Annotated in this window: 201 protein-coding genes and 5 tRNA genes (1 of these 206 cut by a window edge); 75 read left to right on the top strand and 131 right to left on the bottom strand. The window is 52.5% G+C overall.

Going from position 1 to position 230686, the window contains the following annotated elements:
• The 6 genes from QZJ86_RS07070 to QZJ86_RS07045 form a co-directional block, all read right to left on the bottom strand.
• A protein-coding gene (locus tag QZJ86_RS07070; RefSeq protein ID WP_301937630.1) for a hypothetical protein crosses the window boundary here: on the bottom strand, positions 1-57 show its 5' portion. It extends 549 nt beyond the left edge of the window; the window shows 57 of its 606 coding nt (coding positions 1-57); it begins with the start codon at positions 55-57; the stop codon falls past the left edge of the window.
• 500 nt (positions 58-557) lie between these two features.
• Entirely contained in the window at positions 558-800 is a 243-nt protein-coding gene (locus tag QZJ86_RS07065; protein WP_301937629.1) for a hypothetical protein, read from the bottom strand.
• 217 nt (positions 801-1017) lie between these two features.
• Positions 1018-1359 carry a hypothetical protein gene (locus QZJ86_RS07060; RefSeq protein WP_301937626.1) on the bottom strand — a complete coding sequence of 114 codons (342 nt, stop codon included), beginning with the start codon at positions 1357-1359 and terminating at the stop codon, positions 1018-1020.
• A 100-nt stretch (positions 1360-1459) separates the two neighbouring features.
• Positions 1460-2383 (bottom strand): bestrophin family protein, encoded by a 924-nt coding sequence (locus QZJ86_RS07055; RefSeq protein ID WP_301937624.1) that lies wholly within the window; start codon positions 2381-2383, stop codon positions 1460-1462.
• A 12-nt stretch (positions 2384-2395) separates the two neighbouring features.
• Entirely contained in the window at positions 2396-3844 is a 1449-nt protein-coding gene (gene sufB, locus QZJ86_RS07050) for a Fe-S cluster assembly protein SufB (protein ID WP_301937622.1), read from the bottom strand.
• A 14-nt stretch (positions 3845-3858) separates the two neighbouring features.
• Positions 3859-4308 (bottom strand): SUF system Fe-S cluster assembly regulator, encoded by a 450-nt coding sequence (locus QZJ86_RS07045; RefSeq protein WP_301937620.1) that lies wholly within the window; start codon positions 4306-4308, stop codon positions 3859-3861.
• 255 nt (positions 4309-4563) lie between these two features.
• Between QZJ86_RS07045 and QZJ86_RS07040 the strand changes: the two genes are divergently transcribed.
• The 4 genes from QZJ86_RS07040 (at position 4564) to QZJ86_RS07025 (ending at position 9916) form a co-directional block, all read left to right on the top strand.
• The gene (locus tag QZJ86_RS07040) at positions 4564-5331 is read left to right on the top strand and encodes a polysaccharide deacetylase family protein (RefSeq protein ID WP_301937618.1); all 768 of its coding nucleotides are present in this window, start codon (positions 4564-4566) and stop codon (positions 5329-5331) included.
• Positions 5332-5519: 188 nt separating this feature from the next.
• Complete coding sequence (locus QZJ86_RS07035; protein ID WP_301937616.1) at positions 5520-6485, top strand: glycosyltransferase; 966 nt, start codon at positions 5520-5522, stop codon at positions 6483-6485.
• 61 nt (positions 6486-6546) lie between these two features.
• A complete protein-coding gene (locus QZJ86_RS07030) occupies positions 6547-7809 on the top strand; it encodes a putative O-glycosylation ligase, exosortase A system-associated (protein WP_301937615.1) in 1263 nt (420 codons plus the stop codon).
• 46 nt (positions 7810-7855) lie between these two features.
• Positions 7856-9916 (top strand): sulfatase family protein, encoded by a 2061-nt coding sequence (locus tag QZJ86_RS07025; protein WP_301937613.1) that lies wholly within the window; start codon positions 7856-7858, stop codon positions 9914-9916.
• Positions 9917-10068: 152 nt separating this feature from the next.
• Here the strand turns inward: QZJ86_RS07025 and QZJ86_RS07020 are convergent, their stop codons facing one another.
• The 16 genes from QZJ86_RS07020 to QZJ86_RS06945 form a co-directional block, all read right to left on the bottom strand.
• Positions 10069-11049 carry a nodulation protein NodZ gene (locus tag QZJ86_RS07020; RefSeq protein ID WP_301937612.1) on the bottom strand — a complete coding sequence of 327 codons (981 nt, stop codon included), beginning with the start codon at positions 11047-11049 and terminating at the stop codon, positions 10069-10071.
• 314 nt (positions 11050-11363) lie between these two features.
• Entirely contained in the window at positions 11364-12368 is a 1005-nt protein-coding gene (locus QZJ86_RS07015) for an NAD-dependent epimerase (protein WP_301937610.1), read from the bottom strand.
• 2 nt (positions 12369-12370) lie between these two features.
• On the bottom strand, positions 12371-13642 hold the full coding sequence (gene tviB, locus QZJ86_RS07010) for a Vi polysaccharide biosynthesis UDP-N-acetylglucosamine C-6 dehydrogenase TviB (protein WP_301937609.1): 1272 nt from the start codon (positions 13640-13642) through the stop codon (positions 12371-12373).
• Between the two features lie 46 nt (positions 13643-13688).
• Positions 13689-14294, bottom strand: a complete 606-nt coding sequence (locus tag QZJ86_RS07005) for a TetR/AcrR family transcriptional regulator (protein WP_301937607.1) — start codon at positions 14292-14294, stop codon at positions 13689-13691.
• A gap of 64 nt (positions 14295-14358) precedes the next feature.
• The gene (gene pgsA / locus QZJ86_RS07000; RefSeq protein ID WP_301937605.1) at positions 14359-14919 is read right to left on the bottom strand and encodes a CDP-diacylglycerol--glycerol-3-phosphate 3-phosphatidyltransferase; all 561 of its coding nucleotides are present in this window, start codon (positions 14917-14919) and stop codon (positions 14359-14361) included.
• Positions 14909-16747, bottom strand: a complete 1839-nt coding sequence (gene uvrC / locus QZJ86_RS06995) for an excinuclease ABC subunit UvrC (RefSeq protein WP_301937603.1) — start codon at positions 16745-16747, stop codon at positions 14909-14911. The genes pgsA and uvrC overlap by 11 nt, the downstream gene beginning before the upstream one ends.
• Positions 16740-17387, bottom strand: a complete 648-nt coding sequence (locus QZJ86_RS06990) for a uracil-DNA glycosylase (protein ID WP_301937601.1) — start codon at positions 17385-17387, stop codon at positions 16740-16742. The genes uvrC and QZJ86_RS06990 overlap by 8 nt, the downstream gene beginning before the upstream one ends.
• Before the next feature lie 152 nt (positions 17388-17539).
• Entirely contained in the window at positions 17540-19618 is a 2079-nt protein-coding gene (gene pnp / locus QZJ86_RS06985) for a polyribonucleotide nucleotidyltransferase (RefSeq protein ID WP_301937600.1), read from the bottom strand.
• An 84-nt stretch (positions 19619-19702) separates the two neighbouring features.
• Entirely contained in the window at positions 19703-19972 is a 270-nt protein-coding gene (gene rpsO, locus QZJ86_RS06980) for a 30S ribosomal protein S15 (RefSeq protein ID WP_301937598.1), read from the bottom strand.
• A 110-nt stretch (positions 19973-20082) separates the two neighbouring features.
• Positions 20083-21000 (bottom strand): tRNA pseudouridine(55) synthase TruB, encoded by a 918-nt coding sequence (gene truB / locus QZJ86_RS06975; protein ID WP_301937596.1) that lies wholly within the window; start codon positions 20998-21000, stop codon positions 20083-20085.
• A complete protein-coding gene (gene rbfA, locus QZJ86_RS06970; protein ID WP_301937595.1) occupies positions 21000-21416 on the bottom strand; it encodes a 30S ribosome-binding factor RbfA in 417 nt (138 codons plus the stop codon). Before rbfA ends, truB begins: the two co-directional genes overlap by 1 nt.
• A complete protein-coding gene (gene infB / locus QZJ86_RS06965; RefSeq protein ID WP_301937594.1) occupies positions 21416-24106 on the bottom strand; it encodes a translation initiation factor IF-2 in 2691 nt (896 codons plus the stop codon). Before infB ends, rbfA begins: the two co-directional genes overlap by 1 nt.
• Positions 24107-24120: 14 nt before the next feature.
• Positions 24121-25632 carry a transcription termination factor NusA gene (nusA, locus tag QZJ86_RS06960; protein WP_301937592.1) on the bottom strand — a complete coding sequence of 504 codons (1512 nt, stop codon included), beginning with the start codon at positions 25630-25632 and terminating at the stop codon, positions 24121-24123.
• Positions 25622-26107, bottom strand: coding sequence for a ribosome maturation factor RimP (gene rimP, locus QZJ86_RS06955; RefSeq protein WP_301937590.1), 486 nt, complete (start codon positions 26105-26107; stop codon positions 25622-25624). The genes nusA and rimP overlap by 11 nt, the downstream gene beginning before the upstream one ends.
• A gap of 146 nt (positions 26108-26253) precedes the next feature.
• Positions 26254-26329 (bottom strand) — tRNA-Phe (locus QZJ86_RS06950).
• Positions 26330-26349: 20 nt separating this feature from the next.
• A tRNA-Phe gene (locus QZJ86_RS06945) sits at positions 26350-26425 on the bottom strand.
• Between the two features lie 196 nt (positions 26426-26621).
• Here QZJ86_RS06945 and QZJ86_RS06940 point away from each other — a divergent pair.
• Both QZJ86_RS06940 and dhaK read left to right on the top strand, forming a co-directional pair.
• On the top strand, positions 26622-27443 hold the full coding sequence (locus tag QZJ86_RS06940; protein WP_301937588.1) for an HAD-IIA family hydrolase: 822 nt from the start codon (positions 26622-26624) through the stop codon (positions 27441-27443).
• A gap of 35 nt (positions 27444-27478) precedes the next feature.
• Positions 27479-28465 carry a dihydroxyacetone kinase subunit DhaK gene (gene dhaK / locus QZJ86_RS06935; RefSeq protein ID WP_301937586.1) on the top strand — a complete coding sequence of 329 codons (987 nt, stop codon included), beginning with the start codon at positions 27479-27481 and terminating at the stop codon, positions 28463-28465.
• A gap of 196 nt (positions 28466-28661) precedes the next feature.
• Here the strand turns inward: dhaK and dhaL are convergent, their stop codons facing one another.
• The gene (dhaL, locus tag QZJ86_RS06930) at positions 28662-29297 is read right to left on the bottom strand and encodes a dihydroxyacetone kinase subunit DhaL (RefSeq protein ID WP_301937584.1); all 636 of its coding nucleotides are present in this window, start codon (positions 29295-29297) and stop codon (positions 28662-28664) included.
• A gap of 139 nt (positions 29298-29436) precedes the next feature.
• Between dhaL and QZJ86_RS06925 the strand changes: the two genes are divergently transcribed.
• Positions 29437-31239 (top strand): putative bifunctional diguanylate cyclase/phosphodiesterase, encoded by a 1803-nt coding sequence (locus tag QZJ86_RS06925; RefSeq protein WP_301937582.1) that lies wholly within the window; start codon positions 29437-29439, stop codon positions 31237-31239.
• A 21-nt stretch (positions 31240-31260) separates the two neighbouring features.
• Here QZJ86_RS06925 and QZJ86_RS06920 read toward each other — a convergent pair whose 3' ends face one another.
• On the bottom strand, positions 31261-31773 hold the full coding sequence (locus QZJ86_RS06920; RefSeq protein ID WP_301937581.1) for a hypothetical protein: 513 nt from the start codon (positions 31771-31773) through the stop codon (positions 31261-31263).
• A 186-nt stretch (positions 31774-31959) separates the two neighbouring features.
• Here QZJ86_RS06920 and QZJ86_RS06915 point away from each other — a divergent pair, with 186 nt between their 5' ends.
• The 9 genes from QZJ86_RS06915 to cpdA all read left to right on the top strand — a co-directional run bounded on the left by QZJ86_RS06915 (position 31960) and on the right by cpdA (position 38622).
• Positions 31960-33219, top strand: coding sequence for an acetylornithine transaminase (locus QZJ86_RS06915; RefSeq protein WP_301938923.1), 1260 nt, complete (start codon positions 31960-31962; stop codon positions 33217-33219).
• 6 nt (positions 33220-33225) lie between these two features.
• Positions 33226-34125: an ornithine carbamoyltransferase gene (gene argF / locus QZJ86_RS06910; protein ID WP_301937580.1), complete on the top strand. Its 900-nt coding sequence runs from the start codon at positions 33226-33228 to the stop codon at positions 34123-34125.
• Between the two features lie 47 nt (positions 34126-34172).
• Positions 34173-34811: a TIGR04211 family SH3 domain-containing protein gene (locus tag QZJ86_RS06905; protein ID WP_301937579.1), complete on the top strand. Its 639-nt coding sequence runs from the start codon at positions 34173-34175 to the stop codon at positions 34809-34811.
• Positions 34812-34841: 30 nt separating this feature from the next.
• Positions 34842-34970 (top strand): dihydroxy-acid dehydratase domain-containing protein, encoded by a 129-nt coding sequence (locus QZJ86_RS21500; protein WP_320415852.1) that lies wholly within the window; start codon positions 34842-34844, stop codon positions 34968-34970.
• A gap of 221 nt (positions 34971-35191) precedes the next feature.
• The gene (locus QZJ86_RS06895) at positions 35192-35407 is read left to right on the top strand and encodes a DUF1640 domain-containing protein (RefSeq protein ID WP_301937578.1); all 216 of its coding nucleotides are present in this window, start codon (positions 35192-35194) and stop codon (positions 35405-35407) included.
• 44 nt (positions 35408-35451) lie between these two features.
• Positions 35452-35895, top strand: coding sequence for a hypothetical protein (locus tag QZJ86_RS06890; RefSeq protein WP_301937577.1), 444 nt, complete (start codon positions 35452-35454; stop codon positions 35893-35895).
• An 84-nt stretch (positions 35896-35979) separates the two neighbouring features.
• Positions 35980-37296, top strand: a complete 1317-nt coding sequence (gene argA / locus QZJ86_RS06885) for an amino-acid N-acetyltransferase (RefSeq protein WP_301937576.1) — start codon at positions 35980-35982, stop codon at positions 37294-37296.
• Between the two features lie 71 nt (positions 37297-37367).
• Positions 37368-37820, top strand: coding sequence for a GDP-mannose mannosyl hydrolase (locus tag QZJ86_RS06880; protein ID WP_301937574.1), 453 nt, complete (start codon positions 37368-37370; stop codon positions 37818-37820).
• A gap of 13 nt (positions 37821-37833) precedes the next feature.
• Positions 37834-38622 (top strand): 3',5'-cyclic-AMP phosphodiesterase, encoded by a 789-nt coding sequence (cpdA, locus tag QZJ86_RS06875; protein ID WP_301937573.1) that lies wholly within the window; start codon positions 37834-37836, stop codon positions 38620-38622.
• Here the strand turns inward: cpdA and QZJ86_RS06870 are convergent.
• On the bottom strand, positions 38619-39146 hold the full coding sequence (locus QZJ86_RS06870) for an RNA pyrophosphohydrolase (protein ID WP_301937572.1): 528 nt from the start codon (positions 39144-39146) through the stop codon (positions 38619-38621). The two genes, cpdA and QZJ86_RS06870, sit on opposite strands and share 4 nt — an antisense overlap.
• Before the next feature lie 154 nt (positions 39147-39300).
• On the opposite strand from QZJ86_RS06870, the gene QZJ86_RS06865 reads away from it, so the two are divergent.
• The gene (locus QZJ86_RS06865; RefSeq protein ID WP_301937569.1) at positions 39301-39957 is read left to right on the top strand and encodes a histidinol-phosphatase; all 657 of its coding nucleotides are present in this window, start codon (positions 39301-39303) and stop codon (positions 39955-39957) included.
• Between the two features lie 69 nt (positions 39958-40026).
• Here the strand turns inward: QZJ86_RS06865 and QZJ86_RS06860 are convergent, their stop codons facing one another.
• Positions 40027-40257, bottom strand: a complete 231-nt coding sequence (locus QZJ86_RS06860) for a sulfurtransferase TusA family protein (protein WP_301937567.1) — start codon at positions 40255-40257, stop codon at positions 40027-40029.
• Between the two features lie 73 nt (positions 40258-40330).
• Between QZJ86_RS06860 and cysG the strand changes: the two genes are divergently transcribed.
• Together cysG and QZJ86_RS06850 are read left to right on the top strand one after the other, a co-directional pair.
• Positions 40331-41722: a siroheme synthase CysG gene (gene cysG / locus QZJ86_RS06855; RefSeq protein WP_301937566.1), complete on the top strand. Its 1392-nt coding sequence runs from the start codon at positions 40331-40333 to the stop codon at positions 41720-41722.
• Positions 41723-41930: 208 nt separating this feature from the next.
• A complete protein-coding gene (locus tag QZJ86_RS06850; protein WP_301937563.1) occupies positions 41931-42266 on the top strand; it encodes a c-type cytochrome in 336 nt (111 codons plus the stop codon).
• A gap of 75 nt (positions 42267-42341) precedes the next feature.
• Here QZJ86_RS06850 and QZJ86_RS06845 read toward each other — a convergent pair whose 3' ends face one another.
• The 3 genes from QZJ86_RS06845 to waaA all read right to left on the bottom strand — a co-directional run bounded on the left by QZJ86_RS06845 (position 42342) and on the right by waaA (position 45669).
• On the bottom strand, positions 42342-42956 hold the full coding sequence (locus QZJ86_RS06845; protein WP_301937562.1) for a hypothetical protein: 615 nt from the start codon (positions 42954-42956) through the stop codon (positions 42342-42344).
• A 145-nt stretch (positions 42957-43101) separates the two neighbouring features.
• Positions 43102-44313 carry an argininosuccinate synthase gene (locus QZJ86_RS06840; RefSeq protein ID WP_301937560.1) on the bottom strand — a complete coding sequence of 404 codons (1212 nt, stop codon included), beginning with the start codon at positions 44311-44313 and terminating at the stop codon, positions 43102-43104.
• A gap of 96 nt (positions 44314-44409) precedes the next feature.
• Positions 44410-45669 (bottom strand): lipid IV(A) 3-deoxy-D-manno-octulosonic acid transferase, encoded by a 1260-nt coding sequence (waaA, locus tag QZJ86_RS06835; protein WP_301937559.1) that lies wholly within the window; start codon positions 45667-45669, stop codon positions 44410-44412.
• Positions 45670-45893: 224 nt separating this feature from the next.
• On the opposite strand from waaA, the gene QZJ86_RS06830 reads away from it, so the two are divergent.
• Positions 45894-46736: a formate/nitrite transporter family protein gene (locus tag QZJ86_RS06830; protein ID WP_301937557.1), complete on the top strand. Its 843-nt coding sequence runs from the start codon at positions 45894-45896 to the stop codon at positions 46734-46736.
• A gap of 50 nt (positions 46737-46786) precedes the next feature.
• Here QZJ86_RS06830 and QZJ86_RS06825 read toward each other — a convergent pair whose 3' ends face one another.
• The 3 genes from QZJ86_RS06825 to ppsA all read right to left on the bottom strand — a co-directional run bounded on the left by QZJ86_RS06825 (position 46787) and on the right by ppsA (position 50909).
• Complete coding sequence (locus QZJ86_RS06825; protein WP_301937555.1) at positions 46787-46993, bottom strand: response regulator; 207 nt, start codon at positions 46991-46993, stop codon at positions 46787-46789.
• 285 nt (positions 46994-47278) lie between these two features.
• The gene (locus QZJ86_RS06820) at positions 47279-48253 is read right to left on the bottom strand and encodes a hypothetical protein (RefSeq protein ID WP_301937553.1); all 975 of its coding nucleotides are present in this window, start codon (positions 48251-48253) and stop codon (positions 47279-47281) included.
• Positions 48254-48515: 262 nt separating this feature from the next.
• Complete coding sequence (gene ppsA / locus QZJ86_RS06815; protein ID WP_301937551.1) at positions 48516-50909, bottom strand: phosphoenolpyruvate synthase; 2394 nt, start codon at positions 50907-50909, stop codon at positions 48516-48518.
• Positions 50910-51748: 839 nt separating this feature from the next.
• Here ppsA and QZJ86_RS06810 point away from each other — a divergent pair.
• Positions 51749-52528, top strand: a complete 780-nt coding sequence (locus QZJ86_RS06810) for a hypothetical protein (RefSeq protein WP_301937549.1) — start codon at positions 51749-51751, stop codon at positions 52526-52528.
• 178 nt (positions 52529-52706) lie between these two features.
• Here QZJ86_RS06810 and rfaD read toward each other — a convergent pair whose 3' ends face one another.
• The 15 genes from rfaD to argC all read right to left on the bottom strand — a co-directional run bounded on the left by rfaD (position 52707) and on the right by argC (position 66748).
• A complete protein-coding gene (gene rfaD / locus QZJ86_RS06805; protein ID WP_301937547.1) occupies positions 52707-53648 on the bottom strand; it encodes an ADP-glyceromanno-heptose 6-epimerase in 942 nt (313 codons plus the stop codon).
• A 6-nt stretch (positions 53649-53654) separates the two neighbouring features.
• Positions 53655-54101, bottom strand: a complete 447-nt coding sequence (gene rplI / locus QZJ86_RS06800; protein WP_301937545.1) for a 50S ribosomal protein L9 — start codon at positions 54099-54101, stop codon at positions 53655-53657.
• Between the two features lie 46 nt (positions 54102-54147).
• A complete protein-coding gene (locus QZJ86_RS06795; protein ID WP_301937544.1) occupies positions 54148-55062 on the bottom strand; it encodes a hypothetical protein in 915 nt (304 codons plus the stop codon).
• A gap of 21 nt (positions 55063-55083) precedes the next feature.
• Positions 55084-55314, bottom strand: coding sequence for a 30S ribosomal protein S18 (gene rpsR, locus QZJ86_RS06790; RefSeq protein WP_013818223.1), 231 nt, complete (start codon positions 55312-55314; stop codon positions 55084-55086).
• Between the two features lie 25 nt (positions 55315-55339).
• Positions 55340-55777 (bottom strand): 30S ribosomal protein S6, encoded by a 438-nt coding sequence (gene rpsF / locus QZJ86_RS06785; protein ID WP_301937543.1) that lies wholly within the window; start codon positions 55775-55777, stop codon positions 55340-55342.
• 140 nt (positions 55778-55917) lie between these two features.
• Positions 55918-57246: a flagellar hook-length control protein FliK gene (locus tag QZJ86_RS06780; protein ID WP_301937541.1), complete on the bottom strand. Its 1329-nt coding sequence runs from the start codon at positions 57244-57246 to the stop codon at positions 55918-55920.
• 27 nt (positions 57247-57273) lie between these two features.
• Complete coding sequence (fliJ, locus tag QZJ86_RS06775) at positions 57274-57726, bottom strand: flagellar export protein FliJ (RefSeq protein WP_301937539.1); 453 nt, start codon at positions 57724-57726, stop codon at positions 57274-57276.
• On the bottom strand, positions 57726-59072 hold the full coding sequence (fliI, locus tag QZJ86_RS06770; protein WP_301937537.1) for a flagellar protein export ATPase FliI: 1347 nt from the start codon (positions 59070-59072) through the stop codon (positions 57726-57728). Before fliI ends, fliJ begins: the two co-directional genes overlap by 1 nt.
• A complete protein-coding gene (locus tag QZJ86_RS06765; RefSeq protein WP_301937534.1) occupies positions 59069-59773 on the bottom strand; it encodes a flagellar assembly protein FliH in 705 nt (234 codons plus the stop codon). The genes fliI and QZJ86_RS06765 overlap by 4 nt, the downstream gene beginning before the upstream one ends.
• Positions 59760-60770, bottom strand: a complete 1011-nt coding sequence (fliG, locus tag QZJ86_RS06760; protein ID WP_301937532.1) for a flagellar motor switch protein FliG — start codon at positions 60768-60770, stop codon at positions 59760-59762. Before fliG ends, QZJ86_RS06765 begins: the two co-directional genes overlap by 14 nt.
• Positions 60763-62514, bottom strand: a complete 1752-nt coding sequence (fliF, locus tag QZJ86_RS06755; RefSeq protein WP_301937530.1) for a flagellar basal-body MS-ring/collar protein FliF — start codon at positions 62512-62514, stop codon at positions 60763-60765. Before fliF ends, fliG begins: the two co-directional genes overlap by 8 nt.
• A gap of 18 nt (positions 62515-62532) precedes the next feature.
• Positions 62533-62844: a flagellar hook-basal body complex protein FliE gene (gene fliE, locus QZJ86_RS06750; protein ID WP_301937528.1), complete on the bottom strand. Its 312-nt coding sequence runs from the start codon at positions 62842-62844 to the stop codon at positions 62533-62535.
• Between the two features lie 55 nt (positions 62845-62899).
• A complete protein-coding gene (locus tag QZJ86_RS06745; protein ID WP_301937527.1) occupies positions 62900-64282 on the bottom strand; it encodes a sigma-54-dependent transcriptional regulator in 1383 nt (460 codons plus the stop codon).
• Entirely contained in the window at positions 64279-65475 is a 1197-nt protein-coding gene (locus QZJ86_RS06740; protein WP_301937526.1) for a sensor histidine kinase, read from the bottom strand. Before QZJ86_RS06740 ends, QZJ86_RS06745 begins: the two co-directional genes overlap by 4 nt.
• 244 nt (positions 65476-65719) lie before the next feature.
• Positions 65720-66748 (bottom strand): N-acetyl-gamma-glutamyl-phosphate reductase, encoded by a 1029-nt coding sequence (argC, locus tag QZJ86_RS06735; RefSeq protein WP_301937524.1) that lies wholly within the window; start codon positions 66746-66748, stop codon positions 65720-65722.
• A 78-nt stretch (positions 66749-66826) separates the two neighbouring features.
• Here argC and QZJ86_RS06730 point away from each other — a divergent pair, with 78 nt between their 5' ends.
• Positions 66827-67804, top strand: a complete 978-nt coding sequence (locus tag QZJ86_RS06730) for an NAD(P)H-quinone oxidoreductase (protein WP_301937523.1) — start codon at positions 66827-66829, stop codon at positions 67802-67804.
• Positions 67805-67806: 2 nt separating this feature from the next.
• The gene (locus tag QZJ86_RS06725; protein WP_301937521.1) at positions 67807-68652 is read left to right on the top strand and encodes a sulfurtransferase; all 846 of its coding nucleotides are present in this window, start codon (positions 67807-67809) and stop codon (positions 68650-68652) included.
• A 140-nt stretch (positions 68653-68792) separates the two neighbouring features.
• Here QZJ86_RS06725 and QZJ86_RS06720 read toward each other — a convergent pair whose 3' ends face one another.
• From QZJ86_RS06720 to ettA, 7 genes are all read right to left on the bottom strand, one after another.
• Positions 68793-70088, bottom strand: a complete 1296-nt coding sequence (locus QZJ86_RS06720; RefSeq protein ID WP_301937520.1) for an adenylosuccinate synthase — start codon at positions 70086-70088, stop codon at positions 68793-68795.
• Between the two features lie 11 nt (positions 70089-70099).
• Positions 70100-71290: an ATP phosphoribosyltransferase regulatory subunit gene (locus tag QZJ86_RS06715; protein ID WP_301937519.1), complete on the bottom strand. Its 1191-nt coding sequence runs from the start codon at positions 71288-71290 to the stop codon at positions 70100-70102.
• Positions 71291-71360: 70 nt separating this feature from the next.
• The gene (gene hflC, locus QZJ86_RS06710) at positions 71361-72215 is read right to left on the bottom strand and encodes a protease modulator HflC (protein ID WP_301937518.1); all 855 of its coding nucleotides are present in this window, start codon (positions 72213-72215) and stop codon (positions 71361-71363) included.
• 1 nt (position 72216) lies between these two features.
• The gene (gene hflK, locus QZJ86_RS06705) at positions 72217-73416 is read right to left on the bottom strand and encodes an FtsH protease activity modulator HflK (RefSeq protein WP_301937516.1); all 1200 of its coding nucleotides are present in this window, start codon (positions 73414-73416) and stop codon (positions 72217-72219) included.
• Positions 73417-73585: 169 nt separating this feature from the next.
• Positions 73586-74851: a ribosome rescue GTPase HflX gene (gene hflX / locus QZJ86_RS06700; protein ID WP_301937514.1), complete on the bottom strand. Its 1266-nt coding sequence runs from the start codon at positions 74849-74851 to the stop codon at positions 73586-73588.
• Between the two features lie 11 nt (positions 74852-74862).
• Positions 74863-75105 (bottom strand): RNA chaperone Hfq, encoded by a 243-nt coding sequence (gene hfq, locus QZJ86_RS06695; RefSeq protein WP_301937513.1) that lies wholly within the window; start codon positions 75103-75105, stop codon positions 74863-74865.
• A gap of 192 nt (positions 75106-75297) precedes the next feature.
• Positions 75298-76962, bottom strand: coding sequence for an energy-dependent translational throttle protein EttA (gene ettA, locus QZJ86_RS06690; RefSeq protein WP_301937512.1), 1665 nt, complete (start codon positions 76960-76962; stop codon positions 75298-75300).
• 99 nt (positions 76963-77061) lie between these two features.
• On the opposite strand from ettA, the gene QZJ86_RS06685 reads away from it, so the two are divergent.
• The 5 genes from QZJ86_RS06685 to QZJ86_RS06665 all read left to right on the top strand — a co-directional run bounded on the left by QZJ86_RS06685 (position 77062) and on the right by QZJ86_RS06665 (position 80304).
• Positions 77062-77763: a TatD family hydrolase gene (locus QZJ86_RS06685; protein ID WP_301937510.1), complete on the top strand. Its 702-nt coding sequence runs from the start codon at positions 77062-77064 to the stop codon at positions 77761-77763.
• A complete protein-coding gene (locus QZJ86_RS06680; protein WP_301937508.1) occupies positions 77756-78511 on the top strand; it encodes a tRNA threonylcarbamoyladenosine dehydratase in 756 nt (251 codons plus the stop codon). Before QZJ86_RS06685 ends, QZJ86_RS06680 begins: the two co-directional genes overlap by 8 nt.
• Positions 78512-78647: 136 nt before the next feature.
• Positions 78648-78914 carry an RNA polymerase sigma factor gene (locus QZJ86_RS06675; protein ID WP_301937507.1) on the top strand — a complete coding sequence of 89 codons (267 nt, stop codon included), beginning with the start codon at positions 78648-78650 and terminating at the stop codon, positions 78912-78914.
• 65 nt (positions 78915-78979) lie between these two features.
• On the top strand, positions 78980-79897 hold the full coding sequence (locus tag QZJ86_RS06670) for an SAM-dependent methyltransferase (RefSeq protein ID WP_301937506.1): 918 nt from the start codon (positions 78980-78982) through the stop codon (positions 79895-79897).
• Positions 79898-79908: 11 nt separating this feature from the next.
• On the top strand, positions 79909-80304 hold the full coding sequence (locus tag QZJ86_RS06665; RefSeq protein WP_301937504.1) for a hypothetical protein: 396 nt from the start codon (positions 79909-79911) through the stop codon (positions 80302-80304).
• A 29-nt stretch (positions 80305-80333) separates the two neighbouring features.
• Here QZJ86_RS06665 and QZJ86_RS06660 read toward each other — a convergent pair whose 3' ends face one another.
• From QZJ86_RS06660 to QZJ86_RS06600, 13 genes are all read right to left on the bottom strand, one after another.
• Positions 80334-81476: a type III PLP-dependent enzyme domain-containing protein gene (locus tag QZJ86_RS06660; RefSeq protein WP_301937502.1), complete on the bottom strand. Its 1143-nt coding sequence runs from the start codon at positions 81474-81476 to the stop codon at positions 80334-80336.
• Entirely contained in the window at positions 81473-82072 is a 600-nt protein-coding gene (locus QZJ86_RS06655) for a 5-formyltetrahydrofolate cyclo-ligase (protein ID WP_301937500.1), read from the bottom strand. Before QZJ86_RS06655 ends, QZJ86_RS06660 begins: the two co-directional genes overlap by 4 nt.
• Entirely contained in the window at positions 82065-83003 is a 939-nt protein-coding gene (gene miaA / locus QZJ86_RS06650; protein ID WP_301937498.1) for a tRNA (adenosine(37)-N6)-dimethylallyltransferase MiaA, read from the bottom strand. Before miaA ends, QZJ86_RS06655 begins: the two co-directional genes overlap by 8 nt.
• On the bottom strand, positions 83004-84884 hold the full coding sequence (gene mutL / locus QZJ86_RS06645) for a DNA mismatch repair endonuclease MutL (RefSeq protein ID WP_301937497.1): 1881 nt from the start codon (positions 84882-84884) through the stop codon (positions 83004-83006).
• 86 nt (positions 84885-84970) lie between these two features.
• Positions 84971-86485 carry an N-acetylmuramoyl-L-alanine amidase gene (locus tag QZJ86_RS06640; RefSeq protein ID WP_301937495.1) on the bottom strand — a complete coding sequence of 505 codons (1515 nt, stop codon included), beginning with the start codon at positions 86483-86485 and terminating at the stop codon, positions 84971-84973.
• 35 nt (positions 86486-86520) lie between these two features.
• Positions 86521-86991: a tRNA (adenosine(37)-N6)-threonylcarbamoyltransferase complex ATPase subunit type 1 TsaE gene (tsaE, locus tag QZJ86_RS06635; RefSeq protein ID WP_301937493.1), complete on the bottom strand. Its 471-nt coding sequence runs from the start codon at positions 86989-86991 to the stop codon at positions 86521-86523.
• Positions 86991-88454, bottom strand: a complete 1464-nt coding sequence (locus tag QZJ86_RS06630) for an NAD(P)H-hydrate dehydratase (protein WP_301937492.1) — start codon at positions 88452-88454, stop codon at positions 86991-86993. The genes tsaE and QZJ86_RS06630 overlap by 1 nt, the downstream gene beginning before the upstream one ends.
• A 180-nt stretch (positions 88455-88634) precedes the next feature.
• Positions 88635-90320, bottom strand: a complete 1686-nt coding sequence (locus tag QZJ86_RS06625; protein ID WP_301937490.1) for an NUDIX hydrolase — start codon at positions 90318-90320, stop codon at positions 88635-88637.
• Positions 90321-90359: 39 nt separating this feature from the next.
• Positions 90360-90869: a DNA-binding protein gene (locus QZJ86_RS06620; RefSeq protein WP_301937488.1), complete on the bottom strand. Its 510-nt coding sequence runs from the start codon at positions 90867-90869 to the stop codon at positions 90360-90362.
• Positions 90856-91050, bottom strand: coding sequence for a CopG family transcriptional regulator (locus tag QZJ86_RS06615; protein ID WP_301937486.1), 195 nt, complete (start codon positions 91048-91050; stop codon positions 90856-90858). Before QZJ86_RS06615 ends, QZJ86_RS06620 begins: the two co-directional genes overlap by 14 nt.
• A 3-nt stretch (positions 91051-91053) precedes the next feature.
• Entirely contained in the window at positions 91054-92442 is a 1389-nt protein-coding gene (locus QZJ86_RS06610) for a hypothetical protein (protein ID WP_301937484.1), read from the bottom strand.
• A gap of 8 nt (positions 92443-92450) precedes the next feature.
• On the bottom strand, positions 92451-94715 hold the full coding sequence (locus QZJ86_RS06605; RefSeq protein WP_301937482.1) for a tetratricopeptide repeat protein: 2265 nt from the start codon (positions 94713-94715) through the stop codon (positions 92451-92453).
• 108 nt (positions 94716-94823) lie between these two features.
• Positions 94824-95387, bottom strand: coding sequence for a hypothetical protein (locus tag QZJ86_RS06600; RefSeq protein WP_301937480.1), 564 nt, complete (start codon positions 95385-95387; stop codon positions 94824-94826).
• Between the two features lie 575 nt (positions 95388-95962).
• Between QZJ86_RS06600 and QZJ86_RS06595 the strand changes: the two genes are divergently transcribed.
• The 3 genes from QZJ86_RS06595 to QZJ86_RS06585 all read left to right on the top strand — a co-directional run bounded on the left by QZJ86_RS06595 (position 95963) and on the right by QZJ86_RS06585 (position 98397).
• Positions 95963-96544, top strand: coding sequence for a hypothetical protein (locus QZJ86_RS06595; protein ID WP_301937478.1), 582 nt, complete (start codon positions 95963-95965; stop codon positions 96542-96544).
• A gap of 197 nt (positions 96545-96741) precedes the next feature.
• Positions 96742-97815, top strand: coding sequence for a tRNA epoxyqueuosine(34) reductase QueG (gene queG / locus QZJ86_RS06590; RefSeq protein ID WP_301937476.1), 1074 nt, complete (start codon positions 96742-96744; stop codon positions 97813-97815).
• Between the two features lie 60 nt (positions 97816-97875).
• Positions 97876-98397, top strand: coding sequence for a putative metalloprotease CJM1_0395 family protein (locus tag QZJ86_RS06585; RefSeq protein WP_301937474.1), 522 nt, complete (start codon positions 97876-97878; stop codon positions 98395-98397).
• On the opposite strand, the gene QZJ86_RS06580 is transcribed toward QZJ86_RS06585, so the two are convergent.
• The gene (locus QZJ86_RS06580) at positions 98398-98667 is read right to left on the bottom strand and encodes a PilZ domain-containing protein (RefSeq protein ID WP_301937472.1); all 270 of its coding nucleotides are present in this window, start codon (positions 98665-98667) and stop codon (positions 98398-98400) included.
• Positions 98668-98756: 89 nt separating this feature from the next.
• Positions 98757-100007 carry a glutaredoxin family protein gene (locus tag QZJ86_RS06575; RefSeq protein WP_301937470.1) on the bottom strand — a complete coding sequence of 417 codons (1251 nt, stop codon included), beginning with the start codon at positions 100005-100007 and terminating at the stop codon, positions 98757-98759.
• Positions 100008-100173: 166 nt separating this feature from the next.
• On the opposite strand from QZJ86_RS06575, the gene mrcB reads away from it, so the two are divergent.
• Together mrcB and lolA are read left to right on the top strand one after the other, a co-directional pair.
• Complete coding sequence (gene mrcB / locus QZJ86_RS06570) at positions 100174-102501, top strand: penicillin-binding protein 1B (protein ID WP_301937468.1); 2328 nt, start codon at positions 100174-100176, stop codon at positions 102499-102501.
• Position 102502: 1 nt separating this feature from the next.
• Positions 102503-103126 carry an outer membrane lipoprotein chaperone LolA gene (gene lolA, locus QZJ86_RS06565; RefSeq protein WP_301937467.1) on the top strand — a complete coding sequence of 208 codons (624 nt, stop codon included), beginning with the start codon at positions 102503-102505 and terminating at the stop codon, positions 103124-103126.
• A 42-nt stretch (positions 103127-103168) separates the two neighbouring features.
• Here lolA and QZJ86_RS06560 read toward each other — a convergent pair whose 3' ends face one another.
• From QZJ86_RS06560 to parE, 7 genes are all read right to left on the bottom strand, one after another.
• Positions 103169-104056, bottom strand: coding sequence for a GGDEF domain-containing protein (locus QZJ86_RS06560; RefSeq protein ID WP_301937466.1), 888 nt, complete (start codon positions 104054-104056; stop codon positions 103169-103171).
• A 149-nt stretch (positions 104057-104205) separates the two neighbouring features.
• On the bottom strand, positions 104206-104754 hold the full coding sequence (sufT, locus tag QZJ86_RS06555) for a putative Fe-S cluster assembly protein SufT (RefSeq protein ID WP_301937465.1): 549 nt from the start codon (positions 104752-104754) through the stop codon (positions 104206-104208).
• A gap of 8 nt (positions 104755-104762) precedes the next feature.
• Positions 104763-105491 (bottom strand): SDR family NAD(P)-dependent oxidoreductase, encoded by a 729-nt coding sequence (locus QZJ86_RS06550; protein ID WP_301937464.1) that lies wholly within the window; start codon positions 105489-105491, stop codon positions 104763-104765.
• Positions 105482-106153, bottom strand: a complete 672-nt coding sequence (locus tag QZJ86_RS06545) for an HAD family hydrolase (RefSeq protein ID WP_301937463.1) — start codon at positions 106151-106153, stop codon at positions 105482-105484. The genes QZJ86_RS06550 and QZJ86_RS06545 overlap by 10 nt, the downstream gene beginning before the upstream one ends.
• Positions 106154-106159: 6 nt before the next feature.
• Positions 106160-106867: a bifunctional 2-polyprenyl-6-hydroxyphenol methylase/3-demethylubiquinol 3-O-methyltransferase UbiG gene (gene ubiG / locus QZJ86_RS06540; protein WP_301937462.1), complete on the bottom strand. Its 708-nt coding sequence runs from the start codon at positions 106865-106867 to the stop codon at positions 106160-106162.
• 136 nt (positions 106868-107003) lie between these two features.
• On the bottom strand, positions 107004-108326 hold the full coding sequence (locus QZJ86_RS06535; protein WP_301937461.1) for a TRZ/ATZ family hydrolase: 1323 nt from the start codon (positions 108324-108326) through the stop codon (positions 107004-107006).
• Between the two features lie 60 nt (positions 108327-108386).
• Positions 108387-110276, bottom strand: a complete 1890-nt coding sequence (gene parE, locus QZJ86_RS06530) for a DNA topoisomerase IV subunit B (RefSeq protein ID WP_301937460.1) — start codon at positions 110274-110276, stop codon at positions 108387-108389.
• Positions 110277-110348: 72 nt separating this feature from the next.
• Between parE and QZJ86_RS06525 the strand changes: the two genes are divergently transcribed.
• The 5 genes from QZJ86_RS06525 (at position 110349) to QZJ86_RS06505 (ending at position 114775) form a co-directional block, all read left to right on the top strand.
• Positions 110349-110582 (top strand): exodeoxyribonuclease VII small subunit, encoded by a 234-nt coding sequence (locus tag QZJ86_RS06525; protein WP_301937459.1) that lies wholly within the window; start codon positions 110349-110351, stop codon positions 110580-110582.
• Positions 110575-111468 carry a (2E,6E)-farnesyl diphosphate synthase gene (gene ispA, locus QZJ86_RS06520; RefSeq protein ID WP_301937458.1) on the top strand — a complete coding sequence of 298 codons (894 nt, stop codon included), beginning with the start codon at positions 110575-110577 and terminating at the stop codon, positions 111466-111468. Before QZJ86_RS06525 ends, ispA begins: the two co-directional genes overlap by 8 nt.
• Positions 111469-111590: 122 nt before the next feature.
• Entirely contained in the window at positions 111591-113450 is a 1860-nt protein-coding gene (dxs, locus tag QZJ86_RS06515; RefSeq protein ID WP_301937457.1) for a 1-deoxy-D-xylulose-5-phosphate synthase, read from the top strand.
• 47 nt (positions 113451-113497) lie between these two features.
• Positions 113498-114196, top strand: a complete 699-nt coding sequence (locus QZJ86_RS06510; RefSeq protein ID WP_301937455.1) for a class I SAM-dependent methyltransferase — start codon at positions 113498-113500, stop codon at positions 114194-114196.
• A gap of 63 nt (positions 114197-114259) precedes the next feature.
• The gene (locus QZJ86_RS06505; protein WP_301937454.1) at positions 114260-114775 is read left to right on the top strand and encodes an adenine phosphoribosyltransferase; all 516 of its coding nucleotides are present in this window, start codon (positions 114260-114262) and stop codon (positions 114773-114775) included.
• A 43-nt stretch (positions 114776-114818) separates the two neighbouring features.
• On the opposite strand, the gene QZJ86_RS06500 is transcribed toward QZJ86_RS06505, so the two are convergent.
• Genes QZJ86_RS06500 through hpnH form a run of 3 tightly spaced genes read right to left on the bottom strand, consistent with a single transcriptional unit; the run spans position 114819 to position 117606 of the window.
• Complete coding sequence (locus QZJ86_RS06500; protein WP_301937453.1) at positions 114819-115835, bottom strand: MlaA family lipoprotein; 1017 nt, start codon at positions 115833-115835, stop codon at positions 114819-114821.
• A 21-nt stretch (positions 115836-115856) separates the two neighbouring features.
• Positions 115857-116462 carry an ABC transporter substrate-binding protein gene (locus tag QZJ86_RS06495; protein WP_301937452.1) on the bottom strand — a complete coding sequence of 202 codons (606 nt, stop codon included), beginning with the start codon at positions 116460-116462 and terminating at the stop codon, positions 115857-115859.
• A gap of 40 nt (positions 116463-116502) precedes the next feature.
• A complete protein-coding gene (gene hpnH, locus QZJ86_RS06490; RefSeq protein WP_301937451.1) occupies positions 116503-117606 on the bottom strand; it encodes an adenosyl-hopene transferase HpnH in 1104 nt (367 codons plus the stop codon).
• Between the two features lie 439 nt (positions 117607-118045).
• Between hpnH and QZJ86_RS06485 the strand changes: the two genes are divergently transcribed.
• The 9 genes from QZJ86_RS06485 to QZJ86_RS06445 all read left to right on the top strand — a co-directional run bounded on the left by QZJ86_RS06485 (position 118046) and on the right by QZJ86_RS06445 (position 129016).
• Positions 118046-119137, top strand: a complete 1092-nt coding sequence (locus tag QZJ86_RS06485) for a phytoene/squalene synthase family protein (RefSeq protein ID WP_301937450.1) — start codon at positions 118046-118048, stop codon at positions 119135-119137.
• A 9-nt stretch (positions 119138-119146) separates the two neighbouring features.
• On the top strand, positions 119147-121099 hold the full coding sequence (gene shc, locus QZJ86_RS06480; RefSeq protein WP_301937449.1) for a squalene--hopene cyclase: 1953 nt from the start codon (positions 119147-119149) through the stop codon (positions 121097-121099).
• Positions 121096-121800 carry a phosphorylase family protein gene (locus QZJ86_RS06475; RefSeq protein WP_301937447.1) on the top strand — a complete coding sequence of 235 codons (705 nt, stop codon included), beginning with the start codon at positions 121096-121098 and terminating at the stop codon, positions 121798-121800. Before shc ends, QZJ86_RS06475 begins: the two co-directional genes overlap by 4 nt.
• An 85-nt stretch (positions 121801-121885) precedes the next feature.
• On the top strand, positions 121886-123265 hold the full coding sequence (locus QZJ86_RS06470; RefSeq protein ID WP_301937445.1) for an aspartate aminotransferase family protein: 1380 nt from the start codon (positions 121886-121888) through the stop codon (positions 123263-123265).
• A 20-nt stretch (positions 123266-123285) separates the two neighbouring features.
• A complete protein-coding gene (locus QZJ86_RS06465) occupies positions 123286-123645 on the top strand; it encodes a copper resistance CopC family protein (protein ID WP_301937443.1) in 360 nt (119 codons plus the stop codon).
• 5 nt (positions 123646-123650) lie between these two features.
• Complete coding sequence (locus QZJ86_RS06460; RefSeq protein WP_301937440.1) at positions 123651-125282, top strand: copper resistance D family protein; 1632 nt, start codon at positions 123651-123653, stop codon at positions 125280-125282.
• A gap of 2 nt (positions 125283-125284) precedes the next feature.
• The gene (gene dxs, locus QZJ86_RS06455) at positions 125285-127147 is read left to right on the top strand and encodes a 1-deoxy-D-xylulose-5-phosphate synthase (RefSeq protein WP_301937438.1); all 1863 of its coding nucleotides are present in this window, start codon (positions 125285-125287) and stop codon (positions 127145-127147) included.
• Positions 127148-127302: 155 nt separating this feature from the next.
• Positions 127303-128070, top strand: coding sequence for a hydroxyacylglutathione hydrolase (gloB, locus tag QZJ86_RS06450; RefSeq protein ID WP_301937436.1), 768 nt, complete (start codon positions 127303-127305; stop codon positions 128068-128070).
• An 82-nt stretch (positions 128071-128152) separates the two neighbouring features.
• A complete protein-coding gene (locus QZJ86_RS06445; RefSeq protein ID WP_301937434.1) occupies positions 128153-129016 on the top strand; it encodes a glycosyltransferase family 2 protein in 864 nt (287 codons plus the stop codon).
• Positions 129017-129023: 7 nt separating this feature from the next.
• On the opposite strand, the gene QZJ86_RS06440 is transcribed toward QZJ86_RS06445, so the two are convergent.
• The 10 genes from QZJ86_RS06440 to QZJ86_RS06395 all read right to left on the bottom strand — a co-directional run bounded on the left by QZJ86_RS06440 (position 129024) and on the right by QZJ86_RS06395 (position 137745).
• Complete coding sequence (locus QZJ86_RS06440; protein ID WP_301937432.1) at positions 129024-130157, bottom strand: methyltransferase; 1134 nt, start codon at positions 130155-130157, stop codon at positions 129024-129026.
• A gap of 258 nt (positions 130158-130415) precedes the next feature.
• A complete protein-coding gene (locus QZJ86_RS06435) occupies positions 130416-131207 on the bottom strand; it encodes a TatD family hydrolase (RefSeq protein ID WP_301937430.1) in 792 nt (263 codons plus the stop codon).
• Positions 131208-131252: 45 nt separating this feature from the next.
• Positions 131253-131603, bottom strand: a complete 351-nt coding sequence (locus QZJ86_RS06430) for a PilZ domain-containing protein (protein WP_301937428.1) — start codon at positions 131601-131603, stop codon at positions 131253-131255.
• 4 nt (positions 131604-131607) lie between these two features.
• Positions 131608-132615: a DNA polymerase III subunit delta' gene (locus QZJ86_RS06425; RefSeq protein ID WP_301937426.1), complete on the bottom strand. Its 1008-nt coding sequence runs from the start codon at positions 132613-132615 to the stop codon at positions 131608-131610.
• Positions 132603-133229: a dTMP kinase gene (tmk, locus tag QZJ86_RS06420; RefSeq protein ID WP_301937424.1), complete on the bottom strand. Its 627-nt coding sequence runs from the start codon at positions 133227-133229 to the stop codon at positions 132603-132605. Before tmk ends, QZJ86_RS06425 begins: the two co-directional genes overlap by 13 nt.
• Positions 133226-134215, bottom strand: a complete 990-nt coding sequence (gene mltG, locus QZJ86_RS06415) for an endolytic transglycosylase MltG (RefSeq protein ID WP_301937423.1) — start codon at positions 134213-134215, stop codon at positions 133226-133228. The genes tmk and mltG overlap by 4 nt, the downstream gene beginning before the upstream one ends.
• A 2-nt stretch (positions 134216-134217) precedes the next feature.
• Positions 134218-135039: an aminodeoxychorismate lyase gene (gene pabC / locus QZJ86_RS06410; RefSeq protein ID WP_301937422.1), complete on the bottom strand. Its 822-nt coding sequence runs from the start codon at positions 135037-135039 to the stop codon at positions 134218-134220.
• Between the two features lie 27 nt (positions 135040-135066).
• Positions 135067-136311 carry a beta-ketoacyl-ACP synthase II gene (gene fabF, locus QZJ86_RS06405; protein WP_301937420.1) on the bottom strand — a complete coding sequence of 415 codons (1245 nt, stop codon included), beginning with the start codon at positions 136309-136311 and terminating at the stop codon, positions 135067-135069.
• 90 nt (positions 136312-136401) lie between these two features.
• Positions 136402-136635, bottom strand: coding sequence for an acyl carrier protein (acpP, locus tag QZJ86_RS06400; protein ID WP_013820083.1), 234 nt, complete (start codon positions 136633-136635; stop codon positions 136402-136404).
• A gap of 177 nt (positions 136636-136812) precedes the next feature.
• The gene (locus tag QZJ86_RS06395; protein WP_301937412.1) at positions 136813-137745 is read right to left on the bottom strand and encodes a hypothetical protein; all 933 of its coding nucleotides are present in this window, start codon (positions 137743-137745) and stop codon (positions 136813-136815) included.
• Between the two features lie 166 nt (positions 137746-137911).
• Between QZJ86_RS06395 and QZJ86_RS06390 the strand changes: the two genes are divergently transcribed.
• Positions 137912-138598: a VIT1/CCC1 transporter family protein gene (locus tag QZJ86_RS06390; protein WP_301937410.1), complete on the top strand. Its 687-nt coding sequence runs from the start codon at positions 137912-137914 to the stop codon at positions 138596-138598.
• Between the two features lie 36 nt (positions 138599-138634).
• On the opposite strand, the gene draG is transcribed toward QZJ86_RS06390, so the two are convergent.
• Complete coding sequence (draG, locus tag QZJ86_RS06385; RefSeq protein ID WP_301937408.1) at positions 138635-139510, bottom strand: ADP-ribosyl-[dinitrogen reductase] hydrolase; 876 nt, start codon at positions 139508-139510, stop codon at positions 138635-138637.
• Positions 139507-140313 (bottom strand): NAD(+)--dinitrogen-reductase ADP-D-ribosyltransferase, encoded by an 807-nt coding sequence (locus QZJ86_RS06380; RefSeq protein WP_301937406.1) that lies wholly within the window; start codon positions 140311-140313, stop codon positions 139507-139509. The genes draG and QZJ86_RS06380 overlap by 4 nt, the downstream gene beginning before the upstream one ends.
• 307 nt (positions 140314-140620) lie before the next feature.
• Between QZJ86_RS06380 and aqpZ the strand changes: the two genes are divergently transcribed.
• Both aqpZ and QZJ86_RS06370 read left to right on the top strand, forming a co-directional pair.
• Complete coding sequence (gene aqpZ, locus QZJ86_RS06375) at positions 140621-141310, top strand: aquaporin Z (protein WP_301937405.1); 690 nt, start codon at positions 140621-140623, stop codon at positions 141308-141310.
• Positions 141311-141394: 84 nt separating this feature from the next.
• Positions 141395-142315: a DUF3616 domain-containing protein gene (locus QZJ86_RS06370; RefSeq protein WP_301937403.1), complete on the top strand. Its 921-nt coding sequence runs from the start codon at positions 141395-141397 to the stop codon at positions 142313-142315.
• Between the two features lie 1517 nt (positions 142316-143832).
• Here the strand turns inward: QZJ86_RS06370 and QZJ86_RS06365 are convergent.
• Genes QZJ86_RS06365 through QZJ86_RS06355 form a run of 3 tightly spaced genes read right to left on the bottom strand, consistent with a single transcriptional unit; the run spans position 143833 to position 149562 of the window.
• A complete protein-coding gene (locus QZJ86_RS06365) occupies positions 143833-147111 on the bottom strand; it encodes an efflux RND transporter permease subunit (RefSeq protein WP_301937401.1) in 3279 nt (1092 codons plus the stop codon).
• Complete coding sequence (locus QZJ86_RS06360) at positions 147108-148202, bottom strand: efflux RND transporter periplasmic adaptor subunit (RefSeq protein ID WP_301937399.1); 1095 nt, start codon at positions 148200-148202, stop codon at positions 147108-147110. Before QZJ86_RS06360 ends, QZJ86_RS06365 begins: the two co-directional genes overlap by 4 nt.
• Positions 148203-148221: 19 nt before the next feature.
• Positions 148222-149562, bottom strand: a complete 1341-nt coding sequence (locus QZJ86_RS06355; protein WP_301937396.1) for a TolC family protein — start codon at positions 149560-149562, stop codon at positions 148222-148224.
• A gap of 212 nt (positions 149563-149774) precedes the next feature.
• Here QZJ86_RS06355 and QZJ86_RS06350 point away from each other — a divergent pair, with 212 nt between their 5' ends.
• The 4 genes from QZJ86_RS06350 to QZJ86_RS06335 all read left to right on the top strand — a co-directional run bounded on the left by QZJ86_RS06350 (position 149775) and on the right by QZJ86_RS06335 (position 150657).
• Positions 149775-150320: a hypothetical protein gene (locus QZJ86_RS06350; RefSeq protein WP_301937394.1), complete on the top strand. Its 546-nt coding sequence runs from the start codon at positions 149775-149777 to the stop codon at positions 150318-150320.
• A gap of 50 nt (positions 150321-150370) precedes the next feature.
• Positions 150371-150446, top strand: a tRNA-Gly gene (locus QZJ86_RS06345).
• 47 nt (positions 150447-150493) lie between these two features.
• Positions 150494-150567, top strand: a tRNA-Cys gene (locus QZJ86_RS06340).
• A gap of 14 nt (positions 150568-150581) precedes the next feature.
• Positions 150582-150657 (top strand) — tRNA-Gly (locus QZJ86_RS06335).
• A 190-nt stretch (positions 150658-150847) separates the two neighbouring features.
• Here QZJ86_RS06335 and QZJ86_RS06330 read toward each other — a convergent pair.
• Positions 150848-154759 (bottom strand): FAD/FMN-binding oxidoreductase, encoded by a 3912-nt coding sequence (locus QZJ86_RS06330; protein WP_301937392.1) that lies wholly within the window; start codon positions 154757-154759, stop codon positions 150848-150850.
• Between the two features lie 170 nt (positions 154760-154929).
• Complete coding sequence (locus QZJ86_RS06325; RefSeq protein ID WP_301937390.1) at positions 154930-156582, bottom strand: serine/threonine-protein kinase; 1653 nt, start codon at positions 156580-156582, stop codon at positions 154930-154932.
• Positions 156583-156829: 247 nt separating this feature from the next.
• Here QZJ86_RS06325 and QZJ86_RS06320 point away from each other — a divergent pair, with 247 nt between their 5' ends.
• From QZJ86_RS06320 to QZJ86_RS06310, 3 genes are all read left to right on the top strand, one after another.
• Positions 156830-158578 carry a DVUA0089 family protein gene (locus tag QZJ86_RS06320; RefSeq protein ID WP_301937388.1) on the top strand — a complete coding sequence of 583 codons (1749 nt, stop codon included), beginning with the start codon at positions 156830-156832 and terminating at the stop codon, positions 158576-158578.
• A 93-nt stretch (positions 158579-158671) separates the two neighbouring features.
• Positions 158672-159484: an alpha/beta fold hydrolase gene (locus tag QZJ86_RS06315; RefSeq protein WP_301937387.1), complete on the top strand. Its 813-nt coding sequence runs from the start codon at positions 158672-158674 to the stop codon at positions 159482-159484.
• Positions 159485-159552: 68 nt separating this feature from the next.
• Complete coding sequence (locus tag QZJ86_RS06310; protein WP_301937385.1) at positions 159553-161814, top strand: caspase family protein; 2262 nt, start codon at positions 159553-159555, stop codon at positions 161812-161814.
• Between the two features lie 56 nt (positions 161815-161870).
• On the opposite strand, the gene QZJ86_RS06305 is transcribed toward QZJ86_RS06310, so the two are convergent.
• The 20 genes from QZJ86_RS06305 to QZJ86_RS06210 form a co-directional block, all read right to left on the bottom strand.
• Positions 161871-163247, bottom strand: a complete 1377-nt coding sequence (locus QZJ86_RS06305; RefSeq protein WP_301937382.1) for a hypothetical protein — start codon at positions 163245-163247, stop codon at positions 161871-161873.
• A gap of 412 nt (positions 163248-163659) precedes the next feature.
• Positions 163660-164409, bottom strand: coding sequence for a PEP-CTERM/exosortase system-associated acyltransferase (locus tag QZJ86_RS06300; RefSeq protein WP_301937380.1), 750 nt, complete (start codon positions 164407-164409; stop codon positions 163660-163662).
• A gap of 438 nt (positions 164410-164847) precedes the next feature.
• Complete coding sequence (locus QZJ86_RS06295) at positions 164848-165798, bottom strand: glycosyltransferase (protein ID WP_301937378.1); 951 nt, start codon at positions 165796-165798, stop codon at positions 164848-164850.
• The gene (locus QZJ86_RS06290) at positions 165791-166993 is read right to left on the bottom strand and encodes a glycosyltransferase family 4 protein (RefSeq protein ID WP_301937377.1); all 1203 of its coding nucleotides are present in this window, start codon (positions 166991-166993) and stop codon (positions 165791-165793) included. Before QZJ86_RS06290 ends, QZJ86_RS06295 begins: the two co-directional genes overlap by 8 nt.
• A gap of 33 nt (positions 166994-167026) precedes the next feature.
• The gene (locus QZJ86_RS06285) at positions 167027-167881 is read right to left on the bottom strand and encodes a glycosyltransferase family 2 protein (RefSeq protein WP_301937375.1); all 855 of its coding nucleotides are present in this window, start codon (positions 167879-167881) and stop codon (positions 167027-167029) included.
• Between the two features lie 2 nt (positions 167882-167883).
• Positions 167884-168669 carry a glycosyltransferase family 2 protein gene (locus QZJ86_RS06280; RefSeq protein WP_301937373.1) on the bottom strand — a complete coding sequence of 262 codons (786 nt, stop codon included), beginning with the start codon at positions 168667-168669 and terminating at the stop codon, positions 167884-167886.
• 3 nt (positions 168670-168672) lie between these two features.
• Positions 168673-169602: a class I SAM-dependent methyltransferase gene (locus QZJ86_RS06275; RefSeq protein ID WP_301937371.1), complete on the bottom strand. Its 930-nt coding sequence runs from the start codon at positions 169600-169602 to the stop codon at positions 168673-168675.
• A 90-nt stretch (positions 169603-169692) separates the two neighbouring features.
• Complete coding sequence (locus QZJ86_RS06270) at positions 169693-171012, bottom strand: lipopolysaccharide biosynthesis protein (RefSeq protein WP_301937369.1); 1320 nt, start codon at positions 171010-171012, stop codon at positions 169693-169695.
• A 10-nt stretch (positions 171013-171022) separates the two neighbouring features.
• The gene (locus QZJ86_RS06265) at positions 171023-172267 is read right to left on the bottom strand and encodes an O-antigen ligase family protein (protein ID WP_301937367.1); all 1245 of its coding nucleotides are present in this window, start codon (positions 172265-172267) and stop codon (positions 171023-171025) included.
• A 9-nt stretch (positions 172268-172276) separates the two neighbouring features.
• Entirely contained in the window at positions 172277-174634 is a 2358-nt protein-coding gene (locus QZJ86_RS06260; RefSeq protein WP_301937366.1) for a polysaccharide biosynthesis tyrosine autokinase, read from the bottom strand.
• A gap of 2 nt (positions 174635-174636) precedes the next feature.
• Positions 174637-175737: a polysaccharide biosynthesis/export family protein gene (locus QZJ86_RS06255; protein WP_301937365.1), complete on the bottom strand. Its 1101-nt coding sequence runs from the start codon at positions 175735-175737 to the stop codon at positions 174637-174639.
• Between the two features lie 12 nt (positions 175738-175749).
• A complete protein-coding gene (locus QZJ86_RS06250; RefSeq protein WP_301937363.1) occupies positions 175750-177171 on the bottom strand; it encodes an undecaprenyl-phosphate glucose phosphotransferase in 1422 nt (473 codons plus the stop codon).
• 524 nt (positions 177172-177695) lie between these two features.
• On the bottom strand, positions 177696-178523 hold the full coding sequence (locus tag QZJ86_RS06245; protein ID WP_301937362.1) for a class I SAM-dependent methyltransferase: 828 nt from the start codon (positions 178521-178523) through the stop codon (positions 177696-177698).
• Positions 178524-178638: 115 nt separating this feature from the next.
• The gene (locus QZJ86_RS06240) at positions 178639-179202 is read right to left on the bottom strand and encodes a hypothetical protein (protein WP_301937360.1); all 564 of its coding nucleotides are present in this window, start codon (positions 179200-179202) and stop codon (positions 178639-178641) included.
• Between the two features lie 308 nt (positions 179203-179510).
• Positions 179511-180152, bottom strand: a complete 642-nt coding sequence (locus tag QZJ86_RS06235; RefSeq protein WP_301937359.1) for a hypothetical protein — start codon at positions 180150-180152, stop codon at positions 179511-179513.
• 178 nt (positions 180153-180330) lie between these two features.
• Complete coding sequence (locus tag QZJ86_RS06230) at positions 180331-180813, bottom strand: hypothetical protein (protein ID WP_301937357.1); 483 nt, start codon at positions 180811-180813, stop codon at positions 180331-180333.
• Positions 180810-181361, bottom strand: a complete 552-nt coding sequence (locus QZJ86_RS06225; RefSeq protein WP_301937355.1) for a hypothetical protein — start codon at positions 181359-181361, stop codon at positions 180810-180812. Before QZJ86_RS06225 ends, QZJ86_RS06230 begins: the two co-directional genes overlap by 4 nt.
• Positions 181362-181499: 138 nt before the next feature.
• Positions 181500-182021: an AAA family ATPase gene (locus tag QZJ86_RS06220; RefSeq protein WP_301937354.1), complete on the bottom strand. Its 522-nt coding sequence runs from the start codon at positions 182019-182021 to the stop codon at positions 181500-181502.
• A gap of 112 nt (positions 182022-182133) precedes the next feature.
• Positions 182134-182652, bottom strand: a complete 519-nt coding sequence (locus tag QZJ86_RS06215; RefSeq protein WP_301937353.1) for a P-loop NTPase family protein — start codon at positions 182650-182652, stop codon at positions 182134-182136.
• 341 nt (positions 182653-182993) lie between these two features.
• Positions 182994-186623 (bottom strand): hypothetical protein, encoded by a 3630-nt coding sequence (locus QZJ86_RS06210; RefSeq protein ID WP_301937351.1) that lies wholly within the window; start codon positions 186621-186623, stop codon positions 182994-182996.
• Between the two features lie 188 nt (positions 186624-186811).
• On the opposite strand from QZJ86_RS06210, the gene QZJ86_RS06205 reads away from it, so the two are divergent.
• From QZJ86_RS06205 to efpL, 7 genes are all read left to right on the top strand, one after another.
• Positions 186812-188272, top strand: a complete 1461-nt coding sequence (locus QZJ86_RS06205; protein ID WP_301937349.1) for a sensor histidine kinase — start codon at positions 186812-186814, stop codon at positions 188270-188272.
• 7 nt (positions 188273-188279) lie between these two features.
• Positions 188280-188855 carry a hypothetical protein gene (locus QZJ86_RS06200; RefSeq protein WP_301937348.1) on the top strand — a complete coding sequence of 192 codons (576 nt, stop codon included), beginning with the start codon at positions 188280-188282 and terminating at the stop codon, positions 188853-188855.
• 5 nt (positions 188856-188860) lie between these two features.
• A complete protein-coding gene (locus QZJ86_RS06195) occupies positions 188861-190447 on the top strand; it encodes a sensor histidine kinase (protein ID WP_301937347.1) in 1587 nt (528 codons plus the stop codon).
• A gap of 28 nt (positions 190448-190475) precedes the next feature.
• Positions 190476-191189: a response regulator transcription factor gene (locus QZJ86_RS06190; protein ID WP_301937345.1), complete on the top strand. Its 714-nt coding sequence runs from the start codon at positions 190476-190478 to the stop codon at positions 191187-191189.
• A 93-nt stretch (positions 191190-191282) separates the two neighbouring features.
• Entirely contained in the window at positions 191283-191975 is a 693-nt protein-coding gene (gene aat, locus QZJ86_RS06185) for a leucyl/phenylalanyl-tRNA--protein transferase (protein WP_301937343.1), read from the top strand.
• Positions 191972-192694, top strand: a complete 723-nt coding sequence (locus QZJ86_RS06180; protein WP_301937341.1) for an arginyltransferase — start codon at positions 191972-191974, stop codon at positions 192692-192694. The genes aat and QZJ86_RS06180 overlap by 4 nt, the downstream gene beginning before the upstream one ends.
• Positions 192695-192697: 3 nt before the next feature.
• On the top strand, positions 192698-193264 hold the full coding sequence (gene efpL / locus QZJ86_RS06175; protein WP_301937338.1) for an elongation factor P-like protein EfpL: 567 nt from the start codon (positions 192698-192700) through the stop codon (positions 193262-193264).
• A gap of 117 nt (positions 193265-193381) precedes the next feature.
• On the opposite strand, the gene QZJ86_RS06170 is transcribed toward efpL, so the two are convergent.
• Complete coding sequence (locus tag QZJ86_RS06170; protein ID WP_301937336.1) at positions 193382-193591, bottom strand: hypothetical protein; 210 nt, start codon at positions 193589-193591, stop codon at positions 193382-193384.
• 623 nt (positions 193592-194214) lie between these two features.
• Here QZJ86_RS06170 and QZJ86_RS06165 point away from each other — a divergent pair.
• The 8 genes from QZJ86_RS06165 (at position 194215) to QZJ86_RS06130 (ending at position 206848) form a co-directional block, all read left to right on the top strand.
• The gene (locus QZJ86_RS06165) at positions 194215-195141 is read left to right on the top strand and encodes a branched-chain amino acid transaminase (RefSeq protein WP_301937334.1); all 927 of its coding nucleotides are present in this window, start codon (positions 194215-194217) and stop codon (positions 195139-195141) included.
• Positions 195142-196164 carry a lipopolysaccharide heptosyltransferase II gene (waaF, locus tag QZJ86_RS06160; protein ID WP_301937332.1) on the top strand — a complete coding sequence of 341 codons (1023 nt, stop codon included), beginning with the start codon at positions 195142-195144 and terminating at the stop codon, positions 196162-196164.
• Positions 196161-197171 carry a lipopolysaccharide heptosyltransferase I gene (gene waaC, locus QZJ86_RS06155; protein WP_301937330.1) on the top strand — a complete coding sequence of 337 codons (1011 nt, stop codon included), beginning with the start codon at positions 196161-196163 and terminating at the stop codon, positions 197169-197171. The genes waaF and waaC overlap by 4 nt, the downstream gene beginning before the upstream one ends.
• A 340-nt stretch (positions 197172-197511) precedes the next feature.
• Positions 197512-198978, top strand: a complete 1467-nt coding sequence (locus QZJ86_RS06150; protein ID WP_301937329.1) for a GumC family protein — start codon at positions 197512-197514, stop codon at positions 198976-198978.
• Between the two features lie 61 nt (positions 198979-199039).
• Complete coding sequence (locus QZJ86_RS06145; protein ID WP_301937328.1) at positions 199040-199315, top strand: cupin domain-containing protein; 276 nt, start codon at positions 199040-199042, stop codon at positions 199313-199315.
• Positions 199316-199428: 113 nt separating this feature from the next.
• On the top strand, positions 199429-200646 hold the full coding sequence (locus QZJ86_RS06140; RefSeq protein ID WP_407081641.1) for an MdtA/MuxA family multidrug efflux RND transporter periplasmic adaptor subunit: 1218 nt from the start codon (positions 199429-199431) through the stop codon (positions 200644-200646).
• A 2-nt stretch (positions 200647-200648) separates the two neighbouring features.
• Positions 200649-203771 (top strand): MdtB/MuxB family multidrug efflux RND transporter permease subunit, encoded by a 3123-nt coding sequence (locus QZJ86_RS06135; RefSeq protein WP_301937326.1) that lies wholly within the window; start codon positions 200649-200651, stop codon positions 203769-203771.
• Positions 203768-206848 (top strand): multidrug efflux RND transporter permease subunit, encoded by a 3081-nt coding sequence (locus tag QZJ86_RS06130; protein WP_301937324.1) that lies wholly within the window; start codon positions 203768-203770, stop codon positions 206846-206848. Before QZJ86_RS06135 ends, QZJ86_RS06130 begins: the two co-directional genes overlap by 4 nt.
• A gap of 5 nt (positions 206849-206853) precedes the next feature.
• On the opposite strand, the gene QZJ86_RS06125 is transcribed toward QZJ86_RS06130, so the two are convergent.
• From QZJ86_RS06125 to QZJ86_RS06075, 11 genes are all read right to left on the bottom strand, one after another.
• A complete protein-coding gene (locus QZJ86_RS06125; RefSeq protein ID WP_301937323.1) occupies positions 206854-207549 on the bottom strand; it encodes a response regulator in 696 nt (231 codons plus the stop codon).
• Between the two features lie 84 nt (positions 207550-207633).
• The gene (locus QZJ86_RS06120) at positions 207634-210381 is read right to left on the bottom strand and encodes a sensor histidine kinase (protein ID WP_301937320.1); all 2748 of its coding nucleotides are present in this window, start codon (positions 210379-210381) and stop codon (positions 207634-207636) included.
• A gap of 9 nt (positions 210382-210390) precedes the next feature.
• Positions 210391-211356, bottom strand: a complete 966-nt coding sequence (corA, locus tag QZJ86_RS06115; protein ID WP_407081654.1) for a magnesium/cobalt transporter CorA — start codon at positions 211354-211356, stop codon at positions 210391-210393.
• 36 nt (positions 211357-211392) lie between these two features.
• The gene (locus tag QZJ86_RS06110; protein WP_301937318.1) at positions 211393-212598 is read right to left on the bottom strand and encodes a hypothetical protein; all 1206 of its coding nucleotides are present in this window, start codon (positions 212596-212598) and stop codon (positions 211393-211395) included.
• Positions 212599-212738: 140 nt separating this feature from the next.
• Positions 212739-214616, bottom strand: coding sequence for a potassium transporter Kup (locus QZJ86_RS06105; RefSeq protein ID WP_301937317.1), 1878 nt, complete (start codon positions 214614-214616; stop codon positions 212739-212741).
• A 321-nt stretch (positions 214617-214937) separates the two neighbouring features.
• Positions 214938-215282 (bottom strand): hypothetical protein, encoded by a 345-nt coding sequence (locus QZJ86_RS06100; RefSeq protein ID WP_301937314.1) that lies wholly within the window; start codon positions 215280-215282, stop codon positions 214938-214940.
• Positions 215283-215336: 54 nt separating this feature from the next.
• On the bottom strand, positions 215337-216002 hold the full coding sequence (gene kdpC, locus QZJ86_RS06095) for a potassium-transporting ATPase subunit KdpC (protein WP_301937312.1): 666 nt from the start codon (positions 216000-216002) through the stop codon (positions 215337-215339).
• A gap of 145 nt (positions 216003-216147) precedes the next feature.
• A complete protein-coding gene (locus QZJ86_RS06090) occupies positions 216148-216489 on the bottom strand; it encodes an endonuclease domain-containing protein (RefSeq protein ID WP_301937309.1) in 342 nt (113 codons plus the stop codon).
• 70 nt (positions 216490-216559) lie between these two features.
• Positions 216560-218659 (bottom strand): potassium-transporting ATPase subunit KdpB, encoded by a 2100-nt coding sequence (gene kdpB, locus QZJ86_RS06085; protein WP_301937307.1) that lies wholly within the window; start codon positions 218657-218659, stop codon positions 216560-216562.
• A gap of 127 nt (positions 218660-218786) precedes the next feature.
• Entirely contained in the window at positions 218787-220595 is a 1809-nt protein-coding gene (gene kdpA, locus QZJ86_RS06080; RefSeq protein ID WP_301937305.1) for a potassium-transporting ATPase subunit KdpA, read from the bottom strand.
• The gene (locus QZJ86_RS06075; RefSeq protein ID WP_064025021.1) at positions 220595-220684 is read right to left on the bottom strand and encodes a potassium-transporting ATPase subunit F; all 90 of its coding nucleotides are present in this window, start codon (positions 220682-220684) and stop codon (positions 220595-220597) included. The genes kdpA and QZJ86_RS06075 overlap by 1 nt, the downstream gene beginning before the upstream one ends.
• Before the next feature lie 282 nt (positions 220685-220966).
• On the opposite strand from QZJ86_RS06075, the gene QZJ86_RS06070 reads away from it, so the two are divergent.
• The 3 genes from QZJ86_RS06070 (at position 220967) to QZJ86_RS06060 (ending at position 226336) form a co-directional block, all read left to right on the top strand.
• Positions 220967-223669, top strand: coding sequence for a cation-translocating P-type ATPase (locus tag QZJ86_RS06070; RefSeq protein ID WP_301937300.1), 2703 nt, complete (start codon positions 220967-220969; stop codon positions 223667-223669).
• A 246-nt stretch (positions 223670-223915) separates the two neighbouring features.
• Positions 223916-225517 (top strand): alkaline phosphatase, encoded by a 1602-nt coding sequence (locus tag QZJ86_RS06065; RefSeq protein ID WP_301937298.1) that lies wholly within the window; start codon positions 223916-223918, stop codon positions 225515-225517.
• 117 nt (positions 225518-225634) lie between these two features.
• Positions 225635-226336 carry a hypothetical protein gene (locus tag QZJ86_RS06060; protein ID WP_301937296.1) on the top strand — a complete coding sequence of 234 codons (702 nt, stop codon included), beginning with the start codon at positions 225635-225637 and terminating at the stop codon, positions 226334-226336.
• A 222-nt stretch (positions 226337-226558) separates the two neighbouring features.
• Here the strand turns inward: QZJ86_RS06060 and QZJ86_RS06055 are convergent, their stop codons facing one another.
• The 3 genes from QZJ86_RS06055 to mnmH all read right to left on the bottom strand — a co-directional run bounded on the left by QZJ86_RS06055 (position 226559) and on the right by mnmH (position 230584).
• Entirely contained in the window at positions 226559-226948 is a 390-nt protein-coding gene (locus tag QZJ86_RS06055; RefSeq protein WP_301937295.1) for a glycine zipper family protein, read from the bottom strand.
• Between the two features lie 293 nt (positions 226949-227241).
• Positions 227242-229509, bottom strand: a complete 2268-nt coding sequence (gene selD / locus QZJ86_RS06050; RefSeq protein WP_301937294.1) for a selenide, water dikinase SelD — start codon at positions 229507-229509, stop codon at positions 227242-227244.
• The gene (mnmH, locus tag QZJ86_RS06045; RefSeq protein ID WP_301937291.1) at positions 229502-230584 is read right to left on the bottom strand and encodes a tRNA 2-selenouridine(34) synthase MnmH; all 1083 of its coding nucleotides are present in this window, start codon (positions 230582-230584) and stop codon (positions 229502-229504) included. Before mnmH ends, selD begins: the two co-directional genes overlap by 8 nt.
• Positions 230585-230686: the final 102 nt, after the last annotated feature.

Below are 230686 nucleotides of genomic sequence, written 5' to 3'. Positions count from 1 at the left end.
TATTGCCACAAAAACATACAACCACGCAACTATATGATTATCTGATTTTCCTTTCATAAATTTTTTCAGACTTTGATATATAACTACTTGAGGTTGTAGACTTTATATAGCAACGCAAAACCCAGCAAAAAGTTTATTAATTATTTAAGTTTCGCTATCGCGAAGCCAATTTAATGTCGGTTCTCGCACCGACAAGCGGGATACTTTTCTTTGCTTGTCCAAAGAAAAGTATCCAAAAGAAAAGACACCCGGATGCCGCTTGCTTCCTGCGTTCCTCGCTTTTGAACAGGGCTGCCGAAAGGGGCGTCCAGCCCCTTCGGCAACGCGCCGCATCCATGCGGCGCCCCTGCGGGCTATTCTGTTCAAAAGCTCCGGTGCTCGGCGCGGCATAACGGGAAGACAGCCATCCCGAAAATTAAAGCAATAAATCGAAATGGTAGGTCCGATTAGCGAAGCGTAATCGGACATTTTTTTAAAATTCGATCTATTCGCTAAATATCTAAATAATTATTGCCAAAACAGAAACATTAATTCTTTATTCAAATTCATTCGTCCGATTACGCTTCGCTAACCGGACCTACGCGGACTGATTTGCTCAGAGTGATGGTATAGATGGTGTTATTTTTGTTTACGGTACAAAAAACATTCATTTTTAGCTCTTTGTTTGCTTTCCGCCACACCTTGTCGATCTCATCGCTGTATGGCCTGCCACTTGAATGCTTAAAACCAATTGCATACAAAGCATGCACAAGAGCTTCATATTTCTCACCATTCACGGTCACTTCAATCCAGTTTCTCATTCAGCCTCTCCAGCCAAGTTGCGTAGGGTGGGCAATTTTGCCCACCGTTGGCTTTTGCTCCGCGTGGGCACTCAATCGTGCCCTACCCTACAAAATCAAAATACGAAGGATGTGCTGAACGCAGTGAAGCGCATCTGTCGTGAACGATGCGCCTCCTATCGTCGGCAGCATCCTAAAACTCCATCCCAAATCCAACACAAACAAAATGATCTAACCACTATAAATCCCGCGACGGGGTTGTTCCCGTTATTCCGCCCCGGGCATCGCAGCTTTTGGCGAGATCGGCCCGCAGGGGAGCGGCAGGGATGCCGCTCGTTTTCGGAGGGGCTGGGAAGCCCCTTTCGAAAACCCTCGCCAAAAGCGACAAATTTGCCTGGAGCAAATTTGAACAGCCGATAGGCTGGCCCGCAGGGCGAAAACCATGGATGGTTTTCGTAAAGCGCAGGAAATTGGCGGAATTTCGGGTGGCCTTTTCTTTGGATACTTTCTTTTGGCGACGCACAAATTCGCCGGAAGCGAATTTGAACAGCCAAAGGCTGGCCCGAAGGGCGAAAGCCATGGATGGCTTTCGTAGCAGAAAGTATCTCGGCTGTCGGGCCGAGACCCGACTTCTAAACATAGCGTCGCGCCAGCGACACCCAAAAACCAACCTGCGAAACTCAATCACTAGACTGGCAATCGGCCAGTATCGCCGCATTACTCTTAATCCCCTCGCAAATCATCCCCAACGGCAGATGACTCAAATTCTGTTCGGAAAACGGGTTTTGCAATTCCAACCCAATTCTATCCAAAGACAACAAAGGATAAGCCACCAGCCCTGCAACAAACGCAGATACCATTCCGGCTTCGCCGATCAACGAGAACGGCAACAGCAATAAATAAATCAAGATAAAGCGCCGGGTCTTGATTGCATACACTAGAGGCATCGGCGTTTTCAAAATACGCTCGCAACCACCAAGATGATCGATCAACAGCCCACGCTGTTCTTCAAATTGGCTGAACACGATCACATCCAGACAATGACGGCTGCGAGCCTGCTCCAGCAGCGCTGCGATTTTGCTTGCAACCAACATTGGCATGTGCCGGGCGTGACGCAATTCAGTCAGTTCAGTCTCCGACAGAATTTGCTTCAGGTCGTCTAATTTCTTTTGATGGCGCAAGCTTTCCTTCAGCACAAACGCAAACGCTACGATCCATTTGTTCATATCGTCACGCCATTGCCTGTCGTCCGGTCCGTAATGCCAGATCATCAACAAAAGGTTCCGACTTTGATTGACGACGCCGCCCCATAATTTTCGCGCTTCCCACCAGCGCTCATGCCCCGCATTGGTTCGAAACACCAACACCAGACCCAATACCGCGCCAGTGTATTCAAATGGCGTGACGGCCAGCTCGGGAAGCTTATAAAAATGGGCATCTATCAATGCCAAAACCAGCGTGTAACAGGCGACGGCAAACACACCAGGCAAGATTCTAGGCGTAACCGACCCGCGCCAAGCCAACGCGCCGCGCAGAAACCCCGGATACTCTAGCTGGTTGCTAAAATCATCACTCAACTTGGCGGCCGAATCTCGCAATGGCATGATTTTTTGACCTTAACCAACCGCCCCTTCCAAACTAATCCCCAACAACGCCTGCGCCTCAACCGCAAACTCCATTGGCAACTCCTTGAACACTTCCTTACAAAAACCATTCACAATCATCGACACCGCATCTTCCGCAGACAAACCGCGTTGCTGGCAAAAGAACAACTGGTCTTCACTGATCTTGGACGTGGTCGCTTCATGTTCGACCTGAGCGGTTGGCTGTTTTACCTCGACATATGGAAAGGTATGTGCGCCACATTTATCGCCGACCAACAGCGAATCGCACTGGGTATGATTGCGGGCGTGTTCGGCGGATTTGGCGACCTTGACCAAACCGCGATAGGTATTCTGCGCCCGGCCGGCGGAAATACCTTTCGACACGATGGTGCTACGGGTGTTTTTACCGATATGGATCATCTTGGTGCCGGTGTCGGCCTGTTGCAGATTGTTGGTCAGGGCCACCGAATAAAACTCGCCAACCGAATCGTCGCCCAGCAACACGCAGCTTGGATACTTCCAGGTGATGGCCGAGCCGGTTTCCACCTGGGTCCAGGACACTTTCGAGTTGCGGCCACGGCATTCGGCGCGCTTGGTGACGAAATTGTAGATACCGCCTTTGCCATCCTTGTCGCCGGGATACCAGTTTTGCACGGTCGAATATTTGATCTGAGCGTTTTCCAATGCAACCAACTCCACCACTGCCGCATGTAATTGGTTTTCGTCGCGCATCGGCGCAGTGCAGCCTTCCAGATACGACACATGCGAGCCTTCGTCGGCGATAATCAGCGTGCGTTCAAACTGGCCGGTGTTGGCGGCATTGATCCGGAAATAGGTCGACAACTCCATCGGGCAGCGTACGCCTTTGGGGATATAAACGAAGGAACCGTCGGTAAATACCGCCGAATTCAGTGCGGCAAAGAAATTATCGCCAGGCGGCACCACGGTGCCGAGATATTGCTTCACTAATTCAGGGTGTTCCTGCAAGGCTTCGGAAATCGGGCAGAAAATCACGCCGGCATCTTTCAGTTTGCCTTTAAAAGTGGTGGCTACCGACACGCTATCGAACACCGCATCGACGGCGATGCCGGCCAAGCGTTCTTGTTCGTCGAGCGGAATACCTAGTTTTTTATAGGTATCCAGCAATTCCGGATCGACTTCGTCCAAGCTTTTCGGGCCGGCTTTTTTCGATTTGGGTGCCGAGTAGTAACTAATCGATTGATAATCGATGGGATCGATCTTGAGTTGCGCCCAGTTCGGGGATGGCATGGTCTGCCAATGCCGAAACGCTTTAAGCCGATATTCCAGCATAAATTCCGGCTCGTTTTTGACTTTGGACAGCCGGCGAATCACATCTTCATCCAAGCCCGGCGGAAAAGTATCGACTTCCAGCTCGGTCACAAAGCCTTGTTTGTATTCCTGGCTGATCAGATGTTCAATTTCTTGTGCGCTTGTAGACATAATCTTTTTGATAATTAGCGAAACAACTGGTTAACCGGAATGGAGACTTCTTCCGGCTGCTTAAACGGCAAAATCAGATCGGCCAAAGTGACCGATTCGAGAGCATTGGCGATTTTTTGGTTGATCAAGTGCCAATTACCTTGAATTTTGCAACCGCTGGCTTGATCGCAACCTTTGTGCGATGCGGTGCACTCGGTCAAGGCAATCGGTCCTTCCAGGGCGCCAATCACCATGGCGACGGTAATCCTACCGGGCTCTCTTGCCAATGCATAACCGCCCTTGGCGCCACGCGTGGAGACCAACACGCCGGCCTTCAGCAAAATCTTCAATATTTTGCTGACGGTAGGCTGAGCAATGCCGGTTGCTTCGGCAATTTCCACAGCCCCATGCACACGAGAATTATCCTTCGCTATGTAGCTCAAAATCACCGTCGCATAGTCTGCTAATTTGCTCAACCGTAACATTACACCCTCTTGCTTAATCTAGGACCATTTTAGTCTTATTTAAATCCCCAGTAAAGCACTTGGTTATTTTCACATTAGTTCGTCCACACCCTTTCACACCAAACACTGCTAGCGAGTACGCTGGCACATCCCGCCAGATACTATCGGCCATTCGCTAAAGACAAAACCACGCAACTAAATTTTTCCCTGAAATTTTTGGCTTTTTGCAACACACTCCGTTAAGCTTTAAATATCTAACTTTTCGAAAAAAGAGCAATGAGCCAACATCGTAGCCCTGTTATTCTGATGTATCACGGCACCCCCGGCAGTCGACCGGACACCCATTACTCTATCCACGCCAACTTATTCGCCAAACATATGCGTTTTTTAAAGCGCCAAGGCTGGACAACCGCGTTATTTAAAGACCTGCAAAACGCTCAAGCTTTACCGGAAAAAACCGTTGTACTGACTTTCGACGATGGCTACGCGGATAATTATCAGGGCGCATTTTTGCCTTTGTTGGAGAGCGGCATGAAAGCCACTTGGTTTATCGCAACCGATTGCATCGGTGGCCACGCACATTGGCTAGGGACCGCATCCAAACAAACCCAGATGCTAACAAAGGAACAACTAACTGAAATGCATTCGGCCGGAATGGAAATCGCATCTCACACCTGTTCGCACCCAGATCTTTCAACACTGAGCTTGGCGCAACAACAAAACGAACTTTCGACTGCCAAATCCGTATTGGAGAAACTGCTTTCCACTCAAGTGACCAGCCTCGCTTACCCTTACGGCCGATTCAATGACGATTCGCTGATTGCCGCGGAACAAGCCGGCTATCGATTGGCTTGCATTACCCAGCCTGGCTGGTTAGGCAGCGACCCTAACCCGTTTCTGGTTAGGCGAATTGCCATTTTTTCCGGCGATAGCGTTAGCAGCCTATCTCGCAAATTGACGTTTACGGATAACGAAGTGTCTTGGCAAAAAATCGCGCGTTACTATATGAATCGGGCCAGGGCCAAACTGACATATAATTTTTAAGTATGGAATCCATCGATCAACTATTTAGAAAAATTCTGCGCACAAAATCACTGAGGCGAAAAATTTGAATCCTGTAAAGCCGCTTATTTTGTTTCAAAAGCCATTTCTAAATGGAAAGATTGAAATGTTATTTACTATCGCCGTCGCTACTCTGTTTTTATCGCATCCTTGATTTATAAACAACACAAATGAGCCCTGAAAAAACCAACAAAAAGCTCACTTTTGCCTTTTGCACTTATAATCGCGCCGAACGCCTGGAAAATTTGGTAACGGCCATGCGCTCTCAAACTTGTCCGGTTCCATACGAGATTCTCGCGATTAATAACAATAGCAGCGACGATACAAGTAAAACATTAACAAAACTAAGCCAACTGCCCGGAACACCTTTACGCTGGGTCACCGAACCGATTCAAGGCATTGTGGCAGCACGTAACCGTGCGATAGCGGAAGCGCTGAATTCTGATATCCTAGTGTTTATCGACGACGACGAAACCCCACAATCAAATATTTTAGAAGCCGCTGCTCAAGCAATATTCGACGAAGGCGCTCAATGCGCGGGGGGCAAGGTGTATGTCGATTTCTCCCAATATTGCCGCCCAACCTGGCTTGAAGATGAGCTGCTAGGCTTTTTGGCTGCCGTTGATTACGGCAATACCGCATTTTGGATAGAAGACCCATCCACCCCTATTTGGACCGCCAATATCGCTTATGATATGCGGCTGTTCCGCGACAACCCAACATTGCGCTTCGACAAACGATACGACCGGAAAGGGAAAGCCATTGGCGGCGGAGAAGACGTAGCAATGTTTAAAAGCTTATTATCGCAAAAAGCCCGCATACGCTACAGACCCGATATGGCGGTCATACATGCCGTAGAACCTTGGCGATTGAATCGGTGTTATTTCTTAAAATTACACTTTCTGGCAGGAAAAAAATCTGCGCTCCATCAGCTGCCAACGTATGAAAGGAATTATCTAGGTGTTCCGCCGTTTTTGATTTCGCAAAGCTTTAAGCAATTTTTCAAATGGCTTAAGCTCATAGCCTCATCAAAGCGCAGTAATATTCGCCAGCTGATGAATGTCACGTACTTGCTTGGCCAAATCTATGGATGCCTCTTACGCTGGAAAGAAAAAACAGAACTAAATGAACTATAAAAAACCATAAAGTAGCTAATATATTTATACGACGCCAATAACTAAATAAAATCCATAAAAAGTGCGCGACATAGTTGTTCTTATATTTTTATTCTGCTGCATCGCTGCTGCGATAAAAAAACCTTGGTGGGGAGTATTATCGCTAGCAGTATTCAGCTACTTAAATCCCCATGCCTATGCTTGGGGAGCAGTACGCACATTACCTGTTTATTATGTCTTATTTTTAGTGGTAGCGGCCAGCACCGCTATCACAAAAGACAAACAACCAATCCCCAAAGACTGGCGCATCCCGACTTTTTTACTCCTCTGGATATATTTCATATTTACTACAACACAATCGCCTTTACCCGATATTGCTTGGAGCAAATTTTGGTTTGTCACCAAAATATTTATACCTTTTTATTTCACATGGGTTCTAATCAATACCAGAGAAAAACTTTATTACCTCATCTCCACTATTGGCGCCTCCATCGGCATAGTTGCTGTCAAAGGAGGTATTTTCGCAATTTTGACGGGATTCAGCCATCGAGTATATGGCCCACCCAACACTCAATTTGAAGACAATAATTTGTTCGCGGTAGCGATGCTAATTGCTATCCCATTAATATTAGTTTGGGAAAAGGGGATAAAAAACGCATTGTTAAAAAAAGGAGTCTTACTTTCTATTCCTATTATTTACGCCGCTTCCTTATCCTCATGGTCGCGAGGCGCATTATTGACGATGATAGCGCTGACTTTCACACTAATATCAAATAGTAAACGTAAATATCTTATGATTCCGTTAGTCATAGGCGGAGTATTTTTCGTCACACCCTATTTGCCCGAAGAGTGGTTTGGACGGATGCACACCATGGAAACCTATGAAGAAGATGCTTCAGCAATGCAGCGAATCGAAGCCTGGACTGATGGCTGGAATCATGCCTTGAGTCATCCATTTACCGGCGCGGGTTTCGACGGCTGGATGCACGTCACGATGCGAGACTGGCATAGTTCTTACGTAGAAATGCTAGCTGAACACGGTTTTATAGCATTCGGATTATGGATATCTTTATTGCTGGGCAGTCTTATCAGCTTGACTAGTCTAATAAGACAAACAAAAGGAGTTGAAGGATTGGAATGGGTGGGACATTATAGTTTGATGACAAGAACATCAATAGTCTGCTATATGGTTGGAACGGCTTTCCTTGGGTTATCTTATTGGGATCTTATTTACCATTTGGTATTCATCGCCGCATTAATTAAAAAATTCGCATTGGAAGAGCTTGTGAAAAAAAATGGAATGAACAATAATAAAACCAAGAAAGACCAAAAAGTCATCGCCTGATTAAACGTTATTTAAAATTAACCCACATACAGTGATGGAAATAATATTGTTATTTTTCTACTGCCCAACCATCGCCGCATTGATTCTCACTGTTGCATTAACAATACTAACATTACATAACTACTCAAGAACAGGCCCAGGCATACAAAAAGAAATAGAAAAAGAATTTGGGTACTATGCCATTTTTTCCTTGTCCAGATTAATACTCTGGCTGTTTATTGTTTTATTTTTGTTTTCACTTCCCGGGCCTATCACTGTATTTTCAATATCAAAGCTGACCCCTTTAATACACTTCGATTTTAGAACATGTTTATTTAGTTGCTTTTTATCAGCCACGACCATTTGTGCCTATTCTTTTTTATACCAACTTTTATATACACCTGGCAGCATTCAACTATCTTTTCAATATCGATTTTCCAGACTATTTACTTTATGGAAAATTCTTTCACCAAACAGAATTCTCGCACTTAAATATTTATTAAATTTCTGGCTACTATCCGCGTTAGCCGCTGCATATTTTTTCGCCACAAAAGAAAACAATTATGCACTGATATATTACTTGTCATTAACTGCTGCCTTATACTTTTACATTTACCATTCATTAAAAAGCAAGGAACCACCTCCGGTACAAACAACAAAACAAGACAAACCCAATATTATCATGATAGGCTCCGATACTTTGCGTTACGACCGAGTAGACAACCGCAGTTATCATAGAACACTTACGCCCAATATTAATAAATTACGTGCCAATGGATTGTTATTAAACAATTGCATCACCCCGCTCGCCAGGACGGCCCCCGCCATTGCCTCTTTATTCACAGGACTGTGGCCCCATCATCATAAAATTCGAGACAATTACCCATACGAAGCAGATTGCAAATTACAGCAGCCTTCTTTAGTGGACATATTAAATGATCAAGGCTATCGCACAGCCGTAATTTCCGACTGGTCTGGCGGGGATTTTGCCAAGCTAAGTTTCAACTTTAAAGAAACATCACTTCCGGAGGATCAGTGGAACATAAAGCTTTTATTAAGGCAGGGACCATCCCTCATCAGAAGCTTTATTTCCCTATTTACAAACAATGAGCTAGGCAAGCGTTTTTTGCCAGAGCTTTATTATCTAGCCGGCGTACCCTTAGTTCGCCAACTGGGCCTAGAGTGCAGACAATTAATGGCTCGTTCTGGGGAAAAGGGGCGCCCTTTCTTCATAAACTTATTCACCTCTGCCACTCACGTTCCGTTTAATTCAGAATACCCGTACTATAATCTATTCACCCCCAAGGATTATAAAGGCGAGTCCCGCTTCATCATGACGCGCCTAGCGTCAGCCGAGGAAATCATTAATAAACAAGAACGAGGTGCGGAATCATTTGACGTCCAACAGATCATTAATTTGTACGATAGCTGCGTAAAGCAATTCGACGATGAAGTTGGAAAAATAGTGGACTATATTGAAAAATCCGGTTTAACCGATAATACCATTATCATCATATATAGCGATCACGGTGCCGATTTTTTTGAGACCGGCAGCTGGGGACAAGGTAACACACTCGTCGGCAATGACCCAAGCGGGCGGATTCCATTAGTCATAAAAGGCCCAGGCATCCCAAAAGGCATGGATTTCCCCTACATCAGTCGCACGATCGATATAATGCCGACTCTTTTAAACCTACTCGATATCCCTATTCCCACAACGCTGGATGGTGTCAATTTAATGCCATTCATTAATGCAAAGACATCACCGGAACTCTTTGCATTTCAAGAAACTGGTATCTGGTTAGGAAAAATCCCAGGCTTACATCCCGAACAAATTCTCTATCCCAATATTGCCGAGTTGCTTGACATTCCTAACAGGAAAACAGGCACATTAGTAGTGAATGAAAAATATTACCCCACTGTGATACGAGCCAAAAGCCGATCCATACAAAATGAAAAATGGAAGCTCATTTATCTATCCACCTATTCTGGGCCGGTTTATCAACTCTACGACTTGGAATGCGACCCATATCGCGATGTATTGGATCAATATCCCGATATAGTTAGCTTATTGAAAGCGGCGCTAGAAAATCACATGAACAATGACACCGGTTTCCAACAAAATTGATTTGTAATAGATGTTATCGAGACAGAATCAACGATGACATCGAAATCAGTTATTGATGATAACTTGCCTACTGAAATCCAAAACAACTAGCCATTAATTCATAGCGCTGAATTGTTATCCGATAGTTCAATAGTAATTTTTTGAACAGCCAACTATTCTGGCAGATATTGATCGAGAGAATGTTTCATAATTTCAACCTCTGGAAACCATAAAGCATTTTCATTAGGTCTATTTAATAAAATAACGTGGAGCATGGGATTGAAAATAGATGACCAAGCGGAAAGAAAGGACGAGGAACGGATAACCGTATTACACTTCGATAACAATAACGAATTTACTAAAGCGTCTCTTCCTTTCAAATAATTATCACCGCCAGTTCCCAACGTGTGAATAGCCTCTCCACCTTCGCTTCTAAAGTGATCATCATGAGAGATAACTTCTACGTCAGGAAATTTGAGCGCAATATGCCGTAAAAAAGGCCCTTCGTCCGTGGCAACAAATATGACATCCGTATCGGAGTGATCAGCTAGATAATTGCGTATGGTTTTTTCGCAGAAATCCCAATTTACTCTCGGGGCTTCGATAACTTTGTCCGTACCGCGGTAATGGACGCCTAGGACTTTGCGATTGGCGAAATGATCCGTAGTGAACGCATCCACTTCAGAAGCAATCTCCGGCTGTATAGCAATCGATTGCTTAAAAAGGGCAGCGGCATGCTCCAGAGTTAATTCATGGTAGCACCAACCCGGCAAATGAAGATCCTTGATTTTTCGAATCCTCGTAACATATTTTGGGTGATAGTCAGCATCGTAACCATGCTCACGTAAAGCTAAATTGGTAAAATAATATTTAAACCAGTCGTTTCCTCGGTTAGCATCGATATAATTTAGTGATGTCAGCTCGATATACGGGATTAAATTATTTCTTTGGCAATAATACAAAACTAGCAAGCACCAATTAAGTTTCGCAAAAAAACCGAGCTTGGGATTATGCATCTCTATGGCAAAGACCCCTTTATTGAAACTCTGGAAAAACTGGTAATAATGCGGCTTAGTGAAGGAATCGATAGCGGCCAGAGCATATTCGGGATGCCTCATTTTCTCGATTTTCCACCACAAATGTTTTATATTCATCTACGCCCCATAAATAATCAAATAAGCACAAACTCCATTTAGACTAACTTTCATTCCCAAAATATAGCGCAATCATATCCAAATTAGAGTACCGACTAGATCGCCCATAACACCCGCAATAATTGCGAATCAATGTCACCCGTCAATTCGAATTTTTGTTCATTTAGTTGGAAAATATAGACAGAACCAGACAAGAACGCTAAGTCGCTTTTCACTGAACGAATATCAATTCAGTTTTTTGACATCGATATATTTGAATATAAGTTCAGCTTTAGTGAGCGCCCTCTTCGATATCACATTGCAATCATGCACGGTCAACGATAATAATCGAGATACCAACCGACAAACCGCTCTATCCCCTGCTCTATCGTCGTATTAGGTTTATAACCCACATCCGCAACCAAGGCCTCGACATCGGCATAGGTGTCTGGCACATCGCCCGGTTGCAGTGGCAACAGGTTTTTCTCGGCGGTTTTCCCCAAATAGCGCTCCAGGGTTTCGATATAGGCCATTAATTCCACCGGGCTTTGGTTCCCGATATTGTAAACCCGCCACGGCGCTCTGCTGGTTCCTGGATCGGGCTTGAGACCGCTCCAATCGGAATTGGACTGAGCATTGTGGTCCATAGTCCGAATCACGCCTTCGACGATGTCGTCGATATAAGTGAAGTCGCGGCGATGTTTACCATAATTGAAAACGTTGATTTTTTCGCCGGCTAAAATAGCTTTGGTGAACAAAAACAAAGCCATGTCTGGACGACCCCAAGGACCGTAAACGGTGAAAAACCGTAAACCGGTAGTCGGTAGCTGATAGAGGTTACTGTAGGTATGCGCCATCAGCTCATTAGCTTTTTTTGACGCGGCATACAGGCTCAGCGGATGGTCGACATTGTCATGTACTGAAAACGGCATCGATTCGTTAGCGCCGTAAACCGAACTGCTGGATGCATAGACCAGATGCTCGACCTGATGATGACGGCAGCCTTCCAGGATATTGATGAAACCGACAATGTTGCTGTCAATATAGGCATGCGGATTTTCTATGGAGTAACGCACGCCCGCCTGCGCGGCCAGATTAACGACTTTTTGCGGCTGATGTTTTTTGAAAAGTTCTTCCATGCCGGCCCGATCGGCAATATCCAGACGAACATCGGTAAAACCGGCATAGTCTTTAATCCGCGCCAAACGACTGATCTTCAGATTAACATCGTAATAGTCGTTAAGGTTATCGACGCCTATGACTTCGTCGCCGCGCTCCAGCAGCCTTAGCGCCAAATGACTACCTATAAAACCGGCGGTACCGGTCACCATGATTTTCATCGTTACAGCCTGGCGTCGGTTTGATCAGAGGGAAACAGATATTTAAGGTCGTAAATAATCGCCTGTTCCTTGCCCAGGGCCCTGATCTCGGCTATCGACATTTGTTTAAACTCTTGATGAGCAACTGCCAGGATAATGGCGTCATATTTAGCTTGAGTCGCATTTTCGACCGGACGGATGCCATATTCTTCAAAAGCTTCATCGGCATTGACCCAAGGATCATAAACATCGACATTGACACCGTAAGTTTTCAATTCCGCGACAATATCGACTACGCGGGTATTGCGAATATCAGGGCAGTTTTCCTTAAAAGTCAGACCCATGATCAATACCTTGGCATCCTGCACCTGGATGCGTTTTTTCAGCATCAATTTAATCAATTGCGAAACCACATAGGCACCCATGCCGTCGTTGATGCGGCGGCCGGACAAGATCACTTCCGGGTTATAACCAATGGCTTGGGCTTTATGCGTCAGGTAATAAGGATCGACACCTATACAGTGGCCACCCACCAAGCCGGGACGAAATGGCAAAAAATTCCATTTAGTGCCTGCCGCCAGCAATACTTCTTCGGTATCGATGCCCAGTTTGTTGAAAATCAGCGCCAGCTCATTAATCAGCGCGATATTGACGTCGCGCTGAGTGTTCTCGATCACCTTGGCGGCTTCGGCAACCTTGATACTACTGGCTTTGTGCGTACCTGCGGTAATGATACTTTTATACAAAGCATCGACTTTTTCGGCAATTTCGGGGGTTGAACCGGAAGTCACCTTCAGAATATTAGTGACCCTATGCTGCTTATCGCCCGGATTGATGCGTTCCGGACTATAGCCGACGTAAAAATCCCGATTAAACGTCAGACCTGATACTTTTTCCAGAATCGGCACACACACTTCTTCGGTCGCGCCGGGATAAACGGTCGACTCGTAAACGACGATGTCTCCGGATTTGATGGCTTTGCCAAGCAAATCGCTGGCTTTTTGTAGCGGTGTTAGATCGGGCTGTTTGTGTTCGTTGATTGGCGTCGGAACGGTGACAATGTAAACCGAACAATCGGCAATGTCCTGTAGATCGGCGCTATAGGTCAGCAGAGTAGCCGCCGCGAGTTCTTCCTCGCTAACCTCCAATGTGTGATCGCGTCCGGCCCGCAGCTCTTGGATACGATGTTGATTGATATCGAAACCCACGGTCGGATATTTGCGGCCAAACTCCACGGCCAACGGCAAACCCACATAACCCAGCCCAATCATGCCAATTTTAATGTTGCCTAACATCTAGCAATGCCTCCTCTGTCCCTCTTTGAGTATTAATGACGCTAAATCATTTCTTAACGATACAAGCCCACGCCATCAACCAAGTCTGAGATTGATAGCTCTCGGCCGTTTTCGGCAAGCTACCATTCAGCACCATCGCCAACACATTATTGATAATGCCGAAGAAATAAGTGTAGGCCAATAACGGGTCTATGGCCTTCATTTCGCCGTCTTTCACGCCGTTCTGGAAAATGCGTTTGATCTTGTTGAATGCCGCAGTTTCCAGTAAGGGTTTCGGTTCCGCCAAAAATTCCTCGCTTTTGACAAACAGCAAAAATTGCACGATTTCCGGCGCATCGTCGGTCAATTTAAACAGCAAATCGACGACTTCTCGCAGTTGCTCGGCCGCTTTGCGATTCCGTCGGCGAATATCGTCAATCGATATACTAAGGCTATCGAGGATATTTTCGTGCAACGCCTGCGCGATGGCTTGTTTGGTTTTAAAAAACTGATGAATGCCGCTATTGGTTTTAAAACCCAGCGCATCCTTGATATCGGTTAGCGAGGTATTGAAATAGCCTTTCTTGGCAAACAACTTTAAGGCGGCTTGCAACACTTCATCTTGCGTGACGGCGTTATTCTGTTTATTTTCTAATTCTAATTCTTGTTCCATGCTCTTATATACAGCTTTACCTGCTGTTTACTCTCTGTTATTGCAGTGTCGATACTGCTTATTGTTATTCGCTGATGGTGGAAAATGCCGCCATAAGATAATTAATCATCGACCACAAAGTTAAAATAGCCGACAAGTATAGCAACCAGTAACCCATCATATTAATTGGCAAACCGAGTAAATCGTCCTTATACAGCAACAAACTGACCGCAGTCATTTGCGCCGTCGTTTTCCATTTACCTAATTGGGATACTTTGACTTTAGCACGCTGACCAATCTCAGCCATCCACTCCCTTAATGATGCAATTGCAATTTCCCGACCGATAATGATGGCGGCGGGCACGGCTAAATACGGATTACCCTGGGCTTGCACGATCAGCACCAGAACAAAAGCCACCATCAATTTGTCCGCCACCGGATCCAGAAACGCGCCAAACGCGGTCTGCATATTCATTTTTCTAGCCAGATAACCATCTAGCCAATCCGTCAGACCAGCCACTAGAAAAATAGCCGTGCAAGCCAAATTGGAATATTGCCACGGCAAATAAAACACCACAGCCAACAACGGTATCAAGGCGATCCGCAATAAGGTCAAATAGGTCGGAATGGTGAATCTAATGGCCATCTTGATGGTGAAATGTATCGTAAATTCGCTGTGCTAATTGTCGGCTGATACCTTCTATACTGGCTAAAGCATCCACACCCGCACTGGACACACCCTGTAACCCGCCAAACTGTTTCAGCAAAACCTGTCTTCTTTTCGGCCCCAGCCCGGCAATATCTTCCAGTGCCGATTGTTTATTAACTTTGCCGCGCCGCTGTCTGTGCCCGGTTATCGCAAAACGATGCGCTTCATCGCGTATCTGTTGAATCAATAACAAAGCAGACGCGCCAGGCGTCACGTCCAAGGGCTGCTGCTTACCCACCAAAATGATTTTTTCCATTCCGGCTTTGCGATCTGGCCCCTTGGCGACGCCGACTATCATAACATCGTTTATCTCCAATTCGGCCAAAGCCTTTTCCGCCTGTGCAACTTGGCCTTTCCCGCCGTCTATGAAAAGAATATCCGGCGCCTGATGCTCGCCTTGCTTCAGACGTTTAAATCGTCTGAATACCGCTTGATATATCGCCGCATAATCGTCCCCCGCAGTAATGCCTTCGATATTAAAGCGGCGATAGTCGGATTTCACAGGCCCTTCTCTATCAAACACCACACAGGAAGCCACCGTCTGCTCGCCTTGGGTATGACTAATATCGAAACATTCCAAACGGCTGGGCGTTGCGTCGCAACCCAATTCTTGCTGCAAACTAATAAAGCGTCCTTGCAAACCCTGTTTATCGGCTAACCTGGCGTTCAAAGCATTCTCGGCATTGGTCATCGCCATCTGCAGCCACTTCATCCGCTCGCCGCGCACATTGCTGGCTATTGCCACCGCATGCTTGGCCTGCTCCGCCAATACTTCCGAGACGAGTGCCGACTCTGGCAAAACATGACTGACGATCAGTTCGTGCGGGACAGTTTTGTCTAAATAATATTGGGCGATAAAGGCCTGCAATATTTCAGCAGGCTGATTTTCATCGCCAATTTTCGGAAAAAACTGCCGATTGCCCAAATGTTGGCCATTGCGGATAAAAAACACCTGCACACAGGCTGTGCCGTTTTTGGCCGCGCAAGCAACAATATCGACATCGCCTTTTTCGCCTTCCACACAATGCTTTTCCAATACGGCTCGCAAGCGGACGATCTGATCGCGATACGCGGCAGCTTGCTCGAACTCCAGCTGCACGGCGGCGGCCTCCATCTTGCCGACCAAGCGATCGATCAACAAACCGCCCTGCCCTTCCAAAAACAAAATGGTATTTTCGACATCGTTAGCGTACTGCTCTTTGCTAACCAAGCCCACACAAGGCGCGGTGCAGCGTTCGATCTGATGCTGCAAGCAAGGCCGGGAACGGGCGTTGTAATAGGAGTCCTCACACTGGCGCACCGGAAAGATTTTTTGCAGCAACTTCAAGGTTTCCTTCACCGCACTGGCACTGGGATACGGCCCAAAATACTTACCGCGCCGTTTCTTGGCGCCGCGATGGAAGGTCAGTTGCGGGAAATCGTGAAAACTGGAGATGAAGACATAGGGATAGGATTTGTCGTCGCGCAAACTAATGTTGTAGCGCGGCTTGTGACGTTTGATCTGCTGACTTTCCAGCAGCAAGGCCTCGCCTTCGGTATGCGTCACCGTTACCTCTATCCCGGCGACTTTGGCGACCATGGCCTGCTGCTTAGGCGACGCGGCATTACTTCTGAAATAACTCGAAACCCGGTTTTTCAGATTTTTGGCTTTACCGATGTAGATAATCTCGCCTTTTTCGTCCAGCATCTTGTAAATGCCGGGCCGTTGGGTCAGCGTCTTCAGAAAGGCTTTGGCATCGAAGCCAGGCAACTGGTTTTCAGTCACGCGCGGACAGCAAGGCTTGAATAGTCACGAACACCGCAGCCAGCATCTCCTGACTCAGGCGCTTGGTCTGCACGTTATACCGACTGCAATGATAAGAACTGACCAAGACGTTGCCGTCCGGTAGTTCGAAACGGACATGGTGAGCAAATTTAGCCGCATTGATTTTCAAACCGTAGGCGCGCAGCACCGCCTGATGGGCGATATTACCCAAGGCCAATATCACCGATTTTTTTGGCAGGGTTTTAATTTCCTCGGCCAGATAAGGATTGCATTGCTTGATTTCATCGCCGGTCGGCTTGTTTTGCGGCGGCAAACATTTGACGGCATTGGTTATCCGACAGTTGCTGAGCCTTAAACCATCGGCCAGATCGGTGGATTGCAATTGATTGCTGTAACCGAAATCGTACAAGGCCTGATACAACAGCAAACCCGCATAATCGCCGGTAAAGGGTCTGCCCGTTGCGTTGGCGCCATGCATGCCAGGCGCTAATCCGACGATCAACAGTCGTGCGTCCGGATCTCCGAAAGGCGCAACCGGTCCGGCATGATAATCTGGATACTTGTGCTTTACATCGCAGAGAAATTCCGCGAGTCGCGAGCATTGTTTACAGTCTTGATTGAAATAGGTTTCGATCGACATTATGCGGTCATAAGGCTAAAGGCTAAAGGCTAAAGGCTAAAGGCTAAAGGCTAAAGGCTAAAATAATTTTATCGTCAGTAAGGCTGTTCGGCTGAAATTTATCCACAAAAAAGGGCCTTACGGCCCTTTCTGCATGGCAAAGTCGGAATCGATTACTCGCTATCGACTTCTTTCATACTCAAGCGCACCCGACCTTGACGGTCGATTTCCAGCACTTTTACTTTTACGACATCGCCTTCCGACAGTTTGTCGCTGACTTTTTCAACGCGCTCATCGGAAATTTGCGAAATGTGCACCAAACCGTCTTTGCCTGGCAAGATGGTCACGAACGCACCGAAGTCCATCAATCTGACCACTTTACCTTCGTAGGTTTTACCCACTTCCACTTCGGCGGTGATTTCTTCGATCATGCGTCTGGCTTCTTCGCCGGCAGCTCTGTCGACGGAGGCGACGTTAACCACGCCGTCATCGGTCAAATCAATGCTGGCACCGGTTTGTTCGGTGATGGCACGAATAGTGACACCGCCTTTGCCGATAACTTCGCGGATTTTAGCCGGATCGATTTTAAAGGTGATGATGCGCGGCGCGAAGTCGGACATTTCGGAACGGGTGCTGGACAAGGCCTTGTTCATCTCGCCCAAAATGTGCAGACGACCTTGCTTGGCTTGTTCCAACGCAACTTTCATGATTTCCGCGGTGATACCATCGATCTTGATGTCCATTTGCAACGCGGTGACGCCATTTTCGGAACCGGCCACTTTAAAGTCCATGTCGCCAAGGTGATCTTCATCGCCCAGGATGTCGGACAATACTGCAAATTTATCGCCTTCCTTGATCAGACCCATCGCGATACCGGCAACCGGTGCTTTGATAGGCACGCCGGCATCCATCAGCGCCAAGCTGCTGCCGCAGACTGACGCCATGGAGCTGGAACCGTTGGATTCGGTGATTTCCGAAACCACGCGGATCACGTAAGGAAATTCCGCCATGTTAGGCAGTACGGCCGCCACACCACGTTTTGCCAACCGGCCATGGCCGATTTCGCGACGCTTCGGCGAACCGACAAAACCGGTTTCGCCAACACTATACGGCGGGAAGTTGTAATGCAGCATGAACGGGTCTTTATACTCGCCGGACAGTGCATCGATGATTTGCGCATCGCGCTCGGTACCCAGGGTCGCTACAACCAAGGCTTGGGTTTCGCCGCGGGTAAACAATGCAGAACCGTGGGTTCTAGGTAGCACACCGGTTCTAACGGTAATCGGTCTGACGGTGGTCAGATCGCGACCGTCGATACGTTTGCGATCATTCAGAATCGCGCCACGCACTACATCGTATTCCAAATGTTCGATGACATTGCGAATATCGGCCTCGCTATATTGACCATCAGCAGTCAGTTTCTCAACTACCGCGCTTCTGATCGCACTCAATTGGTCTTGTCTAACCAATTTTTCGGCCACTTGGTAAGCCGCTTTGATGCTTTGCTCGGCTTCGGCGGCCACTGCTGCTTTAAGCGCAGTGTTAGTTTCTGCCGGTGTCCAGACAACAGCTGGAGTGCCGACCGCAGCAGCGAATTCGTTGATGGCATTGATGGCCACTTGCATTTGTTCGTGACCGAACAATACCGCGCCCAACATCACTTCTTCTGACAGTAAAGCCGCTTCGGATTCAACCATCAATACCGCATGCTGAGTACCGGCAACCACCAATTGCAGTTGCGATTCTTTCAGCGCCGGCTTAGCTGGATTCAGCAGATATTGGCCATCTTTATAACCAACGCAAGCCGCGCCCAAAGGACCGTTGAAAGGCAAGCCAGAAACAGCCAGTGCCGCAGAAGCACCCAACAGGGCCGGAATTTCGGTATCCACTTCAGGATTCAGCGACACCACCGTGGCAATAATTTGCACTTCGTTGGTGAATCCTTCCGGAAACATCGGACGAATAGGTCTGTCGATCAGGCGGGAAATCAGGGTTTCTGTTTCGCTAGGACGGCCTTCGCGTTTAAAAAATCCGCCGGGAATTTTACCGGCCGCAAATGCTTTTTCCTGGTAGTTAACGGTGAGCGGGAAAAAATCGCCGCCGCTAGCTTCTTTTTTACCAACCACGGTCACCAGCAGCGAAGTGCCTTCGACATCAATCATTACCGCGCCATTGGCTTGACGGGCAATTTCACCGGTGGATAACGTGACGAGACGATCGCCGTACTGAAATTCTTTCCTGATAGGATTCACTATAAGGTTCCTTTGTTTAAAGGTTATGCTAAAAATTTGCCTTAAAGCAGAAACGGCGCCCGATGCGCCGTTTCCAGTTTTGTGCTACTTACGAATGCCCAAACGTTCGATCAACGAACGATAACGAGTCACATCTGTGTTTTTCAGGTAATCCAGCAATTTACGGCGTTGGTTTACCATGCGCAGCAAGCCGCGGCGCGAGTGGTTGTCTTTTTTATGAGTAGCAAAATGCGGAGTCAATTGATTGATGTTGGCGGTCAACAAGGCCACTTGTACTTCTGTTGAACCGGTATCGGTATCCGACAAACGGTATTCTTCAACGACTGCTTTTTTCTGTTCTGCTGATAATGACATTTCTTAATCCCTATCGATTAATTTTAAGTGAATGAAAGCCATCTTTCGATGACCCGATAGCCGCGTTTCCACAATAGGGTGTAGAAACCATGCGGTTTTTTCCTGGATAATCAAGCTGTTTGACCATCCAAATGAAATAGTTTTTTCGGCGCCAGTTTACCATCCAATAGGATTTCCCCCAACCCCAAAAAGGTCTGCGGCGAGTATATTCTGACTGGACCGGTCTTGTCCGCGCTAAAGGCAATGCGCTGGCCTTGCTTGATTCGCTCGGCCTGTTCGACTGACAGCGACACTTCAGGCATATCCCGTAGCGGCACATCCAGCGCGATCAAAATATCCTGCAATTGCTTGAAGTCCATGGCCTGCAACTCCTGCAAGGTATAAGCCTTGTCCAGCTCGAACATGCCGGCCTTGGTCCTGCGCAACGCCGTCACCGTACCGCAACTGCCCAGCCAATGACCGATGTCTTCGGCCAGCGAGCGAATATAAGTGCCCTTGGAGCAAAACACATCCAACGTCAATTGCCCGGCTTCGGCATCGACATTTAACAGTTGCAATTCATAAATGGTAATCGCTCTGGGCTGCCTGTCGACGGTTTTACCTTCCCTCGCCAACTCGTACAACTTCTTGCCCTGATGCTTGAGCGCCGAATACATTGGCGGCACCTGATCGATCAGCCCGGTGAAATGCTGCAAACAAGCTTGTAAGCGCTCGGCCGTCAGGGTTGGCAACGGCATTTCAGCGACGACCTTACCTTCGCTATCGCCGGTATCGGTCATCACGCCCAGTTGTATCGTCACCTGATAACGCTTGTCATCATCCAGCATCAACGCCGATACTTTAGTCGCCTCACCGAAACACAGCGGCAACAAACCGGTGGCTAAGGGATCCAGCGCCCCGGTATGCCCCGCCTTGTTGGCATTGAACAGTCGCCGGACTTCCTGCAAAGCCTGATTGGACGATACGCCTAAACGTTTGTCGAGCAGCACGATGCCATGCACATCGCGCCCGGACTTACGTTTTGCCATCAATCGTCCTGTTGCGGTTTATCGGCGATTGCGTCCGGCTTTTCACTAGCTTCCGTATCCTTGCCGTGATCCAGATCGCCCAGCAACTCGGCGACACGCATCCCGGTATCGAAGGAATGATCGTAGTAAAAATGCAGCTCGGAGATATGCCGCAAACGCATGCGCTTGGCCAGTTCATGACGAATAAAAGGCGAAATCTCGTTCAACACCTTCACATTCGCGCGCTTGCCGGCCTCATCCTCGGCATCCAACACCGTGACATAGATCTTGGCAACCGCCAGATCCTTGGACAACTCGACGTCGTTGATCGTCACAAAACCCAAGCGGCTGTCGTCGACATCGCGCTGCAATATCGACGCCAACTCTTTCTGCATTTCCGACGCCACCCGCTGACTGCGGCCGAACTCTCTTGCCATTAGATTTCCCGTCTGACTTCGATACGTTCAAAGACTTCGATCTGATCGCCGTTTTGAACATCGTTGTAGTTCTTCACGCCAATACCGCACTCCATGCCCATTTTCACTTCATTGACATCGTCTTTGAAGCGGCGCAGCGATTCCAACTGACCTTCGTAAATCACCACGTTGTTACGCAGCACGCGGATCGGCAGATTGCGTTTGACGAAACCGTCGATGACCATACAGCCGGCAACCGCGCCGAATTTCGGCGAACGGAATACATCGCGGACCTCGGCCAAACCAACGATTTTTTCCTGAATTTCCGGCGCCAACATCCCGCTGATCGCGCGTTTCACTTCGTCGATCGCTTCGTAGATGATGCTGTAATAATGCAGATCGATGTCTTTTTCTTCGATCAATTTACGAGCAACCGCATCGGCGCGGACGTTGAAACCGATCAAAATCGCACTGGAAGCCAATGCCAGGTTAGCATCGCCTTCGTTGATGCCGCCGACGCCGCCATAGATGCATTTGACTTGCACTTCTTCGGTAGACAAGCCAACCAAAGATTCACGCAAGGCTTCCAAACTACCCTGAACGTCGGTTTTGATAACGACATTCAGCGTGGCGGTCTCGCCAGCGGACATCCGCGAGAACACATCATCCAGTTTCGAGGCATGTTGCGCGGCGTGACGATTAGAGCGCTTGCGGTCTTCGCGGTGGGCAGCCAATTCCCGAGCGATACGCTCGTTCTGTACTACCAAGAATTCGTCGCCGGCATCGGGCGTGCCCGACAAACCCAAAATTTCCACCGGCGCACTAGGTCCGGCCGATTTGATGGCATGCGAATTTTCGTCGAACATCGCCCGAATCCGGCCATATTCGTGACCGCACAATACGAACTCGCCCTTGCTCAAAGTACCTTTCTGAATCAGTATCGTCGCTACCGCGCCACGGCCTTTATCCAGACGCGATTCGATACAAATACCGGATGCAATACCGTCGGCGGGCGCTTTTAATTCCAAGACCTCGGCCTGTACGATCAGCGCTTCGATCAATTCGTCGATACCGGTACCGACTTTAGCCGATACTTTCAGGAACTGCACGTCGCCGCCCCACTCTTCCGGTACGACGTTCAATGTTGCCAATTCCTGCATGACCCTGTCCGGATTGGCTTCGGGTTTATCGATTTTGTTCAGCGCGACGATGATAGGCACATTCGCCGCTCGAGCGTGGTCGATAGCTTCCCTGGTTTGCGGCATCACGCCGTCGTCGGCCGCGACCACGACGATAACGATGTCGGTGACTTCGGCACCGCGAGCACGCATCGCGGTAAACGCAGCGTGGCCCGGCGTATCGAGAAAAGTGACCGCGCCGTGATCGGTTTTAACCTGATAAGCACCGATGTGCTGGGTAATCCCGCCCGCTTCGCCGGCGGCGACCCGGGTTTTACGGATGTAATCCAACAAAGAGGTTTTACCGTGGTCGACGTGACCCATGATGGTAACGATAGGCGCTCTCGGCTGAACTTTACGCTCGTCGCTTTCGCCTTGTACTTCGGCCAGCATTTCCTGCTCGAAGTCGTCCTCGCTCTGCATGATGGCTTTATGGCCCATTTCCTCGACCAAAATCACCGCCGTTTCTTGGTCGATGGTCTGGTTGATCGTGGACATAATGCCCAGTCTCATCAAATGCTTGATGACTTCAGCGGCCTTGATGTTCATTTTAGCGGCCAAATCCGATACGACGATGGTTTCCGGAATGGTCACGTCGTAAACGGTTGGCGCGACCGGTTTTTCGAATTTATGCCGACCTTGATTAAGATCCGGTTCGAATTCCGGTTTTTCCCGCCGTGACGGCGCTTTGCCTTTTTTGCCTTTCCCGCCGCGACGCGCGGCATCGCCACCACTTCTGTCGATATCACCATCGGTGGCAGGTCCACGCGCTGGCTTGAACTCGGCTTTTTTCTTGTGCAAGGTGGTTTGTTGCTGTTTCTCTTCGGCTTTCTTTTTGACTTTTTCGGCGGTTCTTTGCACCGCCGCTTCCAGCCTTTCTTTCTTTTCTTGCTCCAAACGCTGTTCTTCGGTCATCACAGCGGGCTTGGCAACGGCTGGTGTTTCAGGTGCAGCAGCTACTTCGACAACGGCTTGCGGTTCGCTAGCCTCGATACGCGGCTCTTCAACCGGCTCGCTGACGGCTTGCTCGACAACATCGGTCGTTTGAGCGGCGCCTTGCGCTAAAGCCTGCTCTTCTTTAGAGGCTTGCTGAGCCTTATGCTGCTCATGCAACTGGCGACGCTTTTCCTCTTCGATCGCTTGCTGCTTTTGCTGCTCTTCCAAAGCGTGCTTGGCCAATTCCGCTTGCTTTTGTTCGTCGTTGCCGTGAACGTCGCTACGTTTGATATAGGTTTTTTGTTTACGCACTTCGACACTGACGGTTTTCACCGCAGTACCGGGCGGCGTTGATTGTTTTAATTCGGTTTTGGTACTGCGTTTAAGCGTAATACGCTTGGGCGCGGCCGCTTCCTGATCGGCATCGGTTTTACCATGGCGCTTGCGCAGATGTGCGAGCAGTTTGACTTTCTCCTCATCGTCGATCACATCGTCAGGCGCGCTAGCCGTTAGCCCGGCCTCCTTCAACTGCTCCAAAAAACGATCGAGAGGGATGCCAACTACCTCTGCCAATTCCTGTACTGTTTTATCGCTCATAGTATCCTCCTGCCTCAGCCCTTGTCCTCTGCGAACCAAGATTCGCGGGCTTTCATGATTAGTTTACCAGCACGCTCCTCGGTCATGCCGGTAAATTCGATGATGTCGTCGATGGCTTGCTCCGCTAGATCGTCCAATGTAATGATGCCCTTGGTCGCCATTTCTTGCGCCAATTCATCGTCCATACCGTCCAGCGCCAGCAATTCCTCGCTCGGCTCGGCGGTTTCTATTTTTTCCTCGGAAGCAATCGCGCTAATCAATAAAGCGTCTTTCGCTCGGCTACGCAGCGCCTCCACCAACTCCTCATCGAAGCCTTCGATCTCCAGCATTTCATCCACCGGAATATAGGCGATTTCCTCGATGTTATTCAGACCGACATCAACCAGAATACCGGCGATTTCCTCATCCACATCCAACAACTCCATGAATTGCTGCTTGGATTTGGCGGCGGCTTCGTCATGGTTTTTCCCGACTTGCGCGGCATCTTGAATATTCAATTCCCAACCGGTTAACTCGGTCGCCAGACGCACGTTTTGACCGCCACGGCCTATCGCTTGCGATAAGCTGTCGGTAGCGACCGCCACGTCCATACTGTGCTTGTCTTCATCGACTACAATCGATTGAATTTCCGCCGGCGACATCGCGTTGATGACGAATTGGGCATCGTTGCCATTCCACAGAATGATGTCAACCCGCTCGCCGGCCAGCTCGTTGGAAATCGCTTGCACCCTGGAGCCGCGCATACCGACGCAGGCACCGACCGGGTCCAAGCGCGGATCGTTGGCTCTGACGGCGATTTTAGCGCGGGAACCCGGATCGCGGGCCGCCGCTAAAATATCGATCAAGCCTTCGCCAACTTCCGGCACTTCCAGCCGAAATAAAGCAATCAACAATTCCGGCGCGGTGCGGCTAACAAACAATTGCGGACCGCGTGGTTCGGAACGTACGGCTTTCAGATAACCGCGCACCCGGTCGCCCATCCGCACCGGCTCCTTGGGAATCATGTCTTCCCGAGCGATATAAGCCTCGACATGACCGCCTAAATCCAGGTAAATGCTGCCTTTTTCCAGGCGCTTGACCACACCGGTGACCAATTCGCCCACCCGGTCTTGATAGGCTTCGACGATTTTCTTGCGCTCGGCTTCGCGTACCTTCTGGATGATCACCTGTTTCGCGGTTTGCGCGGCAATCCGGCAAAAATCGACCGACTCGATCTCTTCCTCGACAAAATCGCCGACTTGAATGTCAGGATTATCGATCTGCGCGGCTTCCAATAAGATTTGCCAACCGGGATGCTCGACATCGCCGTTGATTTCCGGATTGGCATCGACCACTTGCCAGCGGCGATAAGTCAGATAATCGCCGGTCTGGCGATTAATGGCGACACGGGCCTTGATAGGATTTTCGTAACGTTTGACGGTCGCCGCTTCCAACGCGGACTCAATGGCCTGAAAGATAATTTCCTTGTCGATCTCTTTTTCATTAGCAAAAACGTCTGCTACTAATAAAATTTCTTTATTTGCCACTGCGACCTCCTTTGTTGAGTAAGTATTCCGGCACCAAACGTGCCTTGCTCATTGCCTGAAATGGCACTCTTAACAGCTGTTCGCCGTCCTGAAGCACGACAGTCTCGCCTTCGACGGCCTTGATCTGTCCGGTAATTTTGCGGCGCTTGTCGATGGGTTTGAACAAACTCACCAGCACGGTACTGCCAATAAAACGCTGAAACTGGCTCAGTTTAAAAAACGGCCGATCCGCGCCGGGCGAGGACACTTCCAACTGATATTCGCCTTGAATCGGGTCTTCGACATCCAGCGCGCCACTGAGCTGATGACTGACCTTGCTGCAATCTTCCAGCAGAATACCGTTTTCGCTATCGATATAAATGCGCAGCATGCCGTGTGTCGGATGCGGGTTGTACTCGATCCCCACGCACTCGTAGCCAAGACCTTCCACAATTGGCTCGATCAAATCCACCAAATGTTCAGGAGCCTGTTTCATTACTGCCTCGCCTTTTCAAACACAAAAAAAAAGAGCCTCAGGCTCTTCCATAAACGACCAACAACCCTTGGACTTCGTCTTTTCGGAAGCCCACAAAACAAAAAACCCCATAAAGGGGCTTTCATATCTAAAACCACGCTAAATCATGGTGCCCAAGGACAGAATCGAACTGTCGACACGAGGATTTTCAGTCCTCTGCTCTACCGACTGAGCTACCTGGGCAAGTATTTGATCTAAAACTGTGGTGCCCAGGGACAGAATCGAACTGTCGACACGAGGATTTTCAGTCCTCTGCTCTACCGACTGAGCTACCTGGGCGGCGCTAAGAGCCGCGCATTAAACTAGGTTATGAGCGATTAGTCAAGGAAAATACCTCAAATAGCACTCAGCTAGACAGCGCGCGAGGTTTTATGCAATTCTTCGCAGCCTTAAAATCCCGGCGATTCTACCATGAAATACCTGGTTTTAGCCGCGCGACGCCTATTTTCGAATTCCCTATCACCTGAGACCGTTTATGCAAGCTTTCACCAACATCCGCGCCCTGATCATCGATATGGACGGCGTTCTCTGGCACGGCGACCAGGCCCAGACCGGCATCGTCAAATTTTTTCAGACGCTGCGCGATTTAAGTCTGCCGTTTATTCTGGCCACCAATAATGCCAGCCTGACAGCCGAACAGTATGTCGGCAAGCTGGCGAATATGGGCGTCTCGGTGACATTAAACGAAATACTGACGTCAGGCATGGCGACTGCACTATATTTATCGGAGCGTTACGATCCGCGCACCACCCGCGTCTTCGTGATAGGCGGTATCGGCGCCAGGCAACCGTTGCTCGACCTCGGCTTTCAGCTGACCGGACTTTACGAAACCGACGCCGACAATCGCGCGCACTTGGTTGTTTGCGGCATGGACCGGGAAATCAGCTGGGATAAACTGGCCACAGCCACTTTGAACCTGCGAGCCGGCGCTCACTTCATAGGCACCAACGGCGACCTGTCATTACCGACCGAGCGTGGCGAAATTCACGGCAACGGCGCGATTTTGGCGGCGCTGACCGCCACAACTGGCGTGGAGCCGATGATCATAGGCAAACCCGAACCGATCATTTACCGACAAGCATTAAACTTGTTGGGGACTGAACTGGCCCAGACCATTGCCATTGGCGACAGACTGGAGACCGACATTCTAGGCGCGGTGCGTACCGGCATCCGCAGTATGATGGTGCTCAGTGGTATTTCCAATGAAAAAGATGTCGAGGCGGCCGACTACGGCCCCACCTGGATCGTTCCCGACATTCGCGACATCACCTTGATGCTGCGCAATAGCGCGCTTTAACCCTCTTCTCAAGCAAAATACCGCGGAGGCTAACCATGAAAAAATTTATCGACAGCCCGGAAACCTTATTGCAAACCAGCTTACAAGGCTTTGCCAAGGCTCATGCCGACATCGTGCAATTCAACCAGGAACCGCGCTTTGTGTATCGAAACACTCGTAAAACCGGCAAGGTCGCACTGATTTCCGGCGGCGGCTCGGGCCACGAGCCTTTACACAGCGGCTTTGTCGGCGTCGGCATGCTGGATGCCGCCTGCCCCGGCCAGGTATTTACTTCGCCGACGCCAGATCAGATGCTGGCCGCCGCACAAGCAGTCGACGGCGGCGCCGGCGTATTGTTCATCGTTAAAAATTATGCCGGCGACGTGATGAATTTCGAGATGGCCGCCGAGATGCTGGAGCTAGCCAATGCCAGCGTGTTGATCAACGACGACATTTCCTTACCAAAATCCCACAGCATTGGCCGTCGAGGCGTGGCCGGCACCGCCATCGTCGAGAAAATCGTTGGCGCCGCCGCCGAAGCCGGCGCCGATTTAGCGGCGTGTAAAGCACTGGGCGAACGGGTCAATCAAGCCACTGCCTCGATGGGCGTAGCCTTGAGCAGTTGCACGGTGCCGGCGCTGGGTCATCCAACCTTCGCCATCGCCGAAGACGAAATCGAAATGGGCGTCGGCATCCACGGCGAACGCGGCCGGGAAACGGTGAAGCTGGTGAGCGCCAGCGAAATAGTCGAACAACTGGCCGGGCATATTGTCGAAGAATTGAAACCGGCCGCCGGGCAAGCCGTCTTGTTGCATGTCAACGGCTTCGGCGCCACGCCATTGATCGAATTGCATTTGATTTATGAACTAGCTTGGCAGTTTTTCAATCAACGCGGCTTGAATATCCAGCGCTCGCTAGTCGGCAATTTCACCACTTCGCTGGACATGGCCGGCTGCTCGTTGACGCTAACCCTAATGGACGAGGAAATGCTGCGCCTGTGGGATGCCCCGGTGAATACCGCGGCGTTACGCTGGGGCTGCTAAATTAGCGGCCAGCTGAGCTTAGGCCAATACTACCTCCCAAAAAGAGGTTGTCGTAAAGGTGGGTTTGGCTGAATACAATGGAGCCCAACATTTTGATTTTGTTGGGCTTCGCTATGCTCTACCCAACCTGCATTTGACTTTTACGACAACCTCCAAAACCTGGGGAGTGGTTTCGCCCACTTCCCAGCAAATCGTCTTACTGCCATTTTGTCAACACCCCAGCTATCGCTGCCACCATCAATTGCGCGGTTTTGGCGCCAGCATCGATGTGACCTTTACTACGCTCGCCCAGAAACGAAGCGCGGCCCTTGGTAGCCAGCATGTCGCGCGTCGCTTCCACGCCGATTTCCGCGACGCCGCACAGATGATCCAATAGTTCCGCCAAGGGCTTACTCGCCTCGGCGTCTTGGCGCAGGGCTTGCGCCACCGGGACCAACACATCCAGCATGGTCTTCTCGCCGACATCAGCCTTACCGCGCTGTTTGACCGCTTCCACCGCCAACTGAAACGCCTCGGCAAATCCCGCCAAGTCTTGAGTTTTGTCGTGACTATTTTTACCGAGACTGATGAACAGCGTCGCGTACAAGGACCCGGAGGCGCCGCCCACCGCCGCCATCACCGTCATGCCGATCTTCTGCCAGGCGGCAGGCCAATCGAGCTGAGCAATCTCGGCGGCATGCTCGCGCAAAGCTTGCAAGCCGCGCTGTAAATTAAATACATGATCGCCGTCGCCTATCGCCTGATCCAGCTCCGTCACCTCATCGGCATGGACTTCGATGGTGTCGATCAGCGCTTGAATCAAATCCGGAAACAATACGGGGGTCAATGACATGCTGCCTCCTACGCAACAATGCGGTTAAACCCTGAGCATAGCCAATCCAGGCAAGCATTGTCCAGTCGCCCTCTGTAACAAAACTGTCATCATCGCTCGCTAGACTGGCGGCTTTTAACTCGGCAACTCCCCGCTCACGATGCTATTTCCCGTCAATTCCATCGAAATCGCCTTAAAAGACGCCAGAAGACATCGACAGGAGATAGAAGATATTCCAAGCCCGCAACCCGCCACCGTTGGACGCTTGTTGAATTACGTCGAACCGATTAACGACAACACCCGTTGCGTGGCAGTACTGGATCATTTCATCCGCAACGAAAACTTGCCCGCGGTGACCGTCGTCGATCGTAACCACACGCCTGTCGGCATCATGGACCGTGGCAGAATCAGCGAAATCTTTCTGCGGCCGTTCGCCCGCGATTTGCTCTTCAACAAGCTAATCACCGAGATCATGGACGACCAGCCGATTATTGTCGACGTCAATGCCGGCATTGACGATGTCGCGCAAATCATCATCGACTCCGGCATGCGGCATATGGTGAACGGTTTCGTGATTCTGCGAGATGGCATATACGCCGGCATGGCTACCGGACACGCCTTGCTGGAGGAAATCACCTACCGCAAGCAACGCGATTTATATCTGCTCGCCCATTACGATCAACTAACCGGCTTGCCGAATCGTCTGATGTTCAAGGACAGACTGCAACAGGCCTGCCAAAACGCGGTGCGTAACCAGCGCATGATCGCGCTGGTTTTTGTCGACCTGGACCGCTTCAAATTCATTAACGACAGCATGGGTCATAGTTTCGGCGACCGGCTGCTACTGACCGTCGCCGAACGTTTGACCGCCAGCGTCCGACAAAGCGACACGGTCTCCAGGCTGGGCGGCGACGAATTCGTGATCATTTTACAAAACATCGACGGCGAGTCTTGCGCCACCGCGGTAGTCACCAACATCATCGCCGCCCTGCGCCAGCCCATGTCGATTTACGACCATCAATTCCAGGCCACTGCCAGCATGGGCATCGCCCTGTATCCCCAGCACGACCGAACCCCGGAAGGCTTGATTCGCAAGGCCGATGCCGCCATGTACCAAGCCAAACAACAAGGCCGCAACCAATTCGTCGTCTATGCGAAATCGATGGATCACGGCATGCAGGAACGCATGCACCTGGAAACGCAGCTACGAATAGCGATGGAAACCATGGATTTCTCGCTGGCGTATCAACCGCAAATTCAGCTCAGCGACCGGCAGGTGGTCGGCGTGGAAGCCTTGCTGCGTTGGCGACATCCCAGCATGGGCATGGTATCCCCGGCAATATTCATTCCCATCGCCGAAGAAACCGGGTTAATTCTGGCGATTGGCGACTGGGTACTCAGGGAAGCTTGCCGACAACATTTAACCTGGATTCGGCAAGGCTTGCCGGCGTTTCGCATGTCGGTCAATATTTCCGCCAAGCAATTCGAACAGCAAGGCTTTGCGGCGAGGGTCAAACAGATCATCGAGGAAACCGGCATCGACCCGCAAAATCTGGAATTGGAATTGACCGAGGGCGTGGTGATGACCCACGCGGAAAATGCGGTACGAACCTTGACCAATCTGCGCGAGCTCGGCGTCAAATTGGCTATCGACGATTTCGGCACCGGCTATTCCAGCTTAAGCTATTTACGCAAGTTTCCAATCGACAAAATCAAGATCGATCAATCGTTTATCAGACACATCCAAACTACGCCCGCCAACGACGCCATTGTCAGAGCCATCATCGCCTTGGGCAACAGCCTGGGCTTGGTGACGATCGCCGAAGGCGTGGAAAGCGACGACGAACTGGAGTGTATCGAAAACCATCAATGTCACGAAGTGCAAGGCTATCGCTTTGCCAAACCGCTAAGCCCAGTGGACTTTAGCATTTGGCATCGACAATTTGTCGACAATATAGGCTAAAACAATCTAACAAACCCGGCGCTAATCGCTTTCGGCTAAACCCAGATCAATCGATTCAATATCAAACTCCAAGTCCTGATCGGTGAAATGATATTTTTCGCGCAAATAAGCCACTAGCCAGGCATGAGTATCGGCCTGCCGTTGCCCGCTGGCTTCGTTCATTTGCAACAAACGCTGTCGTACCGCATGTTGCGGCAATAGCAGCAACTCGATATCGGCCATCGACACAAATTTTTCCGGATGGGGACTTTTGCCGTTGAATATTTTGAACAGCTGATGCTTTTTTAAGCCCAAATGGGTGTTCAGCTCGTCTTTAAACTCGATGAACAGCGGCAACAAATCGCTGCCGACACAGGCATCGTCGTGCAATTTATGCAAACGGTTTAAAAGGTGGTATACCGCAAACCGGTACAATTCGGATTCGCGCACAAAAAGCCGCGCGGCGGTGGATCGCACCGCAATCCGGTCGGAATTGTTCAACCGAATCGACACGATGTGCTTTTTATCGTCTAAAAGATGTTCGTTATCGTTCAACGCAAGTCCTTTGTGGGTAAATCGCCGGCAAACTCGCGCCGGTCGAAACAACTTAAAGTTGAACAAATCTAAAGCATTAATGTTACAGATTTATAACAAAATCGGCGTCGCCGGAAATTTTCCGTTAGTAAAGTCTGCAGTATCCGGCCACCCGCTACTATCCAAAGGTTTTCGCTATAACTATTTATTGCTTCCGCCAGGTTAAAAAAATATAATCGCGCGCTTTTTTCGACCGAAAAGCATTTTCCAAAACACTTTCAGAGTCTTAGCAAAATGACCAATCACATCATGCCTACCTATGCCCGCCAGTCGGTCACTTTTGAACGCGGCGAAGGCGCGTGGCTATGGGATACCGAGGGACGCCGCTATCTGGATTCGGTTGCCGGCATCGCGGTGTGCGGCCTGGGCCATGCTCATCCGGCCGTACACGAAGCGCTGTGCCGGCAGAGCAAGACCCTGCTGCATACCTCCAATCTCTACGGCGTCGCATTACAGTCTCAATTGGCGGATCGATTGATCGAGCTGAGTGGCATGGATAATGTGTTTTTCAGCAATTCCGGCGCGGAAGCCAACGAAGCGGCGATCAAAATCGCCCGCAAATATGGCCACCACCTAGGCATCGACAATCCGGTGGTATTGACCATGGAAAAAAGCTTCCACGGCCGTACCATGGGCACGCTGAGCGCGACCGGCAATACCAAGATCAAGCAAGGTTTCGAGCCTTTGCTGGCCGGATTTACCCATGTGCCTTACAACGATGTCGCCGCCCTCGAAACCGCTATCGCTGCCGATAAAAGCATCGTCGCGATCCTGGTCGAGCCGGTACAAGGCGAAGGCGGCGTCAATATTCCGGCCGAGGACTATTTGAATCAAATTCGCGAGCTGTGCGATCGGCATAATTTATTGATGATGCTAGACGAAATTCAGACCGGCGTCGGCCGTACCGGCCGTTTCCTGGCCCATCAGCATAACGGCATCCTCCCGGACGTTTGCACGCTGGCCAAAGCCTTGGGCAACGGCGTACCGATAGGCGCTTGCCTGGCTCGTGGCAAGGCAGCGGCAGTGTTGCAGGCCGGCAATCACGGCTCGACTTTCGGCGGTAACCCGCTGGCTTGCAGCGCCGCACTAGCGGTGCTGGAAACCTTAACGGCCGGCACACTAATTACCGATGCGCAAGCCAAGGGCGAGCGGATTTGCCAACTGTTTAAAGATTCGCTGGCCGGCAACCCGCATATTGTCGATATTCGCTATAAAGGCTTGATGATCGGCATCGAATTAGACCGGCCATGCGGCGAACTAGTCGGCAAAGCACTGGCAAAGGGCTTGCTGATCAATGTCACCGCCGATAGCATCATTCGTTTATTGCCGCCGTTGATTATCGACGACGCCCAAATCGTCACGCTGACCGAGACTTTGTCAGCGCTCATTCAGGAATTTAGCCGGTAGTCCACCATGCAACCCAGACATTTCATCAGCCTGCTGGATCTGTCCAGCGCCGAATTACACACCTTGATCCAACGGGCGATCCAGCTCAAAACTCATCGCGACCCGAATTACCAACCGTTCAAAGGCAAAGTGCTGGCGATGGTTTTCGAAAAATCCTCGACCCGTACCCGCATCTCTTTCGAAGCCGGCATGGCGCAATTCGGCGGTAGCGCGCTGTTCTTGTCGCCGCGCGACACTCAGCTCGGCCGCGGCGAACCCTTGGAAGACAGCGCCAAGGTCATCTCCAGCATGGTGGATTGCATTATGCTGCGCACAGACAAGCATGAGACCGTCACCACCTTTGCCAAGTACTCGCGAGTGCCGGTGATCAATGGCCTGACCGATCTGCTGCATCCCTGCCAATTGCTGGCCGACATGCAAACTTATTTCGAAACGCGCGGCGACATCGCCGGCAAAACCGTAGCCTGGATCGGCGACGGCAACAATATGTGCCATTCCTACATCAATGCTGCCCGCCAGTTCGATTTTAAATTGAACATCGCCTGCCCTGTCGATTACCGGCCACAACAAAGCATCGCCGATGCCGCGGGGCACAGGGTGGCGTTTTTCAACACGCCGGAACAAGCCGCTCAACAAGCCGATTTAGTGGTGACCGACGTCTGGGCCAGCATGGGCCAAGAAGAGGAACAGAAGAAACGCGAATTCGTGTTCAAAGACTTTCAAGTCGATGCCAAGACCATGGCGGCCGCCAAACCGGATGCGCTGTTCATGCACTGCCTGCCGGCGCATCGCGGCGAAGAAGTCACGGCGGAGGTCATCGACGGCCCGCAAAGCGTGATATTTCAGGAAGCGGAGAATCGGCTACATGCCCAGAAAGCACTACTGGAATTTCTCATCTGCCGATAATTTCGCTAGAATCGCCGCTTTCCTTAAGCCGAATGAAGAGTGATACTGTGAAAAAATCTTTTGCCTACATTTTTGCCTGCCTGCTGATTAGCCCGTTTGCCTCGGCAAGAACTGCTTATGTCACCGATAAGGTCGAGGTACCATTACGCAGCGGCGAAAGCGAACGCACCAAGATCGTCAAAATGCTGGAAAACGGCATTCCTGTCAGTGTTTTGCAAGAAAGCACCGAAAACGGCTATACCTATATTCAAACCGGCAACGGCGCGGAAGGTTTCATTCTCAGCCGTTACCTGACCGGCGAACCCAGCGCTCGCAATCAACTGGAAGCGGCTAACAAAAAACTGGAAGTGCTCCAGGAAGAAAACAAGCAATTAAAAGCCGGGCAAGCCAACAGCCAGGAAATTGGCAAGGAACGCGACAAACTCAGCGCCGACCTTAGCGAACTGCAACAAACCGCCGCCAATGCCATCCAGCTTAAACAACAACGCGATCAACTCCAGGAGCGCATCATCGCCGTCGAGCGCGAACTGCAGCAACTGAAACGCGAAAATCAAGCACTGACCGACAGCAGCAACCAAGACTGGTTTTTATACGGCGGCGGCTTGGCATTATTCGGCGTATTGCTGGGCTTTATTCTGCCTAAACTCAGCTGGCGCCGCCGTTCCAGTGGCTGGGACAGTTTTTAATTCAGCCCCAAGGCAAAACAGAGCGGCGCGCTGGCGATCGTCCAAAATGGTGACGAAATCACCATCGATGCCGAAACCAAGCAGTTGACCCTGCACGTCACTGAACACGAAATCGCCCGCCGCTTCGAAAAAAAGGCAGCAACCGGCACCGCGTTATAGTCGTGGCGTACCAGCGAAATATGCACAATTGGTCAGTTCGGCGTCTAAGGGTGCGGTGACGGATAATGTGGATTGATGCCCAAACAATGGGCAGGCCGGAAACAATCCGAAAGTCATTTCCGGCCTTGACTGTAAATTGGGTTAGCGGTAGCGTAAACCCTGTCGCATTGTTTGAAACTGGAGTGAAGTCGTGACCAATCACTTTCGACACGCATAGTTTCGTGAAGAAACTTAAGGCAGTAGGCTTTACCGAAGAACAGGCCGAGGTATTCGCCAACGAGCAAGCTCGTCTCATCGAAGATAAATTGGCGACTAAAAACGACCTGATGGAACTGGAAAACAACTTGCGCCGAGATATACGCGAATTGGAATACCGGGTAATCATCAAATTGGGTACATTGATGGCCGCTTCGATTACGGTAGTCGCTACGTTGTGACCTCAAGACTAAACGATACATTCCGAACTTCAGTACATCTTAAAATGAGTTTCTTTGTTGGTATTTTTTCCTCTATTGAATTCTGGAAATTTGCACTTCCACTTTTGGGCGCAATTGTTGCCTGGTTCACTAATGAGTGGAGAAAACGAATCGTTGACCAATATCAACGAAAGGAATCCAGCTATAAAGAGTTATTACATTCTTTGCAAGGCTTTTACATAGGTGCTAACAACGCTGAAGATTTAAAGTCTGAATTCCTGAATCAGTTAAATATTGCGTGGTTATATTGTCCAGACGATGTGATAAAAAAAGGGTACGCTTTTCTTGACACAGTGCATACTCAAAAAATATCGAGTGATACTGAGAAGGAATTTGCTTTAGGCGCATTCGTGGCGGCCATCAGAACCGACCTTCTATCTCGAGAACTAATACGAACAACAGCTTTATCAGCGACAGACTTCAAGCACCTAGGTGTTAACAAACATTAGCACTGTAGACCAAGCTTATTCATCTGACCAAAAGGCGTTAGCCGTAATCACTTCCTATCAGCTACAAAAACGGGTTACGCTCTGATGCACCAACCACCCACCTTCGTCTCCTGGTTCAGAAACTCCTCACCCTACATCCACGCCCATCGCAATCGCACCTTTGTAATTTCCTTCGGCGGCAATGCGGTGACGGAACCGGATTTCGATAATTTAATCCACGATTTTGCATTGTTGCGAAGCCTGGGCGTCAGACTGGTACTGGTACACGGCATTCGGCCGCAGATCGACGAACAGGTGACCGAGCACGGCAACACGCCGAAATTTCACCACCATTTACGCATCACAGACGCCACCACACTGCAATACGTCAAGCAAGCAGCCGGTTTGGTGCGAGTGGAAATCGAAGCCTTGTTGTCGATGGGCGTGTCAGGCTCGCCAATGGCTGGCGCGAAGATACGCGTCGCGTCCGGCAATTTCGTTACCGCCAAACCCTTGGGCGTATTGGACGGCATCGACTATTGCCATACCGGTAAAGTGCGGCGCATCGACGCGCAAGCCATTCATCAGCAACTGGATCAGCACAATGTGGTGCTGATTTCGCCTATCGGTTATTCGCCCAGCGGTGAAGTATTCAATCTGTCTGCCGAGGAAGTCGCCACCGAAGTAGCCATCGCCTTGCACGCCGAAAAATTGATTTTGTTGACCGAACAAAACTGCGTATCGCCTGGCGATAACCAACCCATCCAACAACTCACCACAGCTCAAGCTTCGGCGCTATTGCAAGATACGCCAACACTGCCGGACGAGGTCGCGCGCTCTTTACACGCCGCGATGCAAAGCTGCGAAAAAGGCGTTAAACGCGCACATTTGATCAATCGGCATGTCGATGGCGCCTTGCTACTGGAACTGTTTACTCGCGACGGCATTGGCACGCTGATCAGTTCCACCGCGTTCGAAACCATACGCCCGGCGACATTGGACGACATCGGCGGCATCATGGACTTGATCAAACCGCTTGAGGCACAAGGCATCCTGGTTAAGCGTTCTCGGGAAAAGCTGGAAATGGAAATCGGCGACTATATCGTCATCGAGCGGGACGGCCTAATCATCGGCTGCACGGCGTTTCATGTGATGGTCGACGGCAATAGCGCGGAAATCGCCTGCCTGGCGGTGCACGCCGATTATCAAAAAGGCGCGCGCGGCAACAGCTTATTGGACTATCTCAGCCATAAGGCCAAAACCGAGAATATCCGGCGCCTGTTCGTGCGTTCCACGCAAACCGTGCACTGGTTCGTCGAACGCGGCTTTACACCTTGCGAAATCGACGATTTACCGGAACCAATGAAAAGCGCTTACAACTACCAGCGAAATTCCAAGGTATTGTATAAAGACGTGCAGTAATCTCCATGCACCAGTTAGGTTCGCGCTCGACAATCAAACATCCCTATCCACTCAGCCTTTAATGATCTGTAATGCTCGATAAACAGGATTTTATTTCAGTCGTTAATAAAACACCTTTAGTCGCCATCGATTTGATTGTGCGCTCCAGCAACAGCGAAATACTGATGGGGATGCGCGTCAATGAACCGGCGGCAGGCTGCTGGTTCGTACCCGGTGGCAGAATTTATAAATCAGAAACCCTGGAGGACGCTTTCCAGCGCATCACCGAAACGGAGTTAGGCCTAGCCTATGGTATCGAAAGCGCCCAGCTACTCGGTGCGTTTACTCACCTGTACGAGACGAATTTTGCAAAAATATCGGGCCTCAGCACCCATTACGTGGTGCTGGGCTATCAATTGGAATTGAACATCGATCTTAATCGGCTACCGGCTCAACAACACTGCAATTACCGCTGGTTTGGGAAAAACGACGACTTTAGCGACGTACATCCGAATAGCCAAGCTTATTTCCCCTATCTGCGTTGAGCGGCTATAACCGATGTCCAAGCTAAAAATCCTGCAACTCACTGACCTGCATATACTGCCGCATGCAGGCGATACCATGCTGGGCATCGATACTGAGCGCCATTTCCAACAAACGCTTAAGCACGCTCATGCCACTCACGACCACTTCGATCTAATTTTGTTAACCGGGGATTTAGGTCAAAACCCTTGCGCGGATAGCTACCGGCGAATTTGCCAGCATCTGCACACCTATCACACGCCTTGCATATGCCTACCGGGCAATCATGACGACAGGGAGTTGATGGAAGCCGAGTTAAACGACGACCTGGTCAGCTGTCGAAAACATCTGAAGCTGTCGACCTGGCAAATTATCGCGTTAAACAGCCAAAAGATCGGCAGTCCGGCCGGTATTTTATCGCAGGAGGAATTGGCGTTTCTGAAAAGGTCACTGATCGAACACGATTTACCGGCCTTGCTGGCGGTACATCATCATTGCGTTGCCAGTCAAAGTAGTTGGATGGACACCATGCAAATCGAGAATGGCAATGAGCTGTTGGCCATCGCTGAGCGCTTTCCGCAGGTGAAAGCCATTACCTTCGGCCATTTGCATCAGGAACTGCAAACCAGCCATAAAGGTATCCCTGTATTTGCCACGCCGGCCAGCTGTTTTCAGTTCAAACCTTATGCGACCGAATTCGAGTTGGATACGCTGCCGCCCGGTTATCGGGTTTTCGAACTGTTCGACAGCGGCCGTTTGCAATCCAGCTGTTATCGGCTACCGATCAACATGAGCAATTTGCAAACCGAGTCGCACAGTTACTAACCGACTGCCAACCTGCCGGACAGATAACTTTCGGTATTGATACCTAACTCATTGGCAATCAACAAGGCACCCAACTCGTCCATGGCCTTGCGGTACACCCGACGCTTGAAATAGACCACGTCTTTCAGCGGATACCAATATTCCACCCACTTCCAGTTATCGAATTCCTGCTTGTGACCGCAATCGAAGCGCACCATCGATTCGTCGGTCGTCAGGCGCAGAATGAACCAAATCTGCTTCTGGCCGATGCACAAGGGCGATGAATTTTTGCGTATATACCGATCCGGCAATTTGTAACGCAGCCAATAGCGGGTACGTCCCAGCAATTGCACGTGTTCCGCGCGCAAGCCGGTTTCCTCCCACAACTCCCGATACATCGCGGTTTCCGGATCCTCGTCGCCGTCGATTCCGCCTTGCGGAAACTGCCACGAATTAGCGCCCTTGCGCTTTGCCCAGAACACACGACCCTCGTCATTGCAAAGGATAATGCCGACGTTAGGCCGGTATCCTTTCGAGTCTATCATGTAAAAAACCTGTATTATTTGCCGCCCTGTTGCTAATGCCTGGATGTTAAAATTAACAACGGCACGGCCATTAAAATGAATGGCGCAATTGTTCCATAAATAACCGGCGGACGCCACAGGCCGCTACTTTTTTCTTTACGACGACGGGTTTGCCGTGAGCTTAGCGATTTTTGATCTGGATAACACGCTGATCGCCGATGACAGCGATTTTTTATGGGGGCAATTTCTGGTCGATCGAGGCATCGTCGAACGGGATCATTACGAGCAGGCCAATAAAAAATTCTATGAGGATTACAAGCAAGGCACGCTGAACATCGTCGAATTTTTGCATTTTTCGCTGGCACCATTAGCTCAACACGACGCCGAGCAACTCTACCGTTGGCGCGATGAATTCGTCGAAACTCTGATCAAGCCCATCATGCTGGATGCCGCCCAAGCCTTAGTGGAAAAGCACCGCGCCGCCGGCGATACCTTGCTGGTGATCACCGCCACCAATCGCTTCGTCACCGAGCCGATTGTGAAGCTTTACGGCATCGACAACCTGCTGGCGACCACGCCGGAATTCGTGGACGGCCGTTATACCGGCAAATTCAACGGCACTCCCTGCTTCCAGCATGGTAAGGTCGAGTTGCTGGAAGAGTGGCTGGCCAATTCGACGGAAACGTTGGTAGGTAGTTATTTCTACAGCGATTCGCATAACGATTTACCGCTACTGAATCTGGTCGATCAGCCTATTGCCGTCGATCCCGACGAGAAATTACTGAAAGCCGCGCAACAAGCCAATTGGCCGATTATCAGTTTGAGAAAATAGGGTCAGCGGCAAAATTCGAGGAGAGTCTTGCTGTTTTGTGCCCTGAATATCAATAATATTGAATCGCTTCTATTTTTTCTGTATAAAGAAGACTTGTTTGTCGGCGTCCTTGAGTATCTTCAGCGGAATATGTCCGGCCTGATCGATATAGACACCGAAATCCAGATGAGCGGCCGGATCAGTGGCGATCACTTTGACCACCCTGCCGCTTTCAACTTCCATAATCGCCTTTTTCAAGCGCAACAATGGCAACGGACAATGCAATCCGCTGGCATCGACTTCCAGATCGAACTCAATCATAAAGCGTTTACTCAACTGTTTGTAAGACAACACCTATAATAACACCAACCCCAGACCGCGAAAATCAAGCACCATGGATTACTTTCCGCTTTTCTTAAAACTAAAAGACCAGCCTTGCCTAGTGGTAGGCGCCGGCGAAATCGCCGCGCGTAAAATCGAGTTATTGGCTAAAACCGGCGCACGGATTACTGTCGTGGCGAAAGAGATCGGCAAGCCTGTCTCGGCAATGCAGCACGATCACGCACTCAATATCAAGCAAAAGGCCTTTGCCGACACCGACTTGGCTGGCATGCGCCTGGTGGTTTCCGCCACCGACGACCGACTCACCAACGAGACAGTTGCGGCTGCAGCCAACCAACTCAACATTCCCGTCAATGTGGTCGACAACCCCGATCTGTGCAGCTTCATCTTTCCGGCAATTGTCGACCGTTCACCGCTGATGGTTGCAGTGTCATCCGGCGGCGTGTCGCCGGTGCTGGCGCGCTTATTACGGGCCAAGGTGGAAAGCGCAGTCCCGGCTTCATTCGGCCAGTTGGCGCAGTTTGCCGAAGATTTCAGACCCCTGGTTAAGCAAAAACTCAATGACCCCAAACAGCGCCGCATCTTTTGGGAAAACGTGCTGCAAGGCCACATTGCCGAATTGGTGTTTGCCGGACGCCAAGACGAAGCTATCCGGCAATTGCAAGCCAAGTTGAATGATGCCGCCCAGTCCCAAAACCAAGGCGAAGTGTATTTGATTGGCGCCGGCCCCGGCGATCCGGATTTGCTGACCTTCCGGGCGCTAAGACTGATGCAGCAAGCCGATGTGGTAGTCTACGACCGCCTGGTTTCCCAGGAGATATTGGAAATGGCCCGCCGCGACGCCGAAAAAATCTATGTCGGCAAACAGCGCAGCAATCACAGCCTGCCTCAGGAATCGATCAATGAACTGCTGGCCAATCTAGCCTTATCGGGGAAACGAGTGGCCCGACTGAAAGGCGGAGACCCCTTCATTTTCGGCCGTGGCGGCGAGGAAATCGAAACCCTGATGCAACAAGGCATCCAGTTTCAAGTCGTGCCCGGCATCACCGCCGCAGCCGGCTGCGCCAGTTATGCCGGCATTCCCTTGACTCATCGCGATCATGCCCAGTCCTGCACCTTTGTCACCGGCCATTTGAAAGACGGCAACATCAATCTGAACTGGCAGCAGCTGGCCGCGCCGAATCAGACCATCGTCATCTACATGGGCCTGGTCGGATTGGAAACGATATGCCAATCGCTGATCGAGCACGGCTGCCCGCCCGATCAGCCTATCGCGCTGATCCAGCAAGGCACCACCAAACATCAGCGCGTGATTACCGGCACGCTACGCGATATGCCTAAATCGGTTGAAAATGCCGACATCAAACCACCCACTTTGATTATCGTTGGTACGGTAGTGCGCTTACGCGAACAATTGGAATGGTTTCAACCTGACCCCAATTAAGTTAAATATGAAATTTTCCCTAATTCAGTGAATGTTAAGTTTTACTTGAAAAAATCGACCCGCAAGTCCGGTAAAGGCTATGGCTAGCAAGAAAATCGATTGAATTTTTCGCTAAAGTTCCCTATCCTTTACCGGCTTAATTTACCAACGAACTGTCTATTCGAATAACAATATGCAGTTCTTTTTTTAAACACAACGAGAGAATCATATGAAAAAATCATTCGGTTTATTAGTAGGCGCGGCATTAATCGCGATCAGCGGTCAAGTCGCTGCTAACGAACAAGAAGAAATCGGCGCAAAAATTTATGAGCGCGCTTTCGGCCGTGGTTGCGGCGCCTGCCATGACATCGCTTCTAACCCACAATTGTCAGCTTTGATCGCTGCCGGCAAATTGCCTAAAGACCAATTTGCCAAAGTTCTGAAAGAAGGCAAAAACGGTATGCCTAAAGCAACCGCAGCCATCATGGAAGTCGGTCCTGTGAAAAAAGCAGGCTACACCGAAGACCAAGCTATCGACGCTGTTTACGAATATTTGAAAAAATAATCGTAGCCTTCCAGGCAAATAAAAAGCCGCTATCCGAAAGGATAGCGGCTTTTTTACGGCCTTTTAAAAACCGTCTTAATCTTGCCGGCCGAGATAGGCCTGATGACTGCGTTGGTGAGTCAAACGATAACGATTGCGCAGCCAAACGCCGGCAATCGCCGCAATCATTAGCCCACAGGAAACAAAGGTTAGATAAACCAAATCCTTGATATCGTTCAATTCCTTGATCAAAGCCTGATTAGCAGCGGCACCTTCGATTTTAGCGGGTGAATCTACCGAATATGTCGTCAGTATTTTCACATCGCCTTTCAAATCCTGAATCGCATCCAAGGACTCGGCGACACTACCTTTTTTGATATTCTCTTCCAGCGATCGCAACTTGCTTTCGATCGATCCGCTCAACAAACCGAATAACTGACCTTTCAACGCGCTAATTTCCGCCGTCAACGCCGGATTTTGCGTGGCATACGCCATCGAAATAGCCTGATGCTTCTGGATTTCCGTCAATAAATTTTGCCTGGGCAGCAATACAAAGCCCAACAGAAAAACCGCTGCCATCAACGCCAAGACCAGCATTAATAAATAGCGGTTGGCTTTTATCATCGCCTGATGCTGGTGGGGCCGCAGATAGATAAGCTCGTGCTTATCGGTATTGACATCATCCAGATTAATCTCAGGCATATCGCTCATTATTCTTTTAGTGTTGCTAATCGGGAAGCTTGATTGATACTGCCTAAAGCATATGGTGTCTCAAAAGACACCATATGCCATACGGCAATTCATCGGCGCATTATACAAGCTAAATCAAAAATGTCCTGTATTATGCAAACCTCGCTCAACGGCCTTTTTTCGAGGCAATCCGCATTCTCAATGCGTTCAATTTGATAAAGCCCTCAGCGTCTTTTTGATTATAAGCGCCGCCATCTTCTTCGAAAGTGGCAATATTCTCGTCGAACAGACTATCGCTATCCGAAGCACGGCCGACGACGACGACATTGCCTTTGTACAATTTCACCCGGACTTTGCCGTTCACGTTGGCCTGTGAAGCATCGATCATGGTTTGCAACATCTTGCGTTCCGGACTCCACCAGTAACCGTTGTAGATCAACGAGGCATAGCGCGGCATCAACTCGTCCTTCAAATGCGCCACTTCCCGGTCCAAGGTCAGCGATTCTATGGCACGATGCGCCTTCAGCAGTACCGTACCGGCGGGGGTTTCGTAGCAACCACGCGACTTCATGCCGACATAACGGTTCTCGACGATATCCAAGCGCCCGACGCCATTGGCGCCAGCAATCTTGTTCAATTTCTCCATCACTTGGTGCGGCGTATGTGACACATCGTCTATCGCAACGATGTCGCCATTTTTGTACGTCAGTTCAATGTAGCTGGCTTGATCGGGCGCGTTTTCCGGGGAAACGGTCCAGCGCCACATGTCTTCTTCCGGCTCGGTCCATGGATTCTCCAGGATGCGGCCTTCGTAGGAAATGTGCAGCGAGTTGGCATCCATTGAATAAGGCGAGGTTTTGCCTTTTTTCATTTCTACGGAAATACCGTGCTTTTCCGCATAATCCAGCAGTTTCTGCCGGGAATTCAGATCCCACTCACGCCATGGCGCAATCACTTTGATGTCCGGACGTAAGGCATAAGCGCCCAACTCGAAACGCACCTGGTCGTTGCCCTTGCCGGTTGCCCCGTGAGAAATGGCATCGGCGCCGGTCTCGTTGGCAATTTCGATCAGACGCTTGGCAATCAAAGGCCGAGCGATCGATGTGCCGAGCAAATACTCGCCTTCGTAAATGGTGTTGGCGCGGAACATTGGAAAAATGAAATCGCGGGCAAATTCTTCGCGCAAATCGTCGATATAAATTTCTTTGATGCCCGCCGCTTTGGCTTTGGCTCTGGCCGGCTCCAGTTCTTCGCCCTGGCCGACATCCGCAGTGAATGTGACGACTTCGCACTGATAGACATCTTGCAGCCATTTCAAAATCACTGAGGTATCCAGACCACCCGAATAGGCCAACACCACTTTTTTAATATCAGACATAATGCGCTTCACACCTTTACAAATTAAAAAACGGCCGAATTATAGCGGAAAAACCCATACAGTTCCCCGCAAACCGCCCTCACCTTTTTATAAAACCTATAGACTCTCACTCAACAGCGCCACCAACCGGGCTGTCGCCCCTTGATTGCTATTCACAAAGAACTTGCCGTTGCCGATTAGCCGGGTTCTGAACACTTCATCGCGATACAAGCGCAACACGACCTCCTGCAACGCTTGAGGATCGGCACACTGCACCGCCGCGTCGGCGGCTAAAATATGCTCGGCGATTTCCTGAAAATTAAACATCTGTGGACCAAACAGCACAGGGACACCAATAGCAGCCGGTTCCAAGACATTATGACCGCCTACGGCTACCAAACTGCCGCCAACGAACGCAATATCGGCGGCGGCGTATAGCATTTTCAACTCGCCCATGCTGTCGCCGATATAGACATCGGTTTGCTCGGTGCAAGCGCGTTGTTCGCTACGCATCACCACCGCCAATCCACGTTGCTCGCAAAGTTTTTTAACCGTTTGAAAACGCTCTGGGTGCCTGGGCACGATCAACAACAGCAAATCGGGTATACCGGCCTTTAAAAGCGGATAGAGCGCCAGAAACACCTCCTCTTCGCCTTGATGGGTACTGGCAACGATCCAAACCCAACGCCCCTTAAACCATTGCTGTTTTAGTTTACGTCCCTCGACAATCGTAGCCTCGTCTATCGTCACATCGAACTTGACATTGCCCAACACCTGAACTTGCGCCGGCGCGGCGCCGATCTCGATAAACCGCAGACGGTCTTCCTCGGTTTGCACGGCAATGGACTTCACACAAGCCAAAGCCGGTTTCACTAAGGCTGGGATCTTTCGATAGGAGCGCGCCGAACGCGCCGATAAGCGGGCATTGATGACAAATAACGGAATGGCGCGCGCCGCGCACGCGGCAAACAGATTAGGCCAGATTTCCTTTTCCATGATCACCGCCAACCGCGGCCGAAACTGCTCCAGAAAGCGCTCGACCACCACCGGCAAATCGTAAGGCAGATAGACATGCTCCACCTGATCCGCTAACACCGCCCGCACCCTGGCAGAACCGGTCGGTGTAGTCGTAGTGACCAATACCGGCATTTCCGGATAGCGCGTCCGCAACAGACGAATCAACGGAAACGCTGCCTCGGCTTCTCCCACCGAAACGGCATGAAACCAGATAACATCCTGCCTGGATTTAACGATATAAAACCCTAAGCGTTCCCGCCAGCGCAAGCGATACTCAGGCGCCTTGATACCCCGCCAATAGAGCCGTAGTAAAACCATGGGCACGGCGACATAAAACAGCCAGGTATAGATCCGACGCATGCGGTTTTCAAAACCTACCAATCGATGAAACAGCGCTGCTTTTTATAATCTTTAGCCGTGGCTTGGACATTTGAATGGCTCCCGTTGAAATGTCGGAAATTATAACAAAGCAAAATCGAATACAGGACGATTGCAGAACCGCGGTATCTCAAAACAAGTTTTGTGCCGTCCCCCATGCTGTGATAAATACATCCCAATTCGCAACCGACTCAACGTCAGCATCCATGGAACATTTTAATATTGACAGCTATACCCCCAAGCAAATCGCCGAGCGAATCGAAAAAGCCAGCGTCAGTAAGAGCACCCAAGATCCCAGCCGAATATTCGTATTGGCATTATTAGCCGGAGCGTTTATTGCGTTCGGCGCGGCATTTTTTACGTTTGTGATCCACGATTCGACGCTGGGCCAGGGCATCACCAAATTATTGGGTGGGCTGGTATTTTGCCTGGGGCTGATTCTGGTCGTAGTGGCCGGTGCCGAATTGTTTACCGGCAACAATCTGCTGGTCATGGCCTGCGTCGACAAAAAAATCACGCTCAAGCAGTTAATGAGCAACTGGGCTATCGTCTTCGCCGGCAATTTCATCGGCTGTCTGGCCATCGCCGTGTTGATCTATCTCAGTGGCCATTGGGGCAGCGAGTCGGCTCGCGTCGGCGCAAAGGCCTTGATGATAGCCAACGCCAAAGTCAATCTGCCCTTCGTACAAGCGCTGACGCGCGGCATTCTCTGCAATGCATTGGTCTGCATGGCGGTTTGGTTGTGTTTCGCCGGCCACAGTTCCACCGATAAACTACTGTCCATCCTGTTCCCGATTACCGCTTTTGTGACGCTGGGATTCGAACACTCGGTCGCCAATATGTACTTCATCCCGGCCGGTTTATTGATTAAATCCGACCCACAATTAATGGCTTCGCTTCAACCCTTGCTGCCGGCCGGCACCGACCTTTCGCAACTAACTTTATCCGGCTTTTTGCTGGATAATCTGCTGCCGGTGACGGTGGGCAATATCATCGGCGGCAGCTTTTTTGTCGGGATGATTTATTGGTACATCTATTTACGCCGCTAACGCCGATTCAGACCGCCAACACCGAACACAGCGCCGCGTAGAGCACGTCATCAATGATGGGGCTTTTGTAGCAAACGATAGCCTTCGGCGTTGGCCAGGCGCACGGCATCCGACAAGGTCTCGCCTGTCACCACCGGCACGGCAACACCGGGCGCGCTGACTTTGATGCGTTCCAACATCTCCAAACCGTCTTCCTCGCGCAGATTCAGATCGAGCAGACAAAGCTGAAGATCGGCATGCCGGTCGGCACTAAACAACCACCGGCTGAAAGCCGGTGGGCTTGAATTCCGGACCAAAAGTCTGGATACGCGCGATTTACGACGAGTCTAAAAATCCCTGCATATTCGACGTCCCTGGCCACTTTATGCTTTCGGTATACCTGATTTTCGTGATGCTGCCATGAACAACACGGGCCGCAACAATATTTCTGATGAGGAACCCAGACCCCAAAAAACACAACCAGATGCTCGGCCATTTCCGGATAATCGGAAGATGCCTGATCGTCGTCCTAATCTATCCGTCGATACATCGATAAGCTTTGACTAAGCAGTAAGGACTTTGCGACGCCCGAAACCGATCATTCCCGCCACCGCACTGCCGAACAGCCACACGGCGCTTGGAATGGGAACGGCGGAAGCGGCCAGGACGTAACCATCGGCCGTATTGACCCATGTACCGTTTCTATAGCCTCCCAACAAGATGGTGTAGACCTGATCTGCTTTGGCATGGAAGGTAATGTCATTCAAATTGCTGGGTGCGGCACCACCAACACTATAGGCTACGACGTCGTCGACCGTAAACGTCGTGTCGCCACCAACCAAGGTGTTGACAGTGACACCGGCGACATTGTTGCCGCTGTTCCATGGGCCGTGATGGTTGTAAGCATCCGTTTGATTCGTATCCATACCTTTAAAAATCGTAAATCCAAAGTTGGTGCCAGCTTGAGTCAAGCCTACTAAATGCAGATGAATATCGGTTTCGACGGCGGAACGGAACAAGCCAAAGTCGACATTATGTCGCCAGCCGCTCGCTGTCGCCGCTGTACTGGGGCTGATATTATCGCTCCACGCACCTTTGGCAGTGTCGATGTCCGCGTAAACCCCATAACGACTGAACGAGTCGGCCTGGGAGATCACGCCGGAATCCGCAGCACCGGTCAGTTCCATCGCCCAGTTGACCGGCGCGCTACCTAGGTAGCCGAACGGCGTAGCGCTGCTGGGCGTAGCAGACCCGTTGATGCCTACGAATGACGGCGGCAGCGGCTGATCGCCAGCGGGTGTGCCCGGCCCGGCCCACGGCGTTGCGTTTGAACTCCACTTGAATCCCCACACCCAGCCATCGGTGCCATTCGCTTGAGAACCGTTAGCGGTAGCGCCACCATCCGTTGGCGTCGCCGTAGCAAATGCCTTATAGGTGTTGTACATCGTCGTCGAAGCCCATGAGTTTGAAGCCCCGGCGGAAAGCGCCATACCCGCAACCGCCATCGAAACGGCCTTAGCTAAATTTGTCTTCATCATAATGTCTACCATGTTGTTAACAGTAATGAGGTCAACAGCTCCGGGCAATTCCCCGTGAGAACCGTGCCAAAGGGCTGTTAAACAACACGATACAAAGAAGATGCCAATTTATAATATGATGAATTTCAATGGCTTGGGTCTAAATTGCTTTACCACGTTTAATAACTATGTGAAATAACGCAGGCACTGCGTGAAGTCGCTCATTTCCATACAAAAGTAAGTGCTCCCGAGCGATCGTTTGCAATTCAGCCTTCGACCAGCCTTACCTCCCCAGGCGCTGCTCCAACGCCAGCACCCGCCGGGTGGTCTCCAGCACGGTATCGGGATTTAAACTCATCGAGTCTATGCCGATCTCGACCAGATATTCGGCCATCTCCGGATAATCCGACGGTGCCTGACCGCACAAGCCCGAGTGCCGGCCGTTGCGGCGGGCGCCTTCCACCGCCAAGCGAATCATGGTCTTGACGCCGGGATCGCGCTCGTCAAAGTCATTGGCGACAATCTCCGAATCGCGGTCCACGCCCAGCGTCAATTGCGTCAAGTCGTTGGAGCCGATCGAGAAGCCGTCGAACAGTTTGCTGAATTCGTCGATCAGGATCACGTTATTGGGTATCTCGCACATCACATAGATTTCCAGACCATCCTCGCCGCGTCTCAAGCCACATTGCGCCATGTAATCCAGCACTCGTTCCGCTTCGCCGATCCGTCGGCAAAACGGGATCATCAACACCACATTCTTTAAGCCCATTTGCTCCCGCACCCGTTTCATCGCCGCGCATTCCAACGCAAAGCCCTCGGCATAAGCCGGATGCACATAACGTGAGGCGCCGCGAAAACCGATCATCGGATTGGCCTCGTCGCGCTCGAACCAGCGTCCGCCCAGCAAGGTGGCGTATTCGTTGGTCTTGAAGTCCGACATCCTGACCACTACCGGCTTGGGGTAAAACGCCGCACCGATGGTACCAACCCCTTCCGCCAGACGCTGAATGAAAAACTCTTCCGGGCTAGCATAGCTTTCGGTCAACTGCTTTAGCTGTTCCAGTTCGCCGGCGTCCTCGACTTGCTCCGGATGAATCAAGGCCAAGGGATGCGCCTTGATGTATTCAGTGATGATGAACTCCATCCGGGCCAGGCCGACACCGTCGTTGGGCAAAAAGCTGTGTTTAAAGGCCAATTCCGGATTGCCGAGATTGAGCATGATCTTGGTCTTCGGCCGTTGCAACTGCGACAGATCGGTGTGTTTGACCTCGAAACCCAGCCGGCCTTCATAAACCTTGCCGACATCGCCCTCGGCACAGGATACCGTCACCAAGCTGCCGCTTTTGATCGCCGCCGTGGCATTCTCGCATCCTATCACCGCCGGCACACCCAGTTCGCGAGCGATGATCGCCGCATGACAGGTTCTACCGCCACGGTTGGTGACAATGGCAGCGGCGGTTTTCATTACCGGCTCCCAGTCCGGTGTGGTCATATCGGCTACCAGTACTTCGCCGGGCTTGAAGGTCGACAGGTTGGCCACACTGGTGATCACCCTAGCCTCGCCGACCGCAATCTTGCTGCCGACCGCATGTCCCTTGACGATGGCTACACCCGCTTGTTTAAGTTGGTATTGTTCCAACACGTTACCCACTTTTTGCGAGGCGACAGTCTCCGGGCGGGCCTGGACGATGTAGAGCTTGCCGTCCAGTCCGTCCTTGGCCCATTCCATATCCATCGGCCGGCCGTAATGATGTTCGATTTTCAAGGCGTAATCGGCCAGTTGCAGTACTTCGGCGTCATCGAGACAATAACGCTGGCGCTCCTGATTCGAGGTGGCAATATTGCGGATCGGCTCGCGGGTGCGACCGTCGCTATAGACCATTTTGATTTTTTTAGCCCCCAGCGTGCGCCGCAACACCGCGCGGTAGCCTTGGGCGAATGTGGGTTTGTGCACGTAAAACTCGTCTGGATCGACCGCGCCCTGTACGACGTTCTCACCCAAGCCGTAGGCTCCGGTGATGAATACCGCATCGTCGAAGCCTGACTCGGTATCCAGTGAAAACATCACGCCGCTGGCAGCCAGATCGGAGCGCACCATTTTCATCACCCCGATCGACAGACCGATCTTGAAATGATCAAAACCCTGATCCAGACGGTAATGAATCGCCCGGTCGGTAAATAGGCTGGCAAAGCAGCGTTTGCAGGCGTCCAGCAAGGCCTGGCCGCCGCGAATATTCAGATAGGTATCCTGCTGGCCGGCGAAGCTGGCGGTAGGAAGATCTTCTGCCGTTGCGGAGCTGCGCACCGCGACAGTCAAATCTTCTTGATATTGCTGTTGCAATTGCGCAAAAGCATCCAGGATTTGCTGTTGTAAATCTGCGGGTAGTGGCGCGGCATAAACCAGGTCGCGGGCTTGCTGGGCACGCCGAGCCAGATCCTCGACATCCTCGGCATCGACCCGATCCAACAACTCGTGCAATCGGGGCCAGGCACCAGCCTGATCCAGCATATAGCGATAGGCTTCGGCAGTAATCGCAAAGCCATTGGGAACCATCACTCCTTCGCCGGCCAGCTCGCGGTACATCTCGCCCAAGGAGGCATTTTTACCGCCGACTAACGGAATGTCGTTAATAGTGAGTTCGTTAAACCAGCAAATGTATGAGTTGGATTCGGACATGATGCACTCCTATGCTTGTTATTATGCTACTAACAAGCATAGGTCAACGGACCAGAAAACGTGTATTTAGAAAGGAAAATCTGACAAAACACTAATCACAAACATCACTCAACTGCCGTCTAATGCGTACCACTGGATAAGCCTTCCCCACTAGGTTAATAGAATCTTCGTACGAAGCCTCCCTATCGCCTAAGTTACGTTATTCTTGTTACCGCACTTGACGCCCATGATCATATATTGTAGAGTCCAACCAAAGCCGTAACTATATATTCGTAGAGGTAACATAAATTCGCAGAGTTGCTGTGGTTTGCCCCAACTCAAAGTCAAGCAGTATGTTTCTAGCAAACACAGCTGAACGGCAACTGGTACTAGCCACTCAGCCTAAACGAAGACAACTATTGTTTTCTGCTTGATACACAGTACTTACTCATAATTAATAAAGATCTTCTGTCAGATAGCAAATCAACCAATACCACTTAAAAAAGACCTAACTCAAAAATGGGAGTGCGGAACACTTCTTATTACTTAAGAGACTGAAAAAGGGCCTGATTTGTAATAATCGGAATATTACTAAGTATTGAGTGGCGCTCATGTTACCAGTTCAAGAACGCCCTCAAACCGAGCAATACCAATAAGATTTTTAAATATGCGAATTTCTTATTGTGAGCAAGCAGTGAAATATTAGGTGATTGCCGCCTAATTGTGTTTTTCAAAACCAGAAGCGTGTAAAAACCGACCCAGCCTTGAGGCCGGGACGGAAAACTAAGTTTCTTGCGGATATCAATCAACAAGAAGCCGGGTTGCCACACTTCGATTCGTTGAGTATGGAGTATTCAAAAATGAATTTACTTAAATATGCACGTTGGACATTAGTCCTATTGTTGCCGTTGCTTGCCAATACCGGTAATGCTTCGGGGATCGGCGATTCTAGCTTGCCCGCATTTTTAGATGTGGACGAAAGAATCAAGATTGAAAAAAAAGGGACTGACGACAACCCCTATTGGCAACTGAAAGGAATTGGTCTGACTACATCATTTTTGGTTGGTGATGGTAAGTTTTCCGATTCTATAGAGCTAAGTGACGGCAGTGTGATATATCAGGCCAACTTCAATTCGGATGGAGAATTGATCACACAGATAGGTGATAAATCCCTCAGCAACTTCCTGCAAATCAACGGTTCCTTGTCTGCCGGCTCACATGGCTCGACATCATGGTCCGACCAACCCTATCAATTGTTGCTTAGAGCAGAGCTTTGGGATTCAGACCCTGGCAACAGTACACCGGATGTAATTGGCACCTTCGGTGGTTTTGCTTTAGGTTTCAATACTCATTTCACTGACGGCTGGGTTGCGAACAATCCGGGCTTGACCGGAGGTTCAACGGGTGAAAGCCTATGGCTGCTGGGATTGAGTAGTGGATTTAACAAGCTTGTTAGAGCCCTGGATGGTAACGCCAGCAACGGTACGCTCGCTTCACTGATCGGTTCATCCAAGACCATTGATGATGTGACATCTATTGCCGCTGTCCCACTGCCCGGAGCTGTTTGGCTATATGGTACAGGTCTAATGATTTTCCTTGCCAGCCGCCGCAAAAGCACAGCCTCTAGCCTTGCCGTCTAACAAAGTCTAGCTTACTTCTTGCCACGCTAGCGATGTCTAAGACTAGCGTGGTCTTTTCTTTCCGCCTGTTAAGTTTCAGCACCCCCTCTCTACAAGCCACTACGCCCCATAAAGACTAGCGCCCTGGTTCTCGGAAGTTGTTGCTAGATGCCCTCGGACCTTATCACGATAAAACCGATTATCGGTTCAACCACTCCATATACAGCTGTACACCCTGCTCGACGGCTTTAAAGCTATGCTCACAACCGGCGGCGCGCAGCTTGTCCAGATTGGCTTCGGTAAAGCTCTGATAGCAACCTTTCAGGTGCTCTGGGAAAGGAATATATTGGATGCGACCGCGCTGATGATAAGCGATCACTGCATTGGCGACATCATTGAAAGTCTGGCTGCGGCCGGTGCCGCAATTGTAAATACCCGACACTTGCGGGTTATCCAGGAACCATAAGTTCACATCGACCACATCGCCGACATAAATAAAGTCGCGGCGTTGTTCGCCGTGGCCGTAGCCGTCACAACCTTCAAACAATTTTAGTTCGTCAGAGGCTTTGATCTGATTATTCAGATGAAAAGCGACGCTGGCCATGCTGCCCTTATGGGCTTCACGCGGACCGTAGACATTAAAATAACGCAGTCCGACCACTGGTGCGGTCAACTTGTTTTGCCGGCGCAGGTATTGGTCGAATTGAAATTTGGAATAACCGTAGACGTTCAGCGGGCCTTCGTAAGCCAATTCTTCTTTAAAAGTCAGATCGGCACCGTAGGTGGCGGCACTGGAAGCGTAGATGAACGGAATTTTATGGCTTTGGCAATAATGAAACAGCGTTTTGCTGTATTCGTAATTGTTATCCATCATGTAGCGGCCGTCCCACTCGGTAGTGCTTGAACAGGCGCCCTGATGGAAAATGGCTTCTATCGTTTCGGCTTGGAAGGCACCTTGCTGCAAACGTTCGAGAAAGGTGCTTCGATCCAGATAATCGGCAATCTTGCATTCGACCAAATTCCGGTATTTGATACCGTTAGTCAAATGGTCAACCACCAAAATATCATCATAACCGCGAGCATTTAGCCCCAACACCAGATTACTGCCGATGAAGCCAGCGCCACCGGTTACGATGATCATGCTTACTTACTCCGCAGCGACTTTGATCGGCAGCGTGATAACCACATCAGTGTGCAAATTGATCGCAACATCGTATTCGCCGATATTACGAATCACGCCGTTAGGCAAACGCACTTCGGCTTTTTCAACCTTGGCGCCAGCCGCAGTGATCGCTTCGGCAATCGCTTGAGTGCCGACCGAACCAAACAAACGACCTTCGTCGCCAGTTTTGTGGGTAATCACCACGTTCAGTTTGCTGATCGCTTCGCCACGAGCAGTGGCCGCAGCCAGTTTTTCCGCGGCTTGTTTTTCCAGTTCCGCGCGGCGCTCTTCAAATTCCCTGATTTTCTTGGGCGTAGCAGCAACTGCTTTGCCTTGCGGAATCAGATAATTTCTGCCGTAACCCGCTTTAATGGTTACTTTGTCGCCCAGGTTACCCAGGTTCGCGGTTTTTTCAAGAAGAATTACTTCCATCGTTACATACCTCTTAAATCGACTATATTGTCGAAAAATCGGGAGCTTATGCTCCGTTTGGTTTGAATTTATTTCGTAAGTCCAGCCAGGTGTCGATCAGTCCAAATAATCCAACCAACCCCATGATAGGCTGAATGATCAGCAACGTTACATAAAATAACGGCACCAGATAGTCGCGCCCCTTCATCGCCGCTAACACGCTGTGCAGTATTGCGATGCCGATAAAAATATACAGCACCACTAACACCGACAGCATATTCCGGCATGCCTCGGCCATTGCCCCGGATGTCAGCCAATACGTCGCCGCCATCGCGGTTGTGATGATGGCTAGCTGCGCATGGCCTTTCACCGCCAAAAATTCCGTGCGAAAACCGCCGGGGTTATACAACAAGGCCTGCCACCATCTCGCCAGAAACAGTTCAAAGAACAAGGCGATGACTCCGCCGGCCGCCATGTTTCCAGTCATCAGATGAGCCAAGACTTCCGTGGCTTCCTTATCCAAGGTCACCGGAAAATCAGGCTGAGCTTGTTGCATAAGCTGCGCCATCGCCGGCAATAACTCCCGCCAGATTTGCGCGGGCTCCGGATGAAACAGGTAGATTGCCAGTACGCCAGCCACACCCAAGAGCGCGCCGACTTCCAGGGCAAACGTCAGGCGTTTGCCTTCGCGCAACACAATGGCAACCAACCAAACCGGTATCCACAGCAGCAACAGCAGAAAGCCATATAACAGGGCAAACTGATAACTTCCCAGAAACAGGCTCAGCAATGCAACCGCCAAACAGGCGCCGACCAGCACATAAAGGCCTTCCAACGCACCTAGACGCAACGTCACTAACGCCACCGTCGCCGAACTTACAATACTGACCGGGAAAAAAGGCAAGGACAGCAATGCCAATATCGATGCCACCATCATGGCCTGCATTCGACCTTTCATGATGAAGGCTGGCAGAAACCGCACGCCTCTTTCCCGGCTAACTATTTATTTATGTGCGTCGCAGAACGGCAGCAATGCGAGAAAACGGGCTTGTTTAATCGCAGATGTCAGCTGTCTTTGATATTTCGCGCTAGTACCGGTAATGCGGCTAGGAATGATTTTGCCGGTTTCGGTGATGTACTCGCTCAACAAATCGAGATCTTTATAATCGATCACGATCGCATCTTCACCGCTAAAGCGGCAGCCTTTTTTGCGTCTTATATTATTACGTGCCATGACAATTCTCTTGGTTCAATGTTGATTATTCGGAATCCGCTTCTGCGCCAGCTTCGGTTTCAGTCTCGTCCGCGACTTCGACGTCTGCTTCCGCCTCTTCCTCGACTTCTTCCTTGACACGGTTGCCGGCTTTTTGACCGTCATTACCGCTGGTAGCAATCGCGGAAGGTCCGGTAACGGCTTCTTTTTGAACTAATGTCAGACTGCGCAAAATGGCGTCATTGAAACGAAACCCTGCCTCCAACTCTTCGAGAGTGGCTTGGTTGCATTCGATATTCATCAACACATAATGTGCTTTATGAATTTTTTTGATAGGGTAGGCCAAATGTCTACGGCCCCAGTCTTCCAAGCGATGAATTTTGCCAGCAGCATCTTCAACGGTGGATTTATAACGTTCTATCATAGCCGGTACCTGAGCACTTTGATCAGGATGGACTAAGAAGACAATTTCATAATGTCGCATGATTTCTCCTTACGGGTTTAAAAGCTTCCCGCCCGCAAGGGCGATGAAGCAAGGAATGGGGATAAATTCCCCAAAAAGCTGGACATTATAGAAATAGGCGCTGTTTTTGCAAAGCGATTTTTAAACAGCGCCTGAGGCGATTAGGCAAATAGGCTTAGCAAACCGTTGCTGGCAATGGCTCTACCGGCTTCGATCTCATCGAGAATATGAGTTGAGCCCTCGTTTACCAAGGTCTCATCCGGGTCTTGCGACTGACCGCGCCGATTTTGCTCGCCGGCCATTTGAAAAAAATCTCGCCCCTGTTTCTGTTCGGATTGTTGCTGGGAAACGTTAACATCCGCCAAATTCAAATTCTGCCCCCCCAACATTTCCCGCAATTTGGGGATAGCCGCTTCGATCGCGTCCCTGACCGCCGCATGCTGCGCGGTGAAAGCCACGCTGGCTTGATCCTGATTAACATCGATCTTGATGGAAATCGGTCCGAGATGCTCAGGATTGAGCCGAATTTCCGCCGACGGTACCGCTTGCTTATGCATCCACAGCAACTTTTCGCCTAACTCAGCGTTCCATCCCGGATGTGTAAAAGGTTTGGCGATTGCCGGTGCCGGACTTTGGCCAGCGCTGTTGACCGATTTATTCAATTGAGCGATGTCGGCCGTCATTCTCGACAGACTGCTGTCGGCGTCGCCGCTTCCTGTTTGAGGCTTCGCGGCAGCCACATCTTGCTCGCTCAGAAAGGCATTCGCGCCACTGTCTTGACCGGTTTGGCCGAAAGCCCCACCTTGTCCGGACAATGATTTCGCAAAGCTGCCGTTCAGACTCCCGGCTATTTGCGGATCCTCCCCGCCATTCAAGGCTGACAAGGCATCTTGTTTAAGCTCGGTGCCCGGCAATTGCGGTCCGTTGTTGATGGCCGGCATCGTTTCACCGGCAACCGCGGCGGTTTTCATTGCCTCGCCAAGCGCCTGCTTGCCGGCCTCGAATTGCTTTTGCGCTTGGATAAGCCCCAGCGCAGCGGCATTCTCGGCTTGCTGCTTGGCCAATTCGGCATTATCGACTGCCACATCGGCAAAATCTTGCTGATTCGCAGGCATGGCCGGCAAAACCGGATTTTGCCCGGCAGCGGGCAGCGTTTCCAAACTTTGCAGATACTGCAGAACATCCGCCAAGGTCTGCAAGGTATCGTCCAGATTGATGTCTTGATCGAGCTTGCTTGCCGTCGGCAAACTCTTTCCGAACAATGCGGCAAACTCCTGCATGTTTTGACTGTTGATCCCGCCACTTAATCCGGCAAACTGCGCCGTATCGGCCATGCCGGCATTCTGCAAACTGCTCTGCAATTGCGCCAACTGATCCAGTAACGTCGCCGAAAACATACCGGCATGACCACCTTCACTCGGCAATTCCCCAACGCCAGAACTCTCGGTAACGGACGACAAAGACAGCGGATTTAAACCTTGGATATTCACGGCATTTCTCCTGATATTTTCATTTAATCAAGCACTTCCCGTGCCATCCCTTCGCCCAGACCGCGCCGCTCTATCGTCTTGCTCGGCCTGCTCGCGTTTTTGTTCGACTTTCATTTCTTCGACCAACGCCAAATCGCTGACTTTTTGCAGACTTTTGGTCCGCTGGTGCAATTCTTCCCAATGTTTGCGCGCTCGCTGTACGCCCCGCTCATGAGCCGTCACGGTCTGCAGCTGGCCTTCGATGGCTTTATCAAGCTTGTCGACAAAAGCCCTGAATTCCGTGAACTGACTGACGTTGATGCCAGCCTGTTGACGAACAGCGAATTTACCTAAATATTCCACACGATAATTTTGTAAATTTTCCAGCTGAGCTTGTTGGTCTTGCAATTTTTTCTGACTAATCCCCAAGGCCTCCAGCGCCTCGTGCTCCTGACGCGCCTGTAGATCGACGAGGACTTTCATACGTTGCGATTTTTTCATTAGCCGGCCAACAATGTCGCCAATTCGCTGAGACTGCGGCTAAGATCCACCGACTCGTCCATGCTTTGTTGCAAAAAATCCATAATGGCCGGATTTTTTTCTATCGCTTTATCGATACGCGGATCGGCGCCGGGCCGATAAGCGCCCACGCTGATCAAATCCTTGTTTTGTTGATAGGTTGAATACAAGCGCCGTAAATCGCGAGCCATTTGCAAATGCTCCGGCTCAACGATATCCGGCATCACCCGACTGATCGACGCTTCGACATCAATTGCCGGATAGTGCCCGGATTCCGCCAAGGAGCGCGATAGCACGACGTGACCATCCAACACCCCACGCGCAGCATCGGCAATTGGGTCATTGGTGTCATCGCCTTCCGCTAGCACCGTGTAAAAGGCGGTAATGGAACCGCCGCCTTCGTCGCCGTTGCCGGCCCGCTCCACCAGCTGCGGCAATTTGGCAAATACCGAGGGCGGATAACCCTTGGTAGCCGGCGGCTCATCGATCGCCAAGGCGATTTCCCGGTAAGCCTGAGCATAACGGGTCAAGGAATCCATCAGCAACAGCACATCCAAGCCCTGATCACGAAAATACTCGGCGATGCTGGTGGCCAGAAGAGCCCCATGTACCCGCATCAGCGGCGAATCGTCGGCCGGCGACGCCACCACTACCGCACGCCGCAAACCTTCCTCGCCGAGAATTTTCAAGACGAATTCGTTTACCTCGCGCCCCCGTTCGCCGACTAGCCCCACCACGACGATGTCGGCGTTGGTAAATTTGGTCATCATCCCCAACAACACGCTCTTGCCGACACCGGTACCGGCGAACAAGCCCATCCGCTGACCACGGCCGACGCTGAGAATGGCATTGATCGCCCGCACGCCAACGTCCAACGCCTCGCGTATCGGTTTTCGACGGAGCGGATTAATCGTGGTGCCGGCCAAGGAAATCTTGGCATCGGTATCCAGGGGGCCTTTGCTATCCAAGGGATTGCCGGCCCCATCCAATACCCTGCCCAGCAAGCCAAAGCCGACATTGGCCAAGCTGTTTTTCCCCATCGGAATCACTCGGCAACCTGGCTCCAGGCCATGCGTATCACCGGTAGGCATTAAAAACAAACGAGCGCCGCCAAAGCCAACCACTTCGGCAGTAATGATCTTGCCGGACATGGTAATCACTTGGCAGAGCGAGCCGATCGCCGCCCGGCAGCCTTCCGCTTCCAGCGTCAAGCCCACCATGCGCGACAACTTGCCTTCCACTACCAGTTCCGGCGGCTCAGCCAATCTTTGCCGATACGGCTGCAAGCGGGCCAGCCACTGCTCGGCACGGTCGGCGCTGGGTATCATCGCCCTAAATCCTCGCGGCGCTCGCCGCCCAATACCGTGGCGATCACCGCGGCCAACCGACTTTCTACACTGGCGTCGATACTGGACACTTCGGTTTCAACGGTACAGCCACCGCGACTCAACAAGGGATTTTCCTGCAAACGCCAGGGCGGCATGTTGTCGTCGAGTTTCAATGCGGTCCGCACCAGGGCCGCATCGTCCGGATGCAAATTGACGGTGACTTTTTGCGAGGCCAGCGGCAACGCATTGATAGCCTCCCGAACCACCCCGACAATCTCACCGGGTTCCATTCTGAGTTCACGGCGTATTAATTGACTGGCAATCGCAATCGTCAATTTGACCAGCTCTTGCTCTACCGCTTCGTCGAGTTTTTTGAACGGCTCGCTCAGCGCTTCCAACAAACTCGTGAGTTCCGCCGCCTGTTTTTGCAGTAAATGCAGACTTTCCTCGTAGCCTTGCTTGCGGCCGGTCTCTAAACCTTCCGTTTTACCTTCTTCATAGCCTTGTTGCTTGCCTTGCTCGAACGCTTCGGCATAGGCCTGCTTTTGAATCTCTTCGATCTGTTCGGCCGTCAGCGTTTCGGTAACCTCTTCCAATTCGACCGGCTCGGAACGCGGCGCATTGAAATCCTGCAGACCGGTCCAGCGATCCAAGGACTGGAGTTCGGCCTCGGAAAACTTGTTGCTCTTAGACGAACTCATCGCCACCGCCACTGCCGCCCAAGGCGATTTCACCGGCATCGGACAGACGTTTGGCGATTGCTAGTATGTCTTTTTGCGCCGCTTCCACTTCGCTCAAACGAGCCGGTGGAGCGGCTTCCAAGTCGTCGCGCAGCATTTCCGCCGCGCGTCTGGACATATTGGCAAACACCTTGTCGCGCAAGGCCGCTTCGACGCCGCGCAAGGCTAGCAACAACTGGTCGGTCGATACTTCGCGCAGCAGGGTTTGAATGCCGCGATCGTCGACGTTGATCAAGTCGCCGAACACGAACATCTTGTCCTGGATACGCTGCGCCAGATCGGCGTTTGATTCGCTGATGTCCTGCATCATCGGATCGCTGACGCCGCTTTCGATAAAGTTGAGGATGTTGGCAGCCGCATCGACACCGCCGATTTGCGAGGACTTGACCCCTTCGCTGCCGGTCAATTGTTTCTCCATGATGTCGTCCAATTCGCGCAAGGCCGCCGGCTGTACGCCTTCCAGGGTCGCGATGCGCATTAAAATATCGGAACGCATGTTTTGCGGCAGCAAGGTCAATACGTCGGCGGCCTGATCGGCATCCAGCAAGGACAGAATGATGGAAATGATTTGCGGATGTTCCAGACGAATCAAATCGGCAATCGAGCGCGTATCCATCCATTTCAGTTGCTCGATACCCTTGCTGTTGGCGCCCAGCAAAATCCTGTCGATGATACTGCCGGCCTTTTCCGCCCCCAGCGCATTGGTCAGCATGCTGCGGATATATTCATCCGAATCCAGGCCCAGCCCAGTTTCGTTTTTGATTTCGATGATAAATTCTTCCAGTACTTCGTCGATCATCGTCGAACTGATCGGCCCCAACTGAGCCATGGTCGAACCGACCAACTGCACTTCCTTCGGCCCCATGTGCCGCAACACTGAGGCCGCACGATCCTGACCCACCGCCAGTAACAGCAGAGAAGCTCGCTTAGCGTGATTTATTTTCTCGTCATCAGCCATCGTCTTTTAACCAGGTTTTAATCACTTGCGCGACTAATTTGGGATCTTCGTCGATCAGTTTTTGCACATATTCCAAGCGTTTTTCGTAACTTTGCGGCGCTTCCAGCAACAGCAAGTCTTCCGCACCGGTCGAGATGGAGCGAACCTCGCCGGTTTCTTCGTCGACAGCCACCGCGACAGCGACCGGCTTGCCGTCTTCGTCGAAACGCACCATCCCACCAGAGGCCTCGGCTAGCGCTTTGGCTTCTTCCAGCGCTTCGAGCTGTTTCTCTTTGTAAATCAAAGTTCTTAAGGCCGGCCTCAGCACGCCCAAGATCAACAGCAACACCACAACCACCGCCGCCAGCTGTTTCATCGCACCGGCAAACCAAGGATGTTCCCAGAAAGGTTCCGAAGGCACGGCTTCCAGCGCGTCAGGCAATCTGAAGGCGACGTTAGTGACGGTAACTTGATCGCCGCGGCTATTATCATACCCCACCGCTTGCTTGACCAGGTCTCGTAGCTGATTGAGGTCTTCTTGCGAATAGGCTTGCTGGGTCAGCTTGCCGTCGGCTTGAACCACTTTTTTATCGTCCACCACCACCGCCACCGACAAGCGCCGCAAGGCGCCAGTCGCCAACCGGGTATGGGTGATGGTTTTATCCAATTCGTAATTGCGGGTCGCGGTTTTATTGGTCGAGCCGGAACCGGATTCCACCGCCTCTTGTTTTTCCTGACCGCTAGCCACTTCCGGCGCGGTACCGGTCGGCGGCGGCTGGTTGGACAACGCACCCGGCACGCCTTGCACCTTGGACAACGAGTTTTGTTCTTCCTGGGTTTGCTCGCTACGCAAGGCCGGCAAATCCGGATTAAACATTTCCTGGGTTTTTTCGGTGACGGTGAAATCGACGTCGGCGGAAATTTGCGCCCGCACACCTTCGCCACCGACCAACGGCGTCAGGATGTTTTCAATCCGTCCGCGCAGATGTTCTTCAATGTTTTTCTTGTATTCGAACTGCTTGCTGGACAACGAGATATCCTCGCCAGCATCCTTGCTGTTCAACAAACGGCCTTTATGATCGACGACGGTCACTTGGCCGGCTTCCATCAGCGGCACGCTGGACGCGACTAAATGGATGATGGATTCGATTTGTTCCTTTTCCAAGGTGCGGCCTTGATACAGCTCCACGACCACCGAGGCGCTGGGTTTTTTACGTTCGCGAACAAATACCGACTGAACCGGTATCGCCAACAACACCTTGGCGGATTTGACATTTTGGATAGTTTGAATGGTCAGCGCGATTTCGCCTTCCAAGGCGCGCTGAAAGCGCATCTGCTCGACATTTTTGCTGGCACCGAAACCGTTGTCCTTATCCAGCAATTCGTAACCCAGGCTGGTACTGCGCGGCAAGCCTTGGGCGGCCATTTTTAATTTAAGTTCGCGGACATCTGCGCTCGGCACCATGATCGCGCCTGAGCTGGTTTCGACTTTGTACTCCACGCCCAATTTGCTCAGCGCGTCCAGAATTTCAGCAGAATCTTTTTCCGCTATCCCGGAAAACAGTAAATCGTATGACGGCGCCTGCGACCACAGTACCACGGCGACGCCGAGCGCGACGCTGAGCGCCAGGCCCAGCATCAAGCCGACCTGACGTGCCATCGGCAATTTGGTCAAGCTTTTCCAGGCCGGATGCATTTTATCGGCATCGGCGGTATTTGCTTGGCTGCGGGCCTCCATCGGTAGATTTCTGTCTAACTCGCTCATGGCTTAAATTCCAATCACCTACATCGGCATGCTCATTACTTCCTTGTAAGCATCCACCAGTTTATTACGCACCTGGATCATGGCTTGAAAGGAAACGCTGGCTTTTTGCGAGGCTATCATCACCTCCGCCAAACTGACATCGCCTTGCCCCATTTCAAAGGATTTGGACATTCCGCTGGCGGTTTGCTGGGTTTGATTGACCGCGTCGATCGACTGTTTCAACATGGCAGCAAAATCCCCGGATGTGTCGCTAGGTTGAGATTTGGACCCGGCTTCTATGGACATGGCCCGCATCTGCGCGAGCACTTGGTTAACACTGATATCTGACATGGAAATGACTCTATAAGGTTGCCTGACATATAACAAGCATTTTTTAAGCCAACAATTAACCAGGCACCACCACACCCGCTTCTTTCATACGCGCGATTTTATATCGCAAGGTGCGCGGGCTGATACCGAGCTTGGCAGCCGTGGTTTTCCGACTACCGCTGACGTCGTTCAGCATCTGCAAGATAATTTTTTCCTCGGCGGAACGTACGCCATCGCCCAAACTGCCGAGTTCGGCATGCCCAATACCCGCATCGACGGGCCGCGATTGTACGGCAATAGTTTGCACGGCGGCGGACAAACTCGGCAAAACCAGCATATCCTCTTCGAATATTAGCTCGTCGGCGCCGATTGGGCCGCCGCTTTGCAGAATCAGCGCGCGCTGTACGACATTTTCCAACTCTCTGACATTGCCCGGCCAGCTGTAGTGTTGCAGCTTGGCTATCGCCGCCTCATCAAAACCGTCTGTTGTTTTCCCGGCCGCCTGGTGTTTATTCAACAACTCCAACGCCAAAGGCAAAATATCGCCGGTGCGCTCTCTAAGCGGCGGAATCCGCATCGGAAACACGTTCAAGCGAAAATACAAATCCTCGCGAAACCTGCCTTCTTGCACATACTGTTTTAATTTGCGATTGGTAGTCGCCAAAATTCTGACGTTTAGCACGATCTTACGATGGCTGCCCAAGCGCTCCACTTCTTTTTCCTGAAGCACCCGCAGCAATTTGGCTTGCAGGGAAATATCCATTTCAGAAATCTCGTCCAATAGTAATGTGCCGCCTTGCGCAAGTTCGAATTTGCCCGGCGCCGATTGAACCGCCCCGGTAAACGCGCCTTTTTCGTAGCCGAACAGCATCGCTTCCAGCATATTTTCCGGGATGGCCGCGCAATTGACGGCTTCGAACGGCCCGGCATGATAATGCGAATTGCGATGAATATAGCGTGCCAGCACTTCCTTACCGGTGCCGCTCTCGCCTTCCAGCAGCATCGTCACATTGGTTTTTGCCACTTTGCTAGCCAAGGCATACAGCTTTTTCATGCGCTCGTCGACCACGACCCGCTCGCTAACAACCGGCGCTTGCCGGCTAATCAGCGCGACAACTTTATCGACCAACATGGCCGCTTCGAAGGGCTTGATCAGATAATCCGCCGCGCCCGACTGCATGGCTTCGACGGCCTTGGGTATAGTACCGTAAGCGGTCATCAGCAACACCGGAATCTGTTCGGATTTTTGCTGCATGTTCCGTAACAGCGCAAAGCCATCCATCACCGGCATTTGCACATCGCTAATCACCAAGCGAACCGGATGCTTGGCCAACTGACTGAGCGCCTCCGTGCCGTTTTTTGCCGAAATGACTCGATAACCTTCGATTTCCAAGGTATCGCACAGAGCTTCGCACAATGCGAGGTCGTCTTCAACGATAAGAATGTCGTACGGTTTCATAGACTTACTCCATTATTTGGCATCCCGGCGGATAATCCGAGCGCATACTCACACGGGCCTGCCAGCGTCAGGGTAAAGCAGCTACCCTTGCCTGGCGTCGAACGGCAAACGACATGGCCGCCATGAGCGCGTGCCACGCTGTCAACCACGGCTAAACCCAAACCGGTGCCGTTGGATTTGGTGGTGTAAAACGGTTCAAATAATTTATCTTGCTGATCTTGGGCGATACCGGGACCGTTATCGGCGACAGCGAACTCAATACTGCCGGTCTCGCCAGCCTGCACCTGTAGCCCAATCCGGCCGGCTCCGGCTTCCGCGGCATTGTTAATCAAGTTCAATATGGCCCCACGCAGTGCATCCTCGTTACCGAGCAATTGGTCGGCAGCGACTCGATTGTCGATGCTAAATTCGCCGGCATACCCCTCCATCGCCTCGGCGAGATGAGCGAGCAGATGCTTGAGCGAGAAGCTTTGCATCGCCATGCGCCCCTGCTTGGCAAAAATCAGCATGTCGTTGACCTGGCGCTCCAAATAATGCAAGCGCTCCAAAATTTTCTCGGAAAATTGTTGGCGCTTTTCATCGGCAAGTGCCGGTTTGCTCATTTGCGACGCATACAATATCGCTGTGGCCAGCGGCGTGCGGACCTGATGAGCCAGGCCGGCCACCATTTCGCCCATTGCGCTAAGTTGTTTTTGCTGAACCAGTGTCTCTTGTAAGGCGCGTAACTCACTGACATCGGACAATAAAATGATTTGTTCGGCGTCGTTGCCGAGCGAGCTATGGGTAATATTGACTTTACGGCCATCTCGCAATTGCCGCTCCCGCGGCGATTCAAACACCGGCTGTAGACTGCACGCCACCAGATTCGCCCAGAACTGGCCGATCAACGGTTCGCCGAGAAAATCGATAGCGTGATTATTACAATCGACGATCAGTCCCTGCGCATTCAGCACGATCACCGCCGCTGGTAAGGCCGCTAGGATTTGCTGCAAGCGACTGGCCAATTTTTCCTTTTCGAGCAAAGTCGTCAGCCGCTCGTTGCGAGCTGCAGCCAATTCCTGATTGAGCCTGGCAATCTGTTCTTCAAGCCCCTGATAGGAATGGGCCAGGTTTTCGGAAAGTTCGTTAAAAATCCGAAAAGCGTCGGTCAGGCGCTCGGTTTTTTGGATTTGTTGAAGGTTTAGCGTATTCATGCCTATAAATAAGCAAAAACAGGACCACCTTAAATATTGGTTTATTTACAAATAGTTAGAACTTATTGGCCAATATTTTGACGCTCTAAGCAGCAAAAGAATGAGCCGAGATCAATATAGCCAAGACGAGCGATTCGTCACTCGTGACCAGAGACCTTTAAACTCAACAGCCGCTTAACCTTATATCCGCGCAAAGCGTTCAAGATCAGCGGCAGCCACACTCAGCGTCAAACAAACCGGAGAGTTAAGGATACAGTGCCACTGTCTCCAAGCCCTGGGTTTCCGGCAAACCAAACAACAAATTCATGTTCTGCACAGCTTGTCCGGAAGCGCCTTTAACCAGATTATCGATCACCGACAAAATCACCACTGTGTCGCCGCCTTGCGGCTGATGCACGGCAATCTGACAGCGGTTGCTACCGCGCACGTTACGGGTATCGGCGTGACTACCCTGCGGCAACACATCGACAAAATACTCTTCGCCATAGCGCTGCTCGAACACAGCTTGCAAATCGAGTTTTTGATGCAAACGTGCATAAAGGGTTGCATGAATACCGCGTATCATCGGCGTCAGATGTGGCACAAAAGTCAGCCCCACCCCTTGCTTGGCAATAACTTGTAAGCCCTGTTGAATCTCGGGCAAGTGCCGATGCCCGGCGACAGCATAGGCTTTAAAGCTTTCGCCGGCTTCGCTCATTAAAGAAGAAATTTCCGCCTTGCGCCCGGCACCGCTGACACCCGATTTCACATCGGCAATCAGCTGGCTACCGTCAATCGCCCCAACCTCCAACAAAGGCAAAAACCCCAATTGCACGGCAGTCGGATAGCAGCCCGGACAAGCGATCAAGCGAGCCTGTTTGATCTGCTCGCGATTGACTTCCGGCAAACCGTAGACTGCTTCGGCGATCAAATCCGGGCTGGCGTGCTGCATGCCATACCATTTTTCCCATTCCTGTTGGTCTTTGATCCTGAAATCAGCCGACAAGTCGATGACCTTGATACCGAGCGCCAGCAAGGCTTCGGCCATCAGCATGGCCGTGCCGTTCGGCGTCGCAAAAAACACCACGTCGCAGTCTTTTAAATTGTCCAGTTCCGGCAGGCTAAATTTTGCGTCGCAATAGCCTCTAAGGCTGGGATATAACTGGTCCACCCTTAAGCCGGAATCGGCGCGCGAAGTCACCACGCTCACCTCGACTTGCGGGTGCAATGCCAAAATTCTTAACAACTCGACACCGGTGTAACCGGTACCGCCGACAATACCTGCACGTATCATGGATTCTCTCGCTGAAACACTACTGTTGCTGAAATGGGCCGCATATAATACGACACTCTTATCGCAAAGCTTAACATCATGCGCGCCATCCAGATTCATCGCACCGCCGAGACTACCGCTTTAATCCTGACGGATGAGCCACTACCCTCGCCCGCCCCGCATCAGGTACTGATAAAAACAGTATCGGCGGGCGTGAATCGCCCCGACATTATGCAACGCAAGGGTTTGTATCCGCCGCCGCTAGGCGCGTCGCCGATTCCAGGTTTGGAGGTGGCCGGCGATATCGTCGAGATGGGCAGCGAGGTGACAGGGTTTAAAATCGGCGATTCGGTTTGCGCGCTACTGACGGGCGGCGGCTATGCCGAATATTGTCTGGCCAGTGCCAGTTGCTGCTTACCGATACCCAAAGGCTTGAGCTATATCCAAGCCGCAGGGCTGCCGGAAACTTTTTTTACGGTCTGGAGCAATCTGTTCGACCGAGCACAATTGCAGAACAACGAATGCCTGCTGGTACATGGCGGCACCAGCGGCATCGGCACCACCTCTATTCAACTCGCGAAGGCATTTGGCAGTCGAGTAATCGTCACCGCCGGCAACGATGAAAAATGCCAACGTAGCCTGGCATTGGGCGCGGACCTTGCAATCAATTATCGGCAACAGGATTTTGTCGAAGCCGTTCTATCCTTCACTGACGGTAAAGGCGTCGATGTGATTCTGGATATGATAGGCGGCGACTACTTGCCGCGTAATTTAAAAAGTTTAGCGATCGACGGCCGCTTGCTGCAAATCGCCATCCAAAACGGCGGCAAGGCAGAAATCAATCTGGCGTCGGTATTGATGAAGCGCCTGACCATCGCTGGTTCCACCTTGCGCTCCAGAAACGACGACTTCAAGGCTAAAATAGCCCGGCAACTGCATGAAAAAGTCTGGCCCTTACTGGGATCCGGCCGGATCAAACCTGTCATCGATTCCGTGTTTCCGCTCGCGAAAGCTGCTCAGGCCCACGAACGGATGGAAAGCAATCAACACATTGGCAAAATTATTTTGGAGTTATAAGCATGCCTTACACCACGCTGGTTTCCGCAGCCACCCTCGCCGCCAATCTCGACAATCCGGACTGGAAAATCTTCGATTGCCGGTTCTCGCTGGCCGATGCTCAAGCCGGGCATCGCTTATACAGACAAGGCCATATTCCCGGTGCCCGTTATGCCGATTTAAATCAAGACTTGTCATCGCCGGTACAGTCTTACACCGGCCGCCATCCATTGCCGAACTTTAAATTATTAGCCGAAAAGCTGGGAAGTTGGGGAGTGAACAATCGATGTCAAATCGTGGTATACGACGATGCCGGCGGCGCATTCGCCGGGCGGATGTGGTGGCTGCTGCGCACTATGGGACACACTCAGGTTGCTGTATTGGATGGCGGATTTGGACATTGGCAAAAACAAGCAATGCCGATCACCACGGCACTGCCAAAAATCGCCACCAGCCCATTCAGAGTGTATCTGGATAACCGGCAATGGTTGAGCGCTGCTGAAGTTGAGGATGGCTTGGCCAGACGTAAAATCGCCCTGATAGACGCCAGAGCACCGGAGCGGTTTCGCGGCCAACAGGAACCGATCGACCCGGTAGCCGGTCACGTGCCTAAAGCCCTTAATCGACCGCTGCAAACTAATCTCGATAAAGACGGCTTGTTTTTATCAGCCGATCAGCTGCGCCAACAATTTAGCCGCTTGGTTGCGCCACTCCCTTCGGAGCAGGTCGTCCATATGTGCGGCTCCGGCGTGACGGCTTGCCACAATCTATTGGCGATGGAAATCGCCGGATTAAGCGGCTCCAAACTCTATGCCGGTTCCTGGAGCGAATGGATTAGCAACCGCAATCGGTCGGTCGCTACCATTTAAATACCACTGCTTTACCCGCAATGCATCAACCTACCAGATGCATTGAAATTCAGTGACTTAGGGAACGCTTAAAGACACGCCGAATAGATTCGAGGCGAATTTATTCGGCGCTTTCGACGCAGAGATCAACTCAGCGCGGGTTACGCCGCGAACGGATTCTCCAGCACGATGGTTTCGTTTCGGTCTGGTCCGGTGGACAGAATCGTCACCTTGACGCCAACCAGCTCTTCGATGCGAGCAATATAGGCTTTGGCGTTTTCAGGCAACTTTTCAAATTCAGTGATGCCGGCGGTAGTACCGGTCCAGCCAGGCAGTTCTTCGATCACCGGCTCGCAAGCCGCGTATTGATCGGCGCCCAGCGGCGCGATCTCGGTGACTTCGCCATTGATTTTGTACGCCGTGCAGATGCCAATGGTTTCCAGGCCATCCAGCACATCCAGCTTGGTCAGACAGATGCCGCTCAGGCTATTCAGTTGCGCCGATTTACGCATTGATACCGCATCGAACCAGCCACAACGACGTTTACGGCCGGTGGTGGCACCGAATTCGTGCCCCTTTACGCCCAAGTGTTCGCCATTGCCATCCAATAACTCGGTCGGGAAGGGACCGTTGCCAACTCGGGTGGAATAAGCCTTGGTAATACCCAACACATAATCCAATGCCAATGGCCCAACGCCGGTGCCGGTGGCGGCTCCGCCCGCAGTGGTATTGGATGACGTGACATATGGATATGTGCCGTGATCGATGTCCAGCAACGCGCCTTGCGCACCCTCGAACAGTACGTTATCGCCTTGTTTTTGATAACTATAGATAGCTTCGCCGACATCGGTCAGCATAGGCTTGATGATCTCGCCCAAGCGCAAGGTATTGGCCAGCACCTCATCGTAATTGACCGGCTCGGCGTGATAATAATTGACCAACATAAAATTATGGTATTCGACCAGCTCTTTCAAGCGCGCGGCAAATTCTTCGCTGTTACGCAAATCGCCGGCCCGCAAACCGCGTCTGGCTACTTTATCTTCATAAGCCGGCCCAATGCCGCGACCGGTAGTGCCGATAGCTTTGCTGCCCCTGGCTTTTTCGCGCGCTTGATCGATCGCCACATGAATCGGCAGAATCAACGCGCAAGCCTCACTGATTTGCAAGCGATTGCGGACCGGAATCCCGGACTTTTCCAGAATCTCGATTTCCTTCAACAAGGCTTCCGGGCATAACACCACGCCATTGCCTATCATGCACTGCACACCTTCCCGCAATACGCCTGAAGGAATCAAATGCAACACGGTTTTTTCGCCGTTAATCACCAAGGTATGGCCGGCGTTATGGCCACCTTGAAAGCGCACGACGGCGGCAGCCTGTTCGGTTAAAAGATCGACCAGTTTACCTTTACCTTCATCGCCCCATTGCGTGCCGATAACAACAACATTCTTTCCCATATTTTCTAACCTTAAACTAGTGGTTTAACGACCCAGCGTTGATTGTGTTTTTCTAAAATAGCGTTGCAACCCAATTGCACTGCGCCACCCTGTTGTTCCGGCAAATGCTGTATCACCGTCACCCCTTGCGCACGCAAATCTCTGATGGTTTCCAATAAATCCGCGTCTTCGGCGAATGGCGCATAGACGATTTGTCGTCCGGCCTCACCATCCACGAACAACGCCGCCAATACTTTCAAATCCGCACTGAAACCGGTGGCGGCTCGGGCTCGGCCGAATACTTCGCCGATGTTGTCGTAACGTCCGCCACGCGCAATTTCCTTACCCAAAGACGGCACAAACGCCGCGAACACCATGCCGGTGTGATAATGATAACCGCGCAATTCGGCCAAATCGAAACTCACCGTCAATGCCGGAAAATCGCGACGCAATTTGTCGGCGATGCCTTGCAAATCGGCCAAAGCCTTGACGATTGAGTCGGCACCGGAGAAACCGGCCAACAACGCTTTGGCCTTATCCAGCACATCCCGACCGCCATTCAATTTCGGCAAGGCATTAAAGATGCTTTTATAGTGTTCGTCGATCGCAAACTCGGCCAGCAATTCCGCCAATTCGGTCCGGGCCTTGCGCTGCAAAACATCGAACAGTTCGGCTTCCTGTTGCCGATTCAGCCCGGCTTGTTCGGCCAAGGCTCGATAGATACCGACATGCCCCAAATCCAGATGCACGTTTTCCAAACCGCTAATAGCCAGCATTTCCAGCATCAACTGGATCACTTCGTAATCGCTTTCCAGACCGACATGGCCGTACAACTCGGCACCGATCTGCATCGGGCTGCGCGTTTTTTCCAAAGGGTCGCCCAAGGTATGCAGCACGGTACCGGCATAGCATAGCCGTGTCGGCCATTCGTGTTGTAGATGATGGGCATCAATTCTGGCGACTTGCGGCGTCATGTCCGCGCGCACACCCAACATTTCCCCGCTTAATTGGTCGGTGAGCTTGAAGGTTTGCAAGTCCAGATCATGTCCGGAACCGATCAGCAAGGAATGCAGAAAGTCTACAAACGGCGGAATAACCAGTTGATAACCCCAACACGCAAAAGTGTCGAGCAATGTTCTACGCAGCTTTTCAAGATGCGCCGCCTGTTCTGGCAATACTTCGCTGATACCTTCCGGTAACAACCAGGTGTCTTTTCTTTGCATTTTGTCTATCTCAATCACAGCAAACGCCCCGCGATGCGGGGCGTTTATCTATGGGCATCCAAGTGAGGGTTTATTTCTGATTCTTGAAATATTTAAAGAAATCTGAATTGGGTTCCAGCACCATGATATTGCCGGATTTGCCCAGACTTTCCTTATAAGCGATCAGACTGCGATAGAAGGCAAAGAAATCGCTGTCTTCACTGTATGCTTTGGCAAAAATATCGGCAGCTTTGGCATCGCCTTCGCCGCGCAGCACTTCCGAATCACGGTAAGCATTCGCCAGAATGATTTCGCGCTGTTTATCGGCATCGGCCCGAATCCGCTCGGCGGCCTCCGAACCTTGCGAACGAAATTCGCGAGCAACCCGCGCCCGTTCCGCTTCCATACGTTGATACACCGAGGTACTGACTTCGCTAGGCAAATCAATGCGCTTCACTTGCACGTCAACAATCGTGATACCCAATTTCGCCGCGTGCGGGGAGACGTTGGTAATCAACGCATCACGAATCGCGCTACGGTCGGTCGAAACCAATTGTTTGATTTCACGCTTACTGAATTCGCTGCGCGCGGAATCCTTCATGATTTGATCGAGGCGAATATTTGCCTGATTCACGTCACCGGCCACGGTGGTATAAAACGTCTTAACATCGCCGATGCGCCATTTCACAAAAGAATCGACGATAACATTTTTCTTTTCCGCCGTTAAAAAGCGCTCCGGCGTCGAATCCATGGTCAGAATACGCGCATCGAACTTCTTAACGTTATTGATAAAAGGCAACTTAAAGTGCATACCCGGCTGAAAATCCGCACCGACAATCTCACCCAATTGAAACTTGATCACCCGCTCGGTTTCGGCGACGGTAAATACCGACATCGCCAACAAGATCACGACTGCGCCAACGGCGACTAAAATCTTATTTCCCATCTTAGCGTCCTCTCACATCGCGTTCGCGGCTTGACGCGCGCGCATCGGTTTTAATGTCTTTTACGGGCGGCGAGGGTAATGAAACCGGCTCATGATTGAGCACCGGCGCCAGGGCCGGCGCGGCCTCTTCCAGCGGCTTATTAGCCAACTTTTCCAAAGGCAAATACATGATGTTATTGCCGCCCTTCACATCGACCAGCACATTGTTAGACCGGCCTAACACCAATTCCATCGCTTCGATATACATACGCTGCTTAGTAACCGCCGGCGCTTTCTTGTATTCGGTCAGCAACTGCGAGAACCTACTAACATCACCATTGGCGCGAGCAATCACTTTTTCTTTATAACCTTCGGACTCTTGCACGATACGCGAAGCAGCACCGCGGGCCTTAGGCACCACGTCGTTCGAATAAGCTTCGGCTTCGTTAATCAAGCGCTGTTTATCTTCCCGCGCCTTGATGGCGTCCTCGAACGAACCTTGCACTTGCTCGGGTGGCTGGGCGTCTTGTAAATTGACACTGGTAATCAATATGCCAGTCTTATAAGCATCCATGACCGATTGAATTTCCGACTTGATCGCTAATACGATGTCGCTACGGCCCTCGGTCAGCACGAAATCCATATCGCTACGTCCGATCACGCCGCGCTGAACGCTTTCGGTGACTTGTTTCAACGTCGACGCCGGGTCCAAAACATTAAAGGCGTAATCTTTGGCATCCTTGACTTGGTATTGCACAGCCAGGCGCACATCGACGATGTTTTCGTCCTTGGTCAGCATCATCGCTTCCTTAGGCACGGAACCCATGCCTTGGCCACCGCCGGAGCGATAACCTACTTCGATAAAGCGCTGTTGCTCGACATTAATGACCTGCACCTGCTCTATCGGCGTCGGAATATGCCAATTCAAACCCGGCTGAGTGGTGTTCACATAGGCACCGAATCGGGTAACTACGCCGCGCGTACCTTCGTCAACGGTATAAAATCCACTTAAGCCCCATAGTACCGCTGCACCGGCAAGCAAGAAACCCACACCCTTGGCCGACGGTCCATTTGTAGAACCGCCTTTGGAACCGCCACCAAAAATACCGCCCAGCTTGTCCTGTAGCGAACGAATCACCTCGTCCAAATCGGGTGGATCTTTCTTCTCATTACGACCACTCCAGGGGTCTTTTTTATCACCACCGGGCTCATTCCAAGACATACCAAACACTCCAAAATTGGATTTGAAAACTCTAAAAACTGCTTATCGAAGCTTAACAACCCGCTCGCCCATTTAAGGCGCCGGCTCGTCAACCCCGAAAGGCGGCCATTCTATCGTAAATTAGTCATTTCCGAGCAAATAACTGGGTGATTCCCGGCCGATTGGCGGTTCATGCCACTTCTTGGACATTGATGTCTTTCAACAAGCCCAAATGCTTTTTGTCGATTTCTACGGTCAGTTCGCAATCGCCGCTATCGTTATTTACTTCGTTGATTATTTTGACAAAAGCAAACAATTTGGCCTTCACGCCGGCTTGGCTGGCCGGTAAAAAGCACTTTCGAATCACTTTGCTGCTGGCAAACAGTTCGGATAAAGCCTGTTGCAATAAGTCACAGCCTACCCCGTTTTGCGCAGAAATCCAGACGCTGACCGGTTTGCCGTTGGCATCGTAATCGATATGCGGCGCCACTTCGTCGAGCAAGTCGATTTTGTTGAAAACCATTAGCTGCGGAATTTTAGCGGCATCGATGTCGTTTAAGACTTGATTGACCTGAAAGATAGTATCTTCCCGGTCTTCGGCAGCGGCGTCTATCACATGCAACAACAGATCGGCTTCGCTCGCTTCCTGCAATGTGGAGCGGAATGCCGCCACCAACTCATGCGGCAAATGCCGGATAAACCCGACAGTATCGGCCAAAATGATCTCGCCGCCATTGCTAAGCGACAATTGCCGTAAAGTGGGATCCAAGGTGGCAAACAGTTGATCGGCCGCATAGATGTCGGCGCCGGTCAAGGTATTGAACAGCGTGGATTTGCCTGCATTGGTGTACCCCACCAAGGACACGGTGGGAATCTCGGCTTTTTTGCGTTTACTGCGACCTTGATGACGTTGTTTTTCGACCTTTTCCAAACGTTGTTGAATCTGCTTGATGCGCACACCCAGCAACCGTCTATCGGTTTCCAGCTGGGTTTCGCCGGGGCCGCGCAAACCGATACCGCCCTTTTGCCGCTCCAAGTGAGTCCAGCCGCGAATCAAACGCGTCGACAAATGTTTGAGCTGCGCCAATTCGACCTGCAATTTACCTTCGAAGGTTTGCGCGCGTTGCGCAAAAATATCCAGAATCAGACCATTGCGATCGACCACTCTCACTTCCAGGGATTTTTCCAGATTGCGTTCCTGGCTGGGCGACAGAGGATGATTGACGATGACGATATTTGCCTCATGCTCGACAATCGCCGACCTGATTTCCTCAAGCTTACCGGTACCGACAAAATATTTCGGGTCGGGCCGGTGACGGCTACCTGTCACCACATGAGTCGGCTGGGCGCCGGCGGATTTGGTTAATTCTTTCAGCTCGTCGAGGTCTTCTTGTCCGACTTGCAAGTTCAGGTGAACGAGAATCGCTCGCTCACCTGCATCGGGACGTTCAAACAAAAAATAACCTCTTAACTTTCATCGCTAACGTCAGCTTCGCGGTGCATGGTGACATTTTTGCCGGGAACGATGGTGGATATGGCGTGCTTGTAGACCATTTGATTGACGGTATTTTTCAGCATCACCACATATTGGTCGAAAGAATCGACACGGCCTTGCAGTTTGATACCATTAACCAAAAATATAGATACCGGGGTATGTTCTTTTCTCAGGGCATTTAAAAAGTTGTCCTGCAAGTTTTGGGCTTTCGACATCCTATTTCTCCTTATTATTGTTCGGTGTGCTACTAATACATTACCCGCTACACCCACGGATTTCAACACGCGGAGCACGGATCAATAAAAAACATTGATGAGTTTGGGACGGGCTTGTCTTATTTCAAGTTCGATTCGATCTTTAATTAGCAAGCCCGTTGCTAAAAATAGCAACGGACACTTAAGCTGAGCTTAGCCGATTTTTTTATACTTGAGACGATGCGGATTATCGGCATCGGTACCCAAACGGCGATGCCTATCGGCTTCGTAGTCGGCATAGTTGCCTTCAAACCAGACCACTTCGCTGTCGCCCTCGAAGGCCAGCATGTGCGTGGCGATACGATCCAGAAACCAGCGGTCATGCGAGATCACCACCGCGCAGCCTGGGAAGGCCAGCAAAGCCTCTTCCAAGGCCCGCAAGGTTTCCACATCCAGATCGTTGGTCGGTTCGTCGAGCAGCAGCACGTTGCCACCGCTTTTCAATAGTTTGGCCAGATGCACCCTGTTACGCTCGCCACCCGACAATTCGCCGATGCGTTTTTGTTGATCCCCGCCTTTAAAATTGAAGCGGCCGATATAGGCTCGCGATGGCGTTTCGTATTTGCCGACTGTGATCATATCCAGACCGTCGGAAATTTCTTCCCAAACCGTCTTGTTATTGTCCATGTCGTCGCGCAGCTGATCGACATAGGCCATCTGTACGGTTTGGCCTATATTGATTGCGCCGGAATCCGGCTTTTCGAAGCCGGCCATCATCCGGAACAGCGTGGTTTTACCAGCGCCGTTAGGGCCGATGATACCGACGATACCACCCGGCGGCAGCTTGAATTCGAGGTTGTTGATCAGCAATCGTTCTCCGAAGCCTTTGCTGATGTTATGGGCCTCGATCACCACATCGCCGAGACGCGGACCGGGCGGAATATAAATTTCCTGAGTCTCGTTACGTTTTTGCACATCCACCGACGACAATTCTTCGAAGCGAGCCAGACGCGCCTTGCTTTTGGCATGCCGACCTTTCGGATTGGATCGCACCCACTCCAGCTCGGCTTTCATGGCTTTTTGCCGAGAGGACTCCTGTTTCTCCTCCAACTCCAGGCGCTTCTCTTTTTGTTCCAACCAGGACGAATAATTGCCTTCCCACGGAATACCCATACCTCGGTCCAGCTCCAAAATCCAGCCGGCGACATTATCAAGGAAGTACCTATCATGGGTTACCGCCACTACTGTGCCGGGGTAATCGTGCAGGAAGCGCTCCAGCCAGGCCACCGATTCAGCGTCCAAATGGTTGGTCGGCTCATCAAGCAGCAGCATGTCGGGCTTGGACAGTAACAAGCGGCACAGCGCTACGCGGCGTTTTTCGCCGCCGGACAATTTCGTTACATCTGCATCCCAATCCGGCAGACGCAGCGCGTCGGCAGCGACTTCCAAAGTGCGGTCCAGATTATGACCGTCGCAAGCATTGATAATATCTTCAAGCTTTGCCTGTTCGGCGGCAAGCGCATCGAAATCGGCGTCCGGCTCGGCGTAAGCGGCATAGACGGCGTCCAGCCTGGCCAATACTTCTTTGATTTCGGCTACGGCTTCTTCGATATTGCCGCGCACGGTTTTATTCGGGTCGAGTTGCGGTTCCTGGGGCAGATAACCGATCTTGGTGCCTTTCAAAGGAATCGCTTCGCCTTCGATTTCCTTGTCGATGCCGGCCATGATACGCAGCAACGTGGATTTACCGGAGCCGTTCAAACCCAACACACCAATTTTTGCGCCCGGAAAAAACGATAGGGAAATATCCTTGAGAATATGCTTTTTAGGCGGCACGATCTTGCCGACCCGGTTCATGGAGAAAATATATTGCGCCATTGTTTTTCTACTGAAGAAAAGAAAATGGCATTATACCGTGCGATAGTGGTTTTTTAAGGCTGTAAATTTTTTTCGGGAACGCGGGGAGTTGATAATTTAGTGGCATTTGACACCGTTCAACAGGCGAGACAGTCGGAATGTGCTTATGTCGATATCCATTGTCACAATGCAAACGGCATCCAAACGCTGGAAGTATTGAGCATCGACACACTGGATTTCGACCCCACGACAACCAACAACCGTTTTTATAGCTTAGGTCTACATCCCTGGTACATCGACCGCCAAGACATTCAAACCGCTTTAAAAAAAATTGCTTCATGCGGCGCGGATTCCAAGTTGCTGGCCATCGGCGAATGCGGCCTGGATAAAACCATCACCACACCTTTATCATTGCAAACCGAAGTATTTAACGCCCAAATCAAGCTGGCCGAACAGCTAGGCAAACCGCTAATCATCCATTGCGTAAGAGCTTACAACGAGTTGATACAGCTAAAAAAATCGGGCAATAGCACAGAAATCGGATGGATCATTCATGGCTTTAACGCCAATCCGGCACTGGCCGACCAATTGATAAAACATGGGTTTTATCTGTCCTTCGGCGCAGCCTTACTAAACCCTTGCAGCCGCGCCGGGCAAGCCCTGCTAGAAACGCCGCAGAATCGCCTGTTCCTGGAAACCGATACCGCCGAGCTTGCGATTGACGCGATATACGCCGCTGCGGCTAAAATGCTCGGCGTTGACGTCGCGACCTTGCGGCGGCAAATCCTGGACAATTTCAAACGAGTGTTTCTCAATGACTGATTTAAGCTGGCTCTCCCGCACCGAACTGTTGATCGGCAAGCCCAAACTCGACAAATTGCAACAAGCGCATGTGCTGGTGGTCGGCATGGGCGGTGTCGGTTCGTTTGCCGCCGAATTCATCTGCCGGGCCGGTGTTGGTCAAATGACCATCGTCGACGGCGACGTGGTCGATCCCAGCAACCGCAACCGCCAACTACCGGCGCTGGCGACCACCCACGGCCAATCTAAAGCCGACGTGATGGGCGAACGCTTACTAGCGATCAATCCGGATTTAAAACTGACCATCAAACACGAATTCATCACGCCCGATACCGCCGACGATTTGTTGAGCCAGCATTACGATTACGTGATCGATGCCATTGACAGCCTGACCCCGAAAATCACCCTGATCCGTGCCGCCAAAGCCCGCAAGATGAAAATCATCAGCTCGATGGGTGCCGGCGGCAAGCTCGATCCAACCCATTTGAAAGTGGTGGATATTTCCAAGACTTATAACTGCCCTTTCGCTCAGTTCATTCGAACTCGTCTGCGTAAACACGGCATTAGCCGCGGCGTAAAAGTGGTGTTTTCGCCGGAAGTGGTGTCCAAGGACTCACTAATGTTTACCGACGGCAGCAATTATAAAAAATCGGCCTACGGCACCATTTCTTATTTACCGGCGGCGTTCGGCGGCGTCTGCGCCTCGGTAGTGATCCGCAATTTGATTCACGATCACGCGCATTCGGACCACAATAAACATCATGGTTAAATCGCCCATACACCCAACAGGCCCTGCCGATTCCTTGCTGGTTAGTCCAGGTAAAAGCACGCGCTTGCAAGCAATGCGCGAAAGAGCCGCTGCCAACCGACCCGCCCCCCCGCCGCCACCCGCGAGCAAGGTATTAGTGAACGACGAAAATTTAAGCCCGGAACTTGCGCTTGCCCGGCAATTGATCGATCAGCGCTTGGCGGAACTTCTGGCGTCGTTGCCGGCCGGCAAGCAGCGTAGCCTGTTCAAGATCCGCTTCGGCATGGAACCGGATAAAATCAAAGAGTTACCGATAAAACAGATATTTGCTCTGCTGGAAATCAATCATCCGTCATTCAATAATCTCTCGGCTAACATGAAGCGAATCGGCGATCTGAATTATAATGGCCGCCAACCCAACTAACCCGGCCGTTTACCTTGCATCACGCCACTTTGCTACAGCCGTCCAGTTCATCCATTCCAGCTACGATGTACATCCTCGAACCCAATCAAGATTACCGCGATCAAAGCCTGCGCGATAACGCCGAGCTATCCAGCAGCGAACTGCAGGCCGACGCCGCCAAACACTACGACGATTGTTATAACGATTATCTTGTGGCCTGGTGCAACCGCGACAATTTGGCCTTACATTACGGTTATTGGGACGACACCAAGCCTTACGATCAACATCAAGCCCTGCTCAACAAAAATCAGATTCTTTATGAAAAAGCCGGCATTCAAGCCAGCGATAAAATTCTGGATGCCGGCTGCGGCATCGGTGGCAGTACGATCTGGATGGCAAAACAACATGGCAACCAGGTGACCGGCATCACCATCAGCGCCAAACAAGCCGATTATGCCCGCCAACATGCCAAACGCCACGGCGTTGCTGAGTTGGTCAATTTCGAAGTCGCCGATTTCTGCGCCACCCCGTTTCCGGATGCATCGTTCGACGTGGTCTGGGCCTTGGAGAGCTCCTGCCATGCCTTGAACAAAGGCGACTTCCTGCGCGAAGCCTGGCGAGTGTTAAAACCCGGCGGCCGCATCGTCGTGTGCGACGGCTTCGTTCTGCAACGCCAATTTAACGCACAACAATGGCAAGCCGTGGTGACCTGCTTGAACGGTTGGGCCGTGCCCAATCTGTGCGCGCGCGACGAATTTACCTGCTTGCTGGAACAGCAAGGCTTTCAAGCCATCGTTTGCCACGACATCAACGCGCAAACCCAGGCGTCTGTCGAGCACATGTACAAAGTGGCCAAGCGCCTGAAACCGGTACAAACTATCAGCCAATGGCTGGGATTACGTTCCAAGGCCCAAACCGCCAATTATTTGGTGGGCCTGGCGCAGCATCAATTGTTTACCGAAAAACTGACCGAATATTGTATTTTTACCGCGCAAAAGGCTTAACCGAGATGCCGATGGTTTTACCGCGTTTGAAGTTGTTAACAGTGTCCGCAATCCTGGGCTGCGGCTTGCTTGGCTGCGCCAGCGTGCCGCGAAATAGTCAGCACGTCAGTTTTGCCGACTATGCCGAATCGGTGTTTCGCCACCAAAACGCGGTAATCAGCCGCTTGATGATGTTGAACGAAGCCGATCTATTGCCCGATAACGATATTTTCGAAAATACCGAGCAAGCGATGCACGACGCCTGCCATTTGTTAAACGAATATGCCGAGCGAGAAAGCGATGGCGAAAGCATGGGCTTGCGCTTTAAAGCCAAGGTGCACTCCAGTATAGAGGGCTGCGACGAAAGCATCCAGAAGATGGAAGCGTTGCTGGCGGGCGTTGACCCGTATCAATCGCTAGGGAAATAGCTATTTAACTTGGTAAGTTTCCAGCAATATTACCGGCCGGTATCCACCCATTGCCGGCGATAGTCTTGGTAGTCATAGCGTTTGCGCAAACTCAGCCGAGCTTGTTTTAAAGTGTAAATATCCGGCAAGTTATAGCCGTTAAAGCGATTGGCCTTGATCAAGGAATAGGCGCCGACATCGGCAAACACCAATTTATCGCCTACATCGGGGATGTTATCGAATCGGTACTCGCCAAACACATCGCCGGCCAAACAAGTCGATCCCGCCAAAATCGCCGCGCACCCACCGTTAATATTTTCTTCCAACAAGCGCGGCTTAACCTGATATTCGAACACTTCCGGATGATGATTGACCGAGGTATCCAAGATCAACACATCCTTGCCGTCGCTGACAAACCGATCCAGCACGCTGGTCAGCAAGTAACCGGCATTGCCGACCACGGCCTTACCCGGCTCTAAATAGACCTCGACGCCCAAATCGGATCGCAATCGATTAATCAGCGCCACGACCGCCTGTTGATTGGCGATAGCGTTGTACAAATAACCGCCGCCCAGATTCAGCCATCTCAGATGGCTGTTGCGAGTTAGTATCGGCATCAGCTTTTCCAACGTATGCTGCAAAGGCATAAAATCCCGAGATGCAAACACGGTATGAAAATGCAGTCCCTCGACACCCGCCGGCAAACCGTCTCGCACCGACTCGATATCGACACCCAATTTAGAATGCGGCCGGCACGGGTCGTAGCGCTGATCGTGCAGAAAGGACAGTTGGGGATTAACGCGCAAGCCTTTGGAATAACCCTCGGCCAACGCCTGCAAACGCTGATACTGTGATAGCGAATTGAAACTGATATGACTGCAAAGTCCGCCAAGTTCGGCAAATTCGTCGGGACGCATGCCCGGCGTGGTCAGATGGACGCTTCCGCCCTGCTCGTCTAACATCTCTTTCGCTAGCCTCGCCTCGAATAGAGAACTGACCGAAATGCCGTCGACTCGATCTATTATCAGCTCCAATAAGGCGGCTAAAGGCAACGCCTTCATCGAGTACAAAATCTTGCAACCGGCCTCTTGGCGCAAAGCCTGCAAGGGTTGCAGGTTGGCGAGTACTTGATCTTCGTCCAGCACAAAGGCTGGGCTGGTTTGAATTTGTTGCTTTAGCTCGGTCCAATTCATCGGCAAGCACGCCCCTTGCCTGAGTAAATCGCCTGCTCGGTGATCACAAAGTCCATGAATACGTCGTGCGCCTCCATCGCAATGCGAGGTAATAATTGCGCTTCGTAACACACCGCCGCCAATACCGTGTCGGGACACACTTTTTGCAACAAGCGGTCGTAATAGCCGGCGCCGTTACCCAAGCGTCCGCCTTGCTTGTCAAAGGCCACGCCCGGCACGATGATCGCATCCAGCTCTTCAGGGCGAATTTGCTTGGCGGGCTCAAGCCAACGCTGACGCGGCGGCTCGAGAATATTCCACATCCCAGGCCGCAACTCATCGAGCGTCTCTAAGTGCCATAAACCGAGTTGTTTTGCGCCTTCAGTATCAACGGTGCAATACGGCACCGCGATACGCTTACCGCCCTCCAATTCAGCGGCTACGGCCGGCACGGTCCGCACTTCCGAGCGGCAATGCAGGTACCACATTACTGTCCGCGCCGATCGATACCAGGGTTGCTCGACGACGCGCCGGCAGATTTCCGCGCTAACAGCGTCCTTATCCAACTGCGCATTACGAGCCGCGTAGGCGATTTGGCGCTGCTGGGCTTTATCCATGTTCGCCGCACTGCTTCAAGGCTTGTTCGAGCAGATCGGCCGAACCACTGCTTAAATGACAGGCATCCTGCTCCTTGCGCAACCAGGTAAATTGGCGCTTCGCCAGTTGCCGGGTGGCGATAATGGCTTTGTCCCGCATTGTTGTCAGGTCGTATTCGCCGTTGAGGTAGGACCAAGCCTGTCGGTAACCGACGCAGCGAATCGACGGCATGCTTTCATCCAGATCGCCGCGTTGCCATAAAGCCTGGACCTCGTCGAGAAAGCCTTGCGCCAACATCAGATCGAAACGCTGGGCTATCTTGTCGTGCAGAGTTTTGCGCTGCTCCGGCGCGACAATCAGCTTGATAAATTGGTAAGGATGCTCGGCTTGCTGATCGGCAGCGAAAAAACTCGATAACGGCCGGCCGCTGATTTCATAGACTTCCAGCGCCCGCTGGATACGTTGCGGATCGTTGACATGAATCCGCGCAGCCGCTTGCGGATCGACTTGCGCCAGGCAGGCATGCAAGACTTCCTTGCCCAGCTGCTGCAATTCCTCGTCCAGCCGTTGCCGTATTTCCGGAACGGCTTCCGGCAATTGCGCCAAGCCTTGAGTCAACGCGCTGAAATACAACATCGTGCCGCCCACCAACAACGGCAATTTGCCTCGCGCACTGATGTCTGCCATCAAATCCAAGGCCCTATTGCGGAACTGACCGGTGGAAAACGCTTCGCTGGGATCGAGAATGTCGATTAAATGATGCGGCACGCCGCCGCGCTCGGCCAGGTTTGGTTTGGCTGTACCAATATCCATGCCCCGATACACCAAGGCCGAATCGACGCTGATAATCTCGGCATTCAAGACTTGCGCCATCGCCACTCCAAGCGCAGTCTTGCCGGATGCAGTCGGCCCCATCAACAGGATGGCCGACGGTTTTTGCATTTCGCTCATTTATTGACCACGCATGAAAAACCGGTCCAAATCCTGATGACTCAGCGCCACCCAGGTCGGTCGGCCGTGATTGCACTGGCCGATGCGCTCGGTTTGTTCCATATCGCGCAGCAAGGCGTTCATTTCCTCGATGCTGAGTTTACGCTTGGCTCGCACCGAACTATGGCAAGCCATCGTCGCCAGGATCGCATTGGTGGTTTCTTGGGCTTTATGGCTCACGCCGTGGGTTGCTAAATCAGCTAGGATGTCGCGCACCAATTGATCGACATCGGCTTTAGCCAACAGCGCTGGCGTGGCTCTGAGCACCACTGTTTCCGGGCCGGAGCGGTTGATTTCAAACCCCAGGCCCATAAAAAACTCGTGCTCCTGCTCGGCCAGATCAGCCTCGGCGGCGGTGACTTGTAGCTTGATCGGCAGTAACAGCGGCTGGGAGACGATGGCGCGGTTGTGATAATGCTGTTTCAAGCGCTCATAAGTCACCCGCTCGTGGGCGGCATGGGCATCGACCAGGATGATGCCATTGGCGGTTTCGGCCAGGATATAAATATTATGGATATGGGCCAACGCAAAGCCCAAAGGCGGCAGCGCCGATTCGATGGCTGGCTGGGTTGAGTTGGCGAGGTCGGTTTGCGGATAAAGTTTGCCGTAAGCTTTGATTTGCTCGGCCACGTCCGCCAAATTGGCTCGTTCGGGCGGGTAGCGATAAACCCCGAACGCATCGGGTGCGGTTCGTTGCTGCATACTATCCAAACCTAGCTCGGGCAAGGTTAGCGGCAAAGAAGTTTGTTGATTCAATGGCGTCCGCAACGACGCTGCCGGAATTTGCGCTTCCGAAAACTCGGCAACTGTTTCGATCTGCTGCGCCACAACAACAGCACCGGGACGCTGATCGGCCAGGCTGCGGTGCAAAGCCTGAAACAGAAAATCGTGCACCATGCGCCCTTCCCTAAACCGCACTTCCAGTTTGGTTGGGTGCGCATTGACATCGACCAAGGCTGGGTCAAGTTCCAGATACAGCACAAATACCGGATGCCGGCCGTGATACAACACATCCTGATAGGCCTGCTTCACCGCGTGCGCGACTAGCCGGTCCTTGATCAAGCGACCATTGACGTAGAAAAACTGCATATCCTGCTGGCTACGGGAAAAGGTCGGCAGCCCTACCCAGCCGTGCAGATGCAACCCAGACGCGGCAAAATCGATCTTCACACAATTATCGACAAACGCCGAGCCGCAAATCGCCGCAATGCGTTTTTCCTGAGCCTCCTGCGTCGCAGCAGGCTTCAGATTCAGCACTTCGCGCTGATTGTGATTCAACATAAAGCCGACATCGAAACGCGCCAGGGCCAATTTCTGAATCAGACTTTCTATGTGAGAAAACTCGGTTTTCTCTGCTTTTAAAAACTTACGGCGGGCCGGGGTGTTGTAAAACAGATCGCGGACATCGACGGTGGTGCCGGGCGGATGCGGATCGGGTTGCGGATCGAAGTTTTGCTCGGTGCCGTCGGCGCTGACTTGCCAGGCGCATTCGGCATCGGTGGTGCGGGAGATTAAAGTCAAGCGCGCCACCGAGCTGATACTGGGCAGCGCCTCGCCGCGAAAACCCATGCTGATCACATGTTCCAAATCGTCCAAGGAAGCTATCTTGCTGGTGGCATGCCGGGATAAGGCCAGCGCCAAGTCGTCTTTGACGATGCCGCAGCCATTATCCCGAATCTTGATTTGCCGCGCCCCGCCCTGCTCGACATCGATCTGAATTTGCGTCGCGCCGGCATCGAAACAGTTTTCCACCAGCTCTTTAACTACCGACGCCGGACGCTCGACCACCTCGCCGGCGGCGATTTGATTGACTAATTGAGTGGATAAGGCGTGAATCCGCATTGGCTGCGCTCGGGAAAAAAGCGCGTATTTTAGCGGATGAAAATGAAACGGGGCGAAATGATTCGCCCCGTTTTAAGATTGGTTAATTAGCTGTCTCGCGGAATCTGCAACACCTGACCAATGCGGACATTGCCGTCGTTCATCGCATTGGCTAGCCGCAAGGCCCGCATCGATATGCCGTATTGCTGGGCGATACCGGACAAGGTTTCGCCACGGTTGATCACGTGTTGGTTGGCGGTATTGCTGGCCACCTGCGTCGGATTGGCGTCCACTTCCCTAGCCGCCAACACCGGTTTTTGCTCTGTTTTCGGCTTCGCGGCCGGCATGCTATCGTCTTTATCCAAAGCAGCCAGTTGCACGGCTTTGGATTTGGTAGAGCGATTCAACTGAGCCATCATGGTATCGGCCGGCGCATATTGTTTAAAGTGGCCGACAATACCGCTGAATACTGCAGATGCCATTTTGTGTTGATAGGCATGGGTTTTTAAGCGACGCTCTTCTTCCGGATTGGAAATAAAAGCGGTTTCCACCAGAATCGATGGAATTTCCGGCGACTTCAACACCACAAAACCGGCTTTTTGCACCGCGCTTCTATGCAAATGCCCCACACTTTTCACGCTTCTTAATACTTTGTTACCGATATTCTGGCTGGCTTCTTTCGCCGCTTTACTCGATAAATCCATCAATACCGACGCTAAGGTTTCGTCTCTATCCTCGCCGGCACCCGCCGCGCCGTCCACCGCATTTTCGCTATCGGCCAACCAACCGGCACCGGCGCTGGACGCGCCTTTATTGGCCAAGGTATAAACCGAAGCGCCATGCGCCTGACTATCGCTAAAGGCATCGGCGTGGATAGATACGAACAAATCAGCTTTCGCGGTACGGGCAATCCGGCGGCGCTCGTTCAATTTCACGAAATAATCGCCGTCACGGATCATCACTGCTTTCATGCCCGGCTGGCTGTTGACCAAACCTTCCAGATTTTTGGCAATCGCAAATACCACGTCTTTTTCCTGGGTGCCGTTCGCGCCCTGCGCGCCAACATCCTTGCCGCCATGCCCGGCATCGATAGCCACAACAATATTGCGACCCTTGGCTTTGGTAACTGTTTTGACCGCAACAGGCTTAACGGCTGCTTCCTGCTTTTTAACGGCGGCATTGGTTTTTTCCAGCGCGGCCACGGCCGCTACGATTTTCTCGGATTTAGCCGCCAGCGGTTCCTGCTGCGCCGCCTTAGCTGCCAAATCGATTTGCAAGGATTTGCCGATCACCGCTACCTTGGCGTCGGCGTCGGATTTTAGCTCGACAACCACCCGCAAATCGCCGGTATTACGCGCTGCGCTGCGGGCAAAACCAAACAAAGGATGATCGGCCGGTGGCTGGGCAATACTCTGAGAGATTTTGGCATCGATAAAATCGACCACCAACCGGCTAGGACTTTTTAGTACGAATGCCTTATGCCGCACCGCGCCAGGCAGATTAAACACCACCTGATTCGACGCCGAATAGCTTACGGAACCCAGCTCTGCCTGGGCCGCAAACACCGAGAACGAAGGCAATAACATGCCCCATATCCAGAAAATTCGATAAATTTGCTGCATGACCCACTCGACCGCTAGTGACAATATTGTTGAGATTATAGCAGTAGGTCTTTGTTTTTCCAGTTCAGTTTTATGCCATCTTGCCAATATTTAGCTAACATATTGATTTCTGCGGCGCGTTGCTGCTGAAAATAATTCAACCTGACTTCGACATCGGCCATCGGCAGAAAGCCTCCGCCCATTTGCGGCCATTCAATACAGCATAACGCCTCTTGGTTTAGATAGTCCTCCATGCCCATCCATTCCAACTCTTCCGGATCCTTGAGCCGATATAAATCAAAATGAAACAAACGCCGGCCGTTGACTTCGTATTCCTCGACCAAGGTATAAGTTGGGCTTTTCACCGCGCCTTGATGACCGGCGGCGCGTAACAAACCGCGTACCAAGGTGGTCTTGCCAGCGCCGAGATCGCCATATAAAAACAACAGGCATTTTGCCGGCAAGGCTTGCCACAGCGCCGCGCCCAGCGCTTCGGTATCTTCGGAGGTTTCCAGAGTGATGTTCATCAATTCAATAATTCTCTAATTCGTTCCGGCAAATCGCCGGCCAGCAAGCCGCGCTCGCCCTGTTCCAAAGCAAGACTGTCCGCCGCTTCGCCATGCACATACACACCCAACCTGGTAGCCTGTTCCAAGCTCAAACCTTGCGCCAGCAAGCCGCCGATCAGGCCGGACAATACATCGCCCATGCCGCCGCTGGCCATGCCGGGATTGCCGGTGGTGCCGACATAGACCGTGTCGCCGCCGGTAATCAAGGTACCGGCGCCTTTCAATAAACAGGTGCCGCCGTATTGACTGTGCAAATCCGCCAACGCCGCAAATCGGTCTGCCGAGATTTGCCGGGTGTTACAGCCCAGCAAGCGCGCGGCTTCGCCGGGATGCGGCGTCAATATCCAATTCTCGCGCCGCGTCGGCTGATCAGCGAGCAGATTCAACGCATCGGCGTCGAGCAGGCACGGTTTATCGCTGGCCAGTACGGCGCTAAACATCTCCCTGGCCCAATCGTCCTGGCCCAACCCCGGCCCGATTACGACCACGCTCGCTTTATGCAGCAAAGCTTGCAAGGTTTCGCCGCATTCCGCGCCGTGGCACATCAGCTCCGGCCGGCCGATGTTGATCAAACCGCTATGCGCGGCGCGGGTGGCGATGCTAACCAGACCGGCGCCGGAACGCAAGGCCGCCTCGCCCGCCAGCCGTATCGCGCCGGTAAACCCAAGATTGCCGCCAATCAACAACACATGCCCGAAATGGCCTTTATGCGCAATCCGCGCGCGGCGCGGCAAGTCGATTTTGTCCAGCAATAGCGCAAAGGGCGGCATCGCCGCCAACACTGCTGCGTCGATATCCAAGGTGCTGCAAACAATCTCGCCGCAATATTCCGGCGATTCGCCGGTGTACAAGCCACATTTCAAACCGATGAAGGTCACCGTCACATCAGCCTTAACCGCGCAACCCAACACCGAGCCGGTATAGGCATGCAATCCGGACGGCACATCCACCGCGACCACCGGACAAGCAGAATCGTTGATCGCCGCTATAGCTAAGGCATAATCAGCCCCGACCGTCCGGCTCAAACCGATACCGAATAACGCATCGACGATCACACCTTGCAGTTTACATTGTCCTGCTTCAAAGCCGCTGACACTGCCGCCGGCCTGTAAAAAATCTTGATAGGTGCCGAATGCATCGCCCGGCAAGCGGTTCGGATCGGCCAATGCATAAACGGTCACTTGATAATTTGTCTGCAAGGCCAGCGTAGCGACTTCGTAACCATCGCCACCGTTATTACCGCCGCCGCAAAACACGGTGATCGTTTTCTGCTCAGGCCAGCGCAGTCTAACCTGCTCAAATACCGCATGACCTGCCCGACTCATCAGCTCCCGGCCCGGAATTCCCAGCTCGTCGATAGCGTAACGCTCCGCCTCGCGGATTTGGGCGGTGCAATAGAGTTTGTCGGAAGGTGTTTGCATGACGTAACCTTGGAAAATCGATAGGACTTTTGTTGCTGATCTTAGCAGGATTGGTTAAATCGGTTGCTTTGACGTCTGTCGGCTACTTTGAGACACTCGACGATTCCCACCGAACTACAGGTAAGTCTTGATAAAGCTGCCATTTAGATTAAATAACCACCCATCTGCCGAGATAATTTTTCAGGTGTATTCATAATTTAAAACAAATTTGATAATCCCTGCTTCCCGGCGTATTAAGTTCCTTAATCCCAAAGCCTGAAACTTGGCTTCTCTATGCAAACCCTTTTTGTAAGTGTCTTCGATTTTCACCCCGTCATCATTGTCAGCGGAAAACGGGTGTACGGACAAGGATTTGAGTTTATGTGCAAAATCCAATGTCAGGTTGAATACTTCGGTTTTATCTAACACAACACCAAAACCGGTATCAAAAGCGCGCCGGGTAATTGTGGCTGGGATTTTATTTTGTACTCCCTGCAAATCCGCGAGATTGACTGAAAACGAAAACAACTCGTCGGCAAAAAATACCATGTCAGGCCTAATTGACAGCCTGAACAATCGGTCGAGACGACTTTCCATCACCAACTCGCTTCCGGAAAGCAGGACTAGCAGTTCAGTTAATTCTTGCCGAAAGGGCGATAATTCGCCCACTTCCACCCAACCGTGCGGATGCATAACGATATTTTCCGGCACGGATTCAAAATCAAAACCGCGCGAATGTGCCGCCAAGCCCAATATCAATGAGAGTTGCCTGGCATTTAAAGTAAAATTCAGGGGTTTATCCTTGCCCAGTTTTCCAGCTGACACCGGTATATTCGGATCAATCGAAAAAATGTATCCGAAGTTTTCTTTATCAGACAGGTAGCCTGCGGTAAAACTATCCGGGAGTTCAGTCAACGCCGCCACCAAGGCCGTCCGGTCGCCACCAAAATCATCATACAAAGCCTTAATATACGGAATCTTGCCGTCGGTGCTTTCGCCGCGTTCGATGTCTACTAACGTTAGCCAGACCAGTCGATCATCTTTAGCGACACGCTGCTGCAAAAACAAAAAACCTTCCAGGGTCAATTCAATCTGAAAAATAGCCAGATAATATTCGGTCAAGGCATGATTCGGCGCCGCACCTTGCACTTGTCGGTAAGGTTTCAAACTGCGCCAAAGCTTGAAGCGGTAATGCTCGTTAAACAACAAACCCGCTTCTTCCCGCAACTCCCGCCGCAAGGTTTGCGGAAAAGCGCCTTTAACGCACTGAGAATTCGCGGATTGCAAAGTCTGCAACAATACTGCTTTATCGGTAATACCAGCCACATCGGATTGATTGCAGCGCCCGCCGAGCAAGCCATAATCACCCGCCGCTTTGTCGAAACGTTTTTGGGTGTCCTCGCGCTGATAAAACAAGATTTTGCCATCCAGCTTGATGATGCTCCAGGCCACGTAACAGTAACGGATTGGCTGGGCGTCGCTACCAGCATGGCACTCCAGTCGCGCTTGCTCTATAAGGTGTAATACGTCGCGCTGCTGGTCTTTCCTGGCATTATCTATGCCTTGGGTATTCCAGAAATGGGCGGCAAACAGGCGCGAATCGTTATCGGCCATCGTCGTCAGTACAGAGTTCGCCAGCAATTGTGCCGGAAACGACACGAAACACCAGATTCCTTTCGCCAGTTCGTCCGGCCGTAGCACCGACAAAGTGTCCAGCAAGCATTCACATAGACCGACTGCCTGCTCGGCAAGCGGCTTATCCAGCTCATGACGCGAGCGCAATACATCAACCAAGTGGCGGCGCTCGACCACATAAAAATCGCCTTCCTCTTCGGAATGGCGAGGCAATTCGGCAATCAGCGTTTTGAGTAAATCACTATTCGTCATCGGTAAGTGTTTGCCGGTGCGTTCATAGCATGATCGGATTTATTCAACATGCGCTTCGACCTCTGAAATCACTTCTCTTAGTAAGGCAGGCCGAACATGCAGCGTGGTTTGATTTGGAATGGCGTGTAACAATGTCAGCACTTCGGCCTTACTCAGGCATTGTCGGCGTATGGCTCTGATCAGTAAGCCCAATGTGCCATGTGCGGCAATCCCCAGGCTTTTGGCTGCCAAGCGTGCAGCCGTATCGTCCGTCAACAGCAGACAATTACCAACCTCGCTACACAAATGCAGGGCTTCCTGTTCGCCCGCATGCAGGCTGTAAAGTGGCGTTAATGCACTAACCACGACTGAATGCTGTTTGGGCGATTGGCGCACAATCCAGTCTCCGGCAGCGGTCAGCGCCAAAGGTCTATGCTGTTGAACTTCCTGCCAGACTTTGTCCGGAATGATGACACTGCCGAAATCGGCCAACAAATCCAAGTGGCCCAGTTCATCCAGATGAATGACTGGCCCTGCATCGGCAATAACGACTGGCTCAGTCCTGCCCATTTAAGCCCCAATCGACATCTTCGCGAACGAACTGCTCGGACATGGCTTCACGGTGTGACTCCAAATAACGACGCATAGATTCAGCAATCAATTCGTCCATATTGGCGACCCAGCCTTGTTGTACCAGATATTGCGCTTGTTGCAGGAGTTGATCCGGGATTTGGGTTTGTAGGGTGGTCATGGGTTAGGCCTCGGGGAAACTGCGGTTGTAGATGTGGCTGGAAAACCTAAATAAAAAATCAGACTGAGAATAATCGAACAAATAAAATGTATAGTGTCTTGAGATGTAAACTTGATTTGGATTACGATTATTTTCTACAGCCTTATCTTTTTTATCATCGTGCTCTGAAGTTAAAAACCAAAATGAGTGATACAGTCCAGTTATAAAAAAGTCATCACCTTTTGCTTTTAATTTAGATTTATTATTTTGCAAGTCATGCAAAATATTGTGAACTTGAGTGCGCTTGGTTTTTTCATTGAAATATGAAACGTAATATTTAACCAATGGAATGCGTTTTTCTTTAATTATTATCTCTGACTTTTCAAGTGTTTCGCCTTCTCCCCCTTTGCTGAACAAAGACAACAGAATTTTCTCATACCCAATTGTTTCTTCACTTAGCTCGAAAATTGCTCGCATATTGCAAATGAAAAAATAAGCAAGGTCTTGTTCTGTCAAGTTATTAAAAATAGCCGTGGAATTATGAGCCATCCAATTGCGGGTCATTTTCATAATCCATGAAAATGCAAACGTTGCTTGATCGTCATCAAGCTTTTTGGGTTCAACCGATTCTTCCCATTCGTGCGCCAAAGTCCTGATAAAGAGCTTATAGAAAATGGTTTTATTAGCTGGCTCACGAAGCGGTAAAAAGTTTTCTAAAATATCTAAATAATCATCCACGTCCAAAAAGGCTAATTTCCCTTCGACACTGAATCTTGAGAAACGCAAATTATTGCTTAATTTCTTTAATTGTTTGCAACCTTCTATAATGCCACGTCGAAGCCGTGAATATGGACTATCAAAACAATTGGAAACCCAATGTCTAACTCGATCTTCGTTTTTATAACAGATGTCTGGCGGAGCAATTTTTGCCGCTTTGAACGCATCTTCAATGCTCTTAGCCTCGTTTCCATGGTTGGAGAAAAACTGAATATGCTGTTGAGGGAATCCAAGTTCAAAAACCAATTTCGAATAAAGATAAAACCCAGCATTTTTCTTTAACTCACCGCAGGCTGACTTTAGCCGATCTTCATCTTCTGGATCATCGCTTGGCGAATAACCCTCAAAATCTTTAAGTATGCTCAAAACCGTTTCATCTATTTCATCGTTTTCTCCATACGCAGGTAAATCAATATCCAGCACTATGTAGTCAACATCTTGCAAACGGGTATTGATAAACTTAAGAGCATCCTGAAAGTTTAACTCAAGAAATGAGTGATATTTTGCTAATGACTCCTTGAGATCGCGCTCATCATTGTGCAACGATTCTGGCTGATAAATACCGCCAAACAATTTATCAGCCGTCCCTTTTATATCTCTTGTTTTCTCGCCAAATGCAAAATCTTCTACCCACAAAAAGCAACTCATTGTTTATCATCCAAGGTTGAGATCAACAGTTCATCCGCCAAAGAAAATTCAACCACAAAGTCGTCGGCAGGTTTCGGTTTAATAAATTCGCTTCCGATTTTACGCGCCAGAGCAGACAAAAAGATATGTCCCTTACCGCTGCCTTTAATGCGTGTGCGTTCATGGCGTGTGCTTGGATTCCGGCAGACCAGCACCTGATGATCATCGCGAGTTACCCAATTAAGCACTACTGGCGAATTTTCGACAGAAGCATAATACTTGAAGGCATTGATCAGGAATTCGTTAAAAACAATCGTCAACAGCGATTCGGTAATCCCGTATTCCTCGAATTGGATGTTTATACGCCCAAAGCCTAGCAGCTCTAACTTGAAAAAACGTTGCTCCAACCAAGCCAATCGCGGCTCTAGTGTGGCGGATTGGCCTAACAGTTGGGCATAACTTTGTTCCCAGTCATGCTGCAGTTGTTGCTCCATCTCCCGATAGTCTTCGTACCACTGTTTAGTACTTACTCCTGCATCACAAAGGTCATGCGCTTTGGCATAGCCCAAATAGTGTTGACGGATAATTCCCTTTGCAGAGGGCGATAATAGATGAAGCAAAACCATATCCAGTGTCTTTCCGAACACACTTACCAAATTGCCTTCACCTTGCCTATCTTGTTTAAGTCTGTCCTGAAGTTTGTCAGCATCAGTCGATATCAGGCTAAAAATATCCAGCAAACCTTGCATGGTTTGCGCTGCTTGAATATACAGCTTGGGCTGATGTTCATGACCGGAATTGTAGAGAATCGCATCCAGTGGGCTGCGAAATTTATGGGCGAACATGGACATGGTTTGTTCCAGTTCATATTCAGCATGTTCAGCACGTCTTTGTTGCTCACTTGCTTCTATGCGCTTGGCTTCGGCATCCAATAGTGCCTCGGCAAGTTTGTCGCGCATAGACAATTGAAGCGCAGCGTGTTCTCGTCGTGGGCTTAGTTTGAATGAGTCGAGAACCGCCTGCAATAACTTGATGTCATTAAACGATCGACTGAAGTCGATAATGAGCGCAGGAATAACTAGATTTGGGTTAATTTGCATGCTTGTCGCTTGCGAATCAGCCTTAAAAAAAGCGACCAGTCTAGGGTCGTCTAAGTAGGCAAAACCATTTCCCCAATTTTGTTTACACGCCAGATAGAAGCTTGCCATCCAGAAAATTAAATCGTTACTCTCGTCATTGGCGACCATGCCAACGCTATTAACCTCACCGTGAATTTTTTGGAAATATGCTTCTGCCTGAGTCGATTCGGCACGGCACCCTCTGCCAAACGCTAACAAGACCCCCATAGCAAAAGTGGCCTCATAATCATCAGCGACTTCTCGCAGTCGTTTTTCGCACCAATCAAACGCAAACCTGAAACATACTTCTTCATTTTCTCTGCCAATAAATTCGGGAAAGGTAAATTGCAAAAAGGCGTTTTCCCAGCGTTGCATAGCCCCAGCATGCTTGAGATTAATAGCGTCTCGTAAATATTTCATTCCTTTCTTATAGTCTTGCTTAGCGCCATTTTCATCAAAATACATCACCGCCGCCCGGAAGCATGCTTCTCCAGCTAGACATTCATCCTCCGAATATTTTGCAAGTTCTTCAAAATACTGCAAAGCGATTAAAGGATTCGGTGCAATGTCGTTTAGCCCGATCACGTAGGCGTTGGCAAGGCGCATTAACATGGCATCTTGATTTTGCAATGTCCCGGTATTTTCTGGATAACAAACATCGCGGAAAAATGCTGCTTCCGAGTGACCTTGCTGAACAGCCGCTGTTAGCCAATTAAAGGCTTGATCGTCAGAGACAACCGTCAGTCTTCGCTGTAAGATTTTTTTAGTTACCTCACTGTCGATATAGAAGAGAGATTGAAGGTTTTCTCTGGTCAAATTACCCTCTATATTCCCGCAACTGGTTATTATTAGAAATAGCGCAATTTCTTTAGCAGCATCCCGGTGTTTTTCAATTGCCCACTGTTTTAATTCAACAGAAGCTAATGCGTCATATTGGTTACAAAGCCAATATAATCCCAGTGAAAATTGAGCATCGGCATAGCCATGCTCCGCAGCCTTGCCTAGCAAGGATAAAGCGGGTTCTATATTGTTATGAAGGAGCGCCGAAGAAGAATACAAAGCGCTAAGAGATAAGCAATGAGCTAGCTCAAACTGTGCTTGTGCATCGCCTACTTCAGCAAGTTGTTGTAATTCTGCCAAGGTGCGGGTGGTGTTTTCGGTCATGTCGTTTGCCTTTGAGTTTTGTCTGCTTTATCTGTCTTTTGCCCTGGAAAAATCTTGTTCATCCAGGGCTATGCGTGCGTTGTTTGGATTTTTGGAATTGCTGATTTCTCAGCGTTCGATGAACTCAATTTGTATCGCCATTTTCAGTTCGTCAGCAATTTCTCTCAATACCGTCGGAGCGGTGTAGGCGTTGACGTGCGTAGTCACGTGCCAGCCGTTGCAGGTTTTTTGGGTTTGATAGCCGGTGGCTGGTCTTCTGGACACCAGTGGAATAGCGGTTACCACCTTGTTCAAACTTGCCACCCGATCCAGGCCAAAAGCCTTTAAAGCTTCAAAAAAGGTTTCTGCGATGGTCGGTTTTTCGATGATGCGTCCCGCCAAAGTGACACGCATACTACCTCGTGGTTGGCGTGTGCGGTGTTTGTTGCGTTTATGAAAAGCTTTTTCCATCGGCTGGGCTTGGGGTTTGTTTACGAAGTTGCCCATGCAGGTTTTTATTTCCAACTCCAAAGCTTGCAGGCGCTGGCAGTTCTCGATATTGGCTGTAACCAGTGAAAAGTTACCGGCCATACTGGCTTCGGCAATAGTCAGTTTCAGGTCGTCGCTGGCTTGGCCGATGACGGCAAACAGTTGGTTGAATTGTTGGCTGACGGTTTCTGGCAGTCTGTTCATGGCGGTGTTCTCCAAGGTTTGTTCGATTTTGCAACATCAATCGACGCCGCGTTTAAAATTCATAATCGATAAAATGTATTGCCGCGGACGTCGCCGTTCTTGGGGTTATCTGATAACCATCGGTCCGCGTCTCAACTTGGGACGTAGTATCCTGAAAATGGATTCGCTTGTAATGGGAGAACTGGGGGAGTTTTTGCGGTACTGGTATTGGTATTGGCATCCAGTCCGGGCAGTGCCAAGGCGTGAGTTTTATTAGCTCAAATCAAACCAATTTTGGTATATCAAGTTGACGCTGAAGATTTTCGTGTGTGGCTGGTTTGGGTCGGTTTTTGTCCATCGTCAGCATATCTTGACTTTCCGTCAGAGAAAGCGACTTTCTAAAAGGATCATACGCCATAGGACGGGCATTTAGCCGCTAGAAAGCACATTCAATCGCGCTACCGGTTAGCGGCGCAAACTCGACAAACAGCACCCCGTCGAATTAAAGGCGTAAGCCACACCCAGCACGTATTTCCCGCGATCTATCGAATCGGTTATGTAACAATTGCCACTCTAAATCGATACGGAGTAAAGCCATGCGCCAGTTTCTGTTAATCACCGTGGCACTAATTGCGCTAAGCGGGTGCGCGCCGGAATCCTGCGACAAGGATGTGATCAACATCCTCAACCCCAATCAAACCAGCGCGAAATTGTTGATGGATTACGCCAAAACCGCCGTCTGTAAAACCGATCCCAGCGACACGGCAAAGCCGACGACGGTGGCAGAAGAACGCAAGCTGGTGTTGATTTACGATCTGTATGTCAAGGCCAGAAGTTACACGATATTGAATAAAGTGTTTTTCTGGCTATCGCTGATTTCCGCGGTGGCGGTGTTTTTGTGGCCTGCATTGGGAGTGTTGTTAAAAGACCGCCTGGGCGAGCGCGAATGGTATAAATCGGCGATTGTGCAAACCACGGTCACCGGCATCGCCGCGTTGATGTTCGCGTTCTATAGCCAATATAAAGACAAACAAACCTATACGGAAAACCTGATGCGCTATGCAGTGTTTTCCGATAAACCGCTCGATGAATTGAGCCAAAAAGTGATTGAGGAAATTGGCAAAATCGATATAGGATTTAGTTTTAGCGGGGTATTTGATAAAAAGGAAGACAAATAATCGGGACGGCGAATAGCTACTTGTTAAAAACACTCTGGTGAATTTTTAAATAGTTCGTTTCCACCGTGGATACCGCCCTTCTAATTTTGAATGTGGGAGCCTGATTTATTCGGCCAGCCAGCTTTGTAAAATCCCAAGATCGAATAAATTCGACCCTACATCATTTCTAAAAAACGTTTACCTAAGGTTCCATTAAATTGAACATACCACCCTCCGCGGCCGAAGATCCGCTAGTTCTGGCCCAGCGCATCAAACAGTGGGGCGAGGAATTGGGTTTTCAGCAGATCGGCATCAGCGATACCAAACTCATAGATGCCGAACTGCGTCTTCATCAGTGGCTGGACAAGGGTTTTAACGGTGAGATGCAATATATGGCGGCTCACGGTTTGAAACGCAGCCGGCCGGCTTTATTGCAAGAAGGCACCCGCAGCATTATCTCGGCGCGGATGGATTATTTGCCGGAACCGCCGGCAACCAGCAAACAAATATTGGACGACCCGGCCGCCGCCTTCGTGTCCCGTTACGCTTTGGGCCGCGATTACCACAAGCTGCTGCGTAATCGTTTACAAAAACTGGCGGACAAAATCAGCGCGACAATCGGCCCGTTCGGCTACCGGGCATTTGTCGATAGCGCCCCGGTTTTGGAAAAAGCCATCGCCGAGAAAGCCGGACTGGGCTGGATCGGCAAACACAGCAATCTTATCAACCGCCGCGCTGGCTCCTGGTTTTTTTTAGGCGAGATATACACCGATCTGGCCTTACCCAGCGACCAACCGGCCAGCCAGCATTGCGGCCAGTGCCGGGCCTGTCTGGATGTCTGCCCAACCCAGGCGATTGTCGGCCCGTATCAAGTCGATGCGCGCCGTTGCGTATCCTATTTAACCATCGAACTGCACGGCAGCATCCCGGTCGAATTGCGGCCCTTGCTGGGAAATCGGATTTACGGTTGCGACGACTGCCAATTGGTGTGTCCGTGGAACCGTTTCGCCAAGCTCAGTGCCGAAGCCGACTTCAAACCCAGGCATCGTTTGGATCAATCGACTTTAATCGAGTTGTTTCAATGGAGCGAAGCTGAATTTCTGCAAAAAACCGAAGGCTCGGCGATCCGCCGCATCGGCCATTTGCGCTGGCTGCGCAATATCGCGGTGGCCTTGGGCAACGGAAAACCGACATCCAAAGTTAGAGCCATTTTAAGCAGCCGATTGAATGACGATTCGGAAATGCTCCGCGAGCATATAGACTGGGCCTTGCAGCAAACAATCGACTCTTGAAATTTACTAGATAAAGCGTATATTCCGTGAACCAGTTAAAAGAATTTATCGGGAAAGTGCATGCTTGTAACCGCCACTTCCAGCCTACCCCATTATTACGGCCTTTACAGCCAGGCTATTGTTACGTCTGGCGATAAGCCCTTAATTAGAACGATAGAGCCACTATCCGGCGACGAAACTGCAAACGGTAAGCAACTCAGCGCTGATCAGCACCGCCAGATTCAAGAACTGAAATCGCGCGACCAGGAAGTTCGCAATCATGAGCAAGCGCATTTAAGTTCCGCCGGCGGTCTTGCCGTCAGCGGTGTACAGTTTAAGTACACCACCGGTCCGGACGGTCAACGCTACGTCAGTGGCGGCGAGGTCAGTATCGATACCTCGGAGGTTCCTGGCGATCCGCAAGCCACTCTGCTCAAAGCGGAAACAATACGCCGCGCAGCCTTGGCACCCGCCAATCCGTCGGGTCAGGATCAAAGTATCGCCGCCAAGGCCAGTGCGATGGCTAATAAGGCGCGTACTGAACTATTAATGCTGCGACAAGATACCAGTCGCAACGGCCAGCTGATCGACATCAAAGCCTGATCAAACTGGCAAAAACTCCAAACCAAACCCCACATCCGGCTCTATCCGCACCACGGTAGCCGTTTGAATCGGTGCGTCGTCGAATTCGGTAGTTTGCACTTTTATGACAGTCCCGATAGGTGGCATTAATTCTTCGGTGCACAATAAGAACAGTCCGGTTTCGGAAAAATCCCGCATGTCGGCGATGACGGGCTCCGACGAAGCCGGCACAGTTATCCTGATTTTGGCACGATGCGTTAGGCGAGGATGCCTGCGCTTGTTATTGGTCACGAAATCCCCTATGTCGTTTTGGTTTCAATACAAGTCGTGGAATGAATAGCATGATCCTGTCAAACATCAAGCTGCCAACAAGACAATATCTACTCAACCCAGCCTCGTAAATATAAATAAATCCCCAAGCCCACCATCACCAAACCACTCAGCAATTTCAGCCAGCGACCTTCCTTTTCCTGCAAACGATGCTGACTCAGCGTGATAATGCCTATCCCCAGCACGATCACGTCATCCAGCATATACGCCAAATTGTACAACAGCAAATAACCGTAATAATCTAGGCCTTGGAGTTGTCGAAGAGTCAAGATGCGTGTGTATAAGGCCGGAAAGCCAGACGTACACAGTAACTCGACCATCTGAACCAACAAGGCCAGCACCACCGCACCCAACATCGCTCCCGCCAGATTTTCAGCCTGGAGAACACGACGAATACGGACGTAGATTCCCGGCTTGGCCGATGCGGGTATCGACAATGAAATTCCCACACCATATGCCCAGAAATCTTTAAGATTAATAAAACCCGCAAAAATAGCAATACCGGCAATCGCCAACTCGGACGCCCTGGATAAGCCGATCAGCAAAAACAGGTTTAACCAAGCGGCCATGAACATAAAGTAGGCTAGCCCTTCCACCGCGACAAACGTCCCGGCCACCGCCAACATCCTGGGCCGATTATGCATCGGCGCCAGCATCGAGATCATCAAAATCAGCACCCACATCGAGCAGGGATTAAAACCGTCCAACAACCCCATCGCCAACGTAAACGCCGGCAACCCGACTTCTTCAAGGCCGATACGCCGGCCAAACCACGTCACGGCAAATAGATTCGGCGTCGGCGACGCTTCCTCGCTGATAGACGCTTCGCACGACACACTGGACTGTACTTCACAACTGCCGGCGTCATCGGCGGATGCCGGCGCCTGATTCGCACTGCTGCGCAAGGCGTTGCGAATCAGTGCGCCGCTGGAGGTTTCATCGGCGTAGCCGATTATTAATTCACCTCGGACCACAAACGCCGGCAGCCTGATTAGTCCACTATTTCGGGATTCGATAATCGCCTTCAGCCGCTCCAAGGCAGCCGGTTCTTGATTAACGTTACGAATCGCAATCCGCAGATCCGGTTGTTCGCGTTGCAGAATAGCCAGAAACTGTTCGGCTTGTTCACAATGCGGACAGCCATCGCGAACGAAGGCTTCTATATCCGCCGGTTTTTCGAAATGTCCGTCGGCCTGGGCATTTGCCGTCGTCGCGATGCCGATCAACAACCCCAAAACCAGGCGCATCATCACCAACGCCGACATCGCTGAGCATTCGAAAACTATTTTCATCACTTTCATCAGCAATCTCCCTTGATTAACTCCAGCAATCTGTGCGGACAAATCGATTTTATTAGATAATAGCAAGCATAATGAACCTGCCAACCAGCAGGTACGATTATCGTCCCCTATCCACACGCACATGCCGCCGAACGCCGGCAGCGTGATCACATCACACACCGACTGAATGGCAAGACGACCCAGAAGCAACAAATCGACCGTTAGACGTAGAAAATCGAAACCTCAATCATCGTGGTTAACACGCATCCTGATTCCGCTGATCTTGTTCGCGGGCTTCGTGCTGGCCGCTTACGTGGGCTATCTCGATCACACGGTACGCGAGCAATTCGAAGGCAAACGTTGGTCGATTCCGGCCCGAGTCTACGCCAGCCCGGTCGAACTGTATGCCGGTTACGAAATATCCAGCAAAAATCTGGAAGACTTATTGTTGGAATTGCATTATCGCCAGGATAATCAACTGGCCGGCGAAGGCTCGTATTATACGAAAGGCGGCACGATCAATGTCCGCACCCGAGCGTTCAACTTCGGCGACACGCCTCAGGAAAGCCGTAAAATCAGCGTTAATTTTAGCAGCGGCGGCATCGTCAGCCTGACCGACGCCGGCACAGGCGAGAATCTGGCCATCGTGCGGATGGACCCGGTGCAAATCGGCAGTTTTTACCCGACCCGCAAGGAAGACCGGATTCTGATTAAGTTGGACGAGGCGCCGCAAACCTTGGTGCAAGGTTTGCTGTCTACCGAAGATAAGGACTTTTATAACCATTTCGGTATTTCGCCCAAGGGCATCGTCCGGGCGATGTGGTCGAATCTAAAAGCCGGCGGCATGGTGCAAGGCGGCAGTACTATCACTCAACAGTTGGTGAAAAACTTTTTCCTGAACCCTAAACGCACCCTGCGCCGCAAACTCAAAGAAGCCTTGATGTCCTTGATTCTGGAATATCGGTTTAGCAAGGACGAAATTCTGGAAGCGTATTTGAACGAAATTTTTCTGGGCCAAGACGGCGCCAGCGCCGTGCATGGTTTCGGCCTGGCCAGCGAATTTTACTTCGGCCAATCTTTAAAAACGCTGAATTTACATCAAGTCGCGACCTTGGTGGCTCTGGTACGCGGACCTTCCGAATATGACCCGCGCCGCAATCCGGAACACACGCTGGAGCGCCGCAACATCGTCCTGGATGCTATGCAAAGCGAGGGTTATGTCGATGCGCAGCAAGTTAGCGAAGCGAAAAAACAACCGCTCGGCGTCGCCACGGTCATCCACCGCTCCGCCAACCGTTACCCGGATTTCATCGATCTGGTCAAACGCCAGCTGAAACAGGAATATAAGGAAGAAGACCTGACGTCCGAAGGCCTGCGCATCGTCACGACCTTGGACACTCGTATTCAAGACGCATTAGAACAATCCATCGCTCGCAAGCTTAAGCAGCTGGAGAAAAGTCCAAAAAGCGACGACCTGGAAAGCGCTGCCATCGTCACCCGCCGAGACAGCGGCGAAATCGTCGCGCTGGTCGGCGGCCGCAATTCGGCTTCAACCGGCTTCAATCGCGCCTTGGACGCCGTCAGACCGATAGGCTCGCTAATCAAACCGGTGGTGTATCTAACTGCACTGGAATACCCGGACCGTTACACCATAACCACCCCAGTCAGCGATACCGAGCTGCAAATCGAAGCGGAAAAAGGCAAGATCTGGTCGCCAGACAATTACGACAATCAGGAACACGGCATCGTACCGCTGCATAGCGCCCTCGCTCACTCCTACAATATGGCGACGGTGCGTATCGGTATGGACGTCGGTCTGGCCAGAGTCGCTAACACGCTGAAAAGCATGGGCGTCAGCCGGCCGGTCGATTTGTTCCCATCCTTTCTGCTCGGCGCTCAACCGTTGACGCCGCTGGAAGTCACTCAGCTGTATCAAACCCTGGCCGGCGACGGCTTCGCAACGCCGTTGCGTTCGATCCGCGCGGTGAACGCCGCCGACGGCAAAGCCTTGCAAAGCTATCCGTTCACGGTACGCCAGGCGGTCGATCCAGCCGCAACTTTTATCACCAACACCATTTTGCAGGAAGTGATGTACGCCGGCACCGGCCACTCTGCATATAATTATCTGCCGCAAAACATGGCGCTGATCGGTAAAACAGGCACCACCAACCAGTTGAGGGACAGCTGGTTTGCCGGTTTTAGCGGGGATTTTCTGTCAGTGGTTTGGATCGGTCGCGATGACAACAAACCCACTGGCCTCACCGGCGGCAGCGGCGCACTGCAAATTTGGTCGGAATTGATGCGGCAGGTATCCAAAAAACCGGTCAGTCTAGTGCCGCCGGATAATGTGCAAATGACCTGGATAGACCCGGCCAGCGGCCTGCTAAGCAATGAAACCTGTGCTGGCGCGAAATTAATGCCGTTCGTGGAAGGCTCGGCGCCGAGCCAGCTGGCCGACTGCGCGGCTAACTCGGAATCCGGCGAAAGCTGGCTTAATAACCTGAACCCTTTTTAATATGTTGCATAAAATCCTTCGCACGCTGATTTTCCTGATCGCCGCCATTCAACCCGCTTGGGCCGAGGAAGCCCCGATCGCTAGACTGAAAAGCTTTTTAGCCAGCAACTCCGCGTTGTCGGCCGATTTCAAACAAATCAGTTTCGATAAGAGCGGCCGCCCCGCCCAGAATAGTTTCGGCAAGTTTTACTTGAGCCGGCCGGGCAAATTTCGTTGGAATTATCAAAAACCGTTTGTACAGGAAATCGTCTCCAATGCTGGCAAAGTCTGGTTTTATGACGCCGATCTGGAGCAAGTGACGGTCAAGCAGCTGGATGATTCGCTGGGCTCCACGCCGGCCTTGTTGTTGACTGGGGAAGTCGATATCGAGGAAAAATTTATCCTGGAGGAGCAAGGCCAGGATGACGGGATGAACTGGGTCAAACTGCTGCCGAAAAACGAAGAAAGCGGTTTCAAATACATCCTGATTGGCCTGAACGGCAACCAGTTAGGTGGTATGGAACTGAGCGATAATTTTGGGCAATTGACCCGAATTTATTTTTCCAATATCCAGCAAAACCCTAAATTGGACGACGCTTTATTTAATTTTAAAGCCCCGAAAGGCGCGGACGTATTTGAAAACTAATCCATCCTGCTGCGGTTGGCTTGCTCGCCAACCGCGTAACGGCTAATAGCTAATCTCAACCCTATTTCTGCCCTGCCTCTTGGCTTCATACATGGCCGCGTCCGCCCGCTTAATCAATGAGTCCGCGCTATCGCTGCCTTTTAATGTGGCAATTCCCAGACTTGCGGTCAGATTGAGTACATCCATGCCATAAGCTATGGTATGCGACTCTATATCGGCGCGGATCCGCTCGGCGATCAGCGTCGCGCCATCGATATCGGTATCGCCAAGCAAAATCACGAATTCTTCCCCACCATAACGAAATACCGCGTCGCTGCCGCGTACACTGTCTTTTAGCCAAGCAGCCAGCGACGCCAGCGCCAAATCGCCACAACCATGACCGTAATCGTCGTTAATACTCTTGAAGTTATCGACATCGACAAAAATCAGCGACAAATGCTGTCCGCCACGATGCGCGCGCTTAATCTCACGCAACAAGGTATCGTTAAACGCCGTGCGGTTATTGGCTTTGGTTAAGGGATCGGTAAACGCCATTTTCAGCGCCTGCTGAAACAGGGTGGCGTTTCTTAAAGGATAAATCAGACAACACAACAGACTCTCCAACATTTTCAGCTCTTCCTTGCTGAAACGGTTGCTGCGGGTCAGTTTTAATTCGCCCAACTGCTGCTCTTCCACTTTTAAGGCATAGGAGCAAGAATGACGGGCCATGACACCGCGCTTGAATGCTAGATCGAATTCCTCGTTGTAATATTCGACGCCGTTATGCGGAATGGTATGTTGAATCTTATTGCAGAAAATACCGATCAGCTCGTTAAATTCCAATGTGGTCTGCAGCGCGCTACTGATATCGTAGTGATGCAAATTGACCGCAGTCGACGCTTCAAAGGTTTTATTACTGACAACGGCTAATCCGGCTGCTTTTTCTTTCATGACATTCCCCGAGTCTTGAATCAAAGGTTCAAGAGAAGTTAAGCCAGGAGCATGCCAATACTATTTTTTTACATAAAAAACAATTTGTTATATAAAAATTACAAACTTAGTCATCGAAAAGCGGCAATTTTCCGCCGCTTTGCCGCCGCCTAAAATAAGCCGAGTTGCACCTGAGCCACTTCGGACATCATTTCCCGCGACCAGGGTGGGTCCAGCACCACTTCGACATCCACCGAGCTGACGCCCGGCAATGCTCGGATGCATTTCTCGACGTCGCTCTGAATGACCGGGCCCATGCCACAACCAGGCGCGGTTAGCGTCATCTGGATATGCACATCGTTACCGCCTTCCGCATTCGGCGTGACGCCGCAATGGTAAACCAAGCCCAAATCAACGATATTGACCGGGATTTCCGGGTCGTAAACCGTTTTCATCACTTCCCAACAATTTTGCTCGACGGCCTTCCGGTCGGTTTCGGATACCAATGTTTGCAAATGCTGAGCTTCCTTACCTAGTGCATCGGCATCGCTGCCGGCAACCCTGACCATGTGGCCGTAATCCGTAACCACGGTATAGTTGCTGCCCAAGGCCTGATGTATCGTCACTTCCTGTCCCTTGTTAAGGGTGCCGTGATGGCCGTCCGGAATCGTGACGATATTGACGTCGCGGGTTAAAAAAACAACTTCTCTGTCTGCCATAACAATTTTTAGGGTTTAAAAGTTTGTGCGTCAATAATTTGGCCAGTCGTACCGATACTGGCATCGCCGAATAAATAAATATAAAGCGGATCCAGACTGTTCATGGCCGGAATCAAGGCTTTGTCTTCGGCAGGATAGGCTCGTTTGCGCAACGGCGAATCGATCGGCCCCGGCACCACCGTATTCACCCGGATTTTTTGCCCGGCTTCCAGTTCGGCCGCTAGAATACCGGCGAAGCCTTCCAGCGCGATTTTCGACACGCCGTAAGCGCCCGAATAAGCCTGGACTTTGCGCGCCGAGGAATCGGAGATAAACACGATGGAAGCATGCTCGCTGCGCTGCAATACCGGCAACAACACCCGGCACAATAAAAAAGGCGCGCTGAGGTTGACGTTTAAGGCATACCCCCAATCCTTGGTTTTGTAGTTGGCGATCGGGCTGTAAGCGCTAAATTCCACCGCCGCATGCAATACGCCATGCAAAGCACCGTAGCGTTGCACTATTGCATCGGCCATTTCTTCGTATTGCGCTTCGCTAGCACCGGCCAGATCGAAGGGATACATCACCGGTTCCGGGCCGCCGGCAGCGACAATCGCATCGTAGACTTTTTCCAGTTTTGGGATGCTTTTATCCAGCAGAATAATTTGCGCGCCCTGCCCGGCTAAAGCCAGCGCCGCCGTACCGCCCAGACCGCCGCCGGCGCCAGTGATGAGTAAAACCTTATTGCTTAATGACATAAATTAGCGTGTATCCATTCCATCAATTGTGGAGGTTGTTCGATCAAGGCGTCGGCCCCCCAGGTGTGGGGTTGATCATCGCTTTTCAAATAGCCATACAACGCCGCCAAAGTTTTCATATTGGCGCGTTTGCCGGCGGTAATATCATGCACGGCATCGCCGATATACACGCAGTTCTCGGGCGATACGCCGGCTTGCCGACATGCGGCCAGCATCGGTTCGGGATGCGGCTTGCTATTGGGCGTGGTATCGCCGCTGACAATGCAGGCCGCCCGCTCGCTGAGTTGCATCGCATCCATCAGCGGCACGGTAAAGCGGGCTTTCTTATTGGTGACCACGCCCCACTTCAAACCCAGCTGTTCTATGGCAACCAAACTGTCGGCAATGCCCTGAAAAAATCGACTGTGCTCGGCAATATTGTGCTGATAGGTATCCAGCATGAACTCCAACATGCATTGCGCCAGGCTGTCGCCCACGCTCACGCAGTGCTTGATCATTGGCAATGCGCCGTGGGAAATGAAAGGCCGTACCGTTTCCTCAGGCGCTTCGGGAAAACCGTGCGCCGCTAGGGTCTTGTTTAAACAGGCGATCAAATCCGGCGCGGTATCGACGAGGGTACCATCGAGGTCGAACAATACGCAATCCAGTTTAAATGCAGTCATGCGCCGTCACTCGGAACGCTGAAACGCGGCGATATAATTCACGTCGATATCTTTGCCTAGGCTAAATTGCTTACTGAACGGTTTATATTCGATACCAACCATGCCCTGTAACTCCAGCCCGACGCTTCTGGCCATTTGTCCCAATTCGGAAGGCTTGATAAAGGTTTTATAGTCGTGTGTGCCTTTAGGCACCATTTTCAGTACGTGCTCGGCGGCGACGATAGCCAGCAGCCAAGCTTTCGGCACCCGGTTCAATGTGGAAAAAAACACCATGCCGCCTGGTTTAACCAGCGTCGCGCAAGCAGCGATGATGGACGCCGGGTCGGGCACGTGTTCCAACATTTCCATGCAAGTGACATGATCGAAACCAGCTGGCTGTTCCTCGGCAAGCTGTTCGGCGCTGATTTTCCGGTAACTGGCGTTCACACCGGTTTCCAATCCATGCAAATCGGCAATATCCAGCAAGTCTTCGCTCAAATCGACACCCAAAGCGTCCGCGCCGGCTTTCGCCAACCCTTCGGTAAGAATACCGCCGCCGCAACCGACATCCACTACCCGCTTACCCTGCAAATCGGCATATTGTCGAATAAATTGCAAACGCAAGGGATTGACGTCGTGTAAGGTTTTAAACTCGCCATTCGGGTCCCACCAGCGCTCGGCCTGCGAACCAAATTTATGAATTTCGTGTGGATGTACGTTTTCTGTCGCTGTCATAATGCCAACCTGTTCATGGGGCTATAGTTTACTGTATTACTAGGTTATTCGTCATGCTCCAACTTTCGCACGGTTTTCGTAATCACTGTCGGGCATGAACGGTATAAGGCTTTTTAACTAGACGGCAAAAGGCCAATCAGCTTGAAGGATGCTCTTGCAAACGCGCCTGCCAAAGCTTGATTTTTTGTCTAAGCGCCGGCAAATCCAAAGAAGTCAACTCGCGCTTTTTCAACAGCTGTTTTCCGCTCACCCAAACATCGGATACCTGATGCCGACCGGCAGCGTAGACGATTTGCGCCAGCGGATTGAACAAAGGCTGAGTTTCCAGCTCGCTCAGATCTATTGCCACCACGTCGGCGGCTTTACCGATGGCCAGCGAACCGATTTCCGCATCCAACCCTAAGGCCTTGGCGCCATTGATGGTCGCCATTTGCAATGCTGTCATCGCCGACACCGCGCTGGCATCTCCCGCCACCCCCTTCCCTAGCAACGCCGCTGTGCGCATTTCAGACAGCATGTCCAAATCGTTATTACTGGCGGCACCGTCCGTACCTAAAGCGACGTTGATGCCGGCGGCCAGACATTGCGCCACCGGACAAAAGCCGCTGGCCAGTTTCAAATTCGATTCCGGACAATGGACGATGTGGCCGCCGGTTTCCGCATAAAGCTGGATATCTTCGGCGGATAATTGCGTCATGTGTACCGCGATAAACGATGGCGTCAGCAAACCCAGTTCGTGTAGACGTTGCAACGGCGTTTGACCGTTTTTATTTTTTTGCTCTTCAACCTCATGCGCGGTTTCATGCAAATGCATATGCACGGTCAGATTCATCTCGTCGGCATAAGTGATGACATTGCGTAGCGGCGCGTCCGATACGGTATAGGGTGCATGCGGTGCAAACGAAGTGCTGATCAATGCTTCATGACGAAGTTGCTCGTGCAAGGCCAAGCCCTTGGTCAGATAAGCATCGGCGTTTTCCGCCCAGACCGTTGGAAAATCGAAAACAATCAGCCCGACATTGGCGCGAATGCCGTGCTGTACTGCCTGTTGCGCGACGATTTCCGGAAAGAAATACATATCGTTAAAGCAAGTCGTCCCGCAACGCAGCATTTCGGCGATCGCCAGATCGGTACCGTCCCGAACGAAGGCTTCGCTGACCCATTTTTGCTCGGCAGGCCAAATGTGGTTTTGCAACCAATCCATTAGATGCAGATCGTCGGCGATACCGCGTAACAAGGACATCGCCGAGTGGGTGTGACAGTTGATTAGGCCGGGAATCAATGCGTGCTGGTCTAGCCGTTCGATGTTGCGCGGCTGATATTTCTGTAATGCCAGATCGTTAGCCAACAAATCGACTATTCTGCCGTCATCGATCACCAGACTGTAGTTCTCGTGAATCACCGATTCCGGCTCTACCGGTATTATCCAACGCGCTTGAATGAGAAGATCGACCTGCATGCTTTTTCTCGGCTTAAAAAGCTGGCGATTATACCGCGTTAACCGCCAAACGCGCCGGCCTCAGACTTCCGCCAGATTACCCCTTTCCTCCAACCAGCTTTTACGGTCACCAGCGCGCTTCTTGGCCAGCAACAAGTCCATCTGCTCGCGGGTATCGTCGTTTTCAGCTACCGTTAACTGCACCAGGCGGCGGGTGTCTGGATTCATCGTGGTTTCCCGCAGTTGCGACGGATTCATCTCGCCCAGGCCTTTGAAACGCTGGATGTTGATCTTGCCGGTGAGTTTTTCGGCTTCGATCCTCGCCAATACGCCCAGACGTTCGGATTCATCGAGCGCGTAAAACACCTTCTTGCCGACATCCACCCGATACAGCGGCGGCATCGCCACGAATACATGCCCCGCCCTGACCAGTGCATTGAAATGCTGGTAAAACAGCGCGCAAATCAACGTTGCGATATGATTGCCGTCGGAATCGGCATCGGCCAGGATGCAGATCTTGCCGTAGCGCAGATTTTGCAAATCGTTGCTGTCCGGCTCTATGCCCAATGCCACGGCGATGTCATGCACTTCCTGAGATGCCATCACTTCGCCGGAATCGACTTCCCAGGTGTTCAAGATCTTGCCGCGCAAGGGCATAATAGCTTGAAACTCTCTATCTCTAGCCTGCTTGGCAGAACCGCCGGCCGAGTCGCCCTCGACCAGAAACAGTTCGGTGCGACTGAGATCCTGCCCGGAACAATCCGCCAATTTGCCGGGCAAGGCCGGGCCGCTGGTGATTTTCTTGCGGACGATTTTCTTGCCGGCTTTCAAGCGCTTCTGCGCGCTAGCCAATATGATTTCGGCGATTTTCTCGCCTTCCTGCGGATGCTGATTCAACCACAAGCTGAAAGTATCCTTGGCGACGCCGGACACGAAAGTCACACATTCGCGCGAGCTGAGCCTTTCCTTGGTTTGTCCGGAAAACTGCGGATCTTCCAGTTTCACCGACAACACAAAGTGACAACTCTCCCAGACATCTTCCGGGGCGATCTTCACGCCGCGCGGCAGCAGGTTGCGAAAGTCTAAAAACTCGCGCATCGCTTCGGTCAAGCCGGCCCGCAGGCCGTTGACATGGGTGCCGCCCTGCGCGGTGGGCACCAAATTAACATAACTCTCGGCGATGGTTTCCGGCAAGCTATCCGGCGTCCAGACGATGCCCCACTCCACCGCTTCGTTGCTGGCCACCATGTTAGCCATGAACGGCGGTTGCGGAAAAATCTCGGCGTCACCGACCCTATCCAACAAATATTCCTGCAAGCCATTCTGGTAACACCATTCGAATTGCTCGTCACTGAGTTCCGAATTCAAGGTGATTTTTAGACCTGGGCACAGTACCGCCTTGGCACGCAACACATGCTTCAGCTTGCTGACCGAGACCCGGTTAGAATCGAAATACTTGCCGTCCGGCCAAAAATGCACGCTGGTGCCGGTGTTATTCTTACCGACCGTGCAGCTTTGCTGCAATTCGCTGACTTTGTCGCCGCCGGCAAATTCCATTTGATAGACACCGCCGCCGCGCTTGATTTCAACCAGCAGTTTTTCCGACAAGGCGTTGACCACAGACACGCCGACGCCGTGCAAGCCGCCGGAGAATTGATAGTTTTTGTTGGAGAATTTACCGCCGGCATGCAACTGCGTAAGGATTACTTCCACGCCAGGAATGCCCTGTTCGGGATGAATATCCACCGGCATGCCCCGGCCGTTATCGTCCACCCGCACTGAACCGTCTTTATAAAGCACGACATTGATGGTGTCGGCGTGGCCGGCCAGCGCTTCATCGACACTGTTGTCCACCACTTCCTGCACCAAATGATTCGGGCGCGTGGTGTCGGTATACATGCCGGGACGTTTGCGCACCGGGTCCAGGCCGCTCAGTACTTCAATTGCCGCGGCGTTATATTCGTTACTCATTGTTACTCATCGTTTGCTGTTAATTCATACTATAATGCTCGGTCATTTTTTGAGCATGTCAGTACACATTATATGTCGAGACGTAAAAGCGCATCCCAATTTGAGGACGCGATGGAAGAATTGGAGAAATTGGTCGAGCAAATGGAGCGCGGCGATATTTCTCTGGAAGAGTCCTTAAAATCCTTCGAACGCGGGATCAGATTAACCCGCACCTGCCAGCAAGCGCTACAAGACGCCGAGCAGAAAGTCCAAATTTTATTAGAAAAAAACGGCCAGCAAACTTTGGAGCCATTCACCGATGAGTAACTTAAAAGCCTATCTTACCGCCTGTCAGAACCGCGTCGAGCGCGCGCTGGACGTCAGGTTGCCCGGCGAGAACATTCTGCCGCAAACCCTGCATCAAGCCATGCGCTACAGCGTGCTGGACGGCGGCAAACGCACCCGCCCACTGCTGACTTATGCCACCGGCCAGGCCTTGGGGTTGAACGAAGATGTGCTGGACGCGCAAGCTTGCGCAGTGGAATTTATCCATGTTTACTCCTTAATCCACGACGATTTGCCAGCGATGGACAACGACGATCTACGCCGCGGCAAACCGACTTGTCACAAAGCCTACGACGATGCCACCGCTATCTTAGCCGGCGACGCATTGCAAGCACTGGCTTTTGACGTATTAGCCAACGACCCAGCCATTCAAGCGGGCCCGGAAGCCCGAGTCAAAATGATCGCCGCTTTGACCAGAGCCAGCGGTTCGCAAGGCATGGTCGGCGGCCAGGCCATCGACCTTGGCTCGGTCGGTCGCAAACTGACTCTGCCGGAACTGGAAAACATGCATATCCATAAAACCGGCGCCTTGATCCGCGCCAGCGTCAATCTGGCGGCTTTGTCCAAGCCTGATCTGGCTGCCGAAGTCGCTAAAAAGCTGGATCATTACGCCAAATGCATAGGCCTGTCGTTCCAAGTCAAAGACGACATCCTCGATGTGGAAAGCGATACCGCTACTTTGGGCAAAACCCAGGGCAAAGATGTCGATAACGACAAACCGACTTACCCTGCCCTATTGGGAATGGCCGGCGCCAAACAAAAAGCCCAGGAACTACATGAACAAGCGGTCGCCAGTTTGGCAGGCTTTGGCAGCGAAGCGGATTTGTTGCGCGATTTGTCGCTGTACATCATCGAACGCAGTCACTAATCGCCGCCTTATTTGCACGATTTATACTTCTTGCGCCGCAATCTCTCCGGTTTTATCGCTTTGCGCCTGCTCATCGGGCGCCGAATATTGCGACGCAAACATATAAAGGAATTTTCTAAAACATGACCGTCTCCGATTTCCCGCTCCTCAACACCATTCAAAGTCCGTCCGATGTCCGTGCGCTGAAACCGGAACAGCTCAAGCCGCTGGCCGATGAGCTGCGTGCCTATCTGACCCACACGGTCAGTCTCTCCGGCGGCCACTTTTCGGCCGGTTTGGGCACCGTGGAACTGACGGTGGCGCTGCATTATGTGTTCGATACGCCGTCGGATCAGTTGGTCTGGGATGTCGGCCATCAGGCTTATCCGCATAAGATTCTGACCGGCCGCAAGGACAGGATGCCGACCATCAGGACTTTGGGCGGGGTCTCGGCGTTTCCGTCCCGCGAGGAAAGCGAATATGACGCTTTCGGGGTCGGTCATTCCAGCACTTCGATCAGTGCCGCGCTGGGCATGGCCATCGCTTCGCAGTTGCGCGGCGAGGACAAGAAGATGGTGGCGATCATCGGTGACGGTTCGATCACCGGCGGTATGGCGTTCGAGGCGATGAATCATGCCGGTGATGTAAATGCCAATCTGCTGGTGATTTTGAACGATAACGATATGTCGATTTCGCCGCCGGTCGGGGCGATGAATAATTATCTGACCAAGGTGTTGTCGAGTAAGTTTTATTCGTCGGTGCGGGAAGAGAGCAAGAAGGCTTTAGCCAAGATGCCATCGGTCTGGGAACTGGCGCGGAAGACCGAGGAACACGTGAAAGGCATGATCGTGCCAGGCACTTTGTTCGAGGAGTTGGGTTTTAATTATTTCGGCCCTATCGATGGCCACGATGTCGAGATGCTGGTGTCGACGCTGGAGAATCTGAAGGATTTGACCGGACCGGTGTTTTTGCATGTGGTGACCAAGAAGGGTAAGGGCTATGCGCCGGCCGAGAAGGATCCTTTGGCTTATCATGGGGTGCCGGCTTTCGATCCGACTAAGGATTATTTACCCAAGGCGGCACCGTCGCCGCACCCGACTTATACCGAGGTATTCGGCCGCTGGCTGGTCGACATGGCCGAACAGGACGAGCGTCTGCTAGGGATTACCCCGGCCATGCGCGAAGGCTCGGGTTTGGTGGAATTCTCGCAGAAGTTTCCGAAACGTTATTTCGACGTGGCGATTGCCGAACAGCATGCGGTGACCTTGGCCGCCGGTCAGGCTTGTCAGGGCGCCAAGCCAGTGGTAGCGATTTATTCGACCTTTTTGCAACGGGCTTACGATCAGTTGATTCATGACGTGGCCTTGCAGAATCTGGACGTGCTGTTTGCATTGGATCGGGCCGGATTGGTGGGACCGGACGGTCCGACCCATGCCGGTAGTTATGATTTCAGTTATATGCGCTGCATCCCGAACATGCTGGTAATGGCACCGGCCGACGAGAACGAGTGCCGGCAAATGCTGACCACCGGTTTCAAGTATAAAGGTCCGGCTTCGTTACGTTATCCGCGCGGCAAGGGCCCTGGCGTCAGCGTCGATAAAGCCTTGACCGAGTTGGAAATCGGCAAGGCTGAGATTCGCCACCAGGGCGGACGCATCGCCATCCTGGCCTGGGGCAGCATGGTGGCACCGGCCTTGGAAGCCGGTAAGCAACTGGGGGCGACGGTGGTCAACATGCGTTTCGTCAAACCCCTGGATGAAGCCTTGGTACTGGAGATGGCCAAGAGCCACGACGTGATCGTCACCGTCGAGGAAAACGTCATCGCCGGCGGCGCCGGCAGCGCGGTCAACGAATTCCTGCAGGCGCAGAAAATCCTGATGCCCATCCTCAACATCGGCTTGCCGGATCGCTTCGTCGAACAAGGTGGCCGCGAGGAGTTGCTCGGCCTGGTCGGGCTGGATGCCAAGGGCATTCTCACCAAGATCGAAGCGTTTTTCGCTTAAGCAAAATCATGTTGAAGCACTATTTCAAATCCTTGTACCAACGCACCATGGCTGAAGCCTACACCTTGGCGGCCCAGGAAATAGTCTCCAGCTTAAAACAAAACGATGGCAAATGCCTGGATTGCGGGGCCAATAGCGGTTACTGGTTTGAACATCTTTCCCAGGAAATTGGGCTTGCACCCAACCGCTATCACGGTATCGAGTGGAGCAGTCCTGACGTAGAAGCTGCCCGTCAAAAGCATATCAACGTTCAACAAGGCGATTTAAATAATCCGTTTCCATTTGAAAATGATACATTCCAATGCATCTTTGCTCTTTCCGTTTTAGAACATTTATTAAATGGCTGCCATTTTCTGAAAGAATCCCATAGAACACTTCAACCCGGCGGGAAACTCATTATCCTGACTCCCAACATCAGTACCTATTTCACCGCTGCCCTAATTCTCGCCGGCCGGATGCCGTCTAGCGGCCCCCATCCCGACTCTAATATCCTATTGAAATCTGAAGAAATTTTTAAAGTGAGCTCTCACGAACTTAAATGGGACGCAGAATCCGAAAACCCCGTCCACAGACATTTAGTGGTATTCAGCTTCTTGACACTCAGAAAATACCTAAACATATTGGGATATTCAAATGTCAAAGGCTACGGATTTGGTTTGTACCCCTTACCTAATTTCTTGCAACCACTGGCTGAAAAAATTGACCCTTATCATTGCCATCAAATGGTGTTTATTGCCGAAAAATAACGGCATAGACGGCTAGATAGCAAAGATATTTTGGACCAGTTTACGTTACACCAGGACCACATAATGAACAGATTAAGAAACAAAATTCGCGACATCCCGGATTTCCCAAAACCCGGCATCATTTTTAAAGATATAACACCGTTGGTTAAGGATCCGGCAACATTGCGTTTGACCGTGCATCAGCTGCTGCATCCGTTTTTAGGCCGCGACATTACCGCCGTGGCCGGTATGGAAGCACGCGGATTTATCTTCGGCTCGCTAATAGCTTGGGAATTGGGCATTCCATTCGTGCCGCTTAGGAAACCGGGCAAGCTACCCTACGATGTGCAAAGCGTATCCTACGATCTGGAATACGGCTCGGCGGAACTGGAAGTGCATATCGACGCCGTGGACAGCAACGACAAAGTGTTATTGATCGACGATTTATTAGCGACCGGCGGCACCGCCAAAGCGAGTTGCGAGCTGATTGAAAAGCTCGGCGCTACTGTGGTGGCCTGCGCTTTTGTGGTGGAACTGGATTTCCTGCAAGGACGGGAGAAACTGGGAAACTACGAAGTGCATTCCTTGTTGCATTACTGAGAAATACCAAAAGAGACGCTTCCTTGCGTCTCTTTAAACGACATTAACGGCGTTTATGCCATCTTTTTTTTTTACTGATTTGATCCATTTTGGCTGAGGCTTTTTCAAATTCCACGGCCGCATCATCAAACGATTTAGACATACTATCGAAAGCTTTAGTAGAGCTACTGTTGGCGCTGCCATTTTTTACATCTATGGCATTTTCGACATGATCTGGCGATTTCTTGGTGCTATCGGCTTTAGGCTTTTGCACACCATTACTCTCTTTAGGCTTAGCCGGTGAAATCTCACCGACATCGACTTCCGCGTCAATATCAAACTCGTAATTATTAGGGTCGGTCTTACCATCATTGATCAAATTCTTACGATACTGCAGAAACGACTCGCGGGTGAATACGTATGGATCCAAGGCCGCTTCGTCGATAAAATTCAAAGCACCTTCGGCATTCGCCCGGTCGTTGATACCTTCAACAATACCGGTACCCGGCACGTAGGTTCCAGGATTAGCGGCTTTATCCACCACAATAGCAGCGCCATCACGCACAGTAGTCGGCCCTAAAAGCGGCAGCACTAAATATGGACCTTGATCAACCCCCCACACCGCGAGTGTTTGACCAAAATCCTCTACATTATTTTGCAATCCCAGCTCGCTGGCCACATCAAATAGCCCGAGCAAACCAACCGTAGAATTTGTCAAAAAACGCCCCGTGTCGGAAGCGCCTTGATCGAACTTGCCTTGCAGAAAATCGTTCAAGACAACGTTAATACCTTTGAGGTTGGTAAAAAAATTGCTGACACCGGCCTGCATGAAATCGGGGGTTATCGTTTTGTAACCGTTGGCAATCGGCTTCAGAAAATGCTTATCCAAGCCCATGTTAAAACCGTACATCGAACGATTGAAACCTTCGTAAGGATCGGCCGGCTGAACTTTAGCGGCTGCCGTACTGCTGGTGTCCACCGGTTTCTGCTCTGTACTGGCACACCCCGTTACCGTTAATGCGCTTGAAAAAAACATCGCCCAAAGCAGGGATGCTTGGCTGTTGCCTTGATGGTTATACATTACTGACGATTCCTAACAAACTTATTGTTTTGCGTAACTTTCGATTTTTTCGGTGATTTTGGCAATCAACGCATCAAAACCGTCGCGGCTTAATACGCTGGTGTAATCCGATCTTTTCAATGCCAAATCACTGACACCATCCGCTATTATATTGATAATTTGCCAGCCTTCGTCTTTTTTCTTCATCATATAATCGAACTTGACATCCTTTTCTCCCGGAATGTGCAAGTTGGTATGGATGACAACCCCACCGCGCCCGGTTTCCTCTTCCGACACAAAACTGAAAGACTCGCCCGCATACTCTTTGAAGTTATGGGCATACGCCGACACGCTAAGTTTGCTGAACACATTTTCCAACTTACTCTGCTGCTCGGGAGTCAACTCCTCCCACTGCTTACCGACCACTATCCTGGCAATTTTAGGTAGATCGTGACTCTTCTTTACCGCCACATCCAGTTTGTCGTAACGCCCTTGAAAACCCAACTCCTTGCCTTGCTTCATCACACTCAACAGCTGATTCTGAAATTCGTCGACCACCTGCTTAGCCGAGGCTTCTTCGGCCATAGCCAATGGCGATAAAGATACAAGCAACAGCAAACTCAAGCCGAAATAAACTTTTTTTAACATAGTCGTTTCAAAACCTCGTTAGGGGAATAACAGCCAAACCTCAAGACTCGATTTTGACCGGAATCTCGGAAATCGCGCTTTTTTTGTAGACCGGCACAAATTCAGGCTGCTTTTCCTCAACCATCTTGCCCGAAGTTTTAGGTCCACGAATGCTTGCCAGCAATGCCTTGAGCGGATGCGCCAAAGTATCCTCGACTGCCGTGGCTTCATAACCGCAATGCGCCATGCAGTTCGCGCATTTAGGATTTTTGGCCGTGCCGTATTTATCCCAAGGCGTGGTTTCCAACAGCTCTTTGAACGAACCGGCGTTGCCCTCGTCAGCCAGCAAATAGCATGGCTTCTGCCAACCGAATACGTTGCGAGTCGGATTACCCCAAGGCGTGCAGTCGTAATTTTGATTGCCAGCCAGATAATCCAAATACAGCGATGAATGATTTAATTTCCAGTTGCGGTTTTTACCAAGCTTAAAGATGCCGCGGAACAGGTTTTTAACATCAAGCCCTCTGATGAAAACATCTTGTTTCGGTGCACGTTCGTAGCTAAATCCCGGCGCGATCGTTACGCCCTCAACGCCTAGCTCCATCGCATAATCCAAAAATTCCGCCACTTCTTCCGGCGTTTCACCTTGGAACAAGGTGCAGTTGATGGTCACCCGAAAGCCCTTGCCCAAAGCCAGTTTGATGGCTTCGACCGCAATATCAAATACGCCTTGCTGGCAAACCGAACTATCGTGCTTGTCTTGGAGGCCGTCAAGATGGATCGAGAAAGTCAGATAAGGCGACGGCTTATAATCGTTGATGCGCTTTCTCAGCAGCAGGGCATTGGTGCACAGGTAAACGAATTTCTTTCTGGCGATAATGCCTTCCACGATTTGCGGCATCTCTTTATGAATCAACGGCTCGCCACCCGGAATGGAAACCATAGGCGCGCCGCACTCGTCGACAGCCGCCAAGCATTCTTCAACCGACAAGCGCTTATCGAGAATATCATCGGGATAATCGATCTTACCGCAACCCGCGCAAGCCAAGTTGCATCTGAACAGGGGCTCCAGCATCAAAACCAAAGGGTATTTTTTAACGCCTTTAATTTTTTGCTTAATCAGATAACTACCTACAGCCAATTGCTGACGTAAAGGAACACTCACAGCACTATTCTCCAAAAACTATCAAGACATCTAGCAATCGAGACTGTTACAAAAAAACAACAATCACGAACCGCTCACCATCCTACGAGTAACAACCCTTGAAGCATTATAAAGCCATCAATCAGCATCAAGGCGCACAATTAGATGTGGTTAGAATACTACTTTTTCGCAACATACTCCAGCTAAAATGAGCAAAAAACAACAATGACGCACTTACACCCATCAAAAGCCACATAAAATACACCCCTAACCACATCTTTCACTACCCCGCAATAATCGGAATTATGTTTTTAAAACAATAACAAATATAAAAATTACCGCCAGATTCATACCACGCGATAATCGATTTTTCTGTAAATTTGCCTTAACGCAACATCACTTTGCAAAACACCAACAAACAGTCTATCATTGAGCCTACTAATAGTTAGCCTTGAAACAGATGAACGGATCTCAAACACTAATCAACACTCCGGAGTTGCTCAGACAACTACCCGACGCCGAATTGCAAGCCACCCTGCTTGAAGGCGTATCGCGTACTTTCGCGCTGACCATTCCGCAACTACCAGGCGAACTGTACCCTGCGGTAGCCAATGCTTATTTACTCTGCAGAATTGTTGACACCATCGAGGATGAAGTTTCTCTCAGCCCCCAACAAAAGAAATATTTTTGCAGCGCTTTTATTGAAATCGTCAAAACCGGCAACAATGCCGAGGCATTCAGCGCCGAACTAGCCCCCTTACTGTCCGAACAGACCATTCCGGCGGAACACAGCCTGATAGCCGTCGTACCTCGCGTCATTGCTATCACGCGTTCGCTGGACGCGCCGCAAATCGAAGCATTGGCTTGTTGCGTGGAAACCATGGCTAATGGCATGCCCGTGTATCAAGCCCTGGATTTGCACGCCGGCCTGAAAACCATGAAAGACATGGATGACTATTGCTATTACGTCGCCGGATGCGTCGGCGAAATGCTGGCAAAACTGTTCTGCCATTATTCCCCGGAAATAGCCGCCCATCGCGACGAATTGCTAAAACTATCGGTATCGTTCGGCCAAGGCTTGCAAATGACCAACATCCTGAAAGACATTTGGGACGACGCCAAACGCGGCGTGTGCTGGTTGCCGCAAGACATATTTACCGAAACCGGCTTCAATCTTGTCGATTTGACACCGGAAACCGACGACGAACGCTTCCGCAAAGGACTTGAGCGCTTGATCAGCATCGCCCATGGCCACCTGCAAAACGCCCTGACCTACACCCAGCTGTTACCGAGCCACGAAACCGGCATCCGCAACTTTTGTTTGTGGGCCTTGGGTATGGCTGTGCTGACGCTAAAAAAAATCAAGGAAAACCTTAATTTCAACGAATCCAACCAGGTCAAAATCAGCCGCAACAGTGTCAAGGCAACCATTATTGCCACCAAGCTGACGGTTCGCAGCAACCTGCTGCTTTCCCTGCTTTTCAACCTGGCCAGCCGTAATTTGAAAACGCCAAATTGGCACTATTCGCCTATATCGCACACTGGACAATAAGGAATCGCTATGTTTACTGAAGCCCATATAGATACCAGCAGCCACGACATTTCGAACAGTACCGACAGTAGCGGCCTTGGCTTGCTCAATGCCGCCATCGAACGCGCCCAAGCCAAATTGCTTAGCTTGCAAAGCCCGGAAGGTTACTGGGTTTTCGAGCTGGAAGCCGACTGCACCATCCCGTCCGAATACATCATGATGATGCATTATCTGGACGACATTGACGAAGCACTGCAAGCCAAAATCGCCGTTTATCTGCGTAGCCGCCAAGCGGAAGACGGCAGCTATCCGTTGTTTACCGGCGGACCGGGCGACATCAGCGGTAGTGTCAAAACCTATTACGCTTTGAAAATGGCGGGCGACTCCATCGACGCGCCGCACATGGTTAAATTGCGCGACTGGATACTCAGCCAAGGCGGCGCCGCGCGTGCCAATGTCTTCACTCGTATCGCGCTGGCGATTTTCGAGCAATTGCCCTGGCGCGGCGTGCCTTATATTCCTGTGGAAATTATGCTGCTGCCTAGCTGGTTCCCGTTCCATCTGGACAAAGTATCCTACTGGTCGCGCACGGTGATGGTGCCGCTATTCATCATGTGCACCTTAAAAGCCAAAGCCAAAAATCCGCATAAGGTCAATGTATTGGAACTGTTTGTGGTCCACCCTGACGAGGAGAAACACTATTTCCCGGAACGGACCCTGCTCAACAAATTTTTCTTGGGCCTGGATAAGTTGGGACGCGTCACCCAACCGCTGATTCCACAGCGAGTGCGTGAACATGCCATCCAAAAAGCCGTGGACTGGTTCACCGAACGCTTGAACGGCGAAGACGGCCTGGGCGGGATATTCCCAGCCATGGTCAATGCCTATCAAGCCATGTTGCTACTGGGCTTCCCGGCCGATCACCCGAATGTCGTGATTGCCCGCCAATCCATCGACAAATTATTGGTGATCAAAGATGACTACGCCTATTGCCAGCCTTGCCTATCGCCAGTTTGGGATACAGCTTTGGCGGCGTTGGCATTGCAGGAATCCGACAAAGCAGGCAACACCGCCAACCTGAGCCGCGCTTACGACTGGTTGAAAAGCGTGCAATTGTCCGATGAACCGGGCGACTGGCGGGTGCGCCGCCCCGATCTGGCCGGCGGCGGTTGGGCTTTCCAGTTCGCCAATCCGCATTACCCCGATGTAGACGACACGGCGATCGTGGGTTTTGCGATGGCCGATTCCAATTTGCCCGAACTAGACGAGTCTATCCACCGAGCGACTCGCTGGATTGTCGGTATGCAATCGCAAAACGGCGGTTACGGTGCCTTCGATGTCGATAATACTTACTACTATTTGAACGAAATCCCATTCGCAGACCACGGCGCACTGTTGGACCCACCAACCGTTGACGTCAGCGCCCGTTGCGCGATGTTGATGGCCAGAGTTGCCAAAGATCACGACGAATACCTGCCAACCTTGCAGCGCACCATCGAATACGTCCGTAGCGAACAGGAAGCCGACGGCTCATGGTTCGGCCGCTGGGGTACCAATTACATTTACGGCACCTGGTCTGCGCTGCTGGGACTGGAACAAACCAATGTTCCGAAAACCGACCCGATGTACAGCAAAGCCGCAGCCTGGCTGAAAAGCGTGCAAAACGAAGACGGCGGCTGGGGAGAAGACAACCTGAGCTATCACGACGATCAAAAATACCGCGGCCGCTACGAGTTTAGCACCGCGTTCCAAACTGCCTGGGCGGTGCTGGGTTTGATTGCGGCCGGTGAAGTCCGCAGCCCGGAAGTCAAGGCCGGCATCGACTTCCTGCTGCGTGGCCAACAAGCCGACGGCGTTTGGAACGACCCATGCTTTACCGCCCCCGGCTTCCCAAAAGTGTTTTATTTGAAATATCACGGTTACGACAAATTCTTCCCATTGTGGGCGCTAGCCAGATACCGTAACGAATTGGCCAAACAGTGACGATAGGCATTGTCGTTGCACTCCCGGAAGAACTTAGCACCCTGACCGGCCAAAAGCTGTCTCAGGGTGACTGCGTTAGCATTAGCGAGAATATTTTGCTGACATTGGCCGGCGCCGGGCCACTTAATGCCGAGCGGGCAGCGCGCTTGTTGATTAGCGAGGGCGCCGACAAACTGATCAGTTGGGGATGTGCGGCGGCCTTGGCGCCAAACTTGAAACCGGGCGACCTGGTTTTGGCCGAGCAGCTCTTATCCGAACAGCAGCAGTCATTCCATACCGAAGCAGACTGGCGTCAGCATCTGCATAATTTGTTGGATAAACACTTGCCAATTTCCGGCGGGACATTAGCGGAAAGCAGCCATATCGTTGCCGACCGCGACGATAAGCAGCACCTTTATCGCCAAACCGGCGCGGTGGCCTTGGATATGGAAAGCTGCGCGATTGCCAAAGCCGCCCAATACGCAAAACTACCCTGCATAGTCATTCGCGCGATTGCCGACCCGGCTACGATGAGTTTGCCACAAGCCGTGAGCCAAGCCTTGAATAGTCAGGGACAGGTCGAACTCGGCAAATTATTGCGTTTTTTGCTAAGCCACCCTTGGGAAGTCCCAGAATTGATCAAACTGGGCCTGCACTTTTATGCCGCTCGGAAAACCCTGAAAACCGTCGCCAAATATTTAACCGAAATCATCCATTTTTAGTATCAGACCAGAGCATTATTGACGCATTGCCAACCGGGAACCATTGAACAATCCGTCAATAAACCAAACACTTACGAGGTATTACATGTCTTTTAGCATTGCCGATCTTTTTACTCAGCATTTCGATGAAAAATTCGATTTGCACGAGCACTATCTCAACAATCAAATGGTGCGGGTGTTGCGCACTATCGGTTACGACAGAAATTATAAAAAAGCCATCGGCCAATACCTTTACGACCAAGATAATAACGAGTATCTGGATTTATTGAGCGGCTTCGGCGTGTTCGCGATCGGCCGCAATCACCCGACAGTGATCAGCGCTCTGCACGAAGCCATGACGCTGGAGCTACCGAATCTGGTGCAAATGGACGTATCCCTGCTCAGCGGCTTGCTGGCTAAGGAAATTCTCGCCACCACGCCGGATAATCTGGACAAGATGTTTTTCTGCAATTCCGGCACCGAAGCGGTAGAAGCGGCCATCAAATTCGCCCGCTACACCACCAAACGCCCGCGCATCGTCCATTGCGAACACGCTTTCCACGGCTTGACGCTGGGATCGCTGTCGCTGAACGGCGAGGAAATTTTCCGGGAAGGTTTCGGACCATTATTGCCTAACTGCAACGCGGTGCCATTCAACGACCTGGAAGCGCTGGAAAAAGCCCTCAGCAGCAAGGATGTGGCAGCCTTCATCGTCGAACCGATTCAAGGCAAAGGCGTCAATGTGCCGGACGACCATTATCTGCCGGAAGTGGAACGCTTATGCAAAAAATACGGCACCTTGTTCGTCGCCGACGAAATTCAGACGGGCATCGGCCGTACCGGCAAGTTCTGGGCGATCGATCACTGGAATGTCAAACCAGACATGATCTTGATGGCTAAAGCCTTATCTGGCGGCTTCGTGCCGGTGGGCGGCGTAGCGATGACCACCAAAATCATGGACACCGTCTTCAACCGTATGGATAGAGCCGTGGTGCATGGCTCGACTTTCTCGAAAAATAATATGGCCATGGCGGCTGGTCTGGCGACCTTGGAAGTCATGCGCGCCGAAAACTTGGTGGAAAACAGCGCCAAAGTCGGCGAGGACATTATCAACACCCTCAACGCCTCCACCGCTCAATACGAGTTCCTCAAGGAAGCACGCGGCAAGGGCTTAATGATTGCGATTGAATTCCAATCGCCGAAAAGTCTGGGACTAAAAGCTGCCTGGGCAATGCTGGAAGCCGCCAATAAAGGCTTGTTCTGTCAGATGATTACCATCCCGCTGTTCAAAGAACACCGCATTCTCAGCCAAGTCGCCGGCCATGGCATGAACGTGGTCAAACTGTTGCCACCGTTGAATTTAACTCAAAAGGATCGCGACTGGATCGTCAACTCCCTGGACAAAACCATCGCCGACACCCACCAAGTGACGGGTTCAATCTGGACTTTGGGCAAAAACCTGGCCAGCCATGCGCTGAAAAAATAAAGAATAGAGGACTAACAACCATGCGTTATTTTAAACACAGTTTGTTTGCATTATTGCTGAGCGTCAGCTCTATTGCCTTCGGCCATGCGGTCGTCACGCATAACTCATTGAAACTGAAACCGGTACCGGTCAACCTGGCCAGCCAAGTCGAACTGTCGTTCAACTCCAAGGTGGAACTGGATTTATCAGAGGTGTTCCTGGTGAGTGCCGGCGACAAAATGCAAACCATTACCGCCACACCGGGCGAAAAACCCGGCCAGGTATTGCTGAATCTGCCGGCCTTACAACCAGGTGAATATGCCATCAAATTGAAAATATTCGCCGCAGACGGTCATCTCAGTGAAGACCTGCTGCGCTTTTTCGTTACACAAGCTAAGTGATCCGTATGGAAGGCATTGCAAATTATCTTGACTCATTGATAGGCGGCGTCGATCTCACCTTCTATTCCATCACCATCGGTGGCTTGCTGTGGGGCTTGTTTGTGCTGCGCCCCTGGCATGAAGAAGCGCATTACAACTCGGCCTTATTGAATAAGACCGTCAACCTGATCCATTTCGGCAGCAAGGCGCTGATCATCACCCAATTGTCCAAAATCGGCCTGAAAATTTGGCTGATGGCAGTAACCTTGGGCAAATCGCCGTTTCCGGCCTTTTTCCAGACCGTGCAGTTTCAGGCCGGCTTGGCGCGCGCCAGTTGTGCTTTTATTTTGGCACTGTTCATCCGGCAAGCCTTGAAAAACAACCCGCGTTCCAAACAGTATTGGGTGCTGTCAACAGCGATTATTGTGCCGCTGGTCATCTCCGCGGCTTGGTTGGTACATGGCGCCAGTCGCCTGGAAGATCGCGGCCTGTTGATGACGCTGACCGTCACCCATCAAATCGCTGCTGCGACCTGGGTGGGCGGTATTTTTCAAATTCTGGCTTTATGGGGGCTGAAAAAACGTAACGCGATAGCAGTTGAAGTTTGGCCTTTATTGCTGAAACGTTTCTCGGCACTAGGTATTGGCGCGGTTGTTGTATTGCTGGTTACCGGCACCCCGCTGGCCTGGTATTACATCCGTACCTTCCAGGGTTTCATCGGCGCGGGTTACGGCAATCTGTTGCTGGTGAAAATCATCATGTTGGGCTTGGCACTGAGCTTCGCCTGGTTAAATCGCCAAGCCGTAAATGCCTATTTCACCAGTCGTAGTCTTTACGCACTGACCGCTCGCGTGCCTTATTACATCGAAGCGGAAACCCTGATTCTGCTGACCATCCTGTTCACCGCCGCCAGCTTGGCATCGCAACCGCCCGCAGTCGATATTCCGCATCTGACGGCCAGTTTCGAAGAAGTATTGAACATGTTCCATCCGCGCGTACCGCGCTGGGAATCGCCCACACATGAAGCCTTGATCGCTGGCGAAGCCGGACGGGTAGCCATTGTCGGCCAGATTCCGTCGGAAGCGGCTACCGCCTGGTCGGATTACAACCACAATATCTCCGGCATCTTCCTGGCGACGATGAGCTTCTTTGCGATGTTGTCGTTCTCCAGTCGATTCCATAGCTGGGCACGCTTCTGGCCGGTCGGCTTCATGGCATTAGGCGTTTTCCTGTTCTTCCGTAGCGACGCGGAAAGCTGGCCGCTCGGCCCCATCGGTTTCTGGGACAGTACCTTCAACAACGGCGAAATCCTGCAACACCGGATCGCCACGCTATTGGTATTCGTGCTGGGCTTGATCGAAATCAGAGCGCGGCTGAACAATAACAGCGGCTTCATGCCCTATATGTATCCATTACTGGCCGCCTTTGGCGGCATGATGTTGCTGGCGCATTCGCATGTCGGCTTCGAAGCTAAAACCGCCTTTTTAATTCAGGTCGGTCACACCATGATGGGCGTGTTTTCGCTGATCCTGGCTTGCGGTCGCTGGTTGGAACTTAAGCTAGACTCGCCCGGCAAAAACATTGCCGGATTTATTTCAGTATTCGCCTTATTCCAGATAGGCGTCATCCTGATGTTCTATCGTGAACCCCTGTACTGATTATGAAACAGACTAACGATTTCCCGCTCCTCAACACCATTCAAAGTCCGTCCGATGTCCGTGCGCTGAAACCGGAACAGCTCAAGCCGCTGGCCGATGAGCTGCGTGCCTATCTGACCCACACGGTCAGTCTCTCCGGCGGCCACTTTTCGGCCGGTTTGGGCACCGTGGAACTGACGGTGGCGCTGCATTATGTGTTCGATACGCCGTCGGATCAGTTGGTCTGGGATGTCGGCCATCAGGCTTATCCGCATAAGATTCTGACCGGCCGCAAGGACAGGATGCCGACCATCAGGACTTTGGGCGGGGTCTCGGCGTTTCCGTCCCGCGAGGAAAGCGAATATGACGCTTTCGGGGTCGGTCATTCCAGCACTTCGATCAGTGCCGCGCTGGGCATGGCCATCGCTTCGCAGTTGCGCGGCGAGGACAAGAAGATGGTGGCGATCATCGGTGACGGTTCGATCACCGGCGGTATGGCGTTCGAGGCGATGAATCATGCCGGTGATGTAAATGCCAATCTGCTGGTGATTTTGAACGATAACGATATGTCGATTTCGCCGCCGGTCGGGGCGATGAATAATTATCTGACCAAGGTGTTGTCGAGTAAGTTTTATTCGTCGGTGCGGGAAGAGAGCAAGAAGGCTTTAGCCAAGATGCCATCGGTCTGGGAACTGGCGCGGAAGACCGAGGAACACGTGAAAGGCATGATCGTGCCAGGCACTTTGTTCGAGGAGTTGGGTTTTAATTATTTCGGCCCTATCGATGGCCACGATGTCGAGATGCTGGTGTCGACGCTGGAGAATCTGAAGGATTTGACCGGACCGGTGTTTTTGCATGTGGTGACCAAGAAGGGTAAGGGCTATGCGCCGGCCGAGAAGGATCCTTTGGCTTATCATGGGGTGCCGGCTTTCGATCCGACTAAGGATTATTTACCCAAGGCGGCACCGTCGCCGCACCCGACTTATACCGAGGTATTCGGCCGCTGGCTGGTCGACATGGCCGAACAGGACGAGCGTCTGCTAGGGATTACCCCGGCCATGCGCGAAGGCTCGGGTTTGGTGGAATTCTCGCAGAAGTTTCCGAAACGTTATTTCGACGTGGCGATTGCCGAACAGCATGCGGTGACCTTGGCCGCCGGTCAGGCTTGTCAGGGCGCCAAGCCAGTGGTAGCGATTTATTCGACCTTTTTGCAACGGGCTTACGATCAGTTGATTCATGACGTGGCCTTGCAGAATCTGGACGTGCTGTTTGCATTGGATCGGGCCGGATTGGTGGGACCGGACGGTCCGACCCATGCCGGTAGTTATGATTTCAGTTATATGCGCTGCATCCCGAACATGCTGGTAATGGCACCGGCCGACGAGAACGAGTGCCGGCAAATGCTGACCACCGGTTTCAAGTATAAAGGTCCGGCTTCGTTACGTTATCCGCGCGGCAAGGGCCCTGGCGTCAGCGTCGATAAAGCCTTGACCGAGTTGGAAATCGGCAAGGCTGAGATTCGCCACCAGGGCGGACGCATCGCCATCCTGGCCTGGGGCAGCATGGTGGCACCGGCCTTGGAAGCCGGTAAGCAACTGGGGGCGACGGTGGTCAACATGCGTTTCGTCAAACCCCTGGATGAAGCCTTGGTACTGGAGATGGCCAAGAGCCACGACGTGATCGTCACCGTCGAGGAAAACGTCATCGCCGGCGGCGCCGGCAGCGCGGTCAACGAATTCCTGCAGGCGCAGAAAATCCTGATGCCCATACTCAACATCGGCTTGCCGGATCGCTTTGTCGAACAAGGTGGCCGCGAGGAATTGCTCAGCCTGGTCGGGCTGGATGCCAAGGGCATTCTCACCAAGATCGAAGCGTTTTTCGCTTAAGCAAGTTGTCACTCAGGCGCATTGCTTTGGCGATGCGCCTTTCGATAAAACAATTCTGCCAAATACCTGCGTCTTTCCGTTTCGGCACATACCAAACCGAAACTGCCCCCATATAGTGTTAGACTTGAGTGCCTTAGCTCGCTTGGGTGAATAAAATGTTACAGATCCTGCTCGTGCCGGCCCTAACAGACAATTACATCTACCTGATACATGAACCGATCGGCGGCGAGACGGCGGTCGTCGATCCGGCCGTGGCCGAACCGGTAATGGCTGCACTTGAGCAAAACGGCTGGCGGCTGGATTATATTTTCAACACCCATCATCATGGCGACCATGTCGGCGCCAACCTGCAACTCAAGCAAGATACCGCTTGCAAAATCGTCGGCGCAGCTGCGGACCGAGCGCGTATTCCCGGCATCGACATAGAAATTAAAGAAGGCGATCAAGTTCGCTTAGGTGATCAGACATTCCAGGTCATCGATACACCCGGCCATACCCTGGGACATATCGTTTATTACTGCGCCGATAGCCAAGCGCTGTTTTGCGGCGATACATTATTTTCGTTGGGCTGCGGCCGTTTGTTCGAGGGCAGCGCAACGCAAATGTGGCAGTCTTTGCAAAAACTAAAAACTTTGCCGGCCCAAACCCGCATCTATTGCGCGCACGAATATACCGCCGCCAATGGCCGTTTTGCCTTGTCGGTAGAACCGGACAATCCGGCACTGCAACAACGGCTTGTCGAAGTCGCCGAACTGAGGCGGCAAAATCGCCCCACCCTGCCCTCCACTATCGGCCAGGAGCTAGCAAGCAATCCCTTTCTCCGAGAACATAGCCCCAGTATTCGACGCAGCATCTTCATGACGGAACAATCCGATGTGGCCACTTTTGCCAAATTACGTGCATTGAAAGACCAGTTTCATTAACCCCATCACGGCTTGACAATATTGAACTCTGTTAGACTGTTTGCCACATATCGGCATCTTTCACGGCCAACCTTGGATATTCATGAAAAACATCCCGTCAATCAGCATCGTGCTCCCGGCTAAAAACGAGTCAAAAAATCTACCGACTTTTTTGCCCAAGTTAACCTCGCTTTATCCCCATGCAGAAATCGTATTGGTGAATGACGGTTCGACAGACGAAACCGCCGCTATCGCGCGCGCTGCCGGCGTGCTGGTGATCGACCATCCTTATTGCATGGGCAACGGCGCAGCGGTCAAGACCGGCGCCCGACAGGCCAAAGGCGACATTTTGGTGTTCATGGATGCCGATGGCCAACACGACCCGGCCGATATATCGGCGCTACTCGCCAAATTAAACGACGGTTACGACATGGTGGTAGGTGCCAGAAACGTCCGTAGCCACGCTTCCCTGTTCAGGCGTCTGGCCAACAACTTTTACAACAAATTGGCATCGCTAATGACCGGCCATAAAATCGAGGATCTCACCTCGGGGTTTCGCGCGGCTAAAGCTAACAAATTCCGGAAATTTCTGTATCTGCTACCGAACGGTTTTTCCTATCCCACCACCAGTACCATGGCTTTTTTCCGATCCGGCTTCCCGGTGGCTTACACGCCCATCCATGCAGGCCGGCGCAGCGGCAAAAGCCATATTCGCCTATTACACGACGGTCTACGGTTCTTCATCATCATTTTGCGGATCGGTGTGCTGTTCTCGCCAATGCGTCTATTTCTACCGGTTAGCGGAACGGTGTTTGGCATGGGGGCTGGCTATTACGGCTATACCTATTTCACGGAAGGCCGTTTTACCAATATGAGCGCGGTGCTGTTCTTGTCGGCCTTATTTATTTTTTTGATTGGCATCGTGTCCGAACAAATTTCCTCGCTACATTATAAAAATATCGAATAGTTCAAATTTAGGCTTTGATACAGCTGAAAATCACGAATTTCGGATTGGCGGCCACCTGTCGGCAAGCGCCAAACAATTTCTTCAAGGCCAGATGGTAATTCAGATGACGATTGCCTATCACCCGCAACTCGCCACCCTTGCGCACGACGTTATACGCCTGCTGAAACATCTGCCAGGCAATATGATCGCCTATCGTATGTTGTTGATGGAACGGCGGATTGCAAACGATACAATCGGCGCTGTTCGCCGGAAAATCGCTTAGACAATCGCCGACCACAAACTCAGCCTGCCGATTATCGGCAAAAGCGCCCGCGAAATTTTCCCTGGCCGAAGCCATGGCCATAAACGACTCATCGACGAAATACAGCCGCGCCTGCGGATTTTGCTGGGCCAGCATCACGCCAACGATGCCGTTGCCGCAGCCAAGATCGATAAAATCACGATACTCGGGGTTTTCCGGCAGGTGCTGTAATAAGAAGCGTGTGCCGATATCCAGGCTGTCGCGGGAAAATACATTGGCGTGATTGCAGACCTGAAAATCGCTGTTTTCCAAACGGTAGCGTTGCGGATAAGGATTTTCCGGTAGCCGCAGACTTTGATCAACACTGACGAAAATCAAGCGGGCTTTTTTCACGGCCAATGAAGGTCGCGTAGGACCAATCAAGCGCTCCAGCAACTTCCAAGCGGTTGGCGGTAAGGTCTTTACCATGCCGGCGGCTATCACCTGGCAGTTGGCGTTTAGCAGGGGCTTAAGTCGATGTAGTTGATATTCCAACAAGGCCAGGGTTTTGGGGACTTTAATCAACAAATAGTCGATACCCGCATCCGGCAAGGCCAGGCTATCCAGCAAACGCACTTGATCGTCAGCGATACCGTTCATGGCCAGATTGTTACGGGTCGCTTGCTGCGACAGCCAGGAATCAGAGATGGCTGTCGGCCGATAACGATTGAGCGCAACGGCTAAGGCGCCGAAACTATCGTTGAGAATCACGACATTGGCATGATCCGCAATTGGGATAGTAGCCAGGTGATTCAGCAAATATTCGTCGGCCGCATCCCAGGCCCGCAGTAAGTCGTTTTTACGATAAGGCAAGCGTCTGAGCTGAAAACAACCGAGCGCGACACTTAATTCTAATTCCATATGGCGAACAAAATGAATTGGTCGTAGCAGGCAATACCACGAATTTGCGAATGCAGTGACGGTTTTTTCACGAATGACACTAAACGCTAGGCCAGCGACAATTTGTCACGCGGCAATATGCCACATTTTCAGGGCTCAGTGGCTTCGTTAAACTGCAAGCAACTCTTGTATGCGCCCCTCTGGGGAATGAGAGTTATACCCCACCTCTCTGGGCGGCCGCTCCATCACGCACGGACCCGGCCGCTTTTTTTAGCTTCCTTAATGTTGCTTATCCGCCGACGAACCGGCAAACAAGCGGTAAAAGTTTTCCGTGGACTGCTCGGCAATTGCCTCAACCGATGTCCCGCGCAATTCGGCGATATGTTCTGCCACATAGCGCACGTAGGTCGGATAGTTGGGTTTACCGCGGAATGGCACCGGCGCCAAATACGGCGAGTCGGTTTCGATCAGAAAGCGATCGGCCGGAATCCTTCGTGCCACATCCTTGATCGCTTCGGCATTCTTGAAGGTGACGATCCCGGAAAAAGAAATATAAAAATTCAAGTCCAAGGCCTTTTCCGCATAAGCCCAATCCTCGGTAAAGCAATGGATGATGCCGCCGACCTGGTCCGCGCCCTCTTCCCGCAACACATCCAGCGAATCATGACCAGCCTCGCGGGTATGAATAATCAAAGGCTTATGCAACATTTTGGCTGCGGCAATATGCGTGCGAAACCGTTGAAATTGCCACTCCAGATCGCCTTGGCTACGAAAATAATCCAGGCCGGTCTCGCCAATGGCAATGACTTTATCGTTATCGGCCAATGCCAACAATTCGTCCAGCGTCGGCTCGCGGCCGTCACTGACGTTGGGATGCACCCCTACCGACAAGGAAATATCCGGATAAGGCAGCACTTGTGCCAGCATCGCCGGATAAGCTTCCATGTCGATGGCGATGCACAGCATATGCCGGATTTTGGCCGCCCTGGCGGCATCGACAAAGGCATTGAAATCGTTAGCGTAAGGCGCCAAATCGATACGGTCGAGATGGCAGTGGGAATCGATGAACATGGAATTTAAAAAGTTAGAACAGGTAAAGCCCACCTGCCAGGGTGTTTACATTGTATGCGTGGATCGGTCGGATTCCAGCGCGCCGGCCAAATAAGTTTCAATCTTGTTACGCGCCGCGCCACCGTCCTGATCGCTGAATTGTACACCGATGCCGGCGGCACGATAGCCCTCGGCGCCCGCAGGGGTCTTCCAGATAATTTTGCCGGCAATCGGCAAGCGCTCAGTTTCTTCCATTAAATTCAACAGCATGAACACTTCCTCACCCATTTCATACTCGCGTTTGGTCGGTATAAACAGGCCGCCGTTTTTCACGAACGGCATATACGCCGCGTAAAGCGCGTTTTTATCCTTGATCGATAAAGACAGGATACCTTGTCTGGGTGCTGATTCTGCCATACGCTTATTGTCTGTTCAGTTGCGACCAGCTGATTAAAAGCTGCTCGACCATTAATTGTTTGTTGAGTTGCGTGTTCAGTTGCGACTTAGCGGCAAGCACATTATCGTAAAACAGATACAGGCGTTTCAAGTCTAGCCGTTCCGCAAGGGCTTGCAAGGCGTTTTTCAGATCCGGATTGACTATCGGCACCAACTCGACCCGATAAGCGCATCTGACAATATCAGCCACCCAGCCTGCCATCCACAACAACACCACTGCCAGATCGATTTTTTCCTGTTTCTGCCATTGCTCGGCAATCGCCAACAGATTTTCCTTGCCTTGCGCGACATGCAACCAGGCCTCGAAATACTGCTGTCTGAGCTGAACCATATTCTGTTCGGCATATTGCTTAGCCAACAGCGGCGAACCTTGGGCAAGATTTAACAACAACTCGGCTTGCTCGCCGACGCCCTGCTGTTGCAACCATGTCATGGCCAAGTCCCGAGCCGGGGTTGCGCAATCGATTTTCTGACAACGGCTGCGTATCGTCGCCGGCAATCGGCTCGGCTGCTCACTAATCAATAGCAAACAAGTACGCTCGGTCGGCTCTTCCAGACACTTCAAAAAAGCGTTGGCCGAAGCGGTATTCAATGCGTCAGCTGGTTGAATAATGACAATTCTGTAAGCATCATCGTACTGCGGCTTCAAAGCCAGTTTGACGATTAGCTGCCTGATCTTATCGATACCGATGGCCTTGCCGGCTTCGTCGGGCTCTATCACCAGAAAATCGGGATGGGTTTGCGCATCGAACAATTTGCAACCGACACAATGGCCGCAAGCACTCGCATCGGCTAACGGCGCATGACACAACAAGGTCCGCGCATAATACTCGGCCAAATGCCGCTTACCCTGTCCGGCCGCGCCGGAAAACAGCAGTGCCTGAGGGATGCGCCGTTGCTCGATATAACCGTGCAACTGCCGCCAATTATCTTGCTGCCAGGGATAAATTCGCGCCAGCATCAATTTGTCCATAAGCCCGCCAACTCTGTGCGCAATTGCTGTTGCACATCGGTTAGCGCTTGGCTGGCATCGATAATTTTATAGCGATTCAAATCGGTCGCGGCACGTTGCAAATACGCCTGCCGGACTCTTTCAAAAAACGCTAACTGTTCGGTTTCGAAGCGATCCAGTTCGCCTCTGTGCTTGGCGCGCTGCATACCGATCTCGATCGGCGCATCGAAGATCAAGGTCAAATCCGGCCTAAGCTCACCTTGCACGGCATTCTCCAACCAGGCGATGGTTTGCAGATCCATATTGCGGCCGCCGCCCTGATAGGCATAGGTCGCATCGGTGAAGCGGTCGCATACCACCCATAGGCCTTGTTGCAACGCTGGCAAAATCACGTGTTGGATATGTTGGGCGCGGGCGGCGAATACCAACAGCAACTCTGCCTGCTCCGACAGGTTTTCATCCTGTCGCTCCAACAAAATCGCGCGAATCCTTTCGGCAATCCCGGTACCACCCGGCTCGCGGGTCAGAATGAACGGGATCTGCCGTTCCTCCAACAATTGCTTGATAAATTGCAGATTGGTGGACTTGCCGACGCCTTCGCCACCTTCCAGGGTGATAAATCGTCCGAGTTTCATCGTTGATATTGATCGACGTATTTTTCGTGTTCCGCCAATGTCGAGGAAAAAGCGTGGCGGCCATTGCCGCGCGCGACAAAATACAAGGCATCGCCGTGATCCGGATGCAGCGCGGCGGCGATGGCCTGTTTGCCGGGCATCGCAATCGGCGTGGGCGGCAGACCTTCGATGATATAAGTATTGTAGGGGGTTGGCTCTCGCAAGTCCTTATGGCGTATATCGCCGTGATAGTCGTCGCCCATGCCGTAAATCACGGTCGGATCGGTTTGCAACAACATACCTTTGCGCAAACGGCGGGCAAACACCCCGGCGATCTGCCTGCGTTCTTCCCCGGCGCCGGTTTCCTTTTCGACGATAGAGGCCAAAATCAAGGCCTGATAAGGGTTTTCCAAGGGCACCGCGTGATCGCGTTTCTGCCATTCTTCGTTCAATACCGCTTGCATGCGGTCGTGCGCCCGCTTCAACAAATCGACATCGGAGGTGTTTTTATCGAAGAAATAGGTATCCGGAAAGAACAACCCCTCCGGGTGATTTTTATCCGATCCTATCTGCACCATCAGATCCTTCAATTCGGCATCGCTCAAGGTATGCTGCAAATTGGGGTTGCTTTTGATGGCCTGAAACATCTGTTTAAACGCCCAGCCTTCCGGGAAGGTAATGGAATACTGGCGGGTTTTGCCGTCGGTCAGTTGTTGCAAAATATCGGCGGCGGTAGAGCCCTTACTCAGTACATATTCACCAACCTTCAACAAATGATCCAGGTTCTTCCGATAGGCAAACAGCCTGAACCAGAAACGATTGACTGTCACCCGCTGAGCGCGCAAATTTTTCACCACCGATTCCAGCGTATCGCCTTTTTTGATTTCAATGACGGTTTCGGTCAATACCACCGGCTTCTTCAAGATCAAGTGATAATGCATACCGGCCCAAATCGACACCAAACCAAGCACCATCATTAGCGTAAACGCGATTATGCTTCTGAACACTGTTATATCTCCGCCATTCGGGCCGCGTTGAGCATGTCTTGCAATCGTCGAGTCAGCGGGCCAACACTAAAAGTCTGAGCTTCCAGTCGTTTGACCGGCCAAACACCGATCACCGCATTGCTGACAAATAGCTCATCGGCTTGCAACACTGCGGTTTGATCGATAGCTTGTTCGAATAGCGGCAAGCTAATCTGCCGCGCGAACTCCATAAGCAATCCCCGCACAATGCCGGCCACCCCGCATTGGGTCATGGGAGCAGTATACAGATTGCCGGCTTTGGCGATAAACAGATTACTCATCGTACCCTCGACCACATGATCCTGGCTATCCAGCATCAAGCCTTCCTGAATGGTTTCATCCTGCCATTCGGCCCTGGCCAGAATTTGCTCGAGCCGATTCATATGTTTAATGCCGGCCAAGTTGGGATTGATCGATAAACGCTGCCGGCAAAAACGTACTGTAATGCCGTCGGTTTGAAAATGCAGAGGATAATCGGGATAAGGATGCAGACTGAATAGCCTGGTGGGAATGATCTGCTCAGGTTGCCGGTAACCTCTACCGCCGCTACCGCGCGTCACTATCAACTTCAACACTGCTCGTTCGGCAGACTCGGCCAACTGTCGCGCTTCCTGTTCGAGTAGCGCACTATCCGGCATCGGGATTAGCAGCCGCCGGCAGCCTTCGGCCAGCCGTTTCAGATGGCGGTCGAGAAACAGCGGCTTGCCTTGTAACACTTCGATAGTCTCGAACAGACCATCGCCATACTGAAAACCGCGGTCAGATACATCGACACAGTGTCTGTGCTCGCCGTTTAATAAAAACATAGCCAGACACTGTTGAACGGAGAGCGCTTATTGGTAACGCTTGAAAACCAGAGTACCGTTGGTGCCGCCGAATCCAAACGAGTTGGAAATGGCAACATCGATGCTCATATTTCTAGCGGTATTCGGCACATAATCGAGATCGCACTCGGGATCCTGATTTTCCAGATTGATGGTCGGCGGTGCGATTTGATGCTGGATGGCCAGCGCCGTCAACACGGCTTCGATACCGCCGGCCGCACCCAACAAATGACCAATCATCGATTTCGTGGAACTCACCGCCAATTTATAGGCATGATCGCCCAGCGCCAATTTCATCGCATGGGTTTCGCCTATGTCGCCGGCTGGCGTCGATGTGCCGTGCGCATTGATGTACTGCACATCTTCCGGATTTAACTTGGCATCGCGCAAGGCATTGCGCATGCAGCGCGCCGCGCCTTCGCCACCTTCGGACGGCGAGGTAATGTGATAAGCATCGCCGCTCATACCGTAACCGACCAGTTCCGCGTAGATTTTCGCGCCGCGAGCCTTGGCATGCTCCAGCTCTTCCAACACCACCACGCCAGCACCGTCGCTGAGCACGAAACCGTCTCTATCCCTATCCCACGGCCGACTGGCGCGTTGCGGATCGTCATTGCGGCGCGACAGGGCTTTCGCCGAAGCGAAACCACCCATCGCGGTCGGCGAAGTGGTGCAGCGCTCGGCGCCGCCCGCGACCATCACGTCAGCATCGCCGTATTTGATCAGCCTAGCCGCGTCGCCGATATTGTGCGTACCTGTCGAGCAGGCCGTGACGATCGCGAAGTTTGGCCCCTTCAAACCGTACTTGATCGACAGGTTGCCGGAAATCATGTTGATGATATTGCCCGGCACGAAGAACGGCGAAATCCGGCGCGGGCCGCCATTCTTGTAGGTGGCATAGCACTCTTCGATGCCGGTGATACCGCCGATACCGGCGCCGATGGCCACGCCGATGCGATCGGCATTTTCCTCGGTCACTTCGAAACCGGAATCTTCAATGGCTTGGCAACCCGCCGCGATGCCGTAATGGACGAAACCGTCCATCCGCTTGGCGTCCTTCTCGGCGATGTAATCACCGATATTGAAGTTTCTGATGACACCGCCGAACGTCGTTGCAAAAGAGGATATGTCAAATGAATCGATCGGACTAATGCCGCTCTTACCGTTGATGATACCATCCCAGGTATCGGCAACATTATTGGCTAATGGCGTAATAGCGCCTAAGCCCGTTATAACAACTCGACGTGTGCTCACAGTAAACTACCGGTAAAAAAAGAAGATAACCAGAGAAGGGGGATAAACCGGCTAGTGGATGGAAACCATCCACTAACTTTTGGAAACAATTTATTGCAGATTGGCGTTGATATAATCGATAGCCAATTGGACTGTGGTGATTTTTTCAGCTTCTTCGTCTGGAATTTCGCATTCGAATTCTTCTTCCAGAGCCATGACGAGTTCAACTGTGTCTAAAGAATCAGCACCAAGATCGTCAACAAAAGACGCATCGTTTGCGATTTCTTCCTTTACGCCTAATTGTTCCGCGACAATCTTTTTTACTCGTTCTTCGATATTACTCATATTTTATTCCTCGAACAATGCAAATGCCTGACTGTAAGCACTTACCTTATCTTTAGTGTTGTATTAATTGAATTTGCAATCTCGTCACCGGCCTTGCCTAACGACAGCGCGGATTATACTTTATGTTCCAAAAAATTCACAACATTCGGCCGCGACTAGACCAGCCGGGGCCTCAAGCTAGGTTTTAGCGCTCAAATTTTTGATGATTTCCTCCAGCGGCACCAAGTTAAGCTTGATTCTAAATAAAATTGACCGGTTCTCCAGCACGCCGAAACACTCATAAGTCCGCAGCATGATGCTGGTGTGATTGAGGGTATTGTCCTGCGATTCCGGCAACTGTTTGACCAGAATATGCAGCTTGTCGTTGTTTTTGAGTTTAGCCAGATGCTCGCGGTCAATGGAAATATCGTGCGAGGTATACACCATCGGATTGCGCTTGAAATCGTGATTTTCCAGCTGGGCTTTTTCCAGCAAGGCGCCGGATGTCAAGCTGCAAGGAAACACTTCTGGATAATGCGCAATATGCATCAGCTCATCGAAATAATCCGACTGCTCCGCCAGCGAACCGGACAAGAAATTTTTCACGTTACCGTTATTCATCCACTTACGTTTCAGAAAGAATTCGGTGCCCGGCACGATGGTTTTATCGGCCACCGCGTTCAAATCCGGCAGGCCGCTCAGATCGGTGTCGGCTAAAAACAAGGGCGTTTTAGTTTCCTTTTTATAACCCAGCAAAATGGTTTTGCCTTGCGATTTAATCGCGATGCGATTGGTCAAGGTCAGCTCGGGGATGGTCGCTATCAAGGTCTTTTTAATATCCAACGACATCTCCTGCCGCGGCCTTAGCGCATTGACGAAAATGATCTGATAATTGCTAAAACGCAGCTGATTGTCGGCGATGATCAGGTCTTCGTGATGCGCTTCCCGGTATAAGCGCATCTGATATTCGATCAGCGTATTCAACTGAAAGCCCAACACAATCGGGCCCTTGAACGGATTATGAGTGACCTGCAACCATTTGTGCTTGTCGTGAAACAAGTTGAAATCGTCGGACGCGTTGCGGGCGACTTCAATATGAATTTGTTCGAAAGTAAACGACAGCTCTTTCATCGATGGCCAATGACAGTAGATATGAACAGGCTATTCTAGGCCGATTGCGGCGAATCAGAAAGCCATGCACCAAACCAGCGCGTTCAGAGCCGACATTAACACTGCGCCTGGAGCGGAAAATCGGGTTACTATCCAGCTTTGCCTCACACGAGATCGCGAGAAGCGCATGCATATCGAAAGACATAAAAATCACCGAATCGGCTGGCTGCGCGCCGCCGTGCTAGGCGCCAACGACGGCATCGTCTCCACCGCCAGCCTGATTTTGGGCGTGGCGACGGCCGGTGTGGATGCCGAGCATATTTGGGTCGCCGGCGTTGCCGGATTGGTGGCCGGCGCAATGTCGATGGCCGCCGGCGAATATGTCTCGGTCAGCTCCCAAGCCGACACCGAACGAGCCGACCTGGAACGCGAACGCCGAGAGCTCGCTGCCTATCCGGAACACGAACATGCGGAAATGACCGCCATCTACGTCGAACGCGGCCTGGACGAAGCACTGGCCGCCGAAGTCGCCCGCCAGTTAATGGCGCACGACGCCCTCGGCGCGCATAGTCGCGACGAGCTCGGCATCACCGACATCTCCACTGCGCGCCCGGTACTGGCAGCATTTTCATCCGCCGCCAGCTTTTCGGTCGGCGCGATAATTCCGTTATTGATCGTGCTGTGGGCACCAGCAGCGGTATTGGTTTGGACTGTAGCAGGCGGTTCCTTGCTACTGTTGGTATCGCTAGGCGCCCTATCCGCTCGAGCCGGCGGCGCTTCAATGCTAGTAGCGGGTGCTCGGGTCAGTTTTTGGGGGGCGTTGGCTATGGGATTGACGGCTGGAGTTGGGGCTTTATTTGGCGTGGCTGTTTGAATCAACCCACTCCGTTACGCGCATTCACCAAGTTATTCAGTCATTCATTTGCATAAGTGACGCCGTTTGTCGCCGTATTTGCTCAGCAACCTCACCATCCAACCGTTCCAACCACCGCTCCGGTATCCGCTCCAAACCATATTTCGCCCCCGCCAGCATCCCCGCCAAAGCCCCGGTGGTATCGGCATCGCCGCCCTGGTTGACGGTGGCAATCAGGCAGGACTCGAAACTGTCGGTGTTGAAAAAATAATGCAACACCGTTTGCACGGTATCGACGATGTAGCCCGAGGCTTTGCCAGGATACGGCTTATAGGCAAATTCACTATATTGACCGACCAAGCGTTCCGCTTCCCGTTGACAAGCATCCAAACCTTCGCCACGAATCAATAAATTGGTCATCCGCCCCAAGGCTAAAGTCGCGGCGTCGGACAGCGGGTTGTGGTGGGTAATGCGGCTCTGCTCCAAGCTCCAGACCTCGAAATCATCCGGCCGATTCAGCGTCGCCAACACCACCGGCAGATTGCGCATGCAGGCGCCGTTGCCAGCCTCGTCTTCGCGCGGCAGGCCAATCAATTCGCCGTCGTCCCGATAACGAACGATGCCGCGCCGACAGGTATTGCCAACATCCGGCGGATCGCTTTCCAGCCAAGCCAGGAAATTATCGGCTACCGCCTGCAAATTCCAGCCCCGATGATCAATGATGGCCTGCCCCAGCGCCAGCGCCATTTGCGTGTCGTCGGTGACCTGTCCCGGCTCCAGCGCCAGCCAGCCTCCGCCTATCATCTCGCTGTGCACGCCGTAACGTTTTTGGATTTGCTTAGCCGACATGAATTCCACCGTCGCACCCAACGCGTCGCCGCAAGCAAAGCCCAAGTAAGCCCCCAAGGCTCGATTCAATAACTGCTGGTTCATCGCTGCACCGTCACTCGATAATCGCCGCCGATCACCAAATATTCCGCTTCGCCGCGCAAAGCGTGGTGCGGCAGCAGGTCGGTAAAAAACACCAGCTTCACCATCGGCACCTGTACCTCCAATATATAACTGCCAAATTCACTGGCAATGCTGCGGCGGTCGGTAAACGACACGATGCTGTTGAAACGGACGATCTTATGTTGCTTGTCCTCATCCTTGACAATCCAATCGTCCATGGCGTTGACGCCGCGATACAGGGTTTTGTGGGTAGTGGCCGGAACCTGAAAGCGTTCGATCACCCACTGACAAAATTCGTACACCAAATCCAGCTGCATGTAGATGCAATTGTTGTGATAACGGCTGTTCATCTTTTCTTCGATATAGGTAATCCAATCCGTACTCATAAAACTGTCGATCCGGCATTTATGGTAATTGGGAAACAAACCGAAGCGGCTCTCCACCCAGCCTTTCAGCACCGCGCCCTGAGCGTTGTTGGAATCCAGCCCCCAATCCTGAATCAAGCGCAGATAACTGTTGCGATAGCGCCGCCTGCCCTCGGCATCGTCGCGTAGGCGCTGCTCGGTTTCGAAGCCAAACACCACGCACATATAGTCCTGAAATATCCGCCCGCAATCGGCTAATGTGGTCTGGCCGGCCAATTGCTCGAACAGTCCTGGCGCCGATTCCCGGGTACCGGCGATATGCAAGGGCCTGGGGTGTTCGTTAAACAATGGACTGGCCAGACAGGCCGTCGCCATGCCGATTAAATTGGTGCTGTGGCCGTGTTGGGAAATATCGAGCATGGAATAAACCGGGAAAAATGTCAGGCAATTAGATAATCGCTAATTCTCACATCGAACCGGGAAATTATCCATACAGATCAGACCTGCCCGGCCTAATTCTTCCGGAATTCTCGGCACCACAAAACTCGCACCACTCCACGCAACCGGGTCGCTAGCCGAAAATAGCAAGTGCCAAGCAAGAATCTAGCCGTTTTTTGTGATTGACATCACACAAAGCCACAGAATACAGTGCGCTAGCCGATTGATTATTAGACAAAAATAAGTGATCGATGACAGGCAAAATCATAACAACACACAGGAGAGTCACATGAAAAAGTATGTTGCCGAGTCCTTTGGGACATTTTGGCTGGTTCTTGGTGGGTGCGGAAGCGCAGTGTTAGCGGCGGCGTTTCCGAATGTGGGCATCGGCTTACTCGGGGTGTCGCTGGCGTTTGGCTTGACGGTGCTGACCATGGCCTTTGCCATCGGCCATATCTCCGGCTGCCATCTCAATCCGGCGGTATCGGTCGGCCTGTGGGTTGGCGGCCGCTTTCCGGCCAATCAATTGTTGCCTTACATTGTCGCCCAAGTCATCGGCGCCATCGTCGCCGGCGGCGTACTGTATTTAATTGCCAGCGGCAAAGCCGGTTTTGATGTGTCCGCTGGCTTTGCCTCCAATGGTTACGGCGAACACTCGCCGGGCGGCTACTCCTTGCTATCCGCGTTGATTACCGAAGTGGTAATGACGATGATGTTTTTACTGATCATCCTCGGCGCCACCGACACCCGCGCCCCGCAAGGCCTGGCGCCTATCGCGATTGGCCTGGGCCTGACCTTGATTCACTTGATCAGCATTCCGGTCACCAATACCTCGGTCAATCCGGCTCGCAGCCTGGGTGTGGCGGTTTACGTCGGCGATTGGGCCTTGGCACAACTCTGGCTGTTCTGGGTGGCGCCGATTATCGGTGCGGTGCTGGGCGCGCTGGTCTATCGCTTTATTGGCAGTAGCGACGAATAATCCGGCAACCAGATTAAGCCCGGTGGGACCGCCAATTGGCCGTCCCACTCCCCTTGAAATCGACATTTCGGTCACGAGTCAGATATGGATATAAAAACCTACCGAGGCCGATCCAATGTGTCCGGCGCGGTTGCGCTGGATGATCGTTATTTCATCGTCGCGGACGACGAAGATAACGAACTCAGCGTGTTCGACAAAAAACAAGAAAAAGCCTTAAAGCCGGCGATTATTCTCTCAGAGGTTTTCAATGGCGAAATCAAAGACGGCAAGCATCAGGAAATTGACCTGGAGGGCGCGGCACGCATCGGTGATGTTTACTTCTGGATAGGCTCGCATAGCACCAGCAGTAAAGGCAACGACCAGCCCGCGCGGCATCGTTTGTTTGGCATCCATGTTACGGAAGACAATAAGGGCAAATTCAGCGCTCGCCGCTATGGCACCATATACACGCATTTGATCGCCGACCTGAAACGGGACACACGCTTTGCCCACCATGGTTTTGGCCAAGCCGAACATATTCAACCCAAAGACAAAGGCGGCCTGAGCATAGAAGGCCTGGCGGCCACGCCGGAGCACGGTTTATTGATCGGCTTTAGAAATCCGCTAGCCGGCGGCGTAACCGAAAACGGCTACCTGAAAAACGGCAAAGCCATTCTGGTGCATCTGCTCAACCCGCTACCGCTGCTACAAGGCCAAGCCGCACAGTTCGCCGAGCCAATAGAGTTGGACTTAGATGGCTTGGGTATTCGCGACATCGCCTGGCACAAAGACCAGCAATACCTGATCGTCGCCGGCCCTTATCACGCCAACAAAGGCAGCATCGAAAAACACCGCCTGTTCCTGTGGGATAGCGCATCCGGCGAGCTGACGCAAAACCCAGCCGATCTCGAAGAGTTAAATATCGAAGCCGCGTTCTTTTTTCCGAAGCATGAAAATCAAGTCGTGCTGCTGAGCGACGACGGCAAGGACAAGAAAAGCTTTCAATGCGTTTCGGTGGCACTTTGACAAAATCCGCTTTAACAGTCGAATAGTACAACGCCAAATACGTAGCGTTTTCGACATCGTCAATAGCACTTGCATTCCTGACTAGCAAAGGCGAATTAGCGTCAGAGTTCGAATCAAGCGGTATATCTGCTAGGATAAAACTGGATAACTACTTTAGGTGTCACATGCCTTCCCCGCAGATCACGACTGACCACGACATTCGCCAGGAAAACATTCTGCGCAGACACATGGATTTACCGAAGCTGCTTGACCTACTACACACTAAATCGCTGTACTTTCGACGGGCTGATGGATTCTCAGACAGACTTGAGGGAGCCCTGTTCCCGAGTTTCCGAAAATCGTTGGATGAGGCATTCGCCCGAAATGAGGTGCCTCATGATGCAGACTACTTTTATCGGCGGGCGAGGCTAGGAAACTATGTCAGTTGCTGGACGATGGGCGCCCGAGACAACATGGCCCTCTGGCAACTCTACGGTGGAGTGAATACCTCCATAGTGGTTACTTCCACAGTGGACCGCTTGGTCAGATGTGCCTTTGCTTGGAACTTATCCACGCACCTCCACAAGGTAAGGTACGTTGACCATCGCCGAGTCCAGGAATACATCATGGGCCACTTCACTGACGTCTTACAGTACAAGAGCGATGCTTACAAGTTCGAGAGAGAACTTCGAGTAATCGTGCCGCAACAGGATGATGGATGGGAGACAAATCCAATTGGTATAAGGCTCCCCCTGCCTAACGTCGACGCACTTGTCAGAAGTATTGTTGTAGCACCTGAAGCTGACCCGAGCTTTCTTGAAGCAGTACGCGAGCTTTGCAGGCGTTACGATCTAAAAGCTCCGGTTAAACGCTCAATGCTGTCACTCGTTCCGGTATGACATCGATGAACATAACAGCTTGCACCGCATCGTTCGCGACTTGATGTGCTTCACTCGGTTCAGTGCATCCTACAAGCGCTTAGGCAGAGTAGGAGCGATAGTGGAAACCCAGCAATCCGAAACAGAAGCTGGGGTTATCAACTCAACAGACTATGAAATTCCAGAGTTGGTTCTGTCCCGTATGCCGTGCAGAGTACCGGAGCTTTTGATAGGAATCGCCCGCTAGGGGTGCGGCATGGATGCCGCACGTTGGCGAAGGGGCAGGAAGCCCCTTTTGGCAACCCCTATCAAAAGCGACAAATTTGCCGGGAGCAAATTTGAACAGCCAATAGGCTGACCCGGAGGGCGAAAACCAGGGACGGTTTTCGTTGCAACGCAGGGAATAAGCGGCATCCGGGTGGCCTTTCTTTTGGTGACTTTTCTTTGGCAGAGCACAAATTCGCCTGGAGCGAATTTGAACAGCCAATAGGCTGGCCCGCAGGGCGAAAACCAGGAATGGTTTTTGTAGCGAAAGCATCTCGCCCGCCGGTGCGAGAACCGACATTCAATAAAGCCTCGCGACAGCGAAACATCATCTACACAAATCCACACCCCGCGTAGACACAAAAACCGTGCCTACCCTACCCCACAAACAAAGCCTTACTCATCAACCTCCACAACCTTCGCCATATCCCGATTAATCAAGAAATACACCACCGGTATCACCACCAACGAAAACAAGGTCGAGGCAATGATCCCGAAGATAAAGCTCCAGGCCAACCCTGAGAAAATCGGGTCCAAAACGATCATCATCGACCCCAGCACTGCCGAAGCGGCCGTCAAAAAGATCGGATTTAACCGGGTCGCGCCGGCTTCGATGATCGCGTCGGCCAAGGAAATATCCGGGTTGCCGCGATAAATGTTCTCGATGAAGTCGATCAGGATGATCGAGTTGCGCACCACAATGCCGGCCAGCGCGATCATGCCTATCATCGCCGTGGCGGTGAAGTAGATCGGGCTGGCGTATTCGCCGACGTCGCCGGCGAACAGGTTGATGAACCAGAAGCCGGGCATGATGCCGATCACGGTCAACGGTATCGCGATCATCATGATCAACGGTACGCCCAACGAGCCGGTCTGGCCAACCAGCAGGATGTAGATCATCACCATCGCCGCCGCGAAGGCCAGGCCTAAGTCACGGAACACGTCGACGGTGATTTTCCATTCGCCCTCGCCGGCCATCTCGGCAGTGTAACCAGCCGGTAACGGCTTTGCATCGAATACGTCGAACAAATCCAGAATCGCCTCCACCGGGCTGCGACCGGCCATTTCGCCGGTGACGTAAGCCACCCGCTGCAAGTTCTTGTGATAGATGGCTTGCTGCCCTTGTTCATGGTCGAAATGACCAATTTCGCTGAGATGCACCAGATTGCCGCTGGCGGTCTTCACCGACAGCGCCAGCAAATCGGCTGGCGACGAACGCGCGGCCCTGGGCAGTTGTAGCTGGATTTCCAACGGTTGACGTTCCTCGGGAATATGCAGCAAGCCGGCATTGCCGCCAGCGATTGCCAGCCGTAAGGTATTGGCGACCTGGGCGCTGGTCACGCCCAATAATGCAGCCTTGTCGTGCTCGATGACGAAATGCAGTTTGTCGTGCTCGGCTTCGATAAAGTCGTCGACATCGACCACTCCTTCGGTATGTTCTATGTCAGCCCTGACCCGGTTGGCGACCTTGATAATGTCGTCGTAACCGGCTTCCGGCGGACCGTAAACTTCTGCTACCAAGGTTGATAGCACCGGCGGCCCCGGCGGCATTTCGACGATCTTGATGTTGGCGCCGTATTGTTTTCCGACGCGTTCGATGTCCGGCCTGATCCGCAAGGCAATCTCGTGCGAACCTTGTTCGCGGCGGGTTTTATCCGCCAGCACGATGCGAATGTCGCCGACATGCGCGCCTTGGCGCAAGTAGTAATGGCGGACCATGCCGTTGAAATCCATCGGCGAAGCCAAGCCCACATAACTTTGATAGCTGCTGACTTCGTTAACAGTAACCAGGTAACGGCCCAGCGCGGCAGCGACTCTATCGGTGGCCTCCAGCGAGGAACCTCGCGGCATGTCGATCACCAATTGCAGCTCGTTTTTATTGTCGAACGGCAACAGCTTTAACGGCACCACCCGCGTCACCGCCATCAGCGCCGACAATACGAAGGCGACGATCACCGCGCCCAGAAACCACCATGCCTTGGACTTGCTGCCCAACAGTGGTGCCAATATCGACTGATACACTTTGAAGCCGCGCGTCTGCTTCAAATCGAAGCCTGAGTTAGAACCAGCACCGTGCTCCTTGCCGTAATCGCCTTTCAACAGTTTGTAACTGGCCCAGGGCGTGACAGTGAAGGCAATCACCAGCGACATCAGCATCGCAATCGGCACGTTGAAAGCCATCGGCGCCATGTACGGTCCCATCATGCCAGTGATGAAAAACATCGGCACGAAAGACATGATCACCGCAAAGGTCGCCAAAATGGTGGGCGGGCGAATCTCGTTGACCGCAGTGAGCAAGGCCTGCAAGGGTGGCTCCTTGCGCAGCTTGTAGTGACGGTGAATGTTCTCGACATCGACAATCGGGTCGTCAACCAATAAGCCTAACGACAGAATCAGCGCGAACAGCGTGACCCGGTTGATGGTGTAGCCGAAGATCAAGTCGCACAACAAGGTGATCGCAAAGGTCATCGGCACCGCCAACGACACAATCAGCGACTCCTTGAAGCCCAACGACAAGGCCAGCAGCACGATAATGGTCAAAATCGCGATGGATAAATGCATCACCAATTCGTTGACCTTATGATCGGCGGTTTCGCCGTAGTTGCGGGTGACTGTCAGCAGCACGTCGTCCGGAATCAAGGTGCCTTTCAGTTGTTCGGTCAAAGCCAATACTTGTTCGGCGACGCTAACGGCGTTGCTGCCGCGGCGCTTGCCGATGGCGATGGTAGCCATCGGCCGCTCTTCGCCAGCTTCAGGTAGTTTTCCTTTCGTTTCGCCGATGGTGTGCATTTGTTCTACAGCCGGTCCGAAACCGATGCGGGTGTAGTAATCGGTGTCGGCCGGGCCGTCGAGCACTTCGGCGACATCGCGCAAATACAGCAAGCGGCCGTCGATACTTTTTAGAACCGTCGCGCCGACTTGCTCGGCAGTTTGATAATACGGACCGGCTTCCAGTAAGATTTCCCGGTCGTTTTCGGTCAGATGGCCGACTTGCAGATTGACGTTGTTTTGCGCCAATGCCTGTTTGATTTCCGGCAGACTGATGCCGCCGGCTTGCAGTTTGGCTGGATCGGGATACACCGAAATCCGTCGTGGCGTGGCGCCAACGACCCAACTCTTGCCGACATCATCGACGGCACGCAGGCGTTCGATCAATTCGTCGGCGATCCGACGCAAGGACATTGCGTCCATCACAGAATTTTGCGGCGATAAACTCAACATTAGAATCGGTACGTCGTCGATTTCCACCGGCTTCACCAGCCAGTCGCTGACGCCGGGCGGAATGATGTCCTGGTTGGCCAGCAGTTTGTCGCGGGTCTTGATCAGGCTGTTTTCCAGATTCTCGCCGACGAAAAAGCGCACGGTCACCACCGCTTCGCCGGGCCGGGAAATCGAATAGACATATTCGACGCCTTTTATCTGCCTGAGCAGCACCTCCAAAGGCGTGGTGACTTGCTGCTCGACTTCTTCGCTGGAGGCACCGGGCACCTGCACGAACACATCCATCACCGGCACCACAATTTGCGGATCTTCCTCGCGCGGTGTCAGCGTCAATGCCGCCGCGCCTGCTACCAGGGAGATCAGCAGAAACAGCAGCGATAAGTGCGAGGTGGTAAATAGCCGGACGATGGCGACCGTCAGGCTGTCTTTTTTGGGTTCGACCGAGCTGCTCATTGTGCCGGCCCACTAATTAGGATGGTCTCGCCGTCACGCAGGCCGGACAATACCTCCAGTTGATCGCCGTAATGTTTGCCAGTACGGATATGCCGGGTTTGTAACAGGTCATTCTCGACAACTTTTACCACCTGTAACTGGCCGTAATGCACTACCGCCGAAGCCGGTATCAATAAGGCTTGTTGCGCGCGCTGACAGCCCAGCTCCAACCAACCGAACTGGCCATGTTGCAAACCTTCCGCGCGCGGCAAGCCCACTTTGATCAGCTGGCTGCGGGTTTGCGGGTCGATTTCCGGGGCAATTTCATTGACGGTGCCGGTCAGCGCTTGATGAATCGCATCGACCCGCACTTTAACCGTCATGCCGAGTTTGACTTGCGCGGCGCAATGGCTGGCGATCGCCGCCTCCAGTCGCAAATCGTCCGGCTGGTGAAAACTGACGATGGGCTGGTTGGGTACGCCCATATCGCCCGGTTCCTGGTAGCGCTCGCCTACCACGCCGTCGAACGGCGCGTACAGCACATTCTCGCCCAGCATCACCTTGCTCTGCTGTGCCGCACTGGCCGCCTGGTTGGCCATGGCTCGAGCGGCCTGAGCTTGGGCTAGCACCGAGTCATAGTTTTGCCGGGTCGCGGCTTGTTTATTGTATAAATCGACGATGCGTTTTTCGTCGGCGCCGGCTTGCGCCGCTTGCGCTTGGGCGGCTGCTTGCCCGGCATTGGCGGCGTTGTAAGCGGCACGCAAATCGCGATCATCCAACTTCGCGATCACCTCGCCTTTTTTCAGATTGTCGCCGGGACGCACCGGTATTTCCAAAATACGGGCATTCAGTTTCGGCGCTATTTTGACCGCCAAACGCGAGCGTATCGTGCCTTGCCAAGATAAATCGTTAGCGGCGGCTTGCTTGCCGACCTTTAAGGTTTTGGCGTCTTGGGGCAAGGCTTGTCCATTGACCGGCGTGTTACCTGGCTCGATTTTACTGGCGCCGCCAAGCACACCGAGCGCGAATAAAATCACCAGCAACAAACCGGTGATCGCTGCCGCCGGTATCAACCATTTTGGGGCGCTTACCGCCGAAGTGTGTTCAGTCATGGGCTAGTCCTCTATCCGTTTATTGCCAGAAGCCGCTGGCTTGCTTGAGTTCCGCTTCGGCCCGCAAGGCATCGAAGCGCGCGTTGATGCGGCGGGTGTGCGCCTTGTCGCGAGCCACTTCCGCTTCGATATAACGGGTGACCGTCACCACACCGGCTTCGCGCTGGGCGTTGACTAGACGCAAGGCTTCTTCGGCGGCCTGAACCGCTACCGTCGCTACCTGCGCGCGGTTCAACGCTTCCTGTAACCTAAGCTGGGCGGACTTGAGCTGGTTTTCTATTCTCAGCCGAGTCTGCCTGGACAGTTCTTGCGCGGCGGTCAACTCGTGTTCCGCCTTCTTGATTTTTTCCTGCGTAGCGAACCCGGAAAAAATATCCAGTTCCACCATCACACCGGCACTGACATTATCACGGTTGCTGCTGAAAGCTAGATCCTTGCTGTCGGAACCGTAGCTGACATAAGCATCGGCGCGCGGTAAATGGGCGGCGTTGGCAGCGGAAAGTTGTTGTTCGGCGATGGCTACGCGCTTTTCGGCGGCTTTTAATTCCGGATGATGGCCTAGTGCTTGATCCAGCAACTCTTCGAAACCAGCCGGCGTTTCCGGCAATGCCTGCCCAGCCGTTTCAGCGATTGCAAAACTATCGTTGCTCGACATACCCAATAGAGTTTTGAGCATGCTTAGCGCCAATTCGATGGCGTTGCCGGCCTGAATTTCCGCATCCTTGGCTTCGGCCAGTTGCACGTCCAGCGACAGCACGTCGGATTTTAAAACGGTGCCAGCCTCGAAGCGAATGCGCGATTGATCCAGCTCGCTTTGCACCGCCTCGATCGAGCGCCGAGCAATTTGATGGGCTTCTATGGCCGCCAGTTCTCCGTAATAAGCGGCCGAGACATTGTTAACAAGGCGATTGCGAATCGCCGATTTTTCCAGCTCGGACGTCTCCACGCCCAGTTCCGCCGCCTGGCTCAGAAAATAATCCTGACCGCCGCGAAACAAGGAATAGCTGGCGGTTACTTGCGGACGATAATTATCAACACCGCCGGGATGATTGAAATCGCCGCCGTTAAAATCCAGCCGCCGTTGCGCGATGATCATCGCAAACGCTTGCGCGGGATTATCGCTATGCTGATACGACAAGCTGGCTTTGATCTGCGGATAAAAACTGGCTAGCGCTTCGCCTAGTTGCGCATTGGCTTGCTCAATGCGCGCCTGCATGACGTTCAGCTCGGGATTATTGGCTAATGCATAATCGACGGCTTGTTCCAGCGTAAAGGTCTTACCGGGCGGTTCGCTCGCTACAACCAATTTGCCCAGCAAAACCATCACCAGTAATGCTAAATGTTTGAGATGAATTCGCATAACAGCGCCAAATGTTAGTAATTAAGTGATTGCTAATATTATAGGCGATTTCAAAACTGCATCAGCTTTTTTATATCGCCTGGTTCATTTTTGTTACAGTTCCACTTAAGATGCAAATAAATAACTACAAAATGAATGCTTGAAATGTTCGATCAGCGTGGTAACTTTAACCACTTAACCATAATAATAACTAGCTTAAGAGGAAATATCGCATGAGCCTTGATGAAAACACAAACGAGACCGAAACCCCTAATCAAGCTGAAGAGCCCAAACAACCGGAAACAAGTCCAGCGGCCGATTCAGCGGCTGCCGCAAAAAACGCCGCCGGCAACCTGGTCGCCAACCTGCTAGCCCTGAAAGAATCCAATCCTAAAGTATTTTTTGGCGGTGTCGGCGCCGTGGCGTTGGTCTTAGTCGTCTTGATTTTCGGCGGCGGTTCCGATGCTAAATTGCCTGTTCATCAAGCCAAAGCCATGGTCCCTGGACAAAATTACGTACTGAAAAGTCCAAATACTTACGATCCAAACGCAACCGTTAGATTGGTCTCCGTCCCCGGCTCTATGGCAGCTTACGATGATACCGAGGAAAATGATCGTGACGGCGCATGCAAACATATGCCACTTAACACCGCCGTCAAACTGATCCAGTCTCAGGCAGATAGCACCGACAAGAATGTTCAGTGGGCGGAAGTCGAAATCACTGAATCTGGCGAATGCCAAGGCAGAAAAGCCTGGACTTCGGCAATAAACTTGCAATAATTGTTGACAGAAAAAAATATCTTTTTATAATAAGCAGGATAGTTAGCCAAGCGGGAATAGCTCAGTTGGTAGAGCACGACCTTGCCAAGGTCGGGGTCGCGAGTTCGAGTCTCGTTTCCCGCTCCAAATTCAAGAAGCCGCGATAAGTCGCGGCTTTTTTATTGGGTTATAAAGGCTGCGTAGCAAAATGGTTATGCAGCGGCCTGCAAAGCCGTATATACCGGTTCGATTCCGGTCGCAGCCTCCATTAATATCGCAAATGCGGGAATAGCTCAGTTGGTAGAGCACGACCTTGCCAAGGTCGGGGTCGCGAGTTCGAGTCTCGTTTCCCGCTCCAAATCTAAAAAGCCGTGATTATTCACGGCTTTTTTATTTTCTGGAGATAGCTATCGGACAAAGGCGCCGATATCAGCATCAAATCAGCTTCGTCTGCCCTGCCTAACGCACCGCATATCCCCGCCTTTTTAGATACGACAGCAAGCTGGCCAGCCATCAGCCAAACCAAGCTTGCAATCGACAAAGTCGCCTTACACCAAAACCCGCTCGACGCCGCCCTTGGTAACCCGATCCAGATACACGCTCATCCAGTTATCGCCCAATATATGCTTGGCGATTTCCACGACGATGTAATCCACTTCCATCTGATCGACTTCGTCTTCGAAGCGCTGCAAACCTTGCATGCACGACGGACAGGAGGTCAACATCTTCACCGCACCGTCGTAGCCATCGGCACGCAACTTCGCCGCGTCTTTTTGCAACTCTTCAGCCTTGCGAAAGCGAATCTGCGTGGAAATATCCGGCCGCGCCACCGCCAAAGTACCCGACTCTCCGCAACAGCGATCGGATTTTGCGACCGGCGCACCGATCAATTGATTGACCACTTTCATAGGATCTTGCTGTTTGAATGGACTATGACACGGATCGTGATATAGATAACGCGCGCCATTCACCCCTTCCAGCCGCACGCCTTTTTCCAGCAGATACTCATGAATATCGATCAGCCGGCAACCGGGAAAAATTTTCTCGAATTCGTAATCCTGTAACTGGTCCTGGCAAGTACCACAGCTGACCACCACGGTTTTAATATCCAAATAATTCAGCGTATTAGCGACGCGATGAAACAACACTCGGTTATCGGTAGTGATTTTCTGTGCCTTATCGAACTGGCCGCCGGCGCGTTGCGGATAGCCGCAGCACAAATAACCGGGCGGCAGCACGGTTTGCACGCCAATCTCGTACAACATCGCCTGGGTCGCCAAGCCGACTTGCGAGAATAAACGCTCGGAACCGCAGCCGGGGAAATAAAACACCGCCTCCGAATCTGTCCGGGTTTTGGCATGATCGCGAATGATGGGTACGATTTGTCCGTCTTCGATATCCAGCAACGCCCGCGCGGTTTTGGTCGGCAAATCGCCGGGCATTTTCCGATTCATGAAATGAATCACCTGTTCGCGCACCGGCGGCTTGCCGACCGTGGCCGGCGGCTGCGCGATTTGAGCTTTGCCCCATGGCTTTAACAATGTATTGCCAATGCGCTGAGCCTTATAAGTCCAGTCGATCATCGCCGTGCGCATCGCCTTGACCGTATTCGGACTGGAAGCTGTCAAAAATGCGATGGCCATGGTTTTAGCCGGATTGAAACTTTGCTTGCCCATCTTGCGCAGCAGATTGCGCATATTCATCGACACATCGCCGAAATCGATGTCCACCGGGCACGGATTGAAGCATTTATGGCAAACCGTGCAATGATCGGCGACATCTTCAAACTCTTTCCAATGGGTAATCGAAATCCCTCGCCGGGTTTGTTCTTCGTACAAAAACGCTTCGATCAATAAGGAAGTCGCCAAAATCTTATTGCGCGGCGAATACAGCAAATTGGCCGGTGGCACATGCGTCGAGCAAACCGGCTTGCATTTGCCGCAACGCAGACAATCCTTTACCGAATCGGAAATCGCGCCGATGTCGCTCTGCTGCATGATCAGCGATTCAAAGCCCATCAAACTAAATGAAGTGGTGTAAGCCGAACGTAAATCGGCGCCCGGCATCAACTTGCCGCGATTGAAACGACCTTCCGGATCGATGCGGTTTTTATAAGCGTGAAAATCCGCCAACTCGTCGGCGCTTAGGAATTCGTATTTGGTGATGCCGATACCATGTTCGCCGGAAATTGCCCCACCCAATGAACGCGCCAGCGCCATGATCCGCGCCACGGCGGCATTGGCTTCTTGCAGCATTTCGTAATGGTCGGAGTTGACCGGCAGATTGGTATGCACATTGCCGTCGCCGGCGTGCATGTGCAGAGCCACGAACACTCGGCCGCGCAGAATTTCTTTATGTAAAGTCTCGATACGCTCGACGATGGGCCGGAAATTATCGCCTTCGAAAATGTCCCGCAAGCGTGGCAGCAATTCCTGCTTCCACGACACTCGTAGCGAGTAATCCTGCAAGCGATGAAACAGAATCGGATCGGCGGCGCGATTGCTCAGCTCGCCGACCTGGATGCCTTGTGACTCGAAGGCTTTTTCGGCTTCGGCCAACGGCAAATCCAGGCTGTCGCATATCCATTGCCAACGTGCTTTTACCGTGCCCACCGCATCCAAAGCCAAGGCTCGGCGTTCGTCCAGCAATTCGGCCTTATTCACGCCTTCTTCATAGGCTCGCAACGGCAAATCGCCGCTCAGCAACTCCACTAAGGCCTGGCACAAGCGCAATTTATTATGCAGCGACAATTCGATGTTGATGCGCTCGATGCCGTCGCAATAGTCGCCCATGCGCGGCAACGGGATCACCACGTCTTCGTTGATTTTAAAGGCGTTGGTATGCCGAGCAATCGCCGCCGTGCGGCCGCGATCCAACCAGAATTTTTTGCGGGTTTCCGGATTGACTGCGATAAAGCCCTCGGCGCCGCGCGCATTGCATAAGCGCACCACTTCCGACGCGGCCATGGCCACCTGATTTTCGTCGTCGCCAACGATGTCGCCGATCAGCACCATCTTCGGCCGGCCGTGGCGCTTAGCTTTAGTGGCGTAACCGACCGCCTTCACATAGCGCTCGTCTAGATGCTCCAAACCTGCCAGCATCACTCGGCTAGCGCCCTCTTTCGGCAAATCGGCCAAATAGTCGCGAATCTCTACGATCGACGGCACCGCCTCCCGTACCTGGCCGAAAAACTCCAGGCAAAACGTGCGGCTAACCGGCGGCATTTCGTGCAGAATCCAGCGCGCGGAGGTAATGATGCCGTCACAACCTTCTTTCTGAATCCCCGGCAGACCACCGAGAAACTTGTCGGTCACATCTTTGCCCAGCCCGGCTTTTCGGAAAAAACTGCCAGATATTTCCAGGATTTCTTCGCCTAGCGATTGCTTGCCGCTGGCATCGAAACGTTTTAGCAAAAAGCTGGCTTTATCCTGTTCGTGAATTTTGCCCAGATTGTGATTCAGCCGCTCGACTTCCAGCCAATTGCCGTCCGGCGTCACCATCCGCCAGGAGGCCAGATTGTCCAATGCGGTTCCCCACAGCACAGCTTTCTTGCCGCCGGCGTTCATCGCGATATTGCCGCCGATACAGGATGCATCGGCCGAAGTCGGATCGCAGGCGAACACCAGACCGGCCTGTTCGGCGGTTTCCATCACCCGCCTGGTGACCACGCCGGCGCCTGTATAAATCGTCGCATAAGACTTATCCACGCCAGGCAGCAGCGTTTGCTGCTCGACAGGCCCCATCGCCAATAGTTTTTCGGTGTTGATGACGGCTGAATAGGCATGCAGCGGCACGGCGCCGCCGGTGTAGCCGGTGCCGCCGCCACGCGGAATGATGGTCAGGCCGAGTTCGATACAACTGCGTACCAAATGTCCGACCTCGTCTTCGCTAGTGGGATACAGCACCACGAACGGGTATTCCACCCGCCAGTCGGTGGCGTCGGTCACATGACTGACGCGAGCGAAGCCATCGAAACTGATGTTGTCCTTGCGGGTAAATTGCGAGAGCAAGGTCAGCACGCTACGGCGCAATTGCGCGGTACGTTCGAAATGCGCTTCAAAGTCGTTCACAGCCAAAAGCGCGGCGGCGATCAATTGCGCCACGCGCCCAGCCCTGTCGGCGTTTTGACTTTCCAACTCCGCCTGCCGAACTTCCATCTGCCCCAGACGATGCCGCAAGGCTTGCAACAGCGCTCGACGCCGCTTGGCGTTATCGAGCAAATCGTCTTCGAGGTAGGGATTGCGCTGCACCGCCCAAATATCCCCCAACACTTCATATAGCATCCGCGCCGAGCGGCCAGTAATCCGCTCTTCGCGTAACGAATCGAGTATCCACCACATGTCTTCACCGAGCAGGCGAATCACGATCTCGCGGTCGGAAAACGAGGTGTAGTTATAGGGGATTTCCCGCAAGCGCGCGGGCGTTGAGTCAACGGATAACGGAAATAATTGAGAAGCCACTGGAATTCGGCAAACGGGAAGTCATGATGCGCCGAATTCTAGCATGGCAGCGGCCGGCGCATGATCGAAAAATCAACGCACAAACCGCGAAATATCTGAGGTTAATCGATTGATCAAGGTCCACGGCAAACACAATTGTTTTGCGCATACCCTTTCCTGCAATCGATTCGCTAATTGAATCTGAGCTTATCTCGCAAACTCTGCAAGCCCTTATGCACAGGATTAACTTCCAAGCCTTCCTGCACTTTTTTCAAGGCCTCGGAGCGATCATTCTTTTCATAGAACTCCCAAGCCTGCTGCTCCAGTGTATCGGCGATTTTATTAATCCCGGCAATCGCATCCTTGTTATAGGGATCGATTTTTAAAACTTCCTGATAAGCCCAAAACGCATTGCTGCCGGTCGGCGCCGTCAGATAACCGACATCAAAATGAATGTCGGCCAATTCCAGGAAGTCCTTGATTTTTTGCAACTGTTCCGGACTCAATTCGATCGCGACTTTTACATCCTCGGCATTGATCCTGGTTTCGTTCATCGTCCAATAAACATTGAGCGCCACCAAACACGCGACCAGCCCCCCTGCCACCCATAAGCCGTAAAATACCGAAGAGCGCGGACCGATAGCCGCTAAAAACTCGGCAATACTCGCGCAGCGTTGCGCTTGTTTGAAGGCCAACGCCTTTTGCAGTCCTTTCCATTGCCGACGATCAAGCTTGGCGATAGCCTTGGGCTGTAAATTGACTTCCAAGGCCTTTTCCGCTGATAAGCGACCGAATGGATGCTTACCGCTCAATAATTCGTAAGTGATGCACGCTAGCGCATAAATATCGTCGCGCGGATCGGGCTCTCTATTCTGCAATTGCTCCAAGCTGGCATAAGCCGGCGTCATCGCCCCCAGCGCGCGCGCATTGAATATCGTGGCATCGTGGCCGTCCTTCTCGGTCCGGCCGATGGCGCAGGCGATGCCGAAGTCCAACACGCGAATTTCGCCGTCGTCGCCGATAAACACGTTACCTGGCTTAAAATCGGAATGAACGATATTTTTCTTATGCGCATGCTCCAAAGCTTCGGCCATCGCATGGATAATCGGCCAGGCTTTTTTGAACGACATCCCGTTATCGGCATGATCGCGAATCAAATGGCTCAGCGGCCTACCCTGCAAATACTCCATCGACATGAAGACATGCGCGCCATCTCGATCGAAATCGTATACCTTGATGATATTGGGATGGGAAAGGGTTTGCGCCCGCTTGGTCTCGCGCTGCAAGGCCACTAAGGCCATCGGATTGAATTGAAAATCCTGATTCAACACCTTCAAGGCCACAAACGGTTCTTTATCGGAAGCTTCCACTTTACGCAAATCGGTGGCCTTGAACACCATGCCCATACCGCCGACCCCGAGCAATTCTTCCAGCACGAAGCGGTTCTTCAAGGTACTGCCGACGGCCAACTCGGTACGCGGTAGCGTGGGATCGAGACCATTCAACAAGGACTCGGTGGTCAAGGTGGGTGTTTGCGTCGCAGGCTTCGCCGGCTCGGGTACTGGCACGACACTCGTCACATCGCCGGGAACAGCAGCATGAGCGATCTGCGCAATTTTAGTTTCGTCGCTGACGATCCTGGTTTCGTCCTGTAACACCGATTGCAGTCCGCGATAAATATCGACACCCAATGTTCCACTCCGGTATTCGGCTTCCAACAATTGCCGAGCAGCATCCGTTACATGGCTAGACTGATTGGTGACATCACGAGCGACAGCCAATAAATCTGCATAGGCTATCTGAGCCTGCTGAAAGGCTTTCAATGCGAGCTCGAATCTGGACATGGCAAACAACAGTCAGGGAAAGGCTAAGGATTTTAGCCCAAGAGTATCTTTGTGTCGCTGCAATTGGCATTTGCAACCTCAACCGGGGCAGCGATTGGACTGCCCCAAAACGGCAAAATCACTGATCTGTCGAGACGATATAGTCGTGCAACGCTCAAGGTTTCAACTCGACACAAAATTAATTGCTATTGAAAATATCGGCATGCACCTATAATTAACCGGCATAAATTATTTTGGATAAATGCGCATGAAATCACTGTTTTTTTTTCTATCGCAACCCTCTAAACTTGCTGTCGACAAAACCCACAGACGCAGCACACTGACGGCAAGCTCATTTCTGGCGCTAACGCTGGTCTCACCATTTGCCATCGGCCTGGAAATTGCGAGTGGAACATTCAACATCACCAGCTCCGGTGCCGGATCGATCGGTTATCTGCCGTTTTCTCTATCGCAAACCACACCAGTCGATATTGCTACTAGCGGTCCGACGATGGACCCTTACATTTATCTATTAAGCGGTACCGGAAGTTTTACGACCAATTCGGTGATTACCGCGAATGACGACGGCTGTAGCCAGATCGATTGCGGTGTTGCAGGCATTAGTCCAGATTACAACTCGTTGATTAACGATTTAACCCTATCGCCTGGGCGCTACACCGTGGCTGTTGCGAGTTACAGTTTCTCCGCCTCCGAGGCCATTGCCGGCACAAAGCTTAATAGCTCAACCGGCAATGTGTTAGTCATTGTCGGAGACTCCAATCTTATTATTCCGGGCACAGGCACCGGCTCCGGCAGTGCCAGGTTGATTAGCTTTGCCGGTAGCGGCGGCGCGGTCATTTCCGAATCGCAAATCATCGAATCGACATCCAACACCTCTGCCACATCGCTGGCAATCAACAGTTTGTGCGCATCCGCCGATAGCTTAGCGGTAATAAGCGATTGTGCGGCCGTCGCCAGCCTCAGCCCAGCGGCGCAAGCCGAAGTCGTAGAACAAATCACGCCGGAAGAAATCAATGCAATTGCCGCCACGACGGTTGCCACCTCGCGCGCGAATTTCAGCAATGTCCTGAATCGCATCGCCGGACTGAGAGCCGGTAATGTGGGCGGCATCAACCTCGGTGGAAACAGAGTCGGCGCGGCCAGCTCTGACGAGCTACCCGAAATTTTCCAGCGTTTGGGCATATACGGCAATATCGACGGCAGCTTCGGCAACCGGAAAAGGTCGGTCAACGAGCAAGGTTACAATTTCGACAATCAAGGCGTAACAATCGGCGCGGACTATGCCGTCACCGATAACTTGTTTGTGGGGATTGCGTTTAATAACGCCCATAACAAAGCGGATTTCAGCAACCGGGCCGGACAGCTTTACACAGCAGCCTATACAGGCTCCCTATACAGCACGTTGAATATTCAGGATTTTTATGTCGACGCGCTAGCCAGCGTCGGCGGTATCGATTACGAATCCGAGCGGACGATGAGCTTTTTCAATACCTCGGCCAAAGGCAAGTCCTCCGGCATGCAATATGCCTCCAGTCTAGGCGCGGGTTACAATCATCACATCGAGAACCTGTTAGTCGGCCCCTATATCGGTTTTGACTATACCAAAACCGAAGTCGACGGTTACCGCGAATCGGGCGGTGCCAGTTTCGGGGCCAGCTACGATAAACAGAACATCGAATCCGTGCTCACCAAAGCCGGCGCCCGAATGTCTTACGCCTGGAGCCTGCCATGGGGCGTTATCGTGCCGCAAGTCAATGCCGAATGGATTCACGAATCCAGCTACAACACCCAATATAGCGTGGTGCGCTTCGTGCAAAATGGTGCCGGCTTCACCATTCGTTCCGACAATCCGGACCGCGATTACATGCAACTGGGATTCAATATGGCCGGACAATTTGCCGGCGGCATCGCTGCTTTTGTGTCGTACAACACGGTCATCGACAGGGAAAACGTGACTAACCACGCCTTTTCCAGTGGTTTGAGAATGTCGTTTTAAGAATGCCCTTCAATACGGCTCCAGGCAGTTAAACACCCGGAGCCCGGCCTCGCAAAGCCGGCACAACAGGACATGATTTACGCTGCTTTCGTCATGCTCCAAAACAGAAGACGATATTTTTCTTTTGAGCTGGGCTTGCTGCTGATACTGTCCGCTTGCAGCTCCCCTGCCACCCGTCTGCACGATCAAGCCAAACAATTCGGTTTCCAAGCAGTCGAATCGGCAGCCGCAGGCTTCACGCTAACATCGTTTAAACATCTGCCCGCATCCGCCAGTAAACGCTTGCACGTGTACCTGGAGGGCGATGGCCGCCCCTGGGAACGCGGACTATTTCCCACCGCAGACCCGACTACCCGCGCATCGGCAATACTGAAATTGATGGCTTTAGACCCCGAGCCGGCGCTATATCTAGGACGGCCTTGTTATAACGGCCATGCCGGCGACCAAGGATGCACCCATAATTTATGGACTAGCGCGCGCTATGGCGAACGCGTGGTAACGTCCATGACCCAAGCCATCATTAATTTTTGCGACCAACATGGCTACCAAGAAATTGTGTTGATCGGCCACAGCGGTGGTGGCACCCTGGCCTTACTAATGGCGGAAAGACTGCCGCAAACCGTCGCCGTGGTGACGCTGGCTGGCAATTACGACATCGACATATGGGCCGATCATCACGGTTATCAACGCTTGAGCGAATCTTTGAATCCGGCAACCTACAACAACGCTGGCATTCCGGAATGGCATTTATTGGGCAAGCGCGATAGCAATATTCCGCCAGATTTGTTCCAAGAAGCTCTGCAGAGACGTCCCAACAGCCGCGTGCAAATCGTTGATGCCGATCATAGCCAGGGCTGGCAAGCCATTTGGCCGCAAGTGCTACAAGACTTGGAACAACGGCGTTAGCCATTTGCGGGCCGACGGTTTTCTGCTAAGGTTGCCGGATAACACCATTCATTCGAAGGCGGCACACCATGGCTACACAAAAAGCATTGAATCGTACGTTAGCATTGGCAATTGGCGGTATTTTAATGTCAGCTTGCGCCCGCGACGTCAGCCAGGAAGAAATGGCCAAGGCCACCGAAGGCTACATCGTGGCCGACACCAGCAAACTGTTCGTGGTCGACTGCCTGCTACCGGGCCAGGTGCGCAAACTCGGCTCGCAGATGACCTATCTCAGCGCTCGCCGGCCGATCCGCACCACGGCCGCCGATTGCGAAGTGCGCGGCGGCGAATATGTGGCTTACGACCGCGCCAACTATGCCAGCGCACTGAATATCTGGCTACCCAAGGCACAGGAAGGCGATGCCGCCGCCCAACTGTATGTCGGCGAGATTTTCGAAAAAGGCTTGGGCACGCAAGCGGATTACAAAGCCGCCGCGCAGTGGTACGAAAAAGCCGCCAATCAAGGCAATTCTCAAGCACAATTGAACCTGGGCCATCTCTACGAAAAGGGCTTGGGCGTTGCCGAAGACAAAGAAACCGCTTTGCGGTGGTATCGCAAATCGGCCGGTCTGGATGAAGCCGGCATCCAATTCGCCCCGGCCGTAAACGCCCAAGCCATCGCCAACAGCGAAGAACTGGCGACCTTGCGCAGCGAAGTAGCCGAATCGCGCCGCGAAGCGGAGCAGCTGCGCGAACAACTGCAAAGCACCCGTCAGCAAACCCTGGATCAACAGGAAAGTTTACGCAAGGCTCAAGATGAGTTGGAAGCCTTGCGTAACAAACTGCAACAACAAAAATCCACTAGCCCCGGCGGCTCCAGCGACATCGAGTTGCTGGAAAAACAATTGCACGAAAAAGAAAACCAATTAAAAGATCAACAAGCGAAATTAGGCTCATTGACGCAGTCGTTGAGTCAGGAAAGACAACGGATGAAGCGCGAGCTGGACGTGGCGCGCCAGCAAAGCCCGAGCGCTAAGGTCGTCGAAAGCAAAACCAACGACATCGAAAATCGCCTGAACGAAAAAATCGAAACCTATCAAAAACAATCGGCGGAACTGACCGTTTGGCTGACGTCGCCGGACAAACTGGATAGAAACCAGGTCGAGCTGCGCAAGCAGGCTTTACAGCAGCAAGCCAAAGACATCGCCACGCTGAAAGAAAAGCTGCAACAACAATCGGCCAATCTGGTGGCCTCCGGCAATGGACCAAACATCGAATTACTGGAACCCGCCGTTACCGTGACGCGCGGCATCCCCAGCATTCAGTTTGGCCTAGGCGAGAATAGCAAACGCATCGTCGGTAAAGTCGATGCATCGACCGGCCTTAACCGTGTGTTGCTGAACGATAAAGCCATCAAAGTCGATGCCAATGGCCGCTTCGAAACCAATGTCAGCCTGCAAGGCGAGGAAACCCTGATACGGATCGTTGCCACCGACAAACGCAATCAAAGCAGCGACTTAAGCCTGCGCTTATTGGCGTCCGGCAACTCGGCACCGGAAGTCTTTCCAAGCGGCAACGGTAGCGAGCTTAAACGCTCGGGCAATATTCAGTTCGGCAAATTTTATGCAATCATCATCGGCAACAACGAATACGGCGCTTATCCGTCCTTAAAAACGCCGATCGCCGACGCCAAAAGCCTGGAATTGCTGCTACGCGAACGCTACGGCTTTAAAACCAAATTGCTGATCAACGCCAACCGCCACGCGATCATGTCGGCTTTTAACGAATTGAATCAAAAACTCACCGACCAGGACAACTTGTTGGTCTATTACGCCGGCCACGGCGAGATCGACAAGAAAAGCCAGACCGCTTACTGGCTGCCGGTAGACTCGGAAACCGGCAATAGCGCCAACTGGATCTCCAGCCAGAGTATCACCGAATTTTTGAGCATCATGCCGGCCAGACATATTATGGTGGTGGCGGATTCCTGCTACTCCGGCGCGTTGACCGGTTCGGCGGTAGCCAAGCTGCCGGACGGCATGGACGACGCCAAGCGCGAGCGCTGGTTAAAAGCCATGAACAGCCGTAAGGCCCGCACCGTACTGACTTCTGGCGGCGTCAAGCCCGTGATGGATCAAGGCGGCGGCGAACATTCGGTATTTGCCAATGCGTTTTTAAAAGTATTGCGCGGCAATAAGCGGATTATCGAAGACTACGATATTTTCCGGGATGTGGCGAATCAAGTGCGGGCTTCGGCGTCGCGCGGCGGTTTCGAACAGATTCCGCAATACGCACCCTTGCAACATGCCGGCCACGAAGGCAGCCCGTTCTTTTTTGTACCGGAAGTTTGAGAAGAAGATCGGCCGGGTATATATGCCCGGCCTACTTTTTTAAGCGGCTGGGGAAATTATTTCCATTTTTTGAACAGGCCTTTTAGCCGATCCGGCTTGGCTGGTTCGACTTCTGTAACCACTGGTTCGATCATCGGTTCGGGTTCCACTACGGCCGATTGCAGCTCAACCTCAGTCTCGGCAGGCTTGTTTTTGCCGAACAAATTTTTCAGTTTGCCGCCAACGCCGGCCGGGGGTTCTTTAACCGCTTCGGCCACAGTTTCCGCTATTTCCACCGCGTTTTCTTTAAGCTCGGCAACCGCTACCACCACAGGCGCTACGGTTTCTTGCAACTCGTCATCGACCGATTCGATAGCGGTATTAGTCTGTGTACCCAGCTTTTGATCGAATTTGGCGACTTGCTGCATGGTGTTGTTTAGCATTTGTTTGAACCTGCCGAAGCCGCCGCTTTTCTCGGCTAGCTTATCGACCGAGGATTGTTTCGCCGTTGCCGGCTCGGCTCTATCGGCCTTGACCGGCTCTTCGACTTTAACGGTTTTGGGCGGCTCGACCGCTGCCGGTGCAACTGGCGCTGTTATCGGCCCCGCAGGTTCGACGGGTTTAGGCGGGATAACAACCGGCGGCACTTCGCTGACCGTTATTTTCGGTTCCGGCCGAGGAGCCGGTTCTGCCTGGACAACGGCCGGCGCAGGCTGGCGCTTGGCCAAATCGGCATAGCGAGCCAGTTCGGCTTGATGTTTTTCGACAGTCTCCACCAGAATTTTCTTGGCGCTGTCTTGTTGACGTTCCAACAGGATTTTTTGTTCTTCGACCGCCAATTCCAACTTGTTCAGTTGCTCGGTTTGCGCATCCAGACGCAATTGCAAAGGCCCCAACAAGGCGTCTTTTTCGGCTACTTTTGACGTTTCAGTCCAAAGAGCGAGTTGCAATTCGGTTTTACCTTGTTGCTCGGCCTTGAAACGTTCGCTGATTTGCGCGCTAAGGACGGCGTATCGCTGCCACAACTCCGCAGACTCCAGATTATTGGCGGCCGGCAAGGTCGGTTCGCTCAGTTCAAAACTGCTCGTCAGGGTCTTAATGCTGTCGATCAGTTGCCGATTGCCTTGCACGAGTTTTTCTTCCAAACCGGCCGCCCGTTGCGCCTCGTTGGCGGCGGCGGCTTGTTGTTTTTCCAATTGCTCGGCGCTCTCGGCTAATTGCGCTTGCAAGCTTTGCGCCTGCTGTTGCGCGCTTTCCAAATCCGTTTGCAAGCCAATACGCGCTTTTAGATTAATAGCGTTGGTTCTTTTCAAAAAATAGATGCGGATGCTGTAAAACATCGCCGTCAGCAACCAAACAGCAATGGCTAAGGATCCGGCATATTCTTTATTTTCGAGCGTCAGTCGATACCAATCCAACAGCACACTTTGAATCATTGGCAAATAAGCTTCCATAATCAATCCTGGCTAAATGTAGTTTTTATAGTTAATACCTTAGATCCTGACGCGAAGGACTGGAACGACCCTTTGGCCAGATAGAGGCAGTATACCAGTTTGGCTAGTTAACTTATTTGCGAGCTGTCGGCGATGAAATCGTCTATGTCGTGGGAGGTGTGTTCGGTTATCGATACGCTGCGGTCTAGAGACTATCGCCTCAACGGCTTGTCCGCGCTCGACAAGATACATTAAAGATGCGCAAAATAATTTGCATGATTGAAATAAACTCGGATCGGGAAAACTTGTCGACCTAAACCAACTAATTAGCGCGGGACACAAAACAGCGTTGAACCAAGTCAGCCTGGCTTTTATCGAAACGGTAAAAGCGTAACGTTTCGAAAAAAACCCGACTACCGGCCGTATGCTGACGTTATGCCCATTGCCGTTTAGCCGCCACTCGCTCGGTCAACTCGGAGTAACAACGGAAATCATTTTTATAGTCCTTTTGCCATAAAGGATTCTCGAGAATATGCTCGACATCCAAGGCATAGGGAATCCGTTGCCCACGGTGGTCGCAAGCATCACCGACTTGGCGCATTTCAAACCCTTCTTTTTTGACAGCATAAGCCAAAGCTGGCGCAACCAGAAAGTACATCTGCGTAAGATGGTTTTGTGCCGAATAGACAACGGCCGCTCGAATCAAGCCCCACATAATGCTGCGACTCTGATTCCTGAGGCTGTGCAGATAACGAATATTGCTGGCTTCCTTGCCTGCCTCTTCTCCGAAGGATCCGTTCTGTCCGTAACTGCGGGGCGCAAATCGCCGAGCCTCTCTGAGCACGCACAATCTAGATAATTCGATTGAATTCTTATATTGTTCCGGCAAAATCGGTTCATCGGTGACGCATTTGCTTTCGAACGGAAAAACCGACTGGTTCTGATAGACCAGTCTCAACGCGCCTAGCCATTGGCCGGTATATCGGTGCCGAACCATAAAATGCACCGAATGACGATCCCATTCGTCAAATTCCATTTGATCGGGAAAACTGTCTTTATCCTCATAACCCATCTCATCACAATAGACTTGATAACGCAGGTTATAATGAATTTGCTTGCTTTCAGGCGTATCAGCTAAAAAAACCTCAAAACAACTGTCGAAGGAATGCTTTTCAGAAATCAAGTTGAAACTCCATCACATAATTAATCAAATTCCCTAAATATCCGGGCATTACTTTTTCAAAGCTGAGCACTCCACCACTAGCCGGAGCACATGCATTCGATTGGATTCCCAGTCAAGCGCCGGTCTAACCGCCGGCAAGATCAGCCATTCTCATCGTCAATGAGCAGAATCTTGCCTAGCCCCGGTTCGCTTTAGCACCATTATGAAAGCGGACTAACACTTGTATCCGCCTATCGACCAACGGGCCGACATTAAAAAAATCACAATAGTGGCCTGTAAAGTACAGATGAAAGATGAAAGAAAACCTGCAATTTTGATTAAGATTGGATTAGGATTGAATTAAGAAGGGATAACTTAAGCCTGAGAAGCTTTTTCCAGGCCCTGATTTTTCGGCGCCCGAACGCCTCATGCAGTCGTCCGGGCACTAAATCCTGGGTTTTATTCCGTCCTGGCTCCGAGATTTTCCAGACAAGGACGAAACCAATAGGCTTTATGAAGACTGAAATAGCTGTTGATGCGCCGAGACAAATGTTGATGCATCGCGCCGCCCAATTTATACCCCAACCATTTCAAACCGGTACGCCATATTGCGGAAGGGATCAGCCAAGGCGCACGTTGCAGCAGATAGCGCATCTCGGAAACCACGAAGCGTAAACCCTCGCCGGACGCGCCGCCGAAAGTCTGCTGCAGCCACGGTGTGTGGGCGTGAAAAACCCCAATATCGAAGTAACGCTTAAATTCATCGACAAAACCGTAATCATGAGAATGAAACACTTGTGCGTCGCTGCGATAAGCAATTTTCCAACCCTTCAGCAACATCTTGCCGGCCACGAAAGTGTCTTCGTTCATGATGGTATCGATCGGAAAGCCGCCCGCTTCTAACAGCGCATCGCGCCGATAAGCGGCAAAAGAATTGGAAATAAACACCGTTTTAATGCCAAACTGTTCGCGATCCGCCAGGCCACGCACTTGGCTGTGAGCCGGATAATTAAATAATCTTGCGTGCGCGCCGATCGGTCCGGCATCGCGGTGCGGCAATTGCCGGCCGTAGGCCGCCCCCACCTGCTTGTCGTCAAACGCCGCCACCAGCTTTTCGATCGCGTCCGGACTCGCCAACAAGGCATCCTGAGTCAGAAATACGATGATGTCGGCGTCGGCCAGGCTGGTCACGCCCGATTGCCGAGTACTGCCGTGGTTAAACTCAGCCTTGGCGATCACCTGCACGTCAAAACCCAGTTCTCGCGCTTGGGCAACCGTATCGTCGCTGGACGACGAGTCGATCAGTAACAAATAATCGGGCTTTCGTGTTTGTGCCGCGAAGGCCTGCAACCAGGCTCCCCAGAGTTTGCCGGCATTCAATGTCGGCACGATCAAGCCGATCTTATTCATAACTGGAACCCTCGACCAAAGACTGCGGCAGATTCGCTTGCCCCGGCTCGGTGAGCGCTCGCCAGACTTGATCGCCTAACTTCACCGGATCGAGCTGTTGCTCGACATATCGACGACCGTTCGCCGACATTTGTTCCCAGCCCTTGCGATCCAGTGCTTGAGCTTGGCGTAGCGCGGAACGGACCGATTCCTCGTTGCGCTCGAATACCAAGCCGGCGCCTTGCGCTTGCAGATGATCCCAAGCCAAGCCCTTGGCGACCATCACCGGCCGGCCCGCCGCCATCGCTTCCGCGACCACGTTGCCGAAATTTTCGCGCATGCCGCCGGCTTGTTCCAAACCGGACGGCAACACCAGAAAATGACTTTCAGCCAACAGATCCTTCACTTCGTCGGCCGGCAAATAACCTTTATAACTGATGGCGCCTTCCGCCCGTGCCAGCAAATCCTGAAACTCGTCGAAATAGCCGCCATCGACGCTACGACCGGCGACCACCAGCCGGTCCGCCGGACGCCGAGTTTGCAGCCAAGCCCGAATAAACGCATTGATGCCTTTTTCTTGCTGGACATGACCGAGAAAACACCATTGCTTGCCCTCACCGGCCGGATAATCCTCGACTTGAAATTCACGGCTATCGATACCGTTCGGCACCAACAAAATTCGGGCAGTATTACCCAACACTTTGCTGACACCTTCCACTTCGGTATCGCTGGTGCAATGCACCGCAATGGCCCGGCGCAGGGTCGGGAAAGTCAGCCATTTGTAAAACAACCATTTATGCGGTTTTCGGGCCTGGATCAGTTCGACATGCTCCGGCATCAAACCGCCATGCACCGCCACCATAAACGGCCGCCGCAACAACACGCAAAACAGCGCCGCCAAGGTCGACGGCCAGGTGGCTATACCGTGGATATACAGTCGTGGCGCCTGCCAGCAGAGTTTGAATATCGCCGGTATTGCCCCCAAACCGAAACCCCAGCGCCGAAAGCCGTAGCAGTTGTAAAGCCTAACATCCACTTGCTCGCCCAGTTTCACGTCCTCGGCGCGTAAACGGCTGCCTATCGATTCGTCGGCGGCGACCAGCACCATCTTATGACCGCGTTCCGACCAGGCTTTGGTTAATACACCGCAGGTCACCGATACTCCACCATAGCCTTTAGCCGGCGGTACATGCGTCGTGACAATACCTACATCCATTTCATTTCTCCCGAAACAATCTTTAAATTCATCTTATCGTCCATACTCCAAAAACCCGCGCCAAATGCCGACCAGGTTATAAAACGAATACGCCAGTTTTTTGGGGTTGAACAGCAGCAAGGCCAACAACATTTTCAACATCGGCGCAACGAACATCTTGCGGACGATGTAATACAAAATGAACGCATCGTGTTGATTGGCAAACTTGCGAATATAGGCGCCGATGCCGGTGGAATACATCAACATTCTGGAAGTACCCAACTTGTAATGGTCCTTGTCCGGGTGATAAATCTTGATCTCCGGCGTATAGAACGCACTACCGCCGGCCCGCAGCAAGCGGTACAGCAACTCAAAACCTTCCGCGCCGGCGTATTTGGAACCGATGCCGAAATCGTGATCCAGATGAAACTGGCGCCGATCGACCCGTTGCACATCGAAAAACTGGGTAAATTCCACGCCCATCATCCTGAAACGGTTGAAATAGCCGGCTTTGCGGCTATTCACGCCGATGCTGAAGCGGGTCGAGGAAAAATCGTAGGAACCGGCCACCAGAATGGCCAGCCTTTCCCGGCGGTTAAATTCCGCCACCACTTTTTCCAGCACATCCTTGTCGTAGGCGCAATCGTCGTCCGGAAACGCCACGATGCGGCCTTGCGCCAAGCCGATACCATAGTCCCTGGCCCGGGCATTGCCGGTAAAGTCGACTTTAATATGCTTCAGATCCAACACGGCTTTGAACGGCTCCAGGAGGGCGTCGATTTTACCGTCCCGATTTTGATCGATAACGATCACTTCGAAATCCTTATAAGTCTGGAACAGCAACGATTTCAAAAAATCCGCCACTTCCCAATCCCTACCGAGCGTCGCCAACACCAGCGAAATGTTCATACTCATCCTCTTGCCCAATGACCGGTTTTTGCTTGCAGATAAATCGTGGCCTCGTACCAGGTAAACATCAATGCAAACTCCAAGCCGGCGGCGCCATCCAAAAAGCCGCCCCGAAACAAATAGTGGTAAGCAAACCGCCCCAAAATCCTCAACCAGGACCGTCCCAATAACACGCTCAAACGCCCGCGCGCGGTCATCACCGCACCGGCGGTCGGTTGCAACTGCACCTCCTGAGCGGCCTTGCCGATATGTTTGTGCATCCAGGCGACAATCTCGCCATGGTAAAAATAATGCTCGTAAGGAATATCCGAATATCCGATCCGACAGGTATCGAGCACCGCTTCACCATGCCCGGTATGGTTACGGACAAAACTCGCGGTCTCGCGGCGCACCAGCCTGGGGTGATAGATCGGATAACCGGGCGCGTGATTCAAGCGTTTGCCGCGCAGATAAAGTATCGAGGGCACCATCAACACATCAATGCCATGAGTCTCCGACAATTTGGCTTCAAACCAATCGTAAAACCGCTGCGGATAAATTTCGTCGGCATCGACGAACAATATCCACGGCGTCTGGATACCGCACTGTTGCAGCGCAAAATTGCGTTGTTCGGCAAAGCCGGGCCAGGGATTACTGAATACCGCGCAGCCCCGCTGTCTCGCGATGGCCAATGTATTATCGTTACTGCCGGAATCGATCACGACGACCGGATAGCGCTCGGGAATCGCCGCCAAGCAGCCCGGTAGATTAGCTTCTTCGTTTTGGGTCAAAATAACGACGGTCAACATAGCTTATCGCTTCACCGCATAGACGTTGATGTAGATACCCAGCCCCAAGGCGTTCATCATGCGGCCAAACGGAATCTGGGCCAATTTGACCAGCGCATCGGCGAATGCCGCCGCCCTACCCGTCAGCCCCAATCTTCTCGACAAGGCATTGAACTGGATTCGAGTGATTTGCTCTGTTTTCACCACTTGCAAACCGTTGCGTTCCAGCAAGCGTTTCAAGCCTTGCTCGGTAAAATAATTGACGTGCTCCGGCACCCACAGACAGGCATTTTCCTTGGTACCCAACAGCTTGACTAAAAACGATGCGTAATTTGGCACCGCACAGGCCAAAACCCCGCCACTTTCCAGCAGGCTCGCGACCTTGGCAATCGCCCGATCCGGCTCGAGCAGATGCTCCAGCACCTGCGACATCACCACCACGCCAAACGCTTGCTCCGGCTGGTATTGCTCGAACATCATCGTCAACGGTTCGTCGCCGTTCAAATCCTTGAAAACCTGGTTTTCGTATTGGCCCGGATTAATGCTAACGGTCTGATAACCGCTCATTCTCAAGGCCTGCGTGTAAAAACCAAACCCGGAACCTATATCCAGCGCCCGGCGATTTGTCGATGTATCCAATTGTTTGGCATGTCTAGCCATGCGCTCGGCATCCACCGTGCAATTAGGAAAAGCCCGCTCTCTGTCCAGCACATTTTTTAGAGCAATCGATTCGGTCAGCGCCTGCCCGGAGTATTGATAAATAGCCTTCAACCATTGCCGATCTGGCGGTTGATTCAAAAATCCCGTGCCACAACATGCGCAACGATAGATATGAAATTCTTTTGCATTCTCACCAACCGTGTATTGAAAGCTTTTCCGCCGCCAATAACTGATTTTCTGCGCGCCGCACGCGACGCATTCGTGCAGCACATCGCCGTAAGTTTCTGTTGTCATCGTTGCTTCTATCATCGTATTCACCCTAAAACTTTTAACCGAAACACCAGCTGCGGTTCTTATTTGCCCAATTGTGGAATGCTTGCCGCGTCAGACCGTGATGCCCACGCTGGAGGCTTGCGCTTGCGTCTGATCGCGCTGATTATCCAGGTGACCCATGCACCAGGGTTTAGCCAAAAAGGCCAGAACCAGCGCTTCTATACCGAAATAAACCGGGTTGGCCCAGGCCGCGCCCAGCAAACCGAATTGGCCGACCAGTACCGGAATCGCAATCACCGCCGTCACCGCACCGCATAACCGCCCTTTCAATAATGCTCTGGTACGTTTTTGGGCCAATAGCGGTTGGGCAAACGCCGTGCCCAAGGCATGCAAGGCACAGCCGAGCGCCATGGCCGGCATTAAATCGACCGCGGCGTGATAGGACTTGGCCAATACCAAGGCCGCCACCCAATCTTTGCTCAACAGCAAGATCAGCAAACCGGCCACGCCCAGGCCGGCCACGCTGGCTATCCATACCCATAGAATCGAAAAGGCTTGCCGAATGCGATTTGCGGAAAACGCCTGGAAATAGGCCGGCTGAAAAGTCCGCAGCAATACCATTGCGCTACGGTTGAAGGCCTCGTTGACGATGGTATAAGTCGCCGCGTACAGTCCCACATCGGCGGCCGTCAGCAAATAGCCGATCACATACCGATCTCCCAAGCCGTTGATCCAGAAAATCAATTCCATCGGAATCAACGGCAAGGCATAGACCCAGACCTCTCGTCCGAAATGCCGAGTAGCAGCCGGTTGCGCCGGCGCCGCTTGACGGCGTTTAGCGACCAGCCAAACCAAATTGGAAAGCAAGCTGGCCAGGATATAGCCCAGCAGCACCCATTCCGCATTGCCGCCCAGCCACCAGACCAGCGAGATCGCCAACAACGGCCGCAGTACGCTATCGCCGGTTTGCCAAAGACTGGCCAGGCGCTGTTTGCGCTCGCCGATCGCCAACTGGATACCCAATTCCCGCTGCACCGTGATCGCCAACAGCGCGCCGGCCAAGATAAACAGCAGCACATCGCCATCGGTAAAATAGCCGTAGACAGAACCGCCCAGTATCAGCCCTGCAATCGCCAAGCCGGTGGCTTTCAGCGTCAATCCGGCGACGGCGGCATGCAACCCTTGGCGCTCGGCTGGATTTCGACATTCAGGGACGATGCGCATGCCGGCGCAGATAAACGGATAAGAAAACACCGCCACGCCCAATGCGACAAAACCGTTCAACAGTGCCACTTGCCCGTAAACCGCCGGGCTAATCAGTTCGGTCAGCAAGCGAGTGCCCAGCAACAAGGCCACTGCGGAGGCCGCTTGGCCGAACAAGGCCCAGAACGCATCGCCAAATAATTTGCTTTGTTTCAATGCACTGAACATCGCTGAGTTCCTAAGGTAAGCGCGGGGAATAGGCGGCTTCGGCCGGTAAGGACCGAGCCATTGCCCCGGATTTGGCCACGCAGCCGACCACCATGCCCCACAGCAGCATCAGCAAGGCATTTTGCGGGAAATACTCCCACAGATTAAACGTCAGCCCGGCCACGAAAATAAACATCGTCACCAGCCCTTTATTCGGGTGGACAGACATCCGTGTCGTGATCAATAGAAAACCCAGATACGCCAGTAAACCAAGCACGCCGTAGCCGTTCAGTAAAAACAAATACAGACTGTCGGAATCGAATTGACCCGGAAAATGTTCGGCACCAAACAGCAGATTGACGGTATTGGAACTCAAGCCCAAACCCCAGCCAAACAACACATCCATCGGCCCGTGCACAGAATTGGCAAACACCCGTTGCCACAAATCCAGCCTGCCGTCTTGGGTAGGATCGGCATCGTCCCGACCGCTCAACAAGGGGCTGGAAGCCAAAATTAAAGCGCCCACCGCCAAGATCGGCGCCGGCATCAACAAAGCCCAGCGATCGCGCGGCCTTAGCGCGGCATACACTTGAAAAAACACCACCAACAAGGAGCTGATAAACGCCGTACGCGAACCGCTGAGCAAGGCTAAAAACACGCTCAGCGCCAACCAGCGGCGCATACCCGGCACCAAGGCAAACACCAGCGCGCAAGTCGCCATAGTCGCCCCGAACAAATTAGGGCTAACAAACGTGCCGAACGGCCGGCCGCCGCCCAACATCGACACGCCGAACAAGGGCGGTGCCCACAAAGCCTGGGCCAACGCTAAACCGGTCTGCAACACCATGTAATAGCGCAGATAGCTGGCGAACTTGTACATCACATACTCGCCCGCTCCCAAGCGGCTGGTGACGAAACCAATCAGGGCCACCGGCAGGTATTCGAACACCCGCAGCCCGGTCATCGGCACCACGAACGGCAACTCAAGATACAAGGCATAGCCCACTTCAAACAATACATAAGTCGCAATTACGCCCAGAAACGCCAACACCGAACTGGTGACGATACCGTTGCGCAGCCGCGGCTCCAGCCAGGCGTAGATAATCAACACGCCCAGCAGCGCTTCGCGCAGAATCCGCAAGCCAACCTCCTGCTCGCCGTAAACTTCCTTGATGCCGGCCCAGGCCGATTCGACTTGCGGCAACGAGGCTACCGTCGAGGCGCAAACCAGCGCAAACAGCAGGACGGGCAGGTCTTTTTCCAGACGCAATTTCATTGGCGAGGCTTACACTCTTTCGTCGGTTTCGGCAGTCACGACAGGCAACAACTCCCTATCCAACTGCTTGCCCAACCAATCGCCCACTGCTTGATATTTATCGCTCCAGGTGGATTCGTCCTTCGGCTCCTGATCGGCACGCTGGTAGGCATAGCCGTAATATGGATAATAAGACGAGCCTTCCTTCATATCGTTGATGATGAAACCGTTAGGTTTGATGCCAACCTGCTGGAAACGGCGAGCGCTGACTTCCAGTTCCTGGGCGGTATAGCGGCCTTCCTTCACGACCAGGAACGTCGCGTCGGCGTGTTTGCCCAGAATCGCTGCATCGGTGGCGCCCAGAATCGGCGGCGAATCGATGACGATATGGTTATAAAAGCTCTTCAGTTGTTCCAGCGTTTCGGATAGTTCACCCAACACCAACAATTCTGCGGGGTTCAGCACCATATTACCGCGCGGGATCAAATCGATACCGACATCCGGCAAACTGACGATGACTTCGCCAAGCGTGGCCCGGCCGGACAACAAATCGGACAAACCCGGTTGTTTGCCTATTGAGAAGGTATCGTGCAAGCGGCCGTTGCGCATGTCGGCGTCGATCACCAACACCCGTTTCTTGATGCTAGCCAGCAAGGCCGCCAAGTTGGCACTGACGAAGGACTTGCCCATGCCCGGCGCCGGACTGCAAACCATGATCACCTTGCTTTCGTGATTGGCCAGCGTCGCTTCCAAGGTAGTGCGCAAACCGCGCAGCGACTCGACGGAAATATCCAGCGGATCTTGGCTGACCAAAATGCCGTTATCTTTGTCCTTGCCGAGCAAGCGCCCTAATTTGTGCTGTCTTTTGCTATGCGGAATCGCCGCGAACATCGGCAAACCCACTTGGTATTCCAGCAAGGCCGGATAGTTGTCATGACGTTGCAAAGAATGTCTCAGGAAAATCAACGCAGAACCCAAGCTCAAACCCAACAAACCGGCAATCGCCAACAACAAGCTGGGTTTGGGCCAATAAGGCTTTTCCGGGGTAACGGCAAAATCGACGATGCGCGAATTACCCAAGGAGCCGGCCGCGGCGATGCGTTGTTCCTGGGCGCTATTCAGCAAGGAGGTGTACAGCTCGGTATTGACCTGTACGTCGCGCGACAAACTCACCATGTTTTGCTGGGTTTTCGGTAAATCTTTAATGCGTTTTTCCAAAGCCGCCAGCTTGTTATTGACGCGCTTGATCTGGGCATTGGTAGAGATCATGTCCGGATGCTCAGATTCCAAACGCTGACTTTGTTCGTCGTATTTTTGCTTGAGCTGAATACCCAGGGTTTCCATATCCGAAGCCTGTTTCAACAGGATCTCGGCCTCTGCGGAAATATCTACCGCGCCGTGTTGCTGGCGATAAGCGCTGAGGCCTTGCTCGGCTTTTTCCAGACGTTCCTTGACGATGGGCAGTTGGCTTTCCAGGAAATTCAGTTTTTGCGATGCTTCCGCCGATTCCCAATTCACCGTGGCGTTCACATAAATCGCCGCAATATCGTTGACCGATTTAGCCAATTGCTCAGGATCGCGGCCTTTCAATTCCACGCTGAGGATGTCGGTGTCCTTGGAGACTTCCTTCACCGCAAAGGCTTTTTGCAGGGTTTCGATGGCCGACAGCGCGGTGCGGCGAGTCAATTGGAAATGAGTGCCTGGATGCGCATCCAGCGTGTCGACTTTAATCGTCACCGGGGTTTTCTCGCCGATCTCAGCGGTCAATACGTCGCCCACCAAGCCTTCCAGCAATTCGTCGCCGCGCGGATCGAGTATTTGGAAACGGCCCGCTTCCAGCGCGATCAGCGTAAATTCTTTTTCCAGATAACGATCCGGTACCTCGAACGCGGTGACTTTGAGTTTCTCACCGCCCCAGGCCCAGCGACCGAATCCCCACCAGGCAGCGGATGCGCCGTCGTGGACGTCGTGCCGGCGAGCCAGTGTTTCACCGATCACCGGAAAAAAGTACGGCTCGGTTTCGATGGCCAGATTCAGGTTGTCCACCACTTTGCCCAGCACCGAACGCGATCGCAGAATCTCCACTTCGCGCTGTGCACGCGGGCTTTCCGCTTCTGCCGGCGCTTGGTTGTTGTCGCTACGCAAGTTGGCTGTCAACAGCGCCTTGTTCTTGTCGATCCGCAACAAGGCATCGGCCTTGTAAGTACGCGGCGCCAGCACCAGATAAACCGTGGTGACCAGCAATACCGAGCAGAGCGCGATGAAAATGGTCTTTCTGCCTTCGATCAGCAGATCGACATAATCGCGGATGCTGACGCCCTGCTCTTCGATCCTAACCTGATTTAACGGCTGTAGTACTGGAATGGCTTCCTTTTGTGCATACATCATTTTTACATCCCCATCATCGCGGCTTGCGACATGATTGCGGTGAACGAGCCCGGTAAAATTTGGTTCAGCACTCTAGACCATTGCGTGACGCCGGCAGTACCGATGAACAGCGTGTCATGGGCTTGCAACGGAAACTGATCGGCCAGAATCATCGCATCAGGCGATTCGGCATCCAGTTGGAAAATCTCGGGGTGCATGTCGCCGGCGCGAATCACATAGATGTCGCCGGGCCGCGAGGTATTGAAATCCACCCCGGACGCCTCGGCCAAGGCCTGAGACAGACTCATCCGGCCTTTGTTGATCTGGATGGCTTGCTGGCGATTAGCCTCGCCCATCACAAACACCTTGCTGTCTTTTTGATCGCCGACATTCAGCACGTCGCCGTCTTTCAACAACAAGTTCTGGGTAGTCAGACCTTTTTCGTACATGGACTGCACATCGAGCTTGTAAAGTTTGCCGTCGCGGGCCAGCGCCACATTGGCAAAATCCGAGTCTTTGGTAGAACCGCCGGCCCGTGTGATGGCCTCCGCCACGGTCAAAGGCGTTTCGTTCATGGTTTGCACGCCGGGACGCGCAATTTCACCCACCACCGCCACCCGATGCGCCTGGAAGGACAACACCCGAATATCCAGTTTGACCTTTTTGAAGTACTTGGACAGTTCTCGGGTCAAGTCTTCGCGGGCTTCGCTGACGGTTTTGCCGGCGACATGAATGCTGCCGACATAGGGGTAATACAGGTCGCCGTTCTCATCCACGACTTTACCGGCCAGCTCCGGCATGATTTTTTCGCCGCCGGGATCGTTCAGTTCCGGGTGTTCCCAAACGGTGATTTGCAATCTATCCTGCGGACCGATGCGATAACTGGTTTTGCTGGGGTCCACCGGCGGCAAGCTGTTGATCGTTTGGCGGCGGGCGGTTTCCCGCTCGATGATCAAATCGGCGGTAATCGGCACGATGCGGACTTTCTCTTTCACCAACTGCCCGCCTTTATTGGTTGGCAGCTCGATTTCGGTCAAGCCGTTATCGTTATTCATATCCATGCCCGGCGCCAAAAAACAACCTGGCAACAGTAAAAACAGCATGATGAAAATCAATCTAAACATGGTAAAAGTTCCTTAGTAGGCGTTTTTATTGATAAAACCGGTCAGCACGGTACGGAAGGCGATCTCCAGATCAAACCACAGCGACCAATGTTGGATGTAGTACAAATCGTGCTCGATGCGGCGATTCAAATCGGTGTCGCCGCGCCAGCCGTTGACTTGCGCCCAACCGGTGATGCCGGCTTTCACCATGTGCTTTTTCATATAGTTGGGGACTTGATCCTTGAACACTTCGACAAAGTCAGGACGCTCCGGACGAGGGCCAACCAGCGACATATCGCCACGCAACACGTTGATCAATTGCGGCAGTTCGTCCAGGCTGGTTTTACGCAGGAAGCCGCCAAACGGGGTGGCGCGATTCTCGCCGGGCCTCGCCCATACCGCACCGGTTTTCGCTTCGGCATCGACCGGCATCGACCGGAATTTCAACATGGTGAACGAGCGATTATTCCAGCCCACCCGCTCCTGCCGATAAAACACCGGTCCGCGTGAGCTGAGCTTGACGCCAATCGCCAGGATCAGCATCAGCGGACTGATCAGCAACAACAGTATGAAAGCCAGCAATCTGTCCTCAAGCTCCTTGATATAACGATTGACGCCATGCAGCGGCGATACCGAGAAATCCAGGGTCGGAATCCCTGCCACGGTGTTAAGGCTCAGGAATTTGCTTTGTTTGAAAGCAAAGCAGTCAATCACCAATCGAATGCTGACCGGCAGATGCCGGAGTTGATATTGGGCGCGCTCGGTCAAGGATTCGCCTTGATACGCCACCCAAACTTCGTCGATGGACTGATCCGCGATGATGGCCGGTAAATCGTCTAACTTGCCCAGGCGCGGCAGCGATAAATCGCTGACCGAATGCCTGTCTTCGGCGCGGTCGTCGACATAACCGATCACTTGCAGGCCGGCCCAGGACGAATGATTCAACTGCCGCGCCACCGCCACCGCCATTTGATTCAAACCGACCATCACGATGCGACCTTGCGACCAGCCGCGAGACCGCAGCCAGCGCAGTATTTGCGACAGCACACCGCGCGCTACCAGTACGAACGCCAAGCCCAGCGCACCCCAGGAGGCGATCCAGCGGTAACTGGAGCCGAACCAGAAATGCATCCGCACCAGCGCAACGATGGACACCACCGCCACCAAAGCCGAAATCCAAGCCCTAACGATGCGGGCAATCTCGCCGCGCATCGCATCGTTGCGCCAAGGCCGATACACTTGGCCGATTTCGAAAAAAATGATGGCACCCAAGATACCCAGCGCAATCACGATCCGATAATCCTGATCGATGACGTATTCACGCAACCAGAAATAATGGGTCACCCAGGCGGCGGCAAACAACATGGCGACGTCGATCACCCGCAACAGCAGAATCACCGTATGGCCGTATTGCTTGAAGAGTCCGTTGAAAATATTTCCCAAACCGAGTGGCATGTTCGCTAAACCTCTGCTTTGTCCATGTTCAATAACGAACGGCCCAGCCGTTCGTCGCTAAATTCGATGCGATTGCCGGTAAATCCGGGCCGCTACCATCAGGTACAAAGATTACAGAGGCAAGATGAGGGAAATCTGCGGGATTGATTAAGATCAGATGAACGGTGTATTAGCGGTAAATGAAGATTGCTGGCCGGAACAAGTCCGATGTGAATTTGCTCGATCGACGCCAATTTCGTTCAGTCGCAGAGAGTTGGCACGCGACCGTAAATGCACGGGTGGGCGGAAGATTGGCTGATCGGTTTAGCCATGACCATCAGCATATTGGGATTGGCTTAGTGCCGACCCATAGCTGCCTGATGGAGCCGCTATTTGATTGACAAGTTACTGTCAAACTGCAGACTATCAAAAGTAAGACCCATAGGAATCCAAGTTCATACTTGAGTTTACCTAAAACCGGGGTGTCGTTGACGAGATGAGGACGCAGTTATATTGCACTTTGCTTATATGTTAGACTTATTGTGCTATTGACCCTCAATAAACTGATCAACGCCAACGTCGACGACGAAACACATCTCATAAACCAAAATGGCATTGACAGGCAGCTTGTGTTTTTTGCATAAAGTGCTGATGCTCTCCCGCGTATGATGGGGAATCGATTCTGCTATCGAACCAATCAGTTCATCCGCATTGTCCGCCGTTTTTAATATCTTGCACATGGCATTCGACAACAGGCGCTCCTGCTTCGGTAAAAACCATTGTATTCGCAGCAATTCAGCGATTGCGCCGCACAGACTCAGGTTTCCGTCCTGTCTAATAGTGGCGAAGAACTTAAATGGAGCGAGTCTGCTCAGCTCGAAAAGTCTTCTAAACCTCATGGTGTGATTTTCGGTGATGATCCCGATACGTTTAAAAAATTTTTCTGCAGCGGGGTGAACCTTATAATAGGAGACAAGCAGCCTCCCTCCCTTTTTTGTCACGCGTCTGGCTTCGTTAATGATCTGCAGGATTTGCTTTTCATCGTTCAGGAAATCGACCACGCCGGTCGAGATAATCGTGGTCGCGTAGCTTTCGTCGGCAAAGGGCAAACTTGATCCATCGGCATGCACCAGTTTGATGCCTCTGCGCTGTTCGGCCAGCCTGACCATTTCAGAGCTTGAATCGACGCCGTCGACATGAAGCCCCTTTTTACGCAAGGCATCAACTAACAAACCTTGTCCTCCGCCGACTATTAAAACCGGCTGGGAAATTTTGTCAGCAATGATATTGATCGTTTGCAGATCGAGGTGGTTATCCTCAAACAAAGCAAGATGCGGCGCCCATAGTTGCCAGAAGTTTGATTTGTTTGTCATGGAACGATCATAGGCCGAGTATGTTGTTTATTAGAACCGGAACACTATAATCAGCATTCTTCACTGCGGCGGGTTTACACAAGAACAGCGGTTGTTCAGCATCTGATATGCGTCTTCATAGATTTGCTGCTGCCTCCCACAAACGATCTTTGCCTACCTGCCGAAACCATGTCTCAAACTCAGTTCGGTCATGCTGCCACGGTTCACTCAGTATCGGCCGTGGGTCTTCGCTGAGCGAATAGGCCATACCCTCAACAAACCATTCGGGGCTGACCATCCACACCTTGAGGCTACCGAGCCGCTCGTTCTGAACGTGATGAAGCATTTCGTGGCGGAGATAGTGCAGCTGCCACGCGCGAGGACTGACCACGATAGCCATCGTTCCAAGCGTTGCAGCAGACCGCCTGCCAAGACCGAACGACTGGAAGCAGCTGTCCGTGGAGCAGAAAAATACGCGGGGCCTGTGTTCCATTGGGCCAACTGCACCTTCAACAAACTGGCGGGCACTCTCATACAGATTTGACGCGACAACGTAACGTGATGGATCGTCTGTGCAAATCATGTCGCTCTCGCACGAGAGGCCATTCCACTCGGGAGCGAGAACTCGAACTGGCTTAAGAAATGCCCAAGCTGCAAAGGGCACCGCCAGAAATGCGGCCAGCAATTGTCGTTTCAGCATTTGCGGATCAAGACGCATAACAAGCAATTAAGTCTAGGTCTGTTTATCTACGCCAAATCCGATTCCGTTGCAAATAAAAATTGCAAGAAGAAGACGAAATACTTGATTGACTAGGCGGGATAACGTACATTTTTGGCATGATAAACGGATCGGGATAATGCCAAGCATGCCAGACGATTTAGCGCGAGAAATAGTCGGGTGTGTTAGACAACGCTTTTTTTTGCCCTGCATTTTTAGGGTGGACGCATCGGAAATGTTGGGCAAAAAACAACATTTGCCCAACAGGGCTTGAATGAATGTTAGACGGCCTAGAGCTCAGAGGCAGCAGCCAGTGCCTCTTGGACCGCCCAGTTGCCAGTATACTTTTGACGAATGACAGATACATCCTGGTCAATGATGTCGCAACGCAGCTCTGCCATGGTTGAGGAGGGGATTCCATCCCCAGACATCTCGCCCTCATGCACAATTTCTTCGTTGTAATCATTCTTACCGCCATGCCAACTTGCATTCCCAGATACAGAAAGCCTTCCGTCCGGAAGTATCTTGATACGGATTTCGTTGTTTCCCGCCGTTGGCCGCCATATTCCAGCCCAGTCTTGAAGGCTTGGAGTCTTCTCTTGGAGCAAATTGAAGTTGCTCCTATTCATGAGACCGACGTACTCATGCCGCTTCCCAAAGTACCAAACGCATACCCATTGGTCATCGCCTAATTCTGAGAAGAGAACTTTGTCTCCTTTAACCAAGTAGGACTTTAGCATGCACGATGATCTCTCTGGACATCCCTTCTCGTCATCGTAGAAGTATGAACGTACATTTTTACTACCGGAAATCTCCGCATATTGAATCCTTTCGAAGGACGGAAAGGACCCGTTTCTACAGGTATATGGTTCTACACCAGCGGAAATCCCACTAATGAGCATTAATGCAAGCAGCGTACAGACTCTCTTCATGAAACATTCCAACTTTATGTTGTTTGGTAGAGCGAGACGTCCAATGCGTCTCTAACGTTCTCTATAACCGGCAGTGAAAAGTGGTGCGACGAAGGAGCGTCGCTTTTCACTGTCCGGGTTGATGCCGTTGTTGGGCGTTGATGTCAAAAAATGGCCTAAAACACTTTTATGAAGATATTTACTCTGAGAATGACTTCAGAAAAGTGGCTACAGTTGGGTCAAAAACAGACTGCGTGCGAATTACATAAAGACTACGCCCTTCCAATCTAGCGGCATATTTTGTAAGTACTTTCCCATCTGGAATCGTTCCGATTGGGTGATCTGAAATCTCTGCAAATGCTGGCTTTGCGGCCTCAATAGATTCGAATGTGACTTGGTAGATCGAAAGGTCTATTCCAATAGAATCGCTGTGGTTCTGTACGACAAGATGTCGTGTTGTTATTGTTGTTCGCGTAGGCAACTGACTCTTCGGTAATAATTGTTTGAGGTATGAGTATTGCTCTGCTCTGTCCCTGTGCTCGCAAATACTATATGAGTTCCAACCCTGGCTGATGTTCAAAACGAAATGTTCTGCAATCTGTTCAATGGAAGGCTGCTCAGCAGTGGCGCAGGAAATAAAGACGAAGGAAAATAGCGCAACAATCCATTTGGCGGATTTCATGGATACCTCTTCAATGCAGGACGATTTGTTTTCGCATATTCAATAGACATGCTTCGTGCTGCACCAATCTCTGCTAACTGATCAGCTCGATTACTCGCTTTTGGTCCTGATAAATTAATAATGTAATCATTAAAGTCAACAAATCCATTAGGACCGCCACATATTTCTATGCAACCTATCGAAGCGTAGACTTGGCGATGAGGGTCATCTGGCCCATCATGTATAAGAAAACTCTCATAGACTTGCCAAGCCCCTTTCTCAGGTGATGAAGCGCTATGGACCGTGTAGTGTGGCAACCATGCTTTGATCGTGTGGACTTGGTGATTAGCAAGGCCTACTACTACAGGTTTTCCGAGCTTCCCCTTTTGATGCACGCCAAACCGGATAACTTCAAATGTCCTCTTGCTCTTAGCGCCATTGGATTCTGTGCCAGCAACGGTTAATTCGTAGGTTGGAATAAGATAATATTCAGCTCCACCATCAGGATATGCCCAGGTAATCGCATCACCTATTGGCTTTGCCCCAACATGCATTTTTATAGGCCTCATTTATATACCCCTTTTGCAAGATGCCAGAATGGAAAGATAGGTTCTTGGTACATATTCTTGTCAATGCCTGGCATAGTAGACGCCCAACACGTTGAATTCACTGGCCCGCGCTGTTTGCGGGTCCAGTGGAATGGTTTGTTAACCTAAAATATTGTTTTTAATTAACTTAATAAGTTTTCCGTAGCTTTCATCGATGGTTTTATTTGTTGTATCTATCACCACTCGATCTGTTTTCCATTCATGATATTCTCTGTCTAGGATCTCTTGCCAGCTCGGAAGAGAAAGATTTGGAATTTTTGAGGCTCTTGATTCAACCCTTTGTTTATGAATGCTTGAATCAGTGCATATTATTTCAATATTTATAAAATCTGCATCAGCTGATTTTGCAACCTCTTGCCATTCTTCTCTTGTAAGCTGAATAGGATTACATGAGTCAGCAATAACATCATTACCATTTTGTAGATTATCTTTTGCTACCCTGTAAGATAATCGATAGCCTTCACCTTCAACGTTAAAAGAACATAAATCTCTTAAAGCTTGCTCTATAGTATCAATTCTTAGAAAGGTAGCGTTTAAGTTGCGAGCAAGTTTTTTTGCCAGTGTGGTTTTACCAACACCTGGAAGACCGGAAAATATATATAAAGTGGGTCTTTTTTTCATTTCAAGAGGTTAACGCTTTGCGTAACCGGCTGCCCAAAGCTGCAGAGCGAAGCGACGCAGCTTTGGGCAGCCCGAGTTTACGCGATTGTTAGGCATACCTATGTGATGACTATTATTCCGACCGAATATCATTTAGAAACTCTCTAATGGCGCGTGGCGATCTCAAGTGATGAACTTTCTTTGATTTCATAGAGTCGGAGACAAGTTGTCGGTATACGGGGGTCAACTTTCTATGGCACAGCCAGAGAACCCGGTAACTATTAAGTGTTCCCTTTAATATTGGGCTGTTATCAGGCCAGCCTTCGGGATTTACAAATAAACCTTTTAGCAACCGTTTTGTCACCCACGTACCATGTGTTAATAACGGTAGATCAATGAAAATTAGCGTATCTGCAACAGAGAAACGTTCCCATGCTGATGAGACACAACCAAATCCATCAATGATCCATTCCTCTTGGCTTAAGAGACCAGAATGGATGTTGAGATATTCAGCATGTGGGACTTCTCCGCCTCCTGCCCGGTACTTTATTTTGTCCAGAGAGTATAGGGGAAGGCTAGTGGCTTCGGCCAACTGCTTAGCCAGCGTAGACTTGCCACCTCCCGCATTACCAAATATTGCTACTTTTTTCATGTTGCCTCCTATGGCTTTAGCTAAAGCCCAAGAAGCTGATAATAAAAACCCGCCTCTTGGGCGGGTTTGAAAAACTACTGACCTGTCAAAACCCACCATTCCTATGGAATGATGAAAATAATTCGAAAAGATTGGCGCGCAAAGTCTGTATTCATAATTTAATCGTCCCAGATAAGTTTCGGGAAGTCAACTCCGAAATGCCTAACAAGTTATTAAGCTGTTAACAGTATATCTACCGCGAAACCTGAGTCGCAACACTGAATTTGTGAATCGTAAGGATTTTCCCCTTCCGTATATCATCCAAACTGAGCCAAAAGGTGAAATTGGAGATTTGATTGACGCTAAAATCTGGTCAGCCGTTCGTAATCGGCGCGTGTCAGTAGATAAACCGGGCTCGCTGAAATAGGAATATTGGCCTTGCCGGCGGCATCGACCGGCAGCGTTTGACTATGCCCAACCACATCGACCAGCAGCCAGGCTTGTTTGGCATCGAGTTGCATCGGCCAGACGCTACGGGTGTCGTCGGTTCGCCAGATCATCAAGGTTTCGCCGAAATACGCCGCCTGGATATTGGCGTCCTTGATGTCGATGGCACGGTACGGCAAACCGTCGATCAAGGCGCTGGCGGTATACATCGCCGCTTCGCCGGGCTTGTGGCCTAGCGAGTAATCCCAGATTCGGCCATAGGCCAAGTCGTACTCGTGAGCGATACAAAACGCCAAGCCCAGATAATCGCTACGACTGTTGGCCCAAGCGATGATTTTTGCCACCTGCTCCGCCTGCCAGCGCCTGCCGGTGAAACCATGCATCGCCTTGGCGCCGGTTTCGCCCAACCAGAACGGCAAACTGTTTTTCTGGCCCAGGCTGGCGTAAGCCGCCAGCACCCCGCGTTCGTCTTCGTTTGCGCCATTACCGATCGGCCCGCCGAAACGCGGCGGCTGTTGCGGATAAGCATGCACGTCCCAAGCATCTTGATACCGATCCAAACCCAATTCCAGCACTTGCTTGAACCAGTCGCCCTCACCCGGCCGCACCAAGCTGCCGCCCACGTAATGGGCGTCGCTGCGGCGTTGATGCGCCTGCTGATATTCCCATTTGGCCCGTTCGACCCAGTGCGCCGGCTCACGCAGTTTTTGCCAATCCGCTTCGTGGCGAATGTCGATCTCGTTGCTGGCTTTGAAGAAGCGAGTGAAGCTCGCCGCTGCATTGATAAAATGCTGGCCGTCGCCGGAATTGTCGTTCAGCCAGTTGCTATCGCCACCGCTGTCTGCAAACAACTGCAGCCCACGCTGCTTGGCCTGCTCCCACAGCGATCGATATTGCTCATCGAAACCTGGGTAGCTGCCGTAGCTTCGATAAATCCCCATTCGTTCCAGCCAGGCAAAATAGCCGCCCGCCTGCTTAAAACTTTTGTCGCCGTCGGCCAGCGCGTAATAATCGTTGTTCCAGAGTTTCTTCCGTTGCAGACGTTGCTTTTGCGCAGTTGCGCCACCGACCACGCTAAAACCGTCGGCCGGATAATGCATGATCAAGCGACCTTCGGGCGTATACAAGGACGGATAGACCGCGTAATACCCAGGCTCGGCAAACTTGCCGAAATCCGCTTCGATCTGCCCGGGAAACAGACTGCTCACTTCCCGCTCGGCGATTTGCTTACCGCCGTAATCGAGCAGACGCAGACGCAGCTTGGCCGGAAAACGCGGCAACGGTGCAGATAGACTGGTTTCTTCCAGAATAGGTTGCCAACGTAGATCCACTTGCAGTTTTACGGTATCGCCGGGATGCGGCAGATTGGCCGGCGCATCGACTAAGACCAGCGGCCGCAGTTTGGCAGCGACGCGCTGTAAAGCCAGATCGGCATCGGGATCGCTCGTTTGCGTCTTGATAGCGGTCATGGGCCGGCCGGCCGAATCGGTGAATAACCCTGAAAAATAAAAACGCTGGCCTTGATCGTGTTGCATGACCCACTTAATTAACAGGCTATGCCAGCCGGGCGTCAGATTCAACGCAGCCAGTTGCGCTGCCTCCGGCCGCACCGATAACGCCGTCGCGACCAAGCCTTCTGTGGTCAGGCCGTGCAACAGCGCCTTGGCTTGCACGCCTACGGATGCCGAAAATCCGGCCGGCGGCCGAGGATCGTCTGTCAATGTCAATGGCTGCCCGTCCAGCCAGGCGGCGGTTTTGATACCGGACTGGCGCAGATGCAAAAGGGTTTGCGTCGTTTCACCGACATGCAGATAGAGCTGGGTGTAAGCGCTGCCGCGCGACCAGCCGTAAGCATGCTCGGTATTGGCTGCTATATCGGCGCTGCCGTCTGCCTGGGTGCGAGCCGTCTGCCAAGTCCGCATTTTTCCGCCCATCATTTCCAGGCTCAGGTAGGGCTGATCCGGATTGGGCCGCAACACCGTTTCCGCGTCTAAACCAAACACCGAGACGCCGGCCGGGCCGTCCTGCCAACCACCGACCAGCCAAGCCTCCGGCACGCCGTTCCGCAACGGTTTGGCCACCTCTGCGGCAACGGGAATCGGTGCCGGCATGGTACCGATTTTGCCCGGCTCGTTAAGAAATTTAAGCACCTCGGCGTCGTTATTCGGCTGAGTTAACACACCCAGCACGGTGTAACGGTCGTCGCTGATCACGGCGGCGGGCAGCGTGGGCACATTCAAGCCGCTTGCCATGGTTTCGGCTTCCGGCCCAATTAAATAAGTTACCGGCAGTGTCTCGTAGACCGAACGGGCGCCATCGGCCGCCAAGCCGCGAAACAGTGCATCGCCATGGGCGCCCTTGCCATCCAGAAGATAAAGCCGCTTCTCGGCCTCGCCAACCGGTTTGGTCAATGCCAAGAAACGATTGCGGGCCTGGGCCTGTTCGGCGGACATCCAATTTCCCAGCGGCTTGTCCAACTGCAATAAAAAGGCGTCAAAGACTTTAGCGCCGTCGGCCTTACCGCTATTACTAATCTCCAGCCAACGGTCGCCCGGCAACAGCGTGACGGTGGTCGCGGCTGGCAGCCATTGATATTCCCAGGGCGTGGTATTGCTCAAGGCGAATTCGGCTCGGGCGGCTAACGCTTCCGGCTTGGCGCCAGCCTTGACTATAAAATCTTGTTTGACTTGAGATACTTCGCCGCCGGTTTTGTAACGCGCAAACACCCGATATTGCCCAGGCGCAAGCTCAGGATTGAGTTCGAAACGAAACCGCGCCCCCCAATTGCCGAAGCCTTGATGAAAAATCTGCGCCTCGTCCGCCTCGGTCAATATCGATTCGGCGCCGGGGCCTGCGTAGGCACTACCGGTCAACACCCGCAGTGCCGCGGGCGGTTCGGCTGCCGCCAATGCCGGCGCCTTTCCCAGCTCTAGCAGCACCAACGGCTGCTCTCCAGTGGCGCTGGCCGGCAACGCCGACCATGGCGACGCCAGCATAAACGCATCGAACACCTTGGCATCATGGCCGGCACCGCTGTTACGCACCTCGATCACGGTGTCGCCGGCTTGCAGACTAATCGGTGTCTGTCCGGCTATCCAGGCGGCTTCCCAGCCCTTGGGCTTGATCGATACGCTGCCGCGCCGCGCCAGCTTGGCAGCATCGGCGCCGGCCCAAATTTCGAATAATTGCACGCATACATTCGGATCGCCGCCCTGCCGCCAACGCGCCCAAAAGGTATAGCCTTGGGCCGGAAAACCGGCTTTCAGTGTGAAGCGAAAATTAACCTTCCAGGTACCGAAGCCGGGATGCAAAACGCTAATACCGTCTTGATCGGTTTGAATCGACGTGGCGCCGTCTTGAGCCGAGACTTCACCGACCGATACTTTCAAGGACTTATCTAAGCCGTTAGAAAGCGACGCGCCGCCTAGTTCGAGCAACAAGGCAGGTTTTTCTGCCGAGGCTGTTATCGGCAATTCGGCCCGGGCATCGGCAAATGCAACGGTCAGCGCTAGCCATAGCAGCGCAGGCAGTGTCGGAAAAGTCATTTTCTATCGTCTGATCATTGAAAGGTTTTAAGTCTGCATCGACTCATGCTTTATTATCGGCGGCGCAAATTATTTTCCGATGAAAGTAAGATTAAAATCAGATGTTTATTCAGCGGCTTCGATATGAAAATTTCCAGAAGCGCAGATTTATCTATACTATGGTGTGGTTTATATTTCCTTTCGCACGGATGAAATTCAAAAATCTTTTATCGTTGAAGTCCCTGATCGTCCTGGGCTTTGTGATTGCCGTTATTCCGCTGTTTTTAGCCGTGATGTACGCCGCGTTCGGCATGCGCGAAACCTCGGCACTGGGCAGAACAGTCAATTCGCAGGTGTTCGAACAGACCAAGACCATTCGCCTGGTGTTGCAAAAAGCCGCCGACATCGAGCGCAAGGCCAAGCTATTCGTGTTGCTGTCCGACCCGACCCTGCGCCAACCCTACGAACGTCAATCCTACGAAGCCGTCCGCGCCTCGTTCAAACAAGCCTTAAGCGATTTGCTGAAGCTACAGGTCGATAACAAAATCGCGCTGCTGGTCAACGAATTATCGGAAAAAGAAAATCTGATTTATCAGCAAATTATCGGTTCGGACGACGAAAACAATCTGGTGCTACCGATAGACGAAGCGTTCCAGGGTCTGCGCGAGTCGGCCGCCAACCTGTCGCGCGAATTCGAGAACCATGTCGACCATGAATTCAACGAATTGCACCAATTGTCGGAGTCGCTGGAACACGGACTACTGATCAGAGGCGGCGTGCTATTGGCGATCTCGTTTGTGGTGATTGCGCTGCTGTTGATCGTGCTGTCGCGCGCGATGCGCCAGCTCGATACCTCGATTCGCCGGCTGGGCGCGGGCGATTTGACGGAGGCCATCGTTGTCGAAGGCCCTTCCGATTTAGTTTATCTGGGCAATCGGCTGGAATGGTTACGCACCCATTTCATGGAGCTTGAGGCTTCCAAACAACAGTTCATCCATAACGTTGCCCGCGAAATCGAACAGCCTCTGGAAAGTATTGAAAAAAGCGCCGAACAGATGGCCAACGAAGCCGAGCTGGACGCGAACACCCGGCAACAAGACATCGTCAGGATCTTAAGCGTCAATATCGAAAAATTAAAAGCCGTGTCTGAAGAATTGGTGCGTTACAGCCAAATCAATGCCCAGCCGGCAATGAAGCGCAAACAAACCGTCGAGATGAAAGAATTGCTGGAAGCAGTGATCGAGGAATTCCAACCGCTGCTGCACGCCAAATCGATTATCCTGCGTATGCTGGTCAGGCCGGTCGAAATTTCCGGCGTTCCCGAACAATTGCGCGGTATCGTCGAACAACTGCTGGCCAATGCGGTGAAATACTCACCGACCGAAGGCGAGATCCGCATCATGCTGCGCGATTTGGGATCGCAGATGGAACTGGAAGTGGAAGACGAAGGACCGGGCATCCCGCTCGATGAACGCGCTCATGTGTTCGAACCGTTTTACCGCGGCACGGCCGCCCAATCGGACGAGACGCCGGCCGGTCCGGGTATGGGACTGGCGATCGTCAAGGAATTTGTCGCCAACCACCAAGGCAATGTCGATATTATCGATTCAAGACAAGATCAACACGGAGCCCGGATCAGGGTTCAATTACCGCTCAACGGGGAGATTTAAAGGAACTATGCTGTCATCATCCATACGCCTCATTAGCCTGGCATCGTCTCTGCTACTCATCGCCGGCTGCGCCGAGGTCAACTCCGGCGTCAGGGATAGATTTCCGGCCGCTTTCAACGCCCCTAGCGTGCGCTCGGATTTCGAGGATTTGCTGGATTTCGGCGCCAACATGGCCAATATGCCGACATCGGCGCGCACCGAAACCTGTCGATCGCTGGTAAAACATCAAAAAGACCTGCCGGATCGAGGCATCGTGCTACAGCTGATGATAGGCCGCTTGCTGTCAGACGCTTGCGGCGACATCCCCAAAATTTTGGATGAACTTGCCGGCATACCGCCGGACAGTTTAGGCGACGACCGCACTCAGCGTTTGGTCCTCATTCACACCGAAGCCTTGAAGCGCATTAACAGCACCACTAAAAAACTCGGTTCGCTGGAGCGTAAACAAAAAACCGTGCAAACCGTGCTGGACTCGAAAGACACCAACGGCTCAAAGAAAAAAGAATCGCAATTGTTGCGGGAAAAGCTGGAAGCCATCCGCTCCATGGAAAAACAGCTGGACGAGACTAGCGACGGAAAATAAGGCCGATGTTTCGTTTCCGGTTGGCGATCGTCATCGTCGTATCATTCGGGTTTGTGTTGAGTTTGGGCGTCGCGCTGTATTGGGGATCAAATCAGGTCGCCCGTTATTTTCAGCACAGCCAGACCGCGTATGAAACCTTCGACGATTACGAACAACTCTCGCAGGAAGCTTACCGCCACTTCAAACAGCGTATGGATAGGCTGATCACCGCCAACCCCAATGCGGAAACCGGCGTGGAATCGTCCAAGCAGCGTTTGTACGAGGCGATGCGGGCGCTTCGCGACACGGCGGTCAAGACGCCGACCCAGGACAGTCGTAGCGAGGACTGGACCAACAAACCGGCCGAACTGGAGAAAGTCGCCCATCTCACCGCCTTCCTGGAAGCCAGCGAATATCGGTTTAACGAAGTCGAAAAGCTACGTCTGCAAGGCAAATTGGCAACCGCCGTTCAGGCGCTCTCTAAATTTACCGAAGAAGAGATCGACGGCAAATTCCAGCCCTTGATCGACGCCGCCATCGACGCGGAGCGGGAAAAAGCCAAGAAAGCCAAACAAGAATTGGAAGTCTTGGTCGAACAATCGCGCTGGACCGCCATTCTGGCATCGTTCACCGCGGCAGTGTTTAGCCTGATCGCCGGCGTCTTGCTGCTGCGCAGCTTTAAAAAGCCCATCGAAGCGCTGATGAAAGGCACCGACGAGATCGCTTCCGGCAACCTGGATTACCGCATCGCACTAGACACCCGCGACGAGTTTGCTTACCTGGCCAGCCACTTCAACCAAATGGCCCGGGAACTGGAATTTCAGCAAGATAAGCTGCGCGAGGGCCGGGAAATTCTGGAAAAAAGAGTCGCGGAACGGACTCTCGAACTGAATCTGTTAAATGAAGAATTAAAGCGCATGGATAACGCCCGCCGCGAGTTTTTAGCGGACATCAGCCATGAGCTGCGCACCCCGATTACCGTGATTCGCGGCGAGGCGGAAGTGACTTTGCGCGGCCAGGACCGCGATGCCGAAGAATATAAGGATGCCTTGCAGCGCATTGTCGAATTGGCCATGCAATTGGGCAAATACGTCAACGATTTATTGTTCCTGGCCCGCGCCGACACCGCCAATCTGCAATTCGAATGGAATAAAGTGGATCTGGCCGAATTGGTCACCAGCAGTGTCGAGGACTTTCAGGTGATGGCCGAGGAATACGCGATTTCGGTCGCGCTGGATGCCCCCGACGGACCGCTGCTGGTCCGTGGCGACAAACAACGGCTGCGACAAGTGTTGTTTATTCTGGGCGAGAATGCCTGCCGCTACTCCAAGCCGCACGGCCACATCGGCGTCGCCTTGTGGCGCGAGGGGAAACAAGCCTGTTTCAGTCTGACCGATCAGGGCATAGGCATACCCGCCCAGGATTTGGAACGAATTTTCGAGCGCCACTTCCGTAGCAACAATGCCCAACATTCGCGAGACGACGGTTCCGGCCTGGGTTTGCCCATGGCTAAATCCATCTTGCAGGCACACGGCGGACAGATCGCAGTCAGCAGCATCGAAAATTCAGGCTCGACATTTAAGGTTACACTACCGCTGCTTACGGTAGCATAGGACGATTATCCATATGAACGAGAAATACATGACATCCAACACTCTGACGGGGATAGGCTATATGCGCGTGCTGATGGTTGAAGACGATGAGCGCATCATCGATTTCGTCCAGCGCGGCTTGAAAGCCGAAGGTTATGCGGTGGAAGTAGCCCGTAGCGGTCAAGAGGCGATTGCCTTGGGCACCGAGGGGACATTTCAGGTCATCATTCTCGATCTGGGCTTACCGGATATGAATGGCCGGCAGATCTGCGAGCGCTTACGCGGCAACGGCGTCGATACGCCGGTACTGATGTTGACGGCCAGAGACACGGTGCAAGACAAAGTATCCGGCCTGCGTTCCGGTGCCGACGACTACATGACCAAACCTTTCGCCTTCGAGGAATTGCTGGCCCGCATCGAGGTATTACTGCGGCGGCGCGGCGGCGAAATCAAACCCGACACTAAGGAATTACGGATTGAAGACTTAGTATTGAACGGCGAAACCCATGAAGTCCGCCGTGGTGAGACCATCATCGAGCTGACACCCAAGGAATTTGCCTTGTTGGAATGCTTCATGCGCATGCCGGGCAAGGTGTTGAGTCGAACCCGAATTTTGGAGCAAGTCTGGGGCTATAGCGCCGACCCGCTGACCAATGTGGTGGACGTCTATATTCGCCAATTGCGGCGCAAGATCGATGACGATTTCGAACTCAAATTGCTGAAAACCGTGCGCGGCTTCGGTTATAAAATGGATGCGTCTTGAGCATGACGGACAGCATGGTTAAATCTCACTCGCGCAACGCTCCCATTTAATTTTTCAATTACAGGACAGCACGCCGGCTGTCAACCGCATTGTATGCAACTCACCCTCCTTGATCCCGACCACCCTCAGCAAGCCTTTCCACCGCTGCACAAAGCGCTGCGCGATCCCAACGGCTTGCTGGCGTTCGGCGGCTGCCTGTCGCCGCAACGCATCGTCAATGCCTACCGGCACGGGGTTTTCCCCTGGTTCAACCCCGGCGAACCCATCCTGTGGTGGTCGCCCGATCCGCGTCTGGTGCTGTTTCCGGAACATTTGAATATTTCCCGCAGCCTGGCGAAAACCCTGCGCAAACAACTGTTCCAGATCCGCTACGACAGCGCCTTTCGGCAAGTGATAACGGCTTGCGCGGCACCGCGTAGCGGAAGCCTCGGCACCTGGATTACCGACGATATGTTGCAAGCCTACCTGACCCTGCATCATCTCGGCATCGCCCACAGCTTCGAAGCCTGGCAGGACGGCCAACTGGTAGGCGGCCTGTACGGCATCGCCATCGGCCAGGTGTTTTTCGGCGAATCGATGTTCCATCGCAAAACCGACGCCTCGAAAGTGGTGTTTGCCCATCTGGTGCAACAATTAAGCGACTGGGGTTATCGACTGATCGATTGCCAAGTGCGTAGCGAGCATTTAGTCAGTCTGGGCGCCGAGGACATTCCGCGCAGCCGCTTCGCCGAGTTGCTGAACGAATATTGCGACCACTCGCCTCGCCCCGAGGCCTGGCAGCGATGACGTCTATCCCGATTTGGCTGGACGCCGGACACGCTTGCGGCTATCTCGAAGACCGCGTGTCGCGTTCCGGCTTCGTGCATCCGTCCGTCGGCATGAACACCCCGCTATATTCGCAATTGATCGCCCAAGGCTTTCGGCGTAGCGGCGATTATGTCTATAAACCCTATTGCGAAGGTTGTCAGGCTTGCGTGCCAACTCGCTTGCCGGTGGCGGCGTTCCAGCCGGATCGTAAACAAAAACGCTGTCAAAAACGCAACGCTCAAACCCGCGTGGTCGTCAAAGCCGCCGAATTCGATCCGCGCCATTTCCAGCTTTATCAGCGTTATTTAAACGCCCGCCACGACAAACCCGGCGCGGACGCCGGCACCACGCCGGACGATTACATCAAGTTCCTGGGCAGCAGTTGGTGCGAGACGATGTTCGTGGAGTTTTTGATCGGCGGCCAACTGGCGGCCGTAGCGGTGGTCGATGTGGTGGCCGACGGCTTGTCGGCGGTGTATACCTTTTTCGATCCCGAGTTTGCCGACTACAGCCCCGGCGTTTATGCGGTGTTGTGGCAGATCGAAACCGCCAAGCAGTTGGGCCTGGAGTACCTTTATCTGGGTTACTGGATTAAAGACTGTCGTAAAATGCGTTATAAAATCCAATACCAACCGCTGTCCGGCCTGATAAACGGCCAGTGGCAAACCATTTCAAATCAAACATTCAACGAGGACTAAGCAGTGCCAAAAGCCAACGAATTGAAACAGGGAACCGCCATCGAAATCAACGGCGAGCCTTATGTGGTGAAACATATAGACGTGCGCAACCCCACCTCGCGCGGCGCCACCACGCTTTACAAAGTTCGCTTTACCCACATGAAAACCCGGCAGAAACTGGACGAAACGTACAAAAGCGACGACGTGCTGAAAGCCGCCGACTGTTCGCGCTGCAACGTGCAGTTTTCCTACCAGGACGGCGACACCTACTACTTCATGAACAGCGAGACTTACGATCAATATGCGCTGGCGGGGGATGATCTGGAAGGCCAAACCTTGTATCTGACCGACGGTCTGGAAGGTATCATCATGCTGTTGATGGACGATGCACCGCTAGGCATTCAGTTGCCAACCACCATTATCCTGCAAATCGCCGAAACCCCGCCGGCCATGAAAGGCTCAAGCGCCACCAAGCGCACCAAAACCGCGAAATTGACCACCGGTCTGGAAGTTCAAATCCCGGAATACATCGAGTCCGGCGAGCTTATTAAGGTCAACACCGAAACCGGCGAGTTTTCGTCTAGGGCTTAATGGGAACAGCCCGACAAGCCGTGGCCGCAATCAAAGCATCTTCGACCCTGCCCTTGACGAATCGGCAAACGTTCGGGGCAGTTTGGATAAACCGCCCCGCGTATTCCTTATCCACTATCAGGCCACTACTTTCTTCACGCATTGCCGGGCGAAAGTATTGATCGATACGCTGCTGTCGAGATAGCGATTGAACAACTCGTTAATCGCCACCGGATTGAGATAGACATAGATGCCGCAGCCGGTGATGGCAACAAATTGCCGGCTTACGGTTTCGATAAAAATGATACGCAGAGTATTGATTTCGTTAACTTCATTGAATGTTTCCATGATGTTCTCCCGAATTTGCCGATTAGACCCAATTAAACTTGGGCATAAGTTACGCCAACAATGCAAAGCCATTAAAAAATCAGCATCATAAGATTCCAACAAAATCTTTCCGTCAAAATCCCGATGACCCTACCGCTCCGGTCGCCGTCTTTTTCATAAACCCGACGAAAAAGTGACTCGACACGATGCCTATCATCCCGGCCTATAGCAGATTTTTAAGCGTCCTTCGCGTGACGCGATACCCGCACAGCATCAATTTCCGCTGTGGTTCGCTTGCCGGATGGCAGGAGCCCTTGATAAAGGCCAAAAATTGAAGCTGGGATCAGTCTATTGCGGAAAACGCTTGGTGTCCGTTGCCTATACCACTGCAAAACCGTGAAGTATTTCACGGTTTCAAGGCTGCCCTAGACAGATTGCGTTTCGAACGGCGTGGCAATCAGGGACTTTGCTTTTCCTAAGCGCCGGCCTTGGGATCAGCCTGGCAACGACAAACTCGCTCAACGCGGCAATCGCCCCAGGATTTCCAAGGCCGGTATTGCCCGCGCCTGCTTTATAGTACAATTTCCGCCACTTTTCAGCCGAAACGGCGCAGCAACAATCATTAAACAAAACAGGTTCAGACGATGACAACGATGGATGACAGAGACGGGTTGATATGGCTAGATGGAAAATGGGTTGACTGGCGGGATGCGAAAGTCCATGTCTTGACTCATACCCTGCATTACGGCTGTGGCGTCTTCGAAGGCTTGCGCGCGTACAAAACTGACAACGGCACCGCGATTTTCAAGCTGGCCGAGCACACCGACCGTCTGTTCCGTTCCGCGCATATCATGAACATGAAAATGCCGTTCTCCAAAGAGGAAATCAACCAAGCCCATCGCGACGCGGTCGCCAAGAATAATCTGGACACCGCCTATATCCGCAGCATGGTGTTCTTCGGCTCGGAAGGCATGGGCCTGCGCGCCGATAATCTGAAAGTGCATGTAATGGTTGCCGCCTGGACCTGGGGCGCTTATCTGGGCGCGGAGAACATGGAAAAAGGCATCCGCATCCGCACCTCGTCGTATACCCGCAACCATGTCAACAGCACCATGTGCAAAGCCAAGGCCAACGGCAACTACGTCAATTCGATCCTGGCGCTGCAGGAAGCCTTGTCCACCGGTTACGACGAAGCCTTATTGCTGGACCATGAAGGCTTCTGCGCGGAAGGCAGCGGCGAGAACCTGTTCATCGTCCGCAACGGCAAAATCTATACTCCGGAAACCACTTCGGCTTTGGAAGGCATCACCCGTGACACCTTGATCACCATTGCCCGCGAACAAGGCTATGAAGTGATCGAAAAACGAATCACCCGCGATGAAGTCTATGTCGCCGACGAAGCCTTCTTCACCGGCTCAGCCGCCGAAGTCACGCCGATCCGCCAATACGACAACCGCGACATCGGTTCCGGCAGCCGAGGACCTGTCACCGAGAAACTGCAAGCCTTGTATTTCGACTATGTCAACGGCCGCCGCGCCGACCACAAGGAATGGTTGACGCTCGTTTCCTAAGTGTCAGCGCAAGCTTATAAAATCCTGGTCGTCGGCCCGTCCTGGGTCGGCGACATGGTGATGGCGCAAAGCCTGTTCATCGCCCTCAAGCAACAACACCCCGCTTGCCTTATCGACGTGCTGGCCCCAGCCTGGTCGCTGCCGCTGCTGGAGCGTATGCCGGAAGTCCGTCGAGGCATTGCAATGCCGTTGGGCCATGGCCAATTCGATCTGCCTGGCCGCTTCAAGATCGGCAAACAGCTGAAGGCGCAGCATTACGATCAGGCCATCGTGCTACCAAATTCCTGGAAGTCGGCGTTGATTCCGTTTTTTGCCGGCATCCCCAAGCGCACCGGTTATCTCGGCGAATTGCGCTGGGGCTTGCTGAACGACGCCCGCCGTCTCGATAAAAGCCGGCTGACGATGACCGTACAGCGCTTCGTGGCACTAGGCTTGCCAAGTGACACAAAGCAACCGCCGCTTTACCAGTTTCCAAAACTGTCGATCAACGCCGAACAGCAACAGCAAGTTCGCGAAAAATTTCACATTAATAGCGACAGCAAGATCCTGGCTTTATGTCCCGGTGCCGAATACGGCCCGGCCAAGCGCTGGCCGGCCGAACATTATGCCGCCGTCGCCAGGCAAAAACAGCAACAAGGCTGGCAAGTCTGGCTATTCGGTTCGGATAAGGACAAGGCCGTTGCCGATCAGATTAATCAGCTATCCGGCGGCATTTGCCGCAATTTTGCCGGCGCCACTACGCTGGCCGAAGCAGTGGATTTACTGTCCTTGAGCGCTGCGGTGGTCAGCAACGATTCCGGCTTGATGCATGTCGCCGCCGCGCTGGATAAAAAACTGATCGCCGTTTACGGCTCCTCCGATCCGGGCTTTACCCCGCCGCTGCATCAAGCGGCCGAGATCATTAGCCTGAATCTGGCATGTTCGCCGTGTTTCAAGCGCGACTGCCCGCTCGGCCACACTCACTGCCTGACCGACATCGCCCCGGAACGGGTCTTGGCGGCGCTCGCCGCCTCAAACACATGAAGATCGCTATCGTCAAGCTCTCCGCGCTAGGCGACATCGTCCATGCGATGGTGGCACTGCAATTTATCAAGGCTGCCCGGCCGTATATCGAGATCGACTGGCTGGTGGAACAGCGCTTCGCCGGCTTGCTGGCAGACAACCCCGACATCGGGCAAATCCTCAGCGTAGACTTAAAGACTCTAAAAACCGACAAAACCGGCATTTTCCGGGAAATTGCCAAGATCAACGCTTATGCCGCCAACAATTATGACCTAGTCATAGACGCTCAAGGGCTGATCAAATCGGCGCTGGTAGCGCGGCTACTATCCAGGCGTTGCGCGGGCTTCGATAAACACTCGATCCGCGAAACAGCCGCCGCCTGGCTATACAGCCAAACCGTAGCCTATCCTTACGACGCCAACACCATAGACCGCAATGTCGCAGTGTTGACCCAGCCTTTGAATATCACAGTCAGCCGCGAACAGATCGTCGCTAAGCAGCCTTTCCTGTTTTACCAAACGCCGCAACAATCGCTCGATGCCTACTTGCCGGCTGGACAAGCTCAGGTGTTGTTGGTAATCGGTTCTACCTGGCCCAGCCGCAACTATCCTAAAGAAAGCTATCTGCAAATCGCGCAGGCTTTGAATGCCAATTGCCTGATCAGTTGGGGCAACGACCAGGAACGCGAGGCCGCCGACTGGATCGCCCGACGCAGCGAGGCGCGCATACTGCCGCGCCTGAGCCTGAACGATCTGAAAGCAGTCATCGCCCGAATGGACCTGGTGATAGGCAACGACACTGGTCCCACACATATGGCCTGGGGCTTGAATCGGCCATCCATCACGCTATTCGGGCCGACCCCTGTCAGCCGGGTTTATCAAACCCAGATCAACAAAGTGTTGAAATCACCGTCGACGGTCAATCCGTTCAAATTGGATAAAAACGATTTTTCGATCGCGCAAATCAAAGCGTCTAGCGTTATTGCGCTAGCGAATGATCTCCTAAAGATCAAGCATCCTAGCGAATAGCATACCGGTGATGGAGCCCCTTTTGGACATGCATTGCGAAGCAGTTCTTTATCGCTTCCAGCCCGCCCCTAGCGACCAATGAATACCGCCAGTTAGGCGCCAATTCATTTAAATTGCCGGATTCAGTAGACCAAAGGCTAAAACAAATTCCGCCGACGACTTCCTTAGCGCCCCATCTATGTGGTAAAACTTCGGCCATTCGGCATGGAAAATCTGTCGATACCTACTTGCAAGCGCTGAATACTTTCAAGGTGTAAATTGCTTAGCCAAATGTTTTAAGATTGACTCGGCAAAACATAATAAAAATCATAACTTTCAGGCTCTTTTCAAGGAGAAAATCATGATGCTTCATAATCGCAATGATTTTCGAGTCATCGGGGACGATTTCTACCGGCCCGACGCCATACTCTGGCCACGCCAATTAAGGCGCAGAACGCTATTTTTACTGATCTTTTTACCGCTGTTCCTGATCTCGGAAATTTATATCTTTTTTCAGCCAGCCATCTACCAAAGCCTAGCGCTGGTATTGACCACAGCGGCGACCGATATTGATCAAAGCCACGGCGATGCCGATCTGGAACACGTTAATATTCAAAAACAAGTTTTACTGGGGCAACCGGTACTGGAAAAAACCGCCAAAGAGCTAAAAGAGCAAAAAGACATCCCTTCCCTTAATATCAACGAATTAAAAGCCCTATTCCAGGTCAAGCCGATTTCCGATACCAATCTGGTGCAACTTGCCGCAGAAGGCCGCGAACCGAAATTCCTGCAAACGGCATTGAACACCTGGATAAAAACCTATCAACAGATTCGCGCCGATTACATTGGCAATATCACCGAAAAAGCGACAGCCAGTATCAGCGACGAAATCACTCGCATTGAACAACAAGTGCGCGACAAGCGCCGGGAAATGGAAATATTCCGGCTGGAAAACAATATCGTTTCGCTGGAAAGCGCCGACAACGAAGCACACGCCCGTTTGCAAGGCTTGAATAATTCGCTGAACGCGGCACTGGAAGAAGAAGCCAAATCCAAAGCCAAACTGGACGCCATCCAAGCGGCTATCGCCGAAGGCAAAGCGGTGGTGCCGGAGGCCGATTCCCGCAACCTGGCAGTGCTGATCGAAAAAGCCGAAAGGCTAAGGGAGCAGCTCGAGAAGCAAAGAGCTCAGTACACCGACGAATATATCGAGTTCCATCCTACCTTGCGGAGCATCAAACAACAGCTGGCCGAGCTGGACGAAAAGATTCGTGAAAAAGGACAGGTGGGCGTTGGCTTCGCAACCCAGGAAGCCGAAAATGAATACGGCGCAGCTCATCGCACGGTGCTGACCTTGCAGAAACAAATGGCCGAACACAAACAAAAAGCCTCCGACTACACCAATCAGTTTGCCAAGCATAAAGCCATGCAGGAGGAACTGGTCAAGCTGGAGGAATTATTGCAACAGACCAAGCAGCGCCTGATCGAAATTGATGTCAAACAACGTCAAAGCAACCCGCAACTGGATGTCGTCGACTGGGCATCCTTACCGGATAAACCGATACGGCCGGATTACTGGCTGGAAGCGGCAATCGCTTTTGCCGTCAGCCTGGCGCTGGCGCTGCTGACGGTGTGGCTCAGCGATTATTTAAACAAAGAGCCGACACTGCCAACCATAGATTCCTACACCGAAATTCAGCTTTACCGCCACCCCAATCCCAAATTGGAAAACGATGCCAACGATGAACCCTTGGGATTTGAACCGGTAAATAGGCTGCGCCGCGCGGACGATCCGAAACAATTGCCCGAGGAAACGCCCGAATCATAGCTGCGGAGCGGCAACAATGCTAAAATCAGCCGCTCAAAAAACTTAATCCAACAGGACATCCATGAGTCAAATTACCGTTGAACACAACCCTAGCGAAGAACGTTTAAAAGAGCTGGGCGTATCAAGCTGGCCGATCTGGGAAAAAGAAATTTCCAAGTTCAGCATCGATTTCGACGAAACCGAAACCGCTTATGTGTTGGAAGGCGAAATCATCGTTACGCCGATCGGTGGCGAGCCGGTACGGATTTTACCGGGCGATCTGGTGATGTTTCATGAAGGCCTGGACAGCGAATGGGAAGTGGTCAAGCCACTGCGCAAGCACTATCACTACGCTTGACTCCATCCGTATCGGCTGTCAATCCGCGAAAAGGCATCTTAGGATGCCTTTTTTAGTTGAGCCGGTAGACTTGGCTTACCGGCTGACGCCGGCTCAAACTCATTACAACCCGCATGGCTATGAATCAGGATCAGGATAACTCGGCATTAACGCAGGCCAGGCCTTGGCGGCGTATAGCAATATTTGGCCTAATTGTCGTCGTTGCCGCTAGCTATTATTTTTACCAAGCCGGCCGGCATCGAGAAAGCCCGACCGAGGCCAAGCCCGGCCAATTCGAGAATACACCGCTTAGCGTTGCGGTTGCGTTAACCAGGCAAGACGACCTGCCGATTTATCTGAGCGGTCTGGGAACCGTCACCCCGCTACACACCGTCACGGTACGTTCGCGCGTCGATGGCGAACTGATCCGGGTGGCGTTTACCGAGGGACAGGCGGTCAGACAGGGCGATCTGCTCGCCGAAATCGACCCCCGCCCCTATCAAGTGGCGGTGCAACAAGCCGAAGGCCAATTGCTGCGCGACGAGGCGTTACTAAAAAACGCCGAAATCGACCAGGACCGCTACCAAACCTTGCTGGAACAGGATTCCATCGCCGCCCAGCAGACCGCCACCCAAGCCTCTTTGGTCAAGCAATATCGCGGCACCGTCGAGATCGACCGCGCCCAGCTCGACAATGCCAAACTGCAACTGAGTTACGCCCGCATCACCGCGCCGGTCAGCGGCCGCATCGGATTGCGCTTGGTCGATCAGGGCAATATGGTCCGCGCCAGCGACCTTAATGGACTGGCGGTGATTACCCAAATTCAGCCAATCTCGGTGGTGTTCACGCTGCCGGAAGACGACATACCGGCGGTGATGCGGCGCTGGCGCTCCGGCGATGCGATCGTCATCGACGCTTACGACCGAGCCGGCCAGCAAAAACTGGCCAGCGGCAAACTGCTGGCGGTAGACAACCAAATCGACGCCAGCACCGGCACCTTGAAATTAAAAGCCCAATTCGATAACGAAGATCGCACGCTGTTTGCTAACCAGTTCGTCAACATCAAAATGCGTCTGGACACCTTGCGCGCCGCCACCTTGGCGCCTAGCGCGGCGATCCAGCATGGCTCCGGCGGTGCTTTCGTCTATTTGGTCAAGGACGACAACAGCATCACTGTTAGGACTGTGAAAACCGGACCGGCGGACGGCGAAACCGTCGCGATTCTGGAAGGCCTGGCGCCGAACCAAAAACTGGTGATCGACGGCGCCGACAAGCTGCGCGAAGGCAGCCAAGTCCATGTAATCGATAAAACCAAACCAGCCGTTCCCAGCCCCGGCAAACCGGCCAACTAAACATGGCCGCCGCGCAAAACCCGTTACCCGGATTCAACCCCTCGCGACACTTTATCCAGCGCCCGGTCGCCACCTCCTTGCTGATGGTGGCGCTGCTGCTGGCCGGGATTTTGACTTACCGCTTATTGCCGATTTCGGCGCTACCACAAGTCGATTATCCGACCATCCAGGTCACCACGCTCTACCCCGGCGCCAGCCCGGAAGTGATGACCTCGGCGATCACCGCCCCACTGGAGCGCCAGTTCGGGCAAATGCCTGGTTTGCGGCAGATGTCCTCGACTAGTTCCGGCGGCGCCTCGGTGGCGACACTGCAATTCGATCTGGAATTGGATCTGGACGTCGCCGAACAAACCGTGCAGGCCGCGATCAATGCCGCCAACAATTTCCTGCCCAACGACCTGCCGCTGCCGCCGATCTACAACAAGGTCAATCCGGCGGACGCGCCGATTTTGACGCTGGCGGTCACATCGTCCAGCTTGACCTTGCCCAAAGTCCAGGATCTGGTCGATACCCGCTTGGCACAGAAAATCGCCCAATTGCCGGGCGTCGGTCTGGTCAGCATCAGCGGCGGCCAGCGACCGGCGGTTAGAATACAAGCCAACCACCAGGCGTTGGCCGCCTATGGTCTGAGTCTGGAAGACCTGCGCAACGCGATCGCCGCCGCCAATGTCAACCAACCCAAGGGCATGTTCGACGGCCCGCAACGCTCGGCAATCATCGACAACAACGATCAACTGCGTTCGGCCGCCGAATACCGCGATTTGGTGGTGGCTTACCGCAACGGCGCGCCAGTGAGACTGGCGGAAGTGGCCGACGCCATCGACGCCGCCGAAAACGTCAAGCTGGCGGCCTGGGCCAACGATAGCGCCGCAGTCATCGTCAACATCCAGCGCCAACCCGGCGCCAATGTCATCGAAGTGGTGGACCGCATCAACAAGTTGCTTCCGCAGCTACGAGCGACACTGCCGAGTGCGGTCAACGTGATGCCATTAACCGACCGCACCGTGACCATCCGCGCCTCGGTGCACGATGTGCAGTTCGAGTTGATGCTGGCCGTGGCGCTGGTGGTGATGGTGATTTTTCTATTCCTGCGCAACCTGCCGGCCACCTTGATCCCGGCGGTCGCGGTGCCGCTGTCGCTGGTCGGCACGTTTGCGGTGATGCATCTGGCCGGATTCAGCATCAATAATCTGACCTTGATGGCGCTGACCATCGCCAGCGGGTTCGTGGTCGACGACGCCATCGTCGTCATCGAAAACATCTCCCGCTATCTGGAGCGCGGCGAATCGTCCTTACAGGCTGCGCTAAAAGGCTCGGAGCAGATCGGCTTCACCATCATCTCCTTGACGGTCTCGCTGGTGGCTGTGCTGATTCCGCTGCTATTCATGGGCGACGTGGTCGGCCGTCTGTTCCGCGAATTCGCAATCACCCTGGCCGTGGCGATTCTGATCTCGGCCGTGGTATCGCTGACGCTGACGCCCATGATGTGCGCGAAGATGTTGCGGCCGCTCGAGGCCGACCATGAAAAACGCGATGACTTCATCGGCAAAGTCATCGCCGGCTACGGCCGCAGCCTGGAATGGGTGTTGAATCGCCAAAGCCTGACCCTGCTGGTCGCCATTTCCACGCTGGCACTGACCGTGTTGTTATACATAGCCATGCCTAAAGGCCTGTTCCCCATCCAGGATACTGGTCTGATTCAAGGCATCTCGGAAGCACCGCCCAGCATTTCCTTCGCGGCGATGGCCGAACGCCAGCAAGTCATGGCCAAGCAGATATTGGCCGATCCGGCAGTCGCCAGCCTGTCGTCTTTCATCGGCGTCGACGGCAGCAATCCGACGCTGAACAGCGGCCGCTTCCTGATCAACCTCAAGCCGCAAGCCCAACGCGACAGTGCTACGGCGGTGATCGAACGCTTGCGGCCGCGCCTGGCCGAGGTCTCGGGTATCTCGGTCTATCTGCAACCGGTGCAGGACATGACCTTGGAAAACAGGGTCAGCCGCACTCAGTTTCAATTTACCTTGCAGACCGTCGATCTGGCGGAACTGAATCTATGGACCCAGCGCCTGGTCGAGCAGATGCGCGGCATTCCCGGCATCGTCGATGCCGCCAGCGACGTGCAAGACCAAGGCCTGCAAGCCTATATAGAAATCGACCGCGCCACGGCCAGCCGCTTGGGCGTCAGCACCGCCGACATCGATAACGCCTTGTACAACGCCTACGGCCAACGCCTGGTCTCGACGATCTTCACCCAGTCCAATCAATACCGGGTGGTAATGGAAGTAGACCCGAAGGAACAGAGCGGCCCGGAAGGCTTAAAGCAATTGCGCATCCCCTCCAGCAACGGCAGCCAGGTGCCGCTGTCGGCCTTGGCGACGGTTTCCGAACGGCAAACCGCGCTGTCGATCAATCATCTGGATCAGTTTCCGTCCGCCACCATTTCCTTCAATCTGGCGCCGGGCGCGGCCTTGGGCGATGCGATCAAAGCCATTGAGAAGGCCAAGCAAGACATCGGTTTACCGCTGGCGGTGCAAGCCGATTACCAAGGTGCGGCATTGGCATTTAACGCTTCGCTGAGCGACACACTATGGTTGATTCTGGCGGCTGTTGTTACTGTGTATATCGTGCTGGGCGTGTTATACGAAAGTTATATTCATCCCATTACCATCCTTTCCACGCTGCCGTCGGCCGGGGTCGGCGCGTTGCTGGCCCTGCAACTGTCCGGTAACGATCTGGGCATCATCGCGGTGATCGGCATCGTGCTGTTGATCGGTATTGTGAAGAAGAACGCGATCATGATGATAGACTTTGCGCTGGAAGCCGAGCGCAAGCAAGGCCTGCCGCCGCGCGAGGCGATTTTCCAGGCCTGCCTGCTGCGTTTCCGGCCGATACTGATGACCACGCTGGCAGCGTTGCTGGGCGCTCTGCCCTTGATGCTGGGCAGCGGCGTCGGCTCGGAATTGCGCCATCCTTTAGGCATTAGCATGGTCGGCGGCTTGTTGGTCAGCCAGTTGCTGACGCTGTATACCACGCCAGTGATTTATCTAGCCCTGGACCGGCTGGCCCGCCGGCTGCGCGGCGCGGCCGAATCGATTTTAGCCGACAGCGGCGACAGCCAGCCGTGAACTTTTCGGCGCTGTTCATCTATCGGCCGGTCGCCACCACGCTGCTGACGCTGGGCCTGGCGCTAGCTGGTTTGATCGCCTTCCTGCAACTGCCGGTCGCGCCCTTGCCGCAAGTGGATTTCCCGACCATTTCGGTATCCGCCAATCTGCCCGGCGCCAGTCCGGAGACCATGGCCGCCACAGTCGCCACCCCGCTGGAGCGAGCACTGGGCCGCATCGCCGGCATCACCGAAATGACCTCGGCCAGCTCCTTGGGCTCGACCCGGATTACCTTGCAGTTCGATTTGAATCGCGACATCGACGGCGCGGCCCGCGACGTACAAGCTTCGATCAACGCCGCCAGCAGTTTGCTACCCAGCAATCTGCCCAACCGGCCCAATTACCGCAAAGTCAATCCGGCCGATTCGCCGATTCTGATTCTGGCATTAACCTCCACCGCCCTTAGCCGCGGCCAGATGTACGACGCCGCCTCGACGATATTGGCGCAAAAAATCAGCCAGCTGCCCGGCATCGGCCAGGTCAATGTCGGCGGCAGTTCCTTACCGGCTGTGCGGGTAGAACTGAATCCCACGGCATTGGCGCAATATGGCATAGGCCTGGACCAGGTCGCCAAAGCCATCACGACCAGCAACGCCAATCGCCCGAAAGGCACCCTGGAACGTGGCGAGCGGCATTGGCAAATCCACGCCAACGATCAGGCCGAACATGCGGCCGACTACCTGCCGCTGATCGTCGCTCACCGCAACGGCGCGCCGGTGCGCATCGCCGATCTGGGCACAGCGGTAGATTCGGTGGAAGATTTACGCAGTACCGGCCTGAAAAACGGCCAACCGGCGGTGTTGCTGATCGTCAACAAACAACCCGGCGCTAATATCATCGACACCGTCGAACACGTCAAAGTCACGCTGCCGCAATTACGGGCGCTGTTGCCGGCGGCGATGGAATTGTCGATTGTCTCGGATCGCTCACAAACCATCCGCGCTTCGGTCGATGAAGTCGAGCGCAGCCTGTTGATCGCGGTGGTATTGGTGATCCTGGTGGTATTGCTGTTTCTGCGCCGGCTGCGCTCGACCTTGATCCCGATTATCGCGGTGCCGGTGTCGCTGATCGGCGCCTGCGCGGTGATGTATTTATGCGATTACAGCCTGGACAATCTGTCGTTGATGGCTTTGACCATCGCCACCGGTTTTGTCGTGGATGACGCCATCGTGGTGCTGGAAAACAGCAGCCGGCATATCGAAAATGGTGTACCGCCGTTCCAGGCTGCGTTGCGCGGTGTCGGCGAGGTTGGTTTTACCGTATTGGCGATGAGTTTGTCGCTGATCGCGGTGTTCACGCCGATCTTGTTGATGGGCGGCATCGTCGGCCGGCTGTTTCGGGAGTTTGCCGTGACCTTGTCGGCGGCAGTGCTCGTGTCGCTGGTGGTGTCCTTGACCGTGACGCCGATGCTGTGCGCCCGCTGGCTGGAGCCGGAAGCGCTACGTCAACCCAACCGGCTGTCAGCCTGGATCGAAAGCCAATTCCAGCACCTGCATAACGGCTATCGCCGCAGTTTAGGCTGGGCCCTACACCATCCTAAGCTGATGCTGATAGTGCTGCTGGCTTGCATCGGCTTGAATGTCTACCTTTACATCATCGTCCCGAAAGGCTTTTTCCCGGTACAAGACAACGGCCGGCTCAGCGGCACCATCCAGGCCGACCAGAGTATTTCCTTCCAGGCCATGCAGACCAAGTTACATGATTTTGTCGATATTTTGCGGCAAGACTCCGCCGTCACTGCGGTGGTCGGCTTTGCTGGCGGCATGCAAAACACCAATTCCGGTTTGATGTTTGCGGTACTCAAGCCACCCGAGCAGCGCGACGCGCCGATAGCCGAAATCACCCAGCGGCTGCGGGAAAAACTAAGCAACGAACCCGGCGCCAGCCTGTTTTTACAGCCGGTGCAAGATTTACGCATCGGCGGCCGGGGCTCGGCGGCGATGTACGAATTTGCCTTGCAATCCGAAGACTTGAGCCTGCTGCGCGAATGGACGCCCAAAATTGTCGCGGCGCTGCGCAAGCGGCCGGAACTGACCGATGTCAACACCAATCAGCAAGACAAAGGCCGGCAAATATCGCTGGTAGTGGATAGAGACAAAGCCTCCAGTTTGGGCGTCAGTCAGGCGGCCATCGATACCGCGTTGAACAACGCCTTCGGCCAACGCCAGGTCTCGGTGATTTATAAACCGTTGAACCAATACCGGGTGGTGATGGAACTGGCGCCGGAATACTGGCAAAACCCGCGCAGCCTGCAACAGCTTTACGTCAGCTCCAGCAGCGGCACGCAGATTCCGCTGGCAACGCTGGCCAGCTTCCAGACCAGCAATGCGCCGCTGACCATCAATCATCAGGGCCAGTTTGCCGCCGCCACCGTGTCGTTTAACTTAATGCCCGGCACTTCGTTGTCCGCCGCCACGCAACTGATCGAGCAAACCCTGCGCGACCTCGGCACACCGGCCGCGGTGCGCGGCAGCTTCCAGGGCTCGGCCAAGGCTTTTCAGGAATCGCTGCGTAACCAACCCTGGCTGATCGCCGCGGCACTTCTCAGCATTTACATCGTGCTGGGAATACTCTACGAGAGCTATATTCATCCGCTGACCATATTATCCACCCTGCCCTCGGCCGGGGTCGGCGCCCTGCTGGCCTTGCTGGCCTGCGATACCGAGTTCAGCATCATCGCCTTGATCGGCGTGATTTTGTTGATCGGCATCGTCAAGAAGAACGCGATCATGATGATCGATTTTGCGCTGGACGCCGAGCGCCACAGAGGTCTAAGCGCCGAGGAAGCCATCTTCCAAGCCTGTTTATTGCGGTTTCGGCCGATCATGATGACCACGCTGGCGGCGATGCTGGGTGCGCTGCCGTTAGCCTTGAGTTCGGGTTACGGCGCGGAACTGCGCCAGCCCTTGGGGATTTCCATCGTCGGCGGCCTGATTTTCAGCCAATTGCTGACGCTGTATACCACGCCGGTGGTTTATTTATATCTGGACAAAGTGAGCGGCTGGGGGAAACGCGCCCTTAACGGCAATCTTGACTAAGCACTTCACGCTTTCAAGCGATAACCGACGCCGGATTCGGTCAATAAAAACCGAGGTTGAGCGGGATCGGCTTCCAGTTTCTGCCGCAATTGGCTCATATAAATGCGTAGGTAATGGGCGTTTTCCTGGTAGGACGGTCCCCAAACTTCCTTCAATATTTGCTGATGAGTCAGCACTTTGCCGGCATGTTTGATTAGAACGCTTAACAATCGGTACTGAATCCGGGTGAGATGGACTTCCCGGTCGTCGACGCTGACCAAACGATTGAGCAGATCCACCCTGAGATTGGCCGTGATAAACACATCGGTCGGCACGGCTTCCGCCCCTCGGCTCGAATGCCGCAATGCCACTCGAATCCGCGCCAATAGCTCACCAAAGCCGAAAGGTTTGGTCAGATAATCGTCGGCGCCGGCATCCAATGCATCGATCTTATGCTGTTCGCTGCTGCGCGCCGACAGGATGATAATAGGCATGGCCGACCAGCCGCGAATCGCCTTGATCACCTCGACACCGTCCATATCCGGCAAGCCCAAATCGAGGATCAACAAATCCGGCTTACGCATGCCCGCTTCGATGATGCCCTGCTTGCCGGTATCGGCCTCGAACACCGAAAAACCCTGAGCGCCCAAGCCGGTGCGCAAAAAACGCCGAATCGCCGAATCGTCTTCGATGACGATGATGACCGGATGAGTTTTAGTCATGGCGATTTATATTTACGAAAGGCGAAAACAGCTTGTACGGCTGTCGACGAGGCATCGAACCGTTGTCTCCGGCAAGGACCGCTTTCAGCTTTCATCCTCATCCAACTCAAGCACCGGCGGCGCTTGATCGACCGGCAAGCTAAAGCTAAACACCGCGCCGCCGTCCGGCGCGTTATGGGCACGGATGCTGCCGCCGTGGACTTCGACGATGGCCCGGCAGATCGCCAGCCCTAAACCCACCCCACTTTGCGCGGCCTCGTGGCGGGCTTGATAAAACTTCTCGAATAAGCGATGTTCCATCCCCTTAGCGATGCCGGGGCCATGATCGGCCAGCGCAATTTCGACCGAACCGGCAGCGATCTGAACATTAATCTCCAGATCGCTGCCGGCCGGCGTGTAGCGGAGCGCGTTTTCCAGCAGATTGATCAACACTTGCTCTATCATCACCGCATCGGCATGCACCATCGGTATACCCGGCGGCAACTTGACCTTGACCTGCCGCCCCAGCAACTGTTTTTGCAAACGCGTCATCGCCGTGCCGATAATCTCCTCGACCGGATGCCATTGTTTATTCAGCTCGACCACGCCGGCATCCAGACGGGCCATGTCCAGGATATTGTTCACCAAATTCGACATGCGCTCGGCTTCTTCGACAATGGCCCGGCTCAATTCCAGTTTATCCTGGGGCCGTAAATGTGGTTCACCCTCGACCAGCGTGCTGGCCGAACCAACGATGGTGGCCAGTGGTGTGCGCAAGTCGTGAGAAATCGCGCTGAGCAGCGAATTACGCAATCGCTCGGTTTCCATTTGCATTTGCGTCGATCGTGCTTGCTCGGAAAAACGCAGCCGCGTCACCGCCTGGCCGATCTGCCGCAGAAAGGTTTCCAGCAATTTTTGTTGTTCCGGCAAAAACACCCGGCGTAAATTGACCGGCAATAAAGCCAGCACCCCCAGCACCTGTTCTTCATCACGAATCGGGAAATACACCGCCGCCGCGCCGGGCAAGGTATTGGTGCCCTGCCCGGCCGTTTCGTTATGATCCAGAACCCATTGCGCGACGCTGAGATCGGCACCGTGCAGCGATTCGCGAATGCCTTTTTGCTTGGGATAGACCACCCGGCCGTTTGCATCGGCAAACAAAATAACATTGCGGCTGCTGAATTCCGAATGCAGATGGCGTACCGCGGTACGGACGATGTCCGCCTCGGTCTGGCTGCCGGCCAACTCCTTGCTCATCGCATACAAGGCGGCGGCGCGGCGTTCGCGATGCGCGGCAACTTTGGCTTGGGAGCGCACGCTGACCATCAGATTGCTGATGACGATAGCCACCACCAGCATCGCCGACAAGGTAATCAGATACTGGCTGTCGGCCACCGAAAAACTGTAGTAAGGCTGCACGAACAAGACATCGAACGCAGCGACACTCAACACCGACGCTAAAATCGACGGGCCTCGGCCGAAGCGGGTGGCGATAAACACCACTCCCATCAGAAACACCATCACCAGATTCGCCAGTTCCAGGCGGCCGAACATCGTATGGCCGACCAGGGTGCTGATCAAGGTCACCGCCACCGCCCAGAGATAACCTTGATAGCGCTTCCTGGTTTTGGACGGTATCCGCTGCCGCAGCCCCGGCAACGGGCTTTTTTTAAATAGCGACAGCTCCGGCTCCAGTTCCGCACGCTCGGCCAATTGCGGGCTACCCAGCAAATAAATATTGATGTTATGGGCATGGCCGATCAACACATCCACCACCGAGCCCATCAGCCAACGTCGCCAGCCGCGCCGGCTAGGCTTGCCGACCACGATTTTGTTGATATTGCGCTCGCGGGAAAACCGGATGATCGCATCGCTCATCTCCGGTGCACTGAGGGTAACGGTTTCCGCGCCCAGCTGTTCCGCCAACCTTAAAATCCGCAACACGCCGTCGCGTTTCTCGGCCGGCATACGCTGCAATTGCGGGGTTTCCACATAAGCGACGATCCATTCGGCGCGCAGGCTGGCCGCCAAGCGTTTGCCGGCCCGCACCAAACGCTCCGCCATCGCATTGGGACCGATACAAACCAGCAGCCGCTCGTTGACTTGCCAGACATCGCGAATAGCGTGATCTTCGCGGTAATCCAGCATCTGGGCATCGACCCGGTTGGCGGTTTGCCGCAGCGCTAATTCCCGCAGCGCGATTAAATTACCCTTGCGGAAGAAATTGTGAATGGCTTGCTGCGCCTGCTGCGGCAGATAGACCTTGCCTTCCTTCAGGCGCAGCAATAATTCGTCGGGCGGCAAATCTACCAGTTCGACTTCGTCGGCATCTTCGAACACCGTATCCGGCACCGTCTCCCAAACCCGTATCCCGGAAATCTGACCGATGTCGTCGTTCAGGCTTTCCAGATGTTGGACATTCAACGCGGTGTAGACGTCGATACCGGCTTCCAGTAACTCGTGGATGTCCTGCCAGCGTTTCGGGTGGCGGGAGCCGGGCGCATTGGTATGGGCCAGTTCGTCAACCAGGATGATGGCGGGCCGACGTTTCAACGCCGCGTCGAGATCGAACTCCTGCAGCACGGTACCCTTATAGTCGATATGCCGAGGCGGCAGGATTTCCAGACCTTCCAGCAATAACTGGGTGTCCTTGCGGCCATGGGTTTCCACCAAGCCGACCAGCACATCCAGATTTTCCGCGCGCCGCTCCCGCGCCGCCAGCAACATCGCAAAACTTTTCCCAACGCCGGCCGCCGCACCGAAAAATATCTTCAAGCGGCCGCGCTTGGCCTTGGCCTGCTCGCGTTCGACGCGAGCCAGCAATTGATCCGGATTGGGACGCTGGTCATTCATAGCCCTGGCCTACAGCCAGCCGGCCTTTCTAAGGCGCAGATACAACGCCAGACTGCACAGCGCCACGCCGCCCACCACCAGCGGATAGCTATAGGGCCAATCCAGTTCCGGCATATGCCGAAAATTCATGCCGTACCAGCTGAAGACCATGGTCGGTATCGCCAAAATCGCCCCCCAGCCGGCCAGACGTTTGACCACCTCGTTCTGCCGCACCGTCTCGAAAGTCAGATGCACCTGCATCGCCGCCAGCAGCATCTCGCGCATGCCGTGGATGGCCTGATCGACACGCTTGATATGGTCGGCAATATCGCGAAAATACACTCGCACATCCTTATGAATTAGCCCGTTATGAAAGCGCATCAATTCGTTGCAAATATCGATGACAGGATTGATCGCCCCCTCCAGCAACAATAATTCGCGCTTTAACTCGTACAAGTCTTCCATGGTTTGTCGGCTGGGCCGGTATTGAAAAATCGCCGACTCGAGTTGATCGAAGCGATCTTGCAAGCCGGCGATCGCCACCATGTAATTGTCGACGATGAAATCCATAATCGAATACAACGCAAAACCCGGACCCTTGTTAAGTTGGTGCGGCATAGCCTGACAGCGCTCGCGCACTTTGCTCAGGCTTTGCGACGCGCCGTGGCGCACCGTGACCAGAAAACGCGGCCCCATGAAAATATGGGTCTCGCCGAATTCGACGCTGTTTTCAGCCAATTGAGCAGTATGCAGCACGATGAACAGCGAATCGCCGTATTCCTCGATTTTCGGCCGTTGATGCGCCGAACAGGCGTCTTCGATGGCCAATTCATGCAAACCGAACTCCTCCTGAACCTTTCTCAATATCTCGCTATTGGCCTCGCGCAGCCCCAGCCAGACGAAAGTATTTTCCTTGAGCAACACTTCGCTGATGTCTTCTATGGTGACGTCGCCGATGCCGACGCCCTGTTGATAGGCCACGCAGCGCATGACCATGCTCTTATCGATAGTCTCGCTCAAAATGTCTCCCGTTTATTTGGAAATGGTAATTTCCGGCGCGCCCTGCCGGGCCAGATCGGTCATGGTCATTTGAAAAATCTGGCATAACAATCTAAAGCCTTCCCGATTCCATTGATAGCCGTTTTCCGACCGCAAGGCATAATAATAATCGCCAAAGCGCACGCTAATGTCCGTGTCGGCCGGCTCGTCCTCGTCGACCAGCAAAGCCATGGCCTGAATCGGATTCTCGCTGACCGAAGGCGTTTGCGGATGTTTTTCGACAGCGTATTCCGGATCCTCGTCTATCGTTTGGCCGACGAAATTCAACACATTATGAAAGCTGCGTAAACGAAACACGCCATGCAAGGGCCACTCGCCGCCTGGATAGCCGGGGCGAATATCCACACTGACATCGTTTTCCGCGCCTTGGTCGGCTTCTTCTTGCAGCCGCAGACGTTCTTCGTTACTGAGGGTTGCGGGGTCGTAGTTGGTCAACAATATCCGCCCTGTCACCCGTTTGCTTAAAGTCAGCTGTTTTTGCTCGGCGTGAAACTCAATCTTGTAGTCTTTTTGCAAGGCCGCCAAATGTTCCGCGCTTAATGATTCTGCCGGCAAACGCCAGTGCCGCTCGAACATCAATGGCTCGACAAACAGCATATGTCTGTCCTGAATCGAGGATAGGTGCAGCACCGCTTGCCGAAACAAGGGATAGCCGCCTTTGTCACTGGGCTTGTTGAGATAAATACCTTTCTGGGTGCCGCCGTTTAGCCGCAATTCTCCGGCCAGCAGCCGCAACATCATGTCCAGGTCGTAACCTTGCCGCAACAGCATGGTCAGTTTGCTCTCCTGAAACGGCGTCAACAAGCGGCGGGTGAATTCCTCGCCCTCGATCGGCACGATACTGATGGTGGGATTTTCCGACATCGTGCCGCCGAATATCGGCGTCATCACGGAACCGACTTCGCCGGTGAAGGCTGGCGTCGCCCCGGCATTGAACTGAAAATTAAAGGTGGCGGCGATATTGGAAACGCCGGTGAAATGCATCGGTTGATGCTGATGGGCGCGGCCGATGTTCAGCAACAACTGTTTGGACAAAATATCGGTGGTGACCTTATCGTATTCGATCACCGCCCTATCCAGCGCCAGCGGCGAAAAACAGCCCTGTAAGCCGCATAGCATCGGTACCGTAAGGTATCTGGCGAAAGACGATACTGGAGAATGTCGGCGATTTACCATCATCAGCGTCCTGTTCATATAAGCAAATGCGCTAAGTGTGCCTGTTAATCTTCCTAAAATACAAGAACGATTGCGAACAGTCAGACACGGCATGGCTATCGCCGGACGCGTGCTGACTTAAGCCTCGCTCGATTTAACGCATCTTACAGCTCAATCCGAATGCCGACCTCGATCACCCGCTCGACCGGAATTTTGAAATATTCGATGGCGCTCGAGGCGTTGTGCAGCAGGAATCTGAATAAAGCCCGACGCCATTTCAGCATCGGACTGCGGCGGCGGAACGAAACCCGTTCGTTACCGATAAAAAACGAGGCCGTTTTCTGGTCGATCGTCAGCCCTTCATGGCTGCATAACTGCAAGGCCCGGCGTACATCCTGCTCTTCCTGAAAGCCAAAATACATCTTAATCCGGAAAAAATTGCCCTCTTCGCCAAAAGCCCGAATTTTTAGGCGATGCGCTTCGTCGACATAGGGTTCATCCTTGGTAACTATCGTCAACACGATCATTTGCTCGTGCAACACATGATTGTGTTCCAGATTGTGCAGCAACACCTGCGGTACACCGCGCAGGTTTTTAGCTAAGTAGATGGCGGTACCCGGTACTTTTGCCAGCGGGCGCCCTAGGATCCTATCTTCCAACTCTTCGAACATCAGGCGCTTTTCGTCCATATGCCTAGCCAACAACTCGCGCCCGTAAATCCAGGTAGTCATCACCACAAACAATACCGCGCCGACTGTTAGCGGCAACCAGCCGCCTTCCGGAATTTTTAAGCTGTTAGCCAGGAAATACATAATGTCGAGCGTCAAAAAAATCGACAGAAAATGGATACTGGTGACTTTGTTCCAACGCCACAACTCGGAAATCACGATAAATGCCAATATCGTCGTGGCAATCATGGTGCCGGTCACCGCCAAACCATAGGCCGAAGCCAAGGCCGATGAGGATTTAAAGCCGGCCACCAGAATAAATACCGCAACCATCAGCAACCAATTCACGGCGGGAATATAGATTTGTCCCATTTCATCGCCGGAGGTATGTCTGATGATCATGCGCGGCGAGTAGCCTAGCTGAATAGCCTGCCTGGTCAGCGAAAACGCACCTGAAATCACGGCCTGCGAGGCAATTACCGTTGCCAAGGTCGACAAAATCAGCAAGGGATAAAGTGCCCAGGTCGGCGCCAGCCGATAGAACGGATTTTCAATCGCTTCGGGATGACTGATCAACAGCGCGCCTTGTCCGAAGTAATTCAGCAGCAAGGCCGGGAATACGAAGCCGAACCAGGCATAGCGTATCGGTTTCAAACCGAAATGCCCCATGTCGGCATACAGGGCTTCGGCACCGGTAATCGCCAGCACCACTGAACCCATGATTAAAAAGCCCTTCCAGCCCAGCTCGCCCAATAAACTGATCGCATAATAGGGGTTAACCGCCTTTAACACCTCGGGCTGCTGGACAATATTGATCAAACCCATCAGCGCCAACACCGCGAACCAGACGCACATAATCGGCGCAAACAGCTTACCAACGGCTTCGGTGCCTTGCGACTGTATCAGGAACAAAGCGCCCAAAACCGCAAAAGTTACCGGTAGCACATAATGTTCGAGTTGGGGCGCGATGATTTGCAGACCTTCCACAGCGCTCAGCACCGAAATGGCCGGGGTGATAATGCTGTCGCCATAAAACAGCACGGCGCCGATCAAACCGGTGGTAATGATAAATTGAGTTTTTTGCGGATTGCCCTTTGCGGTTTGCAGCGCCAAGGCCAGCAGAGCCATGATGCCGCCTTCGCCCTTGTTGTCGGCCCGCATGATGAAAATCGCATATTTGGTGGTGACCACCAGTACCAGCGACCAAAATATCAGCGACAGCGCGCCGAGGATATGGGCGATATCGGTAGTTAAGCCGGCATGAAACACTTCTTTGACGGCATATAAAGGGCTGGTGCCTATGTCGCCGAAGACCACGCCTATCGCGCTTAATGTTAATCCGGTTATTGGTTGGGTTTTGTGGTTGGCAGTCATGGAAAAATGCGTATGAATCAGGATAAGACCGATCAAATTCTTCGATCTGGAAGAATGGCGAGATTCGCGGCCATTGATAAGCTATCACTAGCCGGGAAGGCGCCAGGGCACGGACTATACGCAATTGCGTCTAAAAAAATCGTAAAAATTCCTGTTCCAACCCCGAGGATTTTGTAATCTCCACCGACTGGCACTAAGTCGCCAAGAAAAGGCAAAACACGCATTCAGCACACCCTGGCAAATATTAATCCGTCGCTTTCCTGAGAGCGGCTTCCACTCCAACACTTAATTGACGAATGGACCATATCAAGTTTTCCCCCGTTATTGTGAGACGTCCAAACTCTGTTCATGGATTATTTTGCCCTTGGCCAAATCACAAACAACCGACCATTCCGCCCCGTCGCGCATCTGCATGTCGTAGCGGATCCAAAAAGTTGTCGATCGCGGCAGCACCCGCACCTTATTGATGGTGCCGGGATGCAACCGTTGCGCATCGCTTTGACAGGTTTCCATCTGTACCTTGCTCGGCGGCAAAACATAGCGATCAACTTTACTGGCATCGACATTCACCGTTTTCAGCGATGCTATCAATATCAACACTCGCCATCCTGATTCCATAATCGCCTCTCTAGAACAACATGGGGCAAGTACCCAGACTAGTGCCATTGCGACCATCGGACTCTGTCTTATAAACCCAACTATTCATTGGGCAAATCAGCTCTAGCGACCCACTTGATCCAAAGCCAGATTCAATTTCAAAACATTGACTCTGGGCTCGCCGAACACTTGCCATTGCCGGCCTTCGGTATGGGCATCGACCAGTCCCTGCAGTTTGGCTGCGTTGATTTTACGAATCTTCGCAACCCGTTTGATCTGGTATTCAGCAGCGGCGACGCTGATATGCGGATCCAGACCGCTAGCGGAGGCGGTGATCAAATCCACCGGAACGGGGGCTCTATTATTTGGATCAGCATCTTTCAAAGCCTGAACCCTGCTTGCCACCGTCTCGACCAATGCCGGATTAGTTGGACCCAGGTTGGAACCGCTGGACGCAGCCGCGTTGTAGCCATAAGGCCCGGTCGCCGATGGACGGCTCCAGAAGTATTTAGGCTCGCTGAAGGTCTGGCCGATCAGTTCCGAACCAATCATCTGGCCTTTGTCATCCTTGATCAAGCTGCCGTTGGCCTGATCGCTAAACAGGGCTTGGGCCAGCACGGTCACCAAGGCCGGATAAGCGGCACCGGTTACCAGGGTCAGCAATAGCAACATCATCGCTGCGGGTTTTAAATAAGTGGTTTTCTTCTCATTCTCCTCACCCCAACCCTCTCCATCAGGAGAGGGTGTTAAGCTATCGTCTTTAGATAAGCGATTGATAGTGTTTGACATTGAGTCACTCCTTCAGTGGGAAACATACCCAACATGTATTTAGTATTCTGTTGAAAAAATCCTCACACTCTCTTGGCAAGACTTTAAGAGCGGAAGAAAACTCCCTCTCCTGATGGAGAGGGCTGGGGTGAGGAGAATCAAAAAGTTATATTTTCAAATTCAAAATAACTTGCCGGATTTCCTCCAACACCCCTTCGGTATTGCCAAGCACATCATTGTTCCAAAAACGAATCACTTTGAAGCCACCACTTTCCAATTCAGCAGTTCGCTGTTGGTCGTAATCAACCCGACCGAAATGCTGCGATCCATCCAGTTCAACGATCAGCTTCAATTCCAGACTGACAAAATCTGCAATATAGGGCTCAATTGGAAATTGCCGGCGGAATTTGCAACCCAATAGCTGTTTATTCCGTAATCGACTCCACAGCAATCGCTCGGCATCGGTTTGATTCCGTCTCAGCATTCTGGATTTAGTCGTCGAAGCCATCTAAATCTCCTCGCCATAGCCCTCTTCATCAGGAGAGGGAACAAAGCTCCAGGTATTTGTTGTGCCTGGGCTACACCAGGTTCATCGCAACCAGGATTACATCGATCGCCTTGATGCCGATAAACGGCACGATCAAGCCGCCTACGCCGTAAACCAACAGATTGTTTTGTAACAATTTCTCAGCTCCTACCGGTTGGTATCTGATGCCTTTCAAGGCCAACGGGATCAAGGCGATAATGATCAGCGCATTGAAGATCACCGCCGACAGGATGGCGCTGGAGGGTGTCGCCAGGCCCATCACGTTCAGCACGTTCAAGGCCGGATAGGTGGTGGCGAAGGCCGCCGGGATGATGGCGAAATACTTGGCGACGTCGTTGGCGATGCTGAAGGTGGTCAACGCGCCGCGGGTCATCAGCATTTGCTTGCCGGTTTCGACGATCTCGATCAGCTTGGTGGGGTTGGAATCCAAGTCAACCATATTGCCGGCTTCCTTGGCGGCCTGGGTGCCGCTGTTCATCGCCACCGCGACATCGGCCTGTGCCAAGGCCGGGGCATCGTTGGTGCCGTCGCCGGTCATCGCTACCAGCCGACCGTCTGCCTGATGTTGACGGATAAGACTCAACTTGGCTTCCGGGGTAGCTTCAGCCAGGAAGTCGTCGACGCCGGCTTCGGCGGCGATGGCGGCTGCGGTCAGACGGTTGTCACCGGTGATCATGATGGTCTTGATGCCCATCTGCCGCAATTCGATGAAGCGTTCCTTGATGCCGCCCTTGACGATGTCTTTCAGTTCTATCACCCCCAGGGCTTTTATGCCGTCCGCGACCACCAACGGCGTGCTGCCACGCCTAGCAACATCGTCGACCAGGGTTTTCATTTCAGCCGGGAATTTGCCGCCTTGATCTTCGATATGTTGCCGAATCGAATCGGCCGCGCCCTTACGGATTTGCCGGCAAGATTCGCCAGGCTTGCATTCGTCTCCCGGTAAATTGACGCCGCTCATCCGGGTCTGGGCGCTGAAATGCACGAAAGTGGCGCCCAAAGATTGGATATCGCGCTCGCGGATGCCGTATTTTTGCTTGGCCAGGATCACCACGCTGCGGCCTTCCGGGGTTTCGTCGGCCAGTGAAGCCAGTTGCGCGGCGTCGGCCAGTTCACGGTCTTTGACGCCCTTGACCGGAAAAAAACCCGAAGCCTGGCGGTTACCCAAGGTGATAGTACCGGTCTTGTCCAGCAGCAACACATCGACGTCGCCGGCGGCTTCCACGGCACGGCCGGAGGTGGCAATCACGTTTTTCTGCATCATCCGGCCGATGCCGGCGACACCGATCGCCGACAGCAAGCCACCGATGGTGGTGGGAATCAGGCACACCAATAAAGCCACCAGCACCGTGACGCTAATCGGGCTACCGCTGCCAGCGGTTTGCACACTGTACAGCGAGAACGGCAGCAAGGTCACGGTCGCCATCAGGAACACCAGCGTCAAGGCCACCAGCAAAATGGTCAAGGCGATTTCGTTGGGGGTTTTCTGGCGTTTGGCGCTTTCCACCATGCCGATCATCCGGTCCAGAAAAGTCTCGCCGGGATTGGTGGTGATGCGTACCACCAGCCAGTCGGATAACACGCGGGTACCGCCAGTCACCGAGCTGAAGTCGCCGCCGGATTCGCGGATCACCGGCGCGCTTTCGCCGGTGATGGCGCTTTCGTCGACCGAAGCCACCCCTTCGATCACGTCACCGTCGCCCGGCACGAAGTCGCCGGCTTCGATCAGCACCACATCGCCTTTGCGCAAGCTGGAGCCTTCGACCTTGCTGTAGTTGCTGCCGTATTTGGGTTCATCGAGTTTTTTGGCGGCAATGTCACGTTTGGCACTGCGCAGGAACGCGGCTTGCGCCTTGCTGCGGCCTTCGGCCACCGCTTCGGCAAAGTTGGCAAACAGCACGGTGAACCACAGCCACAGCGTGATACTCAAGATAAAGCCGGAGGATTCTTCGCTTTCGCCTGTCAGTGCTTGCAGCCACAACACGGTGGTCAGCAAACTGCCTAGGTAGACCACGAACATCACCGGGTTTTTCCATTGCTGCTTGGGAGTCAGTTTGGCAAAAGCGTCGAACAACGCTTGTTGCAGAATTTGCGGGTCCAGTAAGGACGTTGAAACGGGTTTGCTAGTCATAGGATTACCTATATCAATTCTATGTAGGCCGGAATAAAGCGGTTTTAGCGATAGCGAAAACGGCTGATTCCGGAGGATGGCTTTGCCGGAAACGCTTACGCTTATTCGGGCCTACGATCCTACGGTTTTACGGATTAATCATTTGCAAATGCTCGACGATAGGCCCCAAGGCCAGCGCCGGGACGAAGGTCAACGCGCCGACCATCAACACGGTGACGATCAGCAATACCGCGAACAACGGGGTATGGGTCGGCAAGGTGCCGGGGACGACCGGGACGGTCTTTTTGGCGGCCAGGGAACCTGCAATCGCCAACACCGGAATCATCAGCCAATAGCGGGAAAACAGCATCGCCATCCCCAGCATGACGTTATAGAAAGGCACGTTGGCCGACAAACCGCCGAAGGCGCTGCCGTTGTTGTTACCGGCCGACGACCAGGCATACAGCACTTCGCTGAATCCGTGGGCGCCGGGGTTGAAGATCGAGGTTTTGCCGACATCCAGCATCACGGAAATCGCCGTACCGCCCAGTACCATCAGCGGTGGAATTAAAATGACGATGGCCGCCATTTTCATCTCATAGGCTTCGATTTTCTTGCCCAGATATTCCGGGGTGCGGCCTATCATCAGGCCGGCGATGAACACCGCGACAATGGCGAATACGATCATGCCGTACAGACCGGAACCGACACCGCCGTAGATTACCTCGCCCAGTTGCATCAACCACATCGGCACCATGCCACCAATCGGAGTATAGGAATCATGCATCGAGTTGACCGAACCGTTTGAAGCCGCCGTGGTCGCGACCGCCCACAAGCCGGAGTTGACGATACCGAAGCGAGCTTCCTTGCCTTCCATGTTGCCGCCGGGCTGCTGTGCCGATGCTGATTGATCGACGCCAAAGGCTGTCAAAGCCGGATTGCCGCTCTGCTCGGCCGGCACGGTGACGAAGATCAGCGCGACGAATACCAAGGTCATTGCAGCCAGGATGGTCCAACCCTGACGGGTGTCGCCCACCATCACCCCGAAGGTGTAACACAGTGCCGCCGGGATCAGCAGGATAGCCAGCATTTCCAGGAAGTTGGACAGCGGTGTGGGGTTCTCGAAAGGATGGGCGGAGTTGGCGTTGAAGAAACCGCCGCCGTTGGTACCCAGTTGTTTGATGGCGACTTGCGAAGCCGCCGGTCCCATCGCCAAGGTTTGTCTAGTCGGTTTGCCATTTTGACTCTCCTCACCCCCGCCCGCTCCAGCAGGAGAGGGAGCTAAATCTATCGGCCGCGCGTCAACTGTATGGTTTGATGCTTCCAACAAGGTTACCGTCTGATACGGTTTAAAGGTTTGCACCACGCCCTGCCCAACCAGCACTAGAGCCAGCAAAAACGACAAGGGCAACAGGATATACAAAGTACCGCGGGTCATATCCACCCAGAAGTTGCCGATGCTGTTGCTGTTACGGCGGTTAAAGCCGCGAATCAGCGCCACTAGCACCGCCATGCCGCTGGCGGCGGAGACGAAGTTCTGTACCGTCAGGCCCAGCATTTGCGTCAGATAGCTCATCGTGGTTTCGCCGCCGTAGCCCTGCCAGTTGGTGTTGGTGGCAAAACTGACGGCGGTATTGAACGCCGAATCCGGTGTCACCGCCGGCAAGGTTTGCGGATTCAGCGGTAACACGTCCTGGAAGCGCTGCAGTGCATAAACCACCAATAAACCCATTAAGTTGAACGCCAACATCGCCAGCGCGTAATGGCTCCAGCGCATTTCCTGTTCCGGTTTGACGCCACTGAGCCGGTAGAAGAGCCGTTCAAAGCCAGCAAACCAACGGTTCAAACCCACCGATTCGTCTTGATAGACACGCGCCATATAGGTACCTAATGGCTTGGCCAACGCCAACAGCACGATGATATAAATGGCAATCTGTAAAAAACCTTGACCCGTCATCAGAACTTCTCCGGATAAAACAACGCGACGACTAGATATACGAACACGGCCAGCGTCAGCCCGCCACTCAGTAGATAAATCCAGCTCATGATTGCCCCTGCAATGCTTTGCAAGCGCCGATCAATAACGCGGTTGCCACGAAGAACGCCGCCGTAAATAGCAAATACGCGATATCCATTGGTATAACCTCTTGGAAAAATTGAGAAAACTAAGCTGTGCAATCGCCCCGATCGCTTGGTAAACAATGTACAGATTGCCCGATAAAAAAGTCGTAAAAATATCCGCAGCGGATATAAAGAGAATATAAAAATCGGGTGCCGGCCCGTTTGAAACTAAACTTAATCATCTCGCCCGCCTGTCGGATAAAGACCATGAAAATTCACCATCTCACCCCCGAAGAAGCCCTGGACAGTTTAGGCTCCAGCATGGACGGCCTGGCCGACGCGGCGATAGAAGGCCGTTTGCATGAATTTGGCTTCAACCGCATCGAAGAATCTAAAAAAACTTCGGCGCTGCTGCTGTTCGCCCAGGAGTTTCTACACTTTTTTGCATTGATTTTATGGCTGGCGGCGGGGCTGGCGTTTTTCGCCGAATCGCAGCAGCCCGGCGAAGGCATGGCGACCTTGGGCTATGCAGTGCTGGGGGTCATCGCGATCAATGGCTGCTTCTCCTTCTGGCAGCGGCATCAAGCCGAACAGGCTATTGCCGCCTTGCAAAAGCTGCTGCCGCATCAAGTCAAAGTCATCCGCGACAAGGAATTGAGCCTGGTGTTCGCCGACGAACTGGTGCCGGGCGATCTGCTGGTGCTGGAGGAAGGCGACAATGTGCCGGCCGACTGCCGGTTGCTGGAAGCCTTTAGCTTACGAGTGAATAACGCCACCATCACCGGCGAATCGCTGCCCAAGGGCCGCGACGCGCTGGCATCCGATGTTGAGGACATCACTCAAAGCCGCAATATTCTGCTGGCCGGCACCTCGGTAGTGTCTGGCGAAGGCAAGGCGCTGGTATTCGCCACCGGCATGCATACCGAGTTCGGCAAGATCGCCCATACCCTAAAAACCACGGTCAAAAGCGAATCGCCGCTGCAACTGCAAATCAGCCGGCTCAGCCGCTTCGTGGCCTTGTTGGCCTTGCTGTTGGGTGTGGTGTTTTTCTTCATCGGTCAAATCATCGGTCTGACGTTTTGGGAAAACTTCATGTTCGCGATTGGCATCATCGTCGCCAACGTGCCGGAAGGCCTGCTGCCCACCGTCACGCTGTCGCTGGCGATGGCGACTCAACGCATGGCCAAGCGCCAAGCGTTGATCCGCCATCTGCCGTCTGTGGAAACGCTGGGTTCGACCACGGTAATCTGCACCGACAAGACCGGTACGCTGACCCAAAATCGGATGGCCGTTAAGCAGTTGTTCATCGATAACCGGTTTTGGCAACCTGAACGCTTGGGCAGCGACAGCCTGCAACATCACGCCGCCTTTCTGGCCAATGCGGCTTTGTGCCATAACCTGAAACGGGTGGAAGGCAAGGATTTGCTCGGCGATCCGATGGAAGTCGCGCTGGTGGCGATGGCGCACGATCAAGGTATGCGTGTCGCATACCCGAAAATCGGCGAGGTACCGTTCGATACCGACCGCAAACGCATGTCCACCATCCACAACACCCCTGCCGGTAAATACCTGTTTTGCAAGGGCGCGCTGGAAATGGTGCTGCCGCTATGCAAGCAAATTGCCATCGACGACCAGATAGAAGCACTCGACGACGCCCATAGACAACAACTACTAACAGCGCTGCAAACCATGGCCGATCAAGGTTTGCGCGTATTGGCGTTTGCCTATCGCCCGCTGTCCGAACCCGTCGATGAACACCCGGAACAGGCGCTGATTTTCAGCGGCTTGGTGGGCCTGGAAGATCCGCCACGGCCGGAAGTGGCGGATGCCATCGCCCAATGTCATATTGCCGGCATTAAAGTGATCATGATCACCGGCGACCATCCGCATACCGCCGTGGCCATTGCCCGGCAGATCAAGCTGGTGCAATCGGACAAGCCCAAGGTGATTACTGGCGATCTCCTGAAAAAACTCACTCCCAGCCAGTTACAGGTCGCACTGGACGCACCGGAAATCATTTTTGCTCGGGTCGGCGCCGACCAGAAAATGCATATCGTCGACGCCTTGCAGCGCAAAAAACACGTGGTGGCGGTGACCGGCGACGGCGTCAACGACGCACCGGCTCTGAAAAAAGCCGACATTGGCATCGCGATGGGTCGGGCCGGCACCGATGTCGCCAAGGAAGCGGCCGACATGATTTTGCTGGACGACAACTTTGCCAGCATCGTCGCCGCTATCGAAGAAGGTCGAGCGGTGTTCGACAATATCCGCAAATTCCTGACTTATATCCTGACGTCCAATATCCCGGAGGTGATTCCCTACCTGGCTTTCGTGTTGTTCAAAATTCCGTTGCCGCTGACCATCATGCAGATTCTGGCGGTGGATTTAGGCACCGACATGCTGCCGGCACTGGGGCTGGGCGTGGAAAAGCCGGACGCGTCGGCGATGAACAAACCGCCGCGTTCGCACAAGGAATCCCTGATCGACTGGCGCTTGCTGGCCAGGGCTTACGGCTTTCTCGGCCTGATGGAAGCCGCCGCGGCGATGACGGCTTTCTTCTTTGTATTGAATCGCGGCGGTTGGGACTACGGCGAGATATTGCGTAGCCATAACCCGCTCTACCTGCAAGCCACCACCGCCTGCCTGAGCGCAATCATCGTGATGCAGATCGCCAATGTATTTATCTGCAAACAGCGCCAACGCGGCCTTTTCTCAACTTTGCTGTTGGACAATAAACTGATCCTGTCCGGGATAGTGTTGGAAATCACGTTGATTCTGGCGATTGTCTACACACCCTGGGGCAACGCCCTGTTTGGCACCGCGCCGATAGATTCCGAGGTTTGGCTGTTTACCTTGCCGTTCGTGATCGGCATGCTGGTGCTGGAGGATTTCAGAAAATGGCTGGTGCGGCGCTTTGCGTTGTTTCCGATCAGAATTGAGCCTATTAAACTACGGAAGCGTTTGGGGTGATCAGCTACCATAGACTGAGTTCGCCCCATGGGCAGACGGCTGATAAAACGATAAGGGAACTTGGAAAAAAAGAATAACAACAGACGCGGCGATTTTAGGTTGGCTAGACAAGGCCAGTAACGGCGGCTTTATTTTTCATATTTCAAAATAAGTCGACCTATCAAAACCAGTCGATCTATTTCATAAAACTGACATGTTGCAAGGGTAAGCTGTCAGCCCCAAGCAATCAGTTTCAGGTCAATTTTTATGAAAAAACCAGCACGAACAAAACTGGCGGCGGCCATTGGCGCCTTCGGTTTAACCCTATCGATCAGCGCGGTAGCCGACGATCATCACGAACACCATCAAGGCAGCGTATCGACTCAAGTGCCGACATCTGCCGCCGAATGGTTCAGAGTCGGTGAGCAATCCGTATTGGTCAATAAGCGTGATGTCGCCGAATTACGCAAAGCTAAAAACGTCATTTTATTCGTAGGCGATGGCATGGGGGTTTCGACCGTCACTGCAGCTCGCATCCTGGAAGGTCAAATTGACGGACGCGATGGCGAATTTAACCGTCTTGCTTTCGAACGCTTCAACAACATCGCTCACTCGGTAACGGCAAGTGCTAACCAACAAACTTCGGATTCAGCGCCGACGGCTACTGCCATGGTTGCGGGGATCAAAGCCAATGATGGTGCGATCTCTGTTGATCAAACCATTGCGCGTACTGAGAAAAGCGCCGATGTCACGGCGGCTAAAAGTGTTAAAACCATCCTAGAGCGTGCTGAACAACGCGGCATGTCGACCGGTGTGGTGACCACCGCTCGTTTTACCCATGCAACTCCTGCGGTTAACTATGCTCATATCGCTGATCGCGACTGGGAAGCTGATAGCAATCTGCCCGCCGGTGCAACAGTGAAGGACATTGCCCGTCAATTGCTGGAAACGCCATACGGCGACGGCCTGGAAGTCGCGCTGGGCGGTGGTCGCAGCTATTTCATGCCGAACAACGCGGCCGATCCTGAATATCCTACTCAAAAAGGTCGGCGCGCAGACAGCCGCGATCTGACTACCGAATGGACTTCCAAATACAACAACTCGGAATACGTTTGGAACCAAGCGCAATTCGACGCGGTGAATCCCGCTAACACCGACCACCTGCTCGGCTTGTTCGAACGCTCGCATATGCGCTATGAAGCCGATCGTAAAGACGACGCTGCCGGCGAACCTTCACTGGCGGAAATGACCGAGAAAGCCATTAAAATCCTGCAAAAAAACAAAAAGGGGTTTTATTTGATGGTTGAAGGTGGCCGTATCGACCACGCTCATCATGCCGGCAATGCGTACCGGGCGTTGACCGATACGATTGCGTTTTCTAACGCCGTTAAAAAAGCCAAGGAATTGACCAACGACAAAAACACGTTGATTCTGGTCACGGCTGACCATAGCCATGTGTTCACTATCGCCGGTTACCCTTCACGCGGCAACCCGATTTTGGGCAAAACCGCAGTAGATGGCGTGGTATCAAAAGATTCGCTGGGCTTGCCGTACACTACGCTGTCCTATGCCAACGGCCCAGGCTGGACTGGTGGTCTGCAACGTAAGGAATTCAACTCCGCCAATGAAGGTACTGTGGCCGCACCGTATGCTGGCAACAAACTGCGTGCTGATTTGAGCGCTGTCGACACCGAAAATCCAAACTACATGCAGGAAGCGACGGTGCCTATGGGTTCAGAAACGCATGCCGGTGAAGACGTCACGATCTATGCCCATGGCCCAGGCGCCTATTTGGTACGCGGCACGCTGGAGCAAAACGTGATTTATCACGTCATGGCCAATGCGCTAGACTGGAATGATCGCCGCTAATCGTCTGTAGTAAACCGTACTCAGGGGCGCCTAGCGCCCCTGACTTTTTTGACCTTTCTGCACGACGCAGTATCCATATTAAGAATTTCTATTCCAATGTTAAATAAGTTATTTCCCTTGTCTGCCTTAATTTTAGCGGTCGCTTGCAGCAGCCACCCAGCCCGACATGCCGACGCAGGTAGCGTCATCGATTTATCCTCTGAAAATTTACCTAAAGTAGCGGCTGAATATAGGACGGCGCGCGAGGGTGAAGGGCATGAACATCACGACACCATTGCAGACGATGTGACATGGCGATTCTGGCGCAACGGCCAACAAATCGTAATTGAACGCCCGCAACTTGGTCTAGGCGAATTGTGGCAGCGCGATGGTAAAGCAATAATCCATCGCAAGTTGTATCACGCCGATCGTCGGGCGATTGAGTTCCAGGAAGATGATTTGCGGATGTTGGATACCAAACCTTCCTGGCAGCAACTGGCGCTGCTCGTGGATGAAAAAGTCTTGGAACAATTGACTGCCGGCAATGTGGAATGGTCGGATAACCACCCCGTTCGCGAATATCAAGGAAAAATCGGCGATTCGCAATGGCATATCGTGATCCGGATGGACCTGGGTCTACCCGTTCTGATAGACCGAGAACAGGACGGCGTGTTCGAGCATACTGAATTATTGAACGCGTATGAGTTGAATGCCGCGCCCTGGCAACCCACCCCCACCAACGGTTATGACATTATCGATTACGCCGATTTAGGCGATAAAGAGTACGACCCTTTTGTCATCAAAGTTCAGGCGCAAATGGGGCATGATCACCATCATTAAGCTCTGAAAAGATAGCCTTTAAGAGATGCCAAAACCCCAACCAAGAGGACTGGGCGATCGAAAACTTCGGCAGCAGGCAGGCAGAAGCTTCGAAACCTTCTAGGTCGACCAAGACGGCGAAGGCAGAAGCATTGTCGATATTGTGCGAGTACATCAGGTTCTCACTTTATTTGCTACCTGATGTACGTCCGCAGCAGAGATTTCGGATTTTCCAGGTGGCCTTTAGTTGACCAGTGTATGGCCACGCTGGCGCATACAGTTTTTGAATGCTCGTTTAAAGTCCTCGTTGGCTTCATAACCTTTCCACAATCCGGCGGGAACGGCCAAAATGGCACCACCTGCGGCACCTGTTGCAGCACTACCCGCTATAGCGCCAACCGCTGCGCCACCAGCTGCGCCGGTGACAGCACCAACACCGGCCCCCATGGCGACTTCTTTGGTGATATCCGATGCCTGATCTGCCAGTGCCTTACACTCGACCATGTCGCGCTGAGCGGTTTCTGGATGTTGGTCCATACGCGGATCGACAATTGGGCGCCAGCCGCTCATCGACGCGCAGCCGGTCGCTAATGCAGAAAGTACCAGCATTGTTGATAAATATTTCTTTTTCATGTTTTCTCCATAAATTATTCACTTGCCGCAAATTCTATAGCCGGCCACTTAAAATCTACTTAAGCTTTGATTAGGATCAGGTTAAAAGCTGCCATTTCAGGGCAGACCTTGAAAGACAGTAATTGGCTTGTAGTACGCGGTCGAAGTGGTCGAAATTGATTGAGTCAAACCTGCCAGCCGATCACGTTTTCTCTGATAGTCGTCCGAATTACGATTTTTAACGGATATTCGAAAATTTATCGAATAGCTGCACCGCTATTGGATTTGTTTGGCTTTTCAACCGAACACTTGTGTCATTGAATGATTATTTCATTCGTGCCAATCACTTCGCCTATCACACAAGCCCTGGATACGCCGCTGTCATGCAGGGCGGTTAGACAATCTGCCGTCTGCTCGATCGGCACCGAAAACAAAAGTCCACCGCTGGTTTGCGGATCGAACAGCGCCGGAAAGTTTTGCAGGGTGACGTCGGCATTCAGCAGGCAAGCCAAGGAAGCATGGTTTTTGGGCGCGATAGAGGCGAAATAGCCTTGATTGAATAATTCGGCAACGCCGGCGAATAAGGGGATGGCCTTATAGTCGATTTTAACCCCCAAGGCGCCCTCGCCTTTTCCCATCATTTCAAAGGCGTGGCCCAATACGCCAAAACCGGTAATATCCGTGCAACCGGAAATATCAAAGCCCCGTATCGCTTCCATCGCGATCTTGTTGGATTGCAGCATGCTGGAAAGCGCCTCATCCACCAGCTTGCCGTTGGCCTGGGCCAACATGTTGGCCGCAAAGATCGCGCCCGTGCCGATGGGTTTGGTCAGGATCAAGCGGTTGCCGGGCTTGGTCAGCTGTTTTCTTAAAACTTGGTCCGGCGCCACTTCGCCCTGAACGGCAATAGAAATCGAGAACTCCGATCCTTCGCCGGTGTGGCCGCCGACCAGAGCAACGCCGCTTTTAGTCAAAATGTCCAGTACGCCCGACATGACCTGGAAAATATCTTCCTGTTGTATCCTTTCGGTGGCCGCCTGCAGCGTTAAACCGACTTGGGCGGTCTTGGCGACGCCGCCCATCGCATAGACATCGCTCAAGGCATGCTGGGTGGCGATTTGCCCGAAGACATAAGGGTCTGAAATGAAGGAACGGAACTGGTCAATCGTCTGCAAACACAGCGTTTGCTCGGAAAACCGGGTCAACGCGCAGTCTTCGCCATCGTTCACGCCGAGCAGCACTAAGTCGTGTTGCGGAATCGCCAGTTTATTAAGGCTTTGCGTCAGCGTGGACGCCGCCAGCTTGCTGCCGCAGCCGCCGCAGGTGTTGTCCTGCCAATCCGCCGGCACCAGGGTGGTTTTGGGCGCCGGCATGGTTTTACTGAAATGCTCCGGCTTTGCGCTGAAAGTCTCGGCCTGGAAACGCTGCATGAAGCGTCTGTCGATTTGATCTTTGACCCGCCACAACAGCGAAGGCCACATCCATCTGAGGATGGAAACGTCGTCCTGGTGAACCAGCGCCTGCCGCTCGCCGATCGTAATCAAGGACAGCACATGCTTTTTAGGATGAAAGGTTTTTAACGCGGATTGCCGGGTAAAAAAGGCGCGGATATTGTGTTCAAGCACCATGCCTTGCCGGACCGCATAAACCCCAGCCTTCTTCAACGGCGAAGGCGAGAAGTGGATGCAATCGCCGGCGGCAAACAGGGCCTCGGTATTTTCGACTTGAAGTTTCCCGGTAACTTTGACGAAACCGTCCTGATCGACCGAAAGCCCCGAGCTTTTGAACCAATCCGGCGCGGCGGCCTGAGTGGCGATCAGCGCCCGATAAAAATCTTCGCTATGAATCTGCCCATTAGCGTCTTTCAGCAGCAGCCCTTTTTCATGCACTTCCAGCACTTCGGTGTTCTGAAACACTGCTATGTTCAAATCGTTAAGCGTTTTTGCCAGCCGCTGCTGGGCGCGCAGGTCTTTTGCCGAAATCAGAAACTCATGGCGGTGTATCAGGCTCACCTCGGCGTTCCAGCGGTTTTGGGTTATCAGCATTTTCAGGATGATCGCGATTTCGACGCCCGAGGCGCCGGCCCCGACCACAGCAAGTCGTAAGGGCTCATCGCCTCGATAAGCCGCAAGGTCGGCAATCAGTCGCTGCCAATGCGCGATAAACCGGGAAATCGGCTTGAGCGGGATCAGTTTTGCCGCTGCTTCTGCCGATAAATGTTCTATGCTCCTGGGCTGAATGCCGACATTGATAGCCGCGCAGTCGTAACGGATTTCGGCTCTATTCTCCAGTTGGACGGTTTTGCTGTGTGGGTCCAGCCCGATAATTTTGGCCTTGATGAAACGCTGACCGAGCTCTTCGCAGATCCTGCGCAAATCAAAATGACATTCCTCGTAAGAATAATAACCGGCCAGAAAGCCGGGTATCATGCCGGAGTACGGCGAATGGGTCTGATCGGAGATTAATGTGACTCTCAGGCCGCCGATGGGATTCATCGCCAGCATCTTCAAGACCTGGATATTGGCATGGCCGCCGCCAAGTAGGATCAAGTCCGAGACGACAGGAGCCGGGCTGTTATGCATGTTGCAGATCCTTTAAAAAATCCAGACATTCCTGCCAGGAACCTTTAAATAAGGTTGGCCGCGCTTTCAGCGAAAGCGCATACAGATAGCGCTTGTCGTAATAGACCGTCAGCAAACGCGCTATCCAGTCAAGATGGGCCGCTTCGCTGTCTTCATGAGTGACATCGACAGCAAAGGCTGTCTTCAGCAGATTTTTAATGTGCTCGCACTCCAGGCCGCCCAGCCGGTTGCGGATTTTTTCCATATTTTGCAGGAAGCGGTTTTCCACGTCATGCAAAGGCACGCCGCCCGCATGAGGCGCCTGTATGTATTCCCGATAAATTTCCAAGGCCCGCAGTCGGACAGGCATATCTATCATCACCATCGGCGCCTGGGCCATACGGGCATAGATGTGATCGGGCAGGTGGCAGCGGCCGATATTGGGGCTTTCGTCTTCCAGCAGGTAGTTTCCGGAAACTTGGTAAAACGCTTGCGCCAGCAGGTTTTCGAAAGTGGCTTGTTGCGGCTGAGTGGCGCCGAAATGCCAGCCAAAGGCGCTGCCCCTGTGTTTGGCGATGCCTTCGATATCGACATAGCTGCGCAGTTGGTGCAGCAAGCGGGTTTTACCTGCCCCGGTCATGCCGGAAAGCACGATAAACGGCGCAGGATTTTCCAGCACCTTGAGTGCTTCATGTCTCAGGGCTTTATAACCGCCTTCGACGCGAATCACTTCGCAACCGTTTTGGTAGACCCAGTCTTGAGACAAGCGAGAACGCAGCCCGCCGCGCCAGCAAAAGATCAATGCCGCTTGCCGGGGATGGCTTTTGATAAGCTCGCACCAACGCTGAATCATATTGTCCTTGTAATCGCCGCTGACCAGTTGATGCCCCAACACCTGTGCCGCTGTGGAGCCTTCGAGTTTATACGTCAGCCCCACCTCATGCCGATGCGCATCGGACAGGATCGGGATATTGACCGTATTATCGAAATGAGCCTTCTCAAATTCGCCCTCCGACCTGACATCGACGATCGCAACTTCATGATTGCCGAGTAGTTTGAAAGCCTCGGCTGCCGGCATAGTGGGGTGTTTGATCATAAATAGGTGTAGGCGAGTTTTGAATACCGGCCAAGTTTAAGCGTGGTTAAACATTCCAATTTGGCTTGGGTTGGCAACGCGAGCAAAAATAAAAAAACAGGT

The sequence above is a fragment of the Methylomonas montana genome (assembly GCF_030490285.1).
Lineage (GTDB): Bacteria > Pseudomonadota > Gammaproteobacteria > Methylococcales > Methylomonadaceae > Methylomonas > Methylomonas montana.
This window is presented reverse-complemented; position numbering and strand designations above follow the sequence as displayed.

Bases quoted from the DNA above. Each gene is read 5' to 3' on its own strand.
- QZJ86_RS06285 (WP_301937375.1), bottom strand. From the start codon at position 167,881: ATGAACATTTCGCTGGTGTTGGCGACGCTCGGTAGGGATTGGGAAGTG.
- QZJ86_RS06850 (WP_301937563.1), top strand. From the start codon at position 41,931: ATGAAAAAATCATTCGGTTTATTAGTAGGCGCGGCATTAATCGCGATC.
- sufB (WP_301937622.1), bottom strand. From the start codon at position 3,844: ATGTCTACAAGCGCACAAGAAATTGAACATCTGATCAGCCAGGAATAC.
- QZJ86_RS06625 (WP_301937490.1), bottom strand. From the start codon at position 90,320: ATGACGAATAGTGATTTACTCAAAACGCTGATTGCCGAATTGCCTCGC.
- QZJ86_RS07055 (WP_301937624.1), bottom strand. From the start codon at position 2,383: ATGCCATTGCGAGATTCGGCCGCCAAGTTGAGTGATGATTTTAGCAAC.
- argC (WP_301937524.1), bottom strand. From the start codon at position 66,748: ATGATACGTGCAGGTATTGTCGGCGGTACCGGTTACACCGGTGTCGAG.
- QZJ86_RS06860 (WP_301937567.1), bottom strand. From the start codon at position 40,257: ATGATTGAGTTCGATCTGGAAGTCGATGCCAGCGGATTGCATTGTCCG.
- QZJ86_RS06165 (WP_301937334.1), top strand. From the start codon at position 194,215: ATGACAACGATGGATGACAGAGACGGGTTGATATGGCTAGATGGAAAA.
- truB (WP_301937596.1), bottom strand. From the start codon at position 21,000: ATGGCAAAACGTAAGTCCGGGCGCGATGTGCATGGCATCGTGCTGCTC.
- QZJ86_RS06560 (WP_301937466.1), bottom strand. From the start codon at position 104,056: ATGAAAGAAAAAGCAGCCGGATTAGCCGTTGTCAGTAATAAAACCTTT.
- QZJ86_RS06390 (WP_301937410.1), top strand. From the start codon at position 137,912: ATGCATATCGAAAGACATAAAAATCACCGAATCGGCTGGCTGCGCGCC.
- ettA (WP_301937512.1), bottom strand. From the start codon at position 76,962: ATGGCGCAATATATTTTCTCCATGAACCGGGTCGGCAAGATCGTGCCG.
- rimP (WP_301937590.1), bottom strand. From the start codon at position 26,107: ATGAAACAGGCTCCTGAACATTTGGTGGATTTGATCGAGCCAATTGTG.
- QZJ86_RS07040 (WP_301937618.1), top strand. From the start codon at position 4,564: ATGAGCCAACATCGTAGCCCTGTTATTCTGATGTATCACGGCACCCCC.
- QZJ86_RS06140 (WP_407081641.1), top strand. From the start codon at position 199,429: ATGGCTATGAATCAGGATCAGGATAACTCGGCATTAACGCAGGCCAGG.
- acpP (WP_013820083.1), bottom strand. From the start codon at position 136,635: ATGAGTAATATCGAAGAACGAGTAAAAAAGATTGTCGCGGAACAATTA.
- QZJ86_RS06660 (WP_301937502.1), bottom strand. From the start codon at position 81,476: ATGAATTGGACCGAGCTAAAGCAACAAATTCAAACCAGCCCAGCCTTT.
- QZJ86_RS06230 (WP_301937357.1), bottom strand. From the start codon at position 180,813: ATGAAATCCGCCAAATGGATTGTTGCGCTATTTTCCTTCGTCTTTATT.
- QZJ86_RS06870 (WP_301937572.1), bottom strand. From the start codon at position 39,146: ATGATAGACTCGAAAGGATACCGGCCTAACGTCGGCATTATCCTTTGC.
- gloB (WP_301937436.1), top strand. From the start codon at position 127,303: ATGTTACAGATCCTGCTCGTGCCGGCCCTAACAGACAATTACATCTAC.
- QZJ86_RS07020 (WP_301937612.1), bottom strand. From the start codon at position 11,049: ATGAATATAAAACATTTGTGGTGGAAAATCGAGAAAATGAGGCATCCC.
- QZJ86_RS06880 (WP_301937574.1), top strand. From the start codon at position 37,368: ATGCTCGATAAACAGGATTTTATTTCAGTCGTTAATAAAACACCTTTA.
- QZJ86_RS06575 (WP_301937470.1), bottom strand. From the start codon at position 100,007: ATGAAAGTGATGAAAATAGTTTTCGAATGCTCAGCGATGTCGGCGTTG.
- dhaL (WP_301937584.1), bottom strand. From the start codon at position 29,297: ATGTCATTGACCCCCGTATTGTTTCCGGATTTGATTCAAGCGCTGATC.
- QZJ86_RS06535 (WP_301937461.1), bottom strand. From the start codon at position 108,326: ATGCAGGTCGATCTTCTCATTCAAGCGCGTTGGATAATACCGGTAGAG.
- QZJ86_RS06135 (WP_301937326.1), top strand. From the start codon at position 200,649: ATGGCCGCCGCGCAAAACCCGTTACCCGGATTCAACCCCTCGCGACAC.
- fliE (WP_301937528.1), bottom strand. From the start codon at position 62,844: ATGTCAGATATCAGTGTTAACCAAGTGCTCGCGCAGATGCGGGCCATG.
- rpsO (WP_301937598.1), bottom strand. From the start codon at position 19,972: ATGTCATTATCAGCAGAACAGAAAAAAGCAGTCGTTGAAGAATACCGT.
- QZJ86_RS06355 (WP_301937396.1), bottom strand. From the start codon at position 149,562: ATGCGAATTCATCTCAAACATTTAGCATTACTGGTGATGGTTTTGCTG.
- QZJ86_RS06350 (WP_301937394.1), top strand. From the start codon at position 149,775: ATGAGCCTTGATGAAAACACAAACGAGACCGAAACCCCTAATCAAGCT.
- QZJ86_RS07045 (WP_301937620.1), bottom strand. From the start codon at position 4,308: ATGTTACGGTTGAGCAAATTAGCAGACTATGCGACGGTGATTTTGAGC.
- QZJ86_RS06820 (WP_301937553.1), bottom strand. From the start codon at position 48,253: ATGATGAAGACAAATTTAGCTAAGGCCGTTTCGATGGCGGTTGCGGGT.
- tmk (WP_301937424.1), bottom strand. From the start codon at position 133,229: ATGAAACTCGGACGATTTATCACCCTGGAAGGTGGCGAAGGCGTCGGC.
- QZJ86_RS06325 (WP_301937390.1), bottom strand. From the start codon at position 156,582: ATGTCCAGATTCGAGCTCGCATTGAAAGCCTTTCAGCAGGCTCAGATA.
- QZJ86_RS06070 (WP_301937300.1), top strand. From the start codon at position 220,967: ATGAAAATTCACCATCTCACCCCCGAAGAAGCCCTGGACAGTTTAGGC.
- dxs (WP_301937438.1), top strand. From the start codon at position 125,285: ATGAAACAGACTAACGATTTCCCGCTCCTCAACACCATTCAAAGTCCG.
- QZJ86_RS07065 (WP_301937629.1), bottom strand. From the start codon at position 800: ATGAGAAACTGGATTGAAGTGACCGTGAATGGTGAGAAATATGAAGCT.
- parE (WP_301937460.1), bottom strand. From the start codon at position 110,276: ATGAGTAACGAATATAACGCCGCGGCAATTGAAGTACTGAGCGGCCTG.
- fliF (WP_301937530.1), bottom strand. From the start codon at position 62,514: ATGAGCGAGTTAGACAGAAATCTACCGATGGAGGCCCGCAGCCAAGCA.
- cysG (WP_301937566.1), top strand. From the start codon at position 40,331: ATGGATTACTTTCCGCTTTTCTTAAAACTAAAAGACCAGCCTTGCCTA.
- waaC (WP_301937330.1), top strand. From the start codon at position 196,161: ATGAAGATCGCTATCGTCAAGCTCTCCGCGCTAGGCGACATCGTCCAT.
- hflK (WP_301937516.1), bottom strand. From the start codon at position 73,416: ATGTCTTGGAATGAGCCCGGTGGTGATAAAAAAGACCCCTGGAGTGGT.
- QZJ86_RS06280 (WP_301937373.1), bottom strand. From the start codon at position 168,669: ATGTTGACCGTCGTTATTTTGACCCAAAACGAAGAAGCTAATCTACCG.
- QZJ86_RS06890 (WP_301937577.1), top strand. From the start codon at position 35,452: ATGAGTTTCTTTGTTGGTATTTTTTCCTCTATTGAATTCTGGAAATTT.
- ubiG (WP_301937462.1), bottom strand. From the start codon at position 106,867: ATGACAGCGACAGAAAACGTACATCCACACGAAATTCATAAATTTGGT.
- cpdA (WP_301937573.1), top strand. From the start codon at position 37,834: ATGTCCAAGCTAAAAATCCTGCAACTCACTGACCTGCATATACTGCCG.
- rpsR (WP_013818223.1), bottom strand. From the start codon at position 55,314: ATGGCACGTAATAATATAAGACGCAAAAAAGGCTGCCGCTTTAGCGGT.
- QZJ86_RS06655 (WP_301937500.1), bottom strand. From the start codon at position 82,072: ATGGATAAAGCCCAGCAGCGCCAAATCGCCTACGCGGCTCGTAATGCG.
- QZJ86_RS06190 (WP_301937345.1), top strand. From the start codon at position 190,476: ATGACATCCAACACTCTGACGGGGATAGGCTATATGCGCGTGCTGATG.
- QZJ86_RS06485 (WP_301937450.1), top strand. From the start codon at position 118,046: ATGAACGGATCTCAAACACTAATCAACACTCCGGAGTTGCTCAGACAA.
- QZJ86_RS06290 (WP_301937377.1), bottom strand. From the start codon at position 166,993: ATGGATGTAGGTATTGTCACGACGCATGTACCGCCGGCTAAAGGCTAT.
- QZJ86_RS06275 (WP_301937371.1), bottom strand. From the start codon at position 169,602: ATGACAACAGAAACTTACGGCGATGTGCTGCACGAATGCGTCGCGTGC.
- QZJ86_RS06620 (WP_301937488.1), bottom strand. From the start codon at position 90,869: ATGGGCAGGACTGAGCCAGTCGTTATTGCCGATGCAGGGCCAGTCATT.
- infB (WP_301937594.1), bottom strand. From the start codon at position 24,106: ATGAGCGATAAAACAGTACAGGAATTGGCAGAGGTAGTTGGCATCCCT.
- sufT (WP_301937465.1), bottom strand. From the start codon at position 104,754: ATGGCAGACAGAGAAGTTGTTTTTTTAACCCGCGACGTCAATATCGTC.
- QZJ86_RS06470 (WP_301937445.1), top strand. From the start codon at position 121,886: ATGTCTTTTAGCATTGCCGATCTTTTTACTCAGCATTTCGATGAAAAA.
- QZJ86_RS06465 (WP_301937443.1), top strand. From the start codon at position 123,286: ATGCGTTATTTTAAACACAGTTTGTTTGCATTATTGCTGAGCGTCAGC.
- QZJ86_RS06215 (WP_301937353.1), bottom strand. From the start codon at position 182,652: ATGAAAAAAGTAGCAATATTTGGTAATGCGGGAGGTGGCAAGTCTACG.
- kdpB (WP_301937307.1), bottom strand. From the start codon at position 218,659: ATGACTAGCAAACCCGTTTCAACGTCCTTACTGGACCCGCAAATTCTG.
- QZJ86_RS07060 (WP_301937626.1), bottom strand. From the start codon at position 1,359: ATGGCTTTCGCCCTTCGGGCCAGCCTTTGGCTGTTCAAATTCGCTTCC.
- QZJ86_RS06605 (WP_301937482.1), bottom strand. From the start codon at position 94,715: ATGACCGAAAACACCACCCGCACCTTGGCAGAATTACAACAACTTGCT.
- rbfA (WP_301937595.1), bottom strand. From the start codon at position 21,416: ATGGCAAGAGAGTTCGGCCGCAGTCAGCGGGTGGCGTCGGAAATGCAG.
- QZJ86_RS06585 (WP_301937474.1), top strand. From the start codon at position 97,876: ATGCTTGTAACCGCCACTTCCAGCCTACCCCATTATTACGGCCTTTAC.
- corA (WP_407081654.1), bottom strand. From the start codon at position 211,356: ATGGTCATGCGCTGCGTGGCCTATCAACAGGGCGTCGGCATCGGCGAC.
- QZJ86_RS06810 (WP_301937549.1), top strand. From the start codon at position 51,749: ATGAATTTACTTAAATATGCACGTTGGACATTAGTCCTATTGTTGCCG.
- QZJ86_RS06440 (WP_301937432.1), bottom strand. From the start codon at position 130,157: ATGGAATTAGAATTAAGTGTCGCGCTCGGTTGTTTTCAGCTCAGACGC.
- argF (WP_301937580.1), top strand. From the start codon at position 33,226: ATGCAACCCAGACATTTCATCAGCCTGCTGGATCTGTCCAGCGCCGAA.
- kdpA (WP_301937305.1), bottom strand. From the start codon at position 220,595: ATGACGGGTCAAGGTTTTTTACAGATTGCCATTTATATCATCGTGCTG.
- QZJ86_RS06745 (WP_301937527.1), bottom strand. From the start codon at position 64,282: ATGAAACCGTACGACATTCTTATCGTTGAAGACGACCTCGCATTGTGC.
- QZJ86_RS06730 (WP_301937523.1), top strand. From the start codon at position 66,827: ATGCGCGCCATCCAGATTCATCGCACCGCCGAGACTACCGCTTTAATC.
- aat (WP_301937343.1), top strand. From the start codon at position 191,283: ATGCAACTCACCCTCCTTGATCCCGACCACCCTCAGCAAGCCTTTCCA.
- kdpC (WP_301937312.1), bottom strand. From the start codon at position 216,002: ATGTCAAACACTATCAATCGCTTATCTAAAGACGATAGCTTAACACCC.
- QZJ86_RS06055 (WP_301937295.1), bottom strand. From the start codon at position 226,948: ATGAAAAAGAAATATTTATCAACAATGCTGGTACTTTCTGCATTAGCG.
- QZJ86_RS06320 (WP_301937388.1), top strand. From the start codon at position 156,830: ATGAAATCACTGTTTTTTTTTCTATCGCAACCCTCTAAACTTGCTGTC.
- QZJ86_RS06100 (WP_301937314.1), bottom strand. From the start codon at position 215,282: ATGGCACTAGTCTGGGTACTTGCCCCATGTTGTTCTAGAGAGGCGATT.
- QZJ86_RS06595 (WP_301937478.1), top strand. From the start codon at position 95,963: ATGCGCCAGTTTCTGTTAATCACCGTGGCACTAATTGCGCTAAGCGGG.
- QZJ86_RS06235 (WP_301937359.1), bottom strand. From the start codon at position 180,152: ATGAAGAGAGTCTGTACGCTGCTTGCATTAATGCTCATTAGTGGGATT.
- pgsA (WP_301937605.1), bottom strand. From the start codon at position 14,919: ATGGCCATTAGATTCACCATTCCGACCTATTTGACCTTATTGCGGATC.
- QZJ86_RS06145 (WP_301937328.1), top strand. From the start codon at position 199,040: ATGAGTCAAATTACCGTTGAACACAACCCTAGCGAAGAACGTTTAAAA.
- fliI (WP_301937537.1), bottom strand. From the start codon at position 59,072: ATGATACCCAGCGCCGACCGTGCCGAGCAGTGGCTGGCCCGCTTGCAG.
- QZJ86_RS06225 (WP_301937355.1), bottom strand. From the start codon at position 181,361: ATGAGGCCTATAAAAATGCATGTTGGGGCAAAGCCAATAGGTGATGCG.
- QZJ86_RS06170 (WP_301937336.1), bottom strand. From the start codon at position 193,591: ATGGAAACATTCAATGAAGTTAACGAAATCAATACTCTGCGTATCATT.
- QZJ86_RS06615 (WP_301937486.1), bottom strand. From the start codon at position 91,050: ATGACCACCCTACAAACCCAAATCCCGGATCAACTCCTGCAACAAGCG.
- QZJ86_RS06630 (WP_301937492.1), bottom strand. From the start codon at position 88,454: ATGCAAACACCTTCCGACAAACTCTATTGCACCGCCCAAATCCGCGAG.
- QZJ86_RS06250 (WP_301937363.1), bottom strand. From the start codon at position 177,171: ATGCCACTCGGTTTGGGAAATATTTTCAACGGACTCTTCAAGCAATAC.
- QZJ86_RS06680 (WP_301937508.1), top strand. From the start codon at position 77,756: ATGACTGATTTAAGCTGGCTCTCCCGCACCGAACTGTTGATCGGCAAG.
- QZJ86_RS06105 (WP_301937317.1), bottom strand. From the start codon at position 214,616: ATGACTGCCAACCACAAAACCCAACCAATAACCGGATTAACATTAAGC.
- QZJ86_RS06640 (WP_301937495.1), bottom strand. From the start codon at position 86,485: ATGCAGCAAATTTATCGAATTTTCTGGATATGGGGCATGTTATTGCCT.
- QZJ86_RS06360 (WP_301937399.1), bottom strand. From the start codon at position 148,202: ATGACTGAACACACTTCGGCGGTAAGCGCCCCAAAATGGTTGATACCG.
- QZJ86_RS06525 (WP_301937459.1), top strand. From the start codon at position 110,349: ATGTCGAGACGTAAAAGCGCATCCCAATTTGAGGACGCGATGGAAGAA.
- rplI (WP_301937545.1), bottom strand. From the start codon at position 54,101: ATGGAAGTAATTCTTCTTGAAAAAACCGCGAACCTGGGTAACCTGGGC.
- waaA (WP_301937559.1), bottom strand. From the start codon at position 45,669: ATGCGTCGGATCTATACCTGGCTGTTTTATGTCGCCGTGCCCATGGTT.
- QZJ86_RS06150 (WP_301937329.1), top strand. From the start codon at position 197,512: ATGATGCTTCATAATCGCAATGATTTTCGAGTCATCGGGGACGATTTC.
- QZJ86_RS06460 (WP_301937440.1), top strand. From the start codon at position 123,651: ATGGAAGGCATTGCAAATTATCTTGACTCATTGATAGGCGGCGTCGAT.
- QZJ86_RS06505 (WP_301937454.1), top strand. From the start codon at position 114,260: ATGAACAGATTAAGAAACAAAATTCGCGACATCCCGGATTTCCCAAAA.
- dhaK (WP_301937586.1), top strand. From the start codon at position 27,479: ATGAAAAAATTTATCGACAGCCCGGAAACCTTATTGCAAACCAGCTTA.
- QZJ86_RS06720 (WP_301937520.1), bottom strand. From the start codon at position 70,088: ATGGGAAAGAATGTTGTTGTTATCGGCACGCAATGGGGCGATGAAGGT.
- QZJ86_RS06725 (WP_301937521.1), top strand. From the start codon at position 67,807: ATGCCTTACACCACGCTGGTTTCCGCAGCCACCCTCGCCGCCAATCTC.
- QZJ86_RS06125 (WP_301937323.1), bottom strand. From the start codon at position 207,549: ATGACTAAAACTCATCCGGTCATCATCGTCATCGAAGACGATTCGGCG.
- aqpZ (WP_301937405.1), top strand. From the start codon at position 140,621: ATGAAAAAGTATGTTGCCGAGTCCTTTGGGACATTTTGGCTGGTTCTT.
- QZJ86_RS06255 (WP_301937365.1), bottom strand. From the start codon at position 175,737: ATGTTTAGATTGATTTTCATCATGCTGTTTTTACTGTTGCCAGGTTGT.
- QZJ86_RS06715 (WP_301937519.1), bottom strand. From the start codon at position 71,290: ATGCAAAGAAAAGACACCTGGTTGTTACCGGAAGGTATCAGCGAAGTA.
- QZJ86_RS06260 (WP_301937366.1), bottom strand. From the start codon at position 174,634: ATGATGTATGCACAAAAGGAAGCCATTCCAGTACTACAGCCGTTAAAT.
- QZJ86_RS06430 (WP_301937428.1), bottom strand. From the start codon at position 131,603: ATGGCAGAATCAGCACCCAGACAAGGTATCCTGTCTTTATCGATCAAG.
- mutL (WP_301937497.1), bottom strand. From the start codon at position 84,884: ATGCGGATTCACGCCTTATCCACTCAATTAGTCAATCAAATCGCCGCC.
- QZJ86_RS06830 (WP_301937557.1), top strand. From the start codon at position 45,894: ATGGAACATTTTAATATTGACAGCTATACCCCCAAGCAAATCGCCGAG.
- QZJ86_RS06265 (WP_301937367.1), bottom strand. From the start codon at position 172,267: ATGAAATTGCGTCTGGAAAAAGACCTGCCCGTCCTGCTGTTTGCGCTG.
- QZJ86_RS07035 (WP_301937616.1), top strand. From the start codon at position 5,520: ATGAGCCCTGAAAAAACCAACAAAAAGCTCACTTTTGCCTTTTGCACT.
- dxs (WP_301937457.1), top strand. From the start codon at position 111,591: ATGACCGTCTCCGATTTCCCGCTCCTCAACACCATTCAAAGTCCGTCC.
- selD (WP_301937294.1), bottom strand. From the start codon at position 229,509: ATGCATAACAGCCCGGCTCCTGTCGTCTCGGACTTGATCCTACTTGGC.
- ppsA (WP_301937551.1), bottom strand. From the start codon at position 50,909: ATGTCCGAATCCAACTCATACATTTGCTGGTTTAACGAACTCACTATT.
- QZJ86_RS06740 (WP_301937526.1), bottom strand. From the start codon at position 65,475: ATGAATACGCTAAACCTTCAACAAATCCAAAAAACCGAGCGCCTGACC.
- QZJ86_RS06925 (WP_301937582.1), top strand. From the start codon at position 29,437: ATGCTATTTCCCGTCAATTCCATCGAAATCGCCTTAAAAGACGCCAGA.
- miaA (WP_301937498.1), bottom strand. From the start codon at position 83,003: ATGAGCGAAATGCAAAAACCGTCGGCCATCCTGTTGATGGGGCCGACT.
- QZJ86_RS06240 (WP_301937360.1), bottom strand. From the start codon at position 179,202: ATGCTGAAACGACAATTGCTGGCCGCATTTCTGGCGGTGCCCTTTGCA.
- QZJ86_RS06510 (WP_301937455.1), top strand. From the start codon at position 113,498: ATGGCTGAAGCCTACACCTTGGCGGCCCAGGAAATAGTCTCCAGCTTA.
- QZJ86_RS06370 (WP_301937403.1), top strand. From the start codon at position 141,395: ATGGATATAAAAACCTACCGAGGCCGATCCAATGTGTCCGGCGCGGTT.
- QZJ86_RS06395 (WP_301937412.1), bottom strand. From the start codon at position 137,745: ATGAAAGAGCTGTCGTTTACTTTCGAACAAATTCATATTGAAGTCGCC.
- hfq (WP_301937513.1), bottom strand. From the start codon at position 75,105: ATGTCGAAAGCCCAAAACTTGCAGGACAACTTTTTAAATGCCCTGAGA.
- QZJ86_RS06545 (WP_301937463.1), bottom strand. From the start codon at position 106,153: ATGACTGCATTTAAACTGGATTGCGTATTGTTCGACCTCGATGGTACC.
- QZJ86_RS06765 (WP_301937534.1), bottom strand. From the start codon at position 59,773: ATGAGTTCGTCTAAGAGCAACAAGTTTTCCGAGGCCGAACTCCAGTCC.
- rfaD (WP_301937547.1), bottom strand. From the start codon at position 53,648: ATGATCATCGTAACCGGTGGCGCTGGCTTCATCGGCAGTAATCTGGTG.
- QZJ86_RS06500 (WP_301937453.1), bottom strand. From the start codon at position 115,835: ATGTATAACCATCAAGGCAACAGCCAAGCATCCCTGCTTTGGGCGATG.
- QZJ86_RS06380 (WP_301937406.1), bottom strand. From the start codon at position 140,313: ATGCTCGATATTTCCCAACACGGCCACAGCACCAATTTAATCGGCATG.
- QZJ86_RS06445 (WP_301937434.1), top strand. From the start codon at position 128,153: ATGAAAAACATCCCGTCAATCAGCATCGTGCTCCCGGCTAAAAACGAG.
- hflC (WP_301937518.1), bottom strand. From the start codon at position 72,215: ATGGGAAATAAGATTTTAGTCGCCGTTGGCGCAGTCGTGATCTTGTTG.
- QZJ86_RS06075 (WP_064025021.1), bottom strand. From the start codon at position 220,684: ATGAGCTGGATTTATCTACTGAGTGGCGGGCTGACGCTGGCCGTGTTC.
- QZJ86_RS06205 (WP_301937349.1), top strand. From the start codon at position 186,812: ATGAAATTCAAAAATCTTTTATCGTTGAAGTCCCTGATCGTCCTGGGC.
- QZJ86_RS06195 (WP_301937347.1), top strand. From the start codon at position 188,861: ATGTTTCGTTTCCGGTTGGCGATCGTCATCGTCGTATCATTCGGGTTT.
- QZJ86_RS06270 (WP_301937369.1), bottom strand. From the start codon at position 171,012: ATGTTCAGTGCATTGAAACAAAGCAAATTATTTGGCGATGCGTTCTGG.
- QZJ86_RS06245 (WP_301937362.1), bottom strand. From the start codon at position 178,523: ATGACAAACAAATCAAACTTCTGGCAACTATGGGCGCCGCATCTTGCT.
- QZJ86_RS06940 (WP_301937588.1), top strand. From the start codon at position 26,622: ATGCAAGCTTTCACCAACATCCGCGCCCTGATCATCGATATGGACGGC.
- QZJ86_RS06120 (WP_301937320.1), bottom strand. From the start codon at position 210,381: ATGAATGACCAGCGTCCCAATCCGGATCAATTGCTGGCTCGCGTCGAA.
- QZJ86_RS07005 (WP_301937607.1), bottom strand. From the start codon at position 14,294: ATGGAACAAGAATTAGAATTAGAAAATAAACAGAATAACGCCGTCACG.
- draG (WP_301937408.1), bottom strand. From the start codon at position 139,510: ATGAACCAGCAGTTATTGAATCGAGCCTTGGGGGCTTACTTGGGCTTT.
- QZJ86_RS06305 (WP_301937382.1), bottom strand. From the start codon at position 163,247: ATGGAAGCTTATTTGCCAATGATTCAAAGTGTGCTGTTGGATTGGTAT.
- QZJ86_RS06310 (WP_301937385.1), top strand. From the start codon at position 159,553: ATGGCTACACAAAAAGCATTGAATCGTACGTTAGCATTGGCAATTGGC.
- QZJ86_RS07015 (WP_301937610.1), bottom strand. From the start codon at position 12,368: ATGAAAATCATGGTGACCGGTACCGCCGGTTTTATAGGTAGTCATTTG.
- fliG (WP_301937532.1), bottom strand. From the start codon at position 60,770: ATGGCTGATGACGAGAAAATAAATCACGCTAAGCGAGCTTCTCTGCTG.
- QZJ86_RS06295 (WP_301937378.1), bottom strand. From the start codon at position 165,798: ATGAATAAGATCGGCTTGATCGTGCCGACATTGAATGCCGGCAAACTC.
- lolA (WP_301937467.1), top strand. From the start codon at position 102,503: ATGTTGCATAAAATCCTTCGCACGCTGATTTTCCTGATCGCCGCCATT.
- QZJ86_RS06665 (WP_301937504.1), top strand. From the start codon at position 79,909: ATGGTTTTACCGCGTTTGAAGTTGTTAACAGTGTCCGCAATCCTGGGC.
- fliJ (WP_301937539.1), bottom strand. From the start codon at position 57,726: ATGAAAAAATCGCAACGTATGAAAGTCCTCGTCGATCTACAGGCGCGT.
- QZJ86_RS06990 (WP_301937601.1), bottom strand. From the start codon at position 17,387: ATGTCGATCGAAACCTATTTCAATCAAGACTGTAAACAATGCTCGCGA.
- QZJ86_RS06180 (WP_301937341.1), top strand. From the start codon at position 191,972: ATGACGTCTATCCCGATTTGGCTGGACGCCGGACACGCTTGCGGCTAT.
- QZJ86_RS06425 (WP_301937426.1), bottom strand. From the start codon at position 132,615: ATGGACAAATTGATGCTGGCGCGAATTTATCCCTGGCAGCAAGATAAT.
- QZJ86_RS06210 (WP_301937351.1), bottom strand. From the start codon at position 186,623: ATGACTTTTCCGACACTGCCTGCGCTGCTATGGCTAGCGCTGACCGTT.
- mnmH (WP_301937291.1), bottom strand. From the start codon at position 230,584: ATGATCAAACACCCCACTATGCCGGCAGCCGAGGCTTTCAAACTACTC.
- QZJ86_RS06200 (WP_301937348.1), top strand. From the start codon at position 188,280: ATGCTGTCATCATCCATACGCCTCATTAGCCTGGCATCGTCTCTGCTA.
- QZJ86_RS06315 (WP_301937387.1), top strand. From the start codon at position 158,672: ATGCTCCAAAACAGAAGACGATATTTTTCTTTTGAGCTGGGCTTGCTG.
- QZJ86_RS06550 (WP_301937464.1), bottom strand. From the start codon at position 105,491: ATGTCATTAAGCAATAAGGTTTTACTCATCACTGGCGCCGGCGGCGGT.
- QZJ86_RS06840 (WP_301937560.1), bottom strand. From the start codon at position 44,313: ATGTCTGATATTAAAAAAGTGGTGTTGGCCTATTCGGGTGGTCTGGAT.
- QZJ86_RS06435 (WP_301937430.1), bottom strand. From the start codon at position 131,207: ATGTTCATCGATTCCCACTGCCATCTCGACCGTATCGATTTGGCGCCT.
- QZJ86_RS06365 (WP_301937401.1), bottom strand. From the start codon at position 147,111: ATGAGCAGCTCGGTCGAACCCAAAAAAGACAGCCTGACGGTCGCCATC.
- QZJ86_RS06220 (WP_301937354.1), bottom strand. From the start codon at position 182,021: ATGAAAAAAAGACCCACTTTATATATATTTTCCGGTCTTCCAGGTGTT.
- QZJ86_RS06845 (WP_301937562.1), bottom strand. From the start codon at position 42,956: ATGAGCGATATGCCTGAGATTAATCTGGATGATGTCAATACCGATAAG.
- QZJ86_RS06670 (WP_301937506.1), top strand. From the start codon at position 78,980: ATGTACATCCTCGAACCCAATCAAGATTACCGCGATCAAAGCCTGCGC.
- rpsF (WP_301937543.1), bottom strand. From the start codon at position 55,777: ATGCGACATTATGAAATTGTCTTCTTAGTCCATCCTGATCAAAGTGCT.
- ispA (WP_301937458.1), top strand. From the start codon at position 110,575: ATGAGTAACTTAAAAGCCTATCTTACCGCCTGTCAGAACCGCGTCGAG.
- tsaE (WP_301937493.1), bottom strand. From the start codon at position 86,991: ATGAACATCACTCTGGAAACCTCCGAAGATACCGAAGCGCTGGGCGCG.
- QZJ86_RS06495 (WP_301937452.1), bottom strand. From the start codon at position 116,462: ATGTTAAAAAAAGTTTATTTCGGCTTGAGTTTGCTGTTGCTTGTATCT.
- QZJ86_RS06065 (WP_301937298.1), top strand. From the start codon at position 223,916: ATGAAAAAACCAGCACGAACAAAACTGGCGGCGGCCATTGGCGCCTTC.
- pabC (WP_301937422.1), bottom strand. From the start codon at position 135,039: ATGTTTTTATTAAACGGCGAGCACAGACACTGTGTCGATGTATCTGAC.
- shc (WP_301937449.1), top strand. From the start codon at position 119,147: ATGTTTACTGAAGCCCATATAGATACCAGCAGCCACGACATTTCGAAC.
- tviB (WP_301937609.1), bottom strand. From the start codon at position 13,642: ATGTTAGGCAACATTAAAATTGGCATGATTGGGCTGGGTTATGTGGGT.
- mrcB (WP_301937468.1), top strand. From the start codon at position 100,174: ATGGCAAGACGACCCAGAAGCAACAAATCGACCGTTAGACGTAGAAAA.
- QZJ86_RS06090 (WP_301937309.1), bottom strand. From the start codon at position 216,489: ATGGCTTCGACGACTAAATCCAGAATGCTGAGACGGAATCAAACCGAT.
- argA (WP_301937576.1), top strand. From the start codon at position 35,980: ATGCACCAACCACCCACCTTCGTCTCCTGGTTCAGAAACTCCTCACCC.
- QZJ86_RS06600 (WP_301937480.1), bottom strand. From the start codon at position 95,387: ATGAACAGACTGCCAGAAACCGTCAGCCAACAATTCAACCAACTGTTT.
- QZJ86_RS06110 (WP_301937318.1), bottom strand. From the start codon at position 212,598: ATGATGGTAAATCGCCGACATTCTCCAGTATCGTCTTTCGCCAGATAC.